Origin of the sequence: Telmatospirillum siberiense, assembly GCF_002845745.1 — a bacterium.
Taxonomy (GTDB): Bacteria; Pseudomonadota; Alphaproteobacteria; order Rhodospirillales; family Magnetospirillaceae; genus Telmatospirillum; species Telmatospirillum siberiense.
The window spans coordinates 1-165,282 of sequence record NZ_PIUM01000008.1 but is presented as its reverse complement, the minus strand read 5'-3'; the positions used below and the strand labels follow the sequence as shown (position 1 = coordinate 165,282).

141 protein-coding genes, 3 tRNA genes and 1 pseudogene are annotated in these 165,282 nt (G+C 60.9%); 84 read left to right on the top strand and 61 right to left on the bottom strand.

Features of this window, described 5'->3' with window-relative positions; all coding sequences use genetic code 11:
* The first annotated feature begins 44 nt into the window (after positions 1-44).
* Positions 45-467: a DUF2155 domain-containing protein gene (locus CWS72_RS09840; RefSeq protein ID WP_101250410.1), complete on the top strand. Its 423-nt coding sequence runs from the start codon at positions 45-47 to the stop codon at positions 465-467.
* On the opposite strand, the gene aat is transcribed toward CWS72_RS09840, so the two are convergent.
* On the bottom strand, positions 398-1,054 hold the full coding sequence (gene aat, locus CWS72_RS09835) for a leucyl/phenylalanyl-tRNA--protein transferase (protein WP_101250409.1): 657 nt from the start codon (positions 1,052-1,054) through the stop codon (positions 398-400). The genes CWS72_RS09840 and aat overlap by 70 nt on opposite strands.
* A 225-nt stretch (positions 1,055-1,279) precedes the next feature.
* Between aat and CWS72_RS09830 the strand changes: the two genes are divergently transcribed.
* The 3 genes from CWS72_RS09830 (at position 1,280) to CWS72_RS09820 (ending at position 3,053) form a co-directional block, all read left to right on the top strand.
* Complete coding sequence (locus CWS72_RS09830; RefSeq protein ID WP_101250408.1) at positions 1,280-1,999, top strand: hypothetical protein; 720 nt, start codon at positions 1,280-1,282, stop codon at positions 1,997-1,999.
* 115 nt (positions 2,000-2,114) lie between these two features.
* Positions 2,115-2,558: an acyl-CoA thioesterase gene (locus CWS72_RS09825; RefSeq protein WP_101250407.1), complete on the top strand. Its 444-nt coding sequence runs from the start codon at positions 2,115-2,117 to the stop codon at positions 2,556-2,558.
* Positions 2,559-2,576: 18 nt separating this feature from the next.
* Positions 2,577-3,053, top strand: coding sequence for a MaoC family dehydratase (locus CWS72_RS09820; protein WP_101250406.1), 477 nt, complete (start codon positions 2,577-2,579; stop codon positions 3,051-3,053).
* Positions 3,054-3,091: 38 nt separating this feature from the next.
* Here CWS72_RS09820 and CWS72_RS09815 read toward each other — a convergent pair whose 3' ends face one another.
* The 4 genes from CWS72_RS09815 to CWS72_RS09800 form a co-directional block, all read right to left on the bottom strand.
* Entirely contained in the window at positions 3,092-4,288 is a 1,197-nt protein-coding gene (locus CWS72_RS09815; protein WP_101250405.1) for an NnrS family protein, read from the bottom strand.
* 10 nt (positions 4,289-4,298) lie between these two features.
* Positions 4,299-4,496, bottom strand: coding sequence for a DUF6306 domain-containing protein (locus CWS72_RS09810; RefSeq protein ID WP_101250404.1), 198 nt, complete (start codon positions 4,494-4,496; stop codon positions 4,299-4,301).
* Positions 4,497-4,663: 167 nt separating this feature from the next.
* On the bottom strand, positions 4,664-5,551 hold the full coding sequence (locus CWS72_RS09805) for a hypothetical protein (RefSeq protein WP_199175615.1): 888 nt from the start codon (positions 5,549-5,551) through the stop codon (positions 4,664-4,666).
* A 115-nt stretch (positions 5,552-5,666) separates the two neighbouring features.
* Positions 5,667-7,871, bottom strand: coding sequence for a PAS domain S-box protein (locus tag CWS72_RS09800; RefSeq protein WP_101250403.1), 2,205 nt, complete (start codon positions 7,869-7,871; stop codon positions 5,667-5,669).
* 115 nt (positions 7,872-7,986) lie between these two features.
* Here CWS72_RS09800 and CWS72_RS09795 point away from each other — a divergent pair, with 115 nt between their 5' ends.
* From CWS72_RS09795 to CWS72_RS09755, 9 genes are all read left to right on the top strand, one after another.
* Positions 7,987-8,703, top strand: coding sequence for a response regulator (locus CWS72_RS09795; protein WP_101250402.1), 717 nt, complete (start codon positions 7,987-7,989; stop codon positions 8,701-8,703).
* Positions 8,704-8,806: 103 nt separating this feature from the next.
* Positions 8,807-9,496, top strand: coding sequence for a Crp/Fnr family transcriptional regulator (locus tag CWS72_RS09790; RefSeq protein ID WP_158240580.1), 690 nt, complete (start codon positions 8,807-8,809; stop codon positions 9,494-9,496).
* 147 nt (positions 9,497-9,643) lie between these two features.
* Positions 9,644-10,156 carry a cytochrome c nitrite reductase small subunit gene (gene nrfH, locus CWS72_RS09785; RefSeq protein WP_338056172.1) on the top strand — a complete coding sequence of 171 codons (513 nt, stop codon included), beginning with the start codon at positions 9,644-9,646 and terminating at the stop codon, positions 10,154-10,156.
* A 20-nt stretch (positions 10,157-10,176) separates the two neighbouring features.
* Entirely contained in the window at positions 10,177-11,607 is a 1,431-nt protein-coding gene (locus tag CWS72_RS09780; RefSeq protein WP_101250400.1) for an ammonia-forming cytochrome c nitrite reductase subunit c552, read from the top strand.
* 101 nt (positions 11,608-11,708) lie between these two features.
* On the top strand, positions 11,709-11,990 hold the full coding sequence (locus CWS72_RS09775; protein ID WP_158240579.1) for a chaperone NapD: 282 nt from the start codon (positions 11,709-11,711) through the stop codon (positions 11,988-11,990).
* 14 nt (positions 11,991-12,004) lie between these two features.
* Positions 12,005-14,488 carry a nitrate reductase catalytic subunit NapA gene (gene napA, locus CWS72_RS09770; protein ID WP_101250433.1) on the top strand — a complete coding sequence of 828 codons (2,484 nt, stop codon included), beginning with the start codon at positions 12,005-12,007 and terminating at the stop codon, positions 14,486-14,488.
* 34 nt (positions 14,489-14,522) lie between these two features.
* A complete protein-coding gene (locus tag CWS72_RS28770; protein WP_101250398.1) occupies positions 14,523-14,657 on the top strand; it encodes a 4Fe-4S binding protein in 135 nt (44 codons plus the stop codon).
* On the top strand, positions 14,654-15,097 hold the full coding sequence (locus tag CWS72_RS09760; protein ID WP_199175614.1) for a nitrate reductase cytochrome c-type subunit: 444 nt from the start codon (positions 14,654-14,656) through the stop codon (positions 15,095-15,097). Before CWS72_RS28770 ends, CWS72_RS09760 begins: the two co-directional genes overlap by 4 nt.
* A 16-nt stretch (positions 15,098-15,113) precedes the next feature.
* Entirely contained in the window at positions 15,114-15,803 is a 690-nt protein-coding gene (locus CWS72_RS09755) for a NapC/NirT family cytochrome c (protein ID WP_101250431.1), read from the top strand.
* Positions 15,804-15,857: 54 nt separating this feature from the next.
* On the opposite strand, the gene CWS72_RS09750 is transcribed toward CWS72_RS09755, so the two are convergent.
* Together CWS72_RS09750 and ogt are read right to left on the bottom strand one after the other, a co-directional pair.
* Positions 15,858-17,321, bottom strand: a complete 1,464-nt coding sequence (locus tag CWS72_RS09750) for an AlkA N-terminal domain-containing protein (protein ID WP_101250397.1) — start codon at positions 17,319-17,321, stop codon at positions 15,858-15,860.
* The gene (gene ogt, locus CWS72_RS09745; protein ID WP_101250396.1) at positions 17,318-17,836 is read right to left on the bottom strand and encodes a methylated-DNA--[protein]-cysteine S-methyltransferase; all 519 of its coding nucleotides are present in this window, start codon (positions 17,834-17,836) and stop codon (positions 17,318-17,320) included. Before ogt ends, CWS72_RS09750 begins: the two co-directional genes overlap by 4 nt.
* A 209-nt stretch (positions 17,837-18,045) precedes the next feature.
* Between ogt and CWS72_RS09740 the strand changes: the two genes are divergently transcribed.
* Positions 18,046-20,718: a sensor histidine kinase gene (locus tag CWS72_RS09740; protein WP_158240578.1), complete on the top strand. Its 2,673-nt coding sequence runs from the start codon at positions 18,046-18,048 to the stop codon at positions 20,716-20,718.
* Between the two features lie 113 nt (positions 20,719-20,831).
* On the opposite strand, the gene dctP (CWS72_RS09735) is transcribed toward CWS72_RS09740, so the two are convergent.
* From dctP (CWS72_RS09735) to CWS72_RS09720, 4 genes are read right to left on the bottom strand one after another with little or no spacing between them, the layout of a single operon-like run.
* Positions 20,832-21,848 carry a TRAP transporter substrate-binding protein DctP gene (gene dctP, locus CWS72_RS09735; RefSeq protein ID WP_101250394.1) on the bottom strand — a complete coding sequence of 339 codons (1,017 nt, stop codon included), beginning with the start codon at positions 21,846-21,848 and terminating at the stop codon, positions 20,832-20,834.
* 15 nt (positions 21,849-21,863) lie between these two features.
* Positions 21,864-22,838, bottom strand: a complete 975-nt coding sequence (dctP, locus tag CWS72_RS09730; RefSeq protein ID WP_101250393.1) for a TRAP transporter substrate-binding protein DctP — start codon at positions 22,836-22,838, stop codon at positions 21,864-21,866.
* On the bottom strand, positions 22,838-24,535 hold the full coding sequence (locus tag CWS72_RS09725; RefSeq protein ID WP_158240577.1) for an ATP-binding protein: 1,698 nt from the start codon (positions 24,533-24,535) through the stop codon (positions 22,838-22,840). The genes dctP (CWS72_RS09730) and CWS72_RS09725 overlap by 1 nt, the downstream gene beginning before the upstream one ends.
* 16 nt (positions 24,536-24,551) lie before the next feature.
* Positions 24,552-26,744, bottom strand: a complete 2,193-nt coding sequence (locus CWS72_RS09720) for an EAL domain-containing response regulator (protein ID WP_101250391.1) — start codon at positions 26,742-26,744, stop codon at positions 24,552-24,554.
* A gap of 650 nt (positions 26,745-27,394) precedes the next feature.
* Between CWS72_RS09720 and CWS72_RS09715 the strand changes: the two genes are divergently transcribed.
* The gene (locus CWS72_RS09715) at positions 27,395-28,525 is read left to right on the top strand and encodes a DUF2336 domain-containing protein (protein ID WP_101250390.1); all 1,131 of its coding nucleotides are present in this window, start codon (positions 27,395-27,397) and stop codon (positions 28,523-28,525) included.
* Positions 28,526-28,855: 330 nt separating this feature from the next.
* Here the strand turns inward: CWS72_RS09715 and accC are convergent, their stop codons facing one another.
* Both accC and CWS72_RS09705 read right to left on the bottom strand, forming a co-directional pair.
* Entirely contained in the window at positions 28,856-30,196 is a 1,341-nt protein-coding gene (gene accC / locus CWS72_RS09710; RefSeq protein WP_101250389.1) for an acetyl-CoA carboxylase biotin carboxylase subunit, read from the bottom strand.
* A gap of 2 nt (positions 30,197-30,198) precedes the next feature.
* The gene (locus CWS72_RS09705) at positions 30,199-30,654 is read right to left on the bottom strand and encodes an acetyl-CoA carboxylase biotin carboxyl carrier protein (RefSeq protein WP_101250388.1); all 456 of its coding nucleotides are present in this window, start codon (positions 30,652-30,654) and stop codon (positions 30,199-30,201) included.
* Between the two features lie 245 nt (positions 30,655-30,899).
* On the opposite strand from CWS72_RS09705, the gene thiS reads away from it, so the two are divergent.
* A complete protein-coding gene (gene thiS / locus CWS72_RS09700; protein ID WP_101250430.1) occupies positions 30,900-31,892 on the top strand; it encodes a sulfur carrier protein ThiS in 993 nt (330 codons plus the stop codon).
* 570 nt (positions 31,893-32,462) lie between these two features.
* The gene (locus CWS72_RS09695; RefSeq protein WP_101250387.1) at positions 32,463-33,590 is read left to right on the top strand and encodes a type III PLP-dependent enzyme; all 1,128 of its coding nucleotides are present in this window, start codon (positions 32,463-32,465) and stop codon (positions 33,588-33,590) included.
* Between the two features lie 158 nt (positions 33,591-33,748).
* Here the strand turns inward: CWS72_RS09695 and CWS72_RS09690 are convergent, their stop codons facing one another.
* Both CWS72_RS09690 and CWS72_RS09685 read right to left on the bottom strand, forming a co-directional pair.
* Positions 33,749-34,507: a DsbA family protein gene (locus CWS72_RS09690; protein WP_101250386.1), complete on the bottom strand. Its 759-nt coding sequence runs from the start codon at positions 34,505-34,507 to the stop codon at positions 33,749-33,751.
* A gap of 121 nt (positions 34,508-34,628) precedes the next feature.
* Entirely contained in the window at positions 34,629-35,870 is a 1,242-nt protein-coding gene (locus tag CWS72_RS09685) for a M48 family metalloprotease (RefSeq protein WP_101250429.1), read from the bottom strand.
* Between the two features lie 103 nt (positions 35,871-35,973).
* On the opposite strand from CWS72_RS09685, the gene CWS72_RS09680 reads away from it, so the two are divergent.
* Together CWS72_RS09680 and CWS72_RS09675 are read left to right on the top strand one after the other, a co-directional pair.
* Entirely contained in the window at positions 35,974-37,623 is a 1,650-nt protein-coding gene (locus tag CWS72_RS09680) for a gamma-glutamyltransferase (protein WP_101250385.1), read from the top strand.
* 3 nt (positions 37,624-37,626) lie between these two features.
* Positions 37,627-38,778, top strand: a complete 1,152-nt coding sequence (locus CWS72_RS09675; protein WP_101250384.1) for a pyridoxal phosphate-dependent aminotransferase — start codon at positions 37,627-37,629, stop codon at positions 38,776-38,778.
* 329 nt (positions 38,779-39,107) lie between these two features.
* On the opposite strand, the gene CWS72_RS09670 is transcribed toward CWS72_RS09675, so the two are convergent.
* The 5 genes from CWS72_RS09670 to CWS72_RS09650 all read right to left on the bottom strand — a co-directional run bounded on the left by CWS72_RS09670 (position 39,108) and on the right by CWS72_RS09650 (position 43,086).
* Positions 39,108-39,311: a hypothetical protein gene (locus CWS72_RS09670; protein ID WP_101250383.1), complete on the bottom strand. Its 204-nt coding sequence runs from the start codon at positions 39,309-39,311 to the stop codon at positions 39,108-39,110.
* A 126-nt stretch (positions 39,312-39,437) separates the two neighbouring features.
* Positions 39,438-39,815 (bottom strand): hypothetical protein, encoded by a 378-nt coding sequence (locus tag CWS72_RS09665; protein ID WP_241911658.1) that lies wholly within the window; start codon positions 39,813-39,815, stop codon positions 39,438-39,440.
* A gap of 129 nt (positions 39,816-39,944) precedes the next feature.
* A complete protein-coding gene (rfbB, locus tag CWS72_RS09660) occupies positions 39,945-40,961 on the bottom strand; it encodes a dTDP-glucose 4,6-dehydratase (protein ID WP_101250382.1) in 1,017 nt (338 codons plus the stop codon).
* A gap of 12 nt (positions 40,962-40,973) precedes the next feature.
* Complete coding sequence (locus CWS72_RS09655; protein ID WP_101250427.1) at positions 40,974-41,843, bottom strand: EAL domain-containing protein; 870 nt, start codon at positions 41,841-41,843, stop codon at positions 40,974-40,976.
* Between the two features lie 211 nt (positions 41,844-42,054).
* The gene (locus CWS72_RS09650; RefSeq protein ID WP_101250381.1) at positions 42,055-43,086 is read right to left on the bottom strand and encodes a substrate-binding domain-containing protein; all 1,032 of its coding nucleotides are present in this window, start codon (positions 43,084-43,086) and stop codon (positions 42,055-42,057) included.
* Between the two features lie 197 nt (positions 43,087-43,283).
* On the opposite strand from CWS72_RS09650, the gene CWS72_RS09645 reads away from it, so the two are divergent.
* Positions 43,284-43,928: a DUF47 domain-containing protein gene (locus CWS72_RS09645; RefSeq protein WP_101250380.1), complete on the top strand. Its 645-nt coding sequence runs from the start codon at positions 43,284-43,286 to the stop codon at positions 43,926-43,928.
* A gap of 2 nt (positions 43,929-43,930) precedes the next feature.
* On the top strand, positions 43,931-44,941 hold the full coding sequence (locus CWS72_RS09640; RefSeq protein WP_101250379.1) for an inorganic phosphate transporter: 1,011 nt from the start codon (positions 43,931-43,933) through the stop codon (positions 44,939-44,941).
* A 78-nt stretch (positions 44,942-45,019) separates the two neighbouring features.
* Here the strand turns inward: CWS72_RS09640 and CWS72_RS09635 are convergent, their stop codons facing one another.
* Entirely contained in the window at positions 45,020-46,708 is a 1,689-nt protein-coding gene (locus CWS72_RS09635; RefSeq protein ID WP_101250426.1) for a methyl-accepting chemotaxis protein, read from the bottom strand.
* 198 nt (positions 46,709-46,906) lie between these two features.
* Entirely contained in the window at positions 46,907-48,892 is a 1,986-nt protein-coding gene (gene parE / locus CWS72_RS09630; protein WP_101250378.1) for a DNA topoisomerase IV subunit B, read from the bottom strand.
* 95 nt (positions 48,893-48,987) lie between these two features.
* Between parE and CWS72_RS09625 the strand changes: the two genes are divergently transcribed.
* The 5 genes from CWS72_RS09625 to CWS72_RS09605 all read left to right on the top strand — a co-directional run bounded on the left by CWS72_RS09625 (position 48,988) and on the right by CWS72_RS09605 (position 56,178).
* Complete coding sequence (locus CWS72_RS09625; protein WP_101250377.1) at positions 48,988-49,368, top strand: acyl-CoA thioesterase; 381 nt, start codon at positions 48,988-48,990, stop codon at positions 49,366-49,368.
* Between the two features lie 321 nt (positions 49,369-49,689).
* The gene (locus CWS72_RS09620; protein ID WP_241911657.1) at positions 49,690-51,714 is read left to right on the top strand and encodes a M13 family metallopeptidase; all 2,025 of its coding nucleotides are present in this window, start codon (positions 49,690-49,692) and stop codon (positions 51,712-51,714) included.
* 108 nt (positions 51,715-51,822) lie between these two features.
* Entirely contained in the window at positions 51,823-52,767 is a 945-nt protein-coding gene (locus CWS72_RS09615) for a glycosyltransferase family 2 protein (RefSeq protein WP_101250376.1), read from the top strand.
* Positions 52,760-54,436 (top strand): glycosyltransferase family 39 protein, encoded by a 1,677-nt coding sequence (locus CWS72_RS09610; RefSeq protein ID WP_101250375.1) that lies wholly within the window; start codon positions 52,760-52,762, stop codon positions 54,434-54,436. The genes CWS72_RS09615 and CWS72_RS09610 overlap by 8 nt, the downstream gene beginning before the upstream one ends.
* Positions 54,437-54,438: 2 nt before the next feature.
* Complete coding sequence (locus CWS72_RS09605; protein WP_241911656.1) at positions 54,439-56,178, top strand: glycoside hydrolase family 17 protein; 1,740 nt, start codon at positions 54,439-54,441, stop codon at positions 56,176-56,178.
* A 243-nt stretch (positions 56,179-56,421) separates the two neighbouring features.
* Here the strand turns inward: CWS72_RS09605 and CWS72_RS09600 are convergent, their stop codons facing one another.
* From CWS72_RS09600 to CWS72_RS09590, 3 genes are all read right to left on the bottom strand, one after another.
* Positions 56,422-57,306, bottom strand: a complete 885-nt coding sequence (locus CWS72_RS09600) for a DMT family transporter (protein ID WP_101250373.1) — start codon at positions 57,304-57,306, stop codon at positions 56,422-56,424.
* Between the two features lie 20 nt (positions 57,307-57,326).
* Complete coding sequence (locus CWS72_RS09595) at positions 57,327-58,937, bottom strand: hypothetical protein (RefSeq protein WP_146002695.1); 1,611 nt, start codon at positions 58,935-58,937, stop codon at positions 57,327-57,329.
* 138 nt (positions 58,938-59,075) lie between these two features.
* Positions 59,076-59,720: a TetR/AcrR family transcriptional regulator gene (locus tag CWS72_RS09590; protein ID WP_101250371.1), complete on the bottom strand. Its 645-nt coding sequence runs from the start codon at positions 59,718-59,720 to the stop codon at positions 59,076-59,078.
* A gap of 459 nt (positions 59,721-60,179) precedes the next feature.
* Between CWS72_RS09590 and CWS72_RS09585 the strand changes: the two genes are divergently transcribed.
* Complete coding sequence (locus CWS72_RS09585; RefSeq protein ID WP_338056171.1) at positions 60,180-60,953, top strand: SAM hydrolase/SAM-dependent halogenase family protein; 774 nt, start codon at positions 60,180-60,182, stop codon at positions 60,951-60,953.
* 91 nt (positions 60,954-61,044) lie between these two features.
* A complete protein-coding gene (locus CWS72_RS09580; protein WP_101250370.1) occupies positions 61,045-61,869 on the top strand; it encodes an MBL fold metallo-hydrolase in 825 nt (274 codons plus the stop codon).
* 50 nt (positions 61,870-61,919) lie between these two features.
* On the opposite strand, the gene CWS72_RS09575 is transcribed toward CWS72_RS09580, so the two are convergent.
* The 4 genes from CWS72_RS09575 to fliN all read right to left on the bottom strand — a co-directional run bounded on the left by CWS72_RS09575 (position 61,920) and on the right by fliN (position 66,850).
* On the bottom strand, positions 61,920-62,585 hold the full coding sequence (locus tag CWS72_RS09575; RefSeq protein ID WP_101250369.1) for an OmpA/MotB family protein: 666 nt from the start codon (positions 62,583-62,585) through the stop codon (positions 61,920-61,922).
* Between the two features lie 5 nt (positions 62,586-62,590).
* Entirely contained in the window at positions 62,591-63,394 is an 804-nt protein-coding gene (locus CWS72_RS09570) for a motility protein A (protein ID WP_101250368.1), read from the bottom strand.
* 196 nt (positions 63,395-63,590) lie between these two features.
* On the bottom strand, positions 63,591-66,290 hold the full coding sequence (locus CWS72_RS09565; protein WP_101250367.1) for a bifunctional acetate--CoA ligase family protein/GNAT family N-acetyltransferase: 2,700 nt from the start codon (positions 66,288-66,290) through the stop codon (positions 63,591-63,593).
* A gap of 263 nt (positions 66,291-66,553) precedes the next feature.
* Positions 66,554-66,850, bottom strand: coding sequence for a flagellar motor switch protein FliN (fliN, locus tag CWS72_RS09560; protein ID WP_101250366.1), 297 nt, complete (start codon positions 66,848-66,850; stop codon positions 66,554-66,556).
* Between the two features lie 164 nt (positions 66,851-67,014).
* On the opposite strand from fliN, the gene gph reads away from it, so the two are divergent.
* The 4 genes from gph to CWS72_RS09540 all read left to right on the top strand — a co-directional run bounded on the left by gph (position 67,015) and on the right by CWS72_RS09540 (position 70,309).
* On the top strand, positions 67,015-67,692 hold the full coding sequence (gene gph / locus CWS72_RS09555; protein ID WP_101250365.1) for a phosphoglycolate phosphatase: 678 nt from the start codon (positions 67,015-67,017) through the stop codon (positions 67,690-67,692).
* 417 nt (positions 67,693-68,109) lie between these two features.
* A complete protein-coding gene (locus CWS72_RS09550; protein WP_101250364.1) occupies positions 68,110-68,853 on the top strand; it encodes a GGDEF domain-containing protein in 744 nt (247 codons plus the stop codon).
* Between the two features lie 195 nt (positions 68,854-69,048).
* A complete protein-coding gene (locus tag CWS72_RS09545) occupies positions 69,049-69,747 on the top strand; it encodes a S1 family peptidase (protein WP_158240576.1) in 699 nt (232 codons plus the stop codon).
* A gap of 130 nt (positions 69,748-69,877) precedes the next feature.
* On the top strand, positions 69,878-70,309 hold the full coding sequence (locus tag CWS72_RS09540) for a YbaB/EbfC family DNA-binding protein (RefSeq protein ID WP_146002694.1): 432 nt from the start codon (positions 69,878-69,880) through the stop codon (positions 70,307-70,309).
* A 34-nt stretch (positions 70,310-70,343) separates the two neighbouring features.
* On the opposite strand, the gene CWS72_RS09535 is transcribed toward CWS72_RS09540, so the two are convergent.
* A complete protein-coding gene (locus CWS72_RS09535; RefSeq protein WP_199175613.1) occupies positions 70,344-71,078 on the bottom strand; it encodes a FadR/GntR family transcriptional regulator in 735 nt (244 codons plus the stop codon).
* 275 nt (positions 71,079-71,353) lie between these two features.
* Here CWS72_RS09535 and CWS72_RS09530 point away from each other — a divergent pair, with 275 nt between their 5' ends.
* The 4 genes from CWS72_RS09530 to CWS72_RS09515 all read left to right on the top strand — a co-directional run bounded on the left by CWS72_RS09530 (position 71,354) and on the right by CWS72_RS09515 (position 75,869).
* Positions 71,354-72,490, top strand: a complete 1,137-nt coding sequence (locus CWS72_RS09530) for an iron-containing alcohol dehydrogenase (RefSeq protein ID WP_338056170.1) — start codon at positions 71,354-71,356, stop codon at positions 72,488-72,490.
* 60 nt (positions 72,491-72,550) lie between these two features.
* Entirely contained in the window at positions 72,551-73,441 is an 891-nt protein-coding gene (locus tag CWS72_RS09525; protein ID WP_101250360.1) for a dihydrodipicolinate synthase family protein, read from the top strand.
* 130 nt (positions 73,442-73,571) lie between these two features.
* A complete protein-coding gene (locus CWS72_RS09520; protein ID WP_146002693.1) occupies positions 73,572-74,858 on the top strand; it encodes an MFS transporter in 1,287 nt (428 codons plus the stop codon).
* Between the two features lie 45 nt (positions 74,859-74,903).
* On the top strand, positions 74,904-75,869 hold the full coding sequence (locus tag CWS72_RS09515; RefSeq protein ID WP_101250359.1) for a hydroxyacid dehydrogenase: 966 nt from the start codon (positions 74,904-74,906) through the stop codon (positions 75,867-75,869).
* A 63-nt stretch (positions 75,870-75,932) separates the two neighbouring features.
* On the opposite strand, the gene CWS72_RS09510 is transcribed toward CWS72_RS09515, so the two are convergent.
* The 3 genes from CWS72_RS09510 to CWS72_RS09500 all read right to left on the bottom strand — a co-directional run bounded on the left by CWS72_RS09510 (position 75,933) and on the right by CWS72_RS09500 (position 78,233).
* Entirely contained in the window at positions 75,933-76,490 is a 558-nt protein-coding gene (locus tag CWS72_RS09510) for a CHAP domain-containing protein (RefSeq protein ID WP_101250358.1), read from the bottom strand.
* A 248-nt stretch (positions 76,491-76,738) separates the two neighbouring features.
* Positions 76,739-77,569, bottom strand: coding sequence for a flagellin (locus CWS72_RS09505; RefSeq protein WP_101250357.1), 831 nt, complete (start codon positions 77,567-77,569; stop codon positions 76,739-76,741).
* A 274-nt stretch (positions 77,570-77,843) separates the two neighbouring features.
* Positions 77,844-78,233, bottom strand: coding sequence for a YccF domain-containing protein (locus tag CWS72_RS09500; protein ID WP_101250356.1), 390 nt, complete (start codon positions 78,231-78,233; stop codon positions 77,844-77,846).
* Positions 78,234-78,518: 285 nt separating this feature from the next.
* On the opposite strand from CWS72_RS09500, the gene CWS72_RS09495 reads away from it, so the two are divergent.
* Together CWS72_RS09495 and pdxA are read left to right on the top strand one after the other, a co-directional pair.
* Positions 78,519-79,754: a four-carbon acid sugar kinase family protein gene (locus tag CWS72_RS09495; protein ID WP_101250355.1), complete on the top strand. Its 1,236-nt coding sequence runs from the start codon at positions 78,519-78,521 to the stop codon at positions 79,752-79,754.
* An 11-nt stretch (positions 79,755-79,765) separates the two neighbouring features.
* Positions 79,766-80,761, top strand: a complete 996-nt coding sequence (gene pdxA, locus CWS72_RS09490; protein ID WP_101250354.1) for a 4-hydroxythreonine-4-phosphate dehydrogenase PdxA — start codon at positions 79,766-79,768, stop codon at positions 80,759-80,761.
* Between the two features lie 27 nt (positions 80,762-80,788).
* Here the strand turns inward: pdxA and CWS72_RS09485 are convergent, their stop codons facing one another.
* Both CWS72_RS09485 and CWS72_RS09480 read right to left on the bottom strand, forming a co-directional pair.
* The gene (locus CWS72_RS09485) at positions 80,789-81,586 is read right to left on the bottom strand and encodes an ABC transporter substrate-binding protein (protein ID WP_101250353.1); all 798 of its coding nucleotides are present in this window, start codon (positions 81,584-81,586) and stop codon (positions 80,789-80,791) included.
* 17 nt (positions 81,587-81,603) lie between these two features.
* Positions 81,604-81,677 (bottom strand) — tRNA-Gly (locus CWS72_RS09480).
* A gap of 243 nt (positions 81,678-81,920) precedes the next feature.
* Between CWS72_RS09480 and CWS72_RS09475 the strand changes: the two genes are divergently transcribed.
* From CWS72_RS09475 to CWS72_RS09465, 4 genes are all read left to right on the top strand, one after another.
* Complete coding sequence (locus CWS72_RS09475; protein ID WP_241911655.1) at positions 81,921-82,832, top strand: lysophospholipid acyltransferase family protein; 912 nt, start codon at positions 81,921-81,923, stop codon at positions 82,830-82,832.
* Between the two features lie 188 nt (positions 82,833-83,020).
* Positions 83,021-83,473, top strand: a complete 453-nt coding sequence (locus CWS72_RS09470) for a MarR family winged helix-turn-helix transcriptional regulator (protein ID WP_101250352.1) — start codon at positions 83,021-83,023, stop codon at positions 83,471-83,473.
* A 169-nt stretch (positions 83,474-83,642) separates the two neighbouring features.
* The gene (locus CWS72_RS27760) at positions 83,643-83,792 is read left to right on the top strand and encodes a hypothetical protein (protein ID WP_158240575.1); all 150 of its coding nucleotides are present in this window, start codon (positions 83,643-83,645) and stop codon (positions 83,790-83,792) included.
* Positions 83,793-84,036: 244 nt separating this feature from the next.
* The gene (locus tag CWS72_RS09465; protein WP_101250351.1) at positions 84,037-84,306 is read left to right on the top strand and encodes a DUF3861 domain-containing protein; all 270 of its coding nucleotides are present in this window, start codon (positions 84,037-84,039) and stop codon (positions 84,304-84,306) included.
* Positions 84,307-84,963: 657 nt separating this feature from the next.
* On the opposite strand, the gene CWS72_RS09460 is transcribed toward CWS72_RS09465, so the two are convergent.
* The 4 genes from CWS72_RS09460 to CWS72_RS09445 all read right to left on the bottom strand — a co-directional run bounded on the left by CWS72_RS09460 (position 84,964) and on the right by CWS72_RS09445 (position 92,677).
* On the bottom strand, positions 84,964-86,697 hold the full coding sequence (locus CWS72_RS09460; RefSeq protein ID WP_101250350.1) for an aminodeoxychorismate synthase component I: 1,734 nt from the start codon (positions 86,695-86,697) through the stop codon (positions 84,964-84,966).
* Positions 86,698-86,891: 194 nt separating this feature from the next.
* Positions 86,892-88,349 (bottom strand): efflux transporter outer membrane subunit, encoded by a 1,458-nt coding sequence (locus CWS72_RS09455; protein ID WP_101250349.1) that lies wholly within the window; start codon positions 88,347-88,349, stop codon positions 86,892-86,894.
* Complete coding sequence (locus tag CWS72_RS09450) at positions 88,336-89,496, bottom strand: efflux RND transporter periplasmic adaptor subunit (protein ID WP_101250348.1); 1,161 nt, start codon at positions 89,494-89,496, stop codon at positions 88,336-88,338. The genes CWS72_RS09455 and CWS72_RS09450 overlap by 14 nt, the downstream gene beginning before the upstream one ends.
* Entirely contained in the window at positions 89,489-92,677 is a 3,189-nt protein-coding gene (locus tag CWS72_RS09445) for an efflux RND transporter permease subunit (RefSeq protein WP_101250347.1), read from the bottom strand. The genes CWS72_RS09450 and CWS72_RS09445 overlap by 8 nt, the downstream gene beginning before the upstream one ends.
* Positions 92,678-93,174: 497 nt before the next feature.
* Here CWS72_RS09445 and CWS72_RS27400 point away from each other — a divergent pair, with 497 nt between their 5' ends.
* Both CWS72_RS27400 and CWS72_RS09440 read left to right on the top strand, forming a co-directional pair.
* Entirely contained in the window at positions 93,175-93,438 is a 264-nt protein-coding gene (locus CWS72_RS27400) for a hypothetical protein (RefSeq protein ID WP_146002692.1), read from the top strand.
* Between the two features lie 180 nt (positions 93,439-93,618).
* Complete coding sequence (locus CWS72_RS09440; protein WP_101250346.1) at positions 93,619-94,356, top strand: NAD(P)-dependent alcohol dehydrogenase; 738 nt, start codon at positions 93,619-93,621, stop codon at positions 94,354-94,356.
* A gap of 100 nt (positions 94,357-94,456) precedes the next feature.
* Here the strand turns inward: CWS72_RS09440 and CWS72_RS09435 are convergent, their stop codons facing one another.
* Entirely contained in the window at positions 94,457-94,645 is a 189-nt protein-coding gene (locus CWS72_RS09435) for a DUF6726 family protein (RefSeq protein ID WP_101250420.1), read from the bottom strand.
* Positions 94,646-94,866: 221 nt separating this feature from the next.
* On the opposite strand from CWS72_RS09435, the gene CWS72_RS09430 reads away from it, so the two are divergent.
* Complete coding sequence (locus CWS72_RS09430) at positions 94,867-95,490, top strand: outer membrane protein (protein WP_101250345.1); 624 nt, start codon at positions 94,867-94,869, stop codon at positions 95,488-95,490.
* Between the two features lie 41 nt (positions 95,491-95,531).
* Here the strand turns inward: CWS72_RS09430 and CWS72_RS09425 are convergent, their stop codons facing one another.
* Complete coding sequence (locus CWS72_RS09425) at positions 95,532-96,410, bottom strand: AraC family transcriptional regulator (protein ID WP_199175612.1); 879 nt, start codon at positions 96,408-96,410, stop codon at positions 95,532-95,534.
* 322 nt (positions 96,411-96,732) lie between these two features.
* Here CWS72_RS09425 and CWS72_RS09420 point away from each other — a divergent pair, with 322 nt between their 5' ends.
* The 7 genes from CWS72_RS09420 to CWS72_RS09390 all read left to right on the top strand — a co-directional run bounded on the left by CWS72_RS09420 (position 96,733) and on the right by CWS72_RS09390 (position 103,697).
* Positions 96,733-97,779, top strand: a complete 1,047-nt coding sequence (locus CWS72_RS09420; protein WP_101250343.1) for an NAD(P)-dependent alcohol dehydrogenase — start codon at positions 96,733-96,735, stop codon at positions 97,777-97,779.
* A gap of 191 nt (positions 97,780-97,970) precedes the next feature.
* Positions 97,971-99,362, top strand: a complete 1,392-nt coding sequence (locus tag CWS72_RS09415; RefSeq protein WP_101250342.1) for an NAD-dependent succinate-semialdehyde dehydrogenase — start codon at positions 97,971-97,973, stop codon at positions 99,360-99,362.
* A gap of 232 nt (positions 99,363-99,594) precedes the next feature.
* A complete protein-coding gene (locus CWS72_RS09410) occupies positions 99,595-100,575 on the top strand; it encodes a DUF362 domain-containing protein (RefSeq protein WP_101250341.1) in 981 nt (326 codons plus the stop codon).
* Between the two features lie 52 nt (positions 100,576-100,627).
* Entirely contained in the window at positions 100,628-101,776 is a 1,149-nt protein-coding gene (larC, locus tag CWS72_RS09405; RefSeq protein ID WP_101250340.1) for a nickel pincer cofactor biosynthesis protein LarC, read from the top strand.
* Positions 101,748-102,542, top strand: a complete 795-nt coding sequence (gene larE / locus CWS72_RS09400; protein WP_199175611.1) for an ATP-dependent sacrificial sulfur transferase LarE — start codon at positions 101,748-101,750, stop codon at positions 102,540-102,542. The genes larC and larE overlap by 29 nt, the downstream gene beginning before the upstream one ends.
* A gap of 1 nt (position 102,543) precedes the next feature.
* The gene (gene larB / locus CWS72_RS09395; RefSeq protein WP_199175610.1) at positions 102,544-103,212 is read left to right on the top strand and encodes a nickel pincer cofactor biosynthesis protein LarB; all 669 of its coding nucleotides are present in this window, start codon (positions 102,544-102,546) and stop codon (positions 103,210-103,212) included.
* Between the two features lie 14 nt (positions 103,213-103,226).
* On the top strand, positions 103,227-103,697 hold the full coding sequence (locus CWS72_RS09390) for a (R)-mandelonitrile lyase (RefSeq protein ID WP_101250417.1): 471 nt from the start codon (positions 103,227-103,229) through the stop codon (positions 103,695-103,697).
* Between the two features lie 45 nt (positions 103,698-103,742).
* On the opposite strand, the gene CWS72_RS09385 is transcribed toward CWS72_RS09390, so the two are convergent.
* The 8 genes from CWS72_RS09385 to CWS72_RS09350 form a co-directional block, all read right to left on the bottom strand.
* The gene (locus CWS72_RS09385; RefSeq protein ID WP_101250339.1) at positions 103,743-105,311 is read right to left on the bottom strand and encodes a cation:proton antiporter; all 1,569 of its coding nucleotides are present in this window, start codon (positions 105,309-105,311) and stop codon (positions 103,743-103,745) included.
* Between the two features lie 27 nt (positions 105,312-105,338).
* Positions 105,339-106,079: an SDR family oxidoreductase gene (locus CWS72_RS09380; RefSeq protein WP_101250338.1), complete on the bottom strand. Its 741-nt coding sequence runs from the start codon at positions 106,077-106,079 to the stop codon at positions 105,339-105,341.
* Between the two features lie 136 nt (positions 106,080-106,215).
* Positions 106,216-107,205 (bottom strand): aldo/keto reductase, encoded by a 990-nt coding sequence (locus CWS72_RS09375; protein WP_101250337.1) that lies wholly within the window; start codon positions 107,203-107,205, stop codon positions 106,216-106,218.
* A 31-nt stretch (positions 107,206-107,236) separates the two neighbouring features.
* Complete coding sequence (locus tag CWS72_RS09370) at positions 107,237-107,647, bottom strand: (R)-mandelonitrile lyase (protein ID WP_101250336.1); 411 nt, start codon at positions 107,645-107,647, stop codon at positions 107,237-107,239.
* 175 nt (positions 107,648-107,822) lie between these two features.
* Positions 107,823-108,554 (bottom strand): carboxymuconolactone decarboxylase family protein, encoded by a 732-nt coding sequence (locus CWS72_RS09365; RefSeq protein ID WP_101250335.1) that lies wholly within the window; start codon positions 108,552-108,554, stop codon positions 107,823-107,825.
* Positions 108,555-108,556: 2 nt separating this feature from the next.
* Positions 108,557-109,804 carry a Bcr/CflA family multidrug efflux MFS transporter gene (locus tag CWS72_RS09360; protein WP_101250334.1) on the bottom strand — a complete coding sequence of 416 codons (1,248 nt, stop codon included), beginning with the start codon at positions 109,802-109,804 and terminating at the stop codon, positions 108,557-108,559.
* Between the two features lie 23 nt (positions 109,805-109,827).
* Positions 109,828-110,499: a DUF4405 domain-containing protein gene (locus tag CWS72_RS09355; RefSeq protein ID WP_158240574.1), complete on the bottom strand. Its 672-nt coding sequence runs from the start codon at positions 110,497-110,499 to the stop codon at positions 109,828-109,830.
* A 44-nt stretch (positions 110,500-110,543) separates the two neighbouring features.
* Positions 110,544-111,179 carry a flavodoxin gene (locus CWS72_RS09350; RefSeq protein ID WP_101250416.1) on the bottom strand — a complete coding sequence of 212 codons (636 nt, stop codon included), beginning with the start codon at positions 111,177-111,179 and terminating at the stop codon, positions 110,544-110,546.
* A 514-nt stretch (positions 111,180-111,693) separates the two neighbouring features.
* Between CWS72_RS09350 and CWS72_RS09345 the strand changes: the two genes are divergently transcribed.
* The 6 genes from CWS72_RS09345 to CWS72_RS09325 all read left to right on the top strand — a co-directional run bounded on the left by CWS72_RS09345 (position 111,694) and on the right by CWS72_RS09325 (position 116,344).
* Positions 111,694-112,587, top strand: coding sequence for a LysR family transcriptional regulator (locus tag CWS72_RS09345; protein ID WP_101250332.1), 894 nt, complete (start codon positions 111,694-111,696; stop codon positions 112,585-112,587).
* A gap of 274 nt (positions 112,588-112,861) precedes the next feature.
* Entirely contained in the window at positions 112,862-113,011 is a 150-nt protein-coding gene (locus CWS72_RS27755) for a hypothetical protein (RefSeq protein WP_158240573.1), read from the top strand.
* 20 nt (positions 113,012-113,031) lie between these two features.
* Positions 113,032-113,664 carry an NADPH-dependent F420 reductase gene (locus tag CWS72_RS09340; protein WP_101250331.1) on the top strand — a complete coding sequence of 211 codons (633 nt, stop codon included), beginning with the start codon at positions 113,032-113,034 and terminating at the stop codon, positions 113,662-113,664.
* Between the two features lie 59 nt (positions 113,665-113,723).
* Positions 113,724-114,665 carry an aldo/keto reductase gene (locus CWS72_RS09335; protein WP_101250330.1) on the top strand — a complete coding sequence of 314 codons (942 nt, stop codon included), beginning with the start codon at positions 113,724-113,726 and terminating at the stop codon, positions 114,663-114,665.
* A 31-nt stretch (positions 114,666-114,696) separates the two neighbouring features.
* Positions 114,697-115,452 (top strand): carboxymuconolactone decarboxylase family protein, encoded by a 756-nt coding sequence (locus CWS72_RS09330; protein WP_101250329.1) that lies wholly within the window; start codon positions 114,697-114,699, stop codon positions 115,450-115,452.
* A gap of 46 nt (positions 115,453-115,498) precedes the next feature.
* On the top strand, positions 115,499-116,344 hold the full coding sequence (locus CWS72_RS09325; RefSeq protein ID WP_241911654.1) for an SDR family oxidoreductase: 846 nt from the start codon (positions 115,499-115,501) through the stop codon (positions 116,342-116,344).
* 126 nt (positions 116,345-116,470) lie between these two features.
* On the opposite strand, the gene CWS72_RS09320 is transcribed toward CWS72_RS09325, so the two are convergent.
* A tRNA-Asn gene (locus CWS72_RS09320) sits at positions 116,471-116,545 on the bottom strand.
* A gap of 169 nt (positions 116,546-116,714) precedes the next feature.
* Positions 116,715-116,788: transfer RNA gene (locus CWS72_RS09315), tRNA-Cys, on the bottom strand.
* 291 nt (positions 116,789-117,079) lie between these two features.
* On the opposite strand from CWS72_RS09315, the gene CWS72_RS09310 reads away from it, so the two are divergent.
* The 5 genes from CWS72_RS09310 (at position 117,080) to CWS72_RS09290 (ending at position 124,840) form a co-directional block, all read left to right on the top strand.
* The gene (locus CWS72_RS09310) at positions 117,080-117,733 is read left to right on the top strand and encodes a protein-L-isoaspartate O-methyltransferase family protein (protein ID WP_241911653.1); all 654 of its coding nucleotides are present in this window, start codon (positions 117,080-117,082) and stop codon (positions 117,731-117,733) included.
* A 279-nt stretch (positions 117,734-118,012) separates the two neighbouring features.
* A complete protein-coding gene (locus tag CWS72_RS09305) occupies positions 118,013-119,431 on the top strand; it encodes a TolC family outer membrane protein (protein ID WP_101250327.1) in 1,419 nt (472 codons plus the stop codon).
* Positions 119,432-119,507: 76 nt separating this feature from the next.
* Complete coding sequence (locus CWS72_RS09300) at positions 119,508-120,170, top strand: DUF2497 domain-containing protein (RefSeq protein WP_146002691.1); 663 nt, start codon at positions 119,508-119,510, stop codon at positions 120,168-120,170.
* 91 nt (positions 120,171-120,261) lie between these two features.
* Positions 120,262-122,907, top strand: coding sequence for a valine--tRNA ligase (locus CWS72_RS09295; RefSeq protein WP_101250326.1), 2,646 nt, complete (start codon positions 120,262-120,264; stop codon positions 122,905-122,907).
* A 238-nt stretch (positions 122,908-123,145) separates the two neighbouring features.
* The gene (locus CWS72_RS09290) at positions 123,146-124,840 is read left to right on the top strand and encodes a two-component system response regulator (protein WP_101250325.1); all 1,695 of its coding nucleotides are present in this window, start codon (positions 123,146-123,148) and stop codon (positions 124,838-124,840) included.
* 36 nt (positions 124,841-124,876) lie between these two features.
* On the opposite strand, the gene CWS72_RS09285 is transcribed toward CWS72_RS09290, so the two are convergent.
* Together CWS72_RS09285 and CWS72_RS09280 are read right to left on the bottom strand one after the other, a co-directional pair.
* Positions 124,877-125,965 (bottom strand): COG4223 family protein, encoded by a 1,089-nt coding sequence (locus CWS72_RS09285; protein WP_101250324.1) that lies wholly within the window; start codon positions 125,963-125,965, stop codon positions 124,877-124,879.
* A 219-nt stretch (positions 125,966-126,184) separates the two neighbouring features.
* Positions 126,185-126,958, bottom strand: coding sequence for an alpha/beta fold hydrolase (locus tag CWS72_RS09280; RefSeq protein ID WP_101250413.1), 774 nt, complete (start codon positions 126,956-126,958; stop codon positions 126,185-126,187).
* Positions 126,959-127,244: 286 nt separating this feature from the next.
* On the opposite strand from CWS72_RS09280, the gene CWS72_RS09275 reads away from it, so the two are divergent.
* From CWS72_RS09275 to CWS72_RS09260, 4 genes are read left to right on the top strand one after another with little or no spacing between them, the layout of a single operon-like run.
* Positions 127,245-128,258, top strand: a complete 1,014-nt coding sequence (locus tag CWS72_RS09275) for a sulfate ABC transporter substrate-binding protein (RefSeq protein WP_101250323.1) — start codon at positions 127,245-127,247, stop codon at positions 128,256-128,258.
* Positions 128,258-129,088 (top strand): sulfate ABC transporter permease subunit CysT, encoded by an 831-nt coding sequence (cysT, locus tag CWS72_RS09270; RefSeq protein ID WP_101250322.1) that lies wholly within the window; start codon positions 128,258-128,260, stop codon positions 129,086-129,088. The genes CWS72_RS09275 and cysT overlap by 1 nt, the downstream gene beginning before the upstream one ends.
* 1 nt (position 129,089) lies before the next feature.
* Complete coding sequence (gene cysW / locus CWS72_RS09265; RefSeq protein ID WP_101250321.1) at positions 129,090-129,965, top strand: sulfate ABC transporter permease subunit CysW; 876 nt, start codon at positions 129,090-129,092, stop codon at positions 129,963-129,965.
* 5 nt (positions 129,966-129,970) lie between these two features.
* On the top strand, positions 129,971-131,083 hold the full coding sequence (locus CWS72_RS09260) for a sulfate/molybdate ABC transporter ATP-binding protein (RefSeq protein WP_101250320.1): 1,113 nt from the start codon (positions 129,971-129,973) through the stop codon (positions 131,081-131,083).
* Positions 131,084-131,440: 357 nt separating this feature from the next.
* Here CWS72_RS09260 and CWS72_RS09255 read toward each other — a convergent pair whose 3' ends face one another.
* Positions 131,441-132,403: a hypothetical protein gene (locus tag CWS72_RS09255; RefSeq protein WP_146002690.1), complete on the bottom strand. Its 963-nt coding sequence runs from the start codon at positions 132,401-132,403 to the stop codon at positions 131,441-131,443.
* Positions 132,404-132,954: 551 nt separating this feature from the next.
* On the opposite strand from CWS72_RS09255, the gene CWS72_RS09250 reads away from it, so the two are divergent.
* The 4 genes from CWS72_RS09250 to cysC are packed head-to-tail and all read left to right on the top strand — an operon-like array spanning position 132,955 to position 138,401.
* Positions 132,955-135,003 carry a nitrite/sulfite reductase gene (locus tag CWS72_RS09250; RefSeq protein WP_101250412.1) on the top strand — a complete coding sequence of 683 codons (2,049 nt, stop codon included), beginning with the start codon at positions 132,955-132,957 and terminating at the stop codon, positions 135,001-135,003.
* Positions 135,000-135,683 carry a phosphoadenylyl-sulfate reductase gene (locus CWS72_RS09245; protein WP_101250318.1) on the top strand — a complete coding sequence of 228 codons (684 nt, stop codon included), beginning with the start codon at positions 135,000-135,002 and terminating at the stop codon, positions 135,681-135,683. Before CWS72_RS09250 ends, CWS72_RS09245 begins: the two co-directional genes overlap by 4 nt.
* A 2-nt stretch (positions 135,684-135,685) precedes the next feature.
* Entirely contained in the window at positions 135,686-136,489 is an 804-nt protein-coding gene (gene cysD / locus CWS72_RS09240; RefSeq protein WP_101250317.1) for a sulfate adenylyltransferase subunit CysD, read from the top strand.
* Positions 136,490-136,499: 10 nt separating this feature from the next.
* Positions 136,500-138,401 carry an adenylyl-sulfate kinase gene (gene cysC / locus CWS72_RS09235; protein ID WP_199175609.1) on the top strand — a complete coding sequence of 634 codons (1,902 nt, stop codon included), beginning with the start codon at positions 136,500-136,502 and terminating at the stop codon, positions 138,399-138,401.
* Between the two features lie 659 nt (positions 138,402-139,060).
* Here the strand turns inward: cysC and CWS72_RS09230 are convergent.
* Positions 139,061-142,087 (bottom strand): EAL domain-containing protein, encoded by a 3,027-nt coding sequence (locus CWS72_RS09230; protein WP_101250315.1) that lies wholly within the window; start codon positions 142,085-142,087, stop codon positions 139,061-139,063.
* 123 nt (positions 142,088-142,210) lie between these two features.
* A complete protein-coding gene (locus CWS72_RS09225; RefSeq protein ID WP_101250314.1) occupies positions 142,211-142,603 on the bottom strand; it encodes an Hpt domain-containing protein in 393 nt (130 codons plus the stop codon).
* A gap of 331 nt (positions 142,604-142,934) precedes the next feature.
* Between CWS72_RS09225 and CWS72_RS09220 the strand changes: the two genes are divergently transcribed.
* Together CWS72_RS09220 and CWS72_RS28595 are read left to right on the top strand one after the other, a co-directional pair.
* Positions 142,935-144,677, top strand: a complete 1,743-nt coding sequence (locus CWS72_RS09220) for a GGDEF domain-containing protein (RefSeq protein ID WP_101250313.1) — start codon at positions 142,935-142,937, stop codon at positions 144,675-144,677.
* Between the two features lie 639 nt (positions 144,678-145,316).
* Positions 145,317-147,338: a methyl-accepting chemotaxis protein gene (locus tag CWS72_RS28595; protein ID WP_101250312.1), complete on the top strand. Its 2,022-nt coding sequence runs from the start codon at positions 145,317-145,319 to the stop codon at positions 147,336-147,338.
* A gap of 24 nt (positions 147,339-147,362) precedes the next feature.
* On the opposite strand, the gene CWS72_RS09210 is transcribed toward CWS72_RS28595, so the two are convergent.
* Positions 147,363-148,586 carry a TIGR03862 family flavoprotein gene (locus CWS72_RS09210; protein ID WP_101250411.1) on the bottom strand — a complete coding sequence of 408 codons (1,224 nt, stop codon included), beginning with the start codon at positions 148,584-148,586 and terminating at the stop codon, positions 147,363-147,365.
* A 283-nt stretch (positions 148,587-148,869) separates the two neighbouring features.
* Between CWS72_RS09210 and gltB the strand changes: the two genes are divergently transcribed.
* From gltB to CWS72_RS09185, 5 genes are all read left to right on the top strand, one after another.
* Positions 148,870-153,507 (top strand): glutamate synthase large subunit, encoded by a 4,638-nt coding sequence (gene gltB / locus CWS72_RS09205; protein WP_101250311.1) that lies wholly within the window; start codon positions 148,870-148,872, stop codon positions 153,505-153,507.
* 1 nt (position 153,508) lies between these two features.
* A complete protein-coding gene (locus tag CWS72_RS09200; protein WP_101250310.1) occupies positions 153,509-154,924 on the top strand; it encodes a glutamate synthase subunit beta in 1,416 nt (471 codons plus the stop codon).
* A gap of 69 nt (positions 154,925-154,993) precedes the next feature.
* Positions 154,994-155,599 (top strand): chemotaxis protein CheD, encoded by a 606-nt coding sequence (locus tag CWS72_RS09195; RefSeq protein ID WP_101250309.1) that lies wholly within the window; start codon positions 154,994-154,996, stop codon positions 155,597-155,599.
* A gap of 145 nt (positions 155,600-155,744) precedes the next feature.
* The gene (locus CWS72_RS09190) at positions 155,745-156,581 is read left to right on the top strand and encodes a division plane positioning ATPase MipZ (protein WP_101250308.1); all 837 of its coding nucleotides are present in this window, start codon (positions 155,745-155,747) and stop codon (positions 156,579-156,581) included.
* Between the two features lie 118 nt (positions 156,582-156,699).
* A complete protein-coding gene (locus CWS72_RS09185; RefSeq protein WP_146002689.1) occupies positions 156,700-158,445 on the top strand; it encodes a hypothetical protein in 1,746 nt (581 codons plus the stop codon).
* 9 nt (positions 158,446-158,454) lie between these two features.
* Here the strand turns inward: CWS72_RS09185 and CWS72_RS09180 are convergent, their stop codons facing one another.
* From CWS72_RS09180 to CWS72_RS28755, 3 genes and pseudogenes are all read right to left on the bottom strand, one after another.
* Complete coding sequence (locus tag CWS72_RS09180) at positions 158,455-159,195, bottom strand: sulfite exporter TauE/SafE family protein (protein WP_101250306.1); 741 nt, start codon at positions 159,193-159,195, stop codon at positions 158,455-158,457.
* 786 nt (positions 159,196-159,981) lie between these two features.
* The gene (locus CWS72_RS28760; RefSeq protein ID WP_420824056.1) at positions 159,982-160,809 is read right to left on the bottom strand and encodes a methyl-accepting chemotaxis protein; all 828 of its coding nucleotides are present in this window, start codon (positions 160,807-160,809) and stop codon (positions 159,982-159,984) included.
* 117 nt (positions 160,810-160,926) lie between these two features.
* A pseudogene (locus CWS72_RS28755) lies at positions 160,927-161,529 on the bottom strand (cache domain-containing protein); the annotation flags it as partial.
* Positions 161,530-161,919: 390 nt separating this feature from the next.
* Here CWS72_RS28755 and arfB point away from each other — a divergent pair.
* The 6 genes from arfB to CWS72_RS09150 all read left to right on the top strand — a co-directional run bounded on the left by arfB (position 161,920) and on the right by CWS72_RS09150 (position 164,863).
* Positions 161,920-162,339: an alternative ribosome rescue aminoacyl-tRNA hydrolase ArfB gene (gene arfB / locus CWS72_RS09170; protein ID WP_101250304.1), complete on the top strand. Its 420-nt coding sequence runs from the start codon at positions 161,920-161,922 to the stop codon at positions 162,337-162,339.
* A 68-nt stretch (positions 162,340-162,407) separates the two neighbouring features.
* Positions 162,408-163,043: a PAQR family membrane homeostasis protein TrhA gene (gene trhA, locus CWS72_RS09165; RefSeq protein ID WP_101250303.1), complete on the top strand. Its 636-nt coding sequence runs from the start codon at positions 162,408-162,410 to the stop codon at positions 163,041-163,043.
* A 76-nt stretch (positions 163,044-163,119) separates the two neighbouring features.
* A complete protein-coding gene (locus CWS72_RS09160) occupies positions 163,120-163,845 on the top strand; it encodes a glutamine amidotransferase (RefSeq protein WP_101250302.1) in 726 nt (241 codons plus the stop codon).
* 126 nt (positions 163,846-163,971) lie between these two features.
* Positions 163,972-164,127, top strand: coding sequence for a hypothetical protein (locus CWS72_RS27750; protein WP_158240571.1), 156 nt, complete (start codon positions 163,972-163,974; stop codon positions 164,125-164,127).
* 162 nt (positions 164,128-164,289) lie between these two features.
* Positions 164,290-164,571 (top strand): type II toxin-antitoxin system RelE/ParE family toxin, encoded by a 282-nt coding sequence (locus tag CWS72_RS09155; RefSeq protein ID WP_101250301.1) that lies wholly within the window; start codon positions 164,290-164,292, stop codon positions 164,569-164,571.
* Positions 164,546-164,863 carry a HigA family addiction module antitoxin gene (locus CWS72_RS09150; RefSeq protein ID WP_101250300.1) on the top strand — a complete coding sequence of 106 codons (318 nt, stop codon included), beginning with the start codon at positions 164,546-164,548 and terminating at the stop codon, positions 164,861-164,863. Before CWS72_RS09155 ends, CWS72_RS09150 begins: the two co-directional genes overlap by 26 nt.
* A gap of 203 nt (positions 164,864-165,066) precedes the next feature.
* Here the strand turns inward: CWS72_RS09150 and CWS72_RS28200 are convergent.
* On the bottom strand, positions 165,067-165,282 hold a 216-nt coding region (locus CWS72_RS28200; protein WP_206747698.1), incomplete at its 5' end, for a hypothetical protein.

The window sequence follows — 165,282 nt, the reverse complement described above, 5'->3', positions numbered from 1 at the left end:
GCCCAGGCGAGCCCCGTGGCGGCGGCGGGCGAGGCGCGCGACAAGTGACGAATTCCTCCCTCAGAGCCTGGCTCGGCGTTCTCGCCGCCGCCACGGGGCTCGCCTGGGCGGCGCCGGCCGCGGCCACCGACCTCGCTTTCGACACGGCGATCCTGCAAGGGTTGGACAAGGTGACCGGACGGGTGGTCACCATCGACGCCCCGGTGGGCTCGCCCGTGCATTTCGGGACGCTGGAGATCATCGTGCGGAGCTGCCGCAAGCGTCCGCCCGAGGAACAGCCGGAATCGGCGGCCTTTCTCGATATCTGGGAAATCCGCAGCGGTCAGGCTGCGGCCAGCCTGTTCCGCGGCTGGATGTTCGCCTCCAGTCCGGCGCTCTCGGCGCTCGAACATCCGGTCTACGACATCTGGGTGCTGGACTGCGAGGACAGCAACGCCAAGACCTCGGAGCCCGGCAAATCTCCATGAAAAACCGCGCGGCGGTCGATGGCGTCGGCCAGCCGCCGCAGATAGTCCCGCCTGGGAATCTCGATGGCTCCGAAGCGCGCCAGATGCTCGGTGACGAATTGCGTGTCGAGCAGCGTATAGCCGCCATGTCTCAGCCGTGCCACCAGATGGGCCAGGGCGATCTTGCTGGCGTTGGTTTCCCGGCTGAACATGCTTTCCCCGAAAAAGGCGCCGCCCAGCGACAGGCCGTATAGGCCGCCGACCAGGGTATCTCCGCGCCAGGCTTCGACACTGTGGGCGAGACCGTAGCGGTGCAGTTCGCCGAACAGCCGGAATATTTCTTCGTTGATCCAGGTTTCCGGACGGTCCGGGGCTGTCTCGGCGCAAAGGCCGATCACCTCCTCGAAGGCGCTGTCGCAGCGCACGATCAGGTCGGTGTGCCGCAAGACCTTGCGCATGGAATGGGACAGATGAAAACCGTCGAGCGGCAGGATGCCGCGTTCCTCGGGATCGATCCAGAACAGGCGCGGATCATCGCGATGGCGGGCCATCGGGAAAACGCCCATGGAATAGGCGCGGACCAATTGATCTGCGGTCAAGGGGATCATCGATGAAGCGGTTCCGGACTCTCTGCAACGGCGGGAAGTCTAGATCAGTTCCGGGCGGGACGGAATTGCCCTGTCGGCGAACGGCCCGCCCAATCGGAAAAAGGCACGGGCCCCCTTGCCACCAGCATGCTTGAACCCGACATCCGACAAGGGTAGCTTCTGGCCCGTTGCTTCCCCCAACCCGAATTTTGAAGACGAAAGCCCTTGCCCTTTCATCGATATCTCATGGGATCGCGATACATTCCGGGACTGACGGCCCTGATCGTCGTCCTTTCGCTGGTTTCCGCCGCCGCCCTCGCCGCCGAACCCGCCAAGAAAAAGGCGGAGACGCCCGGCTATAACGATCCTTCCATCGGCGTGCTCGGCGCCCATCGCTCCACCACCGAAGGGGGAAAGCCGGTCAACCGCAATGCCGCGCCGCCCGCGCCGTCCGCCGCTCCGGCCGTGCCCAAGGTCGAGGCCGAGCAGCCGGTGGTTCCCGGTCCCGGCGGTGGCCCCGTGCCACTGGCGGCGGCGCCCCGGCCGGAAGCGCAGGTGGAAGGAGGGGCCGGCGCCACCGGCCAGTCGACCTCCTCGGCGCGAGCCCAGCCGCAGCAGGTCAATACCTTCCTGGCCAGTCATCCCTTCGTTAGCGGCCTGATCGCCGGGCTGATCGGTACCGATCTCGGTTCCGTCATCTACGGCGGTCCGATGATGGGCGACGAGTCCGCCGCCATGATCGGTTTTCTGTGCCGGGTGGCCCTGGTCGTCCTGCTGGCGGTACTGGGGGTGCGCGTGATCTGGGGCCTGATCGGCGGTTCTTCCCGGGGCGTTGACGATTACGCGCCGCAAGGTCCCCGCCGCGAGCCGTCCTTCCGTCGTTCCGATGACGAGGACGGCGTCCGCCGGGAACCCTCCCTGAGGGCCGAACGCCCCTCTTACGACGATCGCCGGCGGCGCCGCTGATTTTATCCGGCCCGCGGGGGGGGCCGACGGAACGGGGGCTTCCGTCCGGACGAGCCGCTTCCCATCTGCTATCGGCGGGCCGATGAGCCGGCGACAGCAGGAGTGCAGATAAGGAATGCCGATACCCGATCCTACCGACCGGCGCCTTTACCCCCTATGGTCGCGTGACGTTCTGCGCTACGGCGACACCGATCGCCAGGGACATGTCAACAACGCCGTCTTCGCCACCTTCTGCGAAAGCGGCCGAACCGCTTTCCTCTGCGATCCGGCGGCGCCTGTGGCGGCCGCCGGCAACAGTTTCGTCATCGCCCGCCTTGTTCTCGATTTCCGCGCGGAGATACTCTGGCCGGGCGAGGTCGATATTGGAACCGGGGTTCTTTCCCTCGGGCGCAGTTCCTTCACGCTCGGCCAGGGGCTTTACGTCGGGGAACGCTGTGTCGCCACCGCCCAGACGGTCATGGTGCTGATCGACGACGCCACCCGCCGGTCCACCCCCTTGCCCGAGGCTTTGCGAGCCGGCTTGGCGTTCCGGGCCGTTCCCGGTTTTCCCGTTCCTTGAAGCATAGGATGCGCCGATATGTCCTCCTCCGCTTTCCTCACGTCCGCCGATGACCGCTATTTCGAGGATTACGTCGTTGGGGACGTCCACCGTTTCGGCCGGATCGCCGTCGAGGAGGCCGAGGTCATCTCCTTCGCCCGGCAGTTCGATCCGCAACCCTTTCACATCGATCCGGATGCGGCCCGCGAAGGACCGTTCGGCGGTCTGATCGCCAGCGGCTGGCACACGGCCGGCCTGATGATGCGTTTGCTGACCGATCATTTCCTGTCCTCGGTGGCGAGCTACGGTTCGCCGGGGATCGATGAGCTGCGTTGGCTGCGGCCGGTGCGGCCGGGCGACGCGTTGTCCCTGCGGGTTACCATCCGCGAGGCCATCCCATCCCGTTCCAAACCGGATCGCGGCATGGTGCGCTGTTTCATCGAGGTGCTGGACCAGACCGGGGCGGTGGCCATGAGTCTGGTGGCGATGGTGCTGGTGGGCCGCCGGCCGGCGTGAGTTCCGTGGCACATCGGCGCCAGCGGCCCGGATGCCGGTTATCCCGGTTGGCCGTCGGTCCGTGGCGCAAGGCAGATCGGGGCGTAGGCCAGGACGTAAAGGGCAAAACCGGCGCTCCACAGCAGGCCGGACAGCGGAAGGGTTGTCTCGGGCGCCGCCAGGGCGCCGAAGGTCCGGACAATTCCGGCCAGGGCGATCAGGACATAGGCGGCGATGGTCGGCCGGGTGGGGGCCAGCGGGCGGCCGCTGTGGCCCAGGGCGGCGCGGCTCATCACGCCCAGGACCATCATGGCGATGCAGCCGACGGTCAGCCCGTGTAAGGCGGCTTGCGGCGGGATGTCGGCCGAGAAGCAGGACAATCCCAGCAGGACCAACCCCAGCGGCAGCCAGGCGAACCCCAGATGCAGGACCCAAAGCAGCGGGACCCCGAGCGTCCTTCCGCCGTGCCAGCCGGCCAGGCGGGCGGCGTTGAGGATTGCCGCGAGCAGGGCCAGGGCACCGGCCACGGCGCTGTCGGGACGGACGGTCCAGGCCACCCCCGTCAGGGCCAGGGCGCCGATGGCGGCCTTTTCAAGGATGGGGATGCTTTTCGGGGTGACGACGATGCCCCGCTGGCGCAGTCCGTTGGCGGTGAAACCCGGAATGATTCGGCCGCCGATGATGGCGATCATCAGCAACAGGATGAAGATACCGAGCAGCAGGCCGTTGCGTCCCCAGCTTCCCCATCCCAGCATCTCGGCCAGGACCAGCGCCTCGGCCACCGTCAGTGCCCCGAGGATCGGCAGGAAGATCAGATTGCGGGGCTTTCCGGCGGCGAGCAGCGGCCTGGCCAGGAAAAAGGCCAGGACGGGCGGGAACAGGATGGCCGGAACCGCCGCGATGATCGGCGGCAGCGCGCCGCCCAGATCGAAGGCGACGCGGCCGGCCAGCCACAGTCCGGCCAGCGCCATCAGGGCCCGTCCGCGCACCGGCGGGGCGCCGGTCCAGTTGGGCGCCGCGGTCAGCAGGAAGCCGGCCACCGCCGCCATGGCGAAGCCGAACAGCATCTCATGGGCGTGCCAGAGCACGGGCGGATAGGACAGGGCCAGATCATGGCCGCCCAGCCAGATGACCAGCCAGGCCGGCACCATCAGGACGGCTTCGATTCCGGCGGCCAGGAAGAAGGGGCGGAACCCGGCGCGGAAGAGGACGGGCGTGTCGTCGGGTGCGGCCGGTGCGTCGAGAGAAATCAGCATGGTGTGCCTTTCAAATATCCGGCGTGATTTGCCGCGACAAGCCGGCGCAATAGCGCGCCTCGTCGCCGAACAGACGGGGCAGGGCTCCGGCCACGATCTCCGGCGGCGTCATCCGTTCGAACTGCCGCAAGGCCTTGGCGCCGGCCCGTTCGCATTCCAGCATCAGGTCGAGGAAAGCGATGACGTCGGACGTCTTTTCGAAACCCATGGGACTCTCCGCTGACAGGGGTCGCAAATCCGGGACACGGCTTCGCTGGCCCCGGTTGGCATATAAAAGCGCTTTGGTAAGGTATTCGGCCTTGAGTTTGGTCAAGACTCGCGGCAAGGCTCATTGCATTGTCCGAACAGTGCCACCGAAGGAGCGGCTTCCAACCACTATTCCTTGGCGGTGAGGCGCTGGAACTGCCGTTTCAGCACGTCGGCCTGGGCCAGATAGGCGGCGGCGCTGTGATCGCCGCATTGTTCGTCGGGCGCCAGTTGGAATCCCCGGCGCGCATAGGCCCGGGCCGGTCCGGCACCGCAAAGGTGGATGAGGGCGGCCAGATCCTGCTTCTGCTGAATGGTCGGCGCAGGGCCGCCATGGTTATGCAGGATGGCGGCGACACCGCGGTCCAGGTGGGCCGAGGTCATCTGGATCGCATGGGCCGGCACGACGCGGGTGTAGAGGCCGTTGAACCAGCAGCCGCGCCAATCGTTCCACGCGCCGGCCTCGACCACGGTGTGGTGGCGGATGCAGTAGCGTCGGGCTTCGGCGAAGGTGGGATCGGTCATCTGATACATGCCGACCGAACTGGAGGCCGGCCGGTAGATGGAGAAGAGGTCGGTGGTCAGGCGCCAGCGCCAGTAGGTATGGGCCACCGGATTGCCGGCCCCCTCCATCTGGGCCAACGCCGCCAGCAGTTCCGCGGAAATGGTGTCGGTGGCGTATTCGCGAAAGAGCGGTCCATATTCCCGCCAGGTCTCGGACGGCATCTTGTTGAGCACGCCGCTCACCGGAAAGAACATCTCGGCCGGTTTGCGCACGACCTGATAGACGAGATTGGTCGCGGCGAAGATCGCCAAGGCCGTCGTCACCACGATGACGGTGCGGATGGCCGGCGGTACGGCAAGCCAAAGCCGCCAGATCCGTCCGGCGCGCTCCCGCCAGCCCTTGATGCGGCCGCGGAAGGTGACGGGGGGGGAGCGGCGGCGCGTCGCGCTCCGCTTGCGGCGAACCGGTTTCTTGCGGCGAGATTGCTGTTTGGGGGGGCGTGAAGTCGGCATGGTGAATGCGCCATTATGCCTATCCGCCCGCCTCCACGCCAGAAGGCCGTACGGACGGAGAGGGGGGCTTAATTTTTGGTCCCTCAGGCGCCGGGCGGCGGACATCCGCTCCCGCTCAGCCGTCGAGCAGCGTGCGGACCCGGACCGCCAGTTCCCGACGGCGATAGGGTTTGGCGATCAGCGAGGCGCCGGGTACCTGGGCTTCGATCTCGGCGACCGTCCGTCCGGCGAAGCCGCTGGACAGCAGGATTTTCAGATCCGGCCTGAGGACGAGGGCGCGGCGGGCCAGTTCGACGCCATCCATCTCGCCCGGCATGATGATGTCGGAAAGCAGCAGGGCGATGGCCGGTTCCCGTTCGAGCAGGCCGAGCGCCGAGACGGCGTCCCTGGCCGACAGGCACCGGTAACCCAGACCTTCCAATTGGGTACAGAGCAGGGTCAGCAGGTCGGCCTCGTCATCGACCACCAGCAAGACCTCGCTGCCGCCGGCCGGGGCGGGGGATTCTCCCGTCATCGCCGGGGCGGAAACGGCGGCCGGCAGCAGGATGCGGAAGGTCGTTCCCTGACCGGGCTGCGAATAGATCGAAATCTTGCCCCCCGATCGTTTGACGAAGGCGTAGACGGTGACCAGCCCCAGCCCGGTGCCCTTGCCGGGCGGCTTGCTGGTGAAAAAGGGTTCGAAGATCTTCTTCTGTAGATCGAAGGGGATGCCGACGCCGGTATCGGTGACGCTGATCATCACGCAGGGCGCCTCGGTCATGTCCTCGGGCGGTAGATTGGCGGTCTCGATGGCAAGGGTACCGCCGTCGGGCATGGCGTCGCGGGCGTTCAGCGCCATGTTCAGCAAGGCATCCTCGAATTCGCCGGGGTCGATCAGCACCGGCATCAGGTCTTCGGCCAGCGACCAGCGGACCGTCATCCGCTCGGTCTGCACCCGGTCGAGCAGGTCGCCGCAGGATAGAATCTGCGCGTTGAGATCGATCCGCTGCGGCTGGCTGGCGCGTTCGCCGGAAAAGGAAAGAAGCTTGCGGGTGAGATCGGCGCCACGGGCGGCGGCGTGCAAGGCCACCTCGACGCGTTTCGACAGCCTGGGCTCGTCCTTCAGATGGTCTTCGAGCAATTCCAGATTGCCAGCGATGATGCCCAACAGATTGTTGAAATCGTGGGCGATGCCGCCCGACAATTGACCGACCACCTCCATCTTTTGCGCCCGGCGGACCGATTCCTCCAGGGCCTTTCGCCGGGTGATGTCGCGGATGACGGCGGTGAAGAAGCGCCGTCCCTCGATCTGCCATTCGCCGAGCGCCAGCTCCACGGGGAAGATGCTGCCGTCGCGTCGTTGTCCCTCGACCTCCAGCCCCTCGCCGCCGATGACCCGCGGGGCGCCGCCATCGAGATAGCGGCGCAGGATGCCGTGCTGGCGTTGGCGATAGGGTTCGGGCATCAGGATCGAGATCTCGCGGCCCAGGGCCTCGGCGCGCGGCCAGCCGAACATGCGTTCGGCCGAAGGGCTGAAGGTCTGGATGACGCCGCTTTCGTCGATGGTGACGATGGCGTCGGCGATGGTGTCGATCAGGGACTGGGTTTTGCGCTGGTCGCCGATCGCCTGCTGTTCGGCCGCCGTCCGTCTGGCCGTCTCCTCGTCGAGCGAGACCTTCACGCGGCGGATCATCGGCCGGAAGATGAAGATCGCCTCCAGCACCAGGACCAGCAGCGTCACCAGCCATACCGCCAGTTCCATGCGTTCCAGCGCGCGCACCCGGTGCTCGATTTCAGCCTGATAGCGGCCGACCACCTCGTCCAGCCCGGCCAGCACCGCGGCCGAGCGGGTCTGTATCCGCCGATAGGCCTGGTTTTGCTTGTCGAAATGCCCCTCCAGGGTGGCCAGCGTCCGTCCGTCGGCGAGGAATTCGGTCACCTGGCGGGAAACCTCGGCCGGCTTTTCGGCATACATCTCTCCGATGGCGGCGGCGAGGTCGGGCGAGATGTTGAGCGACGCGTCGCCTTCGGTCAGCGCCCGATGCGAGCGTTCCATCTGGTCGAGCGCGGCGACCAGTTCGCCCAGCCAGTAGCCGCGCGCCGTCTCGTCCCCGGCTTCCGCCGCCTGCGAGGCGGCCAGGGTGATGCGCTGGCTCAGCATGCGCTGACGGCCCGAGAGATTGACCACGGCGGCCTCGTTCTCGTGGCGCAGGATGACCTTGTGCAGGAACAGAAAGGCGGTGGTCGCCAGCGAGCCGACCAGCGTCAGGGCCAGGGCATAGCGCAGGGTGAGTGAGCGGAGCAGGGACGGGGCATCGGTCATGGCGACGGGGTCCGGCATCGGCGGATCCGCCAATCAAGGGGGCGGCGAAGGAAATGTCAAACCGATTCAAACGGATTGCGCTATGAACTAGATTGTTGTTCTTTTTTGAGGGCGGAAGGCGGTCGATCCCGGCATGGCTCAGGAAAAATCCAGAATTCTGATCGTCGAGGACGACAAGGATCTGCGGGAAACCGTCGCTTTCTATCTGGAGGAGCAGGGCTTCGACGTCATCGAGGCATCCGACGGAAGCGAGATGCAGGCCCGTCTGGACGAGAGTGTCAGCCTGGTGCTGCTGGACGTCAATCTGCCGGGCGAGGACGGTTTCACGCTGGCCCGCGAGCTGCGTGGACGCTCCTCCGTCGGCATCATCATGATCACCGGACGTTCCGATCTGATCGATCGTGTGGTCGGCCTGGAGGTCGGGGCGGATGACTACATCGCCAAGCCCTTTCCCTTGCGGGAATTGCTGGCCCGCATCAAGGCGCTGCTTCGGCGGTTGCATCCGGCGCCCGTGGCGCCCGCCTCCGACGCCCCGGCGCCCGTCCGCTTCGACGGCTGGGTTCTCAACCCGCAGCGCCAGGAACTGACCGCGCCCGATGGGGCCTCGGTCGGCCTGACGACCATGGAATACGCCATTCTTTTCCGCCTGGCCTCGCCGCCCGGCCAGACGGTCAGCCGTCAGGATCTTTATGAGGCGTTGAAAGGCCGCGACTGGTCGCCGCTGGAGCGCAGCATCGATGTGCATGTCGGCAATCTGCGCCGCAAGCTGGAAGCGGATGGCCTGTATCCCAGGTTGATCAAGTCGGTGCATGGTGTCGGCTATCGACTGGCCGTCGGCGCTGCCGCCTGACGCGTCGCCCGAACTTCCCCGGACCTTACATTTCTTTACTTTTCTTGGCTGGTTGACCTGGCGGCAAGGGGTGATCCTTGGCGGAAAGTCGGGGAAACCACGCATGAACGCTTCCACGAGTCAGCTCTGTCCTCATGCCGCTTGCGGGCCCTGTCCCTTGCGCGGGGCGGGCGGAACTCGCGGATCGCGGGAGTGCCACGCGGCCTGGGGCGGCCAGATCGTGCCCCGGGGTGCTTATCTGTTTTCCCAGGGCGAGGATGCCCGCGCCGTCTATTCGGTGCTGAAGGGCGCCATCGCTCTCGAATATATCGACGGATCGGGTGGCATCGCCATCCTGCGCCTGGTTCGCGGCGGCGGACTTCTGGGATGCGCCGACCTGTTCGATGGGCACGAGTACCGGAGTTCGGCCCGCGCCGTCGAAGACACCATGCTGTGTTCCCTGCCCGAGGCCGGCCTGGTCAAGGCTATGGACACCGACGGTGCCTTCGCCCTGCGACTGGTGCGCGCCGCCGCCGTCGAAAGCCACGCCTTCGTCGATTTCGCCCAGCGGATGACCAGCCTGCCGGTGGAGGCTCGCGTGCTGTCGTTGATCGAGGAGTTGTCCTCGGGGCGGCGTAATTTCGTTCTGCCGGTGTCGAAGAAGGATCTGGCCTTCATGGCGGGCACGGGGCCCGAGGTGCTGTCGCGGACCCTGGTGAAGCTGCAAAGGGCCGGTTCCATCTGGATGGACGGCAACACGGTGACCATCGCCGACCCCGCCCTCGACGGCAGCGCGAGCCGCCTCGCCTCCTGAACGGGGCGGCTTATCTGGATCGACTTGACCAATGTCAAGTAAGCCATACGCGGAATATGGATAATCAGTGAATTCAAAGGGCCTGCGGGGGCAGGACTGAATTCATGTCTCGTCTCCCAAGGTGCGAAATAAAATTTATTCGTGGCGATGGTGAAGGCGATCATGACACTCAGAATTCGCGCGGCGTCTTTTCTTGCCTTGATCGTGGGATCGATGCTGGGTCTCGGCGCATATACATTCGTTTATGCGCGCGGATATTCCTATATGACCAGCGATCCTACCGCCTGCGCCAACTGTCACGTGATGCAGGACTATTATTCCGGCTGGATGAAAAGTCCCCATCACGCGGCGGCGACCTGCAACGACTGCCACACGCCGCACAATCTGGTCGGAAAATATGCTGTCAAGGCGCTGAACGGCTTCTCGCACAGCCTGGCTTTCACCCTTGGCCGCATCCCCGACAACATCGTCATCAAAAGCCATAGCGAAAAGATCGCCGAGGGGGCCTGCCGTTCCTGTCACGGGACGCTGACCGAAGCGATCGACGGACACGGCGGCGGGGACATCTCCTGTCTGCGCTGTCATGCCGACGTCGGACATGCGCCCGCCTCGCTGGTTCCCGGCACTCCGTTCGCCTTGACGTCTCCCGAATCGAAATAACTGCCTCAAGGATTCCAAGAATGGCCTCTCAACCATCGTCCAAGCGTCGGCTGCTGGCCGCCATCGCCGTTTCGGCGGCTCTGGCCACCGTCGGCGTCGCCGCTTTGCTGGTTTCCATCTTCGAACACAAGCAGGAGGCGAAAAGCCCCTTCTTCCAGGTGGTCGAACTGAACGACACCATCGACGACCCGGCGGTGTGGGGAAAGAATTTTCCCCTGCAGTACGACCGCTATAAGAAGACCACCGACATGGAGCGGACGCGTTATGGCGGCAGCGAGGGCGTGCCCCATTCGCCGACCGAGGCCGATCCCCGCACCATCGTGTCGCGGTCCAAGCTGGAACTGGACCCGCGCCTGAAGACCATGTGGGCCGGTTACGCCTTCGCCGCCGATTACCGCGAGAAGCGCGGCCATGCCTTCATGCTGGAGGATCAGGTCTACACCGAGCGGCAGCGCGTCGCCAAGCAGCCGGGAACCTGTCTCAACTGCCATGCCTCGCTCTATTCGACCTATATGCGGCTGGGCGAGGGGGACCTCACCAAGGGCTTCGAGGCGATCAACCACATGTCCTACGCCGACGCCCGCAAGCAGGTCTCCCATCCGATCGCCTGCGTCGACTGCCATGAAGCGAAGACCATGGCGCTGCGCATCAGCCGTCCGGCCTTCATCGAGGGGATTCGCGCGCTCAAGGCCTCGCAGGGGGTCAAGGACTACGACGTGAATCGCGATGCCGGACGCCAGGAGATGCGCTCCTACGTCTGCGCGCAGTGCCACGTCACCTATTATTTCCGGGGCACCGAAAAGCGTCTGACCTTCCCATGGCCGAAGGGACTGAAACTCGACCAGATCGTCGCCGCCGAAAACGAGGATAAGGTGGCCGAATGGAATCACAAGGAGACCGGCGCTTCGATGATGAAGGCCCGGCATCCGGAATTCGAAACCTGGAGCCAGGGGATCCACGCCCGGTCCGGCGTCGCCTGCGCCGACTGCCATATGCCCTACGTCCGCGAAGGGGCGATGAAGATTTCCGACCATAACGTCCGTTCGCCGCTGCTCAACGTCAACGCGTCCTGCCAGACCTGCCATCGTTGGCCGGAACAGGAGTTGAAGAGCCGCGTCGAGGAAATCCAGACGAGGTTCGTCGAGACGCGCAACGTCGCCATGAACGCCCTGGTGGACCTGATCGGCGACATCAAGGCGGCCAGGGAGGCCGGCGCCACCGACGACGAACTGGCTCCGGCCCGCAAACTGCAGCGTGACGGCCAGTTCATGATCGACTTCCTGGTTTCGGAAAACTCCATGGGTTTCCACGCCGACCAGTACACGATCAAGTCCTTCGCCGAGGCGATCAACCTCTGCCGCGAGGGGCAGCTGGCGCTGCGCCGCGACGTGAAGGCGCGCAACGTCAATTTCGCGCCCAATCCGTCGGGAACTCCGAGCGTCGTCCAGTAGGGGGACTCCCCGGCTTTCCGTCACCCCGGGTCGAGCCCCGGCGGTGACGGAAGGCGACGTCCCGGGAAACGGAACTTTTGTCGCCAAAAGGACCAACATCCGTGCGTATCGGTAAATTCGTCGAAGAGGAACACCGCCGCTGGCGGGACGAGGGCGCAAACCTTTGCGGCGTTCTTGTTCTCGCCGATCCGGACCGGGCGCAAGGCGTCGGCGCGGCGCTGGCCGCCATGCCCGGCATCGAGGTGCACCGGATCGAGGATGATGGCCGCCTGATCGTCACCATCGAGGATACCGACGAGGAATGGGCCGGGCAGATCCTGACCCGCCTGCCTACCGTCGAGGGCGTGCTCGCCACCTCTCTCGTCTACCACCATTGCGAATGAAGGAGCTTCAAGAGATGAGCCTCACCCGGCGTGACTTCATCAAGGCCAATGCCGTTGCCGCCACCGCCGCCGCCGCCGGGATCAGCCTGCCGGCGATGGCGCGGGCGGCCTCGCCGAACGACGTCCGCTGGGACAAGGCGGTCTGCCGCTTCTGCGGGACCGGGTGCGGCGTCCTGGTCGGCGTCAAGGATGGACGGGTGGTTGCCACGCAGGGAGATCCCGACGCCCCGGTCAATCGCGGCCTCAATTGCATCAAGGGCTATTTCCTCTCCAAGATCATGTATGGCGAGGACCGCCTGACCCGTCCGTTGCTGCGCAAGAAGAACGGGGTTTATGCCAAGGACGGGGAGTTCACGCCCGTTTCCTGGGACGAGGCCCTCGACGTCATGGCCGCCAAGTGGAAGGAAACCCTGAAAGCCAAGGGGCCATCCTCGGTCGGCATGTTCGGTTCCGGCCAATGGACCATCTGGGAGGGTTATGCCGCCGTCAAGCTGATGAAGGCCGGCTTCCGCACCAACAATATCGATCCCAATGCCCGCCACTGCATGGCCTCGGCGGTGGCCGGTTTCATGCGGACCTTCGGCATCGACGAGCCGATGGGGTGCTACGACGACCTCGAACACGCCGACGCCTTCGTGCTGTGGGGCGCCAATATGGCGGAGATGCATCCGATTCTGTGGGCGCGACTGACCGATCGGCGGCTGACCGGCAACGGCGTCAAGGTGGCCGTCCTGTCGACCCTGGAAAACCGCAGCTTCGAAATGGCCGACCTGCCGATCGTCTTCAAGCCGCAGACCGATCTCGCCATCCTCAACTATATCGCCAACACCATCATCAGGACGGGGGCGGTGAACGAGGCGTTCGTCTCGAAAAACATCAATTTCAAGCGCGGCGTCACCGACATCGGCTATGGCCTGCGCCCCGACCATCCGAAGGAAAAGGCGGCGAAGAACGCGGCCACCCCGGATGCCGCCTCGCCGATGAGTTTCGAGGAATACAAGCAGTTCGTCGCCGATTACACGGCCGAGAAGGTGTCCGCCCTGTCCGGGGTGCCGGTCGCGCAACTGGAGGCGCTTGCCCAGCTTTACGCCGATCCCAAGCGCAAGGTGGTCAGCTACTGGACCATGGGGTTCAACCAGCACAGCCGCGGCACCTGGGTCAATAACCTGGTCTATAATCTGCATCTGCTGACCGGAAAGATTTCGGAGCCGGGCAACGGGCCATTCTCTCTGACCGGGCAGCCATCCGCCTGTGGCACGGCACGCGAGGTGGGAACCTTTTCGCACCGTCTGCCGGCCGATCTGATGGTGGCCAATCCGGCGCATCGCAAGCATGCCGAGGAGATTTGGAGGCTGCCCGAGGGCACCATTCCCGACAAGCCGGGTTTTCATGCGGTCCAGCAGAACCGCATGCTGAAGGACGGCAAGCTGAACTGCTATTGGGTGCAATGCACCAACAACATGCAGGCGGCGGCCAACCTCAACGAGGAAACTTTTCCAGGCTACCGCAATCCCGCAAATTTCATCGTCGTTTCCGATCCCTATCCGACGGTGACGGCGCTGTCGGCCGACCTGATCCTGCCCACCGCCATGTGGGCGGAAAAGGAAGGCGCCTACGGCAATGCCGAACGGCGTACGCAATTCTGGCGCCAGCAGGTCAAGGCACCGGGTGAGGCCCGCTCGGACCTATGGCAGCTCATCGAGTTCTCCAAGCGCTTCAAGGTCGAGGAGGTTTGGCCGGCGGACCTGGTGGACAAGCGGCCGGAGCTCAAGGGCAAGACCCTGTTCGACGTTCTTTTCAGGAACGGCCAGGTGGACCGGTTTCCGCTGTCCGACATCGCCGCCGGCTTCGATAACGATGAATCGGCGGCCAACGGCTTTTACGTGCAGAAGGGATTGTTCGAGGAATATGCCGGTTTCGGTCGTGGTCACGGCCACGATCTGGCGGCCTTCGACATGTATCACAAGGCCCGCGGCCTGCGCTGGCCGGTGATCGATCAGAAGGAAACCCAGTGGCGTTTCCGCGAGGGTTTCGACCCTTATGTGAAACCCGGCGAGGGGGTGAAGTTCTACGGCAACGCGGACGGCAAGGCCAATATCTGGGCGCTGCCCTACGAGCCGGCGGCCGAGGAGCCGGACAAGGACTACGACCTCTGGCTGGTGACCGGGCGCGTGCTGGAACACTGGCATTCGGGGTCGATGACGAGACGGGTGCCCGAGTTGCATCGCGCGTTCCCCAACGGTTTGGTGTTCATGCATCCCAACGATGCCCAGAAGCGGGGTCTGCGACGCGGCCAGGAGGTCAAGGTGGCCTCCCGCCGGGGCTTCGTTTCCACCCGTGTCGAGACCGCCGGGCGCAACAAGCCGCCGGAGGGCGTGGTGTTCATGCCCTGGTTCGACGAAAGCCAACTGGTCAACAAGCTGACCCTTGACGCCACCTGTCCTATTTCCAAGGAGACCGATTACAAGAAATGCGCGGTCAAGGTGGAAAGGGCCTGATGGACCGGCACCTTTGAAAGGCGCCTCGACGGGCATGGTTCCGTCCGTGGTTGCGACCGCCTGCACGCGGTGTGGCCGCTGCATCGATGTCTGTCCCAATCAAGTCTTTGCCTTCGGCCTTAAGTGCCGAAGGGCCGACACATCCCGCGAAAAGGAGTGCGCGCTGTGAACATCAAGATCCTGGCCTGTCTGATTGCCGGTGCGCTGGCTTGCGGGGCGGCGGCCGTTCCCCCGGCCGTCGCCGAACAGATCCAATCCTTGCGTGGTGGTGCCTCGGTGGACGAGCCCGATCAGGCGCCGCCGGTCTATCCCATCAAGGAAGGCCGGAATTTCGAGCGCTCGTTTCGCGACCAGCCGCCGCTCATTCCGCATCGCATCGACAAATACGAGATCGATCTCAAGGTCAATCAATGTCTGCGCTGCCACGATTGGCCGAACAACACGCAGGAACATGCGCCGCTGATCAGCGTGGCGCATTTCCTGGACCGCGACGGCAAGAAGCTCGACCGGGTGGCCCCGCAACGCTGGGTCTGCACGAGCTGCCACGTGACCCAGGCCGACGCCAAGGCCTTGGTGCCCAACCGCTTCCGCTCCGAGATGGACCGGTGAAGAGGAGCGCATGGCGATGAGCGAGGCCGACACGCAAGTCCTGGCCGGGGCGTCCGGAAAATGGACGATCAGGCGATTGATCGGGTGGGGCTGGCGGGTCGCCAGCCGTCCCGCGGCCCGGTTTTCCCTGGGGATGCTGCTGCTGGTCGGCTTCGTCACCGGAGTTTTCTTCTGGGGAGCGTTCAACTGGGGCATGGAGATGACGAGCACCGAGATGTTCTGCCGTGGCTGTCACGAGATGGATCAGAACGTCTATCGTGAATATCGGATGTCGGTGCATGACCAGAATCCATCGGGCGTCCGGGCGAGTTGTCCCGACTGCCACGTGCCACATGACTGGCCGCACAAGATGAAGCGCAAAATCCAGGCTTCCAGCGAAGTGTTCCACCACCTGACTGGCGAGATCGACACGCGCGAGAAATTCGAGGCCAAGCGTCTCGATCTGGCCCGCAATGTATGGGCGGCGATGAAGGCGACGGATTCGCGGGAATGCCGCAACTGCCACAACTTCGATTCCATGGATCTGTCCCGCCAGAACGACCGGGCGCGGGAGGACCATAGCCGGGCCGAGAAGGAGGGGCTGACCTGCATCGACTGCCACAAGGGCATCGCCCATCACCTGCCGGCCGGCGCCTTCGAGGCCGAACGCGAACTGAACGAAACCTGGAATTCGATAGAGCGGAAGGAAGGGGCCGGCCCAAAATGACCGTGTCATAAGCGGCGTTCGAGCCCGCCGAAGGCGGAGCGGAGGCATATCGCGTTATTCCTGGGTCCACAGGCGGAGCGCCGCATAGGCGCGCCAGGGGCGCCAGGCTTCGGCCATTCGCAGCAGGGCGGACGGCGTCGGCCGGCCGGCCGATGTCTCCAGCGCGCGTAACAGGCCGAGATCGGCGGAGGGAAAGGCGTCGGGCTCGCGCAGCATGCGCATGGCGATGTAATTGGCCGTCCATGGGCCGATGCCGGGCAGCCGGCAAAGCCTTTCCACCTTTTCCTCAAGCGTTTCCCCGACGGCCAGCAGGTCCGGTCGGGCAGACAGCGCGGCGCCCAGGCCGGCAAGGGCCGCCGCCCGCTTCCCGGTCACGCCGATCCCCGTGAGATCCGCCGTGGCGATGGCGGCGGGGGCCGGAAATATCCGGGTGACGGTGCCGTTTCCGAGGGCGGGGGGCAGCGTCGGGCCATAAGCTGCGGCCAGGCGGCCCGCCATGGTGGTCGCCGCCGCGACGCTGACCTGTTGGCCCAGGATGGCGCGCACCGCCAGTTCGAAATCATCCCAGGCGCCGGGAACACGGATGCCGGGGCGCAGCCTTATCCGTTGGGCGAGTTCGGGGCTGCCCGCCAGATGGGCGTCGATGGCGGCGATGTCGGCATCGAGATCGAACAGGCGGCGCAGGCGGGCGACGACGGCCGCCAATATTCCGACCGCTTCGGTATGGATGGTGGCCAGGAGATGAGTCTCGTTCGGCGGCCGGCGGACTTCGACCAGTCCGGGGGTCGCGGCCAGAAGGAAGCTTCGGCGGTAGACGCCGTCCTCGACGCTTTCGACCCCGGGAATCGCGCGCGAGCCAAGAAAATCCAGCATCGCCGCCCAGTCGTAGGGTGAGGTGAAGGGCAGGCGGAGGGTGATGTCCGTAGCCGTTCCGGCCATCGTGCCGTTCCGGCGCAGTTGGCTGGGCGGACGGCCATAGGTCCGGCGGAAGACGTCGTTGAAACGCCGAATACTGCCGAACCCGGCCGCCAGGGCGACATCGGCCATCGGCAAGCCGGTCTCGTCGATCAGTCTCTTGGCGAACAGGATTCGATGGGACTGCGCCACCGCCACCGGCGAAGCGCCGACATGGCGGTCGAACAGGCGGCGCAGATGGCGGCTGCCGATGCCGAGGCGCTCGGCCAGCCGGTCGACCCCGGCCTCATCCAGCCCGCCTTCGGCGATCAGATGCAAGGCGCGCCCGACCGTGCCGGCGGTGCCGCGCCAGCCCGCCGAACCGGGGGCGGCTTCCGGCCGGCAGCGCAGGCAGGGGCGGAAGCCCAGGTGATGCGCCGCCCCGGCACTGGGCAGGAACAGGCAATTTTCGATCCTCGGCGTTTTAGCCGGACAAATGGGGCGGCAATAGATACCGGTGCTGATGACCGCCGTATAGAAGCGTCCGTCAAAACGTCCGTCGCGCGACTGCAGGGCGCGATAACAGGTTTCCCGGTCCAGATCGTTCGGAGTGTCGGATATCATCGTCTCGCCTCGTGGGCCAGGAGCCAGCGTTTGCGGTGAAGTCCTCCGGCATAGCCGGTAAGCGTTCCATCGGCGCCGATCACGCGATGGCAGGGAACGACGATGCCGATCGGGTTGGCGCCATTGGCCAGACCGATGGCCCGGACCGCCGTCGGCCGACCGATCGATGACGCCAGATCACGGTAGCTCATCGTTCGGCCGCAAGGAATTTTGCGCAGGGCGGCCCAGACGGCGCGTTGAAAAACCGTTCCTCCGGTTTTCACCGGCAAGCTCTCGATGGCGTCCGGTTCCCCGGCGAAATAGGCATCCAAAGCGCCGGAGACGCCAGCGGGGGAGGTCCCTTCGATCAGGGTAATCGGCTGGGCATAGTGGCGGCGAAGCAGAAGTCTCAGCCGCGTCGTGCAATCTTCCCAATCCAACGCCCGCAGCCGGTTCTTTTCATCCGTCAGCAACAGCACTTGTCCGATCGGCGTCGACCGCCGGCTCAAGGTGAAGACGCCGCCTTCCTCTGTCATGACAACCTCCCGGTTCCCTATGGAAGCCCCAGGATAAAATGTTCCTGCGCCGATTGCTGGCCGTTTTCGGACGTCTCCCGAAATGGCAGCGGTCGCGGAACAGCCTCTGGTGTCGAGGCAACTTCTCACTTAACATGATGATCAACCTTTGATTGAATTTTTCCTTCCTAAGGATGCTTCCCGCCTTTATCCGAAACCAGGACATGTTCATGAAGAATCCTGTGAGCGCATGGGTGGGCAACGTCGGCGACTGGCCGTTGAAGGTGAAACTGGCGCTGTTCGAGGTGGTCGTCGTCGCCATCGGCATGGGTCTTCTGGCATGGTTCGTCGTCGACGGCTTGCGCAGGGACTTTGAGCATCTGGTGATCAACGAACAGATGACGGCGGTCGGCTTCGTGGCGAGAACCATCGATTTCGAGATGAAATTGCGCATCGGGTCGCTGGAAGCCATCGGCGATCAGGCCGGGATCCTGTTGCAGGATGCGCCGGAGAAACTGTCCGCATATTTGCACGACAAGCCGGTCGCCTTGCGGATCTTCAGCCGCGACGTTTACATCCTTTCCAAGGATGGCGTCCGCGTCGCCGAGGCCCCTAGCCGGAACCTGCTCGGGTCGCGATACGGCGAAAGCAGCTATTTCAAGGAGGTGATGGAGACCGGGAAACCACTGGTCAGACCGATAATCGGCCGCTTCGCCGGACAACCCGTGCTGGTGGTGGCGGTGCCGCTGCGTGACAGGAAGGGCTCCATCATCGGCGTTCTCTGCGGCGCGGAACTGATCGTTCCTGGCAGTCCCTTTCATTTCGCCGGCGAGGTGCATAATGGCATCAATGGCGGGTTTCATGTGATTTCCCCGAAGGACGGCGTCCTTGTCACCAGCACCGATCCCAAACGGGTCCTCATGCCGATGCCGTCGAGGGGGATCAATCCGCTTTTCGATCGCCGTCTGGAAGGGTATCTGGGGCCCGGCGTGGCGAAGAGTTCGACCGGAATCGTGGTTCTCAGCATCGCGGCCAGGACCGTCAATCAGGATTGGCTGGTCATCGGTTATCTTCCGGCCGACGAGGCCTTCGCCCCCATCCGGGGCGTCGCCGTTCGCATTTATGGCTGTGCCGGCCTGATCGCTCTGCTTTCAGGTCTGCTGATCTGGTTGTTCCTCCGGTACGAGCTGACCCCTCTTGAGGCTACCGTCCGGCATCTGGACAGGGGGACCGATACCTTGGAGCCGGTGCCGGTGGCGGGACGCGGCGAGATACGTCTGCTCCTGCGCAGTTTCAATCGGATGCAGGCACGTGTCCTGGAGCAGAACGCGGTCATCACGCGTGAGCGCGACCAGCTTGAAGCCATGATCGCCGAACGGCGGCGGGTCGAGGAGACGTTGCGCAAATCGCAGTCGCAGATGCGCGCCTTCATCCAGCAGGCTCCCATCAGCATCGCCATGTTCGACCGCGACATGAATTACCTGTCGACCAGCGACCGCTGGTTGTCCACCTTTGGTCGGGGGTACGACGATTTGATCGGGCTGAACCATTATGTCGTGCATCCGGATATTCCCGAAGAATGGAAGGAGATCCATCGCCAGGGATTGGCCGGCGTCGTGTTGCGCAACGACGACGATCTGTGGATCCAGGCGGATGGTTCCAAATATTGGCTGCGCTGGGCGGTGCAGCCTTGGACCGACGAAAACGGGGCGATCGGCGGCATTATCATTTCCGCCGAGGACATCACCGCGGCCAGGCGCATCGAGGAGGATTTGCGCGAAAGCGAAGCGACCTACCACTCCCTGTTCGACAATATGCTGAATGGTTTCGCCCACTGCCACATGCTGTTCGAGGACGGTTCGCCGAGCGATTTCGTTTATTTGAACGTCAACAAGGCCTTCGAGAGGTTGACCGGTCTCAAGGATGTCGTCGGGCGGCGGGTGACGGAGCTTTTTCCCGGCATTCGCCAGAGCGATCCCGGGCTTCTGGCCCGTTATGGGCAGGTCGCCCTCGGTGGCCCGCCCGATCGTTTCGAAATTTTCCTCAACGCCAGCCGGACCTGGTTTGCGGTGTCGGTTTATGGGGTCCGGCCGGGGGATTTCATGGTGGTCTTCGATGTCATCGAAGAACGCAAGAAGGCGGAAGAGGCACTCAACAACCTGAACATCCTCCTGGAGCGGCGGGTGGCGGAACGAACCGTCGAGCTGACCGCCGCCAACCGCGAACTGGATAGCTTCGCCTATGCCGTTTCGCATGATCTGCGCGCGCCGCTCCGGGCGATGAACGGACTTTCCCAGGCATTGAGCGAAGACTATGCCGATCGTCTTGACGACAGGGCGAAGCTCTATCTCGACCAGATCGGCGTCGCCAGCCGCAACATGGGCGAACTGATCGACGGCATCCTGGCCCTGTCGCGGAGCACGCGGGGCGAGTTGCGCCACGATTCCATCGATATTTCGGCCATGGCGACCGCACTGATGGACGGTCTGTCGGGCGCCGAGCCGGCCAGGCGCGTCGTCTGGCAGGTGGAACCTGGGCTGCGGGCCTCCGGCGATAGGCGGATGATCGAGGTCATTCTACGCAATCTGCTGGGCAACGCCTGGAAATATACGGTCAAGACGGAGGCGCCGGTCATCCGCGTGTTCGCCGGAGAGGTGGGTGGTCTTCGAGGGGTTTGCGTGGCCGACAATGGAGCGGGTTTCGACATGGCGCACGCCGGCCAATTGTTCCAGCCGTTCCGGCGACTGCATCGGCAGGACGAGTTTCCGGGGATCGGCATCGGGTTGGCGACGGTACAGCGGATCATCAACCGCCATGGTGGGGAAATCCGGGCCGAGGGCAAGCCGGGGAGCGGCGCGATCTTCTGTTTCACGCTGCCCGCCGATACCGTGGAGGGGTCTTGATGAGGGCGAAATCCATTCTGTTGGTCGAGGACAATCCCCTGGACCTGCGAAGCTATGAGTCCGGCGCCGCGGGTGGCCAGCCTTTCCAATGATCAACCAGGTTGACTTTGAGGTCAGGGGATTTTCTGGAGCCGTTCATAGAGGGCGCCCGACCAGGGAAAGTCGTTGCCATTGAGAAGCGGCGCCAGTTTGGCGATGAAAGCCCGACGATCGACGGGAATGAAGGTGACCCCTCGCCTTTTCAGCTTTTCCAGATTGGCCAGCTCCTTGGCGTGAATCCGCTCGCTCAGGCGATCGGCCATCTTGGAGAACACGTCGCGGACCAATTGTTGTTGTCCCGCATCGAGGCGCGACCACCGCCGTGAACTGATGACGATCAAGGCTATGTCGGAAATGTGCCCTGTAAGGCTGACATAGGGGGCAACTTCATAAAATTCGCCGTCTTCCAACATCGACAGGGTTTTTTCGGCGGCATCGACGTTACCCTGTTTGAGCGCGTCGTAAGTTTGCCAGAGGGGGAGAGGGACCGGTTTGGCGCCGAGGGTGCGGAAAAGCTGGAGATAGATGGGAGCGTTGGGGACGCGGATGCGTAATTCCGCCATATCCTCCAGTGTCCGAACGGGCGTGCGGCTGATCAGATGCCGTTCACCATTGTAATAATAGCCGAGTACGATCTGGGCGCTTGCCTTTTCATATTGAGCCGTCAGTTCTCTGGCCAGAGAACTGACTTTGAAATGTTGCCAATGCGTATAGTCGCGAAAACCATAAGGGGCGCCGATAATCCCCATTGGAGCATAGTCGCGCGCGGCGAAGGGGCCTCCGGCGAATGTCATGTCTGCTTGCCCGAAATTGACGGCGTCGAGAATCCGCGAATCCTGATTGCCGAGTTTGGCATCGGGTTTGATGTCCATATCTATTTCGCCGCCGCTTCGATCCAGCAATTCCTGTTTTGCTTCGATAAGAGCCTCTTGCTGCAAGGAGATTCTCTGGAAAAGATGCGCAAAAACCAATGTTTCCCTGGCCTGGGCGGCTGGACCGAGAAGAAGCAGGCCGGCGGCGAGAAGCGGCAGCAGACCACGTCCCAGGGGATGTCGGCGCGCATTTTTGCGAGTATCGTGATTTTGTGTCATGCGCTGCGGCGCCCTTCAAGGAATCTTCTGCACGCGATTGTAGAGTTTGCCCGACCATGCGAGGTCCGAGCCTTGTACAATGGAGGCCGCCTTTCTGGCCAACGCATCCCGATCGAAGGGAATGACGCGTCCTTCGATCCTCTGCCGTTTTTCCAGCGCGTCCGTTTCCCTGTCGTGAACCTGCTCGGTCAACTGGTCGGCAACCTGGCCGAAGATCTCACGGACGAGAGCGCGCTGATTTTCCGTCAAGGACGCCAGGCGCTTGCCGGCGATGAGAATGACCCCGGTATCGAGGATATGGCCGGTCAGGCTGACGAAGGGGGCAACATCGAAAAACTTGCCGTCCTCGATGGTGGTGATGGGGTTTTCCTCGGCGTCGGCGGTCCCCTGCTTCAGCGCTTCGTAGGCGTGCTCGTAAGAGGTGGGCACCGGCATGGCGCCCAAGGCCCGGAACAATTGCAGGTAAATTGGGGCGTTGGGGACACGCACCTTGAGCCCGATCAGATCTTCGGGGTGGCGGACCGGTTGCTTGCTGTTGAGATGACGAAGCCCGTTGTAGTAGAAGCCGAGCAGCGTCATTCCACTGGCTTTTTCATAATCGTCAGCCAGTTGCCGGGCGAGAGGGCTGGCCCGGAAATGTTGCCAATGGGTGAAATCGCGAAAAACGAAAGGCGCCGAGATGACGCCCATGGGAGCATAATCCCGCGCCAGGAAGGGGCCTCCGGCGAAAGTCATGTCGGCTTGGCCGAAAGCGATGGCCTCCATGATCCGTGAATCCTGGTCGCCCATCTGCCCCCTAGGCTTGATCTCCAGCCTGACCTGGTCTCCGCTGCGCCGCGCCAGGTCGCGACCGGCCGCCAGCAGGACCTGATGCTGGACCGACGTCTCGGAATAAAGGTGGGCGAAGATCAGTGTTTCGCTTCCCCCGGCGGGAATGCTCAAGGAAAGGCCGCAACAAAGGGTCACAAGGCTGACGAGACGGGGGCGCATCACGTCTTCCCGCCCTGGTTTCCGACGATCGGCGGCGTATGGTCGGCCGTGGGCGCCGCCAGATGAGGGGCCTGGGGCGTTTTCGTCTGTTCCGGTGCTTTCAAGGGGATGTGGATGGCGAAACGGGCGCCTTCGCCGGGTGTGCTGGTGACCTCGATGGTTCCGCCCAGAACGTGGGTCACGATGCCATGCACGATATTGAGGCCGAGCCCGCTGCCACCCTGTCCGAATCGGGTGGTGAAGAATGGTTCGAACAGGTGGCTCCGGTGTTCCGGCAGGATGCCTACTCCGTCGTCGGCGACGGCGATGGTGGCGGCGTCTCCGCCCTGGAGCCTCGCTTCGATGGTCACCGTTCCGTTATCCCGGCCGTTCAGGCCATGGATCACGGCGTTGGTGAGAAGGTTGCTCAACACCTGTCCCAGCGGGCCGGGAAAACTATCCATCTCGATGGCTTCCGGGACGTCGATGTCGAGCTTGAACGGACGATGCTTGAACAAGGGGGTGGTGGTGAGGACGACTTGGCGGATGATTTCTCCCAGTTCGAACTCCCGGCGCGAACTGCTGGTTTGATCGACGGCGACCTGCTTGAAGGTGCGGATCAGGTCGCTCGCCTTTTGCAGGGTCATGGAAATCAGGTCGCTGGCTCTGCCGACCCGTTCAAGGAAAGCGTCGAGATCTGATTTGCGCAGACGGTTTTCGCTGACGAGAAGCGAGAATTCCCGGTGCGCCTCGACCAAGGTGGTGGCCACCGTATAGGCGGAGCCCAGCGGGGTGTTGATTTCATGCGAGACGCCGGCGACCATGCGGCCCAAAGCCGCCAAACGTTCCGATTCGAGAAGTTCGCGCTCGGCGGTCTGCAATTTGCGCAGGCTTTCCTTCTCGTCCACGATCAGTTTCCGCCGTTCGAGCAGCCGTCCGCGTAATTCGTGCAAGGTCGTGGTCATGGTCCCGATTTCGTCGCGCCGCAATCCGACCTCGGTGGGAACCGTCAGGTCGTCCTCGGCCATTCGCCGCATCGCCTCGGTGAGGACGGTGATCGGTTTGGCGACGCTGTTGACGATGAAGACGCCCAGCAGCCACGATAGCAGGATGGTGGCGATGATCACGATCACGATGGAGATGACGGTCGTCGTGTAGATCCGTTTGCTGTTCTCGGTCGCTTGCCGCCCCATGCCGACGTTGTAGGCCAGCACCTCCCTCAGACGATCGTGCGAATCGCGAAAGCCGCCTTCGCCACCGGCGTTATAGGAGTGGCGCGCCTTTTCCATTTCGGCCTGCCCTTGAAAAATGTGCCAAACCATCTCCCGGCTGGAGTTCTGATAAGCACGCCAGGCGTCGTCGAAGGCTTCGATCAGGGAATCGCTCTGTGGGGTGCGGGGGCGCAGGTGCTCGTAGGAGTCGCGCAACAGAAAGATTTTGTCCCTGATGTTCCAGAGCAATTCTTCGCTGGCCAGGCGTTCGCCTTCATCCTGGGTCAGCAGGGCGTGGCCTTCGATGATGCGGTAATTTTCAACGCCGGAAAGCAGATCGCCCAGAACCCCCACCGCCGGCAGCCAGGTGTCGCTGATGGTGACGGCGTCGACATTGACCCTGCGCAGGCCATTGATCGCCGCCAGGCCGGCGAGGATGTCGAGAGCCAATATGAGGGCGAAGGCCCCATGAACCTTGGCGCGCAACGTCAGGTCGCGGATGCGCATCGCGGTTGCCTCCGGGTCAGGAATGGAGCGGTCGGTCGAGCCAGTGGTTAAGGTCGCCGGGTTCGTGAGGCCGCGAATATAGGAAGCCCTGCACATTGCCGATTTGAGCGTCGCGGACGGCCTGAAGCTGGTCTTCGGTTTCCACCCCCTCGGCGATGGTTTCCAGCCCTAGTTCGCCGCAGATGGCCGCGATGGATAGCAGCAAGGCGCGAGCGCGGGCGTCGCTGGCCACCTCGTGCAGGAAGGAACGGTCGATCTTGACGACGTCGAGGGGCATCGAGCGCAGCATGGAGAGCGACGAATGGCCGGTGCCAAAATCATCGAGCGCGATCTTGTAGCCCAGTCCGCTGGCCCGGCGTAGCTGTTCGATCGCGGTTTCACTGTCCAGAATGGCCGATTCGGTGATTTCCCATTCGATGAATCGCGGGCTCAACCCCTCGCTCGTCACAATGGCGTGCAGGATATCGATACAGTTCGGATTGCGCAGTTGAACGGGGGAGAGATTGATGGTCACCCGGTCGATACGGCCCGACGTCAAAAGCGGTCGCATATCGCGGCAGGCGCGTCTGGCCACCCATTTGCCAAGATCGGAAATCAGTCCGGTGGTTTCGGCGACCGGGATGAAAAGCGTGGGCGAGACCAGACCTCTCGTCGGATGGCGCCAGCGGACCAGGGCTTCGACGGCGATGGTGCGCCCGCTTCCAATTTGAACTTGTGGTTGATAGCACAGGAAAATTTGATCGCTGTCGAGCGCCTCCCGCAGTTCATGGGCGAGCAGGATGCGCGAGTGCTGGGTCTTTTCGATGTCCGGCGTGTAGACGGTCAAGCCGCCAATGCGTGTTTGTTGCGCCTGGTAAAGAGCCATCTCGGCGCGGCGGATCAGATCGCGGGCGCTGATAGCTTCCGCCGGCGCCGAGGCGTAGCCGAACGACAGGCTGATCCACAAGGTGCGTTCGCCGATCGTCAGGGGGCGCCCGATGCCCTCGAGTAGCGGCGTCAGATCGGCGCCGGCATCCTGCGGGACGATCATGGCGAAGACGTTGTCGAACAACCGGGCGAGGCGTTCATCCCGGGGCTGGTATTTCTTGAGCCTTTCAGCCAGAGAGCGCAGCAGGGTTTCTCCGAACTGATTGCCGAGTTGAATGCTGTAATCGGCGAAGCGGTCGACGGCGACCACCAGAACGCCGAGTTGCGGCTCCTTCGCGAACGACGAGTCGATGGTCTGTTCCAGTTTCGTCCGCGTGGGGAGCCGGGTGGTCCGGTCGATGAAGGCGGCGGCCGACACGGCCTCGAAAAGCCTGACATTGTCGAAGCCCAGGGAAACGTTGCGGCAATAGAGCTGGAGGAGTTCCCGGTCGAGAGGGTGCATCTCCTTGCGTCCCTTGACGTAGATCGCTCCGATCCAGTCGCCGCCGGCGATGAACAGGGCCATATCGTCCCGGCCGGTGATTTCGCTGCGGCTGGACAGAGCCCTCATGATGGTGTCGACGGCTTGGGGGTCGTCGATGGTGGAGACCGGCCGGTCGATCGATCCGGCGAATTTACCGGCGGCGCCGACCACGACGGGATCGCTATCGTCGGCCGATTGGCTGACACAGAGCAGGCCGTCCGGTGAAAGATGCATATGGGCGGCGATCTGCGTGACGACGCCGCAGGCGAAATCGTCGATACCGCGGCGCTGCATCAGATCCGACGAGGCTTCGATGACGATTCGCAAGCCGCGGCGGTTCATTTCGAGCGTGATGATCTGCTGATAGGAGCGCAGCGCGCAGGCGACCGCGGTCCACAGCCGGATTTGCGTCAGTTCGGATTTCTCTTTGTAGTCGTTGATGTCGTAACGCCGGATAACCTCCATCGGAGGGGCGTAGCCCGGTTGGCCGGTCCGCAAGATGATGCGGACGGCGGTGTTTCCCATGTCTTCGCGGATATCGCGGACCAGATCGAAGCCGGCGTGTTCGGTCTCCATGACCACATCGAGCAGGATACAGGCGACATCGCGGGTCTCGCGCAGCAGACGGCGGCCTTCCTCCGCCGAGGCGGCGTAGAGGATGCGGATGGGGCGCCCTTCGAACAGGGATCCCTCCAGTGCGATCTGGGTGGCGTGGAAGACGGCAGGTTCGTCATCGATGACTGCAATCGTCCATGCCGATTGCGTATCGAGAGGTTTGGGGTCGGTGTCCTCGGCGAGAAAATTTACGAATTCACTCATGGCCAAGCCTCCCGCTCTCCGGGATTCGGCGTCCGTCGGCTTTTTTGCCGCCGATCTTCAAAGACGGGAACGTTGTGTCACCGCCCGACCCGAACCCGGTTTTTATCGACCATTCCGATCGACCCAACGAAACCGCGAAATACATTGCTTGATATGACATCAAAAATCGTGACGACAGGCAAGAATATTCGTGAATATCTTGGGAAAATAAGGGTGATATTTTTTGCTTTCATGTTCCATTTTTAAAATCTTTGTAAAAATATTTTTTATTTTCGTGATGATATTTTCTTGAAAAAATGCCAACGTATGCAGGGATAATCGTTTATTATTCTGGTGAGTAATAATATTAATTATTTATATTATATTTTACAGCACAATCTTTGATTGAAAAATATACTTTTAATTTATTGTTGCGTTTGCATTTCGTCATGTTCTGCCTGTCATTTTCCCATGCCGACTGTCGGTGTTCCGCCTAAAACCGCCGGATTTGCCGACATTGACCGTTTCTTTCCTCTGCTCTACCGTCCGATTCTACCGATGTCGGGAAGGACGGGGAAATTCCTGGCGACGGTGGAAATTCCGGATTTGCCCGTTGTCGTCGGTGGGAACGATCTCCGTGCGGGTCTAGCCTTTGGACAAGGATATTCCACGTGACCGACTTCGGTACTCTGACTTCCGAGGAACTCCTGGCCCTGGCGCGTGACCGCTCGGATGCCAGGCGGGGCGAGTTGGCCCAAATCATGGTCGATCTGTTTCGCGACGAGCAGCGGCGGCTGTCCGATGGGGAGCGCGACATGATGACCGCCATCCTGCATCAGCTGCTGGGCGAGGTGGAAATGACCGTTCGGCGGTTCATCGCCGAACAGTTGGCGTCCGATCCCAGGCTGCCCAGAAGCCTGGCTCGGGATCTGGCCAACGACACCATCGAAGTGGCCTGGCCCCTGTTGCGCAACAGCCGGGTTCTTGAGGACGTGGATCTGATCGAGGTGGTGCATCAGCGCAGCCTGGAACACCGTCTGGTGATCGCCCAGCGTCATGCGCTTTCCTCTTCCGTTTCCAACGCCCTGGTCGAGGTCGGCGAGGAAAGCGTCATCGTCTCGCTTCTCAACAATGCCGGTGCAAGTCTGAGATTCGATACCGTGGCCCTCCTGGCCGAGCGGTCGCGCGTTATCGACGCCTTTCAAGAGCCACTGTTAAGACGGGGCGAATTGACCCCGGAACTGGCCAAGCGGATGTTCCTGTGGGTTTCCGCCGCTTTGCGGGTGCATATCGTCGAACGATTCCGGATCGATCCTCCGATGGTCGACGATCTTCTGGAGGAGGCCGTCGCCGCGGGCCTTGCCGGCTCGTTTCAATCGAGCAACGACGTCTATCTGATCGAGCAGATGGAGCGCGCCGGCATCATTCTGCCTTCGATGATGCTGGAATCCCTGGCCGCCGGTCAGGTCACGCTGTTCTCCCGGGTCGTGGAAAAACTCACCGGAATCCGTGGAACGCTGGCCAGGCGTCTGCTGTTCGACCCATCCGGCGAGGGGCTGGCGGTTCTTTGCCGTTCCGTCGAGTTGCCCAAGGGTCAGTTCATCGAGATCTTCCGGATCGCCAGCCGGGCCCGCATCACCGATGCCATCCGTCTGGACCGCGACTGCCGGCGTCTTGAAAACTTTTACGATGCCATTGAAACAGACGCCGCGAGGGGCGTCATCGCCCGTTGGCGGCGCAGTCCCGACTATCTCTCCGTGCTCAGGAGCATCGAACTGGCCAGGGGGGGAAGGGCCAGTTGAATCACCCTAAGATATTCCATCGGAGCGGGATGCGGCAAAAGTCGGTTGGGTCGAATTTTGTTCGTCATCTTCACGAAAGCGGGGGTGGTGCCGACGTCGCTTGACCCGCTGCAGCAAGCGTTAAATCTGCACGTTCCCGCGCCAAAGACGAAGCAATCCGACGAGTGGCACTGGCGTCCCTGCCCATAGGCGTTAGGATAAGCCCTCGCCCGTTTTCGGGAGAGACACCCTGCATCGACGCGGTCGATGCGCCACCGGGGATGAAAACGGTCGGTTCGGAGTTCCCCTCGCCCACAAGGGGCGAGGGCTTATCCGAGCGGCGGAACCGATTCAGACGAGACCGACGAACCGCTCCAGCCAGTGGATATCGTAATCGCCGTTGACGAAATCGGGATCGTTGACCAGACGGTTCTGCAGGGGGATGGTGGTTTTCACCCCTTCGATGACGAATTCCCCAAGGGCCCGGCGCAACCGCATCAGGCATTCGTTCCGCGAATTTCCGTGGACGATCAGCTTGGCGATCATGCTGTCGTAATTGGGGGGCACCCGATAGCCGGAATAGAGCCCCGAATCGACGCGCACGCCAAGGCCGCCCGGCGTATGGAAGCCGCCGATCTTGCCCGGCGATGGAGCGAAGGTCACGGGATCCTCGGCATTGATGCGGCATTCGATGGCATGGCCCGAGAAGCGCACTTCCTTCTGCGAATAGCCCAAGGGTGCGCCGTCGGCGATACGGATCTGTTCGCGCACGATATCGATGCCGGTGATCGCCTCGGTGATCGGATGTTCCACCTGCAGGCGGGTGTTCATCTCGATGAAGTAAAATTCACCGTTCTCGTAAAGGAATTCCAGGGTGCCGGCGTTGCGGTATCCAAGATGCCGGATGGCCTGGCAGGCGATCCTGCCGATTCTTTCACGCGCGTCGGCATTCAGGGCCGGCGAGGGGGACTCTTCGAGGACCTTCTGATGCTTGCGCTGCAAGGAACAATCGCGCTCGCCCAGATGCACGACGTTGCCGTGATTGTCGGCCAGGATCTGGATTTCGATATGACGCGGCCGCTGGAGATACTTCTCCATATAGACCTCGTCGTTGCCGAAGGCGGCCTTGGCCTCGTGCCGGGCCATCTGATAGGCCTCGACCAGTTGCTCCCGGCTGTCGGCATTCTTCATGCCCTTGCCGCCGCCACCGGCGGTCGCCTTGATGAGCACCGGATAGCCGATGCTCTCGGCCAGGGCCAGTGCGTCCTCTTCCGTGTCGACCGCGCCGTCCGATCCCGGAACGCAGGGAATTCCCGCTTCCTTCGCGGCGCGCTTGGCGGTGATCTTATCGCCCATCATACGGATATGATCGGGCGAGGGACCGATGAAGGTGATCCCATGTTCCTCGACCATCTGCGCGAAATCGGCATTTTCCGACAGGAAGCCGTATCCCGGGTGAATGGCGTCGGTATTGGTGATGGTGGCCGCCGCGATGATCGCCGCCTTGTTCAGGTAGCTGTCGCGCGCCGGCGGCGGGCCAATGCAAACCGATTCGTCGGCCAGACGCACATGCATGGCGTCCTGGTCGGCGGTGGAGTGGACGGCCACCGTCTTGATGCCCATCTCGCGGCAGGCGCGGTGGATGCGGAGCGCGATCTCGCCGCGGTTGGCGATGAGGATCTTTTCAAACATGCTCAGCCGATGATCATCAGGGGCTCGCCGAATTCCACCGGCTGGCCGTTTTCTATCAGAATGGCGGTGACCTTGCCGTTCCGCGTCGCGCGGATGGTATTGAAGGTCTTCATCGCCTCGATGAGAAGCAGCGTCTGCCCCTCGACAACGGTGTCGCCGACGTTGACGAAGCGCGGGGCGTCGGGTTCGGGCAGGAGATAAGCGACGCCAACCATGGGCGACTTCACCGCGCCGGGGTGATTGGCGGGGTCTTCGCCGCCGGGGGCCGGCGCGACGGATGCGGTGGCGGCGGGCGATGGGGCGATGGTGGCGGGAGCGGCGGAAACCACCTGCTGGACGTTGCGTGCCACCCTGATCCTGAGGCCGCCGGCTTCATACTCGATTTCGGTCAGGTGGGTGTCGTCGAGCAGGGTGGCCAGCGAGCGGATCAGCTCGCCGTCGATCGGAGTCTTAGCCATTATGCCTCTTCACTGTCGGCAAGGGTGAGGACAACCGGGAGCTGCGTTCCCCGACGGAACCGTTCGTAAGCGGAATGGTTGGAGTCATGGGGCGTCGCGCACCGGGTTGCCAACGGATCATGCGCGCCGTTATAGCATGGGTGGCGGCGTGTGCAATGGTGTTGGGCGTTGAAACCACATGGCCTCCGGCTCATACTTCCCCCATCGCACTCGGCTCATCTCTTTGACGGCGAATGGAAATTCCCATGCTAGTGACCATCAACGGCGAGGCTCGCACCCTGGCGGCCACGCTTTCTCTTGAAGCCTTGTTGGGCGAACTCGGCATCGATCACCGCAAGGTGGCCATCGAACGGAATCTCGAAATCGTTCCCAAATCGGCCTATGGCGTGATCCAGGTCGGTGACGGCGACAAGCTGGAAATCGTCCATTTCATCGGTGGTGGCGCTCCAGGGGCGGATGCCCTGGTCGACGGCGACCCCCTGGTGGTGGCGGGCCGGCGGTTCCACTCCCGATTGTTGGTGGGGACTGGGAAATACAAGGATTTCGAGGAAACCGCCGTCGCCATCAAGGCTTCGGGGGCTGAAATCGTCACCGTTGCCGTCCGCCGGGTCAATCTGTCCGATCCGTCGAAGCCGATGCTCGTCGATTACGTCAGTCCCAAGGAATATACCTTCCTGCCCAACACGGCGGGCTGTTTCACCGCCGCCGACGCGGTCCGCACGCTACGCCTGGCCCGTGAGGCCGGCGGCTGGGATCTGGTCAAGCTGGAGGTGCTGGGCGACCAGAAAAGTCTCTACCCCGATATGGTCGAGACATTGCAGGCCGCCGGGGAACTGATCAAGGACGGCTTCCAGGTGATGGTCTATTGCACCGACGATCCGATCATGGCCAAACGGCTTGAGGATATGGGCTGCGCCGCCATCATGCCGCTGGGGGCGCCCATCGGTTCCGGCCTCGGCATTCAAAATCCGGTGAACATCCGGCTGATCATCGAACAAGCCAAGGTTCCGGTCCTGGTCGATGCCGGTGTCGGTACCGCCTCCGATGCGGCGATCGCCATGGAACTGGGCTGCGACGGCGTTCTGATGAACACCGCCATCGCCGAGGCGAAGGACCCGATCGCCATGGCCAGGGCCATGCGCCTGGCTGTCGAGGCGGGGCGTCTGGCCTATCTCTCCGGGCGTATGCCGAAGAAACGCTATGCCGATCCCAGCAGCCCTCTTGCCGGGCTGATCTGAGGTTCAGGGGCCTGTTGATCGATTGAGTGAAACAGGCCCCTGAACCCGAGCGGCGTTTTCCCTGCCGGAATTGATACCTTTCCGCTATGGCCGATTGTCATAAATCCTGTCATGAAATCGCCACTTTTGATCACATTTAAGTAATTGATATTAAACAATAATTGAAAAAAATTCGGGGTGGGGGAATTTTTCTCTTTTCATCGCTGAAAAAAAGCGTAAATAGCGGCCTTAGACGTACCGCGCACGTGCCTCTGGCCCTGAGTTGGTTAAGCAACGACGTCAAGGCGTTCTTCTGATGCTTGCTGGTGTTTCCGGCACCCCGGAGGAAATGGCTATGTCCGTTGTTATTCGTTGCTCCACCGACCATTGCATACCCGCACCGCTGTTTTGCAATGGACTTGCCCAGGGGACTGTGCCGTCACCAGTCTCCCCCCGTCGGGAAAGTATGTAGACGGTCGCTTGAGGCCTAAGGCCTTCAAGGGGCGATCGTCTGAATGCTCCCGTGGGTACCTTCTTTAACGGTCCCCGCAATCCACCCTTTGTATCCCTCTTCGCGTACAGGAGTATGCGATGACCGCTAAGATTACTCAATTTCTGGCCGAGCAACGGCCGGAGACGCCTTGTCTCGTCGTCGATCTCGATATCATTGCCGACAATTACGACGCCCTCCGACGATTTTTGCCGGTGGCCCAAGTCTTTTACGCGGTGAAGGCCAATCCGGCGAAAGAAGTGATTTCCCTGCTGGTCGGCTTGGGTTCGTGCTTCGATACGGCAAGCCGGCCGGAAATCGAACAGGTTCTGGCGGCGGGAGCTTCGCCCGACCGGATCTCGTTCGGCAACACCATTAAAAAACAGAAAGACATCGCCTGGGCTTATGAGCAAGGCGTGCGGCTGTTCGCCTTCGATTCCGAGGCGGAGCTGCAAAAGCTCGCCCAATCGGCGCCGGGCGCCAAGGTGTTCTGCCGTCTGTTGATGACCTGCGAAGGCGCCGAATGGCCACTGTCGCGCAAGTTCGGCTGCGATGCGGAAATGGCGCGGGATCTCTTGATCAAGGCGCGCGATCTGGGGCTTGAACCCTATGGTATTTCCTTCCATGTCGGCTCGCAGCAGACCAGGCTCGATCAATGGGATATCGCGGTGGGCAAGACGGCCATGCTGTTCACCGCCCTGAACGAGGCCGGCATCGAGCTCAAGATGATCAATCTGGGCGGCGGATTGCCGGCGCGCTATCGTGACGACGTCGCTCCGGTCGACGATTACGCGAGCGCCATCATGAACGCCATGACCAAGCATTTCGGTAACGATCTGCCGCTGATGATCGTCGAACCCGGCCGTTCCCTGGTTGGCGATTCCGGCATTATCGAAGCCGAGGTGGTGCTGATTTCCCGGAAGTCCTACGACGAGGATGTCCGGTGGGTCTATCTCGACATCGGAAAGTTCGGCGGTTTGGCCGAAACCATGGACGAATCGATCAAATATCGCCTGCAGGCTCCCGGCGAGGGGCCCTCCGGACCGGTGGTCCTGGCCGGCCCGACCTGCGATTCGGCGGATATCCTTTACGAGAAATACCAGTATCAGATGCCGTTGTCGTTGAAGGTCGGCGATAAGGTGCGGATCCTGGCCACGGGGGCCTACACCACCAGCTATTCGGCGGTGAACTTCAATGGCTTCGAGCCGCTCAAAGCCTATTACGTGTGATCCCAAATCTCGCGGTGATCGGTCCCGATCACCGCAACATGGTATTGCCCGTTCGCTGGGGAAGAGCTATCGCTGATCGTAATCGGCATTACGCGTAAAAAAGCCCCGGAAGCGCTAGCTTCCGGGGCTTTTTGTCGGTCTTCCGGGGTGTGCCCGGATCAGCTCTTCGGCTTGCGGGCCTGATCGATCATCTGCTTCAAGGCCTGCTGGCTCATGGCGCCGGGCGTGATCTGGTCGCCGATGATGAAGCCCGGCGTGCCGCTGATATTCAGGGCATGGGCGAGTTGGATATTGTTCTTCAACACGGTGTCGATGCGATCGTCATCCATGTCCTTTTTCAGCTTTTCGACATTGAGGCCGATCTCGGCGGCGGTTTTCATCACCGAGGCGTCGTTGATCGGGCCTTTCAGCTTCATCAGGGCGCGATGGAATTCCTCGTATTTCTTCTGATTGCGCGATGCCAGGGCGGCGCGGGAGGCGGTGACCGAATCCGGGCCCAGGATCGGCAGTTCCTTCATCACCAGTCGGACCTTGCCGTCGGCCTTCACCGTTTCCATCACCATGTCCAACATGTTCTTGCAGTAGGGACAGCGGTAATCGAAGAACTCGACAAGCGTCACGTCACCCTTGGGGTTGCCCAGGACGGGTGATTCCGGGTCGTCGAGGATTTCGCTCTTGCGGTCGGTGATCGCCTTGCGGGCGCTGATTTCGGCGGCCAGTTCTTCCTTCTGCCGCAGAGCTTCGATCGCGTCGGCGATAACCGAGGGGTTGTCCATGATATAGTCGTGGACCAGCTTTTTCACCGCATCCTGCTGCTTGGGGGTCAGCGGCTGCTCTTCCTGCGCCTGAGCGGCGGAAGGCAGGGTGAGAAGCGAGCCCACGATCAGCAAAGAGGCGGTCAGGGTACGGAAAAACATGGTTCGAAACCTTTGGTTGAAGGCCGGCGGTCGGCCTTATGTGTGCATCAATAGCGCGGCATCATGCTGCAGTCCGTCGCCGGGAGCAAGGATCCGCCATTCCAGAGTCCCGGCGATGACGTCAACGCCCTTGTTTTCTCGCCTGTTCGCGCATTTGTTCGGCCTGGGCCCGGATATCCTGCATGCGGAGTTCCGTCGGAGTGCCTTTCTTTAAATTCTTCAATGCTTTGACGGCATCGTGCAGGGCTTCGTCCCAGCGGCCGGTCAAGAGGGCGTATTCGGCCATCGAGGCCGCGGCCATGGTGTCGTCGCCCATGCGGCCGTAGGTGGTGGCCAGGAAGCGCCAGCCGCTGGCGTTTTCCGGTTCATGCCGGGTGACGAAGGTCAGCTGCTCCTTGGCGTCGGGCAAATGGACGGGATCCTCCGCCTCCAGCTCGACCTGCCCCAGTTCCTCGCGAAGCAGGGCATTATCCGGCAGATATTTGACCGAAAGCTTGTATTCGGGAATGGCTTCCTTGGTCCGGCCGTTCTCGAACAGCATCTGGCCCTTCAATTCATGGAAATAGGGATCCTCCGGCCGTTCGGCAATCAGTCCGTCGATGAGCGGAATGGCGCGGCCCAGATCGGGTTTGCGATAGTAGGCGATGGCCCGCGCGTAACGCCCTTCCAGGCTGTTGTCGTCTTCCTTGTAGCGGTAGAGCGTGGTGACCGCCGGTTCCATGAAGGCGATCAGTTTCGCCTTGATGCGCCGGTGCGGCTCGACATAGGCCGGCGGGATGGGGGCGTCGGACCAGGGGGAGGTTTCCACATGGTGGCGAACCTCCTCGACACGGTCGCGGGTCAGCGGGTGGGTCCGCACGTAAGGGTCCTGGCGGGTCGAGACCAGAAGCTCCTGGTCGCCCAGCATTTCCATGAATTCCAGGAAGCCGCGCGAGGACTGATGCAGATTATCGAGAAAAGCCAGGGCCGCCGTGTCGGCCGATCCCTCGATGGTGCGGCTGAACGCCAGATAGCTGCGTTCGGCCATGTCGTTGCCGCCCAACATGATCGCCGAGCCGACGTCTCCGCGCCGGGATGCCACCGCCGCGGCGGCACCCAGGATCATCGAGGCCAGCGAGGCATAGCCGGCGTTTTCCATGGCGCCCTGGCCCTTGACCAGGTGACCGCCAGCAATATGGCCGCATTCATGAGCAATGACGCCGACCAATTGACCGGCATGCTCGGTTTTCGTAATCAAGCCGGTATTGATGAAAAGATTGAGGCCTTCGGCGACAAAGGCGTTTATCTGGTTGTCTTTCACCAGATGAATTTCAACCGCACTTGGTTCCACGCCGGCCTGCTGGAAAAGTGGCGTGGCGTACATACGGATGGTATTTTCGATTTCCGCATCGCGGATGAACTCTAGGCGCTGTGCCGACGCGGTTCCCGGTGCGAATGTCACGAGCAAGAGGACGGCCAGATTGGAAATGCGTTTTATCGACAAGGTTGAAACTCCGCTGAAGGCTCAGGGTATCCGCCACGGTGCGAGGCGTCAACGCGCCGTCCCCGCTCTGGTGATTTGTTTCTTGCTGGCGGCCTGCGGCGGGCCGCCCAAACCCGTCGGAGTGGTCGGCCATGTCAAGGGATTCGCCGGCATGGTGGCCGCCGACGAACCGAATGCCGTTCTCGTCGGTCGGGATATCATTTCGGCCGGCGGCACTCCCGCCGATGCCGCCGTGGCCATGTCTTTCGTGTTGAGCGTCACCCTGCCTTCGCGGGCGAGCCTTGGGGCCGGCGGTGCCTGCCTGGTCTACGATCAGTCCAAGAACACCGTCGAGGCGCTGGATTTCAACGCTCCGCCGCCCCGGCGTATTCCCGCGGGCGCCGATCGGCCCTCGGCGGTGCCGGCCTTGCCGCGCGGTCTGTTCGCCCTGTCCGCCAAATACGGACATCTGCGCTGGGAAGAACTGGTGACGCCGGCCGAGCGGTTGGCCCGGCAGGGCTTCCCGATGCCCAGGGTGCTGTCCAGCCAGCTTTCCACGGTCGCCGCTCCTCTCCTGGCGAACCCCGAAATGCGGCGCGTCTTCGCCGATGCCAACGGGAACGCTCTCGCCGAAGGCCAGCCCTTCGTCCAGATGGATCTGGGCGCCACACTGACGCGCCTGCGCACTCAAAGCGTCGGCGATTTCTATGCCGGCGCCTGGGCGCGCGAGATCGTGCAGTCGGTCAACTCCGTCGGCGGCTCGCTCAGCGAGGACGAGATGCGCGATTTCCTGCCCCAGTGGAAGGATGCGGTAGCGGTCGCCTATGGCGACGATATCGCCTATTTCTCGCCGTCGCCGGCCGCTGGGGGGCTGCTTGAGGCCCAGTGGTGGAGTCATCTCGTGCGCGACGGGGCCTATGACGGCGTCGGCACCGAAGTTCGTCCGCATCTGGTTGCCGAAACCCTCGCTCGCGGTTTGGCCGACCGCCAGAAATGGCTGGGCGCCGGGGGCCAGGTCCAGGGGGCTCCGGACGAGCTGACCGGGAAGGGGCATCTGGCCGAAATCATGGCGGGCTATTCCGAAAGCGGCCATCAGCCGTTGAGCGGAGAGCCGCCGATGATGGCCATTACCGGAACCGGCCTGGTGGTGATGGATCAAAGCGGTTCGGCCGTCGCTTGTACGCTCGGCCTCAACAACAGCTTCGGCATCGGGCGCGTCATTCCCAACACCGGCGTGCTTCTGGCCGCCGCCGGTTGGGTGGGCGGGCGTGGTCCCTTCGACATGGGGCCGATGCTGGCGATCAATGCCAATTCCCACGAATTCCGCTACGCATCGGCCGCCGGTGGGGGGCCCTCCGCGCCCGCCGCCTTGATGGAGACGGCCTTGTCCGCCGTGGTGGACGGCCATCCGCTGGTCGAAGCGGTGGCCGCCAAACGTTTTTACGCCACGCCCGCCCCGGACGGCGTCTTTATCGAGCCCGAATCTCCCGACGCCAAGGGGTTGGAGGCGCGTGGACATCAGCTCGAGGAAACGCCGTTGCCCGCCCGCGTCAATGCCATCCAATGCGGCAGCGGATCTCCGTCCCGTTCGCGCTGCGCCGTGGTTTCGGATCCGCGTGGAAGCGGATTGGCCCTGGTCGCGGGGAGCGAATAGGCGATGGCTCTCAAGGTTGCCGGGCGCGGCCGGATTCCGCCGTTCATCGTCATGGATGTCATGCGTGCCGCCAACGAGCGGATGGCCGCCGGGCATGACGTTCTGCATCTGGAGGTCGGGCAGCCATCGACCGGCGCGCCGACCAAGGTGGTCGCGGCGGCGAAACGGGCGCTGGAGAGCGGCGATCCGTTGGGCTACACGCTGGCGTTCGGTCTGGATGCCTTGCGCGAGCGGATCGCCGGCTATTACCGAAGCGCGTATGGCGTGTCGGTGTCGGCGCGAAACGTCATGGTGACCACCGGCTCCTCCGGGGCCTTTTTGCTGTCGTTTCTTGCCGCCTTCGGGCCGGGGAACCGGGTGGGACTGGCTTGTCCCGGTTATCCCGCCTATCGCAATATTCTGACATCCCTTGGGGTCGAACCGGTCCTGATTCCGGTGGGGCCGGCCAGCCGTTTCCAGCCCACCGTGGAGGTCCTTCGATCCCTGGATGGGCCCCCCCTCGACGGCCTGATCCTGGCCAGTCCTTCCAATCCCACGGGAAGCATGGTCGGCGCGGTGGAACTCGCCGCCATTGGCGATTGGTGCCGTGATCATGACGTCCGCCTGGTCTCCGACGAGATCTACCACGGCCTGACCTATGCGGGTCCGGCGGCGACGGCCGCCGGGATGGACGGCGCGGTGGTCATCAACAGTTTTTCGAAATATTTCTCGATGACGGGCTGGCGGCTGGGTTGGATGGTCGTGCCGGACGATTTGCTGCGTTCGGTCGAGTGTCTGGGGCAGAATTTTTTCATCTCGCCGCCGACCCTGTCGCAGCATGCCGCCATCGCCGTCTTCGACTGTCTTGACGAGTTGGACGGCAATCTCGCCCGATACGCTCGAAACCGGGCGATCCTGCTGGACGAATTGCCGAAGGCCGGATTCGACCGTTTGGCGCCCGCTGACGGAGCCTTCTATCTTTACGCCGACGTCGCCCGCTGGACCGACGACAGCCTGGGCTTCTGCCGCCGCATGCTTGACGAAACCGGCGTTGCCTGCACGCCCGGCGTCGATTTCGATCCGATCGAAGGGCACCACTTCCTAAGATTTTCATTCGCCGGCGCCACCAACGACATGATCGAAGTGGGGCGCCGCCTGAAGGCCTGGTCCAAATAGTCAGTAGGGACATCGGCCATGGAGCATCGGGATTGTGGCGAAAATCCGTCCAGTCCCGTCCTTGCGCCGTTTAGATTGAATCGCGTTCGTTAGCCAGAGCGGCGTTTGAGCAATTGAAAAAACGGAGTTTTTTCAGCGGCATGTAAGCCGGGAGCAGCTCAAGCGAAGCGCAAACCGTTTTATACCAAGTTCCGGTGATCGAAACCGATCACCGGAGCCCTCGCGCGCCGGGTGGGTTTCTCCGAAACCCTTGGCTACGCGCCAACGATGGCGCGGGCGCTCAATGCGCCAGCCAAGTTTCGATGAATCATCCTCCTCGAAACTTGGTATTAGATGCCGGCAGGGGCTGACAGCTGCAAATCGATCGCGGCGAGGACGGCGAAGATCGATTCGCCGGCGTAGTAGCGCTGTTGCAGAATATGACGGTCATATCCGAGGTCTTTGGCGCTGGCGCCGTAGAGACGTTTCAGATTGGCTTCGATATCGCCATACCAAAGCGTGAAACCGCCATCTTCAAGAGGAAAGGTCATCATGGGGGGGCCGTTGATCTTACACCCTTGCCAGGGACTTGGAGTCTGAGGGAACTGGTCAGGCCACTTTTTTGACAAACCCTCCGGGCGAATGCAAGCACCGTTTTGTTAGCGGTAGCATTCAGCCGTTCAGCGGTCGATCTGGCCGTCGAGCGTCAGGGTGGCACCGGCGTCCTCGATCGTGGCTGCCCCCGTCAGCAGGCTGTTGACCGAGGTCATGGCGATTTCGATGGCCCAGCGGACCTGACTTTCGCCGGTGGCGTTGCCCGCGGCGACGGCCGAGGGAAGGATCCGCTGTTGGAGAAAGGCGGCGACTCCGGCGAAAGCGCGGGCTGCCAGCGGCAATTGTTGCGCGGACAGGTGAAGAACGCCGTTTGCCTCGAACCCCCGGGCGGCTTCGAGCAGCAGGTCCATCATTGCGGTGATGCGGGGGTCTGTCCGTTCGGTTTTGGCGGCGACGAAGCGCAGCATTTTGATGTAGGCATCGGCAGACGGCGGAAGTGTCACGGTCGCGGGGTCCCTGGGGCGTGGAATGGCTTATTATGACGAAGGTGTCCGCCGGGAGCCAGAACCATCCTCGCCGGGCGTCTCCGCCCCCATGACCCTTCCGCATGAATCGGCGAATGTGAATATCGTTCAGCCGATGTCCCGCCACCAGGATGCATGGTCCAAATACCAGCGGGCGGTTCTCGACAGGCCATCTTCGAAAGTGACGGATGGTTCCCATCCCAGTTCGTGCCTGATTTTGGTGGTGTCGACCGCATAGCGCTGGTCGTGGCCGGGACGGTCGGCGACAAAAGTGATAAGCCGAGCGTGAGGGCGGTGGGGCGAGGTTTCGAGCAATTCATCCAAGATGCCGCAGAGTGTTTGGACGACCTGGAGATTCGTCCGCTCGGCGTTGCCTCCGACGTTGTACTTTTCACCGGGAACGCCTTGGGTCGTGATCAGGTGGAGAGCTCGGGCATGATCTTCGACGAATAGCCAGTCGCGTACATTCTTTCCGTTCCCATAGATGGGCAGGGGTTTGCCGTTTAAGGCATTTAAGATCATCAGGGGAATCAGTTTTTCCGGGAACTGTCGGGGGCCGTAGTTGTTCGAGCCGTTGCTGATGATCGTGGGCAGGCCATAGGTACGATGCCACGCGCGTACCAGATGGTCGGATCCCGCCTTGCTGGCCGAATAAGGGGAATTGGGGGCATAGGCGGTATCTTCGCTGAACAAGCCGTCGCGGCCGAGCGAACCGTAGACCTCATCCGTCGAAATATGATGAAAGCGAAAATTGCTTTTTCGTGCGTGGTCAAGAACGTTCCAGTAGGCGCGGATCGCCTCCAATAAAACGTAGGTCCCCACCATATTGGTCTGAATGAAGGTGGCTGGACCATCGATCGATCTGTCCACATGCGTTTCGGCGGCCAGATGCATGACATGGTCGGGTTGAAAGTCGCTCAATACTCTCGCAACGGATGGCTGGTCACAAATGTCGCCATGGATGAAATGGTAACGGGGATCGGATTCTATTTCGGCAAGAGACGTCGTGTTGCCGGCATAGGTGAGCTTATCGAAGTTGATAACGCTGTCGTTCGTTTTTCGGATGATGTGATGGCAGACGGCTGACCCAATGAAACCAGCACCACCGGTAACCAGTATTTTCATTTTTTATATCAGTCATCTTGATTGCAATGGTTCCGGCCTGAGCAGGCTGGGGTGCGGCCTGGCGTAGTAATAACCTTGCAGCAGATCGACCCCGGAACTGATGGCCAGATCGTGCTGATCAGGCGTTTCGATGCCCTCGCAGACCACCTGGGCCTCCAGGTCGTGGATAATTTCGACCAGTTTGGGAAAAATCAGTCTGGCGCGCGGGTTGACCATCGATTGGACGACCAGGCTGCGGTCCAGTTTCACGAAGTCCGGCGAGAGTTGCCACAATCGGTCGAAATTGGAATCCTGGCAGCCGAAATCGTCGATGGCGACCCGATAGCCGCGCTGCTGGTAATCGGACACGGCCTCGACAAGGCGTCCCAAATCGTCGATGCGCGATTCGACGATTTCAAGCACCACCTGGGTTGGCTTGAGGCCACAATATTGGAGAAGGGTCTCGAAGGCGCTGCCATGGTCGCCACCGCCGACATTGAGCAATTGCCGGCCGTCGACATTGAGGAACAGATATTCCCTGGGACTGGCCTGTCGGACGAAGTTCACCACATGGACCATGCGGCAAAGACGATCGAAGTAGATGATCTCTTCTGACGTCACCGGATAAGCGAACGCCTTGGCCGGTGAAACCGGCGCTTTGTCCACCACATCCTGAGCGCGCAACAAGGCTTCATAGGCCATCGGGCGCATGGTGCCGGCTTCGAAAAGCGGTTGAAAGGCGCTGTGGAGTCTCAGGTCGTCGAATCTGCCGACGGCGACGCCCTCATCAAGACTCATTTGGCGGCAGGCGTTGGAGGGGTGGCCCTGCCACCGGTCGAAGTAGGCGAGCAGCCGATCGAAACGTGCCGCACTTCGTCTACTCCTGCGAACGGTGACGTTCATATTCATGATCTCCTACGCCACCATATTTCGTATGTCGCATCATATTAATTAATTATTAATTGAATAGAATTGGGTTTAGTTTTTTGACGGAGGACTCAACCATTCAGTGATGTTCTCCGGTTGTTCAGGGAAGGTGGATGTTTGTTGTCATAAGACTTGGCCGGCTCAAATAGATCCCCAGGTTGGGGGGCTGGCAATGGCACTCTTGCGGTTAGTGCGCGGTCTTCAAAAGCTCCGCCACTTTGGCCGCTTCCTGGCCACGCTGGTCGTCTGCCAGGGCGATCAATCCGCGTTCGGCCAGATAACCGTCCCTGCTCCATGCCTTTTCCGACGTGAATGCGGCGATATATTCGCGCAATCCACGTGTCGTCTGCAGATGTGCGGTCTTCACATAAAGGAACAGGGGACGCGACAGGGAATAGCGGCCGCTGAAGATATTGTCATAGGTGGCCTCCTGTCCGTCGAAGCTTGCGGCTTGGATCTTGTCGGTGTTCTGGTCGAAATAGCTGAAGGGCAGGATGCCGACCGCGTGGGGTTCCATGATCAGGCGCTGCAGGGCGATGGAATAATTCTGTGAAACATCGACAAAGGCGCCATCTTCGCGGACCGCGGCGCAGATCGTGCGCTGCTGGCGTTCCTCGATGCCCTTGAGGGCGGGGAATTCGGCGCAGGCCTGGGTCATGGCCAGATCGACCAGGCTGTCGCGCGTTCCGTGATTGGGGGCCGGTCCGAAGATCAATATTTTTTCGTCGGGCAGGGCGGCGTCGATGTCCCGCCAGCGCCGATAGGGATTGGCGACCCATTTCCCGTTCTGCGGAACGCTTTTGGCGATGGCCTGGAACAGTTGCTGGCGGGTCAGGTGCATTGGCTTGTTGGGGCGCGCGTTGACGATGACCAAGCCGTCGAAGCCGATGGTGATCTCGGCGATGTCCTTGACGCCATGCTCGGCGCAGTTGGCCGTCTCGCTCGGGCGGATACGCCGCGAGGCGGCGGCGATGTCGGGGCTGGCGGCGTCGAGACTGGCGCAGAAAAGCTTGAGGCCGCCGCCGGTTCCGATGCTTTCGACCACCGGCGCCTTGCCGCCGGTGGTCTTGCCGAAATACTCGGCGACCGCCGTGGCGAAAGGATAGACGGTCGAGGAACCGACGATGCGGATCTGCTCGTCGGCCAGGGCGTCCGCCGCGGCGAACAACTGGACTGCGGCGAAAACGGCATTGGCGAAAACGAACAGTCCGATTTTCATTGAAACCCACAGCTCCCGTTCTGGTGCCAGTCCTGGCGACAACGATCGTCCCCGGGCATTTTAGTGCCGACAGATTACGACGGGCTCAGCCGCTGTCCAGTCCCTGTTTATCGGCGCATGCCTGCAGGGTCATCCTTACTCTCTTGTTCCTCGCGCCTTTAGTGATAGAAATGTGACAAACCAGTTCGAGGATTTTCATGTTTATGCGTGTGTTCCGCTCGCTGATGCCGAAGGAAGAGCGGTTTGTCGACCATTTCATGTCCCATAGCGGATATATCGTGGCGGCCGCCGACGCCCTGGCGGCGATGATGGCTCCCGACCAGCCGGATCGTCCGGCACGCGGCCGCGAGGTTTGCGAAATCGAAAGCGCCGCCGACGGGGTTGCCAGGCAAACCCTGATCGCCTTGCACCGTGCCTTCATCACGCCGTTCGACCGTTCCGACATTCTCGCGCTGAGCAACGCGCTGGACGAGGCCGTCGATCATGTGGAGGAGGTGGTTCTGCATGCCGCGCTCTATAAGGTCAGCGATTTCGACGCGCATATGCGCCTGCTCACCGGGCAGATCCAGCAGGCGGCTCGTCTGGTCGCCGAAATGATGCCCCTTCTGCGTGACATCCCCGGCAACGCCGAGCGCATCCGCACGATGTGCGAAAGCGTCTCCAAGATCGAAGGCGACGCCGATGAGGCGCTTCGCGAAGCGCTCTCCGATCTGATTGAATTGCGTCCGGACACGATTACCTTTTTCGGCCGTAAAGAGGTCTATGAACTGCTGGAGTCGGCGACGGACAGCCTGGATGATGTCGCCGATGTGATCGAAGGTCTCGTGCTGGACAACGTCTGACGATGGACAGCATTCATCTCGGTCTTCCGGCGATCGTGGCGATCATCCTTATCGCCTTGGGTTTTGATTTCATCAACGGATTGCACGACGCGGCCAATTCCATCGCCACGGTCGTCTCGACCCGTGTCCTGCCGCCGAAACTGGCGGTGGCCTGGGCGGCGGGATTCAATTTCATCGCCTTTTTGTTTTTCGGCCTGCATGTGGCCCATACCATTGGAACCGGCATCATCGAGCCATCGGTCATGGATCCCTGGGTGGTGTTCTCGGCGCTTTTGGGGGCGATTCTGTGGAATTTGCTGACCTGGTGGCTGGGGTTGCCATCCTCCTCGTCCCATGCCCTGATCGGCGGCATCGCGGGCGCGGGCGTTGCCAAGGCGGGGCTCTCGTCCATCGTCGCCGACGGATTTTTGAAGACCACGGCGGCCATCGTTTTGTCGCCAGCGGCCGGTTTCATTCTCGCGCTGGCCATTACCCTGGGCGCATCCTGGTTGCTGCGCCGCTCCTTGCCTTACGTGGTCGATCGGCGGTTTCGCAAATTGCAGTTGATATCCGCCTCTCTCTATTCGCTGGGGCATGGCGGCAACGATGCGCAGAAAACCATGGGCATCATCGCAGCCCTTTTGTTTTCTCAAGGGTGGCTCGACGGCGACTTCCATGTCCCCTTGTGGGTGGTGCTGGCGTCCCAGGCGGCCATGGGGCTGGGAACGCTGATGGGCGGTTGGCGGATCGTCCGGACCATGGGGTCGCGGATCACCGACTTGAAGCCTTTCCAGGGATTTTGCGCGGAGACGGCGGGGGCGATCTCGCTGTTTACCGCCACATGGCTGGGGGTCCCCGTTTCGACCACCCATACCATCACCGGGGCCATCGTCGGGGTGGGGTCGGCCCGGCGGACTTCGGCGGTCCGCTGGGGATTGGCGGGAAACATCGTCTGGGCTTGGATTTTCACCATTCCGGCCGCGGGTGGGATCAGCTTCGCCGCCTATTGCCTGGTCCGCATCCTGCTGCTTTGAACCGAACGACACCCGCGTCCGTCCGCCGGGGCAAAGGGCGGAAGGACGCGGGCGCGAGAGCAGTGGCCGCGCCGATGGTCAGGCCGTGCGGACCCCGCTCAGGAATTTTCCGACGGTATCCTTGAGATCTGTCGTTTCCCGGGCCAGGGACTGGGCCGCCGACAAGACCTGAGACGCGGCCGCGCCGGTTTCGGATGCGGCCAGGGTCACGCCGCCGATGTTGGCGGAAACCTCCTGGGTGCCTGCCGCCGCCTGCTGTACGTTGCGGGCGATTTCCGCCGTTGCCGCCGATTGCTCCTCGACGGCCGAGGCGATGGCGGCGGCGATCTGGTTGATCTCCTCGATCCGCCCGACGATGGCGCCGATCGCTCCAACGGCTTCCTGGGTGGCGCTTTGCACGGCGCCGATCTGTGCGCTGATTTCCTCGGTGGCCTTGGCGGTCTGATTGGCCAGATGCTTGACTTCTCCGGCAACCACGGCGAAGCCCTTGCCGGCGTCCCCGGCCCGGGCCGCCTCGATGGTGGCGTTCAAGGCCAGCAGGTTGGTCTGGCTGGCGATGTCGTTGATCAGGTTGATCACGTCGCCGATGCGGGCCGAGGTGTCGGCCAGGCTGCGCACGGTGTCGTTGGTGCGGCTGGCTTCCTCGGATGCGCTTTGCGAGATGCGGCTCGATTGTTCGACCTGCCGGCCGATTTCCGAAATCGACGAGGACAGTTCCTCGGCGGCGGCGGCGACGGTCTGCACGCTGGAGGCCGCTTCCTCGGTGGCCGCGGCCACGGTATCGGCCTGCCGGGTGGTTTGCTGCGAATTGGCCGCCATCGCCTGGGCGGTGGCCTCCATCTGGGTCAGCGCGCTGCTGACGATCTGGAGCATGTTGGAGACGTCCTGGTCGAAGCCTCCGGTCAAGGTTTCGATGGTTTGCGTCCGGACCTCGCGGGCGGCGCGCTCGTGTTCCTGTTCGGCAGCCAGGCGATCGGCGCGGATGGCATTGTCCTTGAAGACCTGCACCGCCTCGGCCATGGCGCCGACCTCGTCCCTGCGTCCGCGCGCCGGAATCTCGATGCCCTTGTCGCCGTTGGCCAGGCTGGCCATCGCGGCGGTCATGGCGGTCAAGGGGTCGGCAATGGCGCGGCGCAGGGCGAACCCCAGGAACAGGGTCAGCAGGACAATGACGCCGAGCAGGGAGAAGGTGATCGTGCGCGCCGTGGCATAGCTGGCGTTCTGCGTCTCGTTGGCGGCGTCGGCGCCCTTGTTGTTGAGCGCGATATCCTTGTTCAGAAGCTCTCGCAATTCGTCGAAGTTCGCCGACGCCTCGGTTTTGATCACCATCAGCGCCTGTTCGTTCATATTCTTCCGCGACAGGGCCATGGCCTTGTCGCCGGCGGCGAAGACTTCGTCGATCTTGCGGGCAAAGGCGTCGTAGAGGCCCTGTTCCTCCGGCGAGGAGATCATCTTTTCATAGTTCTTTCTGATCTCGGCGATTTTCGCGCGGACCTCCGTGATCTTCTGTTCGGCCCGGGTCATGTCGTTGGCGTCCGTGGCGATGAGATGTCGCAACTCCCAGCGGCGGTTCTCGACGAGGTAGACTTCCAGCCGGTTCAGGGCCGTCACGCTCGGCATCCAGTTGGTGGTGATGTCCTGGGTGGCGGTGTTCATCGCCGACATTTGCGAAATTACGACGGCCGCGTTGACGACGAAAAGAAACAGCAGGGCGGCGAAGGCCACCAGCAGTTTGAAGGGTATTTTCAGATTGGTGAAATAGGTCATGATTTGCCCCGTCTTCAGATCGACATGCCAATCCATGGTTGCTTGGCGACGGGGAAAAGTTTGCATGACTTATGGTTGGCAGATATCCCGATTTGGGGACAGTCTTGATTGATATGCGCCGCAGGAACCAGGGCTGGGCTTTGACCGGTCAGGGCAATCGGGTGAACCCGCTTACCCTGTTTGACCGGTCCGATGCGATCAGACGTCCAGATCGCGGGCGAACTGGGCGTGCTCTTGGATGAACTGGAAGCGCAACTCCGGTCGTTTGCCCATCAGACTGTCGACCAGGCGAAGGGTCTCCTTGGCCTCCTGGCGGTCCTCCTCGGTCGGGCCATTGGGCACGACGACGCGCAAAAGCTGGCGCGTCTTGGGGTCCATGGTGGTTTCCTTGAGCTGATGGGGCGGCATTTCGCCCAAGCCCTTGAATCGGCTGATCTCGACCTTCTTGCCGGAGAAGGTGGACGACATCAGTTTGTCCTTGTGGCTGTCGTCGCGGGCATAGATCGTGTTTTGCCCGTGTGTGATCCGGTAAAGCGGCGGGCAGGCCAGGAACAAATGTCCGTTCTCGATGAGGCCCGGCATCTCCTGATAGAAGAAGGTCATCAGCAGAGAGGCGATGTGGGCGCCATCGACGTCGGCGTCGGTCATGATGATGATCCGCTCATAGCGCAATTTGTCATCGTCATACTGATCGCGGATGCCGCATCCCAGCGCCTCGATGAGGTCGCGGATTTCCTGGTTGGCGCGCATTTTGTCGACGGTGGCCGAGGCCACGTTGAGAATCTTGCCGCGCAAGGGGAGGACTGCCTGGGTTTCGCGGCTGCGTCCCTGCTTGGCCGAGCCGCCGGCCGAATCGCCCTCGACCAGGAACAGTTCTGAGCCGTGGGCGAGACTGCGCGAACAGTCGGCCAGCTTGCCGGGCAGCCGCAGGCGCTTGGTCGCCGTCTTGCGCGACAGCTCTTTCGCCTGCTTTTTCTTGACCCGCTCTTCCGCCCGTTCGGTCACGCGGTCGAGGACAGCCTTGGCCGCCGTGGAATCGCCCGAGAGCCAATGATCGAAATGGTCCTTGATGCTATTTTCGACCAAGCGGGTGGCTTCCGGGGAAGCCAGTTTTTCCTTGGTCTGCCCTTGGAATTGCGGGTCGCGGATGAAGACGGACAGCACCACGCAGGCGCCGCTCAGCACATCGTCGGCGGTGATCTGGGCGGCCTTGCGGTTGCCGGCCATCTCGCTGTACTGGCGCAGCCCACGGGTCAGCGCGTTGCGCAGTCCCATGTCATGGCTGCCGCCTTCCGGGGTGGGAATGGTGTTGCAATAGGAGTTCGAGAAGCCTTCCTCGTCCTCGGGCCAGGCGACCGCCCATTCGACCTGTCCCATGTCGTCGGGGAAGGTGGCTGTGCCGGCGAAGCTCTGGCTGCCCAGAAGCTCCCGCCCATCCAGCATGGAATCGAGAAAGTCCTTGAGGCCATTGGGGAAGTGCAGGGTTTCTCGTGCCGGTGTGGTATCGCCGTCCTTGATCATCAACGGATCGCAGGTCCAGCGGACCTCGACTCCGCGATAAAGATAAGCCTTGGCGCGGGCCATACGATAGAGCGGGCCGGGGCGTAGTTGCGCGCGGGGGCCGAAGATCTCGCCGTCGGGATGGAAGGCGACGGTGGTTCCACGCCGGTTCTGAACCGGGCCGACCAGGGTCAAGGGTCCCATGGGCACGCCGCGTGAATAGCTTTGCGTCCACAACTGGCGGTCGCGCGCCACTTCGACGGACAGGCGATCCGAAAGAGCGTTGACCACGGAAATGCCCACGCCATGCAGGCCGCCCGATACCTTGTAGGCGTCGCCACCGAACTTGCCGCCGGAATGCAGCATGGTCAGGATGACTTCCAGGGCCGACTTGTCGGGGAACTTCGGATGAGGGTCGATGGGAATGCCGCGTCCATTGTCGCGGACGACCACGGAGCCATCGATCTTCAACTCCAGTTCGATCCAGCTCGCATGGCCGGCGACCGCCTCGTCCATGGCATTGTCCAGGACTTCGGCGGCCAGATGATGGAGCGCCTTGTCGTCGGTGCCGCCGATATACATGCCGGGGCGCCGGCGTACGGGCTCCAGGCCTTCCAGGACTTCGATGTCCTTGGCGGAATAGTCGGCGACTTTGGGGGAGGATTGTTGGAACAAATCAGGCATGGCGGCATTATAGGGATGCCTTTGAATGCCGGCAAGCGTATCCGGTGGTGTGCGTGAACGACCACTACTACATGTTGAGAGGGGTTATATATTAAATGACGGAACAGGAACCGCCAGGCCTTTTGACCATCCGGACGATCGCCATGCCGAGCGATCTCAATTACGAGGGTGACGTGTTCGGCGGCTGGCTTTTATCGCAGATGGACCTGGCCGGAGGCATCGCCGCCCGCTGGCGGGCCAAGGGGCGGGTTGCCACCGTCGCCATCGAGGCCATGCAATTTCACACGCCGATCCGTATGGGAGACGAGGTGTCGTGCTATTGCACGGAAGTCAAAGTCGGCCGGACGTCGCTGACCTTCCGCGTCGAGGCGTGGGTGCGCCGGCGTGACGGCGGCGCCCAGGAAAAGGCGACGCATGGCACCTTCACTTTCGTCGCCATCGGTCCCGATGGCCGGCCCCGACCGGTCTGCCCATGAATATCGGGTAAAAGGAGTGAGGAGCTTCCTGAAATGTCTTTTGGGCGTATCATCCAAAATGAGGTGCGCCGCGACCTGGATTTGTCCAGTTGTGGTCGTCTTTTGAATACTCGTAAATATTAAGACAAGTTTAATGGATGGTCTTTTGCAGATGATGCGGATGGTTTGGCTTATTTTTTATCCGGGCTCATCTGTGCCATCTGTGGATAAATAGATATTCATCGCGGATGCCGTCTTCGATCCGACTTGGCAAGTCGGTCCAGGTTTCCCATACTGCGGCGCCGCCGGCGTCGGGTTGGCGGGTATAATAAGGATGGCGGAATGAAAATGCGGGGTCTGCTGGCGCTTGCGGTTTGCGCGTCTTTTGGGGCGGTTCCGGCTGCCCGGGCCGATGCCGGCGCCATATCCAAGCCGATGAGTCTGAAGGAAATGGTCGATCCCGCCATTTCTCCCTGCCAGGATTTTTTCCAATATGTCTGCCGGAACTGGCAGGCCGCCAATCCGATTCCCGACGATCAGTCCCGCTGGGGTCAGTTCTATGTGTTGCGCGAGGCCAATCTGGCCAAATTGCGCGGTCTTCTGGAAAATGTCGGGTCGGATGCGACGCGGGAGGCCCGGAGGGCGGGGGACTTCTATGGCGCCTGCATGGATGAGGATGGGATCGAAGCCAAGGGTATCGAACCGCTCAAGTCCTTGCTGGCCGAAATCGACGATCTGGCAGGCAAACGGGAGCTGACGCCCCTGCTGGCCAAGCTGCATCGCTGGGGTATTTCCGGATTCTTCGCCTTCGGCAGCGCCCGCGATCCCGAGGATTCCGAGCGCCAGATCGCCGGCGCCGATCAGGGGGGCCTGGGCCTGCCCGACCGTGATTTCTATTTCCGCAAGGACGCGAAGGCCGTCCAGCAGCGCGACGCCTACCAGGCCCACATCGCGAAGATGTTCACCCTGGCGGGCGAGGAGGCGGAGCAAGCCGGTCGACGGGCCAAGGCCGTTCTGGATCTTGAGACCGCCATGGCGGAGGTATCCCTCGACCGGGTGTCGCGTCGGGATCCCCGCAAGGTCAACAAGCCGATGCCCTTCGCCCAGTTTGAAAGCGAGGCTCCGGACTTCGATTGGGCCGCTTATGCGAAAGACCTGGGGGCTCCGGCTTTCGATCGGATCAATGACCAGTCGTCGGCCTATTTGTCCAAAATCGGCGGCATCATTGCCACGGCCTCTCTGGACGATGTCAAAAGTTATCTCCGCTGGCATCTGCTGCATTCGGCCGTGCGTCTGCTGCCAAAGGCGTTCGTCGAGGAGAATTTCGATTTCTACGGGCGGACCCTGGCCGGCACGCCGGCGTTGCAGCCTCGCTGGAAGCGCTGCGTGCAATTGACCGACCATGCCCTGGGCGAGGATTTGGGGCGGCTTTTCGTGGCCCGATATTATCCTCCGGCGGCGAAAAGCCGGATGAGGGAATTGGTCAGCGCGGTGCATGTTTCCTTTGGCCGGCTGATCGCCGAGGCCGACTGGATGACACCCGGGACCAAGGCCAAGGCGCAAGCCAAGCTGGCCCTTATGGCTTCGAAGATCGGCTATCCCGACAAGTGGCGCGATTATTCCAGTGTGGCCGTCAGCCGTGACGACGCGCTCGGCAATTTCTGGCGGGCCAATGCTTTCGAAATGGCGCGCGACCTGGAAAAGATCGGTGCCGAGGTTGACCACGGGGAGTGGCATATGACCCCACCCACGGTGAACGCCTATTATTCCGGAGAAAACAACGACATCAATTTTCCGGCCGGTATTTTGCAGTATCCGTTCTTCGACAAGGATGCCGACGACGCCTTGAATTTTGGCGCGATCGGCATGGTGATCGGTCATGAGATGACGCATGGTTTCGACGATCAGGGCCGGCAATATGATGGCAAGGGCAATCTGGTCGACTGGTGGACCACGGAAGATGCCCGGAAGTTCGGGGCCAAGAGCCAATGCCTGGTCGACGAATACGGGACCTTCGTCGCCGAGGGCGCGGTGACGCTGAACGGAAAACTGACCTTGGGGGAAAACACCGCCGATAACGGCGGGGCGCGTATCGCCTATTGGGCCTTGAAGAAATATCTGGCCGGCAAGAAGGTCGGCAAGATCGACGGCTGGACTCCCGAACAGCGCTTCTTCATCGGCATGGCGCGTGTCTGGTGCGGTTCGGAACGACCGGAAACCCGGCGGCTGCAGGCGCAGGTCGACCCGCATTCGCTGGCCGAATACCGCGTTAACGGCGTGGTGGCCAACATGCCGGAGTTCGCCCGGGCATTTTCATGCGTGCCGGGCGATGCCATGGTGCGCAAGGACAGCTGCAAGGTCTGGTAAGAGCGCGGTTTGCCCATTCGTTGCGCAGAGGCATTGACGCCACCGGCCGCGGTCGGCATCCTCCGCGCCTGGTCCGATGGGGTCGCATCGGTGGAGATAGCGTGTGCTATGAAAATTGCCGTTCTCATTCCTTGCTATAATGAAGAAAAAGCCATCGCCGCAGTGGTCCGGAAGTTCCAGGCGGCGTTGCCGGGGGCCGGGATTTATGTCTACGACAACAATTCGACCGATCGTACCGCCCTGGAGGCGCGGAGCGCCGGCGCCGTCGTGCGGGCCGAACCCCTGCAGGGCAAAGGCAATGTCGTGCGCCGCATGTTCGCCGACATCGAGGCCGACATCTATGTCATGACGGACGGCGACGAGACCTATCACGCGCCGAGCGCGCCGCTGATGATCGAAAAACTGATCGCCGAAAATCTCGACATGGTGGTCGGCAGCCGCCTGAAGACCGACGCCAGCGAGGCGTTCCGCCGAGGACATCATCTGGGTAACCGCCTGTTGACCGGTGCCGTTTCAACGATCTTCGGCGACCGATTCCAGGACATGCTGTCGGGATATCGGGTGTTTTCCCGCCGTTTCGTAAAATCCTTCCCGGCTATTTCGGCGGGTTTCGAGACCGAGACCGAACTGGCCGTGCACGCATTGTCCCTGCGCATGCCGGTGGCCGAGATGGAAACGCCCTACGGAGCGCGGCCGAAAGGCTCGTCCAGCAAGCTCAGGACCTATCGCGATGGAGCGCGGATTCTTTGGATGATTTTCCGATTGTTCAAGGAAGAGAGACCCCTGGCTTTCTTCTCGCTGGCTTCGGTGCTCCTGGCCGCCCTTAGCCTGCTGCTGGCGGTTCCAATCGTCATCACCTACATCCAGACGGGACTGGTGCCCCGGTTCCCGACGGCCTTTCTGTCGACGGGGATCATGATTCTGGCCTTTCTCAGTCTGGTCAGCGGAGTCATTCTCGACACCGTGACGCGCGGACGCCAGGAGATCAAGAGGTTGGCCTATCTTTCCCATCCAGGGCCGGCGGAACTGGGGAAGCGGAACGGCGATGAGTGAGACGTCGAGACCGCAGGAGGAGGCCGTCGCCCGTGTCACCGGCCGGCGGTGGGGGCTCGTCTTTCATGATCTGGCCCGCCTGGTTTTGCTGGGGGTGGCGATCCTCGTCATCCTTACTTATGGCGACTACGGGATCACCAATGACGAAGAGGTTCAGAACGTCTACGGCGTGAAGCTTCTGGCGTTCTACACGTCCTTTTTTCAGGACGGCTCGGCCTTCAATTATCTTGATCTTTTCCGCTATGGCGGCTTCTTCGATCTGATCGCCGCCGTGCTCAACCTTTTTTCGCCGCTGGGCGAATACGAGACCCGCCATCTGCTGGGTGGGCTGGTCGGCGTCGTCGGCATGGCCGGCGCCTGGCGGTTGGGCCGGCATCTCGGTGGTCCGCGCGTCGGGTTCCTGGCTCTCCTGCTGCTGTTGCTGACTCCGGCCTATTACGGCCACAGCTTCAACAATCCCAAGGACGCACCCTTCGCCGCCGCCATGGTATGGACGCTCTACTATCTGTGCCGGGTGGTGTCCGCCTTTCCCTCGCCGCCGCTGCGCCTGGTGGCGAAGCTGGGCGTGGCGTTGGGCGTGGCGCTCAGCATCCGGGTCGCCGCCGTTCTGGTGGGGCCGTATCTGGCGGTGGGGGCCGGTCTCTATCTGTTGGGCTTGTGGCGTGAAACCCATGATTTTTCGCGCATCCGCATTAGTCTGTGGTGGTTGGTCCGCCGTCTGCTTCCCGCCGCGGTCATCGCCTATCTTCTGATGGGGGTGTTCTGGCCGTGGGGAGTGATGAGCCCCTTCAATCCCTTCGAGGCCTTGCGCGATTTCTCCAAGCTGCCGATCAACATCGACACCCTGGTGGCCGGCATCTGGGTCAAGGCGACTCAGGTGCCCCGGGATTATCTGCCCGACTACCTGCTGGTCAATTTGCCGGAAGTGGTGCTGTTCGGTCTTTTGGCGGCGGGGGGCTCCGGCATCGCCTGGTTGTTCAGCCGCTTGCCCAAAGGCCGGTGGTTCCCCGTCGACACCAGCGTCGCCGAAATGCGGCGGGCGCAGATCCTGATGGTGACCATCGCCGCTTTTTTCCCGATCGTCTTTTTCATTTTCTTCAAGCCGACCGCCTATAACGGCATTCGCCATTTCCTTTTCGTCGTGCCGCCCCTGGCGGTGCTTTCGGCGATGGGGATCGATCGCGTCTGGGATCTTCTGGCGCGGACCAGCGAACGGTTGGGGCGGTTTTTCGCCGTGGTCCTGACCGGGGTGCTGGTGACGCAGACCTGGGTGATGGCCCAGCTGCATCCCGACGAATACGTCTATTACAATATGCTTACCGGCGGAGTGAAGGGAGCCGAAGGCGCCTACGAACTCGACTATTGGGGCAACTCCCTGGTCGAGGCGACCAAGGATCTCGCGGAATACATCGCCATGGAAAACGGCGACAAGCCGATCACGCGGGTTTACAAGGTCGCGGTATGCGGGCACCGCCTGTCGGCGGCCTACTTCTTCCCGGAATATATGGAATTCACCAAGAAGCTCGATGACGCGGATTTTCTCGTGGCCTTCACCCAGGCGAATTGCCACCGCCATTTCGAGGGACGCCAGATTATTTCGGTCGAGCGCTTCGGCGTCGCCCTTTCGGTGGTCAAGGATCGCCGCTATCTGAAGAATCGTAACAAATAAGCATGAGTTCTCATCCTCCCATGCGTCTTGCCTCCTTCGTCGCCGCGCTGGTCATTTCGGCCGCCGCCGCCGCCCTATGGTTCATCTGCGACCGTCCCGTGCCAGTCGAGCCTTCCTGGAACGAACCTTTGCGCAGCGTCTCCTTCGCGCCTTTCCGGCGTGGACAGAGCCCGCTGACCAAAACCTATCCGACTCCCGTCCAGATTGAGGAGGATTTGCGCGCATTGGTCGGACATGCGCGAGGGATTCGGACCTATACCGCCCGCGAGGGCATGGATGTGGTGCCCGAACTGGCGGCGAAATATGGCCTGAAAGTGATCTTCGGCGCTTGGCTGGGGAGCGAGCGGGATATTAACGATCGTGAGATCGATGCCCTGATCTCGGCGGCCAATGCCCATCCCGACGCCATAGAGCGGGTGTTGGTCGGCAATGAGGTGCTGTTGCGCCGCGATCTGACGTCGGAACAGTTGATCTCCTATATCCGCCGGGTCAAGGCGGCGGTGAAGCAGCCGGTTTCCTACGCCGATGTCTGGGCTTTCTATTTGAAATATCCCGAAGTCGGTCGTGAAGTCGATTACATCACCATCCATATCCTGCCGTTCTGGGAGGATGAGCCGGTCGCCATCGATCATATCGAAGAGCATTTCGTGAAGATCGTCGATCGGATCAGACAGGCTTTTCCCGGGAAACCCATTCTGATCGGCGAGGCCGGCTGGCCTTCGCTGGGCCGCGATCGGGGGCCTGCGGTGGTCAGTACGGTCAATGAGGCGCGTTTCGTTCGCCAGATGGCCGCCATCGCCAAGCGCCACGACTTCGACTACAACGTCGTCGAGGCCTTCGACCAACCCTGGAAGGCGGCCCTGGAAAACACCGTCGGCGCTTCCTGGGGGGTGTTCGACATCGATCGCAAGGCGAAATTCGAGATGAGCGGGCCGGTCGTCGAGGTGGCCGACTGGCCGCTTCGGGCCGCCTGGGCCATCGGCATCGGTTTTCTGACGGCGTTGGCGTTTGGGCGGTCCATTCCGGGGTTTGCCGGCAAATTGACGCTGGCGCTGTTCGCGCAATTGCTGTCCTGGCTTGCCGTCACCACCGTCTTCCATGTCGAGGCCGTCAGTTTTCGGTGGTGGCAGGATATCTGGGCGGTGTTCCGCGGCGGTCTCGCCGCGGTCATGGCCGTCGCCGTGGTCGTCCGGGCCAGGGAACTCCTTGCCGAACCGCGCCGCGCCGTAGGGCCCGCTTTATCCGAACCGCCCGACCGGTGGCGGGGGGACGGCCTGTCGCGCCTGTTTGGCCTTTATGCCGTCGTCTGGACGCTATTGCTGGCCGTCGACGGGCGGTACCGCGATATTCCGGTGATCGATTTCTCGGTTCCCGCCGTCGGTCTGCTTTGCCTGTTGCTGCTGCGCGCCCTGCTTGCCGGCCGGCAAGGGGCCCCGGTGCTGCCGGCCCTGGCCTTCGATGGTCTTTTCCGGCGCGCGGGTGGGGTATCGTTCCGCCAGGCCGCCTGGCTGGCCGGCTGCCTTTTGCTTTCGTCGGTCGCGGCGATCGCCAGCGAGGGGCTGGCGGTGATGTTCGGCGAGGACTTCACCAAGGATCACCCGACGTTCGGCGAACAGGTTCCGTTAATTTTGCGCGCCATGATTTCGAACCGCGAGATGAACCTGTGGGCGATCATGCTGCTGTCGCTGGCCTTGCCCTATCTGGTCAATGTCCTGCGGCGCCGGGCCGGAAGCGCCGGTTGATCGATAATATCAACTCTCGGTGATCGGAACCGATCACCGAGCCCTCAATCGCCGGGCGGGATACATCCGTATCCGTTGCTTGGCCATGCTCGGCCTTCGGCCCGCCTGCGGCGTCGTTTGCCCTTCGGGCTGCTAAGGCTTACGCGCGAACGCTCGCGCGGGGTCTCAACGGCCCAGCCAAGTCTCGATGAGGCATCCTCATCGAGACTTGGTATAAGCCAGAATGCCCGTCACGGGCTGGTGTCAGGTGCCCGACGTCTGTTTCTGCCGGTACCAGACATAGAGACCGCTACAGCAGATCAGCGTGGTTCCGACCAGCGTCCAAACATCCGGCACGTTATGGAAGAAGATGACGCCCGAAAGAATGGCCAGGACCAGCTGGGTATAGGAAAACGGCGCCAGGACCGAGGCGCTGGCATGGTGAAAGGCCAAGATGAGCATGTAGTGGGAGACGAACCCCAAGGAGCCGTAAAGCACCAGCAGTCCCCATTCCAGGGCGTCCGGCGAATGCCAGACCCAAGGCATGACGGGGGTCATGGCGGCACAGCCGCCCAATCCGGTCCAGAAAATGGTGGTCAGGGCGCGATCGCGCCCACTCAGCGCGCGGGTCGCCAACTGGTAACAGCCGTTGCACACCGCGCCGGCCAGGGGAAACAGCACGGCCAGGTCGAAGCTGCCGCTGCCGGGACGGACCACCACCAGCACACCGGCAAATCCCACCAGCACCGCCGCCCAACGACGCGGGCCGACTTTCTCTTTCAGCAGCGGGACCGCCAGGGCGGTGACCACCAGGGGGGTGGCGAAGCCGATGGCGGTTACGGTCGCCAACGGCAGATGCCGGAATCCCATGTTGAACAGCAAGGTAACGGCCAGAAGCATCAATGAACGGGCGATCTGCAATCCGGGCCGCGAGGTGACGGCCAGGCGCAATGGACCATGCCACAGGATCACCGGCAGCATGGCGGTGAGGTGGAAGACGTAGCGCGCCCAGACGATCTGGCTGACGGGAATCCGCGTGGTCAGGAACTTGGCGACACTGTCCATGCAGACGAACAGGGTGACCGCGAGGAGGAGCCAGAGTATGCCGCGAGACAGGTTGCCGTGAGGGGTCGAAGCGAAGGATGTCATGGGCCGGCTCCGTCTGGAGTTTATTTCCGTTCCACCGGGCAGAGATCGTAGGGCGCCGCGCCGATCGGCGAGGTGACCGTGGCGCAAAGGCCGTCCGGGATGAAAAGACCGTAGTCGCCCAGGCGATTGATCACATCATGACGTTCGGTGGGAATGAAAAGGGCGGACAGTCGCCCCCGATGATGTTCGACGATCCGGTGCATTTCCTGATTGAAGCGGACTGTGGTTTGATCGGGGTTGGTAAAGGTGCTGTCGATCCGGAGAAAGCGGATTTCCGGAGGAAATGCGGGGAGCAGGAAAGAAAGCGGCTCATGTCCGGCCAAAAGGACAATGGTGTTCGCCGGGTCGGGAATGGCGGGGACTTCCACGGCGACGGCCTGGTCTTCGAAGGGAACGCGGATCCATGTGCCGGGCCTGGTCGAGACGACCAGCAGCGCCAGCAGTCCGATGGTCAATGGACGGCGAAAGCGGCCGAGAGGGGTCAAATATCCCACGGCGAGAACGGCCAGGAGCGGCGCCAGCATTTCGATGGCGATGATGTAGCGATAAACGCCGAATAACTGTACCCAGACCACATAGGATATGGCTGTTGCGGTCAGCAGATAGGCCGCCTGTCGCCGTTCGAAGGGAGCGGGAGGGGATGGCATTTTGCGCCGGGCCGCATCCCGCCAGGCCGTAATGCCGGCCAATGGGATCAGCAGGAAGACGCTCAGCACGCGGTAGTCCCGGAAGTGGATCTCTCCCGCCTGCCGGCTATCCAAGCTGAACAGCACCGGGAAGTAGACCCGTCGCCAGGCGGACCCCAGCAGATATTGGACGTCGCGATAGGAATCCACCAATCCCCAGGGTGAGCGGAAAAATTGATTGAACATGGGGAACAGCGGATTGCCGTAGAGGTGCCACAGGTGCCACATCCAGTATCCGCCACCGAGCGCCAATCCGCCCAGGATGCCGAGACCGCAGAAGAATGCGGCCAGCAGGCGTCGCCATGGCGAAACGGGAAGGCAAAACAAAAGCCCTCCGCAAACGCCGAACGTGTAGATGACCGAGGTTTGCTTGAGCCCGAAAGCCAGTCCGGCGGGAAGACCGACGAGAGCCGCCGAAAGGCAGGCTTGTTTCCAGTCTCCCCCCTCCAGCCGCTTCCAATGGCGAAGCGCCAGGGCCAGGGATCCGAAGAAACCGAAGCTCAACAGATTGTCATAGAAAACGGTGCCGATTTCGGAAAGAGCCACGGCACCGCAGGTTCCGGCCAGCGCGACGGCGCCGCAGATCGACAGGCGCCGCCAAGACCCCCGGATGATCAGAACGCGTTCCGCCAGGCAATGGAGAAGAATGAAGTTGATGCCGTGCAGACAGCCCAGCAGAAAAGCCAGAAGGCGCGCCGGCAGCCATTGGGCGAGAAGAAAATAGGGGACGTCGATGATCGGATTGTAGAAGGTGGGGATCTGGGCCGTCGCGATGTCGCGGTCATAGCGATCGGTCAGCAGAGCCCAGGCGTTATAATAATGATAATTCCGCAAATCCCAGTTGGCGTCCATGCCGAGATATAGCGCTGCCAGCCCGAAACATGGCGGGACGACGAAGAAAAGCAGAAGACGCGCGCGTTGTGGGGGGGAGTGCGATGGAATCATGACCATTGCTAACCTTCCCGACGGTTAGCGTCAAGCCAGTGCACGGATTCAGTGAAATGATTCGGTGCGCCAAGCCCGAGCGGCGTCTGATCGGAGCACTCGCCATGACGGCGTTCGCAAGAACGCCGTATTTTCCACTCAGGCCAGGATCTGTTTCATGACGTTGCCGCTTCCCTGCAGATAAGCTCTGACGGAGGTGGCAATCAGATTGTCGATGTTTTCCGGCACCGGCAGTTTGTAGATCCATTTGCGCAACGCGATATAGGAGATCGAACCGTGGAGAGCCCAGGCGAGATTGACTTCCTCTTCGCAGATGGGCCGGGTTTCCGCCGTCGGCAGTCCCAGGTCATGACGCAATTCGGCGCAGAAAGGTTTGAGAATATTGTTGGAGACAATATCGAAATAGCGCTGGTTGACGCCTTCCCCCTTCAATCCTGCGAACATGAAGATGCGGATCCATTCCGCATTGAAGATCGTGCTGCAGTAATTTTGGTAGAAATCGATCAGCCGTTCGTCCAGGGGACGTTTCCTGTCGCGCAGCAGTTCTTCCCATTCCGGGCGCCAGCGGCGCAGGAACACTTCGTCGAAGACCCGTTCGATCAAGGCTTCCTTGTCGGCGAAATACCGATAGAGCAGGGGCTGGGTGACACCAAGACGCTCGGCCAAAGCCCGGGTTTGTCCTTCAAAACCCACTTCCGAGAAAAAGCGGACGGCTTCTTCAATGATGAGGCGTTCGCGTTCGGCTCTCGGCAGGCGTTTACGTTGTCCATTTCCGCTCTTCACCTCGGGGCCTCCATCCCTTGCTTATCACTTTCGATGTAAACTACTCGGCACCACATTTGTCAAAGCTTTCGTGAGGTTAAGTGGATTTCTGGAAAAAAACAGATATCCTTATTTAGTAGGCGCGATGCGGTTCATGGTTGCGCACGCTTGAATTGTCGGTTGCGCATTCTGCAAGTATTTTTAGTCATATAAATGTATGTTTTTTCATAAAATTATTTTTTACTAAAAGTAGTATGTTCGTATTAATTTAATATTATAACACATGATTATGAAAATCATTCTTATAATATGAGTTAAATTCTGCGTTTGTGATTTATCTAATATTTACGAAGCGAATGTGGTGGTTGCTCTCCTGTCTCTGATATTCGATACGATCTTCTGGTTTGGATTCAGATAAAATGATGAGCATCTTTTGATGGTCTTATTTCTTGTCTTTATCCCACTAATCGGAAAATAAGAATGAAAGGTTTGGATTTGTCGCCACAGGCGCCGCTGATCGTGCTGTTCACCGATTTCGGTCTTGAGGGGCCTTACACCGGGCAGGTCAAGGCCGCGTTATGGCGAATCGCCCCGATCGTGCCGGTCATCGATCTTTTCGCCGACGCGCCGGCCCAACGTCCGCGCGAGGCAGCCTATCTGTTGGCCGCCTACGTCGATGCCATGCCCGCCGGCAGCGTGTTTTTGTGCGTGGTCGATCCGACGGTGGGCAGTGAACGGCCGGCTGTGGCTGCCCGGATTGATGGCCGTTGGTTCGTCGGCCCGGGAAATGGGCTGTTCGAGCCGCTGCTAAGGCGCGCCTCCACCGCCCGGACGTTTTTTATCCACTCGGGCCCCGAGCCGGTTTCGGCCAGTTTTCATGGCCGGGATCTGTTCGCTCCCGCCGCGGCCCATCTGGCAAAAGGGGGGGATGTCGGAGAATGTGGTCTGGTTGAAGGAAAGATACCTCGGTTCCTCGATTGGCCGGACGATCTTCCCGTCATTGTTTATGTTGATGTCTATGGGAATTTAATGACCGGTCTGCGGGCCTGCATCATTCCGGACGATGCCGTTCTGGTTGTGGCCGGGCGACGTCTGGTTCGCGCCCGAACCTTTTCCGACGTGCCCTTGGGGGCGGCCTTCTGGTACGAAAACGCCAACGGATTGGCGGAGGTGGCGGTCAATCGCGGTCGTGCCGACCGGCTTTTCGAACGGGGCGTGGGAGACGAGGTTCAAATTATATCTGCGAAATCATAGGTATTTCGTTTATATCGAATACATAAAAGATGACCGTGATCACGAGGGGGCGGGCTGGGAATGGACCCCTTTCACGCCTTGGGAGTGTGATATGGCCGTCAAGGTGAAATTCTGGGGAGTGCGGGGTAGCATAGCCTGTCCGTCGCCCAACCATATCGTTTATGGCGGCAACACGAGTTGCGTCGAGATCACCGATGGAACCTGCAATGTTATCCTCGATGCGGGAACGGGCATTCGGACGTTAGGGCAGGATTACGTCCGCCGTCACGTCGGATCTGGCGTTCTGCTGCTGACTCATACCCACTGGGATCACATCAACGGCTTCCCATTCTTCGCGCCGGTCTATGTTCCCGGCTGGCGCTTCCGGGTTTTGGCCGGGCATCTGATCGACGCCGGTGGCATTCATTCCGTTTTGGCCAACCAGATGACCGATCCGACTTTTCCCGTACCTCTGGCCGCCTTGAAAGCCCAGATGTCCTACGAGGATTTTCGTGCCGGAGATCGCCTTGGCGATTTGGGGCCCGGGCTCGTGGTGTGGACGGCGCCGTTGCGTCATCCCAATGGCGCAACCGGCTACAGGCTGGAACTCGGCGGCAAGGTGGTCTGCTATGTCACCGATACCGAACATGTGGTGGGAGCGCCCGATCAGAGCGTGCTCAAGCTGATCGAGGGGGCCGATCTGGTGGTCTATGACTGCACTTATACCGATGACGAATTCCCCGAAAAGATCGGCTGGGGGCATTCGACCTGGCAAGAGGGGGTGCGGCTTTGCCGGCTGGCCGGGGCCAAGCGGTTGGCGATTTTCCACCACAGTCCGGATCATGTGGACAGTGATATGGCTGCTATCGAAAAAATCGCAGCCGAAATGTGGAGCGGCGCCTTCGTCAGCCGCGACGATATGACGGTCGGTCTTTAACAGACGCGGAAAAATACCGTCGTCCGTTTGGGTCTGAAGGGGGCGGCAGTTCAGCGCGGGAATATGTGCACCGAAACGCGGCGATTGATCGCCTGGTTGACCGGAAGCGGCCGGCCGGTGACATCGTGATTGGAAACTTTGGGGCGGGTATCGGCAAATCCCTCCGCGGCCAGCCGGGTCGGGTCGATGCCATATTGAATGAAGGTCCGGACCACGATGGTGGCGCGGGCCGAGGATAATTCCCAGTTGGACGGGTAGGTCGGGGTATTGACCGGCGTGTCGTCGGTGTGGCCCTGAACTTCGATCTGGAAGGCCGAATAGCGGGGGGAGTTGAGGGTTTCGGACAGTTTGGACAGGGCGGGAACCAATTCCTCCTTCAGCTTGGCCGAAGCCGGCTCGAAGAATGTCCCAGCGTCGAATTCCAGCACCAGGCCGCGCTGGTCCGAGCCCAGGCTCACCTTGTCATCGTCCAGTTTGAGGCCGCGCAGCACCTGTCCAACCTCGGTCTTTAGCTCCTGTAACGGTTGAGCGGTCTGATGCTTGCCGATATCGCGCGCCATGCCGCCTTGGACTTTCTCGAATTTCACCGGATCGATGTGCGACATGGAAAGCAGCAGCACGAAAAAGGACAAGAGAAGCGTAATCATGTCCGCATAGGACATGAGCCAGTCTTCATTTTCCTCGTGCTTGTGCGGATTGAATCGGTTGTCGGCCATGATTTTCAGCTCTTGCCGCGCAGCATGCGGTCGATGTCGAAGTGTAGTGCGGGATCGAGGAAACTGTTCATCTTGTCCTGGATGTAGCGCGGACTGCGGCGTTCGGCCAGCAAGGCCAATCCCTCGGCCACCAAATACTGTCGGAAACGGACGATTTCCTCACGCTGCTGAACCTTGCTCGCGGTCGGCATCAAGATGATGCGGGCGAAGGTGACGCCGTAGAGCGTACCCATCAGGCCGACGGCCATGCCGGGCCCCACCTTCGACGGGTCGGATCCCATCTTGTCGAGCATGACGACCAGGCCGACCAGGGTGGCGATCATGCCGAAGGCCGGTGCGTTGTTGGCCATCTGGCGCAGGATGTCGGCAGGGACGCTATGGCGGTGGAAGGTCGTCTCGATGGTGTTGGCGAGAATTTCCCGCACTTCCTGGCCGGTGTAGCCGGAGATCACCAAGTCGATGCCGAAAGCCAGGAAATTATCTTGTTTGCGGAGCACCTTGGCGTCCGATTCGAGGGCGGGAAGGCCGCTCTTCTGCACCATATATCCCCACCGGATCATTCGCCCCACTTCGTTGGTGAGGACCGACCGGCCGATCTTGTGCGTAAAGAAGATCGAGAGGGTGATGCGCATGGCCTGGAGAACGTAACGAGGCTCGAAGGCGACGAAAGTTGCCGCAGTGGTCCCGCCAATCACCATGATGAAACCGGCGAGATGCAGGAAAATCACATAATTGTCGGTGCTGAGCAGGATCGAAAAAACGAACAGCCCGATACCCAACAGAAAACCAATGAGGGTCGGAAACGACATTGCCTAATAAACCTTTTGCCTTGATCGCCCTATGGCCCACGAAACGGCGGCTATTGTGGGGCAGAATCGATGCTACGGCAATAAGAAGGACCAGAAGCCCGCCAATCATTATTTTCCATGAATGCGGCTCTGCGTCTATCTTCCATTGGATTGAATTAAAGTAAAAATGAAAGTTTCTTTCCGAAGGAATGCCTCGTCATGTTGCTTCGGCCTGCGGACCCATCGTTGCCCTGAGGTCGAGAGCGACCTCGATGATGTCGCCTTCGACGTACCGCAGACGCTTGAAGCCCAGGCTTTCGACGAATTTCAACATTCGCGTGTTGTCCGTAAGGATCTGGCCGACGATCTGTCCGGTCCCCCGGGCGCGGCAGTAATCGATCATTTTCATCATGAGCTTGCGGCCCAGTCCGCTTCCCTTCAAATCGGATCTGACCATGACGGCGAATTCGGCGCGTTCGTTGTCGGGGTCACTGACGGTCCTGACCACGCCCAGGGTTTCTCCCTCGACGCCGTCATCATGCAGGACGGCGATGAACGCCATCTCGCGGTCGTAGTCGATCTGGGTCAGTCGGGCCATTTCCGAATGCGGCAATTCGCCGACCAGTCCGAAAAAGCGGAAGCGGATGTCTTCCGGCGTCTGCTTCGAGACGAACACATGGTGCGACGGTTCGTCCTCGGGCCGGATCGGCCTGACGAGGACTTCTCTGCCATCGGTGAGCAGCAGCGTTTCTTCAAGCGACTTGGGGTAGGGCCGGATCGCCATCCGGTCGGGACCGAACGCGGTGGCCGTGATCCGGATGCGGGCATCGAGCGCCAGAACCCCCTCGGCATCGGCGAACAGGGGGTTGATGTCCAATTCGACGATCTCGGGAATGTCGATGATCAATTGCGAGATTTTCATCAACGACAGGCAGATGGCGTCGAGATCGGCGGCGGGACGATCCCGGTATCCCAGCAGCAGCTTGGAGACGCGTGTCCTGAAGACCAGTTCGCGGGCAAGTGTCATGTTCAACGGGGGAAGTCCGATGGCGGAGTCGTTGATGACCTCGACGGCCACCCCACCCTGGCCGAACATGATCACCGGTCCGAAGATCGGGTCGGTGGTCACGCCGATGATGATTTCCTGCGCTCCCGGACGGCGGGCCATGCGTTGGACGGTGAAGCCCTGGATCTGCGCTTCCGGCATCTTCCCCGCGACCTTTTCCAACATCAGGTTGGCGGCCTTTTCCACCTCGAAGGGGCCGGGCAGGTTGAGCATGACTCCGCCGACGTCGGATTTGTGCGCAATATCGGCGGAGAGGATCTTCAAAGCCACCGCACCGCCGATTTCGCTGGCCAGCCGACTGGCTTCGGCGGGGGTGCGGGCGATGTGGGTTTCCACCGTCGGAATGCCGTAGGCGGTGAGGATGGCTTTCGCCTCGGGCTCGCTCAGGATGGTGTTGCCGGTGGCCAGCGCCGTTTCCACCACTAGGCGGGCGTTGGCGGTCTCCGGCGTGAAATCGGCCAGGGCGGAGGCGGGCGTCTCCATCAGCATGTCCTGGTTTCGGCGATAGTTCACCAGATGCATGAAGGCGTGGACAGCGGCGCCGGGTGTCTCAAACGTCGGAATGCCCGCCTCGCGCAGCAGGCGCCGGGCCGGGCCGACCTGTTCCTGCCCGACCCAGCAGGTCATCACATTGGCGCGGTGGGCCTTGACCGATTTGATCACTTGCTCGGCAATTTCGCTGGCCGAGGTGAGTGCGGTCGGCGCGTGCATGATGAGCACGGAATCGACCTCTTCGGCTTCGAGCAGAACGTCCAGTGCCTTGATATAGCGGTCGCCGTCGGCATTGCCGATCTGCACCGGATTTGACCGCGACCAGGAGGGCAGCGCGGTATTCAATTTCTCGATAGTGGCCGGGCTGAGTTCGGCCAACTCACCGCCAATCTCGATCAGTTCGTCGACCGCCATGACGCCGATACCGCCGCCATTGGTCAGAACCGCGAGCTTGGTCGCCCGCGTCGGCTTTGATCGGGACAAGGTTTCGACGGCGGTGAACATCTCGTCGAGATCATAGACCCGGAGCATGCCGGCGCGGCGCAGGGCGGCGTCATAGACGGCATCGGTACCGGCGAGGGCTCCGGTATGCGATGCCGCCGCCTTGGCGCCTTCCGCCCTGCGGCCGGCCTTGATGGCGAGGACCGGCTTGTTGCGGGCGGCGGCGCGGGCGGCGGACATGAAGTTCCGGCGTTGGCGGATCGATTCGATGTACAGAAGGATCGCCCGGGTCGACGGATCGGACCCCAGGTAATCGAGAAGATCGCCGAAGTCGACATCGGCCGATTCGCCCAGCGAGATGAAATGGGAAAAGCCGATGCCCTTGGGCCGGGCCCAGTCCAGCACCGCATTGCAAAGCGCACCCGATTGCGAAACGAAGGCGAGCCGGCCGGGGAGGGCGCTTTGATGGGCATAGCTGGCATTCAGTCCGACGGCGGGGACCATCAGGCCCAGACTGTCCGATCCCAGCACCCGCATGCCGTGACGCCGGGCCGCGTCCATCATATTGGCATGCAGGGATCGTCCATTGAGCCCCGGCGTGGTGGACAGCCCGCCGGTCATGATAATGGCGGCGCGAGTCCCGCGGGCGCCCAGTCTTTCGATCTGTTGCGGCACTTCGTCGGCCGGGCCGCAGATGACGCCGAGATCGGGAACCACGGGCAGGCTGTCGACGTCGGGATAGGCCAGGACGCCCGCCACCGCCTGCTGTTTGGGATTGATCGGCATGATCGGGCCGGAAAAGCCGCCTTGCATCAGATTGCGCATGACGATCGTGCCAACGGCCTTTTCCCGTTCAGTCGCCCCGATGACGGCGACCGATTTCGGGCGGAACAGGAAGTTCAGGTTGCGCACGCTCATCGACGACCCCGCCTGTAAAAAATGGGCATGCTGAAGCGGCTCCCCCAGGGCATGCCCGAAGCGTTAGTGAGCAGCATATCACTCAAGCATTATGGGGGAATAACTCTTCCATCATGCAGCCTTGATTCATGTGGCGAGTCCGGCAAGACGGGGGTCTGCCAAAGAAAGGCGCAAGCGCGAAGGATGCTTATTGTCCAGATGAAAGTCAGCCCGCCGGTTTTCGCGGCGGTTTGCGGCGGTCGCCGAACGGAAGATCGGGGGCGTCAGTCGCCCCGCTGTCCCTTCAACATATCGGTGACGGTGACACCCAGGCGGTCGTCGACCACCACCACTTCGCCACGTCCGACCAGCTTCTTGTTCACGAACAGGTCGATCGGCTCGTTGATCTTGCGGTCCAATTCGACCACGGCGCCACGACCCAGCTTCAGCAATTGCTTCACCTGGACATTGGCGTGGCCGAGTACGGCGTATAGCTCGACCTGGATGTCATAGGCGGCCTCGCGCGCGTTGCCGGCACCCAAGACAGCCTCGGGCATGGCGTTCTTATCGTCATCGGCCATCGTTTGTGGGTCTCCGTCGCCTTGCGGTTGTTCCAAGGTATTGTAGCTGTTCGTGCATTAAAGTCATCATATCGATGATCCGTTAAAAAAAGAGAAAGAGAAAAGGTCTCTTTCCTTGCCTCGCCGGGGCGCCGGTGGCAAAACGGCGGCGTTTCGGAGGATCCATGAATCAGACGCCAGATAAGCTGCCCGCCGCCGTGCTGTTCGATTTGGACGGCACCCTGGTCGACAGTCTGCCCGATATGACCTGGGCGATGAATCAGTTATTGGCCGAGTTGGGGCGAAAATCGACGTCGCTCGCCGACATGCGGACTTGGGTGGGCGACGGCGCCGGTGTGCTCGTTGAACGGTGTCTGGCGGCGACGGGTGGCGTGCCCGGTGCTCCGGCCGACGCGGTCGGACGGTTTCTCGCCTTCTACCGGACGCATGCCGCCGTCGAAACCCGCCCTTTTCCGGGCGTGCTGACGACGCTTGCCGCCTTGAGCGCGGCGGGGCATCCGATGGGCGTTTGCACCAACAAGCCGAACGATCTTTCCCGTCTTCTGCTGGATGCCTTGGACATGAGCCGGTTTTTCTCGGCGGTGGTCGGCGGAGACGGCGTGCCTGAGCGTAAGCCGCATCCCGGCCATCTGCTGGCGACATTGAAAAGCATGGGGGTGGAGAACCGCAAGGTCCTCATGGTGGGCGACAGTCCCAACGATGTCGCCGCGGCGAGGGCCGCGGGTGTTCCGGTCGTCGTGGTCGGCTTCGGTTATACCCAGGTTCCCGCCGAGACACTCGGAGCGGATCTGGTGATTTCCGATTTCGCCGATCTGCCGCGGGCGGCAGCGGAGTTTCTTTAGCGAGAGGCTTAATCCGGGAGCCGGCGCCGTTGAGGCGGCGCCGGCTCCCGGTTAAGGAGTTGGCATGGAAAAGTGCTCGGATTGTTTGTCGGGTTGTCCCTGGTGCGGCTCGAGACGTTGGCAAATCAGGGATAGGGGGTGCGGTTCGATCGTCGCCAAGGCCGGCGAAGGACGAGCCTGCCGCAAGTCCAAGAAGATGAAAGGCGTTGCCTGTCCGAAATGTGGGTATAAACCAGGGGAATCGGCCGAGCATGAGACATCTCACGCTTAAGATGCGTGACTTTGTTGACAAGTACTTTTCAATTTTTACATTGAGTTGTGAATTAAATATTTGAAAGAAAGAAATTAATTTAACCTGTCGTATACTTTTTATGGGCATGATTAACCTCATTCGCCGAGGCGAATGAGGGGATAAGAATGACAGCGGCCACGAAAATCACGTTGGCTTATCTTTTTCTCGCGGCACTCTGGATCTTCGGTCTGGACGGGGTATCGGCGACATTGTCGCCATTGCCCGCGGAGTCTGTCGATCGCTACAAGTTCTGGCTGTTTCCTTTTCTGGCGGTGGCGCTGATCCGCGTTTTGCTGTGCAGGGAGACCGCGCGACGTGACGCGGTGGAGACCGATCTGCGAGCCTTGGTCATCCGTGATTCCCTCACCGGCTTGAGTAACCGGACCTGTTTCATGGAACATCTCGAAAAATCCATCGCCCGCGCGGCGCGCGAAGGCAAGACGGTGGGGGTCGCCTTCATCGATCTCGATGGGTTCAAGGCGGTCAATGATCGATTCGGTCATCAGGCGGGTGACCTTCTGCTCATCGAGATCGCCCGCCGGGTCAATCGGGTCGTCCGGTCATCCGACGTCGTGGCGCGTTTGGGCGGTGACGAGTTCGTCATTCTTGCGCAGGACGAACAGGTCAAAGGCATGCGTCGCCTGGGGGAAAGGTTGGCCAGGGCGTTGCGGAAGCCGTTTTTGCTCATGGGCGAGGAGATTGCGGTCACGGCGAGTGTCGGCTTGGCTCTTTATCCGAACCATGGGCTGCGGGCCGAGCACCTTCTTCGTGCCGCCGATCTTGCCATGTATCAGGTCAAGGCGACCGGCAAGAATGGCATCCGGGGAGCCGTGGCGGCGAGTGCGGCCTTCCAATCCGCCGCAGCCTGACGGGCGGATTGGGGATTGGCTCCCCCTCGACTTCTTTTGAGGGTGTTCGTCATTTAATTTATGTCTTTATGATTGCATATATCGAACGATATAGTTCGGGCTCGGCTTATCGGGCGAGCCGGATTTTCGCGAGCGAGGTTGAGGCTGGAAATGTGGGGTGACTTCAATCGTGTCGAGTGGCGCGGATTCGCCACGATGGTTCTGGCGATTATCCTCTCGGCGGCGATCGTCTCCGCCGGCCGGCCCGTTTGGGCCGACGATCTCAATGCCGCCACCACGACCCGTCGTGGTGACGTGATGCCCAACGCATCCGGTTTTTTCTTCGATGACAATGGTTCCCTGCTGACCGCCAGGCACGCCGTCGAGGGGTGTGGGGCATTGTACGTTCTCAAGGATGGGCGGGTGAGCCGTGCCGAATTGATCGCGGTGAGCGACGAGGCCGATCTTGCCGTCCTGCGGACAGCGGTTTCGCCGTATTTGACGGCGGTTTTTACGAAGGATGATCGTATCAGGCCCAGTCAGCCGGTGTTTACCGCCGGTTATGACGCTCTTTCGCATCTGAAGGACCGGGCAACTCTGATGTACAACGGCGTTCTTCTCGATCGCCAACCGGGTCCGGGCGAAGTGAAGGTGTCCTTGTTCTCGGCAGCCGATCATGGGGCCAGCGGCAGTCCGGTACTCGATGAAGGCGGTTTGGTCATCGGTTTGATCGTCCGACGGGAAATGGCCGGGGCAGGACGCTCCGAAGTCGTCGCCGTTTCCGCCCCGGCGATCAAACGTTTCCTGCAACATCTGGGCCTTGCCTATGAGGACAGCGAGCTGGCCCAGGTCAGTCCGCTGCAGGCCCGCGCGCCGCGCGCGGCCACCTTGATGGTGGGGATCATCTGCGGCTGAACAGCTCTTTTCCGGAAAGTGGTGGGGCCATGCTGGCCTTCGCCGTCGCTGTCACCGATCCTTCACTGGCGTCGGCAACGGCATCGCCGAAAAATGTCGCTGTTTGCAGATGGAAAAAACGGGGGCGGGGATGAGGGCAGGTGGTCGTGCGGTCCTTCATCTGTTGACGGCCGCTCTGTCGGGGGTTCTTTGTCTGGCCGGCCCGGTGGCGGCGCAGTCGCCGAACGGTGCCGTTCCGCAAAGCTGGAGCAGCTATGCCGGCCTGGTGGGACGGCAATTTCAGGTCTGGTTGATGGCCGACGACGACGTGGCCTATCGCTTCCACAAGTTTCTCGAAGACCGTGCGGTCGGTCAGCAGGCTGTTCCACAACCCCCGTTGCAGGTCAAGGTGTGGATCAACGCTGACGGACAGGTGGGGCATGTCGACTTTCCATCGCTTGGCGATGCCCGGGCCGATGCCGATCTTCGTCAGTTGCTGACGCAAAAGCCCTTGAGCGAGCCGCCACCTCCCGAGATGCGCCAACCGCTGACTCTGCGTCTCAACCTGTCCTTTCGGTCGTGAGGACTTGAAGCGCGCCGTCCTTCCGACGGGGGCGTTACAGCGACAGATCCAGTTCCTTGCCTTCGAACACGCGTTCCCGAGAGCCTGCCAGATGGTCGCGCATCTCGGTCTTCGCCTTTTCCGCGTCTCGATCGCGAATGGCTTCGAAGATGGCCTGATGCTCGCTGAAAACGCCGGCCAGGCCCGATTGCGGCCCCATCAGCGAGACGCCGTGAAATTTCATGCCGACCGAGATGTGGTCTTTCAGCGCCTGCATGGACGAGACGTAATAATGATTGTTCGTCGCTTCGGCGATGGCGAAATGGAAGGCGAAGTCCGCATCTTCCCGGTGGCGATGGGCCTCGGTCGCGTCGTGCAGCAGGTCAAGCGCCACGGCGATGGCGTCGAGCGCCGCCTGGTTACGGCGCAGGGCGGCGCAATAGGCATGATCCGGCTCGATCGTCAGGCGGAACTCGTAACAGCGTTGAATATCGGCAATGGTTTCGACCGGGGCAAAGCCCAGAGGCCGGTTCTGCGAGCGGACCTTGACGAAACTGCCGGCCCCGCGCCGCGAATAGATCAGGCCTTCCTCTCTCAGGCGACCGAGCGCTTCGCGCACGATGGGGCGTGAAACGAGAAATTGCGAGGCCAGTTCATGTTCTCCCGGCAATTTCTGTCCGAGCTCATAGTCCCCCGCGCTGATCTTCGTCCATAGCTGCTGATAGACCCTTTGGACGAGCGGGGTTTTGTATCCCTGACTATTTTCCGCGGCGCCGATTTCATTCGCCATGGAGTCAACCATTCGCCTCACCACCGAACCAATTCCATTACGAGGCATCATACGGTCGGAGCTTGTGATGTTGTCAACTTGCAATAGTCGGCATCCGGGGCAATCGCTTGAACGTGCCGTCGAGGGATCGCCTGTTTGGGCCATTTCCAATGCTGCATTACAACATTACAACATGTTGACAGGTTGCCGCTTTTCCGCTCCAATCGGTTTGTCTTAAAAACCCGCAAGGGATGCGTTTCCCGGCTCGCCCCACCGTCTGACAGAAAAGTGACAACATGATGAGCGCTCTGACCCGTTCCATCGACCTGACTCGCCCTCGCCATATCGAATTCGGCTCGGGTTCTGTTTCCATGGTCGGGCGCTGGGTGCGCGAGCGGGGGTTCTCCCGCGTCCTGGTGGTGGCGGATGCCTTCAATGCCGGCCGGGTCGATCTTTTGGATCTCCCCGGAATGGTCAGCGTGTTCTCCGATGTGCAGCCCGAGCCTGATGCCGCCAATCTGGAAATGGCGTTGGCCGCCGCGAAGACCGCCGATGCCCAGGTGGTGGTCGGTTTCGGTGGCGGCAGCAGCATGGATCTCGCCAAACTGGCCGCCGTTCTGCCGGGCAGCGGTCAGACGATCGCCGATGTCGTCGGGGCCGAAAAGGTGACGGCCGGCAGGCGGGCGGTTCTCATTCAGGTGCCGACCACCTCGGGGACGGGCAGCGAAGCGGGAACCCGCGCCCTGGTTACCGATCCGGTGACGCAGAACAAGATGGCGGTGCAGAGCGTCCATATGCTGGCCGATCTCGCCGTGGTCGATCCCGATCTGACGTTGAGCGTGCCGCCCGCGGTAACCGCGGCCACCGGTGTCGACGCCTTGGCCCATTGCGTCGAGGCCTTCACCAACAAGAAGGCCCATCCGGCCATCGATCTCTTTGCCCTTGAAGGTATCCGGCTGGTCGGTCATTGGCTTCCCCGCGCCATCGCCGACGGTGGCGACCGCGAGGCGCGGGCCGGTTTGTCGCTGGCCTCGCTTTATGGCGGTTTTTGCCTGGGTCCGGTCAACACCGCCGCCGGCCATGCCGTCGCTTATCCCTTGGGCACCCGTTATCATGTGGCGCATGGCGCGGCCAACGCGCTGATCTTTCCGCATGTCCTGGCCTTCAATGCGCCCGTCGTTGCCGATCGGACCGCCGCCGTTCTGGCCGCTCTCGGATTGCCGGCCGCGAAAGAGTCGTCCGCCGTGTTCGACTTCGCTTCCCGTTGGTGCGCCGGCCTGGGATGCGAAATGCACCTGTCGGCGTTCGGTGTGTCCGCCGAGGATCTACCTGCCATGGCCGACGAGGCGCACGCTATCCGCCGGCTGCTCGACAATAATCCGCGCGATGTTGGGCGTGACGACATCCTCGCGATGTATCGCGCCGCTCTTTGATGTGCCGACCAGCCCACATGGCCGACGCCTCTTTAATCCAGAACCCGGAATGGTGAGAAAATGACCAAGATTACAGGCCCCTTCATTGCCATCGTCACTCCTTTCGACAAGGAGGAGCGTGTCGATACCACGGCTTTGCGCCGTCAGGTGAACCGTCAGGCCGCGGCCGGCAACGGTGTGTTTTTCGCCGGCACCAACGGTGAATTCTATGCACTGTCGTTCGAGGAAAAGGTTCGTGTCGCCGAAACCTGTGTCGAGGCGGCTCAAGGGAAGGTCCCGGTGCTGGGCCATATCGGTGAAATCTCCACCAGCCAGACCATCGCTCTCGGCAAGGTGATCGCCCGCCTGGGGGTCAAGGCCGTATCGGCGATCACGCCGTCCTTCATCGCCTGCTCGCAGGCCGAACTGATCGATCATTACCGGAAGGTCGCCGACGCGCTGAGCGTGCCGGTCTATCTCTACAACATCCCGGCCCGGACCGGAAACACGCTGGAGCCCGCCACGGCCCGCGTGCTGGCGGATCATCCCAATATCATCGGCATCAAGGACAGCGCGGGATCGCAGGAAAGCCTCGACGCCTTCCTGGAAATCGCCCGCGATCGTTCGGATTTCGACGTCCTGGTGGGGCCTGATTCTCTCATCCTGCACGGCTTGCGCAATGGGGCGGCGGGGTGCATTTCAGGCCTCGGAAACGTCTGCCCGGTGACGGTCAACGGCATCCATTCCGCCTTCGTTCGCGGCGATCTGACGGCGGCGGAAGCCCATCAGACCCGTTTCAGCGCGCTGCGCAAGGAACTCTATGCCCTGGGTTTCCCGCCGGCGATGGTCAAGCGCGCTTTGTGCCACGCCATGCCCGATGTCGGCTGGAGCCGCGCTCCGGTACTGATTGCCGAGGAGGTCGACCGCAAGATCGCCGAAATTTCCAAGCGGTACGTCGAAGCCGCCAGCTAAAGCGGATCAATGAGTTGGCGGGCCGATTCACCCGACGCTTGGGAGGCAAGCGTCGGGATCGGACCGCCAGCATCCGCAAATTCGCATATCAAGCCGCCAAGGCCGGAACCAAGAAAAGCGGGAGGAAAACATGGCGACTGCTTCGACGAAAATGACCAACATCCGGTGGTGGGTGGCGGCCCTGATGTGGCTGGCCATCGCCATCAATTACGTTGACCGCACGGTTCTTTCCGCTGCGGCGCCCCGTCTCATCAAGGATTTGGACATTCCCATCGACATGATGGGTTTGGTCATGTCGGCATTCTTCTGGTCATATGCCATGTTGCAGATCCCGGCAGGATGGTTTTCCGACAGATTCGGCCAGAAGTTCGGTCTGGGCGGCGCCGTCGCCTGGTGGTCTCTGGCGACCTCGGCAACTGGCCTTGCCACTGGATTTCTTTCGCTTTTCGGTCTTCGCGTCGCGCTCGGCGTCGGCGAGGCCGGGGCTTATCCCAGCAATGCCGGGATCGCTTCGAAATGGTTTCCCGACAGGGAGCGGGCGACGATCTCCGGACTGTTCGACAGCGCCTCGAAATTCGGCGGCGCCGTGGCCATGCCGCTCATCGTCTGGTTGATTTCCCTTCTCGATTGGCGGCTGACCTTCGTCGCAATCGGTGTGGTGGGGTTGATTTGGAGCGTTGTCTGGTGGTGGTTCTTTTCGGAAACCCCGGAGACCCATAAATACATTAATAAAGAAGAGGTTGATTACATTAGAAGTGGGCAGATCCGTCACCATGGAACGGACAAGACCATCCCCATGAAATGGTACGAGCTTCTTCGCTATCGTAACATATGGGCGATGTGTCTCGGCTTCTTTACGATCAATTATATCTCGTATTTCTTTATCACTTGGCTTCCCACCTATCTCGTCAAAGAACATGGCATGGGGCTTTTGACCATGGGCTTTGTCGCTTCGCTACCTTTGCTGTCGGGATTGGTTTTCGAAATTCTCGCCGGCTGGCTTTCCGATCGCGTCGTTCATAGCAAGCTTCTTTCCCTGACCGCGACCCGTAAGCTGTTCCTGGTGGGCGGCCTGACGATGGCCTTATGCATCGGATTGGCCCCTTTCGCCCATTCCGTGATTTTCACGGTCGCGCTGCTGTGCGTCGCCAAGGCGGGCACCACCATCGCCGCCTCTCAGGTGTGGGCGCTGCCGGGAGATGTGGCCCCGCGCAACATGGCTTCGACGGTGGCCGGCTTGCAAAACATGGTTTCGAATTTCGGCGGAGTCGTGGGGCCCATCGTTACCGGCTTCATTGTCGCCAAGACCGGATCCTTCACGGCCGCCTTGATGTTTTCGGCGGGGCTCGGGGTGCTGGGAATCGTCAATTACGCTTTCCTGCTGACCAAGGTCGAGCCCATCGAGAGCAGGAAATAGGCCGATGCCGCCACGTCCGAAAAGATCGCTTTTTAGGAGAGTACAATGACGTTCACTGTGGTGAGCCTGGGCGGACCCGTCGCCCAGGAAGGCGAGGAGATGATGCGTTCGGCCGGTGTCACCTCCATTGCGACCGGACCCTATCCGAAAAAGGACGAGGTGATCGCATTGTTGGCCCGCCATCAGGCGGATGCCGTCATCGTCCGTCTGATCGACCGGGTGGACGAAGCGATCATGAAAGCCTCGCCGCGGCTCAAGGTGATCGCCAAGCATGGCGCCGGGACCAACGATATCGATGTGGCGGCCGCCAAACGCCTCGGCTTGCCGGTTCTCGCCGCGACCGGCTGCAATGCCCATTCGGTCGCCGAGCATGCGCTGGCCTTGATGCTGGCCCTGATCAAGGACCTGCGACGTCAGGACGCATTCGTGCGTGGCGGCGGTTGGGAGAAAAAGTCCTATCAGGGACATGAGTTGCGTGGACGCAAGCTTGGCTTGGTGGGGCTGGGCATGATCGGCCGGGCTTTGGCCGGCATGGTGCGGGCCATCGGTATGAGCGTCGTCGCCTATGACCCGTTTGCCCCCGACGATGCGTTTGCTCCGGATCTGCCGCGCATCGCCGAATTGGAAACTCTTTTGGCCGACTGCGATGTTGTCAGTCTGCATTGTCCCTTGACCGAGCAGACGCGGAACCTGATTGGTGCCCGGGAATTGGGTCTGATGAAGCCGGGCTCGTTTCTGATCAATACCGCCCGCGGTGAAGTCGTCGATGAACCGGCGCTGGTCAAGGCCTTGGAGGCCGGGACTATCGCCGGGGCGGGGTTGGACAGTTTCGCGCCGGAACCGCCGGCCGCCGACAATCCCTTGTGGAACCTTCCCAATGTCATCGTTTCGCCGCACATCGGCGGCGTGACCGAGGAGGCTCGCCGCGAGGTTTCCTTACAGACGGTGCGCAATGTGCTCGCCTTGCTGAGAAACGAGGAGGTTCATCCTCGGTATTTCGTCAGGGGCTGATAGCAGTTTTCGGTCGGAAATTATCCGGAACTGACGCCATGATCGGCTTGCTTCCAGCACCGATCATGGTGTTAGCGCGTCGATCTGTTCTATGTGATTGCTGAGCGGGTCGGTTTCCCAGGATTTGACGAGACGCGCCGCGCGCCAGGGATAGACGAATCCCCGCACCGCATAGACCGTCTGCCCGACATCGGCGGACGGTCCGTACCATACCCGAACCTGACTCCAGTCGTTGGCCGCCGAGACGTCGACAATGCGAACGCCATGTTCGATGGAGCCGCGCCGGCCACCCACTGGAGACCAGTTGGCGTGATCGACGAGAACGGTTCGGCGATCGATCTGGCGGGTGACCACCGCCAGATGGCCGAACCGCAGGCGGCCGCTTTTGGCGAAGACCATAACGGCTTTCGGCCAGGGCTGGCGTCCGCGGGCGTAGCGGTCGGCGGCGCCTTCCCACCATTGCCAGGCATTACCCCGCAAGGCCATCTGGGTGGTGTGTTCGACATACTGCACACAATTGATCGGGCTGGCGGCCGCAGTGCGCGGTGTGGTCAGGGCGCAGGCGATGGCAAGAAGGGCGAACAGGGCGAAACGCCATATGAAATGCGGGTATTTGGGCATCGGAACACCGGCTCTTGTCAGGAGGCTCTGGCCGGAAATCCAACTGGGGAAGCCGACCGCTGGGGCGATCTTGGAAGAGCGGGCGGGGGACGTATATGACGGCTGTCACTGAAACGGGATACGCTGCGATGAAACTGCTCGGGCCAGGCCGGCCGGTGCCGGTGGCGCCTGTCATTTTAGATGACAAGCGCCACCGGCGGAATTTTTTGCCTCCAGTTTCGGGAGGCTGGTCGGAGGGCTCCAGGCCCTTATGCCGCTTGGATCAACTTCAAGAGTTCCGACGGCAATTGCGAGGCCTGGGTCAAGGCGGCGACCGAGGCTTGTGTTTTCACGTCCATCGACGACAACTGCGACTTCACCGAGGCAACGTCGGCGTCGAGAACCACCGAGGCGGCCGCCGTGATGTTTTGCGTGTTGGTGGCGATGACCTGGCTGCTGAAAGAGAACTGAGATTCATAGGCACCGATCTTGGCGCGATCCTTGGTGATCGTATTGATCGCCGAGTTGATCTTGCTGATCGCCTGCAACGCCGTGGCCGCCGAGCTCACCGTCGAGCCGGTAGAACCCAGCAGGCCGGCGACGGAAACCGTGGCTACCGAAATGGTGATGAAGTTGGACGACAGGGTGCCGACGAGGAATTTCACGTTGCTGAGGAAGGAGCCGGAGAGCAGGGTCTTGCCGGCATAGGTGGTGCTGCTGACGATGCTGCTGATTTCGCTCTTGAGCTGCGTGTATTCCGTATTGATGTCTTCGGAACGCTGGCTGTTGGTGACCTGGCCGGACGCGGCCTCGGTGGCCAGCGCCATCATGCGCTGGAGGACGTTGCTGATCTGCGCCAGGGCGCCGTCGGCCGACTGCAGGATGGCCGTGCCCTGGGCGACGTTGGTCGCATTCTGGTTATAAACGGTGACGCTGGCCTGCAGCTGGGTACCGATGGCGAGACCGGCGGCATCGTCGGATGCCTGGACGATACGGGAGCCGCTGGCCAATTGGGAGAGAAGATTGGTTTCTTTGTTGGAGTTGTTGTTCAGGTAGTTCAGCGCGGAATTTGCCGCGTTGTTCGTTGAAATCACCGGCATTCTGACCCCCTTGACGGGTCTGGCCCGTTTCCATCGCAAAAAGGGTGAGTCCGCGCTCTCGAGAGCGGGCGTGATGGTGTAACGTTCGATGCTATGAAACCGGGCGGTGAATCTTCAGATTTTTTTAACTAATATTGAAATTTAGTTTACTCATGCCGGGGTGTGCGGAACGGGCGCGATTGCGCGATCCGCGCGCGGACGGTGGCTTAACGACAACGCGCGATGATGGGGATGGATCGATTTCGTCAGTTGGGGGGGGCAAATGCCCCGCGGGTCAGAATGCCCGGCGTCGGGGAGGGGTGGAAACCACCGTCGTTCCAACCGGGGCCAGGGTCATATAAGCCAGTTTGAGATGCGCCCAGGCGAACGGAATGCCGATGATCGTTACGGCCAAGCCGATGGCGAGGAGAAGATGTCCGAGCGCCAGCCACCAACCTGCCAGGATGAACCAGATGATATTGCCGGCCAGGCTGACCGGGGTGGGAGCTGTCTCGATCCTGCGGCCGAAGGGGAGCAGTGTATAGTCGGCGACTCGCAGCGCCGCCGGCGTCCAGGGAAGGCCGATGATGCTGATCGCCATCAGGAGCGCGGAGACTGCCCAGCCGAAAGCTGCCAAAAGGCCTCCGCCGAAAATCAGCCAGACAAGGTTGAGCAGAAAGGTCATCGCGGGCTCCAAAAGGCAGGCGGGCGGGGATGGCGTTCGGACCATAACAGAATCGGGCTGTTTGACGAAGCCTAACTCTCCTGCCGGTCATGACGGCGGCGATGGGAGGGGAAGCGAAGAGGGGAATGGTCTGACGATAAAATTTGCGTGATATGCGCAAAAATGATATCTATATGCACGAAGTTATCTTGTTCCTAATGGCTTTTTGCGCATTTTACGCATATCTTGCGAAGGTCCGATCCTGTTCATGTCCAATATCGGTGCCGTCGTTGAAAGGGCGAGTTTATGCCATCGCACTGGCTGATCCTGGCAGACGATCTGACTGGCGCCGCCGACTGCGCCATTGCCTTCGCCAAGCGTGGTCTCGACGCGATCGTCGCCTGGGGACCCGGAGCGAAGCCATGCGCCACCGTTTTGTCGATCGATGTCGATAGTCGCCGTTTTGGCGAAGGCGAGGCGGCGGAACGCCAGGTTGCCGCACTGGCCGATCATTGGCGGCCGGGAATGCATCTTTATAAAAAGATCGATTCCACGCTCAGGGGCCAGCCATTTGCCGAATTGGCCGCGCAATTGGCGGTCCTGCCTGTTTCGGATGATCGCCGGCCGCCCCTGGTGGTGTTGGCTCCGGCTTTTCCCGCCGCCGGTCGGGTCAGCGTGGGGGGGCGTGTGATGGTCGGCGATACCCCGCTGGAAAAGACCCCCCTTTGGGCTCGGGACCATAGCTATCCCAGTGCCCATTTGCCCGCCATTCTTGCCGGCGCGGGACTGACGGCCGACGTGGTCGCTCTCGATGTCGTTCGCTCCGGAGCCGAAAGGGTGCGGGATTGCATGCGGGCGGCGGATCAGCGGGGAGTGGCCGCCGTCGTTTGCGATTGTAGCGAGGATCGCGATCTCGCCGTGGTGGCCGTCGCCGCTCTTGGTCTATCGCGAGAACTGGTTTGGGTCGGTTCCGCCGGATTGGCGGGTGCCTTGGCGGCCATCGAGAAACCGGTTGCCGCCCCTCATCCGCCGCTTCCGCCCCGTCATGGCGGCGTTCTGATGGTGATCGGCAGTTTGGCGGAAGCTTCAAGGGCGCAATCCGCTTTGCTGGTCGCGGAGCAGCGGGTGGTTCATGTGCCGGTGGCGCCCGAGACCCTGTTCGCCGGTCCGGGCCACGCTTCGTGGGAAGCCGCCGTGGAAAAGCTTTCCTGGGGATTGCTCGCGGGGCGTGACGTTTTGTTGGAAATCGCCCTGGCGGAAAGCCCGGACCTTGCCAAGGGGGCCGATCTCGTTGGCCGTCTGGCCGAGATGGTGGGGCCGCTGGCTCCCTCGATCGGAGCTCTGGTCGCCACCGGCGGCGATACGGCTTGCGCGGTTCTGTCTCGCATGGGTGTCCAGGGTATTCGCCTGCTCGATGACGTCGAGCCGGGGGTGCCCCTTGGGATGACCTTGTCCGAATACTCTATTCCCGTTGTCACGAAGGCCGGTGGCTTCGGCGAGGCGATGACGCTTCGCCGGTGCCTGGATCGCTTGAAAAGCTGAAGGAGAGCAGCATGTCCCGTCCCATCATCGCCATCACCATGGGAGATCCTGCCGGCGTCGGTCCGGAAATCATCATGCGGAGTCTCGCCCATGGCGAGGTTTATGACGCCTGCCGGCCGTTGGTCGTCGGCGACGCCAATCGATTGAGAGCGGCGGCCCGTATCGTCGATTCGACGCTCGACGTTCATGCCGTTTCCCGTCCGGATGAAGCCGAATTCAAATCGGGGATCGTCGATGTGATCGATCTCGGGTTGGTCCCCGACGATCTGCCGTTCGGTGCGGTTTCGCCGGTCGCCGGAGAGGCCGCCTATCGCTATATCGAACGCGCCTGCCGTCTGGTGGTGGAAGGGGGCGCCGACGCCATCTGCACGGCGCCGATCAGTAAGGAGGCGCTGCATGCCGCGGGTCATCGCTATCCCGGGCATACCGAATTGCTGGCCCACCTGACCGGCACGCCGGAAGTCTCCATGATGCTGACGGCCCCCCGGCTCAGGGTGATTCACGTCACCACTCATATCGGTCTCCTGGATGCCATCGCCCGGATCAACGCCGGTCTGGTGGAACGGACCATCCGGCGCGGCCACGAGACCCTGATCAAGGCGGGCATCGCCGATCCCCGCATCGGCGTCTGCGCCATCAATCCCCATGCCGGCGAGAACGGCCTGTTCGGCCACGGCGAAGAGGCGGAAAAGATCGCGCCGGCGATCGCCGCCACCCGTGCCGAAGGCTGGAAGGTCGAGGGGCCGTTGCCGGCGGATACGCTTTTCTTCCGGGCGGCCCGTGGCGATTTCGATCTGGTGGTCGCCATGTACCATGACCAGGGGCATGGACCGATCAAGGTTTTCGGGATCGAGGCCGGGGTCAACATCACCGTCGGACTGCCGGTGGTGCGTACCTCCGTCGATCATGGCACCGCCTTCGATATCGCCGGCAAGGGCATCGCCGACGAGCGCAGCCTGCTGGAAGCATTGAGGCAGGCCATCGAGTTGGCGCCTAAAAGAGACTGATTTTCGAATCCACCCGGCGCGAGGCCGTCAGCGGCTCATCGCCGGGGCAACCGTGGCGTCGTCCTGGCCGCTGGCGGCTAACGCCCGGGCGACGAAGCCGGAAGCTTTCATTTCCTCGATGAAAGCCTGCAGATAGGCGGCGGCGGCGGTCCGGCCCCTGGGTGTGCCCATGGCTTGTTCGATGGCCATGAATCGGCCGGGAATGACGCGCAAGCCCGGCTCTTTGGAGGCAGCTTCGACCAGCGGCTGCTTGACCCCCGCCGCGGCCTCCAGCTTTTCGCTTTGGAAAAGCCCGATGGCCGCCGCCGAGGTGGGGGCGCGCACCAGCTGTGCTAATTTCAACGTTCTGCTGAGGTAAAGATCGTAGGCGCTGCCCCGTCCCACGGCAATACGGATGCCGGAACGGTCGAAATCGCCGATGGACGTCAAGGTCGAGTCGGCCGGCACCAGATAGGTGCCTTCGATCATCACATAGGGCGGTGTGAACTCGATTTCGCTGGCGCGGACCGGATCGATGGCCAGGAAGGCGACATCCCAGGCGTTGGTTTTCAGGGCGTCGAACACCTTGCCCGCCCCGTCGAAGGTGACGAAGTCGAGTTGCACATCCAGGCGTTTAGCCAGCTCCCGCGCCAAGTCGACCGAAATACCTCGCGGCTGGCCGCTATCGGGATCCTTCTGGGCCAGGACCGGATTGCCGAAATTGATGGCTGCCCGCAAACGTCCACCGGGTGCCAAGGCGGCGACGACCTCGGGCGGTTCGGACGCACCGGCCCTGCCCGGCAGGCAGGACAGGACAATGGCGAGAAGAGTGAGGATTTTTGCCATGCGGGCACTCGGGTGGTTGGAGCGGGCTACGGGACTCGAACCCGTTTATCCAGCTTGGAAGGCTGGTGCACAACCCATATGCCAAGCCCGCGACGCCGATCAGTCTATCTCAAGGACGAGCGGAAAGCGCATAGGGAAAATGGGCGGAGGCGGCTATAATGAGAGATCGGTTTCATTTTGTCGCCCCAAACGCTCAAACGGACGAGTCTCGCTTCTCCGGTGTCGAGAATGCGCTCGCCAGGCGGGGGCGGATCTGAGCAAACTGCGGATAGCCCGCCCGTCCGCCCAAACGGAGGCCAGATCGCTTTGATTGGGACTTTTGGAGGGCAAGTTTTTGCCTGATCCCGCAATACCCGCCAGGCAGCCGTTCACCATCCCGACCGTTCGTCAAAGAGCGGAGGCTTTGGGCGCCTACGCCGGTTGGTATCTGTTCGCCATCCTTCCCCTCGACTGGGCCTCGGCTCTCGGGGGATGGCTGGCCCGCACCATCGGGCGTCATCTGAAGGCCAATGATGTGGCGCGCCGCAGTCTGCACCTGACCTTTCCCGAGATGACGGAGGATGAGATCACCATCATCGCGGCCGAGGTTTGGGACAACCTGGGACGGGTGGTCGGTGAATTTCCGCATTTGCAACAGATCGTCGAGCAGCGGCTGGAGATTATCGGCGCCGAGCATGTCGAGGCCATGCGAACCGATGGAAAGCCGGGCATTTTGATCACCGCTCATTTCGGTGGCTGGGAGTTGTCGGGCTCGATCGCCAAACATCTGGGTTTGCCCGTCCATGTCGTTTACCGGGCTTCCAACAATCCCTGGGTGGAAAATCTGGTTCTCAAGGGGCGGGGTATCGCCGCCGAGGGGTTCATCGCCAAGGGTGCCAAAGGGGCGCGCAAGGCCCTCACGGTTCTTAAGGCGGGTGGTCATCTCGGCATGCTGGTCGACCAGAAGATGAACGATGGAATCTCTGTTCCCTTCATGGGGCGGGACGCCATGACAGCGCCGGGCGTTGCCCATTTCGCCCTCAAATTCCATTGTCCCGTGGTGCCGGGACGGATCGAGCGGTTACCGCACTCCCGTTTCCGCGTTATCTTCGAACCCGCCCTCGCCCTGCCTTCAAGCGGCGACAGCGGCCGTGACGCGCGGGAAATGATGGGGACCATCAACCAGATTATCGAGCGGTGGGTGCGCGAACGGCCGGGGCAATGGCTCTGGCTTCACCGTCGTTGGCCGAAAGAACCATCGGCTTGAGCCCAACCCGGGCGTATTTGCCGCCGGCGTTGTTTCTTGCGATTCCGATATCTTAATCCCGTCCAGCCGACATCCCTGCGCTTCCGTCCCGGGATGGGGGGGCGTGGGGATGTCTCTTGACAGCATAAGATGCGTTATGACAATATCTGCCTAGGCAGATATTTTGGTCTGTTCGTCCTGGTGATGATATGAGCGCGTCGTCCATCGATACGGTTGAAACCCTGGAGAGCAACGTCGGCCGGCTATTGGCCGATGTTGTCGCGATGCTGGATCGCTCCATCGATGTTCGGGCAAAAAAAATTGGCATCAGCGGGCCCCAATGGGTGGTTCTGATGCGAATTGCCAGTGGAGCGGGGGGGACGGCTGCCGAATTGTGCCGAGCCATCGGTTACGACAGTGGGTCGATGACCCGCATGTTGGACCGGCTGGTGAATCTCGATCTGATTCGCAGGGAAAGATGCGATCGCGATCGTCGGGTCGTTCGTCTGTTCCTGACGGAAACCGGCAAGAAATTGTACAAGGATCTTCGTCCGATAGCCGTCGATGTCCTTGGGGAACATTTGGAAGGATTTTCTCATCAGGAAATCGGTCAGTTGACGGGATTCCTTCAGCGGATACTGAGGAATGGTGGAGGGAGCTAGTTTTTTTTGAGTAAATACCTGCTTAGGCTGTGACAGCTGTAACAGTTTTTAGGAAGTGCCGTGGATTATGGGGTTCTGCATATCATCGTGCCGCCGGTGCGAATGTTTATAATATTTAATATATTTATTGATTTTTATTTTCTCAATTTTTGATTTAACGGAGGTTGCTATGAATAAAAATCTTTTGAAGTATTGTGTTTTTATCATGGCTGCTTTTGTCGTTGCTTGTACGGCGCAACCAGAAATGGTGGGGGCAAAAGGCGGTGCCGCCGCTGTCGGTGAGCACACGAATGCCGCCGCCTATGGCGGGGGGCGGTAGTTTGCGAAAAAAAGGGAGCGCTGTGCTTCCGATGGAATGACGGCGAGGCGCGGCAACTTTGATTGCCGCATGCTTTCGTCCCGGCAAAGGGCACCTTGATCCCACCCGCGAGGTGCCCGGTTCGGCCCCAGTCGCTCCCCATATCAGCATATGGTGACTGGGGCCGAACGCTATATGTCGCGCGTATCTTGCTCGATTGTTTCGGGAAATCGGAGTGGGATGATAATGGATTGGAGAAATATTAATGAAGTATCAATATCATGTGACTATTTCTGAAGTCAGTCCGGAGAAAGAAGGCGGAGGAAATGTGGAGTTTGACTTTCCGAGTCACGATAATCTCCTGGAAATTATCGAGAAAATGAACAAAAAGAATTTTTTCTCAGAGGATGAGGTTCGGGCTTTTTGTGTCGGCCTGAAATTGTTCTCCGGTGTTATGCTGGCTCATCGTGATCATCCCCTTTTTGCCGATTTTTCTCAGTCCTTCGGGCTGTTTATGAAGAAGCTCAAATCGTGACGCGATAAAAAAGCCCCCTGGTTGGGGGCGTCATAAGCCGAGGATTTCGAAATAGCGGCACGGCGCTGGAGCAGGCCCCGGCGGATCGCGTTGTCTTCAGATGCCGGCAATGCGCCGGGAATCCAGACACTGTACGGAACCGGCCTCGAACTCTCTGCAGTCGTTGGGCCGATCGGCATAAATGTTACACCGGCAACGTTCCCCGACGCGGCCGCGGAAGGCAGTGCAGACGGTATCGGCGATATTCGAGGTCTGAGAATTCTCACGATTTTCCGTTGCGCCGCTTCCGGCATGGGCGCAGCACGCACCACATTCCTCACAATTCACCGATCAAAATCCTTCAGTTTGTTTTGTCGCAAATGGCAGGCCTTAAGGCCGACCAAAACTTATGGGCAGGCAAGATGAGGGGTAACCATGAACCTCGTTTCCGTTTCGCTGGTGCCCGGGTGGCACCCGGAAGCGACAAGGGCCTCGGCGCATTGCGTCGAGGCCCTTGTCGTCGTCGGCTCGTCGGGGCCGATGACGACCGGAATTGCATCTGCGTTATTACCCTACCCCGGGGCGGTTGGCGAGTGCCGAAACGCGACGAAGCCACGAAAGTACCGGCATTGGACCCGTGAACCGAGCCTTCGTTGAAAGACGAGGCCGTCGCGGTTTTTATCCGGGCGGGCCATGGCCACCAAAACCGGCCATGGCGGCCTGGGGCTCTGCTCGGATCAATCCACGGAGAGAGTTTCCGAACCATATTTGCTCCGAGCGTTCGATATCCGCGATCCTCAGAACCGCTTCCCGGCAGCGGCCGGAAGCCAGCATCTCCTCGCGCAGGCAGCCGTTCAGGAGTCCGGCCGTGGCGGCTGGGGTCAACCACGCCCCGTCAATGACCAAAAAGACATTGCTGCGGCTTCCCTCGCAAATCTCGTCTCTTTCGTTCAGGAACAGGACCTCGTCGCATCCGGAGAGCCGCAACTCTTCATCATAAAGCTCGCGCCAGTCGGTTTTATGGCGGAGGAAAGGGTCCGAACTGTCCACCCGGCGGGTGGAAATCCGGAAATGCCAAACGTCCTGGCTTACCGGCAAATTGCCGGTGGAAACGGATATGCACCCGTCCTCTTGGAGCACGAGTCTCACCCGCCCCTCGCCGGCGGCGGCTGCCGTCTTTTCAGCGGTGGCCCGATCAAAGGGGATGTCAAACCAGGCCGCGCTGTTTTGCATGCGGTCGAGATGTCGGTCGATTCCGTGGCGACCACGCAGGGTTTCGATGAGCGCCACCGGATGGCGCGCGCGTTCAAAATAGCGCGCCTTGAGCAAGCATTCCTCATATTCGGCGTCGCATTGCGAATCGGCGACCAATGCCCCGCCGACACCGATCTCTCCGTATCCGTCCGAAAGGGTCATGGTCCGAATGGCGACATTGAAACAGGCGCTGCCATCGGGGGCGAAATGGCCAATGGCGCCACAATAGGCGCCGCGCGGGCTTTGCTCCGTCGCGGCGATGATCTCCATGGCGCGTATTTTCGGCGCGCCGGTGACGGAACCGCTGGGGAACAGGGCGGCGAGGATCCGATCGATGCCCAACCGAGGCGGAATCTTCGCGGTCACGGTCGAAACCATCTGATGGATCGTGGGATAGGTCTCAATATCGAACAGGCTGGGCACCCGCACGCTCGGGACCTTGGCGATGCGTGTCAAATCGTTGCGGAACAGATCGACGATCATAAGATTTTCCGCCCGATCCTTCTCGCTTGCAGCCAATTCGGCACGCGCCGCCCGGTCGGTCTCGTCGTCTTCGCCGCGAGCCTTGCTGCCCTTCATCGGTCTCGTCGTTATCGTTCCGTCGGAAGCGAGTTCGAAAAAGAGCTCCGGCGAGACGCTGATGATTTGAAACTCTTTTGCATCGATGTAGGCCCCGTGGGCGGCACCGGCATGCTTGCGAAGATCATGGAAGAGAGCGCGAGGGTCGCCGATGAAACGAAAGCGCCCGCGCATGCTGAGATTGGCCTGATAAATGTCGCCGGCCTTGATCCATTCGGCGACGCGGACAAAGCGGCTGCCATAGTCCGCCCTCTTCCATTCCCAGCGGATCGGGCCGGCATAAGCTTTGCCCTTCTGCCACAGCGTGTCGCCGGTATGATATTGCGCCGGCCCGGCGAAGATCTCGAACCACAGGAGCGGGATGCCCCGTTGCTCCGGCAATAGCCGGAGCAAGCGGTCTTCCAACACATAACCAAGTTCGTAGCTGAAGAAGCCGGCCAGATATTCGCCCCTATCCAGTGCCGATGCCATGGCCGCAACGGCGGGGAGAACCTCTTCCTGCTTGTCGGCGCGGATAATCCCGATTGGTTCGGCGAATACCGAAGACTGTTCCGTGATGGCGTTGTCGAAAACGATCATGACGGAAGATTGACGATTGCTCCATCCATGTCAAATGGCAGCCACGGGCGCGAGGCCGGAAACCATTCCAGACGCTTTCGCGGGTCCGCCATCGGCCAACACGCCCCAACGCTGACCTGCTTCCGGAAAATTTGCCCAGGCTTTGCCGGAGCCCGTCCTCCATCTGGGGAAGTCGAATATGAAGGACGATCGGCTCACGGAAGAGCAGATCGTTGGGCTCTTGACGGAGCAGGAGTCCGGTCCGCTTCCGGGTCGGCGTGGTAACCCCCTCCCAATGCACGTACCGTATCGGTGGCGATCTTGAGCTGTTGGCTGTGCAGGTCGAGGAGCGCTCTTTCGGCGTCGAGCGCGGCGGTTTGCGCGGTAACCACCTCAAGATAGTTCGCCGCGCCGTCGCGATAGCGGGTCAGAGCAAGATCGCGAGTGCGTTCGGCCGCGGCCGCGGCGTCGCGCTGGTTGCGTTCCTGATCGGCGTAATGCCGCGTTGTCGCAAGATCGTCTTCCACCTCGCGGAAGGCTGTCAGTACGGTCTGTCGATAATCGGCGACGGTCAGGTCGTATTGCGCCTGCGTCACATCGACGTTGGCTCGGTTCGCGCCACCGTCGAAGAGCGGAAATGTCGCGGCGAGCGGTCCGAGCGACCAGAAGCCGTTCGAGGAATCGAGCAGATTGCCATGGATTGATTGGAAGCCGCCGGCCACGCCCAGCGTGATCTTGGGATACATCGCCGCGCGGGCGACGCCGATCTGGGCATTTGCCGCCGCCACGCGCCGTTCCGCCGCGGCGACGTCGGGTCTGCGCTCGAGCAGGGTGGAGGGTATCCCAACCGGAATTCGCGGTGGCGAGGGCTGTGCGTCCGAGACCGCGAGCGCGAAGCGCGACGGCACGTCGCCCAGCAGCACGGCAATGGCATGTTCGTCCCGCGCGCGCTGACCGATGACCGCGTCAAGTTCCGCCTTGGCGGTCGAAAGCTGCGTTTGTGCGCGGCTGATGTCGACGCTCGATGCGATGCCGCCCGAATGTCGCGTGTCGGTCAGATCATAAGCGCGCTGATAGGCCTCGACGGTTTCCCGCAGCAGCACGGTCCGTGCGTCGAGCCCGCGCAAGTCGAAATAGGCGCTGGCGAGCTGCGCCTGCAGTCCGAGCCGGACCGCTGCCAGGTCGGACTGCGCCGCTTGGGCGCTCGTTTCGCTGGCGAGCACCGAATTGCGGACGCGGCCGAACAGGTCGAGTTCGTAGCTGAGCGAAGGACCGACGGCGACGTTGTTGTAGGTGACGGCCGCACCCGCCGTGAGCGGCCTGCCGGCGGAGACCCTGCTCCGTCCCACCTGGGCGCCCATGTCGATCTCAGGCAAAAGCGCCGCGCCGTTGCGATCGACGAGGGCGGAAGCCTGGGCGTAGCGCGCGGTCGCGGCAGCCAGGCTGGGGTTGCCCGCTTCGATCTTTTCCTCAAGACCGTTCAGAATCTGGTCGCCGAACATCTCCCACCATTTTCCCGTCGGCGGGACGTCGGTACCGGCCTGCTGCCATGGGCCGAGTTCCTTATAGGCTGCACCCGTCTCCACGGGGGGGCGGGCATAATCGGGGGCCATCGAGCATCCGGCCAACGCCATCAGCCCCACCAGCGTCAGCGCCGTTTTAGTCCGCGGCATGGACCGTCCCCTCCGCATCGCTCACCACCCGAACCGCATCGCCGTTCTGCAGTGAATCCGGCGGATTGTCGATCACCGCGTCTTTTGCTGTCAGGCCGGCGACGATTTCAACGAACTTACCCTGGTCGCGCCCCAGTGTGACGGACTGCAATGTCGCCTTTCCGTTCTTATCAATCAGCGCGACTTGCGGTCCCCGTTCGCCAATCAGCAGCGCGCTGGGCGGCAGGGTCACGGTATTATCTGTTTTCTTGAGCGGGAAACTGGCTTGGGCATAGGCGCCCGGCTTGAGCACCAAATCGGCGTTGACCGCTTCAAGCTCGACCAGCAACGTGCCCGAAACCGGGTCGACGGCACGCGCCGTTCGCGTGAGCTTTGCCGGGAATATGCGCCCGGCATATTCGGGCAATGTCAGCTTGACCTCCATTCCCGGATGGACCTCGGCGGAATAAAGCTGGGGTACGCGCACGGAAGCGCGGATGCGGCTGATGTCGGCGATGGTGAAGAGCGGCGTGGCCGAGGCGCTGCCGGCCGTAACCAGCGCGCCGATTTCGGCCGAGCGGCTGGTCACGATGCCGTCGAAGGGGGCAACGAGCCGGGTGAAGCCGGTGAGCGCCTCGAGCCGCGCGACGTTGGCGCGGGCAGCGTTGGTCACGGCCGTCTTCGCCGCCAGATCACCGAGCTTTTCGTCGGTTTCCTGTTTCGACACGGCATCCTTGGCCAGCATGTTGCTCCAGCGCGCCGCGGTGGAGCCGGCCAGTTGCTGGTTGGCCTGCGCCGTTTGCAGGTCGGCGTGGGCCTGGGCGAGCTGCTGATCGACTTCGGGTGCGTCGAGTAGCGCCAGCAGTTGGCCGCGGTGCACGGTATCGCCGATATCGACCTGCCATTGACGAACATAACCCGACGTGCGGGCAAAGATGGGGGCGCTGTTCAATGCCTGAAGGCTGGCGGGCAGATTCAGCGCATTTCCCGCCACGGCCGGCGTCGGATGGATGAGCGAGACGTTCGGCACCGCCTGCTCGGTGGTCCAGGTCGCGAGCTCGCGTTCGCTGTGAACGCGATTCGTGATCCCGCTTCCCACCACGGCCAGTGCGGCGACGGCGACGATCGCGCCGGTCAGTTTGAGCCGGCTTTTACCCTGTTCAGACATGAGCTTTCTCCAGATTTCTGTCTTCGGCCGCATCGGGCGCGCCGGCCTTGCGCCGATGGGCAAGGCTGAAGATGACGGGGACAAACATCAGGGTCGCGAATGTGGCGACGATCAGGCCGCCGATGACGGCGCGCCCCAACGGTGCGTTCTGCTCGCCGCCATCGCCCAAGCCCATGGCCATGGGCAGCATGCCGATGATCATGGCGAGCGCGGTCATGAGGACGGGACGAAAGCGTGCGAGTCCGGCTTGGTGCGCGGCGATGGTCGCGTTACCGACGTCGGCGAGCCGTTCGCGGGCGAAGCTGACGACCAGGATCGAATTGGCGGTCGCCACGCCCATGCACATGATCGCGCCGATCAGCGCGGGGACCGACAGCGTGGTGCCGGTGGTGAACAGCATCCAGACGATGCCGGCAAGCGCTCCCGGCAGGGCGGTGATGATGACGAACGGATCGAGCCAGCTCTGGAAATTGACGACGATCAGCAGGTAAATCAGCACGATCGCTCCGACCAGACCGAAGGCAAGACCCGAAAAAGCGGTGTTCATTGTGGCGTATTGGCCGCGCAGCACGGCCGTCGTTCCCTTCGGCGCCTCGGCCTGGAGGTCCTGAAGGACTTTGCCGATATCTTTGGCGACCGCGCCCAGATCGCGCCCGGTGGGGGTCGCGAAGATGTTGATGACGGGCGTGATATTGTAGTGGGAGGCGACGGCCGCGGAATTGGCCCGCACGATGTTGCCGATACCGCCGAGCAGTTGGGACGTGCCGGTGCCCGCGCCGGTGACCGGGAGATTGGCAAGATCCTCCATCGATCCGACGCGATATTCGGGTGTTTGCGCCACCACGGGGTATGAGACGCCGTTCTGCGGATTGAGAAAGAAGACCGGCGCGGTTTGCGACGTGCCGGCGAGTGAACTGGCGACGCTGGTGGTCACGTCACGCTCGGTCAGGCCCAGTTGGCCGATCCGGCTGCGGTCGATCGTCACGTTGATCTGCGGATAGCGCGACGATTGCTGTATGCGTGCGTCGGCCACACCCGGAATGCTCGCAATGCGGCGCAGGATTTTGCGCGCGAAGGCCTCGCCGCCCTTGGCGTCACGCCCCAGGATCTGGATGTCGATCGGGGCGGGCGCTCCGAAATTGAGGATCTGGCTGGTCATGTCGGCGGGCAGGAATGAGAATTGCGTGGCCGGAAAGGCCTTGGGAAGTTCCTCGCGCAGTTTGCGGATATAGTCGTCGGTCGGCGCATGGCCTTCGGCCAGCTGGATCATGATGTCGCCGTCCTGCGGGCCGATCGTGCCCGAATTATTGTAGACCGAATTGATGATGCTGTTCGGCATGCCGATGTTGTCGACCATCGAGACCAGCTCGCCTGGTGGAATGATCTGGCGGATACGTCTGGCAACGCGATCGAACTGCGCCGATGTCTCTTCAATGCGAGATCCGATCGGGGCGCGGACATGCAGCGTGATGGAACCGGCATCGACGGAGGGAAAAAAATTCTGCCCCAGGAATGGCAACAGCAGGAAGGACAGCCCGACGATCGCCAGGAACCCCAGCACAAAGGGTTTCGGCGATGAAAGCGCCTTTTCGAGCAGTTGGCCATATCGGGCATGGATGCGCTCGAAGCGCTCTTGGAATCCGCGCTGGAAGCGGGCCAACGGGTTCCGCGATTCCGGCTTGCCGGTGTCGTCGGCCGCGTGCGGCTTGAGCAGATACATCGCCATCGTCGGCACCAAGGTGCGCGAGAGCAGGAAGGAGGCGATCATCGCGAAGACGACCGCCAGCGCCAAGGGTACGAACAGGAAGCCCGACACCCCGGGCAGGAAGAACATCGGCACGAAGACGATGCAGATGCAGAGCAGGGAAACAAACGCCGGTGTTACGATCTGCTGCGCGCCGTCGAGGATCGCCTGGTGTACCTTCTTTCCCTGTTCGAGGTGCCAGTTGATGTTTTCGATCGTCACCGTCGCGTCGTCGACCAGAATGCCGACCGCGAGGCTGAGGCCGCCCAGCGTCATCAGATTGAGCGTGTTGCCCGTCGCCGACAGCCCGATGATCGCCGCGAGAATCGCCAGCGGAATCGAGATGGCGATGATCACGGTCGAGCGCCAGGACCCAAGGAATAAGAGAATCATCAGCGAGGTCAGGGCTGCGGCGATCACGCCTTCGCCGACCACGCCTTTGACCGCGGCCTTGACGAACAGCGACTGGTCGCCGATCGGCACGATCTTGAGGGCATCGGGCAGTGTCAATTGAATCCTGGGCAATGCGTCCTTGATCCCCTGGACGATCGAGAGAGTGGACGTCGCGCCGATCTTCAGGATCGTCATCGCCACCGAGCGTCCACCGTCGACATGGACGACATTGGTCTGCGGCGCCGTTCCGTCACGCACATGGGCCACGTCGCGCATGGTGATCGTGGCTCCGTTCACCACCTTTACGGGGAGATCGTTGAGCTGCTCGACCGATCCAGGGGCGTTGTTGAGCTGCACGGCATATTGATAGCTGCCGATCTTGACGAAGCCGGCCGGGGTGATCTGCGTCTGCGCGGCGATGGCATTGCCGACATCCTGCGCCGACAAGCCTTTCGACTGCAGGGCCAAGGGATCGATATCGATCTGAATCTGGCGCTGGCTTCCGCCATAGGGAGCTGGAAGCGCCGCGCCGGGAATGGTCACCAGCGTCGGGCGAATTTGGTTCATCGCCAGATCGAACATCTGTCCCTCGGACAGACCTTTTCCGGAGAGCGCGAGCTGCAGCACCGGAACGGTCGAAGCGTCATAGTTCAAGATGAGGGGCGGGGAAATGCCGGGCGGCAACTGGCGCAGCATGGTCTGCGAAACGGACGTCACCTGAGCGGTCGCGGTCGGAATGTCGGCACCGGGCTGGAAGAAAATTTTCACGATGCCCATGCCGTTCAGGGACTGGCTCTCGATATGTTCGATATCGTTGACCGTGCTTGTCAGCGCGCGCTCATAAGGCGAAATGATGCGCCCCTCCATGTCCGAAGGTGCGAGCCCCGTGTAGGTCCAGGCGATCGCGATGACCGGAATCCGAATGCCGGGGAAGATGTCCACCGGCGCGCGGATCGCGGCGAGCACGCCCAGGATCAGGATGAGAATCGCCATGACCACGAAGGTCAGCGGACGGGAGAGGGCCGTTCGAACGATTCCAATCACTTGCAAGAGCTCCACCAGAGCCCGCCGGCAAGCCGATCGTTTAACGTCACCATCTGCAAGGGGCGCACTCCTACGAACAGTCCGCCATTCCTTTTTCGCCCATAGCGAAAAGCTGGCAGAGGTTTCACAACATTCTTGAGACGTGAATGACGACGAAGCGTTGTTCGTCGGCTCCCATTTGCCGGCAGGGTTCACCGCCGACTGTTACCGAACATTTAGCAGGAGAGACTGCAGGCGATTAGCCGTCTAGATTTGCATAGACATATGAGGTGCGCTCATGAATGCCGCGCGAAAGCACGCGCCACCTTTTGGCCGCCCCGCTTTTCTGTCGTATCCAGCTTGATTTCCGACGCCGGCTGAACGCTACGAATGGATGTGCCGGCATCGCCGCCAAGGCGGCCAATGCGATTCTCGCCAGCGCCCGCGGGTGCCAGACAAGCTCAAGGCGGCAAGGTGGCGGGCATCCCCTCTGCGTCACACTCATGAATTAGCCTCATATGTCTATGTTACTCTTGCCGTCTAATCACCGTCTGCGACAACTGCTAAACCATTGCCAGCAAAAAAAACGGCGAAGACGTATTGGCAAAATTGCTCAATATCAAGAATGCGCCGTAACTAAATGGAGAGAAGTAATGAAAAATATATCACTGAAGACAATTTTTGTATCCATCGCAATTGCTTTGTTGGTGGCGGCTTGCACATCCAATACCGGCGGCGGAAAGGATTTTTTCGCCAATTATTCTTATAGCTGGGATCGCTGATTGAGGGTGAGGCAATGGGGCGGAGGTGTCGTCCGTCCCCAAATTTCTTAATCCATTATTGGCCGTCTCACAGGCATTGATGAGTGCGTCTCATAAGTCCATGCGGATCTTCCCACCTAATCGCACGTGTCTATAGCTGCTAAAGAGTCTCTCGCCGCGAATGCGTATAGAAAGAAAAAGATGACAATCAAGGTTTCAGGTTATGCCGCGCCATTCGTAAAAGCGCCGCTTGAGCCATATCGCTTCGAGCGCCGAGATCCACGGGCGGACGACGTGGTTATCGAAATCCTTTATTGTGGTGTGTGTCACTCCGACTTGCATCATGTCCATAATGACTGGGGTCGGAACAGCATTTTTCCGATGGTGCCAGGACATGAAATCATCGGTCGCGTGCTCGGAGTCGGATCGGATGTTGATCGCTTCAAACCGGGCGATCATGTCGGAGTGGGCTGCCTTGTCGACTCCTGCCATCACTGTGCCGCCTGTGAACAAGGGCTGGAGCAATATTGCGAGGAGCATCCGACCCTGACCTATGACGATGTCGATCGTCACGATCACAGTCCCACCTACGGCGGCTATTCCGACAAGATCGTGGTGTCGGACCAGTTCGTTCTGAAGATCCCCGACGGGTTGGATCTCAAGGGGGGCGCACCGTTACTCTGCGCCGGCATCACCACATGGTCTCCACTGCGTCACTGGAATGTCGGCAAAGGCACCAACGTCGCGGTCGTCGGCTCGATCATCGGCGGCATCGCCGAAACGCAGGAAATGCTCGATTTCTGCGGGCAGCATAAGATCGCGTCGGACGTCGAGGTAATCAAGATCCAGGAAATCAACGAGGCCTTTGAGCGCATGCTGAAAAGTGACGTCAAATACCGGTTTGTCATCGATATGGCATCGTTGAAGGAGCCCGCCTGACCCGCGCCACCATTGGCGCGTAGCCCCAAGGATGCTGAGGCATCCCGCCCGGCGCGTGAGGGACGCTGATCGGTTCCGATCAGCGTCCCTTGATTTGGTGTCAGTCGATAACGTCGGCCGCCGCGTCCAGCGGTGCCGCAGCCGCATGACCGGCCACCGGCACGGCTTTGACCGCGGCACTGGTGACGCGAATCGGGAAAGCCGCGACGCCGCAGCCGGACAGGGAGGCGGCCAAGGCCAGAGCCAGCAGGGCTCCTAACGGACGCCAGCTTCGGAAACGGTTGATCATCTGGTTCATCCTTTTCTCTGATCGACCCGGAGCGGTTTTGCCTCTCAGGGTCGTGCTGGTGCTAACCTAGCATCAATTTCCCAAGAAAATAAACCGCCCAGACGGTTTATTTTATCATTTACAAGCCATGCGGTCTGTTTATATGCTCCCAGGGAAGCCTCGGGCTGGGTGGGTGATGCCGTTCGCGGACTCAAGGCCAGGGCAATTGGAGATTCAGCGATATGGCGCTCAGACATTTGGTATTCGGCACGATTTGCGGGTTGGCTACGGCGGTCGCGGCGGAGGGAACGGTCGCGGCGGAGAGCTCCTGGCGCGGATTTTACGCCGGGGTCAACATCGGTGGCGATTTCGGGTCCGGCAGCGGCTCGCAGGACGACTGGACAAGAAACGGCTGGCGCACCAGCAGCTATGACGGCAGCAGTGTGATCGGCGGTGCCCAGATCGGCTACAATTTCCAACTGTCGCCACTGTTCATCCTGGGCATCGAAAACGACGTCGAGTTTTCCGGCAAGGGGTCGTCCAAGAACGGTGCCGACCAGTCGAAAGCGACCGTACCGCTTTTTGGCAGCGGGCGGTTGCGGGCGGGGTTCGCGCCCTCAGGGCTGAACACGCTGGTCTATGGAACCGCCGGCCTGGCTTTCGGCCAAGTCGACAATGGGATCAATACCAGAATGCGGGGCGGATGGACCTTGGGTGGTGGAGCGGAGTGGGCTTTCCTGCCCAGTTGGTCGGCCAAGGGCGAATATCTCTACACCGACATTTCCCATAGCTTCAAAAATGACAATTGGGGCAATACCGAGGCGCGATTCCATATGGTCCGCCTTGGTGTGAATTACCATTTCTGATGGTCGCGGCGGCGCTTTCTACGGTGAGCCCGGCTCTGACATCAGCGCTCGTCTCGCCCGTTCTCCCGCAGCAGCACAATGTCCCTGGTCGGCGGAGCGCCGAACAGGCGGCTATAGTCCCGGGTGAACTGCGACGAACTTTCATAACCGACGCTATAGGCGGCCGAGGTCACGTCGGACATTTGCCGGATCAATAGACGGCGAGCCTCATGCAGGCGCAGTTGCTTCTGGTATTGCAAAGGGCTCAACGATGTCACCGTCTTGAAATGATGGTGCAGTGACGAGACGCTCATATTCACCAAGCTTGCCAGAGTGCCGATACGCAGCGGTTCGGTGTAGTGGTGCTTCAAATACTCAATGGCTCGCGCGATCTTGTAGCTCTGGCTCTCCGCCATGGTGAGATGGCGCAGTCGCATTCCCTGCTCGCCGGTCAACAGGCGATAAAGCAGCTCTCGTTCGACCAGGGGGGCCAGAATTGGAATGTCCGCGGGAGTCTCCAGCAGGCGGACCAGCCTGAGGGCCGCGTCGAACAACTGCGCCGAGATGGTGCAGAGCGACATCGCTTTCCCCTCGGGAATGGTCTTGGCGACGGCCAGTCCCATTTCACTCATCAAATCCGCGATGTGCTGCAAATCCAGTTCGTAGACCAGGCAAAGATAGGGGATGTCCGCACTGGCGGTGACAACGCGTGCCATCACCGGCAAATCCATCGAGGTGACGAGGCCGTGCATGGGCCCATAGTCGTAAGCCTGTCCCGCCAGAATGACCCGCTTCTGTCCTTGCGCCGCCAACACCAGTGATGGCCTGGTGAGACTGCATTCGGATTCGGAGGGAGACGACCTGCGGAACAACGATAGATGCGGCAGCGCCGTGCGGTGCTCACCGTCTCGGGGCGCGCAACGGCTGATCAGGGATGCCATCTCTTTGCGAGAGGAGTCCGCATTTCTATTCAACTCTGTATGAAATTCTACAGGCTGACCTATATGAAATTCTGCTGGTTGATCCGTAAGTAGGGGCATCAGTTGCTCAATCCCGATGAAATCCGTCGTCCGGTGGCGGAGATCTTGCCCCGAACGGGTCCGGTTTGACAGCCTTGCGAGCCAAGATTTGCAGGATCGTGCAGGTAATTTGCAGGATCGGATTAATGGTGCGCTCGCGCTCTCGGCTATGTTCAGCCGAACGGTCAACCGACCGAGGACGTACTGATCGACGTCCCCGTCCTTAAGTCATGGAGCTTCCATTATGAAAACCATTGGCTACGCAGCCCAGTCCGCGGAAAGTCCCCTCGCACCCTATGCATTCGAGCGTCGCACGCTGCGTTCCAACGACATTCTGATGGAGGTTCTCTACTGCGGCATCTGTCACACGGATCTTCATATGGCGCACAACGACTGGGGGTGGACCCAATATCCCGTCGTGCCCGGTCATGAGATTGTCGGCCGCGTGATTGAGATCGGCAGCGATGTCACCCGCTACAAAGTCGGGGATTCGGTCGCCGTCGGCTGTATGGTCGACAGTTGCCAGCATTGCGATCAATGCCGCAAAGGCGAGGAACAGCTTTGCCGGGAAGGCAACACCAACACCTACAACTCTCCCGACCGCATCACGCAGGACATCACCTACGGCGGCTATTCCAAGCATCTCGTCGTCCGCGAGGAATTCACCCTTCGCGTGCCGGACGGTCTGGACCTTTCGCGTACGGCGCCCTTGCTGTGCGCCGGCATCACCACTTATTCGCCGCTGCGCACCTGGAACGTCGGTCCCGGCAGCCGAGTCGGCGTGATCGGCCTCGGCGGTCTGGGCCATATGGCGGTCAAGCTCGCAGTCGCCCTTGGCGCCGACGTCACCGTGCTGAGCCGGTCGAAGAACAAGGAGGCCGCCGCGCGGGCCCTCGGCGCCGACCGGCTTCTCGTCTCGGCCGATGAGGATGCCATGACCAAGGCCCATTCGAGCTTCGATCTGATTATCGACACCGTTCCCGTCAAGCACGACCTCAAGCCCTATGTGCCGCTGCTGGACGTCGACGGCACGCTGGTGCTGGTCGGGCAGATCGGCCCGCTTGAGGAGCCGAACACCATCCCGTTGATTTTGGGACGCCGCCGGATCGCCGGATCGCCGATCGGCGGTATCGCCGAGACCCAGGAGATGCTCGACTTCTGTGCCCGGAAAAACATCCTGCCCGAATGCAAGATGATTCGCATGGACGAGATCAACGAAGCCTTCGAGCAACTCGAACAGGGCGATATCAGCTATCGCTTCGTCATCGACATGGCCTCTTTGAAAAGCTGACGGGATCGGCCGATTGCCACGGCGCCGGGCTCCCGACTGCCTGTCACACCGCCTTCTCACGGCGCCCCCCCCAAAGGCGGTCTGAACACAAGGTGGCTCGGCGCGTCTTCCGGTTCGAACGGTCTTTAAACCGTTCGAACCGGAAGACATCCGCGAGGAATTTCCTTCCCGATTTAACAAAGAGAGAGACTATGGCCTACGCAACGATCAACCCTTACACAGGCGAAACGCTCAAGACCTTTCCAGATGCCACGGACAGCGAAGTAACCGCAGCGATCGGAAAGGCTCACAATGCCTTCCTGGCTTGGCGTGAAACGCCTTTCGCTGAACGCGCGAAGATCTTGCGGGAGGCCGCCAATCTCCTGCGCCGCGATGTGAACGACCACGCCAAGCTGTTGACATTGGAAATGGGAAAACTGTTTGCCGAGGCCAGGGCCGAGGTCGAACTTTCGGCGAAGATCTTCGAATATTACGTTCGCAACGCGGAGCAACTGCTCGCGCCCGAGAAACTGCCGGTCCTTGACCCGGCCGAGGGCGAGGCGATCCTTGTCCATGAACCGCTCGGCGTGCTGCTTGCCATCGAGCCGTGGAATTTTCCCTATTACCAGATCGCCCGTATCCTCGCGCCGCAGCTTTCGGCCGGCAATACGCTGCTGCTCAAGCATGCCTCCAACGTGCCGCAAAGCGCCGCGGCCTTCGAGAATTTGATGATGGATGCGGGGCTTCCCGCCGGCGTCTTCCAGAACCTTTATGCCACCCGTTCGCAGATCGAGCAGATCCTCAACGATCCGCGCGTGCATGGCGTGGCTCTTACCGGTTCGGAAGAGGCGGGTTCCGTCGTTGCCGCCCAGGCCGGCAAGGCGCTGAAGAAGTCGACCATGGAACTCGGCGGGGCCGACGCCTTCGTGGTGCTCGCCGATGCCGATCTCAAGAAGACGGTCGACTGGGCGGTGATTGGGCGTCATTGGAATGGCGGTCAAGTTTGCGTCTCCTCCAAGCGCATGATCATCGTGGATTCGCTCTATGATCAGTTCCTCGATCACTATCGGCGTGCCGTGGCGGACCTCGTGGCGGGTGATCCGTTCGATCCGAAGACGACGCTCGCCCCGCTCTCCTCGCAAGGCGCTGCCGACGAGGTGAGGAACAAGATCCGTCAAGCCGTCGCCCTTGGCGCAAAGGCGGAGGAGGTGGGGCCGGCCGTGCCCAACAAGGGCGCCTTCGTGCAACCGACGATCCTGACGGAGATCGGCGAGGACAACCCCGCGCGCTATTGGGAGTTCTTCGGTCCGGTCTCCATGCTGTTCCGCGCCGAGGACGAGGATGACGCGGTGCGGATCGCCAATGACTCGCCATTCGGTCTCGGCGGCTCGGTCTTCACGGCTAGTCCGGCGCATGGCGCCGAGGTCGCCAAGAAGATCTCCACCGGAATGGTATTCGTCAATCATCCGACCAAGGTTGAGGCGGATCTGCCCTTCGGCGGCATCCGCCGTTCCGGTTACGGTCGCGAGTTGCTCGGCCTCGGGCTCAAGGAGTTCGTCAACCACAAGCTGATCGATGTTGTTGATATCGACAGTCCGTTCTGAGGCGGTTCAGGGCCCCTTCGACGCGAGAGCGCCGAAGGGGCGAGCATGACATGATTGATGAATGCAGCGCATAGGTTCATGCGGCTCTCGCCCCCTAATCGCTTGCCGCCGCACCTGTTAAAATCCCTTATTGCGAAAAGGGGTTTCAGGTTCATCTCCTGAGCCTGCGAGTTTCGAAAAAAAATGATGTCTTTTATTCTTTGAGTTTTCTCTTCTCGGAAGGACTTAAACAATGGAACGCAAGATTCCTCGGCGCAGTTTTCTGCAAACAACCGCCATGGCCGCCGGCACCCTTGCCGTGACCGACCTTAGCTATATCGCTAACGCATTTGCGGCACCGCAAGAAAAGTCACAAGTATTTTTCACAAAAAATATTAGCTCTGATGGTTTGTTAGAAATATATTCAAAAATTAACCAAAATGTATCGGGAAGAGTCGCCATAAAACTGCACACCGGTGAGCCGCACGGCCCCAACATACTGCCTCGGGACATGGTGAAAGCCCTGCAGCAGCATATTCCGAATAGCAGTCTGGTGGAGACAAACACTCTATATAAAGGAAAGCGATACACGACCGCCGATCATCGAGAAACCATCAAGATCAACGGCTGGGACTTCTGTCCGGTGGATATCATGGACGAAGACGGTGCGGTGATGATTCCCGTTAAGGGAGGGAAGCACTTCCAAGAAATGTCGGTCGGCAAAAATATGCTTAATTATGACTCGATGGTTGTGCTTACTCATTTCAAGGGGCATGCCATGGGCGGTTTCGGCGGTTCCATGAAAAATATCGCCATCGGCTGCGCCGATGGACAGATCGGTAAGAAAATGGTCCATGCCGCCCCGGACAATGAAGACTATCAGACATGGCTTAAAGGCGCCCCCTTCATGGAAAACATGGTGGAATCGGCAAAAGCCACGATCGATCACTTTGATAAGAAAATCGTCTTCATCAATGTGCTCCGCAATATGTCCGTGGACTGCGACTGCGCAGGTGTCGCCGCTGCTCCACCCAAAGCTCACGACCTCGGCATATTGGCGTCCACGGACCTTCTGGCGGTGGACCAGGCTTCCATTGATATGGTCTATCAGCTCCCCGAGGCGGAACTTCACGATCTGAAAGAGCGCATCGAATCCCGCAGTGGTCTGCATCAGTTGGAATACATGAAGACTCTGAAGATGGGTAATGACCAGTACGAGCTGATTTCGCTCTGAAGAACCGCAGCACTCTTGTTCTCTCGGACAATAAAGAAAGAGGTAAGGGGCAGTGACGCTTCATGGCCATTTCGACATCGTCGGCGGCATCTCTGGGGATATGGCGTTGGGCACCCTGCTCGACGCCCTTCCCGAACTTGAGGCGCCTTTGCGCGCAGATTTGCACGCCTGCGGAATCCTCGATCATGTCGCCTTGGAAATCGAGACGGCGAACGTCATGGGGTTGCGGGTTCGCCGCGCGAAAGTGACCGTGCGCGACGGTGCGCCCCCGACGCGTCATTGGCATGATATTCGTACCTTCCTGGAGACCGCGAACTGTCATTCTGAGATACGCGACCACGCCATCGCCATCTTTACCCATCTCGCTGAAGCCGAGTCCGTATGTCATGGTGTCGATGTTGAACACGTACATTTCCACGAAGTCGCGGATTGGGATTCCCTTGCCGACATCTTAGGGGCCGCCAGTCTTATCGTTCGGTCTGACATAAAAAGCTGGAGTTGCAGCGCCTTACCGATCGGCAGCGGGACTGTGATGAGCGCCCACGGAATTCTTCCGGTTCCGGCGCCCGCGACGGTCGAACTCCTGAAGGGGTTCGTGCTGAAGAGCGATGACGAGCTGGGGGAAAGGGTAACGCCGACCGGTGCCGCCATCCTGCGCCATCTCGTCATTGAACCGATGGCGAAGCCTCCGAGCGGGCGGCTGATGGCAACGGGAACCGGCGCCGGCGAGCGTCGTCTGAAAAGATACCCGAATATCTTGCGCCTTCTGGTAACCGATCGTCCTGAAGCAGGCGTCGGCGATATGGTGACGCGGTTGTCATTCGAAATCGACGATATGACGCCCGAAGAGCTTTCCGTCGCCTTGGATAGGATCCGCGCACATTCATCGATAGTGGATGCGGGGTATCAAGTCGGTATCGGCAAGAAAGGTCGCATGCGGTTCTCGGTCGATGTGCTTGTGGCGAGCGAGCATACGGAAGAGGCGATTGCCCTTTGTTTCACCGAGACCGCGACGATCGGGCTTCGCGTTGATGATCAGTTGCGGAGGGTTTTGAGGCGGTTGGATGGACCGCCCGGTGTCAAGCGCGTGGCTCGTCCAGGAGGGAATACGGCGAAGATCGAAAGTGACGTCGTGGCGACGGTGCCCACATTGAAGGCGAGGAGACGCAACAGTGACGCTGTCGAACGAAATGAACCCTGATCTTGACCGTCTCAGGTCCGTGTTGGCCTCGATGCCGGGTTTGGCCGTCGCCGTCAGCGGTGGCGTCGACAGTTTGACCCTGGCCCATGTCGCATCGGCTGTTTGCCCGGATTTCGAGGCGGTCCACGCCGTGTCTCCCGCGGTCCCGGCGTCGGCCACCGAGCGGGTGCGAAGGCACGCGAAGGCACATCGGTGGCGGTTCCGGCTTATCGAGACGGGAGAGTTTGCCGATACGGCTTATCTGAAAAATCCCGTTGACCGATGCTATTACTGCAAGTCGAACCTTTATCGGCGCATGCGCGAGGTCGTTGGATCCAAAGTCATCGCATCCGGCACCAACCTCGACGACCTTGAAGACTATCGTCCCGGCCTCAATGCCGCGTCGGAAACCGGTGTGGTGCATCCTTTCGTGCTGGCCGGTATCGGGAAAGCCGCTTTGAGGGGCATCGCCCGCTCTCTTGCACTGGTCGACATCGCGGAACTGCCGGCTCAGCCGTGTCTGGCGAGCCGTGTCGAGACGGGAATCGCAATCGATGCGACCGCACTTGGTTTCATCGATCGTGTCGAAGCCGAAGTGCGTCAGCACATTGCCAATGCCGACGTTCGCTGCCGGATCACCCCCATGGGAGTTCGCCTGGAAACATCCGAACAACCGCCGGAGGCCGTTCTTGCGGTGATTGCCGCATGGTGCGAGAGCGCCGGGAAAACCTGGTTGGGCCTGTCGGAATATCGGCGCGGCAGCGCCTTCAAACACGGACTCGGTTGACATGCTGGAAACCCGATTCGACTGGGGGCGCGGCGTTCGCACCGGAGTGCCGGAGGCCATCTTCTCCGAAGGCAAAACCGTCGATCAGATTGGTGCCATTCTCGATGCGGCGCGGCAGCGTTCGGCGTCGCTTCTGTTGACGCGGTTGGATGCGGATAAAGCCGAAAAGCTCCGGGCAGAGGATCTGGATTACGACCCGGTTTCGCGGACGGCAATCCTCGGATCCGTTTCCCCCGTTTTACCCATCGACCGGCCGCTGGCGATCGTCGGTGCGGGAACGTCCGACCTGCCCGTTATCTTGGAAGCGCAACGGTCGGCATTGTATTTGGGGATGAATGCCGCCGTTTTTGCCGATGTCGGCGTCGCCGGGTTGTGGCGCCTTGAGGAAATCGTTCCCGATCTTCGCGGTTATGCCCTTGTCATCGCCGTTGCCGGCATGGAGGGGGCTCTCTTTTCCGTGCTGGCGGGACTGCTTTTTGCACCGGTCATTGCCGTTCCGACGTCCGTGGGATACGGCGTCGGTGCCGGAGGCAACGTTGCCCTTGCTGCCGCTCTTTGCGGATGCGCACCTGGTATTCTGACCGTCAACATCGACAACGGGTTTGGCGCGGCAGCGGCGGCCCGCAAGATATTGGCCGTTCGTTCCTGGTCACCTGGCGCTCATCAATGAAAAAAGGGAACGAAATGAAACTGCTCGCAGCAACGATTGCCTCGTTTTTCCTCCTCGCTTCGACGGCGTCGGCTCAATCAGATCAAGTGATAACCATTGTGCGAGCGGGTTCTCAGCCTTCGATTACGGGATCTGCCGATTATTTCACCGGCTCCGTACGTATTGATTCGATGTTTCAAAGGAGCGAGCCGGCGCGCATCGGCGGCGGGATCGTGACGTTCGCACCCGGCGCCCGCACCGCTTGGCATACGCATCCGCTCGGGCAGACGCTGATCGTCACGGCAGGAGCCGGCTTGGTCCAGTTTTGGGAAGGGCCGGTTCAGGACATCAAGCCCGGCGATGTCGTCTGGATTCCACCCGGCGTCAAACATTGGCATGGTGCCACGGCGACCACCGGTATGACGCATATTGCGATCGCGGAAGCGCTTGATGGCAAGGCGGTGGATTGGCTGGAACAGGTCTCGGATGATCAATACCCCAAGTGACCGACCACGCGCATACCCCCTTCAGTGACGAGGACAAGCCGCCGATCAAGGTTCGGACGAAACCGGATCTCGGGCAAGGGTGGGGAAGGAGCTCAATTCGTGCCAGTCAAGCTCCGCTTCGATCCGCCGATAGGCGTCGTCGCCGATCGCGTCGGTACTGCGAAGATCTTCAACGGCGTCGCGGGCAACGGCCACCACGCGTTGCCGCAGCGCATTGTCCGGAGTGTCGCGCGGGTCGCGGCCGAGTTGAGCCAGGCTCATGGCCTCGCCATATTCCTCCCTCAGACGCCGCGCAGCCGGTGTGTGATCCTTCGGGATCTCCGTCAAGGCCGCCTTCAGCGCTGTTTCCCGTGCCAAGCCGAGTTCCGCCTCCACGGTCGTGTCCTTGGGCAAGCCGAGGAGGACGAGGAGCGGGCGGAGGGTCATGCCCTGGATCACCAATGTTCCCAGCACGACGACGAAGGCGGCCAGTTGGATAAAGTCGCGGTAGGGGAATCCTTCCGGGAGCGCCATGGCGGCCGCCAAAGTGACGATGCCGCGCATTCCGGACCATGCGATGACGAGTCCCCCCTTCGTGGTCGGCGGAGACGTCGCGGATCTGGCGGGATGACGTCCGAAGACACGGTTCTTCCACTGCACGAGGACATGGTATGTCATCACCCAGGCAAAGCGAACGATGATCACGGTGGCCAAAACGGCGAGGGCGGCGCCGAGGTAACGCAGGCGCTCCGCAACGCTCAGAGCTTCGAGGATCGGGCGAATTTGCAAGCCTATGAGGGTGAACGCCAGGACGTTCAGCACCGCGGTAACCGTTTCCCAAATGGCGAATGAGGGCACCCTCAGGCGCGCCGGCATCGGTGGAGCCGACCGTCGTGCCATCGTCAGTCCAAAGATGACGATGGTGACCACACCGGAAAGGCCGAGATGCTCGGCGGCGAGCCATACACTGAAGGTGATCACGAACTGAAAGATGGCGGAACTGGGCGCATCTTCGATCCGCTTGGTCAACTGGCCGACCGGCCACGCAAGGAGCCAACCAGCCGCCGCGCTGCCGAAAACGATGACGGCGAACGTCGGAACGGCGTCCGTCACGCTGAAGGTTCCGGCGGCGCCGGCTCCGACGGCCAACCTGTAGAGGAGCAGGGCGGAGGCGTCGTTGAGCAGGCTCTCTCCTTCCAGCACCATGCGGATGCGAAGAGGGGGATTCACATGTCGGAGGACGGCCAGGGCAGCGACAGCGTCCGGCGGGGCGAGCAGGGCGCCCAATGCGATGGCCGCAGCCCAGGGAAAATCCGGAAAGAACAGATGAACGGCGAAAGCGGCTGTCGCCGTCGTCAGTCCGACGGCGACCAGCACGAGCGATAAGATCGATGTCCAATTGTCGCGAAGATCGCGGAGCGAGGTGTCATAGGCCGCGTCCAACAGCACAGGCGCCACAAAGAGAGCGAGGATAAGGTCGGGAGGCAAATCGAGCCGGGGCGCACCCGGTAAAAACGCAACGATCATGCCGCCCAGGGCGAGAAGCGCGGGGTAAGGGACATTCACACGCTTCGCGATCGCCGAGAGGATCGTCGATCCCAGCAGAAGGGCGAGGATGGTCTCGAATATGAGCATGATCGCGGGGAAAACTTCTAAGGCGGCTCACAATTCCTGCTTGGTCGGTCTGAACAGGATCTCGTTGATATCCACGTCTTCCGGTTGGCTCATGGCGAATGCCACCATATTCGCGAAAGATTCGGCGGGGATTGCGAACTGTTCGTAAAAGTCCTTTACGCCCTTGGCGACATCGGGTTCGGTGATGCTGTCGGTCAGTTCGGTTGCGACCGCGCCCGGCGAGATGACGGTGGTCCGGATGTCGTAGGGCTTGACCTCCTGGCGTAACCCTTCCGAAATGACCCGGACTGCGGTTTTGGTCGCGGCGTAGACGGCGCTGCCCGGCCTCACCTTGTGGCCCGCCACGGATGAAACATTGATGATATGGCCGCTCTTCTGGGCTTTCATGTGCGGCAGCGCGGCGGCGATGCCGTAAAGAACGCCCTTGATGTTCACGTCGATCATGCGGTCCCAGTCCTCGACCTTGCCCCGCTCGAGAGGCGAGTGCGGCATCAGGCCCGCATTGTTGATGATGACGTCGATGCGGCCATGGATTTGTACCGCATGGTCCACGAGATGCTTGACCTGTTCGCAGTCCGTCACGTCTGTTCGCACCACGGCGTTGCTGCCCAGAGAGAGCTCTTCGGCGAGTGCCTGAAGCTTATCGAGCCGCCTTGCGCCCAATACCAGCTTCGCCCCGTCTTGAGCGAGACGCCGCGCGGTGGCTTCACCCAAACCACTGCTCGCGCCGGTGATGACGACGACCTTGTCCTTGATACCTTGAGCCATGATTTTTCCTTGCAGATCTATTGTTTTGGCGTTGTCGCCGCCGCTCGCACCAAAGAGTCACATTTATCTCTCACAGCCGTAACTGGAGATGGGTTAGGGGAACTGGAACGCGATGCCGCGCGTTCCAGCTCGATTCTCAGCGACCGACCCGACTCTGCAGATGTGCCGGATAGCGGGCGCCCTGCACAGTGATCTTGGAAAGCGCGCTATCGATATTGCGCAGATCGTCGGGCGTCAGTTCGATCGCCGCCGCTCCGATGTTCTCTTCCAAGCGGTGCAATTTCGTGGTGCCGGGAATCGGCACGATCCAAGGCTTGCGAGCCAGTAGCCAGGCGATCGCGATCTGGGCACGCGTTGCCTGCTTGCCCGTCGCGATGTCACCCAGAACCTCGACCAGGGTCTGATTGGCCTTGAGAGCATCTGGCGCGAAGCGGGGGACGACGCTGCGAAAATCGGAGCTGTCAAACGTCGCGGTCTCGCTGATCGCGCCGGTGAGGAAGCCCTTGCCCAGCGGGCTGAAAGGGACGAAGCCGATTCCAAGTTCCTCCAGCGTCGGCAGGATTTCCGCCTCGGGCTCACGCCACCACAAGGAATATTCGCTTTGCAGGGCCGTGACGGGCTGGACGGCATGGGCGCGCCGGATCGTCTGAGCGCCTGCTTCGGACAATCCGAAATGCTTGACCTTGCCGTCCCGGATCAGATCCTTGACCGCGCCGGCGACGTCCTCGATCGGAACATCGGGGTCGACGCGGTGCTGATAGAACAGATCGATGACGTCGATCTTCAGTCGCTTCAGAGACGCCTCGGCGACCCGCTTGATGTGCTCCGGCCGGCTGTTGAGGATTTGCTGCTTGCCGTCATCGCCGAACGTGAAGCCGAATTTGGTGGCGATCACGACTTTGCCACGGAACGGTTCCAGGGCTTCGCCTAGCAGTTCCTCGTTTGCGAACGGACCATAGACTTCGGCAGTGTCGAAAAAGGTGACGCCGCGCTCGACGGCGGCGCGGATCAATGTGATTGCGTCTTTCTGATCCGTGGCCGGTCCGTAGCCGTGGCTCAGTCCCATGCAGCCTAGGCCAATGGCCGAAACCTCAAGGCCGCCGTTTCCAAGTTTGCGTTTCTGCATTGTTTTTCTCCCTGGCAATTAGTCGGCATAGTCACGCGACTCTGGATCCAGCCACATATTGTTCGTCACTGACCTGTTCCATCCAGTCGACCACTTTGCCGTCCTCAGCCTCGGCAATGGCGATATGGGACATGGCCGTATTTGCCGTGGCGCCGTGCCAATGCTTCTCGTTCGGCTCGAACCAGACGATGTCGCCGGCCCTGATCTCCTCGACCGGACCGCCGTCCCGCTGGACCCAGCCATAACCGAACGTGACGATCAGCATCTGGCCCAGTGGGTGCGTGTGCCAGGCCGTGCGGGCGCCTGGTTCGAAGGTGACGGTCGCGCCGCCAAGCCGCGCCGGCTCGCTCCCGTGGAACGGTGAATCGATGCGCACGGTGCCGGTAAACCATTCGGCCGGCCCCTTAACGGAAGGCTGCGAGCCGCTTCTTTTGATGTCCATCTTTTGAATTCCTTACCTGCAACAGCAACGTTTTGTCATTTGGAGACTGTTGACGAGGATATTTGTAACAGCTGCGGCGGCGCGCGATTAGATGGTCAAATCCGCAAGAACTTATGAGATGGATTCATGAGTGTCGTGCGGCTACGACACGCTCCCGCAAGGGATGGGGGCATTTTTATTTGTCCCTGCCGCTCAATGTCCTGTTTAGAACGGTGTCCGCGTTATCGGCTTCGTCTCTGCCGACTTTTGTTTCGAGTACCGATATGAGGCCTCTGAGCTGGGCCGCGCTCAGTCCGACATTGAGCCCGACGTTAAGGTGAGATTGCAGCTGGGCGTCGACGCCTTGCATGCTGGCCAGGGCCGAAATGGTGGCGATCTCGCGGCTCTGGAAATCCAGATTGTCGCGGCCGAAAATGTCGCCGAACAGGTGGGCTTTCAAGAAGGCATCAATGGCGGGGGCGAATTCCATAACGCGTCCCTTGACCGGTGCGCCGACCAGACGTGTCTGAATTTCTTCGCCGAGTTCGCGTCGGCTCCTGTCGGCGGGAAGGGGGCTTGCTTCCCGGCCAAGGTCGTCCTTGATGCCCCTTTTTTCCCGTTCATCCATGACCGCCATGAAGGTAGCAAGCCCGTTCAGGCTGCGCGGAAACCCCGCGTAGGCATACAGTTGTACGAGAATTTCTTTGATTTCATTGACGGTCAGCCCGCCGTCCAACCCTTCGTTCAAGGCGCCTTTCAGTTTGTCCAGGTCGCCCTTGGCGGTAAAGGCGGCGATGGTGACGATCCCTTGTTGTTTGGCGTTCAGCGCGTCGTTTTTCATGACCTGCGCCCCTGTCGTGGTTGCCATGCCGAGTGCGAAAAGGACGATGCCCACCACCAGGGCGGCTGCGACTGCTTTTCTTGTCATGGTCACTCCGTTCTGACAGGGCGAACGAGGAAGAGGGCTGCCCCCAGGCTGCCAAGACCCGTGACGCCAATAATCCAGCCCATCGTCCAAGGCGTTCCGTCGGCGAACCAGCCCAACGCCGCCGCGCTAAAGATGCCGGATCCGTAGTGGGTTGCGCCGACCACGGCCGACGCGGCGCCGGCATTCCGTGGAAAGGCCGCCAAGGCGCCGGCCACCGAATTGGCGACGATGAATCCCGAGACGGAGAAAAAGAAGAACAGCGGGAGGACCAGCCCGACCAGGCCACCCCAGCCGAACCGCGCGTCGAGGGCCGTCATCACCCCGGATAGAGCGGCGATTCCCGCCCCGAAGTGGAAGATCCGGTCCGATCCGAGACGCATGACCAGTCTGGAATTCAGAAAATTCGCTCCCATCATTCCGACGATGTTCAGGCCGAACAAAAGGCCGTAAGCCTGAGGCGGCACATGGTAGTAATCGATATAGGCGAAGGGCGTGCCGGCGATGTAGGCGTAGGCGCCGCCGTAATAGAAGCCGCCTGCGGCCGCGTAACCGAGCAGGCGCGGATTGCGGACAAGCGTCAGATAATTGATCCAGACCTCCGCCAACCCCTGCGCGCTGCGTCGCGAAGCGGCCAGTGTTTCCGGCAGAGCGAGCACCCCGATCAAAGCCAGGATACCGAATCCCACCAGGCACCAGAAGATGGCTTGCCAGGACCAGAGTGCCAGGATCTGGCCGCCGAGGAGGGGGCCCAGGAGCGGCGCCACACCCATGACCAGCATCAAGGTCGACAGCATCTGCGCGGAACGCTCGCGGGCGTAAAGGTCGCGCACCATGGCCCGCGCGAGGACCGGTCCGGAACAGGCGCCGAGCGCCTGTATGACTCGCCAGCCGATCATTTGCTCCGCCGTGCCCGACAAGGCACAGCCGCCTGAACCGATCATGAATAGGATCATCCCGACAGCGATCGGTTTCCGGCGACCGTAGCGGTCGCCGATTGGCCCCCAAATCAACTGCCCGACGCTGAAGCCGATCAGATAGCTGGAAAGGGTCAGCTGGATGCGACCGGGATCGACCTGGAAAGCGGCGCTGATGGTCGGAAAGGCGGGAAGGTAGGTATCGGTGGAGATGGATGCAAAGGCCATCAAAGCGCTGAGAACAACGAGAACAAAAAGATCCACCCTGCCGGCGTCCTTGGCGATGGGCGATGCCGACATCGTCTTATGGATATCCAATTTTCCTGTCTTATTCATGATGCTCGTATTTTTCTCGTGATTTATTCGTGGCGCCTCGAACGCCTCTCGATGGAGGGGGCGCGTGGTTGGGCTAATTTTTTGAAAAGTTTTAACGCGTAGTAAGCGAAACAAGAATACATGCCCATGATGGCGATATATTCTGCAAAAAATCCCATTGTGAATTCATCAAAATTCCAGTAATCAAAAGAATATTCTGCGGTCAATTTTGATAATATGCCTCTATCAAAAGAAGAAATTGCGCCGCAAACAGCAATCGACACTGACAGAATGCGCAGAAAATTGGTCCGGCTGTGACCTGTCCAAGCGATGCCGGTCCTCCTCCATACGAAGGCCATGATCATTTTCCAATGCATCCCTAAATGGAGAGAGGAAAGTATGAGAAACCAATAAGCCATCAAAGTATGGAATTGCCGTGTCGCCAAATAGCCCTCCGTTTGGGGGCGGGAAAAAATAATATGAGAATTCAGAATCCCGCTTATCGTCAGCATGACAGTTATTGACAACAAAATAATGTTTATAATTGATCTTGTTATCACGGTTGGACTATATGTTATTTTTGTAAGTGCCGTGTACCATCGATAATTAAATGTATTGTGGGATAAAAATATGAGAGCCATAGAGAAACCGATAAATTCGTGTGCCATATTTCCTGTCAACTGGTAAGCGAAGGCCAGAAGCATCAGGATCGTCATCACGAGATCTATAGACAGTCTCAAGCGCATCGCTTGTACGTCTACTAAGCTGCTATTTTCAATTTATGCAGCCACTCCGCGATTTCCCGGTGAGCCGCGTCCGTTTTCGCATAACCACTGTTCCCGCCACGGAGCGCCAGACCTTCTCGAATCGTGGAATTCGGACAAAGCGCCTTCATGTCACTGACGCTACGGCCAAGATAACTCCCCTCATGGGTGCAGAACGGGATGAGCATATTGTTGTCAAAGTTGTATTTCTCGAAGAAACTAAAAAACGCCATCGGTAGTGTTGACCACCAGTTCGGATAACCAACGAAAACGATGTCGTAAGCATCAATATTTTGGATTTCGGTGGTCAGCTGAGGGCGGAAGTTGCTTTCCTGTTCCCTTTTTGCCTGCTCTGTGGTTGCCCTGTAGTCGCTTGGGTACGAATGGGTCGTCAGGATCTCGACGATGTCGCCGCCAATACTTTGGTGAATCTGATTGGCGACGTCGCGTGTGTTGCCGGTTCGGGAGAAATAGGCGACCAATGTCTTTCCGGTTCGCTTTTCGGCGGCAAAGGCCGAAGACCGACCCGGAAGATTTGATGTCGCAACCCCCGCCAGCACTCCGGCGGCGGTCACTTGCAGCAATTTTCGTCTGGATGGACCCCGGAGTGTATTTAAAATCGCCTTTTTCATCTGATCCTCCAAACGTGGCTATGGCGAATTTTTTAAAGAAGAAATTGTTCTGTGCGCGATAGGGGCAGGTCTTTCGCTTGGTGCCAGAAATGGCAATTCAGGCGAGGACATGGTGCCGAAGACCGTAGGAGTTACGAGGTTGTGTTGCTAAATAAAAAACTATAGGAGTACAGAAAGCCATTTTATGGTCTATTCTCCATTGGGTTTTGTGAATAAATCATCATATTTTACAGTGAAAAATTATTTAAATAAGGCATAATGTTAAAAAATTTCTAAAAAATATTAAATAGAATATCATTAATTATTTAATATTATTATTTCAATGTGGAAAAATAATTGTTGTTTAGCCATGTATCGTTAGTTATGCTTTCAGTTGATTTTGGTGTTTCCCGTACGTTTGGTATGGCTCTCTCGGTCTTGAAAGCGTTGCTTGAGCGATGCCGAGAACTTAACAGGTGCGGTGGGACGCGATTAGACGGTAAGAGCCGCATGGACATATGAGTGGGATTCATCAATGCCCCGTGAAAACGTCAATGACCTCATTGCCTTTCTTGCCGTCGCGCAGGATCGGAGTTTTACCAAAGCGGCCGCCAAGCTCGGGGTGTCGCAATCGGCGCTGAGTCACACTGTCCGTGGACTCGAGGAGCGGCTCGGTCTCCGGCTGCTGACCCGCACGACGCGGAGCGTCTCTCCGACGGACGCGGGCGAGCGCCTGTTGCGTACCGTGGGTCCGCGTTTCGAGGAGATCGAGGCAGAACTCGCGGCCTTGAGTGAACTCCGCGAAAAACCGGCCGGCACCATCAGGATCACCACCGGCGAACACCCCGCCGATACGATCCTCTGGCCGAAACTGGCGAAACTGTTGCCGGACTATCCCGATATCAAGGTTGAGGTCATCGTCGACTATGGACTGACCGACATCGTCGCCGAGCGTTATGACGCCGGCATTCGGATCGGCGAGCAGGTTGCGAAGGATATGATTGCCGTCCGGATCGGGCCGGACATGCGCGTGGCGGTCGTTGGCGCGCCATCCTATTTCGCGAGGCGCCCGCCACCGAAAACGCCCCAAGATCTGACCGCTCACGACTGCATCAATCTGCGTCTGCCGACCTATGGCGGATTGTTCGCCTGGGAGTTCGAAAAAGGCGACCGCAAGCTGAATGTGCATGTCGATGGGCAATTGGTCTTCAACAATGTCACCCTGCGGCTGAACGCCGCCCTGGCGGGATCCGGTTTGGCTTATCTGCCTGAGGACTATGTGCGGGCTTATATTGCGGACGGGCGTCTCGTCCGCGTCTTGGCCGATTGGTGTCCGCCGTTCCCGGGATATCATCTCTATTACCCAAGCCGACGCCAGTCCTCACCGGCCTTCACGCTGCTGGTCGATGCGCTGCGCTACCGGGCGTGAGGCGAAGACGCAATGTCTGACAGGGAGGCTTCTAGTCCCCTTTTGTAATCGACGTAGCAGCGGTGCTCCGGCGCCAATAGGTGGTGCAGAGGCAATGCCTTGCCGGGCATCGGTCGGGAATGTCCGAGAAATGCCCCGGAATTCATGAGCCAAGCTCATAAGCCCATGCGCATCTTACCGTCTAATCGCTCCCGAACATCCGCGTAAAGTAGGTGTCAGGTCATCCGGCATTCTGAGACGGCCGGAGTGTCAACTGTTCGAGGAAGCGGGTCCAATGCAGATCGATCCAACGGGATTATTGGCTTCCGGTGATGCTGCCGCCGGTATTGTCGAAAATAGAGGCTTTGCATCATGCGGCTTTGCCGTCGTTTCGCCCTCGGCGCGCTCGTCCTATTCGCATCTTTGCCGTTCCGGGGAGCGCTGAGAGTGCGGGCCGCTCAACCCATGCGTATCGGTGTTATCGGCGCGGGCTGGATGGGGGGGACTGTCGGTCGGCTCTGGGTGCAGGCCGGGCACGAGGTGCTGTTCTCCTCGCGCCATCCCGATGAACTCGTCTCCATGGCCAGCCGGCTCGGTCCGCGCGCTTCGGTCGGCACGGTGCGCCAGGCGGCCGAATTCGGCTCCGTCCTGCTATTCGCCGTGTCTTATGACGGGCTTCCGCAACTCGGATGCGATCTGCAGGAATTGATAACCGGCAAGATCGTGCTCGATGCCTGCAATCCACCCGGAGGCAGCGGCAATGCCCTGGCCCGAGAGGCGATGAGCAGCGGTGTCGGCCCGATTTCCGCAAAATACTTGCCGGGTACGCGTCTGGTTCGCGCCTTCAGCGCCGTCGACGCGACGTCCGTCGAGGCCTCGGCCAGACGACAAGATGGCAAGCTCGGCGTTCCCCTCGCCGGAGACGATACCGACGCCATTGATCTAGCCACGCAACTCGTGCGCGACGCCGGGTGCGAGCCGGTGATCGTCGGCGATCTGGCGGCGGCGACCAGCTTTCAGCGCGGCGGCCCGGGGTTCCGCGCGAATACGACGGCATCCGAATTGCGGCGCCTGCTCGGTTTGCCTGAAGGGAGCTGATACCGGCGCGATCACAGTCCCGACCCGAGCGCCGTCTTCATAATTTTTGGAGGTTTCGCATGAGCAATCGACGTAGCGACGATAGCCGGGATCACGATCTTGCCATGCCCGGACGGCGAAAAATTCTGGCCGCCGGGGCGAGTTTGATCGGCGCGACATTGCTGACGGGTGGTTCCGTCGGCGCGCAGGCGCAGCAACCGGTCGGTAACGGCTCTTCGAGCAGTCCAGCGGTCTTCGCGTCGATAGGACGCCGCGGGCTTGGCTCCCTGGAGGTCTCGGCGATCGGGTTGGGCTGTATGAGCATGAAGAGCGGCAACTATAACCCGCCTAAGGACACCGGCGAAATGATCCGGCTCATCCATGCCGCCGTGGATCGGGGCGTCACATATTTCGACACGGCCGAGGCCTACGGTCCCTTCATCGACGAAGAATTGGTCGGAGAGGCGCTTTCGCCCATCCGGGACAAGGTCGTGATCGGAACCAAGTTCGGCTTCGATATCGATTCCGTCACCGGGCGGCGCTCAGGCGGTGTGAACAGCCGGCCGGAGCATATCAGGGCGGTCGCGGAGGCCTCCCTCAAGCGTCTCAGGACCGATGTCATCGACCTGTTCTATCAGCATCGGGTCGACCCAAGCGTGCCGATCGAAGATGTCCCCGGCTACACCGACTACCGCCTCACCAACCCGCGCTTCACAGCCGAGAACATCAAGGCCAACATGCCCCTCGTCGTTTTGCTGCGCGAGTGGGCGCAGCGCAAGGACGCCACCCCGGCGCAGATCGCCCTTGCCTGGCTGCTCGCCCAGAAACCCTGGATTGTGCCCATTCCGGGAACCACCAATCTTCAACATCTGGATGAGGATCTCGGTGCCGTTCAGGTCTCATTCTCGGCAGCGGAACTCCAGGCGTTCAATGCGGAGGCTTCGAAGATCGTGGTGCACGGGGAACGGCTTCGCCCGGGACTGCTGATGTTGTCGGACGTGGAAGCGCCGCCCAAACGCTAATGTTTTGTAACGGGTCCTAAGGAGAACGACGATGGCTCCCAATAGCCAAGCAAACAAGAATCACGACGAGCTTTTTCCCGGCCATGTCTCCTCCTTGGCGGTGACCGACCCGGAGCTCATCGAGACCTTCGACAACTTCGCCTTCGACGAGGTGCTCCGTCACGGCACTCTGGATGTCAGAACCCGGTTGATGGTTCAGCTCGCCTCGATGATTGCCTGCCAGGCCCTGCGCGAGTATCGCGTTATGGCCGGCGCGGCGCTCACCGTCGGAGTGACGCCCGTCGAGATCAAGGAGATCCTCTACCAGGCCGTGCCTTACGTCGGGATGGCCAAGGTCTTCGACTTTATCCATGCCACGAACGAGGTGCTCACTGAGCGAGGTGTCGCGTTGCCCTTGCCGGGCCAGTCCACTACCACGCCCGAGAACCGGGCGGAGAAGGGCATCGAGGTCGAGAAGCAGATTGTCGGGAGTGGTGTCGTCGAAAAACTTTATGCCTCTTCGCCCGACGACCAATTGCATATCCAACGTTATCTGTCGGCCAACTGTTTCGGCGACCACTACACGCGCACCGGCATCGATGTGCCGACGCGCGAACTTCTCACCCTCAGTATGCTTGTCGCACTCGGTGGATGCGACGCGCAGGTCAAGGGCCATGTCGCGGCCAACCTTAACGTCGGCAATGACCGCGCCCGACTCATCGACGTTTTGACTCAGCTTCTGCCGTTCGTCGGATATCCGCGCACGCTCAACGCGCTGCGGGCGGTCGACGAGGTTAGCGCGGCCTGAGCATACGGACCTGCCATGACGATTATAGCTATTACGGAAGGATTTTATGATGTCACAACGCACTTGGTTCATCACGGGCGTCAGCAGCGGCTTCGGCCGCCAGCTTACCGATCAACTCCTCGCGCGTGGCGATCACGTTGTCGGCACCGTTCGCGATGTCGGTAAGGTTGCCGATCTGATTGAGCGTTTTCCCGAAGCGTTTCACGCCGAGCTGCTCGACGTGACCGATACGGCGGCGATCCGCGCGGTGGTCGAACGCTCCTTCGCCCGGCTCGGCCGCATCGACGTAATCATCAGCAACGCCGGCTACGGCCTGTTCGGCGCGGCGGAGGAACTCACCGACAAGCAGGTCGAGCATATGATCGCGACCAACCTGGTCGGATCGATCCAGCTTGTCCGTAGCGTGCTGCCGCATCTTCGCGCCCAGGGCGGCGGACGCATCATCCAGATCTCAACCTACGGCGGGCAAGTCGCCTTCCCGGGGAATTCGATGTATCACGCCACGAAATGGGGCATCGAAGGCTTCGTGGAGTCGGTCGCCCAGGAGGTCGCATCCTTTGGGATCGGGGTGACGATCGTCGAGCCCGGCGGCGCCCGTACCGAGTTCCGCTACGGCAGCGCGCAGGTGGCGAAGCTCATGCCGGTCTACGCCGACACTCCTGCCCATAGCTTCCTGCGGATGCTCGATCCCAAGAATGGTCTGGCCCCCGGCGATCCGGCCAGAATGGCCGCGCGCATCATCGAGAGTGTCGACGTGGAACCCGCGCCGCTGCGCATGGTGCTCGGCTCTCAGGCGTTGGAGAGCACTCTTGCGACACTGCGCAAGCGGATCGCCGATTTCGAAACGCAGACGGAACTCGCCGCTTCCACGGACTTTCCGTCCGGGGAGTGATCCGGCCTGACAAGATGCTGAAGCTCGGCGATCTGCCGGATTACACGCCGGTCAAAATCGGGTCTGCCATCAAGGATGGGGGCACAAGAAAAACCCCCGGAACTTTTCAGTTCCGGGGGTCTCTTTTGGCTCCCAGGGAGGGATTCGAACCCCCGACCAAGCGGTTAACAGCCGCTTGCTCTACCACTGAGCTACCTGGGAATGGAGACTGGCTTTTTTGAGCCTGTCACCGAATTCCTTGGTTTTTCACGACCGGACGGTGCGCTTCGTGCATCATGCCGGCAGGGCCCGCCTTATAACAAGGTCGGAAAGCTTGGTGCAAACCCTTTTTTCAAGTTTTTGCAACATTCTCTCCGCTTTCGGCGGGGTTTGGAGGCCGAGGCCGGAATCGAACCGACGTACAAGGATTTGCAGTCCTCTGCATAGCCACTCTGCCACCCGGCCCCTGCCCGGAACGAAAGCATCCTAGCGCTGCCGCCCGGTCGTGAGGGGGCGTTTATAGACATTCCCCGAAGTGTGGTCAAGGGGGGCTCGGACGAATGCTTTGGCCGGCGGGCTCACGGCTTGAAACAGACGGGGCCGCCTTGGGCTCCGCCCCCCGGCCAGAGCGGCATTGTCTTCGTCTGGCCCGGCCGTTATAACTCGGCCGTTCCTGCGCCCCTCGCATGGAGGCTGGCTGTACGGGTTTTGCGAATTTTCAGGCGGTTTCCGGGCCGCCATCGGGAGTGATCGATCGTGAATTACGCTGCTGCTCGGCATAACATGGTTGAGAACCAGATCCGAACCAACCGCATCACGAATAACGCCGTGATCGATGCCTTGGGCAAGGTCCCGCGCGAGGCCTTCGTGCCCAAGCAGTTGCGGGGCGTGGCCTATCTCGACGAGGACATCGACCTCGCCGGCGGTCGTTATCTGATGGAGCCTTTGGTTTTCGCCGCCATGTTGCAGGCCGCCGATATCAATCCCGATGACGTCGTGCTGGACGTCGGTTGCGGAACCGGCTATTCGGCGGCCGTGCTGGCCCGTCTTTCCAGTACCGTCGTCGCCTTGGAAAGCGACGGGGAGATGGTGGTGCGCGCTGGTGCGCTGCTGGCGGGTCTTTCCGTCGATAATGTGGCGGTCGTCGGCGGTTCGTTGACCGAGGGCGATCCCGCGCATGGCCCCTATCAGGTGATTGTTATCGAGGGGGCCGTTCCCCGGATACCGGATCGGCTGTTGCGGCAATTGACCGGCGGCGGACGATTGGTCGCCGTGCTCGCCGACGAGACGGGACTGGGCCGGGTTACGGTGACCACGCGTGTGGGCGAGGTTTTTTCGAGCCGGGTGATCGTCGATGCCTCGGTCCGGCCCTTGCCTGAATTTCATCGCAAAGCCGAATTCATCTTTTGAAGGTTAAAAAACTAGAAAGATATCTGCTTTAGGATTGATCAGAACGCAAGGCGATCAATCGGATCGGGAGCGGTTTTTTCGGCATTCGTATCCTGGAATCCGCCAAATGAAACATGTGATGCTTCGAGTTGTCATGGTTTTCCATCAAAACTGCCAGGCTCTGTCTTAGAAAAACGCTCAAAGCGCTTGATATTTCTACATACGTGGATATCGTATCCGTAACATTGCGTGGGGTGTGCCTGCGGTTTGCCGAACCGTCCCCCCTCATTTAGGTGATCGATGCTGAAGAAGAAATGCCTGGCCGTTGGATTGATCCTCTCAGGCTGTGGATTTACCGGTACGGCTTACGCCGAGACATTGCAGGAGGCCTTGGCCACCGCCTATATGACCAATCCGACGCTTGAGGCGCAGCGGGCGCATTTGCGCGCGACCGATGAACTGGTGCCTCAGGCTTTGTCCAATTGGCGGCCGACAGTCAAACTTTCCGGTGACGTCGCGCGCTCCGACACCTATAGCAAATCGCCGTCCACCGCTTTCAATCCGGTCACCCAGTCCAATGGCAGGGTGATCGTCAACCAAGACACGTTGTCGTCCGGCAAGGATGTCGGCCTGAGCGTGAGCCAGCCGCTTTATCGAGGCGGCCGCACTCTCGCCCAGACGAAGCAGGCGGAAGCCCAGGTGGCGGCGGCCCGCGCGGCTCTGGCTGCAACCGAGCAGACCGTGTTTCTGAACGTCGTCAACGCCTATCTGAACGTGGTGCTATATCAGTCGGTGCTTGATCTCAGCATCAATAACGAGCAGGTGCTACAACGCCAGCTCGATGCGACGAACGATCGTTTTCGTGTGGGGGAGGTGACGCGGACCGATGTTGCCCAGGCCGAATCGCGATTGTCCGCCGCACATGCCGATCGGACGCAGGCCACCGGAAATCTGCGCGCCGCCGAGGCCAATTACGCCAACGTGGTCGGCCATCCGCCGGAAAATCTGTCGGCACCCGACGCGGTGCCCGGATTGCCCAACTCGATCGAGCAGGCGCGCGACTTGGCTTTGGGGGAAAACCCCAATATCGCCAATGCGCGTTACAGCTATGATTCGGCCGAACATGGCGTTGACATGGTTGCCGGCGAATTGCAGCCGACGGTGACGCTGAACGGACAGGTCGTGCGGAACTACGACTATGCGGGGCCGGAGACCTTCCAGCGCGTCTATCAGGCCTCGGTCAATCTGACGGTTCCGATTTATCAGCAGGGGCAGGAATATTCGCGCCTGCGCGCACAGAAGCATACCGCCGGTCAGGCGCGCATCGATGTCGATGTGACGACCCGCGATACGGTCGAGTCGGTAACGAAGGCCTGGGAAGGGTTAGCCACGGCCCGCGCCCGTATCACGTCCTATACCGATCAGGTGGCGGCGGCGAAGATCGCCCTGGAAGGCGTACAGCGGGAATCGCAGGTGGGATCCCGCACCGTGCTCGACGTCTTGAACGCCGAGCAGGAATTGTTGAACGCCCAGGTCAATCTGGTGCAGGCCCGGCATGATGAAACCGTCGCGGCCTTCCAGTTGAAGGGTACGGTTGGACAGTTGACCGCGCAGGCGCTTGCCCTGCCGGTTCAGATTTACGATCCCGTCAAGCATTACAATAATGTGCGTGACCAGTGGATCGGTACCGAGGTGGAGCCAAGCTATGGCGCCAAGTGAATTGCAGGGGGTGTCGGGGCGGGGCCTGCAAAGCTTACCGTCTTCGGGTAAAGCCCCGTTGGGGAATGGTTGAGCCATGAGCGACGACAAGGCGCAGCAAGAGCCATCGATGGAGGACATTCTGGCCTCCATTCGCCGGATTTTGTCAGAAGATGACGCCGAGGAGGCCGTGAAGACGCCACCTCCACCGGCAGAACCACCGAAGGCCGCCGCGCCGAAGCCGGCGCCTAAGCCCGAGCCCGAGCCCGAGCCAGAACCTGTTTTCGAAATGGAGCCGGAACCCGCGTTTCCGGTGGAAAATGACGAGGACGTTCTTGAACTGACCGACGACATGGTGGCGGAGGAGGAGCCCGAGCCGGTTTTCGAGCCCGAACCCGAACCCGTCTTCGAGTCCGAGCCGGAGCCCGTTTTCGAGCCGGAGCCGGAACCCGAGCCGCTGCCGTTTCCCGTGGCGGCCAAGCCGCTCCCGATACCGGAGGAAGACGAGGTGGCCGAGGAAAGCCTGCTGTCGCCGCCGGTCCAGGCGGCCTCAACGACGGCGCTTGCCGAATTGGCCCGCGCCGTGGCTCAGGAGCGCGGCGTCGGCCTCGGCAATGGTGGCGTGACGTTGGAAGAGATCGTTCGTGAGATTCTGAAGTCCCTCATCAAGGATTGGCTCGACCAGAATCTGCCCTACATGATCGAACGGATCGTAAAAAAAGAAATCGAGAAAATGGTCAACCGAGCCGAAAAGCTCTAAAACGACCATTCAGCCGGTTCCCTTGGCCCTGCGCTGGTTCGGGGACCGGCCATCTTTTCCCTTTTTTCGACTCTGGGAGTGGCATCAGACGATGCTGGACAAAACTTATCGACCCGGTGAGGTCGAGCCGAGGCACTATCAAAATTGGGAAGAGTCGGGCGCGTTTGCGGCCCGGCCGGAAGCCGGTGGGCAGCCCTACACCATCATGATGCCGCCGCCCAACGTGACGGGCAGCTTGCATATGGGGCACGCCCTGACCTTCACCCTGCAGGACATCCTGGTCCGGTATCACCGCATGCGGGGCTTCGATGCCTTGTGGCAGCCGGGGACCGACCATGCCGGTATCGCCACCCAGATGGTGGTGGAACGCCAGATGGCCGCCGAAAAGCTGACCCGCCACGATCTGGGGCGCGAGAAATTCATCGAGCGGGTCTGGACGTGGAAAGCCGAATCGGGGGGCACCATTACCCGCCAGTTGCGGCGTTTGGGCGCCTCGCCCGATTGGGCGCGCGAACGCTTCACCATGGACGAGGGCTTGAGCCGTGCCGTTCGCAAGGTGTTCGTCGATCTTTACAAACAAGGCCTGATCTATCGCGACAAGCGTCTGGTCAACTGGGATCCGAAGCTGCACACCGCCATTTCCGACCTTGAGGTCGAGCAGCGCGAGGTGCGGGGGCATATGTGGCACCTGAAATATCCGATCGAGGGCGAGGCCGGCCGTTTCATCATCGTGGCGACCACACGTCCCGAGACGATGCTGGGCGACAGCGGCGTGGCCGTGCATCCCGACGATGACCGCTACAAGGATCTGGTCGGAAAATTCGTCCGCTTGCCCATCGCCGACCGCTTGATTCCCATCATCGCCGATGAATATTCCGATCCCGAAAAGGGGACCGGTGCCGTAAAGATCACCCCGGCGCATGATTTCAACGACTTCGAGGTCGGGAAGCGCCATAGCCTCGAAATGATCAACATCCTCGACCGCGACGCTCATATCAACGAGAACGCGCCGGCCGCCTATCAGGGGCTCGAGCGCTACGAGGCCCGCAAGAGGATCGTCGCTGAGTTCGAGGCACTGGGGCTTCTCGAGAAGATCGAGCCGCATGTCTTGCAGATGCCTTATGGAGATCGCTCCGGCGTGGTGATCGAGCCTTGGCTGACCGACCAATGGTTCGTCGATGCGGCGACCCTGGCCAAACCGGCTATCGAGGCGGTCGAGTCCGGCCGGACCCGTTTCGTGCCGAAGCACTGGGAAAACACCTATTACGAATGGATGCGCAACATCCAGCCCTGGTGCATTTCGCGCCAGATCTGGTGGGGCCATCAGGTACCGGCCTGGTACGGACCGGACGGCCATTACTTCGTCGAATTGAGCGAGGCGGAAGCCGCCGCCGCCGCACAGGCGCATTACGGCAAGCCGGTGGAACTGACCCGCGACGCGGACGTGCTCGATACCTGGTTCTCTTCGGCGCTGTGGCCGTTTTCCACGCTGGGATGGCCGGATCAGACACCGGCGCTGTCACGCTACTATCCGACCGATGTCCTGGTTACCGGGTTCGACATCATCTTTTTCTGGGTCGCCCGGATGATGATGATGGGTCTCCATTTCATGGGGGACGTACCCTTTCGGGAAATCTACATCCATGCCCTGGTGCGCGACGAAAAAGGGCAAAAGATGTCGAAATCCAAGGGGAACATCATCGATCCCCTGGTGTTGATCGACAAATATGGATGCGACGCCCTGCGCTTCACGCTGGCCGCTCTGGCAGCCCAGGGGCGCGACATCAAACTGGCCGAAAGCCGTGTCGAGGGGTACCGCAATTTCGCGACCAAGCTATGGAATGCCGCCCGTTTCTGCCAGATGAACGAGTGCCTGCCCGTCGCCGGGTTTGATCCGACGAAGGCCGGGGAGCAGGTCAACCGGTGGATCGCGGGAAAATTGTCCGACGCGGCCGCGCGCGTCTCCCAGGCCATCGAGAGCTATCGTTTCAACGATGCGGCGAATGCGGCTTATCAATTCGTCTGGAACAGCTTCTGCGACTGGTATCTCGAATTCGCCAAGCCGATTCTGCAGGGCGAGGATGGGGCCGCCAAGGCGGAAACGCGGGCCACGGCGGCCTGGGTGCTCGACCAGATCCTGCATCTTTTGCATCCCTTCATGCCTTTCATCACCGAGGAACTTTGGCAGCAATTGGCCGGTGACCGCGGCGGTTTTCTGATGACGGCCGCCTGGCCGTCGCTGGATTTCGAGGATGCTGCCGTCGGACGTGAACTGGACTGGCTGGTAAAATTGATTTCCAGCATCCGGGCCGTCCGGGCGGAAATGAATGTGCCGCCCGGCGCACGCGTGCCGCTGCAGGTCAAGGGAGCCGGTGAGGAGACGAAACGACGCCTTGCCACTCATCGCGAAAGCATCCTCACGCTGGCCCGTGCCGCTTCTCTCGATCTTGTCTTGGAGGCCGAGGGCCAAGGGGTTGTTCAGGTGGTAGTCGACGAGGCGACTATTCTGCTGCCTTTGGCCGACGTTATCGACCTGGCGCAGGAGAAGGCCCGCCTGGCCAAGGAGATCGCCAAGCTTTCCGGGGATATCGAAAAGGTCGAAAAGAAACTCGGCAATCGTGAATTCGTTGCCAAGGCTCCGGCCGAGGTGGTCGAGGAGCAGCGGGAGCGTTTGAGTGAATGGGTGGCCGCCCGGGATAAGCTGACGGAAGCATTGGAACGATTCTCAACTGTCTGACGTCTCGATATAAATAAAATCAGACTCGGTAACTGGGGAATGCCGGCCGACAGGCACCGATTATTGGTGTGGTGGCCGGCATTTTTATGATGATTGCCGAAATGCGATTCTCCTATTGCGAGTGATTGCCGGTTTTTCGATGGGCATTGTTCTTTTTTTCTTCCTGATCCTTACCCCTCTTGCGATAAAATAGTTTTAGCAAGACACCGTTTGGGCGAATCTGCCCGGGGGGCTGGCAATGGATGAAGCTGGCGGGGGGAGCAAAGCCATCCACGTTCTCGTCGTGGAGGACAATCCCGGCGATGCCCGGTTCGTCTCGCTGCTTCTTGCGGAAAATTCCGACGTTCCTTTTCTCGTGACCGAGGTTTCGACGCTGGCCCAAGCGGTGGAGCTTTCCGCGACAGGGGGCTTCGACGTCGTGTTGACCGATCTGGGGCTGCCGGACAGTTCCGGTGCCGAAACCGTCGATGCCATTCTGACGGCCTGGCCACGGACGCCGGTGGTGGTCCTGACCGGCTTGGCCGACCGGATGGCCGGAACCATGGCGGTTCAGCGGGGGTGTCAGGATTTCCTGATCAAGGGCTTCGCCGATGCGGCGCTGTTGCAAAGGACGCTTCGTTACGCCATCGAACGCGCCGCCGCCGCCAGGGCCCTGCGGGAAAGCGAGGAGCGCTTCCGCACGCTGGTCGATCTGTCGCCTGACGCCATATTGCTTTGTGGCGCCCATGCGATTCTGTTTGCCAACGAACGGGCGATGGTGATGTTCCGGGCGTCGTGTCGCGAGGAACTGATCGGGCTCGATCCTGCGGCCTTGTTTGTTCCGAGCGACCCGCAACGCCGTTTGCCGGCGTTGACGGCGGAACGGGCTTTGGGCGGGATCGTCGAACCCCAGCGTGTCGAATGCCGGCTGTCGCGTCTCGACGGGTCGGCATTCGATGGCGAGATGAGTCTGGCCTCCATCGACCACCAGGAGCGTCCGGCCGCCGAGGTGATCATTCGTGACATCACGGAGCGCAAGCTGGCGGAGCGGCATCATCATCTGGCCTCCATCGTTTTCGAGACCACGGACGAGGCGATGATGGTGACGGACGGGTCCAATCACATCATCGCGGTCAATCCCGCCTTCGAGCGGGTGACCGGTTACGATCTTCTGGACGTCGTGGGGCGGAATCCCAGAATCCTCGCCTCGGGCCGTCACGATCGCAAATTCTACGAGGCGATGTGGCTGGTGCTCGGACGGACGGGACATTGGCATGGCGAGGTCTGGAACCGCCGGAAGAATGGCGAAATCTACGTGCAACGTCTGACCTTGTCCCTGATCCGCGATGTCGACGGCCATGTGGTCAATCATGTCGGCGTCTTTTCCGACATTACCGACGAGAAACAGGAGGCCGAGAGGATCCGCTACCGGGCCAGCTACGACGCCTTGACCGGATTGCCGAACCGCTCCCTGTTGCACGACCGTCTGCAGCAATCTCTGGCCAAGATGGTTCGGGAGCGCGGGCTGCTCGGCGTTCTGTTTCTCGATCTGGATGGTTTCAAGCCGGTCAATGACCGTTACGGGCATCTGGCCGGCGACCATCTGCTTGTTGCGTTGTCGGAGCGGCTTCAGGGGTGCGTCCGTGAAAGCGATACGGTCGCGCGACTGGGAGGCGACGAGTTCATCATCATTCTTCCGGACATGGCGTCGCCCGCCGATGCTCAATTGGTGGCGGCAAAGATCCTGAGCGCGCTTTCCATTCCCTTCGCCCTGCAGAGCGATGAGTCCTCGGTGCAGATCGGCGCCAGCATCGGCATTGCCCTATATCCGACGCATGGACACACGGCGGAGGAACTGGTCTGCGCGGCCGACAAGGCCATGTATGAGGCTAAACAGGCGGGGCGGGGACGGTTTTTGTTCGCTGGAGAAGCTGCCGATAACCAGCCCCGGTGATCGGGTCCGATCACCGGGTTGGAAAACCGACATTGGTCAGTTTCCGTTTCTGGTCGACTGAGCGGCCGAGGCGGCCGACAGTTCGGAAAGAGCGCGATCGGCGGCGACGCGGTCCTTGGCCGCTTTCAACCAGGCGGATGCGGCATCCGCCGGCGCGCCGTCCAGATGTGAGAGTTCCTCGACGGCTTTTGCCAGATCGCTTTCCCCGATTCGGGTTTCCGCGCGGGCGACGATCGCCTGTGTGCCGGTTCCCTGCCCATCGATCTTTCTGATGTTGACCAGCGTCGTTACCTTATAGAGAGCCCGTTCCCAGAAATTACCGTCTGGTGCCAGCACGGCGGAACGCAGGATCGCCTTTTCCACTTCGGGCCAGGTGTTTCGCAGCGTCTCCTTACGGGCGATACCCTTATCGGCCAACGGCGCCAGGGCTTCGAGGGGAGGGGTGTCGGCCTGATCGGCCAAGACTTTGCGGGTGGCCTGCAGTTCGAACGTAAAGGGGTCGCCCCGGTTGACCGCGTCGCGCAGGAGTCCGACGGTCAGGAGGACGGCCTGGGCGGAGGCGCGTTGTGTGGCGATGTCGCGGACGGCCTTTTCGGCCAGTTCAGCCCGTTCGGCGAGGCGCAGGATGGTCCCTTCCGGAGGGATGGCGCCGCGCAGGGACTGAACGTCGGCGGTCAGACGAGACAGGTCCGCGGCCTGCCTGTCGCTTCGTTCGGCCAGGGAGCCCACTCGTGCGTCGGCCAGGGGGGCGTGGACCTGGGTCTCCAGCGCGGCGACCTTCTGTGCCAGCGTCTGAGCCAATCCGGTGGCGTCGGCCTCTCCGTTTCGCCGGTTCAGTTCGCGTTCGACAGCGGCCAGGCGGGGATTAAGGTCGTCGATGGCATGTTCGAGGGTTGTGAGCCGGCGAGGCTCATCTCCGAAGACCGCTTCCCGCAGATCGGGCCAGGCGGCGGCCAGGCCACCGATGGCCGCGACGAATACCACGATGCCGCCGAACAGTCCGCCGAGGAAGCCCCAAACGACAGGCGAGGGGGGGGGCTTACGATCTGCCGGGGGCTCTACGGCGGGTTCCCCGGTCGTTGCCGGGGAAAGAGAGGCGGGGGCGTCCTGAGGGATCTCGGTCATGTCAATTCCTTGTATTATGTCAGGACTATAGCAAAGGCTTGCACCGGACAGGACCGGAAAGAAGGGGGCTCATACCAACTCTCGGTGATCGGAACCGATCACCGAGCCCTCAATCGCCGGGCAGGTTTCTCCGAAACCCATGGCTTCGCGCCAACGATGGCGCGGGCGTCTCAATGGGCCAGCCAAGTCTCGATGAGTCATCCTCATCGGGACTTGGTATCACGCGGTCAAGGCGTCGCGGGTGAGCGAGAGAAAGCGTTCGGGCCGTTCGGCGTGCGGCCAATGGCCAGTTTCGCCGATTTCGATCAATTTGGCCCGTGGAAACAGACGTTCGATGGCGGTTGTGTCGCGCGGGCGGATATAATCGGAGCGTTCGCCGGCCAGGAAGGTGGTGGGACCGTCGAAATGACCCTCGACCTCGGGAAAAGCGATGATCGTCGGCAGATTGGGGCCGATGCCGGCCAGATTGATGCGCCAATGGAAACGCCCGTCCTGGCTGACCAGGTTTTGCATCAGAAAGGCGCGCAGCGAGGCATCGGGAATGGCTGGCGCCAGGGCCTCGTCGATATCGGCCCGGCGGTGCAGCCGGTCGAGGTCGATGCCCTGCATGGCGCGGAGATATTCGGGAAAACTTTCACGCACATAACTGACCGGCGCGATATCGACGACGATCAGGCGTTCGACCAGTTCGGGATGGGTCAGCGCCATCAGCATCGCCGTCTTGCCTCCCATCGAATGGCCGAGGACATCGGCGGGCGCCAGTCCCCGCCGCTCGATGTAAGCGGCGACGTCCTCTGCCATCCGTTCGTAAGACATGAGGGGATCCCAGGGCGAGGATCCGTGATTGCGCAGATCGAGGGCATGGACCTGGCGGATGTCGGCCAGGCCGCGGGCGATGGATCCCCAGTTGCGGGCCGAGCCGAACAGCCCGTGAAGAATGACCAGCGGACTTCCTTCCCCGATGATTTGCGCGTTCAAGTTCACAGAGGTCATGATGTCCTTTTCCGCATAAAGGGGGCTGCCGATTTCACCCCGTGTCATTCATGGCTAAGGCCGCTGTTCTCGACGGTCCAAAACAACGTCTCCGCCCCGCGTTCGTCAAGAGGATCGATGGCGAATCAACATTGCACGTTTTTTTGTGGCAGGCTTGACGCTAACAACATCAGCGTGTGATTATATTCTGCATCATATACGTTTATTTAGTGTAAAAATGGGGCGAAGCGGTGCGTCACATATATCGCTTCCGGAAGTTGACCGAAATTTTCGAAGGATTGCCGCGATGAGGATCAAAAACACCATTTCCCTTTTCGCCTGGATCGCCTTGAGCGGGTTGGCCGTCTCTCCGGCGCGGGCCGATACCACTTTGCTGAATGTTTCCTATGATCCGACCCGCGAACTTTATCAGGAAGTCAACCAGGCCTTTGCCAAGGAGTGGAAGGCCAAGACCGGCGAGAGCCTGAAGATCAACCAATCGCACGGCGGTTCCGGCGCGCAGGCGCGTTCGGTCATCGACGGGCTGGAGGCCGACGTGGTGACCCTGGGCTTGTCCTACGATATCGACGCCATCGCCGAAAAGACCGGGCTGCTCTCCTCAGACTGGGCCAACCGCCTGCCCTACAATTCGACCCCCTACACTTCGGACGTGGTATTTCTGGTGCGCAAGGGTAATCCCAAGCACTTGAAGGATTGGGACGATCTCACCAAGCCGGGAGTGGAGGTCATAACATCCAACCCGAAGACATCGGCCGGCGGCCGATGGGCCTATGTCGGAGCGTGGGGATATGCCCTGCACCATTACAACAACGACGAGGCCAAGGCGAAAGAATACCTGGCAGCTCTGTTCAAGAACGTGCCTGTTCTCGATTCGGGCGCGCGCGGATCGACCACGACCTTCGTGCAAAGAGGCATCGGTGATGTTTTACTGGCCTGGGAGAATGAGGCTATCCTGGCCGAGGCGCAGTTGGGCAAGAATCAGTTCGACATCGTCATTCCGTCCATCTCGGTCCTTGCCGAGCCACCCGTCGCGGTGGTCGACAAGGTGGTCGACAAACGCGGAACGCGTGCCGTCTCGGAGGCTTATCTGAAATTCCTTTACAGCCCGGAGGGCCAGGAGATCGTCGCGCGTAACCATTACCGGCCCCGCGATCCCGATGTCGCCAAGCGGCACGCCAAGGACTTCCCGGAGGTTCAGTTGTTCAGCGTGCAGAGCCTGGGTGGCTGGCAGGCCTTGCACAAGGCTCACTTCCAGGATGGCGGAATCTTCGATTCCATCACCGGAGTTGCGAAAAAATAATGACCGCGACCAAGTCTTCCGTCATCCCGGGATTCGGACCCACCCTGGGTTACACATTGTTCTATCTCGGGCTGATCGTGCTCATTCCCCTGGCGGCGCTGTTTTTCCGTGCCGCCGGGATGGGCTGGGAGCAATTCGTCCAGGCCGCCTTCGCGCCCCGCGTGTTGGCGGCCTACCGCCTGAGTTTCGGGGGGGCTTTGCTGGCGGCCATGATCAATGTGGTAGCCGGTTTGCTGGTCGCCTGGGTGCTGGTGCGCTACGACTTTCCCGGACGGAAATTCTTTGACGCCATCGTTGATCTGCCCTTCGCGCTGCCGACCGCCGTGGCCGGTATCGCGCTGACCGCCATCTACGCGCCCAACGGATGGGTCGGCCAGTTCCTGAAACCTCTTGGCATCAAGGTGGCCTTCACGCCGCTCGGTGTCGTGGTGGCCATGGTGTTCATCGGATTGCCCTTCGTCGTGCGGACCGTGCAGCCCGTGTTGCAGGATCTCGAAGTCGAACATGAGGAGGTGGCGGTCAGCCTGGGGGCTGGGCGCTGGCAGATTTTCCGCATGATCATCCTGCCGGCGGTCTTCCCAGCCCTGGTAACCGGCTTCGCGCTGGCCTTCGCCCGCGCCCTTGGGGAATATGGCTCGGTGATTTTTATTGCCGGCAATATGCCCGGGGTTTCGGAAATCGCGCCTTTGCTGATCGTCACCAAGCTCGAACAATATGATTACGCCGGGGCAACCGCCATCGCCGTGGTGATGCTGGTGGCCTCCTTCATCCTGCTTCTGGTGATCAACACTTTGCAGAAATGGCATAGTAATCGTCTGGGGGCGGTCTGACATGGCCATAGCCGTGGAAATCTCGGCGGCCCGACGACGCTCCCGCGCCGTCAGCGAGACGCTCTGGGTCAAGGGTCTGCTAACCGCTCTCGGTGTTGCCATCCTTGGTCTGTTCCTGCTGCTGCCCCTGGCGACGGTGTTCGGCGAGGCTTTTTCGAAAGGCGCCGACGCCTATTTCGCGGCCCTCGTCGATGACGACGCGCTGGCGGCGATTCGGCTTACGTTGCTGGTGGCGGTGATCGCCGTGCCGCTCAACGTCGTCTTCGGCGCCGTCGCCTCCTGGTGTATCGCCAAGTTCGACTTCCGGGCCAAAAGCCTGCTCATCACCTTGATCGACATTCCCTTTTCGGTTTCGCCGGTCATCTCGGGGCTGATCTATGTGTTGCTGTTCGGACTGCAGGGGTGGTTCGGTCCCTGGTTGAGGGATCACGACATCAAGTTGATCTTCGCCGTTCCGGGGATCGTGCTGGCCACGGTGTTCGTCACCTTCCCCTTCGTCGCCCGCGAACTGATTCCCCTGATGGAATCGCAAGGCACCGAGGAGGAGGAGGCAGCCGTGGTGCTGGGGGCCAGCGGCTGGCGGATCTTTTGGACGGTTACCGTGCCCAACATCAAATGGGGCCTGCTTTACGGCGTGCTGTTGTGCAACGCCCGCGCCATGGGAGAGTTCGGTGCCGTATCGGTGGTCTCGGGCCATGTGCGGGGGGTGACCAACACCATGCCGCTGCATGTCGAGATCCTCTACAACGAATACAATTATATGGCGGCCTTTGCCGTCGCCTCCCTGCTGGCCCTGCTGGCCCTGGTTACCCTTGCCGCCAAAGCCTTGCTGGTCTGGCGGTTCAGCCGTGAGATCGCCGCCGACGCGCGGCAATGAGGTCAATGATGATCGACGCCCGGAATGTCAGGAAGACGTTCGGCAGTTTTGCCGCCTTGAACGATGTGTCGTTGAATATCGCCGAGGGCGAGTTGGTCGCCCTGTTGGGGCCATCGGGATCGGGCAAGACGACCTTGCTGCGTATCCTGGGCGGTCTGGAGTTTCCCGATTCGGGCAGCGTGCTGTTCGACGGCGGTGACGCCACCCTGGTTTCGGCGCGCGACCGCCACGTCGGTTTCGTCTTCCAGCATTATGCGCTGTTCCGGCACATGACGGTGTTCGACAACGTCGCCTTCGGTTTGAAGGTGCGTTCACGCAAGGAGCGTCCGTCCAAGGCGGAGATCGCCGAACGCGTCCATCATCTTCTGTCCATGGTGCAACTGGACGGTCTGGCCCTGCGCTATCCCTCGCAGCTTTCCGGAGGGCAGCGTCAAAGGGTGGCCTTGGCCCGCGCCCTGGCGATCCAACCCCGGGTGTTGCTTCTGGATGAACCCTTCGGCGCTCTCGACGCCCAGGTGCGCAAGGAATTGCGCCGTTGGCTGCGCCGGCTTCACGACGAATTGAAGATCACCGGTGTCTTTGTCACCCACGATCAGGAAGAAGCGCTGGAAGTCGCCGACCGGGTGGTGGTGATGAACCAGGGGCGCATCGAACAGATCGGTACTCCCACCGAAATCTACGATCAGCCGGCGACACCCTTCGTTTACCAGTTCCTGGGCAACGTCAATGCCCTGCCTTGCCGGATCCGGGGCGGTCAGGCGGAAATCGGGCCGTTGGTCATGCCGGCGCCGTCCTATGCCGGTGTCGCCGACGCCGCCGGCGTCGCCTTCGTCCGGCCGCACGATCTGCTGCTTTCGCGACCCGGAGAGGGAGGGGGGAGCTTCGCCGTGGTTCGCCACGTCTCGGTTCTGGGGGCGGTGGTACGGGTGGAACTTTCGCTGGGTGAACACATCATCGAGGCGGAAACCAGCCGGCAGCGCCATGCGGAACTTGAACTGGCGCCGGGCCAGCGGGTCCTTTTGTGGCCGCGTCAGGCCCGCTTCTTTCTGCGCGACGGCTGGGAGGGGACCACCCTGGAAAGCCGCGAGGAACTGGCCCGCACCAGCGCCATGCTGTAGGCATCGGTGGGATGCCTTACACTCGTTCTGCCCGGACTTGTTCCACGGTTGTCCGGCTGAGTTTGTGTGCTGACGACAACCCAAAACCGTCATTGCTGGACCTGATCCGGCAATCCATGATTGCGCGGATCGGCCGAGCTCATTGGAGGCGGGCAGGTGGATCCCCGGGGCAAGCCCAGGGACCACAGTAACCTATTCTCAACATATTAAGCGTCATTGCGAGAAGCGGAGCGACGAAGCAATCCAGACTGCCGGAAGGACTGGATTGCTTCGCCTGAAGGCTCGCGAACGACGGCATTTCTTCCCGGCAAAGCCGAGATGTGTGAATGCCATAGCCCGCAAGGGACGAGGAGCGCATCAGAAGTGGTAGCGCGCCTGCACGCCGTATTCGAGGGTCTGGTTGTGGGGTTCGAATCCGGAGTAGCGCCACCTGGCGACCGTGAAGTGTGCGGTTTCCGATTGGTTGATGTTCCAATAATTGAAGAACGGACCGACAGACCAGATGCCTCGTTCATACATGGCGCTGCCGCGTAAGCCGAAGCCCCCGCGTTGCTTGCTCTCGATGTTGGGAAAGGCGGGAGAGGCGTCGTTCAGATTGCTCGTCTGCCATCCTTCAATCAGTTGATCATATTCGGTGTTGACGCTGATTCGCGCGCCTTCGCTGACGCCGAAACGGTGCGTTACGCCGACGGGAAGGTAAAGATACTGGCTTTCCCGCGTGTAGCCTTTCACTCCCAGATCCGTCTGCCCCGTCGAGTCGTTGTACAGTCTCCGGTATCCGATGCCGATGTACGGGGAAATACCGACGATCGCCCCCTTCAGCAAGGGGCCGGTGACGAACAGGTCTTTTCCGACCACGGCGCGCGTTTCAAATAAATAGTCGGGGATATCGTCTTGTTTGCCGCTGGCGCTCGAGTAATCGTTGCCGCTATAGGCGAAGCGGACATCACCGGTCACGAAAAAGCCTTGATAGACGAACTCGGTGATGGCACCGGTTATGCCGACCTTGACGCCCGTTTCATGCATGAATTCGGCGTTGGAAACCACATGTTCCTGATAGCGGTAGTTGGAGACCTGACCGCCGAGTTCGATTCCCGGCAGTGTCGCCACATTCACATGGCCCCCCGGAGTTTGGGCGGAGATGGACGTTTCTTGCGCATGGCTTGGCTGGGAAAACAGCGCCAGCGCGGGGAGCGTGATGGACAGAAAAAGACATGCCCTGGACGGCTTGTTGCGCACGGAACGGATTCCTTCTCGACTTTGGTGCGGTGAACTCGCAGGCTCTAAAATATATTCTTCTAACGAGTCTGACGTGCTCATGTGGAAAACATCAATTGATGATGTTTTAACTTTAATTAAATGGCGATCTCAAATCAATAAAACCTTACGATGTGTCTATATTTTTACTATTTTGTACGACGGATTTCGCGCCTAGATTTCGTTATTAAGTGATCATCTGTTAGTGGTGCAACCGTTGTCTCAGGGGGGTATCATCCCAGTTGCCGATGGGAATTTCCCTGTCATCAGGACGTGACTGTCGAGCATGACGCGGTAATTTCAACAGATCCTTTAGCCTGGGCGGCGCCTCTCGCCCGCTGAAGCGGAGCGGAAGCGTCATCAAGATCTGAGCGAGCGTCCCGCCGAGGGGCTTTGTTTGACCGAATTGATATGAATTCAAGGATATGCGTGGGAAGAACGGCGTCAGATAAGCATGTTCTGAATATGGTTATCAGTAGTCTACAACATTGATAGATAAATAAAAATTCACCGAAACTATTGACGATGTCGAAAAAATGCACGAATGTATGCGCAAATAGATTGTATTAACACATATGTTGTGTGTAATGGAGAGCGAGGGCCGATTGGTGACCATGTCCGTCAATGCTTCCCGCGAAATCGAACCCCTGGTTCGGCTTTCTGATCTCGACGAATACCGGCAGGGGTTGAAGCACCGCCTGGGCGGTGATTGGGACGAGGACAAGTGGACGGCATTCCGCGTCCGCTTCGGCGTCTACGGTCAGAAACAGCCGGGCGTGCAGATGGTCCGCATCAAGATTCCGGGGGGGCTGGTGCCCTTGCCCTGGCTGGGCGTGCTTGCGCATTTCAATCGAAAATTCTGCCAGGGCGATGCCCACATCACCACCCGTCAGGATTTCCAGACCTATTTCGTGCCGCTGGAACGCACGGCCGAAGCGTTGGAGTTCCTTTATTCCAATGGTTTGACCACGCGCGAAGCCTGCGGCAACACGCTGCGCAACATCAATGCCTGCGCCCTTGCCGGCAACTGCCCGCGCGAGCATGTGGATGCCGGCGAGGTGGCGAGCCGTCTGGCTCGCAGCTGGATCCGCCATCCCCTGGTCCAGCATATGCCGCGCAAGGTGAAGATCTCGGTGTCCGGCTGCGCCACGGACTGCGGCGTCTCGGCCATTCACGATCTGTCGTTCATCGCCACCGAAGCGAATGGCAAGAAGGGTTTCATCGTTTACGCCGGGGGCGGCTTGGGCGGTCAACCGCGTCCGGCGACGAAAGTCCTCGATTTCGTGACCGAAGAGGAATTGCAGACGGTCGTGGAGACCCTGGCCCGTCTGCATCAGCGCTATTCGGACCGCATCAATCGCAATGCGGCGCGCATCAAATTCGTCGTCAAGCGGTTCGGCGAGGAAAAATTCCGCGCCTTGTTCGCCGAGGAGTTCGAACGTCTGCGCGGCCTGCCCCAGCGCCCCTGGCAGCCTTTGCAGTGGCGCCGGCCGGAAGAGGCGGCGATCGAACGGACCCCCTTGGGGATCGTCAAGCAGCATGACGGACGTTTCGCCGTGGTCGGAAATCCGCCGTTGGGCTTGTTGTCGTCCGAGCAACTCGAGGGCCTGGCGGCCATCGGCCGGGACGTCGGCATCCGGCAATTGCGGGTGACGCGCGATCAGAATGTCGTTCTGCCCGACGTCCCCGGTGATCGCCTCGACGAGGTGGCTCAGCGTCTGCGGGCCATCAATATCGACGTGCCGGCCAGTGCCTCCGAGAGCGCCGATGTGGTGTCCTGCCCGGGAACCACGACCTGCCGTATCGGAATCACCAATTCGCAAGGCTTCGGCCGTCAGGTCTGGGCGGATGCGAAGGACGATCCCACGGCCAAGGGAATTTCCGTTCGGGTATCGGGCTGCCAGAATTCCTGCGGCCTGCATGAAATCGCCGACTTCGGATTCCAGGGCCTGGCCAAGAAGATCGATGGCGTGCCCGCCCCCCATTATCAGATCCATATCGGCGGCGACGGGCGGACCGGCGTCCAGGATGGTGTCGTCGGTCTGCATGGACCGATCATTCCGGCCCGTCACGGCTTGGCGGCCCTGCGTCTCCTGCGCCAGGGATATGCCGGGGGCAAACAATCCGGAGAAAGCGTTCGGCGCTGGGCCGAGCGGTTGGGCAAGGAGGGGCTCAAGGATCTGTTGACGCCGCTTGCCGACGCTTCCGACGAGGGGAAGCTGTTCATCGATTGGGGCGACGAGGACAGGTTCAAGGGGGCTCCGACCTTGCGCGGCGAATGCGCGGCACCCTTCGCCTCGGACGATCTGTTGGCGGATCTCGCCGACGACGCCCTGATCCGTCTGGATCGCCATCTTCAGGTCGGTCGGTGGGAGGAGGCCTTGCGCGCGGCGGAGGATGCGCAGACCCTGGCGGCGCGCCGTGTCCTTCATCATGACGGTCAATTCACGAAAGACGACGAATCGGCGACGGTAATCCACGATCGCGTTCGTGGAATAGCCAAGGCGCGAATTGCGGCGTCCCTCGATCATGTCGAGGCGGAACGGACGGCGGCGCTGTCGAGCGGTCGTCCCGATGCCTACCGGGAAGCCGTCGCGGTTTTCATCGACAGCGTGCGCGCCCTTATCGAGGCACCCGGCAATGGGCGGGACGCCGCCGAATGAGCATCGAGGATGACGTGGCCCGCTTGCGCGGGGCGCATGGGGATTTGGACGGATTGGACCTGATAGCGGCGATGCGGCGGGAGTTTCCCCAATCTTTGGCGGTCATCAGTTCCTTCGGTGCCGAGGCGGCCGTGTTGCTCGATCTGGTGGCGCAGTGCGACAAGACGATTCCGGTGATCTTTCTCGATACCGGCGAACTGTTCGATGAAACGCTCGCCTATCAGGTCCGCCTGACGGAGGTTTTGGGACTGCGCAACCTGCGGGTCATTCGGCCGGATCCCGAGGACGTTAAGAAAGCTGACGAATTGTGGCTCACCGATGCCGACGCCTGCTGCAATCTGCGCAAGGTGCAACCCTTGAGGCGGGCTGTTCGGGGCTTTCGGGCCTTGATCGACGGGCGCAAGCAATATCACGGCGGTGGGCGGGAAAGCCTGTCGACCATCGAGGCGGGCGCGGGTGAGGTGGTGAAGATCGCCCCGTTGGCCCGTTGGAGCCAGCAGAGAATCGACGAGGCCTTCCGTCTTAGGAAGTTGCCTGCTCATCCCCTGGTCGCCCAGGGGTACCACTCCATCGGCTGTTGGCCCTGTTCCCGGCCGACCGGGGCGAACGAACCGGTCAGGGCGGGACGATGGGCCGGCGCCGCTAAAACGGAATGCGGAATTCATCGGGTAAGCAAATAGTCATGAGCACTGATCTCGACGCCCTGGAAAGCCAGAGCATTTTCATTCTTCGCGAAGCGTTCAACCGGATCGACAAGGTCGCCATGTTGTGGTCGATCGGCAAAGACTCCAACGTCTTGCTGTGGTTGGCCCGGAAAGCATTCTTCGGCCATGTGCCGTTTCCGGTGGTGCATGTCGACACCAGCTATAAAATCCCGGAAATGATCGCTTTCCGTGATCGCGTGGCCAAGGAATGGAATCTGCCGCTGATCATCGGCGGCAACCAGCAGGCCCTGAAAGACGGCATGCATCCATCCCGCGGCCGGGTGACCTGCTGTTCGGCTTTGAAGACCGAGCCCTTGAAACAAATCATCCACGACAACGGCTTTACCGGCGTCATCGTCGGCATTCGCCGCGACGAGGAGGGGACTCGGGCCAAGGAGCGTGTCTTCAGCCCGCGCAACGAGACCGCCGAATGGGATTTCAAGGATCAGCCGCCGGAATTCTGGGACCAGTTCAAGACCGATTTTGCTCCGGGCACGCATTTGCGCATTCATCCCCTGCTGCATTGGGGCGAACTCGACATCTGGCGCTATATCGAGCGGGAAAATATCCCGGTGGTCGATCTCTATTTCGCCAAGAATGGCCGCCGCTATCGGTCACTGGGCTGTGCGCCTTGTACGGGGACCGTCGCCAGCACGGCGGTCACCGTCGCCGAGATCATCGAGGAATTGCGGACCACGCGCGTCTCCGAGCGTTCGGGGCGCGCGCAGGACAAGGAATCCGAGGACGCTTTCGAGCGCCTGCGTTCACAGGGTTATATGTAAAATGAATGCCATGACCAGCGTTTCCGCCCTCAAGATCGTCATCGTCGGTCACGTCGACCACGGCAAGTCGACCCTGGTCGGTCGCCTGCTGCACGAGACCGGCGCGCTGCCGGAGGGCAAAGTGGAAAGCTTGCGCGAAGTCTGCGACAAGCGCGGCATGCCCTTCGAATGGGCTTTCGTGATGGATGCCCTGCAAGCCGAGCGCGATCAAGGAATTACCATCGATACGGCACAGATCCTCTTCAAGACCGAGCGCCGTCCTTATGTCATCATCGATGCGCCGGGGCATAAGGAATTTCTGAAAAACATGGTCACCGGCGCTGCGAGCGCCGACGCCGCCGTTCTGGTCATCGATGCCATCGAGGGGGTCCAGGAACAATCGAGGCGACATGGCTATCTTCTCCATCTTCTCGGGCTTCGCCAGTTGGCGGTAGTCGTCAACAAGATGGACGCGGTGGATTTCTCCGAAGGGCGCTTCCAGGAGGTTTCGGCTGAGATCTCCGCCTATCTCGCGGAAATCGGCGTGACGCCGACAGAGATCATTCCCGCCGCCGCGCGTCATGGCGATAATGTGTCCCATCGTTCGGCCAATATGCCTTGGTATGAGGGCCCGACGGTGATCGAGGCGTTGGACGGTTTCGCGCCGGTTACGGAAGCGACGTCGCTGCCTTTGCGGTTTCCCGTCCAGGACGTCTTCAAGTTCGATCATCGGCGGATCATCGCCGGGCGTATCGAGAGCGGCAACCTGAAGGTGGGGGACCGACTGCTGTTCTCGCCCTCCGGCAAAACCGCCCGGATCGCCTCGATCGAGGGCTGGCATGTCCAGCCTGTGGCGGTCACGGCGGTGGCCGGGCAGTCCATCGGCGTGACGCTGGACGAGCAGGTCTTCATCGAGCGTGGGCAGATCGCCAGTCTGCTCGATAATCCGCCGCTGGGAAGCTATCTATTTCGTGCCCGGCTGTTCTGGCTGGGTCGGGCGCCATTGTCGGCCGGCCGGCGCTACAAGATGAAACTGGGTACCGCCGAATACAGCGTCGTGGTGGAGAAGGTCGAACGGGTTATCGACGTCACGGATCTGGCCTCGGTGGATACCGATTTCGTCGAAAAAAACGCCGTGGCCGAGGTGATGCTGCGATCACGCGGTCCGGTGGCTTTCGATGAATTCGTCGATAATCCGAAAACCGGTCGTTTCGTGCTGGTCGATAATTTCGACATCGTCGGCGGTGGCGTCATCTCCATGAAGGGGTTGCCCGATCATCGCTGCAAGCCGGATTCGGTCGGCGACGATATCACTGCCGTTGCTCACAAGGTCTCGTTGCGCGACCGCCAGTCGGTCAACCGCCATAAGCCCGGCGTGCTCTGGCTGACCGGGCTTTCCGGCTCGGGGAAATCCACCATCGCCATGGAGGTGGAACGTCGTCTGTTCGCCAAGGGCTATCAGGTGTTCGTTCTCGACGGAGACAACGTCCGCCAGGGTCTTAACGCCGATCTCGGCTTTTCGCCCGAGGACCGGGCCGAAAATGTGCGCCGTATCGGCGAAGTGGCGCATCTTTTCGCCCAGGCGGGAATGATCGTCATCGCGGCTTTCATCTCACCCTATCGGGCCGACCGGGATCGGGCGCGTGCCGCATCGCCCGGCCTGTTCCACGAGATCTTTGTCAAGGCGCCGGTCGAGGAATGCCAACGCCGCGATCCGAAAGGACTCTACGCCAAGGCCCGTCAGGGAGGGATCGCCGAATTCACCGGGGTAACGGCGCCTTACGAGCAGCCGGTCAATCCGGAACTGGAGATCGACACGGCGAGCCTGTCGATCGACGAGGCGGTGGAAGTGGTCTTGCGCTACGTCGAACAGGATATGCAGCGGGATGTCGATGCCTCCTCGACCGAGCAGCGGCCGGACGTGACGCTTTAGCAGGCTGCGGAAAAAGTCTTCGTGACATCATTTCCGTCGTCATCCCCGCGAAAGCGCATAGGCGCTAACTTAAGCCCTCGCCCGCTTTGCGGGAGAGGGCGGTGAGCGTAAGCGAGCGGGTGAGGGGACTTACACGCGGGAGCGTGGAAAAAGTGTGCAGAAACAAACAAGTTTTTATGTCGCGCAGACGCGCGTACCCCTCACCCGGCCGCTAAAGCGGCCACCCTCTCCCGCAAAGCGGGCGAGGGTTAAGTTAGCGCCTATGCGCTTTCGCGGGAATGACGAAGAAATTCCGGCTTTTTCCGCAGCCTGTTAAGGCTTCTCCCGTTTTCCCGATGGCATGAAAGGAATTTTGAACCACCAAGGCACCAAGACACCAAGGCGTCTTTCGGATCAGTCGGCGGCAGCCAATCCGCGCCGCAGGCATTCGCCCGACAGCCGATGACGGGTCGGGAAAATGCCAGAGGCACACTCCACCACCTTGGTGTCTTGGTGGTTCATCAAAAGCCGGAGCGCGCAGGAACGATCAAGAGGACGAGCCTCATCCGGCCGATTGCCAATTGTCCACTGAACCTAATACCAACTCTCGGTGATCGGACCCAATCGCCGGGCGGATTTCTCCGAAACCCATGGCTTCTCGCCAACGATGGCGCGGGCCCTCAATGGGCTTTTTTCTCCGGCATGGCGATGTTGCGGCCCATTTGCAATTCGGCAATGGCGTCCGGCAGGGACATCGGCTTGCCGTAGAGGAAGCCCTGGATGATATCGCAGCGATGATTCGCCAGAATTTCCGCCTGTCTGGCATGTTCGACGCCTTCCGCCAGAACCGTCATTCCCATGGAATGGGCCAGGGTGATGATGGTGACGGCGATCGCCTCATCCTTCGGATTGTCGGCGATGTCGATGACGAAGGAGCGGTCGATTTTCAAAGTGTCGACGGGGAAGCGCTTCAAATAATTGAGCGAGGAATAGCCGGTGCCGAAATCGTCGATGGACAGGCGGATGCCCAATCCCTTCATGCGCTCCAGATAGCTGATCACATGTTCGGGGTTGTTCATCAGGGTGCTTTCGGTGATCTCCACGTCGAGGTGTTGCGGATCGATGCCTGTTTCCTCGATGGCCTGCTGGATCTGGCTTAAGACATCGGAATCGGTGAATTGCCGAGCCGAGATATTGACGCCGATCGAGACATTGTTCAGTCCCATGTCCTGAAGCTGGCGCAGATCGGTGCAGGCGCGCCGCAGAACCCAGGCACCCAGGGGCACGATCAGGCCGGTCTGCTCGGCGATCGGGACGAAGCGGCTCGGTTGGATCAGTCCCATGCTGGGGTGTTTCCAGCGCACCAGAGCTTCAAGTCCGACGATGCGTCCGCTGGCGACATCGATTTGCGGTTGGTAATACAGCAGCAATTCGTCGCGTTCGATGCCGCGTCGCAACTCGTTCTCAAGCGTCAGCCGTTCGGCCGATTGACTGTGCATGACGGGGTCGAAGAAGCGATAGAGGTTGCGGCCGCTGGCCTTGGCGAAAAGCATCGCCGCGCTGGCATGGACGATGAGTTCCGACGCCAAGACCGCGTGTTCCGGGAAGATGGCGATGCCGACGTTGGCGCTCAACGTCAACTCGCGGCCGCGCAGGATGAATGGGCGGCTTAGCGTGGCCATGAAATGTTCGACCGCCTGGCCCACTTCGGTACGGTTATGGACGCCGCTGTTGATGATGGTGAATTCATCGCCGCCGAAGCGCGCCACCATGTCTGTCGATTTGACGCCGGAAACCATGCGGCGTCCGGCCTCGATCAGCAGTTCGTCGCCCGCGACATGTCCCATGACGTCGTTGACCATCTTGAAACCGTCGAGATCGACGAACCAGACGGCCACCCAGGACTTGTTCACCGCCGCGTGATCGATGGCATGCTGGAGCCGTTCCTGCAGCAGGCGTCTGTTGGGAAGGCCGGTCAGGGAGTCGTGATTGGCCGAATGGGCGAGATAGTCCTCGAAATTGCGGCGCTCGGTGACGTCCCGGAAAATAGCCGTAAAGAGGCGTCGATCGTCGAGATGGCAGAGCGAGACGGAAATCTCCGCCGGGAAGACGCTGCCATCCTGGCGACGGCCGGCGATCTCGCGGGCGGATCCGGCGATCTGCGGCTGCCGGGTGGCAAGGGCGGCGGCGAGTTTCTTTTTATGATCCCGGCCTCCCTCCTCGGTCATCAGAATCTCGATCGGCTTGCCGATGGTCTGATTGGCGTTGTAGCCGAACATGGTTTCCGCCGAGCGGTTGAAGGTCTCGATATTTCCCCGCTCATCGGTCACCACGATGGCGTCGACGGCGGTGTCGAGAATGCTGTTCAAACGCTTGGCCTGCGCGGCGACATCACGGTTGGCGCGCATGACATCGGAGATGTTTCTGACCACGACGAGGACATTTCCGTCGCCTTCCGGCGCCGCCGAGGCCGAGGCGATGACGTCCAGCGCCTTGCCTGAGGCGTGGAGGAATTTCATCGGCGTCGCGGCCGTCTCGCCGATGAGCGGACTGAAGTTACCCTCGCACAACACCTGATAATCGGGATGGACGAACTTGCTCAGCGCCTGACCCTCCACCTGTTTTGCGTCATAGACGCCCAACAGCCGCAGTCCGGCTGTATTGATGAAGGTGATGACGCCGTCGTGACACAGACAGATGGTGTCCGGCGACATCTCGATGATGGTCCGGTAGCTGTGCTGTTCATCGCCGGTGGCGGCGGCCTCGAGAGTGGCGGCACGGGACAGTTCTTCCGTCACCTCGAGCAAATCGAGGCTCGATGAATGGATGCTCTTCAGATAATCGGAAATCTTGTCGTCGCCATTCGACAGTCCTTTTTCGATCATCTGCGTCAGGCCGAGAATGGTGGTGAGCGGCGTGCGCAACTTGCGGCCGGTGCTTTGCAGAAAACCGTTTTTGGCCTGGATCGCCGTTTCCGCGCGTGTCTGCGCGCAGGTCAACCGCTCGACCGTGCTTTCAAGATTGGCCAGATGGGTTTGGTGCTCGCTGGCATCACGCGCTAGCGCGATGATCAGCGGATGGGAGGCGTCTTCGCGGGGGAGCGGCGCAATGGCGACTTCGATGGGCAGGCGGGTGCCGTCCTTGCGCGTCCAGATGCCGTGGCGGATGCCCGGAGGCGTGAATTCGATGTCGCGCCAGATCTCCTCCAACTCGTCGCGGGTGAGGCGCGTCTCGAAATCACTGATCCGCATGCCGATCAATTCGTGTCGCTGATAGCCCAGCATGCGGCATAGCGTATTGTTGATTTCGGTGAGCCGGCCTTTCCCGTCATGGATGAGCAGGGCCTCGGGAAGGTTGTCGATCAGGGATCGCGTCGGCGCGGTCCCGGTCTCCGAAGATGGCTGTGGCGATACGCCAGTTCGTCCCCGGTTGTCGGCGTAACGGGGCAAGCGGGCCAGCGTCAGCAGCAAGCCCAAGGCGAGCAGTCCTTTGAGGAGCGGGGCAATCCCTGACGTGGCGTCCGCCGACAAAGCCCCGTCAGCCGTGGCGGTGGCGGCGATCACACCCAGAACGAGCAACAAAAGGCGGACGGTGGCAGCGCTGTGGGCCTGTTGACGGCGGCGGAGAAACGAGGCGACCAGGACCAATCCCCACAAGGCGACGAGCACCGGGCGGACGGTCAGGTCCATGGGATTGAACGCTGACATATTTATTCTTGTAACAACCTCTGTTCGGTCAGCCGTACCGTCGCACTTCTATCCGAGCCGTCCGGTCGGCAGAGAGTGACCGAAAACAGCAGGAATTTCCACACCCATGAAAAGCTTGTTTCATCAGCCGGCGGGTGAAATGGAAAGAGCTGCCAATGATGCCGCCAGGATCTCCTCGAATTGGGGCGCGTGCTGACGTCCGTCGGTCCCGTCGTGACAGGCCCGTTCGATGACCCGGGCAACGGCGGCCAGGGCGGGCCATCCGAAATTGGCGGCGACGCCGACCAGACGATGGGCGCTGCGACCGGCGGCGTGAACATCTCCCGTTTGCCAGTTGGCTCGCAACTCGCCGGCCGATTCGAGAATGGATTGACGGGCGGTGAGGGTGAGTTCGGTCAATTTGCTCTCGCCAAGAGCTTCGGAAAGGATGGCGAGGCGTTCCTGATCGACAAGGAAATGCCGTTCTCCATCGATTTCAACCGAAGGCGCGGCCTCTACGGAATCTTTATCGGACATCTCTTCTCCTCATATTTGCCACTTCGGATGAGCCGTTATGCTCTAGTGGTGGTTGGGTTATATTTTATTTTAAAACTCAGTAATGATTTTATGGTGGCATGAACATGTTTCAAAAATATGAATTGAGGAATAATGAACATTGGGTGTCGTTGTGCCTGAAATATTGACAAATGCGGAGGGGTCACAGATTCTGCCGATAAATCGGGCCCCGTTAGGAATATGATCGGACGAGCGCGGGGCCGTTTCAATCCGGTCTCTTGAGGTTGCCGAAAAACTGAAAGCTGGCGTTGTGTCCAAGGAAGCGGGGTCGCTCTTTTCCAGTGCCGTGAATATGCCTGATCCTTTGACTGTCATCGAACGGTTGGATCACGCTTTTCAGCCCATCGTCAATATGGCCACCGGGCATTGTTTCGCCTACGAAGCGCTGCTGAATGGATGTGCCGATCAGGGATTTCCCGATCAGCGGGCTTTTTTCGATGCCTGTTACGCGATCGGTCAACTCGATGTCGTCCAATTGCGGCTGTGGGAAATGGCGACGGCGCGTTTCGCCGGTCTGCCCCACGCCCGCGGCGCCCGCCTGTTTCTCAATATCGATAGCCGGTCCCTGGATGGGAGCGATAGTCTGCCTCGTCAGATCAGGGGATTGCTTTCCCAGTACGATGTGCCGGAAAACGCCATTACCTTCCAGATCAGCGAGCCGCCACCCGGGGTCTTCGACCCGGTGGCGCCCTGGGTGCGCGCCCTGAAACGCCAGACTTGCAAGATCGCCATCGATCGTTTTGGCGGCGGCGTCGCCGGTTTTCAGATGCTCTACGGTGTCGAGCCGGAGTTCCTGAAGCTCGATCAGTTTTTTATCCGCAACGTAACGTCCGATTCCAAGAAGAAGATGTTGCTGTCCAACGTGGTCGCGACAGCTCATCTGCTGGGAATCGTCGTGGTCGCGGTCGGTGTCGAGTCGCGATCGGAGTTCATGACCTGTAAGGAGGTCGGCTGCGACTTGGCCCAGGGCGTCATGATCGAGGGACCCTGCCTGCATCCGGGCGACCTGCCATCCCATTATCCGCATGTCGAGGAATTGTCCCGGCACGATCGCCGGGGCAGGGTGGGGGACCGCAAGATTATTCTCGATCAGATGGCGCCGATCCCGCCCTTGACCATTGACGACGAAATTACCGCCGTTTTTGATCGGCTGCGGCGCGACACCCGTCAGACTTTTCTTCCCGTCGTCGACCGCATGGGGCAGCCCCTGGGGATCGTCCGGGAGAGCAATATCAAGAATTACGCCTACTCGCCTTTCGGCAAGGATCTCATCTCGAATAAGGGGCTGGGCCGCAAACTCAAGGATTTCATCGTTCGTTGTCCGATCGCCGACGTCCAGATGCCCGTCGAGAATATCATGTCGATCTATTCGGGCGACGAGGAGGCGGAAGGGATCATTCTGGTCGATCAGATGCGCTACGTCGGCTTTTTGTCGGCACGTTCGATCATCCGGGTGATCAATGAAAAAAGCCTGGCTCAGGCGCGGGATCAGAATCCGCTCACCAAACTGCCGGGCAATTCTCTGATCAATCAGTTCATCGCCGAGAGCCTTGCCGACGTCAATAGTCCCTGCGCCTACGTTTACGTCGATTTCGACAATTTCAAGCCGTTCAACGATAAGTACGGTTTTCGCCAGGGGGATCGGGCGATTTTGCTGTTCGCCGAAATGATACGCAAGCGGCTGGCCGCCGAATGTTTTTTGGGGCACATCGGCGGCGATGATTTTTTCATCGGCTTCGTCGGAGCCCTTGCCGCCGGGGCCGCCACGGAGGCCGGGTACCTGCTGGAGGCGTTCCGCAGCGACGCGGAGAGCTTCTACGATGCCGAGGCGAGGGCGGCGGGCTGCATCAGCGCCGCCGATCGCGATGGAACGGTGAAGTGCTTTCCCCTGCTTTCGGCGAGCGCCGTGGTGGTCGAAGCGGCGTCCCCCCGCCGTCTTTTTTCAGCCGACGACGTCAGCGCTCTCATCGCCAAATTGAAGAAACAGGCGAAGAACGCGCCGACGAAGCTGGTCTCCACATGTCTGCCGGGATAGGGCGGGCGTAGTCGCGTTCTCCCTCGCCCCTTGTGGGAGAGGGCGGCGAGCGTAAGCGAGCGGGTGAGGGACTTACGCGCGCCGAGCGCGGAAAAAGTGTGCGGAAACAAACAACTCTTATGTCGCGCCGACGCGCGCCCCCTCACCCGGCCGCTAACAGGCTGCGGAAAAAGTCTTCGTGACATCATTTCCGTCTGCTAAAGCGGCCACCCTCTCCCGCAAGGGGCGAGGGTTAAGCTAGCCCTATGGGCGTCCCTGCCGGTGCCACCGAAGGATTGCTTCGTCTTCGGCTCGCAAACAACAGGCTTTTCTCTACTGAAAAAATGCGTGATGCCGTAACCCCTGTGGGAGAAGGGCTTTCGTCCGCCCTTTTGTACCCCCTTGCCGTCGCGCGGGCCGAAGGTCCGTTTTCGATAATTTATCAATGGGCCGAGGTCGGCGGAATGTGGAACTGTCCGTCATCTGACAGACAGGCGACGAGTCATCGTCCACACTAAAGCAGAATACGCTCAATCTACATCACTCCCTTGTTCCTCTTATCGAAGGGAGGGGTGATGGTGGATGTAATTAAATAATAAATTATATAATTTCTGTAAAAAAGACAGAAATGTTTAAAAAAACAAGAAGAGGAGATGTCGAATGTTCCTTTGGAACAAGGCTGTCCCATCGATTGACACCTTGCCGGTCGATCGTGAACCCACTTCCGTTTCTCCCGTCAAGACGCCGGCCCCCCCAATCCGGGTGATCGACAGCGACGGAGCCCTGGCGCAACTGTCCTCCGACGATTTTCTTTTCGCCGGCCGGCCGTCGCCGATCGCCTTGGCCTTCGTCTCGCCACATGTCGATTTCATTCGCGTGACGACGAACTTGAGACGCCTTGCCGAGCATACTCTGGTGCTGGCCGTCTCCACGGCCGGGGAGCTATGTTTCCAGGCCGGTGGGTCACTCTACAAGCCGACCGGGGATCAATGGTCGAGCGTCGTGGTGCAGATATTTTCGCCGGACCTGATCGACCAGGTCTCCATACACTCCATTCCCCTGCATAACGAAGATATCCGGCAGGGCAAGCCGTCCCTCAACCGGGAGGAGCGGGTGGGGCGCATCCGTCAGTCGCTGAACTCGCTTCATCCGTCGTTCCATCTTGATGCGCATGATTCGCTGGCGTTGACTTTCATCGATGGCTTGTCCAACTGCGAAAATCTTTTCATGGAATCGGTATACCGCTCAGCCCGATTCCCCTGCCTGTTCGTCGGTGGTTCGGCGGGCGGAAAGTTCGACTTCCGCAACACCTATATTTATGACGGCCGAAAAGTGCTTGAGAACCATGCCGTCATCGCCTTTCTCAAACTGGCGCCCGGCAAACGCTATGGGGCGCTCAAAAGTCAGAATTTCAAGAAGACCGACAAGTCTTTCATCGTCATCGATGCCGATCCCGACCTGCGTTGCGTCAAGGCGGTGTTTGACGCGGCCAGTGGCCGGCCGGTATCGGCGGCCGAGGCGGTCGCCAGGGCCATGGGGGTGTCGCCGGCGGCGTTGGCCGAAAAACTGAAGAAGCATACTTTCGGCATCGAATTGGACGGCGAGTTCTATGTTCGCTCGGTGGCCGGGATCGACCCCGTCCAGGGAAGCATCACATTCTTTTGCGACGTCAATCCGGGTGACGAACTCTGGTTGCTGCAGGCCACCGACTTCATCGAGCAGACCAAACAGGATGTCGAGGTCTTCCTGCGCGGCAAGCCGGCTCCGCTTGCCGTGCTGCTGAACGACTGTATCCTGCGTCGTCTCAACAACGAAGCGGCGCTGGCCGGATTGTCCGGAATCTGGCCGGCTCCGGTTGCCGGATTTTCCACTTTCGGCGAGATGTTCGGCATCAATGTCAATCAGACATTGTCCGCTGTGGTGTTCTTCGATGTCGGCGATGGACCGTTCGCCGACGATCTGGTCGACAATTTTCCCATCTATTACGCCAGATTTCGCGAATATTTCACCCGATGCCACCTCAACCGGGTCGAAATCCTCAACCGCCTGCGGAGCTACGTCATCCATCGTCTTACCGCCCACTTCGATACCGGCGTCGCTTTGACGTCCGAAATCGAGGGGGTGCTCTCCAAGCTCTCCGATATCCGTGGCACGGTGGACGGTATCCGCGTCAGCATCCAGGCCAATGCCGATCTGGCGCTCGACACGGGGGACGCCGATGCCCTGGTCGAGGGCTTCGCCTCGTTGCACCGGCACGCGTCGGGCATGCGCGACGTCATCGAGATCATCGACGGTATTGCGGGGCAGACCAATCTTCTGGCCTTGAACGCCACCATCGAGGCGGCCAGGGCTGGGGAAACCGGGCGCGGCTTCGCCGTCGTCGCCAACGAGGTGAAAAAGCTGGCCACCGATACCAAGGCATCGCTGGGACGTACCCAGACGGCCATCGCCTGCATCGAGGATGGCCTGTCGTCCCTCGGCGGCAAGATCGAGTCGGCCAATCGCCGTTTCGGCGATGTGCGGGAACGTTTCCAGGGGACGGTCAGACAGGTCGACGCCGTCGTTGTCAACGCGTCCATGATCGAGGCCACATTGTCGGCCCTTGGACGGAAAGTCGACGAACAGCGCCGATCGGTCGCCGCTCTCGATACCGAGGTGGAGTTGTTGAAACGTATGGATTAGGGGCCCATCCGAGACCGCCGGCCCTCATCTTTTCCCGGCGGTTTCCAGCCATCGCAAAGCACCCCGGCCGGCCCGCCGGCCGGTGGCGAAACAGCCGGTCAGCAGATAGCCGCCGGTCGGCGCCTCCCAATCGAGCATTTCGCCGGCGGCGAAGAGTCCGGGGCGGCGGCGCACCATGAGATCGTCGTCGAGCTCTTCGAAACATAATCCGCCGGCGCTGGAGATCGCCTCGGCGAGCGGCCTCGCGCCATGGAGCGGCACGGGCGCGGTCTTGATTGCCCGGGCCAGGGAGGCCGGGCGGGCCAGGGCTTCCGCCGGTGCCGTCTCGCGGAGCAGGGCCACGGCCGCCGGGGGCAGGTTGGCGGTCCGGCGCAGCCAATTGGACAGCGATAGTCGCCCCCGAGGCCGTGCCAGACGCTCGCTCAGCGTCTCTTCGGAAAAATCCGGCTTGAGATCGACAGTCAGGACGGCGCTTCCGTCTCGATCGATCGCGTCGCGCAAGGCGGCGGAAAGCGCATAGACCGCTCCGCCCTCGATGCCGTATTCGGTCAGCATCGCCTCGCCCCGCAGGCGACGCCCGCCAAAGCTTAAGGCGACGGCTTTCAAGGGCTGGCCGAAATGCGGTGCCATATGGCTCGACCAGGCGACCAGGAAGCCGCAGTTGCTGGGACGCAACGGCCGGATCCGGCAGCCGATGGACTGCAGGGGGGAAATCCATCCGCCATCCGATCCCAGGTGCGGCCAGCTTCCTCCGCCCAGGGCCAGCACGGTCGCGCCGGGAGACAGGTGCCATTCGCCCCGGGGGGAGCGGAAGACGAGCGCTCCGTCGTCGGCGAAACCGGCCCACCGATGGCGGGGGCGGAAGGTGATCCCCTGGTCGCGCAGCCTGCGCACCCACGCCCGGAGCAGGGGGGCCGCCTTGAATTCGGCCGGAAAAACCCGGCCGCTGCTGCCCACGAATGTCTCGATACCAAGATCCCGGGCCCAGGCGCGCAAATCATCGGGACCGAATTCCGCCAGAAATCCGCCGAACAGGCCGGCTTCGGCACCATAGCGGGAAACGAACGCGGGTCCGGGTTCGCTATGGGTCAGATTGAGGCCGCCGCGGCCGGCGAGAAGAAATTTTCGGCCAACCGACGGCATGGCGTCGCAGACGACGACGTCGGCTCCTCCTGCGGCCGCCGTCTCCGCGGCCATCAATCCGGCCGGTCCGCCGCCGATCACGCAAATCACTCCGTCACCCGTCATCGCGCGTTCCGTCTCCGTTCGTTCGGCGGGCATCATCCTGGATTTTCTATTATTTTTAAACAACGCATCGGAAAGGCGCGCGGAAAGGAGTGGCGGGAAGAAGGGCGACAAGGGATAATCCTGATAAGAAAAGCTTGACCAGACGTCGCCATCTTCTGAAAAATGACTTCCGCGACGCCATCCCGCGAATATCCTTTCGTGTTGCCGGCAAATCGTTTTTGCCGGATGCCTTTGTGTGGTCTGCCGTCATCTCGGACGACGGCTGTAGGGAAAGACTTGGAAAATGACTTTGAACGGTTCTCCGAACGACCAGGGGCTTTATGATCCGCGTCACGAACATGACGCCTGCGGTGTCGGCTTCGTGGTCGATATCAAGAACCGAAAAAATCATGAGATCGTCCGGCAAGGGCTGCAAATCCTCGTCAACCTGACCCATCGTGGCGCCGTCGGCGCCGATCCGCTGGCGGGTGACGGCGCGGGCATCCTGCTTCAGTTGCCGGACGGCTTACTGCGTCCCGAGGCGGAGCGCTTGGGCATCGCCCTGCCGGCATTGGGTGCCTACGGCGTCGGCATGATCTTCCTGCCCCAGGAAAAGGACGTGCGCGCCGAATGCGAGGCGATCATCGAGAAGGTCATCGCCGATGAGGGGCAGGTCCTTCTCGGTTGGCGCGACGTCCCGGTGGACAGCGGCGTGCTTGGCGAAAGCGTGCGTGCCTCGGAGCCGGTGATCCGGCAGGTCTACATCGGTCGCGGCGCTCAGCTCGCCGATCAGGATGCGTTCGAACGCAAGCTGTTCGTCATCAGGAAGCAGATGTCGATCACCATTCGCGAGCGTTTCTCCGCGCAAGCGAAAACCTTCTACATCCCCTCGATGTCGTCGCGCACCATCGTCTACAAGGGAATGCTGCTGGCCGATCAGGTCGGTCCTTATTTCAAGGATCTCGTCGATGAGCGCCTGGTTTCGGCGCTCGCCCTGGTCCATCAGCGCTTTTCCACCAACACCTTTCCGACCTGGAGTCTGGCCCATCCCTTCCGCATGATCTGCCACAACGGCGAGATCAACACATTGCGCGGCAATTTGAACTGGATGGTGGCCCGGCGCTATGCCATGCAGTCGGATCTCCTGGGCGACGATTTGGCCAAGTTGTGGCCCCTGACCTTCGACGGTCAGTCCGACTCCGCCAGCTTCGACAATGCCCTCGAATTGCTGGTGCAGGGCGGCTATTCGCTGGCCCATGCGATGATGATGATGATCCCGGAGGCTTGGGCCGGCAATCCGCTGATGGACGAGAAGCGAAGCGCCTTCTACGAATATCACGCGGCCTTGATGGAGCCCTGGGACGGGCCGGCGGCGGTGTGTTTCACCGATGGCCGGCAGATCGGCGCGACCTTGGACCGCAATGGGCTGCGGCCGGCACGTTATCTGGTCACCGATGACGATATCGTGGTGATGGCCTCCGAGATGGGCGTGCTACCCATTCCCGAGGAGAAGATCGTCAAGAAATGGCGCCTGCAGCCCGGCAGGATGCTGCTGATCGATCTCGACCAGGGGCGCATCATCGATGACGCCGAAATCAAGGCCGAGTTGGCGAACGCGCATCCCTATACGGAGCTTCTGGCCAAAAGCCAGATCTTCCTTGAGGACCTGCCCGAGCAGCAGCCCGACCGTCAGGCGACCGAAGTCTCGCTTCTCGACCGTCAACAGGCCTTCGGTTACACGCAGGAAGACATCAAATTCCTCATCACACCGATGGCCGTCGCCGGTCAGGAGGCTGTGGGCAGCATGGGCACCGACACGCCTCTGGCCGTGCTTTCGTCCAAGCCCAAGCTGCTTTACACCTATTTCAAGCAGTGCTTCGCCCAGGTGACCAATCCGCCGATCGATTCCATCCGCGAGGAGGCGGTGATGAGCCTGGTCAGCCTGATCGGGCCCCGGCCGAACCTGCTGGGAAGGCCCGACGGCGCATTGCGCAAGCGGCTCGAGGTGCGCCAGCCGATCCTGACCAACGAGGATCTGGAGAAGATCCGCGCCATCAGCCAGCATGCCGACAACGCCTTCAAATCAGTGACCATCGATATCACCTGGCCGGCGACCTCCGGCCCGGAGGGACTGGCAGAGGCCATCGAGCGGATCAAGACGGAGGTGAGCCGCGTGGTTGGCGAGGGGGTGAACATCCTCGTGCTGTCGGACCGCGATGTCGGCCCCGAGCGCATTCCGGTTCCGGCGCTGCTCGCCACATCGGCGGTGCATCATCATCTGGTCGCCGAAGGCAAGCGCACCGAGGTCGGTTTGGTCGTCGAGACCGGCAGCGCGCTTCAGGTCCACCATTTCTGCCTGCTGGCCGGCTATGGCGCCGAGGCGATCAATCCCTATCTGGCGTTCGAAACCCTGGACGCCATCCGCCCGACATTGTCCGAACCGATCTCGGAACATGATCTGCACAAGCGGTTCATCAAGGGCATCGACAAGGCCATCCTGAAGGTGATGGCCAAGATGGGCATCTCGACCTACCAGTCCTACTGCGGCGCGCAGATCTTCGACGCGGTCGGATTGTCGCGGAAATTCGTCGATACCTATTTCAAGGGCACCAACGCCACCATCGAAGGGGTCGGCGTCGAAGAGATCGCCCGGGAGATGATGATCCGTCACCAGAACGCCTTCGGCGCCTCGCCGGTGCTGCGCTCGATGTTGGATGCCGGGGGCGAATATGCCGTGCGTCTGCGCGGCGAGGAACATGCCTGGACGCCGCAGACCATCAGTGCGCTCCAGCATGCGGTGCGCGGTAATCTGCCCGAACGCTACCGGGAATTTTCCAAGCTGTTGAACGACCAGAGTGAACGGTTGCTCAATCTGCGCGGCCTGTTCCAGTTGAAGGCGGTCGGCGCCCCGGTGCCCCTGGACGAGGTCGAGTCCGCGGCGCAGATCGTCAAGCGTTTTTCGACCGGGGCGATGAGCTACGGATCGATCAGCCGCGAGGCCCATACCACCCTGGCCATCGCCATGAACCGTATCGGCGGACGCTCCAACACCGGTGAAGGCGGCGAGGAGGCGGAACGCTTCCGCCCTCTGACCAACGGCGATTCCATGCGTTCGGCGATCAAGCAGGTGGCTTCGGCGCGGTTCGGCGTCACCGCCGAATATCTGGTCAATGCCGACGACATCCAGATCAAGATGGCGCAGGGCGCCAAGCCGGGCGAGGGGGGGCAGCTGCCCGGCCACAAGGTGGATGCCACCATCGCGCGGGTCCGTCATTCGACGCCCGGCGTCGGCCTGATCAGTCCGCCGCCGCACCACGACATCTATTCGATCGAGGATTTGGCGCAGCTTATCTTCGATCTGAAGAGCGTCAATCCCCAGGCCCGCATCAGCGTCAAGCTGGTCTCGGAATCCGGCGTCGGCACCGTGGCTGCGGGTGTGGCGAAGGCGCGCGCCGACCATGTGACCATCTCCGGCCATGACGGCGGCACCGGCGCTTCGCCGCTGACTTCGATCAAGCATGCCGGCGGTCCCTGGGAAATTGGTCTGGCGGAAACCCATCAGACCCTGGTCCTGAACAGATTGCGCGGCCGTATCGCCGTGCAGGTGGACGGTGGCGTCAGGACCGGGCGCGACGTGATCATCGGGGCCTTGCTGGGCGCCGACGAGTTCGGTTTCGCCACGGCGCCGTTGATCGCCTCGGGCTGCATCATGATGCGCAAATGCCATCTCAACACCTGCCCCGTGGGTGTCGCCACCCAGGATCCGGAACTGCGCAAGCGGTTCACCGGGCAGCCTGAGCATGTCATCAATTATTTCTTCTTCGTCGCCGAGGAGGTTCGCGAGATCATGGCCTCGCTGGGCATCCGCAAATTCGAAGATCTGATCGGGCGCAGCGACCTGCTCGATGCGCGCCAGGCGCTCGATCACTGGAAAGCCAAGGGGCTCGACTTCACCCGCTTGTTCCATACGCCGGATGCTCCGGAAGGAGTGGCCACGCGCCATTGCGAAAAGCAGAATCGTGGTCTGGAGGACGTCCTTGACCGCAAGATCATCGCCCAGGCCATGCCGGCCCTTGAGAGCCGGAAGCCGGTGCAGATCGATCTGCCGGTCCATAACGTCGACCGCACCGTGGGGGCCATGCTGTCGGGCGAGGTGGCGCGGCGCTACGGCCATCATGGTCTGCCCGACGACACCATTTCGGTGCGTCTGGCCGGAACGGCGGGGCAAAGCTTCGGTGCGTTCCTGGCCAAGGGCGTGACGCTGGAGCTGACCGGCGAAGCCAACGACTATGTGGGCAAGGGACTGTCGGGCGGACGCATCGTCATCCTGCCGTCGCCGAAATCGAAACTGGCCGCCGAGGAGAACATCATCGTCGGCAATACCGTGTTATACGGTGCCATCGAAGGGGAATGCTACTTCCGCGGCGTCGGTGGCGAGCGCTTCGCCGTCCGCAATTCCGGTGCCACCGCGGTGGTCGAAGGGGTCGGCGATCATGGCTGCGAATATATGACCGGCGGTATCGTCGTCGTCATTGGCAGCACGGGGCGCAATTTCGCCGCCGGCATGAGCGGCGGCATTGCCTACGTCCTTGACGAGGATGGTGATTTCGAACGGAGGTGCAATCTGGCCATGGTCGAGCTGGCCCCCGTCGCCGCCGAGGAAAATGCTCCCGAGGCTCAGGATTGGTCCGGCGGCGAACTGGAGGGACATGGTTTGGTGGATATTTCGGCCGACATGACCCGGCACGATGAAATTCGCCTGCGCATGCTGATCGAAAATCATCGGCGCTACACCAACAGCGCCCGGGCCAATGACCTGCTGCTCAACTGGGATCATTACATGCCGAAATTCGTCAAGGTCATGCCTGTCGATTATCGCAAGGCGCTCGAGGCCATGCAGAAGGTGCAGGCCGAGGAAGCCTCTCTGGCGGGGAGCCACTGAGATGGGAAAGCCCACGGGATTCAAGGAAATCGAGCGCCGCGATCACGGGACGCTGCCGGTGGCGGAACGGTTGCGGAGTTACCACGAGTTCACCCTTCCGCTGGATGCGTCAGCCCTGACCAATCAGGGTGCGCGCTGCATGGATTGCGGTATCCCCTTCTGCCACAACGGTTGTCCGGTCAATAACATCATCCCCGACTGGAATGATCTTGTTTACCGGAACCGCTGGCGGGACGCGCTGGAGGTTCTGCATTCCACCAACAACTTCCCGGAAATGACGGGGCGAGTCTGTCCTGCCCCCTGCGAGGCGGCCTGCACTCTGAACATCGTTGACTCGCCGGTCTCCATCAAGGATATCGAGCATGGAATCGTCGAGCGGGGATGGGCCGAAGGCTGGATCGTTTCCGAGACGCCGAAAACCAGTACGGGCAAGAAGGTCGCCGTGATCGGCGCCGGACCCTCCGGCCTGGCCGCCGCCCAGCAACTGGCCCGGGCAGGGCATGCCGTCACCGTCTTCGAGAAGAATGCCAAGGTTGGCGGATTGATGCGCTATGGTATTCCCGATTTCAAGCTCGACAAGTCGACGATCGATCGCAGGGTCGCCCAGATGGAGGGCGAGGGTGTGGTCTTCAAGACCAATGTGCATGTCGGCGTGAACTTTCCTGCCGATGAACTGTTGTCCTCCTTCGACGCCGTCGTGCTGACCGGGGGATCGGAGAAGCCTCGGGACCTGTCGATTCCCGGTCGGGATTTGTCGGGTGTGCATTTCGCCATGGAATTTCTTGGCCAGTCCAATCGCCGTGTCTCGGGCGAAGGTTGGCAGGAATCGGAAATCGTCGCCACCGGCAAGCATGTCGTGGTGATCGGAGGCGGCGACACCGGTTCGGACTGCGTCGGCACGTCGAATCGGCAGGGGGCGGCGTCGGTGACTCAGCTTGAAATCCTCGCTAAACCACCGGAACGGGAGAACAAGGCGCTGACATGGCCGAATTGGCCTTACAAATTGCGCACCTCGACCTCACATGAAGAAGGATGTGAACGGCGCTGGGGCGTCACCGCCCAGCGTTTCGAGGGTGAAAACGGCAAGCTCACGCAGTTGCGCGGAATCGGTGTCGATGGCAAACTCCAACCTGTGGGTGGTTCCGAGTTCGTGTTAAGGGCTGATTTGGTTCTGTTGGCCATGGGCTTCGTTCACCCCGTGCATGACGGCTTACTGGAGCAGTTGGGCGTCGGGCGGGATCAGCGGGGCAATGTCAAAGCCGACACGCAGTCCTATCGCACCTCGCTCGACAAGGTGTTCGCTGCGGGCGATATGCGTCGAGGCCAGTCCCTGGTGGTCTGGGCTATCCGCGAGGGCCGACAGGCGGCGCGGGCGGTGGACGAGTTCCTTATGGGCAGGAGCGATTTGCCGAGATGACAGGGATCCTGGCCGGCGTCCAGGTCCTCAAGCGGTTTCAGGACGCCGGCCGGGTAAAAAAGGATAGGTATGACAAGGATCAAATCCCATTCGCCGCCGAGGAAAGTTTTGCGGGGGGATTCGGCGTATCAGCCCGAAGGGAAAAGACGGTCTTGGCCTGAGGATCTCAGCGACGGACCGTCTCATTATTTCAGCCAGAAATTTCAAAAAAATGCGGTAAAGCTGGCGCCATGCCAGCTTTACATCACCAACATTCTCGATGAGATGCTGGAGACGGTGCTGGGCAGTTGCGTTGCCGCCTGCATTCGCGATCCCCTGGCCGGCATCGCCGGCATCAATCATTTCATGCTGCCTTCCACGCCCGCGCCGCGGTCGGACGATTTGATGACCATGCTCCGCTATGGAAACCATTCCATGGATCTTCTGATTGAAGGATTGTTACGCCGGGGGGCTCGGCGGGAGCGGCTGGAAATCAAGATTTTCGGCGGTGCCAACGTGATGCCCGGTCCGGTGGTGGGAGAGGCGAATGCCGACTGGGTCCTGCAATATCTGCAGGAACGGAACCTGCCCATCGCCGCCCAGCATCTGGGCGGGAATCTTCCTCGGTCCCTGCATTATTTTCCCGCGACCGGTCTGGTTCTGATGCAGCAACTGGATTCGAAGGGCGAACAATAGTCCAGCCGGGGTTTTGTTTTCATAAAGCTCAAGGAAACGCTCCTGGCCTCTTGCGCAAGTCTTTCCAAGCGGAGATGATTACCCGGCACCTCTTTGAGGTGAACGCCGATGATATGACCATCGGCAAAGACAGGATGGCTCCGACGTGAAGGCGGGTGGCGCGAAGGTTGTCGTGGTCGGCAACGAGAAGGGCGGGTCGGGCAAGACGACGATCGCCGTGCATCTGGCCATCGGTTTGTCGCGTCTTGGCATTCCCGTCGGTTCCGTCGATCTCGATTCCCATCAGCAATCCCTGACCCGCTATCTGAGCAATCGTCGTATGTGGTGCGAGGAGCATTCGGTCCATTTGGACATGCCCGAGCATCGGTTGATCGAGCCGTCATCGCAAGATAGCCGCAGCGCCGCGCGCCGGCATGACCTGCAAATGCTCAACGACGTTCTGGCGGCTTTGGCGGAAACCTGCCGCGTCGTCATCGTCGATTGTCCGGCCGGTGACGGGTTCCTGTCGCGGGCGGCCCATGAAAGGGCCGACGTCTTGGTCACCCCCTTAAATGACAGTTTCGTCGATCTGGATCCGTTGTTGCAGTTCCGTCCGGGAAGCTTCGAGCCTCTCGCCCTGGGGGGCTATGCCCGGATGCTGTGGGAAGTCCGCGAGGAACGGTTAAACGCCGGGCGAGTCGCGTTCGACTGGATCGTCTTGCGTAATCGTCTGTCGGGGCTGGCCGACCAGAATAAGAAAGACATGACCCGCGTTTTGGAGAAGATCGCCCCGATCATGGGGTTCCATCTTGCCGAGGGACTGGGCGAGCGCATCATTTTCCGTCGGTTGTTTCATCAGGGTCTCACTTTGTTCGACAGCGACGAACCGAAGACTTCCATCATCGCCAATCACTCTCTGCAGGCGGCCCGAAACGAACTTGCCGATTTGATCGACGTGGTGTGCAAGGTCATGGATATTAAGGATGATGTGATTGTCGCATGAGCATCCCCGGCGTTTGAGCCGGCCCCCGGCGGGCTGATCGGAGCCGTTTTGAATCTAGGCATGGAGGAGACATATGGTGGTGGGTTTCGGGGCGGGGGGCACTCTTACGGAATCGGAGATGAAAGCGGTTCTGGCCGATTCCCAGTCCACTTTGCAAAGCGCCTTTGCCCCGATCGAACGGATTTTCCAGCAGGTTGGTGAAGAGTTGAGCGCCGCGGTGTCGTCGTTGCAACGCATCACCGAAACCTGTGGCGATCTTTCCCAGCGCATGGCCGAGGAGGCTCTGGCGGCGTCGACGGCCCGCCTCGACGCCGCCGCCGCCCAGGTTTCCAAGCTGGCGGACAGCGCCAATTCCGGGCAGGCCTCGCTGGTGTCTTTGGTGAGTTTGACCGGGGGTATCGAGGAGCGGATCCTGAGATTGAGCCGTACGATCGGCGAGGTGCAGATTCTCGGTATCAACGCCAAGATCGAAGCGGCCCACGTTACCGCGCGCGATGTCGATTTCAGCGTATTCACCCGCGAGATCGGCCGTCTGGCCGAATTGGCCGCCGACGGCTTGGGTAAATTGAGCGTCGAATTGGTCTCGCTCGGCCGCTTGATCGACAAGGCCCGCGCCGACCAGGAGGATTTCGAGCGGGAGAACCAGCAGTCCCTCACGGCCATCGGGCATCGCCTGGAAGCCAATTTGCAAAAGGTGATGGAACGGCAGCAGGCGGCCCTGGCCGCATCGGCGGGGCTTGCCGCCCATTCCGAGCGGATCTCCGGTCGCGTCGCCAAGGTGGTGGCGGATTTGCAGATCGCCGATATTACCCGACAGAGGGTGGAACATGTGATCCACGGTCTGGATGTGGTGAACGGTCTGTTCGAGTCGGGGAGCGTCGCCGCGCAGGAAGCGTTGGACGACGAGCACCGGTTACCCATCGTTGCGACGATCTGCCGGTTGGAAGCGGCGCAGTTGCAGAATGCCGAGGGCGACTTTTCCCGAGAAATCGGTCAGATCATCAACAATCTTAAGGGGCTGGCGGGAGACGCCGAAATGGTTCGCCAGCAAGGGGCTGCCGTCTGCGGTTCTGCGGAGGGCACATCCTTCCTGGCCGAACTCGGCCGTGATCTCGATCAGGCGAAAACCCTGCTGCAAAGATATGCCGAGGCGCATGCCGCGATCGAGGGGGTGACCAGGTCGGTGTCGAGCGGCGTATCGGAAATGGTGAAATATCTGGCCGCCGTTCATTCGATCGAGGCGGATATGCGCGTCATGGGGCTGAACGCGACGCTCAAATGCGGCCGTCTCGGCACCGAGGGGCGCGCCCTGAGCGTCATTGCGCAAGAATTGCGGGTTTTTGCCAATCGCACCGCCGACGATGGCGCCGTCATCATGCAGGGCTTGGAAAAATTGATCGCCGAGGCCGAAAGCCTGAACCGTGGCGGGCAGGACGGCGAGAGCGTCAATATCTCGCATCTCATCGAAGAAATGACCGATTCCGTCCATTCGCTTGAGCTTGCCAACGACGATCTGGCGCGTCCGATGGCCTCCCTTGAGCGGGACAGCCATTTGATCGGCCGTGCCTTGGACGAAACCGTGGCGCGGATAACCGAACACCCGGAATGTGTCGAAGGCTTGCGCGAGGTGGTGCGGCATCTCCAGCGGATGGCCGCGGTGGTGCCGCAGGGCGGCTTCGATGATCTGGGCCAGATCAAGGATCGGGTGCTCGCTCTGATGAAAGGCCGCTATACCATGGCCAGCGAGCACGAAATCCATTCCCTGTTCGATCAGCTCGATGGATCCGGGTCAATCGAAATCCCGGCCGCCAAGGCCGACAAGGCTCCGTCGCCGCCGACGGATATCGACGATTTCCTGTTCTGAATAAGACCGTCAGGCCCGGGCGAAGAAAAGCGCGGTCATGACCAGACCGATCATGATGATCACCGCGCGGACATGGTCGGGGTTCATTTTGCGGGCGATATGGGCGCCGGCATAGCCGCCGGCGACGGCGGAAACCAGCATGACCAGGGCGGGTGTCCAGGCGACCTGTCCGGCGGCCACGAAACAAACCACGGCGACGGCGTTCAGCAGGCCGGCGAGCAGGGTTTTCAGGGCGTTCATCGCATTGATGTCGGTCAGGCCGAACAGGCCGAACAGGGCCAGCATCATGATCCCCATGGCGCCGCCGAAATAGCCGCCGTAAAGCGCGATGAGGAACTGCAGGCCGCAAAGCGCCGCCGGGCCGATGTGCAGACGGCTGCGCAGCCAGGGCGTCAGCCGCTTGCCACCGGCGAAAAGAAGGGTGGCGGCCAATAGCAGCCAGGGCACCAGGGCGTTGAACGTATGTTCCGGCGTGAAGATCAGCAGCAGGGCGCCGCAGATGCCTCCGGCCAGGCTGACCAGCAGAATTGTTCGCGTGCGCAGCCCCTCCAGTCGGGGGAAATCCTTGCGATAGGCCCAGGCGCTGGCCAGGGCGCCGGGAAAGACGGCGACGGTGCTGGTCGCATTGGCCATGACGGAGGGAACGCCGGCGAAAACCAATGCCGGAAAGGTGAGAAATGTGCCGCCTCCGGCGACTGAATTCATCAGTCCGGCGCCGAATGCGGCAGCGATGAGAAGAATAAACGTCATAGGATCCGATCCAGCAGCTCGTTTGCAGGGAAATTATGGGGCGGCGGTCAATTGGGCAAGAGGTCTTTCCCCTCCGGTGGGGGGCTATGGCATTCACACATCTTTTTTTTGATGGAGAAAAATCTGTCGTTCGCGAGCCAAAGATGAAGCAATCCTACGAGTGGCACCGGCGTCCCTGCCCATAGGCGCTAGCATAAGAAAAATATCCCCTCGCCCACGAAGTGGGAGAGGGAGGGGCCCGCGAAGCGGGAGGGTGAGGGAACTTACGCGCGGGAGCGCGGAAAAAGCGTGCAGAAACGAACAGGTCTTTATGTCGCGCGGACGCGCGTACCCCTCACCCGCTCGCTTACGCTCGCCCCTCTCTCCCGCGGACAAGCGGGAGAGAGGGGGGCGCATCCCGCATCTTGCTGGATCCGTGGCGCCATTATCGGGAACACAGATGAACAAGATGAACACAGATGGGCACAGATAAAGAAAAAGCTCATCTGTGCTTATCTGTGTTCATCCCGTTCATCTGTGTTTCTCTGGAAAGGCGTTGGGAGACAGTGTTCTCCCTCTGGTTTTCGCTTCGGATCTTGCCCGCCCTCCCGCTGACGCGGGCGTCGCCCTCTCCCGCTTTCACGCGGGAGAGGGCTTAAGCTAGCGCCTATGGGCAGGGACGCCGGTGCCGCTGTTTTATCCAGGGCTGGCAATGCACTGATAAGACGACAAAATGTGAATCCGCAAGGTTGGGGGGCGCCGGGCGTGAGGGGCCGACCGCCGGAGGGCGGAAACGTCGATTATGTTTCACCCATTTCGAACCTGGGCGATGAATGTATCGACTTCGCTGTCCAGGCTGGTTACCTGTTCTCCCATCTCCCGGGAGGCGGTGAAGACGCCTTGTGAGGTTTTACCGACTTCGGAAGACGCTTCGACCAGATGTGACAAGTGGGATGTCACCAGCCTTGTGCCCTCGGCCGCTTGTTGGACGTTTCGGGAGATTTCGGCGGTCGCCGCGTGTTGCTCTTCCACCGCGGCACTGATGCCGGCGGCGATTTCGTTGATATTGCTGATTGTCCCGGCGATGGCTTCGATGGCTTTGACGGCCTGGCCGGTGGCCTGCTGCACCTCGGCGATCTGTGTGGAGATTTCCTCGGTGGCATGGGCCGTCTGATTGGCCAGGGCCTTCACCTCGCCGGCGACCACCGCGAAGCCCTTCCCCATTTCTCCGGCCCGCGCGGCCTCGATGGTGGCGTTCAAGGCCAAGAGATTGGTCTGACTGGCGATGCCGTTGATCAACTGAATCACTTCTCCGATCCGATTGGTGATTTCCGCCAGGCTTTGCACCAGGCCGGTCGCCCGTTCCGCCTCGGTAACAGCGTTCGCCGAAATGCTGCTGGATTGATGAACCTGCCGGCTGATTTCCTGGATCGACGCCGATAATTCCTCGGCCGCCGACGCCACGGTCTGGACGTTGGCCGAGGCCTGCTCCGCCGCGGCCGCGACGGACGAGGTTTCCTCGGAGGTCTCGCCGGCCAGGCTGGAAAGCCGGTTCGATGCCGAGTGCAGGCGTTCCGCGCCTGAGGAAATCACGACCGCGACCCGCTTCACGGTATTTTCGAATTGGTCGGCCATATGGTCGAGGACACTTCGTCGTTCCTCCGCCGCGCGCGCTTCCGTCTGTTTGGCGGTGGTTTCCATTTCCTTGGCATACAAGGTGTTTTTCTTCAGGATCATCACCGCTTCGGCCATTTTCCCGACCTCGTCACGGCGATCCCGATGGGGGATTTCCGCCTGCAAATTCCCATGGGCGAGCTCCAGAAGAGCGCCTTGCACTTTATTGAGGGCGGCAAAAGACCGCCTGGCCATCCAGACGGTCGCGCCGCCCAGGAGCAGCGTCAGGCCGATGGAGTAGGCGATGATCTGATTGGTCAGATGGCCGACGAAGGAGAAAAATTCCGCTTCCGGGACGCCGACGAAGATTATTCCGACGACCGTTCCGGATTTATCGGCGATGGGCTCGTACAACACCAGATAGTGCTTCCCGAGAATATCGGCTTCGCCCTGATATCGTTCATGTCGGACCAGCACCGCGTCATAGATGGGCCCCTGGGCCAGACGCGTTCCGACGGCGCGTTCGCCATTGGCCGCCGTAACGTTGGTGGCGATACGCAGATCGTTCATGAAAATCGTGGTGGCGCCGCCGACAAGATCGTGAATTTTGTCAATTAATTGGTTGTTTTCATTGATGACAGTGTCTCCTGCCATAAGTTTGTTGTCGATAATCGAAAATGATGTATTATTTTTTAGAAGTAAATTTTTTGCAACGTTCAGATTTACTACCTGTCTATCCATTACCTGCTGTTTCATTGCACCATTTATTTCTATTACAGAAATAGAAATTAGCGCGATACAAAGGACGGAAAGGCTCAGAAAAGTCTGAATGCTAATTTTTGTCGCGATTCCGATTTCTTTGATAACGTTCATAATAGGCCTCATCCGTTCGATACACGCACGGCGCGATTATTGTTATTAATTATCGACTTGATAAGTGTTATTTATCAAATATAAAGATATCATGAATAGATTTGTGCAGCATCAGATAAGTGATTTTTTAGATTGATTTCCAAGTAAAGGCGGAACCGTGACAACACGATCGAACCGCTTGTCCTCGTGGTGGTCCATGACACAAGCTCGCCTTGCCGGCCAGGTGACGTTTCCCTCCTGATCGGATAGGCTGGCGCCATGATTCACGTAACGCGCTCGATCGTCCTCGATGAGGATGACATCGAAATCAGCTTCATTCGGGCCTCGGGGCCGGGCGGTCAGAACGTCAATAAGGTCTCGACGGCGGCTCAATTGCGCTTCGACCTCGCCAAGGCGCCTTGTCTGACGGGAGAGGTGCGTGAAAGGCTGGAGCGGTTGGCCGGGCGCCGTCTGACGTCGGAGGGGGTGATCGTCATCACGGCCAACCGTCATCGGACGCAGGAACGAAATCGTGCTGATGCGATCGAACGCCTGCTCGATCTGGTCAGGGAGGCCGCCGTTTTGCCGGTGAAACGCCGACCGACCCGTCCCACCCTCGGCTCGAAGCGGCGCAGGCTTGAGGCCAAGGGACGGCGGGCCACCGTCAAAAATCTGCGGGGCTCGGTTCCCTCGGATTAAGCGCACCCTTCCATTGCCAGCCGCGCGCGACAAAGTATAGTGCAGAAAGTCGGAACGGAGGTGACGACATGAGCGGACGGCATGAGCTTGTGGCGGACGTGGCCGTGCAGGGCGCCGGGTTGGCGGCCAGCGTCGTCGGAGTGGGAGTCCTGGCCTATCTCACCATCATCTGGGCGGATGACATGGCGATGGCGGCGGCGTTGACCTATGGCACGACCCTGATCGCCATGTTCTTCTGCTCGCTGCTCAATGCCACCGTTCGCCATCCTCTGGTGCGGTTGATCGATCATTCGGCGATCTATCTGCTGATCGCGGGAACCTATACGCCTTTCTGCCTGATGGTCATCGGCGGCGATCGGGGGCTTACGCTGCTGATCGGCGTGTGGACGGCCGCGGTTCTCGGCGTGGTCATCCGGGTCCTCTCGCACCGGCGGATGAAAAGTGCGGTGATCACACTCTATGTTCTCATGGGATGGTGCGGTCTGATCCATATCGACCTCATCTTGCAGAGGCTCCATGCCGGTTCCCTGGTGCTTTTGGCCGTGGGAGGGGTTCTTTATACCCTTGGCGCGCCGTTGCACCGCTGGTCGGGGTTGCGCTATCACAGCGCCATTTGGCATGGTTGCGTTTTGGCGGCGGCCGCTTGCCATTATTCCGCGATCGTGTTGATTCTATCGGCCTTTCACGGACTGTCGGCGGCTTGACGCCGGGGGTCAAACCTTTCCACCAGATCAGGCATGGGTCATCCCAACTGAAAGTTACCACGGGGAATCGAAATCGATGAAAACGGCGATCGCCATCCGTCATGTGCAGTTCGAGGACTTGGGGCTGTTGGGGCCTATTCTTTGGCGAGCCGGCTACCAGGTCGCTTATCGCGACGCCGGCATCGATCCCCTGGATCTGCACGATCTCGCCGCCACCGATCTTCTGGTGGTGCTGGGCGGCCCCCTGGGCGCCTATGACGACCAGGCCTATCCTTTCCTGGCCGATGAGATCGCCGCCGTTTATCACCGTCTCGAACGGGACCGGCCGACGCTTGGGATTTGCCTGGGGGCGCAGATCATCGCCCGCGCGCTTGGCAAGCGTGTCTATCCCAGCGGCACCAAGGAGCTTGGCTGGGCGCCGGTGGAATTGACCGATATCGGCAGGGCTTCCGTTCTTGCTCCCCTGGACGGCCTTCCCGTCCTGCATTGGCATGGCGACACCTTCGATCTTCCCGACGAGATCCAGCATTTGGCCCGGACGAAGGCGGTCCCCAATCAGGCTTTCGCCTTGGGAGACTTCGGCCTGGCGCTGCAATTCCATCTGGAGGCCGATCCTTTGCAGTTGGAGCGCTGGTACATCGGCCATGCCGCCGAGATCTCGGCCACCCCGGGTATCGACGTGCCGGCCCTGCGGGCCCAGGCGGCGCAATATGCCCAGGCTCTGGTGCCGGTGGCCGAGCGGATCTTCACGGACTGGGTAAACGGCTTGCCCCCCGCCCGGGTGCCGTCGACTCCGTCTTGAATAACACCGGTTTTGGGGCGTGTGGACAATTTGGCAATCGGCCGGATGCTCTTCGTCCTCTTGATGGTTCCGGTGCGCTCCGGCTTTTGATGAACCACCAAGGCACCAAGGCGTTTTCTGAACGTCATGCGACGGATGATTCCATACTTGCGCCGCAGGCATTTCATCGGTCATCCGATGGATAGCCGATCACTGGACGGAAAAATGCCTGCGGCGCATTCCATCACCTTGGCGGTGATGAAAGCCCTTGGCATCGACCTGACAGCCAAACCCGCTGGCTGAGATATTACCCAAGCCCTCGGTCCATCTTGCGCCCATTCATGCCATTCCGGGACGTGATTGCTGCGCTCGATAGCCGCCGTTGGTCGCTCCAAAAAACGACACTGTTGGCCAGAGGTGGATGTAACGCGTTGCGTTATATAACGCCCTGCGTTACGATGGTGCATGATTTCGGATTTTCGCTGCAAAGAAACTGAACTGATCTGGCGCGGCATATTTAGCCGGAAGCTGCCGCAGGACATTCAGAAAACGGCGCTGCGAAAATTGCGGATGCTAAACAACGCAAGAGTGCTGAACGATCTCAAGGTTCCCCCGAACAATCATCTTGAGGCGTTGAAGGATGACCGCGCCGGCCAGCACAGCATCCGGATTAATGGGCAGTGGCGAATATGCTTCGTTTGGGCGGAAGGAGGCCCAGCACATGTCGAAATTGTCGATTACCACTGACGACATTCCCAATCCGACACCTGGAGAAATGTTGTTGGCCGACTTCATCGAGCCGATGGGGTTGAGCCAAAACGGGTTGGCGCGCGCGATCGGTGTGCCGCCGCGGCGCATCAACGAAATCGTGCTGGGGAAACGGTCGATAACGGCGGACACTGATCTTCGTCTGGCCCGCTATTTCGGCTTATCTGAAGGTTTTTGGCTCGGTGTGCAGGCGGATTACGATTTAATGGAGCGTCGACGCCAGATCGGCAATGAGTTGGCAGGCATCGCTCCGCATAAAGACGCGGCATAAGGGATCTATGAAAAGCGGGATCTGTCGAGATTCCGCATCGTGCCCATTCAAGCCGTTCCGTGAGTCAGTGCGGATTTCCGAAATCAGACGTTACGCGGAATGGCTGCGCCGGCAGTGATGCGCCCTGAGCCGCCACTTGCATCTAGCCTTGCCCCTCCCCAAAAAGGATGTCGCTGTGAAAGTGACTCTGCCGGTTTCCCGCCTTACAGCGCCTTGCTCGCCCTTGACGGTCGAAAGGCGGAAATTTGGCGCCGGTTCGCCGACCTTGGGCGCATCGGCGAGCGAGCGTAGGGCGGAAAAGCGGAGCGCATTCCGCCAATATTTGTGGCACGGAAATGGACCTTTTCACCGGCGTTCTCCGGGTAGCCGCGGTTCAGGGCCGCCGCCGAGCCAAGTCTCGGGATAAAGCCCTTTTGCGA

Excerpts from the sequence above, each read along its gene's own strand:
- dctP (WP_101250393.1), bottom strand. The coding sequence starts at position 22,838 with ATGCGCCCCCGTCTCGTCAGCCTTGTGACCCTTTGTTGCGGCCTTTCC.
- CWS72_RS09275 (WP_101250323.1), top strand. The coding sequence starts at position 127,245 with ATGAGGATCAAAAACACCATTTCCCTTTTCGCCTGGATCGCCTTGAGC.
- ogt (WP_101250396.1), bottom strand. The coding sequence starts at position 17,836 with ATGACAGAGGAAGGCGGCGTCTTCACCTTGAGCCGGCGGTCGACGCCG.
- CWS72_RS09495 (WP_101250355.1), top strand. The coding sequence starts at position 78,519 with ATGCCATCGCACTGGCTGATCCTGGCAGACGATCTGACTGGCGCCGCC.
- CWS72_RS09260 (WP_101250320.1), top strand. The coding sequence starts at position 129,971 with ATGATGATCGACGCCCGGAATGTCAGGAAGACGTTCGGCAGTTTTGCC.
- CWS72_RS09530 (WP_338056170.1), top strand. The coding sequence starts at position 71,354 with ATGATGAGCGCTCTGACCCGTTCCATCGACCTGACTCGCCCTCGCCAT.
- fliN (WP_101250366.1), bottom strand. The coding sequence starts at position 66,850 with ATGGCCGATGACGATAAGAACGCCATGCCCGAGGCTGTCTTGGGTGCC.
- CWS72_RS09485 (WP_101250353.1), bottom strand. The coding sequence starts at position 81,586 with ATGGCAAAAATCCTCACTCTTCTCGCCATTGTCCTGTCCTGCCTGCCG.
- CWS72_RS09345 (WP_101250332.1), top strand. The coding sequence starts at position 111,694 with ATGCCCCGTGAAAACGTCAATGACCTCATTGCCTTTCTTGCCGTCGCG.
- dctP (WP_101250394.1), bottom strand. The coding sequence starts at position 21,848 with ATGACACAAAATCACGATACTCGCAAAAATGCGCGCCGACATCCCCTG.
- CWS72_RS09675 (WP_101250384.1), top strand. The coding sequence starts at position 37,627 with ATGGCTCTCAAGGTTGCCGGGCGCGGCCGGATTCCGCCGTTCATCGTC.
- CWS72_RS28760 (WP_420824056.1), bottom strand. The coding sequence starts at position 160,809 with ATGGCCGACCAATTCGAAAATACCGTGAAGCGGGTCGCGGTCGTGATT.
- CWS72_RS27760 (WP_158240575.1), top strand. The coding sequence starts at position 83,643 with ATGAATAAAAATCTTTTGAAGTATTGTGTTTTTATCATGGCTGCTTTT.
- gph (WP_101250365.1), top strand. The coding sequence starts at position 67,015 with ATGAATCAGACGCCAGATAAGCTGCCCGCCGCCGTGCTGTTCGATTTG.
- CWS72_RS09470 (WP_101250352.1), top strand. The coding sequence starts at position 83,021 with ATGAGCGCGTCGTCCATCGATACGGTTGAAACCCTGGAGAGCAACGTC.
- napA (WP_101250433.1), top strand. The coding sequence starts at position 12,005 with ATGAGCCTCACCCGGCGTGACTTCATCAAGGCCAATGCCGTTGCCGCC.
- CWS72_RS09690 (WP_101250386.1), bottom strand. The coding sequence starts at position 34,507 with ATGTTTTTCCGTACCCTGACCGCCTCTTTGCTGATCGTGGGCTCGCTT.
- larB (WP_199175610.1), top strand. The coding sequence starts at position 102,544 with ATGCTGGAAACCCGATTCGACTGGGGGCGCGGCGTTCGCACCGGAGTG.
- CWS72_RS09355 (WP_158240574.1), bottom strand. The coding sequence starts at position 110,499 with ATGACGATCCTGATGCTTCTGGCCTTCGCTTACCAGTTGACAGGAAAT.
- CWS72_RS09625 (WP_101250377.1), top strand. The coding sequence starts at position 48,988 with ATGACGGAACAGGAACCGCCAGGCCTTTTGACCATCCGGACGATCGCC.
- CWS72_RS09380 (WP_101250338.1), bottom strand. The coding sequence starts at position 106,079 with ATGGCTCAAGGTATCAAGGACAAGGTCGTCGTCATCACCGGCGCGAGC.
- CWS72_RS09595 (WP_146002695.1), bottom strand. The coding sequence starts at position 58,937 with ATGATTCCATCGCACTCCCCCCCACAACGCGCGCGTCTTCTGCTTTTC.
- CWS72_RS28770 (WP_101250398.1), top strand. The coding sequence starts at position 14,523 with ATGGTTCCGTCCGTGGTTGCGACCGCCTGCACGCGGTGTGGCCGCTGC.
- CWS72_RS09695 (WP_101250387.1), top strand. The coding sequence starts at position 32,463 with ATGACCGCTAAGATTACTCAATTTCTGGCCGAGCAACGGCCGGAGACG.
- CWS72_RS09255 (WP_146002690.1), bottom strand. The coding sequence starts at position 132,403 with ATGAGCACGTCAGACTCGTTAGAAGAATATATTTTAGAGCCTGCGAGT.
- CWS72_RS09585 (WP_338056171.1), top strand. The coding sequence starts at position 60,180 with ATGAAAGGTTTGGATTTGTCGCCACAGGCGCCGCTGATCGTGCTGTTC.
- CWS72_RS09370 (WP_101250336.1), bottom strand. The coding sequence starts at position 107,647 with ATGGACATCAAAAGAAGCGGCTCGCAGCCTTCCGTTAAGGGGCCGGCC.
- CWS72_RS09635 (WP_101250426.1), bottom strand. The coding sequence starts at position 46,708 with ATGACCTATTTCACCAATCTGAAAATACCCTTCAAACTGCTGGTGGCC.
- CWS72_RS09510 (WP_101250358.1), bottom strand. The coding sequence starts at position 76,490 with ATGCCCAAATACCCGCATTTCATATGGCGTTTCGCCCTGTTCGCCCTT.
- CWS72_RS09620 (WP_241911657.1), top strand. The coding sequence starts at position 49,690 with ATGAAAATGCGGGGTCTGCTGGCGCTTGCGGTTTGCGCGTCTTTTGGG.
- CWS72_RS09570 (WP_101250368.1), bottom strand. The coding sequence starts at position 63,394 with ATGTCGTTTCCGACCCTCATTGGTTTTCTGTTGGGTATCGGGCTGTTC.
- CWS72_RS09250 (WP_101250412.1), top strand. The coding sequence starts at position 132,955 with ATGTCCGTCAATGCTTCCCGCGAAATCGAACCCCTGGTTCGGCTTTCT.
- CWS72_RS09825 (WP_101250407.1), top strand. The coding sequence starts at position 2,115 with ATGCCGATACCCGATCCTACCGACCGGCGCCTTTACCCCCTATGGTCG.
- CWS72_RS09155 (WP_101250301.1), top strand. The coding sequence starts at position 164,290 with ATGATTTCGGATTTTCGCTGCAAAGAAACTGAACTGATCTGGCGCGGC.
- CWS72_RS09340 (WP_101250331.1), top strand. The coding sequence starts at position 113,032 with ATGCGTATCGGTGTTATCGGCGCGGGCTGGATGGGGGGGACTGTCGGT.
- CWS72_RS09725 (WP_158240577.1), bottom strand. The coding sequence starts at position 24,535 with ATGCGCATCCGCGACCTGACGTTGCGCGCCAAGGTTCATGGGGCCTTC.
- CWS72_RS09390 (WP_101250417.1), top strand. The coding sequence starts at position 103,227 with ATGAAACTGCTCGCAGCAACGATTGCCTCGTTTTTCCTCCTCGCTTCG.
- CWS72_RS09160 (WP_101250302.1), top strand. The coding sequence starts at position 163,120 with ATGAAAACGGCGATCGCCATCCGTCATGTGCAGTTCGAGGACTTGGGG.
- CWS72_RS09750 (WP_101250397.1), bottom strand. The coding sequence starts at position 17,321 with ATGATATCCGACACTCCGAACGATCTGGACCGGGAAACCTGTTATCGC.
- CWS72_RS09545 (WP_158240576.1), top strand. The coding sequence starts at position 69,049 with ATGGTTCTGGCGATTATCCTCTCGGCGGCGATCGTCTCCGCCGGCCGG.
- CWS72_RS09505 (WP_101250357.1), bottom strand. The coding sequence starts at position 77,569 with ATGCCGGTGATTTCAACGAACAACGCGGCAAATTCCGCGCTGAACTAC.
- CWS72_RS09305 (WP_101250327.1), top strand. The coding sequence starts at position 118,013 with ATGCTGAAGAAGAAATGCCTGGCCGTTGGATTGATCCTCTCAGGCTGT.
- CWS72_RS09350 (WP_101250416.1), bottom strand. The coding sequence starts at position 111,179 with ATGAAAAAGGCGATTTTAAATACACTCCGGGGTCCATCCAGACGAAAA.
- CWS72_RS09610 (WP_101250375.1), top strand. The coding sequence starts at position 52,760 with ATGAGTGAGACGTCGAGACCGCAGGAGGAGGCCGTCGCCCGTGTCACC.
- CWS72_RS09150 (WP_101250300.1), top strand. The coding sequence starts at position 164,546 with ATGTCGAAATTGTCGATTACCACTGACGACATTCCCAATCCGACACCT.
- CWS72_RS09285 (WP_101250324.1), bottom strand. The coding sequence starts at position 125,965 with ATGACCGAGATCCCTCAGGACGCCCCCGCCTCTCTTTCCCCGGCAACG.
- CWS72_RS09415 (WP_101250342.1), top strand. The coding sequence starts at position 97,971 with ATGGCCTACGCAACGATCAACCCTTACACAGGCGAAACGCTCAAGACC.
- CWS72_RS09605 (WP_241911656.1), top strand. The coding sequence starts at position 54,439 with ATGAGTTCTCATCCTCCCATGCGTCTTGCCTCCTTCGTCGCCGCGCTG.
- CWS72_RS09600 (WP_101250373.1), bottom strand. The coding sequence starts at position 57,306 with ATGACATCCTTCGCTTCGACCCCTCACGGCAACCTGTCTCGCGGCATA.
- CWS72_RS09335 (WP_101250330.1), top strand. The coding sequence starts at position 113,724 with ATGAGCAATCGACGTAGCGACGATAGCCGGGATCACGATCTTGCCATG.
- CWS72_RS09425 (WP_199175612.1), bottom strand. The coding sequence starts at position 96,410 with ATGGCATCCCTGATCAGCCGTTGCGCGCCCCGAGACGGTGAGCACCGC.
- CWS72_RS09810 (WP_101250404.1), bottom strand. The coding sequence starts at position 4,496 with ATGGGTTTCGAAAAGACGTCCGACGTCATCGCTTTCCTCGACCTGATG.
- CWS72_RS09280 (WP_101250413.1), bottom strand. The coding sequence starts at position 126,958 with ATGACCTCTGTGAACTTGAACGCGCAAATCATCGGGGAAGGAAGTCCG.
- accC (WP_101250389.1), bottom strand. The coding sequence starts at position 30,196 with ATGTTTGAAAAGATCCTCATCGCCAACCGCGGCGAGATCGCGCTCCGC.
- CWS72_RS09300 (WP_146002691.1), top strand. The coding sequence starts at position 119,508 with ATGAGCGACGACAAGGCGCAGCAAGAGCCATCGATGGAGGACATTCTG.
- arfB (WP_101250304.1), top strand. The coding sequence starts at position 161,920 with ATGATTCACGTAACGCGCTCGATCGTCCTCGATGAGGATGACATCGAA.
- CWS72_RS09430 (WP_101250345.1), top strand. The coding sequence starts at position 94,867 with ATGGCGCTCAGACATTTGGTATTCGGCACGATTTGCGGGTTGGCTACG.
- CWS72_RS09460 (WP_101250350.1), bottom strand. The coding sequence starts at position 86,697 with ATGATCGTTTTCGACAACGCCATCACGGAACAGTCTTCGGTATTCGCC.
- CWS72_RS09360 (WP_101250334.1), bottom strand. The coding sequence starts at position 109,804 with ATGAATAAGACAGGAAAATTGGATATCCATAAGACGATGTCGGCATCG.
- CWS72_RS09330 (WP_101250329.1), top strand. The coding sequence starts at position 114,697 with ATGGCTCCCAATAGCCAAGCAAACAAGAATCACGACGAGCTTTTTCCC.
- CWS72_RS09210 (WP_101250411.1), bottom strand. The coding sequence starts at position 148,586 with ATGACGGGTGACGGAGTGATTTGCGTGATCGGCGGCGGACCGGCCGGA.
- parE (WP_101250378.1), bottom strand. The coding sequence starts at position 48,892 with ATGCCTGATTTGTTCCAACAATCCTCCCCCAAAGTCGCCGACTATTCC.
- CWS72_RS09465 (WP_101250351.1), top strand. The coding sequence starts at position 84,037 with ATGAAGTATCAATATCATGTGACTATTTCTGAAGTCAGTCCGGAGAAA.
- pdxA (WP_101250354.1), top strand. The coding sequence starts at position 79,766 with ATGTCCCGTCCCATCATCGCCATCACCATGGGAGATCCTGCCGGCGTC.
- CWS72_RS09245 (WP_101250318.1), top strand. The coding sequence starts at position 135,000 with ATGAGCATCGAGGATGACGTGGCCCGCTTGCGCGGGGCGCATGGGGAT.
- gltB (WP_101250311.1), top strand. The coding sequence starts at position 148,870 with ATGACTTTGAACGGTTCTCCGAACGACCAGGGGCTTTATGATCCGCGT.
- CWS72_RS09180 (WP_101250306.1), bottom strand. The coding sequence starts at position 159,195 with ATGACGTTTATTCTTCTCATCGCTGCCGCATTCGGCGCCGGACTGATG.
- CWS72_RS09795 (WP_101250402.1), top strand. The coding sequence starts at position 7,987 with ATGGCTCAGGAAAAATCCAGAATTCTGATCGTCGAGGACGACAAGGAT.
- CWS72_RS09540 (WP_146002694.1), top strand. The coding sequence starts at position 69,878 with ATGAGGGCAGGTGGTCGTGCGGTCCTTCATCTGTTGACGGCCGCTCTG.
- CWS72_RS09385 (WP_101250339.1), bottom strand. The coding sequence starts at position 105,311 with ATGCTCATATTCGAGACCATCCTCGCCCTTCTGCTGGGATCGACGATC.
- CWS72_RS09815 (WP_101250405.1), bottom strand. The coding sequence starts at position 4,288 with ATGCTGATTTCTCTCGACGCACCGGCCGCACCCGACGACACGCCCGTC.
- CWS72_RS09410 (WP_101250341.1), top strand. The coding sequence starts at position 99,595 with ATGGAACGCAAGATTCCTCGGCGCAGTTTTCTGCAAACAACCGCCATG.
- CWS72_RS09375 (WP_101250337.1), bottom strand. The coding sequence starts at position 107,205 with ATGCAGAAACGCAAACTTGGAAACGGCGGCCTTGAGGTTTCGGCCATT.
- cysD (WP_101250317.1), top strand. The coding sequence starts at position 135,686 with ATGAGCACTGATCTCGACGCCCTGGAAAGCCAGAGCATTTTCATTCTT.
- CWS72_RS09800 (WP_101250403.1), bottom strand. The coding sequence starts at position 7,871 with ATGCCGGACCCCGTCGCCATGACCGATGCCCCGTCCCTGCTCCGCTCA.
- CWS72_RS09645 (WP_101250380.1), top strand. The coding sequence starts at position 43,284 with ATGTTTATGCGTGTGTTCCGCTCGCTGATGCCGAAGGAAGAGCGGTTT.
- CWS72_RS09220 (WP_101250313.1), top strand. The coding sequence starts at position 142,935 with ATGCCTGATCCTTTGACTGTCATCGAACGGTTGGATCACGCTTTTCAG.
- CWS72_RS09455 (WP_101250349.1), bottom strand. The coding sequence starts at position 88,349 with ATGCCGCGGACTAAAACGGCGCTGACGCTGGTGGGGCTGATGGCGTTG.
- CWS72_RS09805 (WP_199175615.1), bottom strand. The coding sequence starts at position 5,551 with ATGCCGACTTCACGCCCCCCCAAACAGCAATCTCGCCGCAAGAAACCG.
- CWS72_RS09440 (WP_101250346.1), top strand. The coding sequence starts at position 93,619 with ATGACAATCAAGGTTTCAGGTTATGCCGCGCCATTCGTAAAAGCGCCG.
- CWS72_RS09450 (WP_101250348.1), bottom strand. The coding sequence starts at position 89,496 with ATGTCTGAACAGGGTAAAAGCCGGCTCAAACTGACCGGCGCGATCGTC.
- CWS72_RS27750 (WP_158240571.1), top strand. The coding sequence starts at position 163,972 with ATGCGACGGATGATTCCATACTTGCGCCGCAGGCATTTCATCGGTCAT.
- CWS72_RS09435 (WP_101250420.1), bottom strand. The coding sequence starts at position 94,645 with ATGATCAACCGTTTCCGAAGCTGGCGTCCGTTAGGAGCCCTGCTGGCT.
- CWS72_RS09525 (WP_101250360.1), top strand. The coding sequence starts at position 72,551 with ATGACCAAGATTACAGGCCCCTTCATTGCCATCGTCACTCCTTTCGAC.
- CWS72_RS09565 (WP_101250367.1), bottom strand. The coding sequence starts at position 66,290 with ATGAGCGTGCGCAACCTGAACTTCCTGTTCCGCCCGAAATCGGTCGCC.
- rfbB (WP_101250382.1), bottom strand. The coding sequence starts at position 40,961 with ATGAAAATACTGGTTACCGGTGGTGCTGGTTTCATTGGGTCAGCCGTC.
- CWS72_RS09740 (WP_158240578.1), top strand. The coding sequence starts at position 18,046 with ATGAAGAATCCTGTGAGCGCATGGGTGGGCAACGTCGGCGACTGGCCG.
- CWS72_RS09515 (WP_101250359.1), top strand. The coding sequence starts at position 74,904 with ATGACGTTCACTGTGGTGAGCCTGGGCGGACCCGTCGCCCAGGAAGGC.
- CWS72_RS09325 (WP_241911654.1), top strand. The coding sequence starts at position 115,499 with ATGATGTCACAACGCACTTGGTTCATCACGGGCGTCAGCAGCGGCTTC.
- CWS72_RS09290 (WP_101250325.1), top strand. The coding sequence starts at position 123,146 with ATGGATGAAGCTGGCGGGGGGAGCAAAGCCATCCACGTTCTCGTCGTG.
- CWS72_RS09755 (WP_101250431.1), top strand. The coding sequence starts at position 15,114 with ATGAGCGAGGCCGACACGCAAGTCCTGGCCGGGGCGTCCGGAAAATGG.
- CWS72_RS09295 (WP_101250326.1), top strand. The coding sequence starts at position 120,262 with ATGCTGGACAAAACTTATCGACCCGGTGAGGTCGAGCCGAGGCACTAT.
- thiS (WP_101250430.1), top strand. The coding sequence starts at position 30,900 with ATGCTAGTGACCATCAACGGCGAGGCTCGCACCCTGGCGGCCACGCTT.
- CWS72_RS09550 (WP_101250364.1), top strand. The coding sequence starts at position 68,110 with ATGACAGCGGCCACGAAAATCACGTTGGCTTATCTTTTTCTCGCGGCA.
- cysT (WP_101250322.1), top strand. The coding sequence starts at position 128,258 with ATGACCGCGACCAAGTCTTCCGTCATCCCGGGATTCGGACCCACCCTG.
- CWS72_RS09780 (WP_101250400.1), top strand. The coding sequence starts at position 10,177 with ATGGCCTCTCAACCATCGTCCAAGCGTCGGCTGCTGGCCGCCATCGCC.
- CWS72_RS09790 (WP_158240580.1), top strand. The coding sequence starts at position 8,807 with ATGAACGCTTCCACGAGTCAGCTCTGTCCTCATGCCGCTTGCGGGCCC.
- trhA (WP_101250303.1), top strand. The coding sequence starts at position 162,408 with ATGAGCGGACGGCATGAGCTTGTGGCGGACGTGGCCGTGCAGGGCGCC.
- CWS72_RS28595 (WP_101250312.1), top strand. The coding sequence starts at position 145,317 with ATGTTCCTTTGGAACAAGGCTGTCCCATCGATTGACACCTTGCCGGTC.
- CWS72_RS09705 (WP_101250388.1), bottom strand. The coding sequence starts at position 30,654 with ATGGCTAAGACTCCGATCGACGGCGAGCTGATCCGCTCGCTGGCCACC.
- CWS72_RS09650 (WP_101250381.1), bottom strand. The coding sequence starts at position 43,086 with ATGAAAATCGGACTGTTCGTTTTCGCCAATGCCGTTTTCGCCGCAGTC.
- aat (WP_101250409.1), bottom strand. The coding sequence starts at position 1,054 with ATGATCCCCTTGACCGCAGATCAATTGGTCCGCGCCTATTCCATGGGC.
- cysC (WP_199175609.1), top strand. The coding sequence starts at position 136,500 with ATGACCAGCGTTTCCGCCCTCAAGATCGTCATCGTCGGTCACGTCGAC.
- CWS72_RS27400 (WP_146002692.1), top strand. The coding sequence starts at position 93,175 with ATGTCTATGTTACTCTTGCCGTCTAATCACCGTCTGCGACAACTGCTA.
- cysW (WP_101250321.1), top strand. The coding sequence starts at position 129,090 with ATGGCCATAGCCGTGGAAATCTCGGCGGCCCGACGACGCTCCCGCGCC.
- CWS72_RS09615 (WP_101250376.1), top strand. The coding sequence starts at position 51,823 with ATGAAAATTGCCGTTCTCATTCCTTGCTATAATGAAGAAAAAGCCATC.
- CWS72_RS09685 (WP_101250429.1), bottom strand. The coding sequence starts at position 35,870 with ATGTACGCCACGCCACTTTTCCAGCAGGCCGGCGTGGAACCAAGTGCG.
- CWS72_RS09575 (WP_101250369.1), bottom strand. The coding sequence starts at position 62,585 with ATGGCCGACAACCGATTCAATCCGCACAAGCACGAGGAAAATGAAGAC.
- CWS72_RS09500 (WP_101250356.1), bottom strand. The coding sequence starts at position 78,233 with ATGACCTTTCTGCTCAACCTTGTCTGGCTGATTTTCGGCGGAGGCCTT.
- CWS72_RS09230 (WP_101250315.1), bottom strand. The coding sequence starts at position 142,087 with ATGTCAGCGTTCAATCCCATGGACCTGACCGTCCGCCCGGTGCTCGTC.
- CWS72_RS09640 (WP_101250379.1), top strand. The coding sequence starts at position 43,931 with ATGGACAGCATTCATCTCGGTCTTCCGGCGATCGTGGCGATCATCCTT.
- CWS72_RS09225 (WP_101250314.1), bottom strand. The coding sequence starts at position 142,603 with ATGTCCGATAAAGATTCCGTAGAGGCCGCGCCTTCGGTTGAAATCGAT.
- CWS72_RS09720 (WP_101250391.1), bottom strand. The coding sequence starts at position 26,744 with ATGAGTGAATTCGTAAATTTTCTCGCCGAGGACACCGACCCCAAACCT.
- CWS72_RS09580 (WP_101250370.1), top strand. The coding sequence starts at position 61,045 with ATGGCCGTCAAGGTGAAATTCTGGGGAGTGCGGGGTAGCATAGCCTGT.
- CWS72_RS09830 (WP_101250408.1), top strand. The coding sequence starts at position 1,280 with ATGGGATCGCGATACATTCCGGGACTGACGGCCCTGATCGTCGTCCTT.
- nrfH (WP_338056172.1), top strand. The coding sequence starts at position 9,644 with ATGGTGAAGGCGATCATGACACTCAGAATTCGCGCGGCGTCTTTTCTT.
- CWS72_RS09195 (WP_101250309.1), top strand. The coding sequence starts at position 154,994 with ATGACAAGGATCAAATCCCATTCGCCGCCGAGGAAAGTTTTGCGGGGG.
- CWS72_RS09200 (WP_101250310.1), top strand. The coding sequence starts at position 153,509 with ATGGGAAAGCCCACGGGATTCAAGGAAATCGAGCGCCGCGATCACGGG.
- CWS72_RS09820 (WP_101250406.1), top strand. The coding sequence starts at position 2,577 with ATGTCCTCCTCCGCTTTCCTCACGTCCGCCGATGACCGCTATTTCGAG.
- CWS72_RS09185 (WP_146002689.1), top strand. The coding sequence starts at position 156,700 with ATGAAAGCGGTTCTGGCCGATTCCCAGTCCACTTTGCAAAGCGCCTTT.
- CWS72_RS09420 (WP_101250343.1), top strand. The coding sequence starts at position 96,733 with ATGAAAACCATTGGCTACGCAGCCCAGTCCGCGGAAAGTCCCCTCGCA.
- CWS72_RS09670 (WP_101250383.1), bottom strand. The coding sequence starts at position 39,311 with ATGATGACCTTTCCTCTTGAAGATGGCGGTTTCACGCTTTGGTATGGC.
- CWS72_RS09535 (WP_199175613.1), bottom strand. The coding sequence starts at position 71,078 with ATGGCGAATGAAATCGGCGCCGCGGAAAATAGTCAGGGATACAAAACC.
- CWS72_RS09520 (WP_146002693.1), top strand. The coding sequence starts at position 73,572 with ATGGCGACTGCTTCGACGAAAATGACCAACATCCGGTGGTGGGTGGCG.
- CWS72_RS27755 (WP_158240573.1), top strand. The coding sequence starts at position 112,862 with ATGCAGATCGATCCAACGGGATTATTGGCTTCCGGTGATGCTGCCGCC.
- CWS72_RS09365 (WP_101250335.1), bottom strand. The coding sequence starts at position 108,554 with ATGACAAGAAAAGCAGTCGCAGCCGCCCTGGTGGTGGGCATCGTCCTT.
- CWS72_RS09655 (WP_101250427.1), bottom strand. The coding sequence starts at position 41,843 with ATGAACGTCACCGTTCGCAGGAGTAGACGAAGTGCGGCACGTTTCGAT.
- CWS72_RS09680 (WP_101250385.1), top strand. The coding sequence starts at position 35,974 with ATGCGTTTTATCGACAAGGTTGAAACTCCGCTGAAGGCTCAGGGTATC.